This window comes from Gloeocapsopsis sp. IPPAS B-1203 (genome assembly GCF_002749975.1).
GTDB lineage: Bacteria > Cyanobacteriota > Cyanobacteriia > Cyanobacteriales > Chroococcidiopsidaceae > Gloeocapsopsis.
In genome coordinates, this window is sequence record NZ_PEIG01000002.1 from 402,447 (window position 1) to 585,837 (window position 183,391).

Genomic DNA, 183,391 nt, shown 5'->3' on the forward strand with positions numbered 1-183,391 from the left:
TTTCAGGAAATTGGGATGGGCAAACAGTTGCGCAATCACTGACGCAGGTAAAGAAACATTGGCAATATTTATCAGTAGATAGTTTCTTTAGCTCGTGTAATTGGGAAGGTCAACGCATAGAACAAAACTGGTTAGATGAACCAAGTTTGTGGTTTACCCAGATCAGCAATTTTGTGAAATTTATATCATGGGAAGGAAAAACAGAAATCGGTGCATTACCAAAAGAATGGTTAGATTCAAAGCCGATGTCTGTATTTGAAGTAGCACCCGCATTGAAATTAACTGAATTATTTTAGAAAAGCATAATAGTTATGTATTTAGAAATTCAAAACTTAATTTATCAGGCTGAAGCACAATATCTACCTTCTCAAGAAACAGCAAAATTCAAAAAATATACATTGTCACTAAAATTACGATTAGCAGTTTATGAATTATTTCGCGATCGCGAAATAATTATTTTTCAAGAAATTGCCGATAAAATATCTACTGATTTTCCTCAAGAGACGCGAGCAAACCTAGAACGCGTGCTTAAAGATTGGTTATTAATTGTCCGCTATTGTGCTATGGCAATGCTGTTGAACGATACAACGTTTCTACGACATAGACTTTTAGAATGGCTGACAGATTTAGTACAAGTTCAGCAGCGAAGAACCATTGATCGAAAGATTTACGAATTATTGCAAATTCAACTGCAACAACTGTTCACAAGTGAACAAATGGCATTAATAGCACCTTTTTTAGAGCAAGCAAATCATACATTTTCGCAAGATAACTTAGCTCACTTAGCAGGATAAATTACTAACAACTACAGTAAGAGATGAACAATGATTAGTGTTGCAGATTTAGTTAAAGATAAATATTTACCTGGCAACTATTTTGCTTCGGATGCATACATCAAAGGTGATTTTGAATCAGGTTTAATTGAAAATCGTCGAGGCGATCGCCTACTTGCTTTACCAGAAACTTTCCTAAAAGGAATTTACATAAGTTTAGAAAAAGAAATTGGTCAAGCTAGTGGTATTGTACTTGCTAACTGTGGTCGTTGGTGGGGTAAGAACTTTTACGCCCGATTTGTTCAAGAAATCAGTGACTACTACGGTAAAACATTAGCTGAAATGGAAATGGTAGAGTTTCTTCAGTGTTTAAAGCAATGCTGGAAAACTCACGGTTGGGGAACATTTGATTTAGATATTAGTTATTACCAACAAGGATTTCTTGTCGTAAAAACTACCAATTCTCCTTTTGCTGCTGTTGCACCTAAAAGTCATCAACCAGCCTGTTTTTTGGAAACAGGTATCCTAAGAGCTTTTTTTAGTCAGCTAACAGGGCGCGATCTCGACTGCGTGCAAACCACTTGTGAATCTTTAGGCTCTGATTGCAACTATTTTGTCTTAGGTTTAGCCCATCGTCTTAAACCTGTAACTACCTGGCTAGAACAAGACCATGCAACCATTATGCAGCAGCTATGTAATAGCTAACAAGTTCGCGTTTTAGTTACTTGAATGAAGAGTAAGAATCTGACATGGCAAAGACGATCAAGCTAGAATCCATTAATCAAGAAACATCAGTGCAAACAAATGCCAACATTTTATCTGCGTTGTTGGCAAATGAACTTGATGTCTTACCAGAATGTGGTGGGCGGGGAATGTGTGCTACTTGCCATGTTTTCATTAAAAAAGGTATGGAAAGCCTTTCACCACTCAGCCGCCGTGAAAAGCGCACGTTGGAAGTTATTACCCAGGTGCAACCAAATTCTCGTCTTGCTTGCCAAGCTTTAGTTGTGGGTGAGGGCGTTGTTGTAGAAATGCCCTCTGGAACATATGTTAATGCAATTGAGGATATTGAAGCATTAATTGGTCGTCGTGCCGAGAAGGACATTTTACATCCTCTCAATGGCAAGGTTTTAGTTGAAACTGGTAAATTGATTACTCGTTCAATGATTACTCAGTTGCAAGATAGTTACACCACAGCAGAGGAATATTTAACGCAAACTCGTGAAGCCTAACTCGCTTCAGGTGCACATTTGTATTTCTCATCAGGTGAAATTGAACAAAATATAAAGAATTATTGAGGAAAATAAAATCAATGTTGACACAACTATCTCGTTTAAGTGTAGAGGCAGATGGGCGATATGCGACTGCCGAAGAATTGCAATTTATTAACAACTATTTTCAGACTTTTGATTGGCGGTTGAGTGCATACGAAAAAATTACTAAGGCAGAAGCAGAAATTCTTGCTCGCACAGAAGCAAAAATGCGCGATATTGATCCAAGTTTATTTCAAAATGCTTCTGGAGATTTTACTCCAACATGGAGAAAAGATATTATTCAACTCCTAACATTTGCCACAGCTACTTTGTTAGTTGACGATCAAGAAAGACTCAGAGAAGGTATGCTAATTTGGCACGCTACGATCGCAAAGTCTTATAAATTTGAGCGCACTTGTAAGATAACTTTTGAAGTTATGCCAGAGGTAGTTAAAGAATTCTTAACTTCAGAAGAAGCTGCACTATTTAACCCAATTTTAACACTCAATCAAATCGTACTAGGATAAGAAATTTAGTCATCGCGATACTAACACTTTTAGCAGTTTAGTTAAAAAGGTATTATGCAAAAACAAGTATTGTTGAATAAAAACTATCATTGGTTGGAAACTGTTGAAGGTTTTGCGGTAATTGGTTCAGTTGGTGGGGCGATCGCATCAGCTATTTCGCAACAAGCGATCTTTGCTTCGCTTCCCTTATCAGCAGCTGTCTTACTCAATTTGGTAAATCGTAGACTTTTAATAACTTCAATTCAGCATCAACAAGCTGCAATTGCTGAAGTATTAGAACATAGTGCAATTCCCCAAGAAAGATTTACTTCTATCTCTAGCCAAGTTGCACAACTACAGCAAGCAAATGCTAACTTCAGTCGCAGTCATACTGAAAATAATACAACAGTTGATCAACTCAAGCAAAAAATATCAACATTGAAAATAAGATTGAACAACTAACTTATCAAATTGCAGAGTTACAAAAGAACAGTAGTAATTCTAGTCAACCTTCAGAACAAACACGCCAGAAAGCGCCTGAAGATATTCAAAAGTTGTTAAATGAACAGGCAAAACTTGCCAAGATTGTAAATTCTTTACAAGAAATCGACCGTTGTAATCAAACGATTCAACTCGATCCTAGTTCGGCTATAGCCTACTATAATCGCGCACAGACTTACGAACGGTTAGGAGAGAAAGCAGCAGCGATCGCCGACTATAATCAAGCTATTCGCCTAAATACTAACTATACAGAAGCTTACTACAATAGAGGACTTGCTTATGTAGACTTAGGACATAAAAAGCAAGCACTTCAAGATTTTCGCGCAGCTGCAAAACTATTTTTTGCCAAAGGTGATATTGAAAACTACCAAACAGCCAAATCTCTTTGTCAAGAAATACATCAATTAAAAACACTAAACAATGACAACAATAGTAGTCCAATAGTAGAAAATATGTTTTCTGCAACGGTAAATTAACCTGCTTTTATGAGTTCCCAATATCAAATTATAGATTTGCTAGGGCAAGGGCAATTTGGACGAGTTTTTAAAGCAATTTATATACCAACTGGTAGCTTTGTTGCTCTCAAAGAATTAGAAAAAAAGCGTTTTCCCACTTACAAATTTTTACGGGAGTTAAATTTTTTAACACAGTTACAACATCCTAACATTGTTGCTTGTCAAGCTATAGAGCATACTGAAAAAGGACGCTATTTAGTATTAGACTATTGGGATGGTGGTAATTTACGCCATCTTATGCAGTCAAACAATGCAATTACTGTAGTTCAAAGCTTGAAGATAATTGCAGATATTCTTTCTGGTTTAGAATACGCTCATACTCACGGTATTGTTCATTGTGATATTAAGCCAGAAAACATACTACTACTTCAAAATGAAGTAGGGTGGACAGCTTGTCTTGCTGATTTTGGAATAGCGATGAGCCAAAGTAGCATAGAAATTAATTTAGGATCGCCTGCATATATGGCTCCTGAACAATTTTATGGTCAATTCTTACCTACTTCTGATTTGTACGCAGTTGGAGTTGTACTTTACGAAATGCTATTAGGTTGTCGCCCCTTTTCTGGCTTACTTGGAGAATTAATGCCTGCACACCTAACTCAACCTGTAGAAATTCCTAATACTATTCCTTTTCTTCTGCGCTCTACTATATCAACAGCATTACAAAAGCTACCTGCGCGCCGCTTCACCTCTGCTACTGAGATGTTGAAATCAATACAAATAGCTTTAATGGTTGAACAAAGTTCAGATAACACAGATAATCAGCAAATATAAAACAGTAAATATTTGTTTTAAGTATTCTAAACTTTATCCTTGAAAGATAAAAGCACCAATTTTTTAAAGTTTAGCAATAAATAAATATCTCATGAATTTTGCTAAATATGAATTTATAAATATATGTAGTTTATTTAGCGCTTATAGTTAATTATTTACAATATAATAAAAACATGGATTTTGCTACAATAAAAATATCTTTTAATACTTGTTACTATATTCGTAAACTTCTACTACAATGTGAAAGTGAGTTAAAAGCACTACTTAGTCAATCGGGGATATTTTTTACCTCAAAAGAGATTTTAGAGCAATTACTTGAGAGTGTTTACTTAGAAGAAGCATTACAAAATCTACTAGTAGAATTGTATCAAGAAGAAAATTTTATTAATAAAGTGGTAGAGCAATTAGAAAATCTGGTGAGACGACATCAAGCGATACTGCAAAAAGCTGATATATCTCAAGAAGATATTGATATAAAGCGAAAAATCTTTCTCTTATTAGGTTTTAAGCGAATCATAATTACAAATCAAGAGATATTTGATGCCTTAAGTCAAATTAGTCTATTTAGTAAAAATTATCTAGGAAATACATTAACAATTAATAGTTGGCAGAGCACTTGTCCTGATAATGATTGGCTAAAAAAGATTCAAATAGAGCGTTCAGCTAAGTTTACTTGTTTCGATGAGGTTCAACAATTAAACTTAAAGCAACTACAGTTGATTCATGAATGGGTAACTGCTTTTGGTAAACGAAGTTCGGCAGTTATACGGGATTTTACTAAAATTCTGAATGAAGAAAGAATTGGTGAATTGCCTAATGGTGTATTGCTTTTGTCTATTAATTCCTATGCAGCTTGGGTAAATATGCTCTAAAAATTATTGTGCAATGTGTTGTGCAATGGAAATATATTGAGGTTGATTGTAACTCGTTTTATCCATGCTAAAATTACTAGAAATGAGGATAAATTAAATCCACCTTTGTGTCTAATATGATGGTAAGTGAATAGTTCGATATCTGCAATGGTATAGTCTTTGTCAAAAAAAGTCATGTTGTGCCAGATGCTTTTCTATGATAGTTAGTGCAGTATAATCAGGTGGGGATGTTTGAGCAAGAGTTGCTTGATATTCTTCAGCTTTACCTAAGATAGAAATCAAGAATTGAGAAGTAGTACTATACGCTTCGTGAGTGCATGGTTCAAAAAAAAGTCATCTCAGCACTTGTGCTTTAGGAAGAAGTTTTGTTCCTTGACTATTGACTTACAATAAGGCGTACCTTGCAACTATTTCAGAAGGTAAAAAATTGTAGAACCGTAGCATAGCAGATTTAGCTTAGAGGAGCGATCGCAGAAATTTTATAATAAGTACACTACCTAGGTAAAATCATGTGCGGAAGATATACTCTCACTCAGTCTGCTGAAGCGATCGCCGCCGCGTTTGGGCTAGATGCAGTACCAGAGATGGAACTCAGATATAATATTGCACCAACTCAATCAGTACCTGTAGTGTTGTATTCTGCTGAAAAGCAACGCCAGTTGAAACTAATGCGTTGGGGTTTAATTCCCTCATGGGCGGAAGACGCTAGTATTGGTTCGCGCTTGATTAATGCACGTTCAGAAACTGTTAGCGAGAAACCATCTTTTCGTGCAGCGTTTCGCCGACGCCGTTGTTTAGTGGTAGCAGATGGATTTTATGAATGGCAACGTCAAGAACATAAAAAACAACCATACTACTTTCATCTCCAGAATAAGCAACCATTTGGTTTTGCAGGGTTATGGGAACATTGGCAATCTTCAGAAGGAGAAAATATCGAAACTTGCACAATTCTAACGACAGAGGCTAACGAGTTAATGCGTCCTATTCACAATCGTATGCCAGTTATTTTAAACTCTCAAGATTATGCTCTTTGGTTAGATACCACCGCACAACAAACAGAATTGCAGCATTTGTTTCATCCATACTCATCACAAGCAATGAACTCCTACCCAGTGAGTACCTTGGTAAACAAACCAACTAATAATAGTGCCGAGTGTATTAATAGCTTATAGTCTATGCTAGACAAATAATTGTAGGCATATCTTTAGTGAGATTAGGCATTTGTTTGTTGAGAGCTGAGTTATTAGTTAAGTAGTTAAAATTATTAGATCTCTAACATAAATAATTGAATGTAATTTTGCTTCTCTTGACCTTCAACAGAAGCGTTATGGATATCTTTCTGAGTAAAACTGCTTGACTCAGTATAATTACAGAAATACGAAAATCAGTAAAAATACGCTGGAACTCTCTAAATATTATATTTATTTTAATTTAGAACATAAAGCTGTAAAGTTTTGATTAACGCAGCAGACCAAATTAAATAAAGTCTTGATGAACAAAAATGAGTTCATTATTAATCTTGAATCCCTCATTTTTGTATAAGGCTTTTTAGTAAATAATGGCTAAGTTTAACAATTTAGCGACTTAAGTATGGATATGTGCCTCACTTTTGCAAGTGGGTTGTTGAGCTTTACTTAAAATTTAGCATGAAAGGTAAAAGACATTTGACTTCTGTGATAAGAAATCGCTATTCCCTAAATATTTTATTAGGAACGCTAGCAATTTGGGGAATAAGTCTAACTGCAATTGCTCACAAGACTATTGCTGCTCCACCACCAAATATTAGAGTAGTAGGCAACAAATTCCAAGATTCTCAAGGTAGTACTGTGGTATTGCGCGGAGTTAGTCTTACAGATGCAGAACATATTAGTAAGAATTTTGGCTATAAATTTATAATTGATTTACTCACAGATCCGAGTAAAAACTGGTACGCCAAAATTGTTCGCGTTCCTGTTCATCCTCATACTTGGTTAGAAAACGAAGCCTTTTCTCAAACTAAGGCAGATCGTCACTTCAATCAATACTTAAAACCTTTGATAGACTACGCTAGCTCAAAAGGATTATATGTCATTATAGATTGGCATTATGTGCAAGATCCACGCAACAAGCAAAGTCAAACACTTGCCTTTTGGAAGTACATTGCACCTAAATTTAGTTCTTACGGCAATGTTCTCTACGAAATATACAATGAAAACTCTAGCAATGCTAGCAGCGGGATGACTTGGAGTACTTGGAAAAATCTAGCACAACCTTGGATAAATACAATTCGATCTGCTGGTGCACCAAACATTATTCTAATCTGTGGTCCTCAGTACTGTCAGCATATGCGAGAGGCAGCTGATGCTCCATTTTACGATCCTATGTTTCCTAATTCGCCAAATTTAGCTTATGTTGCACATATTTATCCAAGCTTCTATTCACGGCAGAATGGTTCACAGCGACAAAAGTATGAATACGAAATAGGCTACTTGGCTCAACGTTACCCAGTTGTCGTAACTGAGTGGGGCTGGGATGAAGATATGTCAGGCACTGAAGTTTATGGAAATCAAAATACTTATGGAAATGAATTAAAGAAATTTATTGATGACTATGGCTTAAGTTGGACAAGTTGGGTAGCAAGTAATAACCCTTGGTATCCACAGTTATTTTATGGTGATTGGACTCCTCGACAAGGTCCTCGATATCATGGAAGTTTCACGCGAGATTGGTTGTCCGAACGCAATAGTAGCCCACCATCAACAAAACCATCAACGGTAAACTTCCCAATCCGCATCGCAGCAGGAAGCAATACAGAGTTTATTGCATCTAATGGTAGTAAATGGAACCAAGATCAAGGTTTTTTAAATGGTTCAACTGTGAACCGTGGTAATATTCCAATTGCTAATACATCCAATGCTAGACTTTACCAAACTGAACGTTATGGATTAACAGGTTATGCGTTCACAATTCCTAATGGTAACTATCTTGTCAAACTACACTTTGCAGAAACTTACAATGGTATTTCAGCGAAAGGACAACGCGTATTTGATGTAGCCATAGAAGAGGAAAACCTGAATAACATTGATATATACTCAGAAGCAAAAGGTAGAAATATTGCACTAGTCAAATCAGTCAATATCACTGTAAAAGATGGTCAATTAAATATCAAATTTATACCACGCGCTCAGTTACCATTGATTAATGCCTTGGAAATAATACCTGTAACAAAATGAACAACAAGAGAAACTAAGCATTTTTGTTATTCTGCTGCATATAGCTTAATAACCAATTTGCAACTGTTGCGCGACGAGTTTGGCGAGGTCCAAACTCACCAATTTTATAGCCAGAAAAACCGAGTTTCTCTTTTAAAAGTTGCTTGTTTTCTGGAGGAATCGAACGAGTTAGCTTGACTGTGGCTGGACGACTTTCAATAAAGTTTGGTGGTTGTGGATACTCATCACGCCATTCATCTACAACTTGTGTGTTATCCCACATATCTATCGTCTCATCGTAACGATAGCCTAAATAGTGCCATACCAATTGATTAACTGTGACATCGTCAATAGTATCGTTAATAATTGCCCAAATTGTTTCTGGACACAGTGGTAACATCTGAGGCATATTCATAAGCTCTAATTATTTGAGTAAAACTTTTTAAAAGCTAGAGGATATGAATTATTTTAGGCTTTGCCAGCTAGTTATGCTGAGATTTTGAGGAATAAATTATAATAGTTTGAATTAACGCTTCTAATTAATATCTACCTCTGTTGGAAGAGATGGTGGGTAAAAAAATTATGACAAACTGATGACAAAAGCCAGCGCCTCAACTCCGTTTTTGGGAGAAGGATTATGGGAATAGATGATTTTCTGAGAAATATACCAGGATTTCCGCAAGGAAGATCCAAGGATGACGATCGCAAATATCGAGATGATGACGATCGGCGTCACAGGTATCGCGACGACGATGACGATGATGATGACCGACGTTACAAATATCGCGACGACGATGATGACGATGATGACCGACGTTACAAATATCGCGACGACGATGATGACGATGACGATGATGACGATTGAATTAAATTAAGTTGTAGCATCAAGAAAAACCTCGCCTTTGTTTCAAGTTGTTTAAGATAGACAAAGGCGATTTTATTATGTCGTAATACACTTGTAAAAATTTCCGCTGATGCTCGATTCATCAATATCTCAAGCGCGTATTCAAGCTCATGTTTTAGTCTCTGGTAGAGTGCAAGGAGTCGGTTTTCGCATGGCAACCTATGAGATGGCTCAAGAGTTAGGGCTGAATGGTTGGGTACGCAATCTAGTGGATGGTTGCGTTGAAGCTGTTTTTGAAGGTAGTAAAGACGTAGTAGATAAAATGGTGCACTGGTGTCATCAAGGAAGTTGTGCTGCTGTCGTCAAAGATGTAACTGTTGAGTACAAAGCACCAGAGGGAATTTCTAAATTTAGTATCCGGCGTTGAGTGAGTATTATTTACTATTTATATTGACAGTAATTTTTAATTAAAACTTAATAAAGCGTGATATTGTCCAAAATAACTATATAGAATACTCAATTTGACAAATGCGATCGCCTGTTGATTCCTACAAATACTGCCTACAAACCCCGACTAAAATATAGGTTTTTATATTAAGATAAGTAATGTTTTTACATAAATTCAGAACTTAATATTGAGTCAATTTTTGAACAAATAAGAGATTTTATCTTATGCACAACAAACTATTCAATACGCATATTCAAGATTCACATATCTTAATGACTCCGAAGGAAGTAAAAGCAAAACTCCCGCTAACACATTCGGCAGAGAAGACAGTTTTGCGAGCCAGGAAAGAAATAGAAGCGATTCTAGAAAGTTACGACAACCGTAAATTCATCGTGGTTGGGCCTTGCTCTATCCATGATGTCAAAGCAGCTAAAGAGTATGCTGACAAACTTAAAAACCTCGCTGAGCAAGTCAAAGACAAACTCCTACTCATCATGCGAGTTTACTTTGAAAAGCCGCGAACAAACGTCGGCTGGAAAGGTTTAATTAACGATCCAGACATGAATGACTCGTTTCACATTGAAAAAGGATTGTTAACAGCACGAAAATTACTGATTCATTTAGCTGAACTAGGATTACCCGCAGCAACCGAAGCTTTAGACCCGATTGTACCGCAGTATATTAGTGAATTAATTGCTTGGTCTGCGATCGGCGCTCGCACAACAGAATCACAAACTCATCGCGAAATGGCAAGTGGCTTATCAATGCCTGTTGGCTTCAAAAATGGCACTGATGGCGGTATTGAAGTTGCCCTAAATGCCTTAAAGTCTGCTGAAGTCCCGCACCATTTTCTCGGGATTAATCATAACGGGCAAGTTAGTGTATTTAAAACAAAAGGAAACACGCACGGGCACGTTATTTTACGAGGTGGCGGTGGTAAACCTAATTATGATGCTGAAAGTATTAGAGTTGCTGAAGAAAAATTAAAGGCAGCAAATTTACCAGCGAAAATAGTGATTGATTGTAGTCATGGAAACTCTAATAAAGATTATAAGTTACAAGGTACAGTCTTCAACAGCGTCATTGAGCAAATTGTTGAGGGTAATACTGCGATCGTTGGCATGATGCTGGAATCCAATTTATATGAAGGTGGTCAATCGATCCCAAGCAATTTAGCAGATTTGAAATATGGTATTTCAGTAACAGATAAGTGTATTAGCTGGGAAGAAACTGAAAAAGTTATTAGCGATGCTTACGAAAAACTCAATTAGTGCTACAGAGAAAGGAGGAATGCTGTTGTAGTGACTGTTAGCAAGCATCCTCCTACTACTGATTTGTTTTCACTGAAAACGCACGCTATTGTAAGTTAAACCACGATACCTTAGTGCGCATACTTGTCTTTCTAGGAAAGTACGCGGCTGCTTTCGATATGTAATACCTCGATATTTGGCAGTTATACCAATATTGTTATTTACACGGACAGCAGGGGATTCGTACTTCAAACCACGGTAGGATAAAGTCATAGTTTTCACCTTTGATTGAAGGATACTTAGAACAGTTAGTTGGTAACTCATTGGTAGTTTGTAGTTGTGGTAGGCTTGTTATCGAGAATTGATCCACAGCAGTTCCTGAGCAGCGTATGTACCTGCTTGTTGTAAGGAACGAGATATGTGTGGGGCTTGTTTATATGCAGTAATACTGGCGATCGCAAAAATCGCTAAAACGATCGATAAAAGAAACTGATGGCTCGGTGTTTCTTCACCTGACTGAGCAAAGCATTTTTCTAGAAACTGTCGAGAATCGCTACTAGCAGACCACAAGCTGAGTAAATTAAGAGTGCCAAACGTGTCATGATACATCAAGGTTTCTCCTGTAGGGTGAGGGGTAAGTGATGCAGCGATCGCGCGATCGCACTAACGCGCAGCTATGCCATTAGCACCAGCAGGCAACCCAGCGATAGTCTGAAGTTTGACAAGTTGACCTGTAACGAGGTTTACTCGAAACACTGCAACTGTGCCCCGTGTATTGTCTAGCGAGTAGAGATTTAATCCATCATTACTGAGTGATAAATCAATCGGAGTCCCACTACCCGTTAAACCAGTACGACCGCCAGCAGTTAATAAACTGAGGTTGCCACCAAAACTGACACGTAAGCCGGAAATCGACTCGCTACCAGTGTTTGTGACATAGGCAAAGCGTCCATCATTACTAACTACAACCCAACACGTTGCCGTTTCGGTTGTGGCGAGTGAAGAAGTTATGAGTTGAAGATCGCCATTAGGCTTGACAAGATAAGATGACACTGTACCGCCATTAGCAGCACCTGCTGCGGCTTCTGAAACTAAAAGTTGATCGCGCTTACCAAAAGCAAAACCAAAAGGTGTTGTACCTGCCGAAACAAATACTCTTGGTCCACTGACGCGCCCACTAGGTAAGACACTGTAGGTACTGATTTTATTTGTACTCTTCTCTGTAACAATGAGTCGCTGACCATCGGGGGTAAATTGCACTTGTGCTGGTGCGGTATTCGCTGCGCTCAATGGTCGAGTAGAATCTGCCAAAGGCAACATTTTGCAGTTCTTATCGACAATAAAGCCACTAATATTATCTGAATTACCAACAGTACCACCCGCATTGAGTACATATAACAGGTTGCGGTTGACGGTTACGCTGACAGGTCGCGCACCACCCGAATTAATTTTATCTGCGAGTAATAAACCATCAGCTTTAACAAGAAAAGATGAAATTTGGTTACTACCAGCATTGACTGCATATAAACACCGATTTGCTTGATCCAACACTAAAGCATTTTGGTTGCCTAGCGATGTTCCAGTGCCTTTACCGCCTGTATCATACCTCTGTGGCGCACCTAAGCGACCTTGCGCATCACGGTTGTAAACTAAGACTTTGTTAGCGTTTGTGGCATTCGTCATTGTGTAAACCGCACCCCTTGGTGGCTGGTTAGCGATCGCGCTTCCTGGCAAAAGTGTTGACAAAACTGTGGTGTAAGAAAAAAGTTTTTTCAGGTTAAAAGTAGACATATCTCCTCATTGCTACAACTTCAGCAGCTTAAAAGTTAATAAAGAGCTAATTGCTTTAAGGTCATTTATCACTAAAGATTGATGACAGGCTTGACTCTAATATTTCTTAGATTGATAATTTGCCCAAGATCGGTTCTGGATCAGTAATTAACGCTGAGAATTGACCTTGACAAAAACAGCATTTAATGCACAATGTCTACGCTCAAAGCTTCACAACGAGGACTAGTCCGAATTAAACAAGCCAGAAAAGAAAAAGGATGGGCTGTTGATGACTTCCACTGGTTGGAAAGTGCAAGTCAAGTACTAGAAGTAACGTGGTCAGAACAAGGGTTTTTAGCTGAAGGAGTTTCGGAGGGAACTTGGAAACGGTTTCTAGCGGGAAAGTTACCAATTAATGCTGAGGCATTTAAAGCTTACTGTCAGATTCTCGAACTCGACTGGAGCGAAGTTGTTGAGCGTACTGGACAGCAAGACTGGGGTGAAGCGCCGGAGGTAGAGAATTTTCACGGTCGTAGCGATGAAATCAATATCCTGCGACAGTGGGTAATTCAAGATAAGTGTCGCTTGGTGGCGTTATTAGGGATGGGCGGTATTGGTAAAACTGCGTTGAGTGCAAAATTAGCGGTTCAGCTTGAGAATGAATTTGAATTTATTATTTGGCGGAGTCTGCGTAACGCACCACTAGTAGAAGATATTTTGGCAGAACTGATTCAGTTTCTCTCAGAACAGCACGAAACAAAGCTACCTAATTATTTAGACGCTAAAATCTCGCAGCTGATTAAGTACCTACGTGCTGCGCGCTGTCTGTTGATTTTAGATAATGCTGAGTCAATTTTACGCAGTGGCGAGTCGCTTGGGGATAGCTTCGCTGCACGCACAGGAGCCTATCGAGAAGGATATGCAGGATACGGTCAATTACTGCAACGTATTGGCGAAACTTCCCACAATAGCTGTTTGATCCTCACTTCGCGGGAAAAACCTCAAGGTTTTGTAGCTTTAGAAGGTGAATCTCCTGTTCGTTGTTTATATTTGACAGGTTTACCATCAGCTGTCGGACAAGCAATTTTTCAAACCAAGGGATCTTTCATCGGTTCCGAAGCACAATGGCAAGCTTTAATTTCTCATTATGGTGGTAATCCACTAGCTTTAAAGATTGTTGCTGCGGCGATTCGCGATTTTTTTGATAGCAACATCCTCCAGTTTCTTGATTTCATGAAAAATGGTTCATTTATTTTTGACGACATTCGCGATTTATTAGAACGCCAATTTCAACGCCTTACAAAAGTAGAACAAGAGATTATGTACTGGTTGGCAATTAACCGAGAACCAGTCACATTTGCAGAACTACAGGATGATTTTATTTCTGGTTTACCACCGAGCGAAATTCTTCAGGCGATCGCATCGTTGCAACGTCGCTCACTCATCGAAAAATCAGGCGCTACTTTTACTCAACAACCAGTTGTGATGGAATACGTCACGACTCGATTGATTGAGCAAATTTGTGTTGAAATTACATCAGGAGAACTTACCTTATTCAAAAGTCACGCCTTAGTAAAGGCACAAGCAAAAGATTATGTACGCGATACTCAAATTAACTTAATTCTTCAACCCGTAGTTGATGGATTATTGGTTACTTTGCATTCTTTTAAAAGTATTGAAAATCGACTCATTCAACTTTCTCAAATTCACGGTCAATCTTCTTTAGAAACAGGATATATTGGCGGTAATATTTTGAATTTGCTGTGCCATCTCAAAGTAGATTTCAGCGGCTACGATTTCTCACACTTAACAGTGTGGCAAGCTTATTTACAAGGAATCAACTTACACAATATAAATTTTGCTTTTTCTGACTTATCAAAATCAGTTTTTACAGAGACTTTAGGAAACATTTTAGATGCTGCATTTAGCTATGATGGTGAACTCTTAGCAACGTGTGATGTTGATGAGAAAGTGCGCGTATGGCAAGCACAAACAGGTAAACTCCTGGCATTGTGTGAAGGACATACTAATTGGGTACGAACAGTTGCTTTTAGTCGTGATGGTAAAATAGCGAGTGGTAGTACTGATCAAACAGTAAGGTTTTGGGATGTTACTACAGGTCAATGCCAAAAAACTTGCACCGAACACACGCACGAAATTTACTCGATAAGCTTTAATATTAATGGTCAGATACTAGCAAGTGGCAGTGGCGATCGCACAATCAAACTGTGGGATGTCACCACAGGTGAATGCATCAAAACATTGACCGGACATACCGATTGTGTACGTTCTGTTGCTTTTAGCCATGATGGTAAAATATTAGCAAGTGGTAGTGCCGACAACACGATTAAAATTTGGGATATTGCAACAGGTAAATGTATCAAAACATTAACTGAACATACTGATTGGATAAGGTCTATTGCGTTTAATAATCATGGAATACTTGCAAGTTGTAGTACAGATTCTTTAGTGAAACTATGGGATATCAAAACAGGTAGATGCTGCCAAACTTTCACCGGTCATACTCATGGTGTTTATGCAGTTGCGTTTAGTCCTGATAGTCAAATACTAGCAAGTGGCAGTGGTGATAAAACGGTGAAGTTATGGGATGTCAACACAGGTAGTTGTATCAAAACTTTGCCAGAACATACGCATCAAATTTGTGCAGTTGCGTTTAGTCCGCAAGGGACAATGTTAGTGTCCGTCAGCTTAGATCAAACTGCCAGACTTTGGAATTGGACAACTGGACAATGCTTGAGAACTTTACAAGGACATACTGATTGGGCATTTCCTGTTGTATTTGCACCGCAGTGTCAGGCGGATCAAGAAGAATTTTTAGCAAGTGGTAGTGCAGATAAAACGATCCGACTTTGGAATGTCAGTCGTGGTGAAGAAATGAAAACTCTAGCAGGACATATCGGGCAAGTATGGTCACTTGCATTCAATCATGACGGTAGTGCGATCGCAAGTGGTAGTACAGATTCGACAATCCGGCTATGGAATATTTCTACAGGTCAATCCAAAATTTTACATGGACACACTGATTGGGTACGGATTGTTGCATTTAGCCAAGATGGTCAAATTTTGGCGAGTGGTAGCGCCGATCGCACCATAAAATTATGGGATGCGAACACAGGTAAGTGTATTAATACCTTACACGGTCACACCGATCATTTATGGTCAGTGACCTTCAGCCGCGATCGCAAAACATTATTTAGTGCTAGTACCGACTCTACAATCCGGTTGTGGGAGGTGGAAACGGGACAGTGTTACCAAATTATTAAAGATGGTAATAAAGCTGTTTACTGTATTGCCTTGAGTCCAGACGAACAAACCATCGCTAGTGGTAGTGCTGATGCCACAATCCGATTATGGAATCTTACAACAGGAAAGTGTCGCAAACTACAAGGACATAAAGGTTTTGTGTTTACTCTTGCTTTTAGCCGTGATGGGAAAATGCTAGCAAGTGGTAGTGCTGATCAATCGGTAAAGCTTTGGAATGTTGAGACTGGGGAATTGCAAACTTGTGTCGGACATACACATCAAGTTTGTGCGATCGCCTTTAATAATGATAACCAGATCGTCGCCAGCGGCAGTGGAGCGCAAGATCAAACGGTAAGATTATGGGATGTGAAAACAGGAAAATGCTTGAAAATCCTGCGGGCAAAAAGACTTTATGAAGGTATGAATATTACCGGAGTAACAGGATTAACTCAAGCGCAAAAAGCCGTACTGCGATCGCTTGGAGCAATTGAAGAAAATTAAATTTGGGCGATCGCGCCATTTCTGCGTTCATCACCTGCACCCGAAATCACACCTTCAGATGTTTCCAAGCAAATCTTGTAATTGTTCAAATGTACCTTGTGCGTTCACTCGACCGTCTTGAAGAACGATAATACGATCGGCATAGCGTAGAACCCAAGAGCGATGAGAAACCACAAGACAAGTTGGCATCCAATTCATGGTATTCATGTCCTTTTGACTTGAAGCATTTCTGGCGGCGAATAGACGCAACATAGTATTCGTTCTGTATTCACATCCAGAGCACTCGACAAATCGTCGAAGACTAACAATTCAGGTTGACGCACAAACATGCGAGCCGCTGCTGCACGCTGTAACTGTCCACCAGAGAGCCGAACTCCTCTAGAACCCACCACTGTTTCTAGCCCCTCAGGCATAGCTGCGATATCCTGTTCAAATACTGCCATTGCGATCGCCTTTTTCAATTCAATCTCGTGGCGATCGAGACCGAGTAGAATATTATCCAGCAGAGAAGCACTAAACAGTTTCGGAGTTTGCGGAGTATAAGCGCTACGAGGAGGAACGAAGAAGTTAGCTGGATCATTGACCCTGTTACCATTCCAGTAAATTTCTCCAGCTTGCATCGGCAACAAACCCAGCAACACTCGCAGTAGCGTTGTTTTACCCGAACCGATAGATCCAGTAATAACGGTCAAACTGCCCCGCACAAGCTTCAGGTTTACGTTTGTAATCCCCCGATTTGTGTTGGGATAATGATAGGTCAGGTTATCGGTGGTTAACTCTTGTAAGCAGGTGCTTTGATTCCAACGCGGTTGGTCTATTGGTGGTAGTTTTTGTTGATTACCAAGCAAGTCGTTCAGGTAGAGTGGATGATAGGCAACCAGAGCAGAAACTGAGCTACTACTACTTTGCTTCCCTGCCAATCCACTAGAGGACAACGCGGCTAAACGCTCAAAGGAAACCTGGCTCTGCTTCGACAACGCCATAAATTCACTCAAGGCTTGAAAAGCGTAAATTACAAAAGGGAGATAGTAGACGAACAACGCAAAATCACCCAACATTAACGTACCAACCTCTGTTTGCATTGATGTCGCAACCAGAAGTAAAATTATTCCTATCCCAATACTCGCCAAACTCCTAAAAATAGAATTCAACAGGGCAGTGAATAACTGATCCTTTAGCATCATTTGACGACGTTGGGCGTTAATCTGTCGGAAATAGGCGAGTACATCTTTTTGTCCCCCTGCTATCTTAATCGCTTGAGTCGAACTGAACATTTCACCAACAAACCCTGTCACCTGTTGGGTCGCTTGGCGGCTCGCTTGCCGATATCGTTTGATTCGGGTTTCTGCTTTCTGGACAACTGCCACCATGACCACTAGAGGTAGGAAAACAAAGAGCGTAATCTGCGCATTGATGCTTAGTAAGATAGCAAGACAGAACAAGGCATAAAGCTTTTCTCCGATGAGTTGTGAGGTCTGGGAAATATTGTTTTGGATCTGCTCAGCATCATCGCGAAAGTAACTAATCAGTTCACCTGGCGATACAGTCTTGCCAGCCTCTCCGGATATCGTCAAAGGATGAGCAGCAGGGCGAGAGAGTAAGCATTCTAAAAGGTTGCGCCGGATCAATGAACTCATTGCAAAACGGTGTTGAGTTTGAGGTACCCAGGCGGCAAAATAGAGGATGACCCGCCCCAACTCAGTTGCTAATAACAGCGCGATCATTGCCCAAATAGAAATGCTGAGTTGTTCAGACTGGGTTAATGTGTTGAAAAATTCACGGATAATCAAGCCTGGTACCACAGACAGGCTCAGGCTCAGAACCCATAAGAAGCAGCCAATCAGGTACAGTTTCGGTTGATAGAGAAGTAAACGCCACAGTAATTTCCAGACAGATACTTCTGTTGTTTTGATTGTTGTCATCAAGTTCTTGTTTGTTAACTTGCTTCTTGCCAAAGAGGAACCAGGAGAGAGCATCTTCGCTTACTCCAATTCAGTTGTTGAACCAGTCTTTAACAACTGAGCAAAACGAGAAGCAGGGTTCTTAGCTAAGTTCTCGCGCATGCCATATTCGATTGTCCTGCCATTGTCCAAAATCATGATTTGATCGGCTCGTTGTACTGTTCCTAAGCGGTGAGCGATAATGATCCCAGTACGTCCCTTCAGTAACCTATCTACTGCACATTCAATTAAGTTTTCAGTTGTCGAATCGAGTCGGGAAGAAGCTTCATCAAGAATCACTAAACCTGGGTCTTTGAGAAAAACACGAGCAAAGGCAAGCAATTGTGCTTGACCCGCAGAGAGTCCACCACTATCAGATCCCAACTGCGTATCCAAGCCGTCTGGCAACGAGTAGAGCCATTGAGAGAGTCCTAACATTTCCAGGACGTTGAGAATCCGTGCCTCACCAATCTTGGAGTTGAAAAAGGTTAAGTTGTTGCGAACTGTAGTCTGAAACAGTTGTACATCCTGAGTGACCATTCCCAACCGTTGTGACAAATTCTGCAAGGGCGTCTGGTCGATCGCTACACCACCGAGGCGGATTTTTCCACTATAGGGATCGTAGAGCCGCAACAACAAACGCGCTAGGGTTGTCTTGCCACTTCCTGTGCGTCCCAGAATTCCCAAGGTTTGACCAGCAGGGAGATAAAAGGAGATGTTTTGTAATTGCGGAGTTCCTTTCCCCCTTTCCTCATAACTAAACCAAACATTTTCAAACGTGACTGAAAGTGGACTGTTAGGTAGTGGTTTATCTCCACCGGAAATCAGTTGGGATTGAAGTTGGAAGAGTTCTTTAATGCGAAGAATACTAGCTTCGGCTTGCTGGAGGTCTTCTAATTCTTCTCGAATTCGTTCGATCGGCGGGCTGAGAAGATTGGCGTAATGAAAGATGACGTATACTGTACCAATCGAAATCGCTGCTTGGCTCCAGAGATAGGCACCGACTCCTAGTGCGATCGCATCTCCCATGGCAACAAGACCAATTGAGGTTCCGAAGATGGCAGCACCCGCTAAGCGAGCGCGGTGATAGATGGGCAACCAGTGTTGCAGGATACGGTAAAAGCGATGCATGACATAGGCGATCGCGTCATTCGCTCGCAGATCTTCAGTGCCACCTAGATGTTCGCCTAAAAAGCCGAAAAACTCTGCATGGATTTGGCGTAGGTCTGCCCAATAAGGAACAGCATAGGCGCTTACCCGCATTAAGACAATGAGTGCCGTTAGGGCGTATAGAGTCATGCTAAAACCCGCGAGCCAATTTTCCCAGAAAAGAGCAACCAGCACGCCAAACAGCAGAATCGTATTGCCTAATACGTCGATGGTAAATTGAGAGAAGAACCTCGAAAGGGCGTTTACATCCCCGTCAATTCGCTCCACTAATTCACCTGGAGTAATGGATTTGTGGAAGGATAAATCGAGTTCGAGGCAGTGTTCGGCTAGGTCAGCCCGCAGTTCATTGGTAGCAGTCCAAGCGACATTTTCACCGAAGTAGGTCGCCGCAACAGCTAAGCCCTGAATCATCAACGCGACGAGAATAAACAAGAAAGCTGCTACAAATAAGGTTGACTGAGAACCACCCGCAGTCGCTGTGTCAACGAAGTAGCCGAGAATTTGAGGGTTGAAGACTTGCAACCCAATGCTGCCGAGTAAGGTGATAACGAGCCAAGCGACGCGACCTTTCTGGGGTTTGAGATAATTCGCTAGAAGATAACCATACTTTTTGAGAGGGATGTTCATGGCTGAGATAGTATTCGCCAAATTAGAACGGGGCTACTTTTGCACAACCGGATTTCCAAACGAATAGGATTTGTTTTCAGATTTCAGTTGTCCTCATTGCAGGATGTAGAATAAAAGCCTATAACTCTTTGAACCTCTCAACGCTTATGGCACCTCAGGTTTTAGCGCATCCCTTACCAACAGAACAGCGTGTGACCTTAGAAGGCGTAAGCTGGCAGCAATACGAGATTTTGTTAGCAACATTGGGCAATGACTTTCCTAATTTGCGCCTGAGTTATTTGGAAGGAGTTCTGGAAATTATGTCAACATCTCCAGAACACGAGGAGATTAAGACAACGATCGGATTGTTCATAGAAGCCTATTTTCAAGAGACTCGCACTCGGTTTCATGGCATGGGTTCGGCAACGTTTCGCAAGGCGGCTAAGCAACGCGGATTGGAACCGGATGAGTGTTATTGTCTGGAGCATAAAAAAGAGTTTCCTGATATTGCGATCGAAGTTGTGCTGAGTAGCGGAACGGTTGATAAGCTAGAGATTTACCGTGGCTTGCAGGTTGTTGAAGTGTGGTTCTGGGAAAATGGAGCCTTTCAGATTTATCATTTACGTGCTGACAATTACGAACAAGTTGTAAGCAGTGAGTTGTTGCCAAAGCTAGATGTGGAGTTGTTTGCTAGATATGTCAGACCTGAGGAGCAATTTGATGCAGTGATGGAATTCCGCAATGTGATTCGTCAACAGCAGGAAGGTAGATAAGCTGAATACGGGGCAGAGAAGACAACGGTTTAACCTCGCTGCGCCTGCTTTAAGCTAATCTGAAGAAGTAGCTATGGCATACCTATCAGTTCTCATATGACACAAATACAGGCCAACGATTATCCCTTTGTTAAAGAGTTTGTAACTGATGAGAATGGTCAAGTCCATAAGGTTGTTTTGCAAATTGAAGACTATCAACGTTTACTCGAAGCTCTTGAAGATGAAGGCTTGTATCGAGCAATGCAAGATGTTAAGCATGAAGTTCCACTCAGTCTGAATGCTGCCCTGCAAGACCTTGATGGCAATGAAGGTTGAGTATTTACCAAGTTTCCTAAAGGATTTGAAAGCACTCAAAAGCACGCCTAGCTACTCCGTAATTAGAAATCTAGTCTTCCAAGAGATTCCAAACTGTTCTAGTTTTGAGAAAATTCGAGGTTTAAAAAAACTAAAAGCATCCGACAGTGCTTACCGCCTACGCATTGGAGATTACCGTATTGGCTTCTTTTTTGAAAATGATACGATAACGTTTGCTCGTGTCCTGCACCGCAGAGAGATCTATCGGTCCTTCCCATAACAGTTATCTGACAGTCCACAGGTTATACTTTTTCAGTAATAAGCGATGGAATTTTAGCGACCTCTGCGGATTGCAGCACTTCAGGGAACTGCTTCCACGGTATGTTACCGTCTTTACTGGTGAGGTAGAGTTGACCAAATTGAAGCAGGGCTTCTGCTTCGGTGGAGGGAGCCTTGGTGAAGAGATAAGTGGCTTTGTCTGGAGCGGAGAAGGCTACCGAGCAAGGACTGGAGCATGTCCACAAACAGCCAACGGGGTGAATCTCTAACTCGTCTTGATGTGACCAATCTTGATGCAGATGAAGCAGCTGATTGAGTAGAACAGCACCTTCAACTTTCTCGTAATCGATACCATCTGAGTGAACAGAGTTGCAGGATTTACAGACAAATAAGATATGTTTTGACACGGATATTACTCCTCTTTTACTACTAAATATCTAAACAGGTCATCTAATACGGCATTGGCAGCCAGAATACTATCGCCAATCCAGTAACTTGGTACTTCGTAAACCTTGCCTTGTTGAACAACCTTTAATTGCGACCAGAGAGGGTCGGCTTTCAGCTTTTCTAGCGTGGTATTTACCTGTTGAGCAATTTCAGCGTTGTATCCATACGTCCACAAAAACATCACATCTGCATCAAGGTCACGAATACGTTCTTTACTAAGTTGCTGCTGACCATCCCACTCTCTATCTTGAGCAGGTGGACGGGACAATCCGGCATCTTCTAGAATGCTGCCGCAGAATGAATCCTTGAAATATATCGCGATCGCCTCTGGATAAATACGAACCACTGAAACTTTAATTTGATTCGAGCGATTTTCCCCTGAAGGGGTTTCATCAATGTTCATTTCAGCTTTAAACTGTGCCAATCTGGTTTCGTAATCAGCCATCAATTGCTGAGCTTGGTCAACTCGTCCCAATGCTTCAGCTTCCTTGAAAAAGACCTTTTTCCAATCTGAACCAGTTTCCCAACTTGCCAAAACAGTCGGCGCAATTTGGGTGAGTTGGTTGTAGATTGCTTTGTGATATGTTGCCAGAATCAAATCGGGGTTTAGGACAGCAATGGTTTCTAAACTGGGATCTACTACTGGTAGTTGTTCGATACCTGTAATGCGTTCTCCAAGCAGAGACTCGAACCCACCGCGAAAGACACCTGCAACCGGTTTGACTCCCAATGCTATTGTATTGGCTGCATCACCAAGACTAATAACCCGTTGCGGATAGTAGGGGACACAGGCTTCACCCATCGCATGTTCAACCACTCGACACTGTGATGCATGCATTGAGTTGGTAGAACTTGAAGAGTTATCAAATATAGGCTTGCCACACGCTGAGATAATGGCAAATATTACGCCAATCAGAAACAGTAATCTTAAGCGACAAATAATGCTGCTCACAAGTGAATCCCGAATTAGAAGGTTACAGACACAGAACCAATGACAGTGAATGGATCGCCCGGCTGATTAAAGCCTCTGCTACTTGTGGCGCGATAATAGTCCGTATCAAATAAATTCTTGATGTTGAGTTGAAGCCTAATATCACTGTCTCCTGCTGAAAAGTTGTACCAAGTTGCCAAATCAACAGTTGCATAACCTGGAAGAAAATAGGTACCATCACTCCCATCGATCCTGCTAGCAGTGAAGACTCCTGCTCCCAAGCCTAGCCCTTGCAAACTCCCTTGCTGAAATTCATACGTTAGCCAGAGACTGCCTGCATGTTCAGGGGTATTAATCGGACGTAGACCTACACGGTCAGGTCTGTTATCTCTAGTAATCCTGGCATCAGTATAAGCATAGGACCCAAGGACGTTGAGTCCCGGTATAATTTCACCAATTACATTAAATTCAATACCACGACTGCGTTGTTCCCCAGTTTGAATTTGGAATCCTGGATTGTCTGTATCAGCCGTGAGAACATTCTGTTTTGTTAGGTCGTAAAGAGCAAGGGTTGCACCTAATCGACCATCTAGAAACTCGGCTTTGGCACCTATCTCAAACTGTTGTCCTGTAGTTTGTTCAAATGGATCGCCCTCAAAGGTAAGCCCTGCGGAGAAACCAGATACAGGCAGGAACGACTCGCTATAGCTAGCGTATAAGGAGAGTGGCTCAATTAGGCGATAGACAATTCCCACCCTTGGACTAAACGCAGTATCTTCAACTCTATTATCAAGAACGCCAAACTCATCCCTTGAAATTAGCCGACTATTGACAAAATCTAGCCGCCCTCCCAAGAGCAGGATGAGATTATCCAACAGCGAAACCTGATCTTGAAGATAAATTCCTACCCAGTTAAGCTCACTTTCAATGTCAAAATCTGTCAAATCAGTGGTGATTGGAGCACCATAAACGGGGTTAAAATATCAATGGGATCAGCGGGTCCAAACTGACCAGTATAGTCTTCCGTTTCCCATCTCAGATCGAGACCTAGCAAAAGAGTGTGATTGATCGAACCAGTCGAGAAATTACCAGTGACATCCGTAATTAAATTAAATTGATCTCGTCTGTTTTCTTGATACTGATAGCCTCGCTCCAATGTTCGGTTGTCATCTAAAACTGTTGTACCGGATATCTCCTCAGTCATAAATTCATTATATTGATAGCGAAACAGATTACGAAGTCGCCAGTTTTCACTAAAGTTATGTTCAAATTCATAGCCTGTGAAAACATTCTCGATTCGCCTAAAATCATCCGGTTCTTGCAGAAATCGACTTCTAGGGATCTCTCCAGGTTGGCTACCAATGATCGGCAGACCTCGATCTAAGGTTCGATCGTCATAGGTATATTCAAGATCAAGGGTGATGCGAGTTTGATCTGAAAACTGATACGTAACGACAGGAGCAACGTAGACAGTTTCCCGTTCGACAAAATCTCGAAATGAATCTGCATTGGTGTAAGCTGCATTCAGTCGGTAAAGCAGGCTACCATCCTCAGTTAAGGGTCCAGAAATGTCTAGTGTTGGGCGATAAAACTCGTAGCTGCCAATTTGCCCTTCAAATGAATAATAAGGCTCATCAAGGGGGCGTTTTGAAATTACATTAATAATTCCTCCAGGCTCAACTTGCCCAAACAGAACAGAAGCGGGACCTCGTAAAACTTCGATTTGCTCCACGCCAGCGCTGTCAATGGGAGCAGTTGCGCTAGTGGAAAATCCGTTCCTGAAGAGATTGTTTTGTGTAAAGCCTCGGATGAAAAAGCTTTGTGTAGCAGCAACATTAGCGTTGTTATTACCAGGGTTGACACCGCTTACACTCCGTAGCGCATCTTCGAGCGTTGTACTGCCTTGATCTTCAATGATCTGCTGAGGAATCACCTGAATAGATTGGGGAATATCACGGATTGGGGTATCCGTTCGAGTTGCCGTACTCGCATTCGGTACGCGGTAGTCTTCTTGTTGTCCCGTTACCACAATTTGAATTGCGTCCTCGTCTGTTTCTACCACCTCCATTCCAGGCGTAACCGCTAATACTAGCCCTGTTGCTTCCATGCTTAGATTGGCAGTCGGCGGCGCATCCACTCCTGTAATCGCCACGCGCACGCGATTCCCTGGTAAACCCGTCACACTCACCAGCCCAATACCCTCGATCGGATTTGCCTGCTGAAACTCATTCCTATCTGGCAACGCCAACACCGCATTGGGAACATCGACAATTACCGCATTGCCCACCGTTTGAAGTGCTGGGGTTGCGAGTTCCCCTTCAGTCGTTTGCAACACCGCCCGTAAGCCTGCCTCGCTAGTCTCGACTTGTACCCCAGTAATTTGCACTAGGGAAGCTGAAATTTGAGTGTTCCACTCCTTGACTGTCGTTGCAGGTTGGTCGAATTCACTCAGTTCAGGAATCGGCTTGTTTGTCCTTTGGTCAGTTGAAACTGTGTCTGCCCATGCCACTGGGATTGCAGACATTGACACGACACCCATTAGGGCACTCGTAACCATGAACACCTGTTGCAGTTGATTCAACATAATTCCACACACCACGCCAAAAAAGGCATCTACCCTCTCATTTGTTGAGACTCATTTTTAACAAAGTAGATTATCAGGTGTGGCAAACTGAAAATAGTCTCAAAGTTGTACCAAACGGAATAAAATTTGTACTAAACGGAATTTTTGAACTGACAGTCTGCGCTTCACTAGGCGGCAATAGTGTATACTTCATAACTAATAGCGTCTGTATGCAAGCACTTGTTAGCTGTCAATTCGGGCAGTTCAGCTATTCCTGATATAAGCACTAAGGAAAACCAACTGGTTAATCATATCTTCAGCAGACTTTTCTGCCATCAGTTTCAACAGTCCTCGTAACTGTTCGCGCATTTAGTAACGCTGCTGTGGAGCCAGAATAATACCACTGTGACTTTTTGCCTCAGCCAAGAAAACGCTGTGCAGTTGATGAAAGTCTCCCATGTTGAAACTGTAAATAACACGCACCTGTTTTGCTGCCCAGATGAGTTGGTTTTCGTCTGAATAACTCAGCCTGTCAGCATCAGCAACTGTCATCACATCTACACCAGAACTCCGAAGAACCTTGACTAAAGCATCTTGAAGGGCATCTTCGTCAACATAGAGGCGGATTTGGCTCACGCTTGTTGACCTGACTAATACTCAACTTCCAAATGCTCGAATTCCTTATAGTAAGCGGCTATCTCTGCATCAATTGCTTCTTTGTTCGCGTAGTAGTAAGCTAAAGCTGCATAAACTTGTGCTTGCCTCAGGTGTGTCCTCTCAGCAATAATATCTTCCGGTTTCATCCCTGCATTGAAATCGATTGCAACATTTTGAACCGTAATTCGAGTTCCAGCAATGCGAGGACGACCGCCACAAATTCCAGAAGTTTGAACAATCAACGTACCAATATCAGTAGCTGCTTGCATGGTCTATGCACCAAGTCTTGGTTCCATGATAACCCAATAACAATGCCTTAATCAGCAAACGGGCTATTGAGCGCAGTTCCAACTGGATTCATCGCCAAGAAATTCTTTCTACCGCTCAACCTATTGATGTCCAATAGGCGCGATCGTGCTTCTGTTGCTAATTTGAGCCGTTAGCTGTCAAAAATCTGAAGTGTGGTATTGAGTCTGATATTGTTTTGGAGAAATGCCGTACTTGTGGCGAAATGCCTTTGACAGATGGCTGCAACTGCCAAAGCCAACACTATGGGCAACTTCTGATACATTGAGGCGGCGTTCTTGTAAAAGTTGACGAGCTTGCTCCAAACGGTACTCGTACAGATAGCTAAAAGCCGTGGTGCCAAACACCTGACGAAACCCTCGCTTGAGTGTACACTCATTCAAACCCACTTGCCGAGCCAATTGAGTCAAAGACGGTGGATTGTTCAACTGCTGTAACAAGATGTCCTTCGCATAGTAAACCCGATCGACATCATCTGGTTTTAGAGCGGCAAATGCTTGTTTGCCTAGATGAATTTCTGCCTCCTGTTCCAGCAAGAGTGACATCAATTCCAACACCTTGCCTTCGAGAAACATTCGCTGGGTGAAACCTTGATAGGGACAGTGCAAAATCTGTCGTAAGGCAATATGCATCGCTGGGGTTGCCTGCCCTGGACGGACGTAGTATTCCTGATTGGGATCGCCAATCAAGTGCTGTAGTGCATTAGGAACTTCCCCATCGGGTGTGCCTGCAAACGCTCGAAACACATCTGGGTTGATATGAACGCTCACCCAGATAATTCGCTGGTTGGCATACTCCTGGCAACTCTCCCTCAGCGCGATGCCGCTGCCAAATAGATGGTAAGGAATCGCATCAGCCAAGCTTGAATAATCGTCTGGAATGTTGAAAGTGTATTCCAAAAGATGTTCGCGGTCGGGAGTATAGATAATAATATCGTCGTGATATTGGTAGTCTGCGATCGCCAAAGCTAACCCTTCTCGCAGGCGAACTTCTCGCATAAAGCCATGCCCCAACTGTGACGGATACTTCAGGGTAATGTCAGTTTGATGAGAAGCAATTTTACTATCTGCATTTTCCTGCAACAGCGCGCAGTAGTCAGCGTATGAAAGGGCGATCGCCATTGAGCTAAGACCATATTGACAGCTTTAGACTCTGATTGTAATCTTCTTAAGAATTTATTTCAATAAGGCTGTTTCGGAAAGCGATCGCTGTCATGGTCAGTGTCCATTCTCTGAGGAGGAGATTAAATTTGGGCGATCGCACCATTTCTTCGTTCATCTCCTGCACCCGAAATAACACCTTCAGATGTTTCCATAACGGTGTGTACGCCACCGAAAAACATATTCTTTGTATTCCATAAAATCAATTGATCGTCATCATTTTCGATTGCTTTAATGACTGAATCACTAAATCCTGGTTCAACATTAAAAATATTATTTTCCCAATGAACGCGAGGACTGCTTACTGCTTCATGTACAGGCATTTTAAAATCAATAATATTAGAAATAACCTGTAAAATTGCTGTTCTAATGCGATTTGCTCCTCCCGATCCTAGAACAATTTCAGGTTGATTATCTTTGAGTACTATTGTTGGTGCCATCATCGAAGAAATTCTTACATTCTCTTGCCATTGATGGAATCCATGTGGATTTAAATCTTCTTCTCCCAAGATATTATTCATCATAATTCCTGTGCCAGGAATCATATAAGAAGAACCTTCTCCGTGTGTCGTTGTTACACTAGCTGCATTACCTTCGGCATCAACAACGCTAATATGAGTTGTACTTCCCCACTTATGCGCATCGGTTAATTGTTTTTCGTATTGAGCAATATGCTCTTCTGATAAAAACTTTTCAGCAACATCTTTTTGATAGATATTTGTATTATATCCATCTTTTCTTGCTTCATTTGTAAGTCGCATGACTTCAGCTAAAATTTGTAAATGACGCGATGTACCAAAGCCAACAGTTTCTAAATCAATATTTGATAAAAGTTCTAAGGCAAATGCCATTAATATTCCGCCCGAACTAGGAGGAGGATTCGTTAAAAAAGTATTGCCGCGATAATTAACTTTTAAAGGCGTTCTTTCGATAACTTGATAACTTCTAAGATCTTCTAATGTTAAATATCCACCATGTTCTTGACAATCATTCACTAGCTGACGTGCAATGTCTCCTTGATAAAATTCTTGGCATCCTGTTACTGCTAGATGTGATAAAGTATCAGCAAAATTAGGCATGAATATTTTTTCACCAAGTTGACGGATTTCTCCAGTTGGTGCATATATTTGCTTTCCTTCGGGAGAGGAAACCATTATTTTTTTGAGGATATTTAAGCAATAAGATTGAAAGTTACCAACTTCTACGCCTGTTTTTGCATAATGAATTGCAGGTTCAGCGATCGCCTTAAAAGGCAATTTCCCTAATCTTTCTTGAATGTGAAAAATTCCGGCAATATTTCCTGGTACAGCTATTGAACCAAGCCCAATATGAAACTCTTGGGCGGCATCACCATAAACAATTTCAATCGGATAAAAGTTAAGTTCGCGAACATGTCTTTTGTGTCGCGGTGTTTGTGAGAAGAAATCAAATAAAATATTTTCGTTTTGATTGGTATGCGCTAGCAGAAAGCCACTACCACCAGCTGAAGTTAGTGCCGATTCGGTAACAAAAGACGCCAACATTGCTGCTGTTGCAGCATCAAATGCGTTACCACCATTACGAAACATTTCAATACCAGCTTCGGCAGTTTTATGATGTCCAGCGGCGATCGTACCGTGCGTTATTTTAGTCATGGGCGACAACTAAGACAGCTGCGCCATTAATTTTGCCACTGCGCAGGGCATCAAGTGCATCGTTTGCCTCATTTAGAGGAAAAAGATTGACTTCAGTATGAATTGGAACTTGCGGCGCTAAAGCTAAGAATTCTTCGCCATCAAGACGCGTGAGATTTGCTACTGATCGCACAACTCGTTCTTCCCACAAAATATGATAAGGAAATGAAGGAATATCACTCATGTGAATTCCTGCACAAACAACGACACCCCCTTTAACAATCGCACGAAGTGCAGCAGGGACTAATGCACCAATTGGCGCAAAAATAATTGCAGCATCTAACGGTTCCGGTGGTAATTCTTCTGAACCGCCAGCCCAGACAGCACCAAGTGCACGAGCAAATTCTTGCCCTTTGAAATCTCCCTTACGGGTAAAAGCGTAAACTTCTCGTCCTTGATAGCGTGCGAGTTGAATCAAAATATGTGCAGCAGCACCGAAGCCGTAAAAACCCAACTTTTGGGCATCACCTGTCATGCGATAAGCACGATAACCAATTAACCCCGCACACAGTAAGGGTGCAGCTTGTAAATCTGGATACTCATCAGGAAGAGGAAAACAAAAGCTTTCTTCAGCAACTGTATATTCTGCATAGCCACCATCGATTTGATAGCCTGTAAACTGCGCGTAGTCACAGAGATTTTCTTTTCCACTAAGACAATAGCGGCAATGATGACACGTATACCCTAACCAAGGAACACCAACGCGATCTCCTACTTTAAATTGCTGTACTTGTTCCCCTACTGCTTCAATAATTCCCACAATTTGATGTCCAGGAACTAATGGTAGTTTCGGTTGTGTAAGTTCTCCATCAACAATGTGTAGATCTGTGCGACAAATACCGCAGGCGCGAACGCGAATTAAAACTTGCTGCGGATTTGGTGTTGGAATTGGTAAGTCAGCGACACGCAGGGGTTTACCTGGTGTATCTAGAATCATTGCCCGCATGATCGTTGTGTTTGAGAGGGGAATTTTAGGATAATTGGCTTTGTACAAATTTATGCAAGCGATCCATGCCCTTTTCTATTGATGCCATATCGGTAGCATAGGAGAGACGAATATGATCGTCTGCGCCGAAAGCGATACCAGGAACAGCCGCAACTTGGTGAGTTTCTAGGAGGTTGTCGCAGAATTCTAGCGAACTTAAGCCTGTTTTATTGATATTGACGAATAAATAGAACGCACCATTCGGTGGCGCACAACTAATTCCAGGTATAGCACGGATTCGCTCCAACATAACCTGTCGTCGTTCGGCAAAGGCTAAACGCATTTGTTCTACACACTCTTGTGATTCTTCAAATGCAGCGATCGCACCATACTGTGCAAACGTACACACATTAGAAGTACTGTGACCTTGAATCGTACTGACTGCTTTAATTAACTCGACTGCACCTGCTAAATAACCAAGTCGCCAACCTGTCATCGAGTACGCTTTGGCAAAGCCACTACTGACAATTGTCCGTGCAAAAATTTCCTTGCCTAGTGAGCCGATACTAACGTGCTTGGCATCGTCGTAAATAATCTTTTCGTAAATTTCGTCTGAAACAACTAAAATATCTTGTGCGACTATGACTTCTGCAAGGGCTTGAATTTCCGCAGGAGTATAAACAATACCTGTAGGATTACACGGCGAATTGAAGATAAACAGCTTAGTCTTCGCAGTAATTACTGAACGTAATTGCGCTGGTGTAATTTTGTATTCTGTCGCAGCATCCGTCTGGACAATGACGGGCTTTCCTCCAGCTAGCTTGACCATTTCGGGATAACTTAGCCAGTAAGGCGCAGGAATAATCACTTCATCATCTGGCTCGATCAATGCCAGCATCAAGTTAAATAAGCTGTGTTTACCACCATTGGTAACAATGATATTTTCGGTGTTGTAGTCGAGGTGATTCTCATTTTGCAGCTTGCGGGCGATCGCTTCGCGTAATTTTGGTTCCCCAGCGGCGGGACCGTACTTTGTTTTACCTTCATCTAAGGCTTTGTGAGCAGCGGTTTTGATGTGTGTGGGAGTATCAAAATCTGGTTCTCCCGCGCTAAAACTACAAACATCGATTCCGTCTAGCTTCATTGCTTTGGCTTTGGCGGCGATCGCCAGTGTTAAAGACGGAGTTACCTCACCTACTCGTGCTGCCAACTTCATGCTCAATATCTTCGGCAAAACTCTAATTTATCTAGGATATCTTAGAGTCTTACAACTGAATTGTATTTTTTATTGCTTCCTTGTTCTTGAGAACTCACAACCGCTTGTCACAGTAAGAGCTACAACCATACTCTTATGACATTTATCGCTAGTACTATGTTGTGGTACTTTGACTGAATCTTAATACAAAATATTTCAAATAAATTTTATGGCTTTTATTCAAGGAACTTCTAAAAATGATACCCTGACTGGCACTGCACTAGCAGATACGCTCTACGGTTATGCCGGAAACGACAAAATTTACGGTTATGGTGGTAATGACCTGCTTCGAGGAGGTAGTGGCAATGATACCCTCTTTGGCGGTCGTGGCAATGATACACTCTTTGGTGGTAGCGGCGACGATCGACTTGTTGGCGGTCGTGGAATAGACACAGCTAGTTATAGCCAAGCTACTCGAGGAATTGTTGCGAATCTCAAAAAAGGAATTGTTGTTACACCCATCTTTAATCCATCAAGTCAACCCAAAATTATGCCTTTGGGTGACTCAATCACTGAGGGAAAACACCGCGTTGACCCTACTCCTGGAACTTACCGAATTCAACTATGGAATAATGTGTCGGCTGATGGTTTGAAAATCGACTTTGTTGGTTCGCAGTTTAATGGACCTCCAAGCCTTGATGACAAAAACCACGAAGGGCACGGTGGTTGGACAATCGATGAAATCACTAATTTAGTTGATAGAGGAATTCTCAAAACCTACCAACCTGATATTGTGTTACTAATGATCGGCACAAATGATGCTTTAGGTCGTAGTGGTTTGAGAGAAATGTACAACGACTTAAGCTACTTAATTGACCGCATTGCGCAGCAATCAGCAAACACTCAGATACTTGTTTCGTCCATTGCTCCAATTGATGCTAGTGTTCGTAGCAAAACCGCTGCTAACCTTGCTCAAGATTTTAATGCTCTTCTTCCTGGCTTAGTTGATCGCAAAGTTGCGCAAGGCAAGAATGTTAGCTTTGTCAATGCAGGAGGTAGTCTTAAGCTGAGTGACTTAACTCCCGATGGTATTCATCCTCGTCGTCAAGGCTACGATAAACTGGGAAACGCTTGGTATGATGCACTAGTTGACCGCGATACTCTGACGGGGATAGAAAATGTTACAGGATCGCGATTTGCTGATAAGTTAATCGGCAATGGTGCTGCTAATGTTCTGCAAGGGAATGCTGGTAATGATACACTCATTGGCGGGTTTGGTAATGATACGTTAATTGGCGGTTCTGGTTACGATCGCTTTGTATTTAATTACCCCGCTGAGGGAGTTGATATTATTAGAGACTTTAATCCCAACTTCGATAAAATCGTAGTTTCTCAAGCAGGTTTTGGTGGTGGGCTTTCGAGAGGGACTATTACAAGCAGAGAGTTTCGCGTAGCATCTGCACAAAATTCAAGCGATCGCTTCATTTACAACCGCAGTAACGGTAATTTATTCTTTGACGTTGATGGGACTGGCAACGCTGACGCGATTCAAATTGCCAAACTGATCGGCGAACCAAATCTTACACGTAATAACATTGTTGTTATCTAGATGCGTTAGTTCTTTATTCGTGCTACTAAATCGATATTATTGCTACGCAATTCAATTGCAGAAGGCATCTGATTTAAACGCATTAACTCAGAAATTGCTGCCATTTCGGTATCGCGTTGACTTCCTGCTGCAGCTAATACTTGATTGTTTTTGACATAAAAAGCAATAAATTCTCGTTTCTGCAAGCTACCATCAAAAATAATTTCATCCCACTCAGTCGCGTGTCCGACATAACGCAAAGGAAACTGAAATTGCATTGTCCAAAAAACTGGGATACCTGCAAATTTTATAGACTTTCCTGCCATGTTGTAAGCTGCAACGCGACCGTGTTGTGCTGCTAAGCGCCAGTGTTCTACCCGTGTTGATTCACCTGTACGGCAGTCAGGATAACGCGCAATATCTCCCGCTGCATACAATCCATCAGCTGCACAAAGATATTCATCGACAACCACACTACGCTCTTTTTCATGCAACTCTACACCTTCGAGAAACTGAGTTGCTGGCTGTACGCCAATACCTACAATGACTAGATCAGTTGCTAAGCGATCGCCATTTTCTAAAATAACAGCTTCTACTTTGCCCTCACCTTCAAATTCTTGAGCTTTTGTGCCTAGAAGGAAACTCACGCCTTGTTCTTCATGTACCTGCTGAAACAACTGTCCAATTTCTTTACCAAGAATTTTCTCAAACGGTACTGCACTCGGCGAAACAACAGTAACTTGCAAACCGTGCTGTGTTAGCCCCGCAGCCGCTTCCATCCCAATAAAACTTGAACCAATCACAACGGCATGCGATGCATTTTTTGCGGATGAGAGGATCTTTTCCGTATCAGCAAAACTACGTAAGGTAAAGATATTTGCTAAATCTGCACCTTTAACTTCCAACTGACGTGGTTTACCACCTGTAGCCAACAACAACGAGTCATAAGTCATTGTCTCACTATCTGCCAAGGTAATAGTTTTAGTTGTTGCATCGATGCGTTCAACGCGCTTATTCAATAACACTTCAATACCATGCTCATCGTAGAACTTCTGCGATCGCAATGGCATCTCATCAGTAGAGACTTTGCCAGTAAAGTAGTCTTTGCTCAACCACGTACGGTCATATGGTAATTTATCCTCATACGTCAGCATGACGATGCGCCCTGCAAAACCTGCTTGTCGCAATGCTTCGACTGCTGCACTTCCCGCTGCACCTGCACCTAATACAACAAATACGCGTTGATCTATGTCTGGTTTATACTCCACCATTGCAGGTGTGCGTTGCTGTGGTGCAGAATCAGGAACACTTACAATGACATCTTCATCTACAATTCGTACCGCATAACAAGGTTGCGCATCTAATCCTGGCGGTTCTTGTAGATCTCCTGTTACCAAGTTAAAACAAGCATTATGCCAGGGACAAATAACGCGATCGCCACTCAAAACTCCCTCCGCAAGTGGAGCTTTATAGTGCGTACAGTAAGCACCAATTGCGTGAAATTCATCATTCATTCGCGCTAGTAATACATCAGTGTCTCCCACCGAAACTTGCTTCATCTCGCCATTTTGTAAATCCTTAACTTGGGCAACAACAGCTTCCTTCAATGGTGCAGACTCAGCGTTCTGTTTACTCATAATTAATTAAAGAGAAAATGGCAATAGGCAAAGGTTAATCAGCAATAGCAAATTACCAATGACTCACTAAAACTGTTAGAGAACCTACACAAGAACTTACACATACTTCTAATCCTTTGTGCTCTTTGTGTCTACCCTGCGGGAAAGCTACGCCAATGTGGTAGCCTGCGGCATGCCCTTCGGGTTCGCAGTCGCTTCAAGTCGGCAGAGCCGCCCAATGCGCTGCTCACCGCTCTGCGTCTACGTTTCAAATTTACAACTCAGATAAAATTTTCTCCCAAGCAAGAACCTTTACTCATCTTGCCTGGGATAGACGTACTTCTTAAGCGATCGTCACTTCCGACGACAGATAAACATCCTGAATCGCGTGAAACAGCTTTACCCCGTCTTCAAAAGGACGCTGGAACGTCTTACGACCAGAAATTAAGCCAGAACCACCAGCACGTTTATTAATCACTGCTGTGCGAATAGCTTCAGCAAAATCATTTTTACCAGAAGCACCACCCGAATTAATCAACCCCGCACGTCCGCAATAAGAATTTAAGACTTGATAGCGCGTTAAGTCAATTGGGTGATCTGTGACTAAATCAGTGTAGATGCGATCGTTGGTTTTACCGTAGCTTTTTCCTGTTGCTTGGGCAACTGCGGCATAACCATGATTATTTTCTGGCAACTTCTGTTTGACAATATCAGCTTCAATTGTCACGCCCAAGTGATTAGCTTGACCTGTGAGGTCTGCTGAGATGTGATAGTCTTTGTCTTGCTTAAATGCATTGTTACGCAAATAGCACCACAAAACTGTTGCCATACCAAGTTCGTGAGCGTGGGCAAAAGCTTCACTCACTTCTTGAATTTGCCGCGTTGATTGTTCAGAACCAAAATAAATAGTTGCACCAACTGCAACAGCACCTAAATTCCAAGCTTGTTCAACCGATGCAAACATCACTTGGTCAAATTGGTTTGGATATGTCAGCAGTTCGTTGTGGTTGAGTTTGGCAATAAAGGGGATTTTGTGAGCATATTTACGCGAAACACTGCCCAAAACTCCCAACGTTGTCGCAACTGCATTACAACCTGCTTCGATCGCCAATTTAACGATGTTTTCTGGATCGAAATAGATTGGGTTAGGTGCAAACGATGCTCCTGCAGAGTGTTCGATTCCCTGGTCTACTGGCAAGATAGAAAGATAGCCCGTATTTGCTAAACGACCATAAGAGTAAAGTTGTTGCAGACTGCGCAATACTTGCGGTGAGCGATCGCTAATTGTAAAAATGCGATCGACAAAATCTGATCCTGGTAAGTGCAATAAATCCTTTGATACTTTGGCTTTATGTGTCAATAAATTCTCTGCTTCTTCACCCAACCAAGATGCAATAGATTCTGGTACAGATAGTGTTGCTGTCATAAAAATTCCTCAAATCTCTCTTAAAGTTTCAATTGCTGTGGTAATGGAAAGCCGTGCTGTTCTCTACCAGGTCTCCCGTCGTATTTTTTTGATGTTTTGTACAGTTCAAAGCGTCCATCTGCGGCGTAGTTTGCATATTGATTGCGTACACCTTGCATTTCCTCTGTACTCATCGGCTGAAAGTTACCAGCAATACGTAAGTTCTGATACAGCACTGCTAAAGAATCAATGCCGCTAACTGTACTTGCTACAGAGAGACTCATAGCGTAGCGGAGTGCCTCTTCTACTGTAACGATTCCTTTTTTCAATGCGTCGCCACTACCACCCAAACTTTTCATGCCAATTGCCGCAATTTGCTGGCGGTTGAGTTCTGGTAACACTTGTTGCTCAAAACTGCGAAAGCTAGCATCAAAACAATTTAGCGGTAACTGACAAGTATCAAAAGGGTATTTGTACGCCAACATCTTGAGATGAATTGCGGGGTCTTTGTGACCTGTAAAACCAATAAATCTCACTTTTCCCTGTTGTTTTGCTTGCTCTAGTGCTTCAACTACGCCGCCTTTGGCAAAATGTAATTCAGGATCGTTGTCGTAAATCACTTCGTGAATTTGCCACAAATCGATGTAATCTGTTTTCAAGCGTTGTAAAGATTGCTCTAACTGCTGCATTGCTACGCGGGCATCACGCCCATGCGTACAAACTTTTGTCATTAAAAACGCTTTGTCGCGTCTTCCTCCTTGTAGTGCTTGTCCCATTAATTCTTCGCAGCGTCCCTTACCGTACTCCCAGGCGTTATCTAAGAAATTTACTCCGGCGTCAACCGCTTCTTGAACAATTCGTACCGCAACTTGATCGTCTTTGATGTTACCTAGGTGTGCGCCTCCTAGTGCTAATGCAGAGACTTCTACTCCTGTTTTACCTAACATCCGTTGCGGGATTGCACCAAAATCCTCATGGGCGTTAGCTATTTGGCTTTGTGCTGCTGCTGAGGTGTTGTGTTTTTGCCAGATGAGATAGGCGATCGCACCTCCAGCGCAAACAATACTAGCACGCAGCAAAAATTGCCGTCGCTGCCAATCGAGCGAGTACTTTTGTGGTGTTCCTGGTTCTTCCACCATCAGCTATCACCTCCCTTTTCCTGTTAGCACTCCTTGATTGTAAAAAAACCTACCTTCAGGTAGTAGAGAGTGAAGAGCTTACTTAAGGGCTAACGGTGAAGTTGTGCAGTATACACCTTAAAATCCCATTGCCAGACTTTGTTCCGTTCTTACTAACGCAGTGTTAGCTTGCTAGCAATTACTCAATTACTCCAATAACCAAGCAAACAAATCTTTGATTTTCAGCTGTAGCTCACTTGCAAACGATGGTACAGGAACAACTTCATCTGGCTCATCCAACACTTCAGGTTCTTGCTTCGGATGATAAACGAACACCGTTTGTTCATCTGGATCGATTAACCAACCTATGTGGGTTCCATGCTTCAAGCAGTGAAGGATATTCTTCGTTACTTTTGTTTGGCTTTGATCAGGAGACAGGATTTCAATTGTCCAATCTGGTGCGGCAGGAAACGTGTTGGCAACCTCCCCATTCTCATCACGGGGAATTCGGTTCCAAAGAAAAACCGCAATATCAGGAACAGTTGAACGACCACCAAAGGTACAACGTAACTCAGGAAACGCACGAGCGATACGCTTAGCTTTAACTACACCATTGATAGCAGGTACGAGTTCTCCTTGAATGGCACTGTGTTTCCCTTGAGGCATCGGTTTCTGAATAATTTGACCATCAATGTATTCACTTGCAGGTTTCGTTTCTGGTAATTGCAAAAACTCCGCCAAGGTCAGTGTTTTAGATGGTGTTTGTACCATTTGGGTTTACTCCTCCATCCGCTAGATCAAAGACTGATCTCTATTCTACTTAGATACTCAATGAGGAAAATCGTTGGAGTCGAGTGAATCTTAGTCATTTATGTGTCGCTGCGTAATAGCAATTCATAAATAGAACAGCTTACGCCTCTACAAAATACCTGACTCTAGTTGATCTAAATATATAAAATCAGGAGACTTTACTCCAGCATCAGCTCTTATCTTCACAAGTTTAGGAGATTCAAAAAATCGCTTGGCATCATCTATCGATGTCCAGGATGAGAAATGCACCACTTTGTTAGGATTACTTTCACACTTTAAAACCTGATACGCTTTCTCTCCAGCTTCCCTTCTTATATCGGAAGCATCATCAAAAATCTTCTTCCATGACTTGTAGTCTTCAACTTCATGAATAATCAATACATATTGCATATTTTTCTAGCTTTCAGTGTCTTGATTGACTGAACAAATGCTTCGGTCAGCGTTAGCTGATTGAACTCAACCTATGTAATTTTGGCATCAAGACTATCGATCATCAAGAGAGCATTCACCTTTGTAATCAAACGCCAATGAACAACCCAAAAAATTAGAGCAATGAAACCAGCAGCCTCTCCAAGAAACGATGGAAAAAGCGCAGCGACTTGAGCGATGCACCAACCAAAGCCTGACACCCTACCAAAGCTATTCACTACTTCTAAATGTTGGTTGATCTGAGCTTCTTGTTCTATTGAGCGCGTGACATTCAGGATAATGAAAAAGTCCTCAACGATGTTGTAGAACGGCACAAACATGAGCCACACCATTTTCGGGTTCATCGCTTGACAACTAGGTTGAACTAATGACAGGCACTTTTGTAGTGACCGACAATACAACGCAACACTTAAAATAAAGGCAGCAATAATTGTTGAGGTAGCGGAAAATCCCATTGCTCCAAGAGATTCTAAAACTCCGTTACTTCCAGCTTCATTTCCTGTCGCGCTCCAGAACGGATAAAGCATCACAATTGCAACGAGAGTGGTTGCCATGAATTTGAAGATAAATAATTTTTTCATGCCATTTATGAAAGAGATGAAGCCTAACGACCAAGTTGTGCAGCAGATAAATTTGAACTCTCACCAATAAGATAACCTCTGTACCGTCCGCACCAATGCAGTGTTGGGCTGTGGGTATTGGAGCACCTTACAAACCTAACCAACCTCGCAAGGATTGTTTAAGCTGGTTGACATCAACCTTAGCCAACTGACCGATCACTTTGATCGCCAAGCTTTCATGCACTGTGTACACGCCTCTTTTGACTGCGGTTGCTACGTTCAATCCTGCTGCTACCCACTCAGACAACACAAACTCCCCTGCCAGTAATGAACCTGTTTTGCTTGTCAAAGGAGTAATGAGAATATCTTGAGATGGATGCGCTGTACTCACAACAACAGCAGGTCTTACCTTTGAACTTGATAAGTCTGAGAAGGGATAGCGCACTAAAATAACATCATGTTTGGAGTAGCTGGGCATATACGTCATCCTCAGCGTTGTCCCAAACTGCATCGAGCGAGGTTTGGCTTGCTTTTAGCCAGAATTCAGCCTCATCGTCAGGTAAAACTGTCACCAATACCTTTACCCCCTCCGGTAGCTCTGCTGACTCCAATAGCTCAATTTTTCCTTGGCGAACTGTAGCCCAAAGCGTTCTTAGCATATCTTTTGCACGAGACCATGCCTTGATTTTATGCCGTAATTGGTGGTTGAGGGTTCGGCTTTGCCGTTTCGGAGAAAATTGGCTCACCAGTACCCTTAAAGCAATTCCTCACAAATAACCTTACGGCAGATTAATCTCCGATGCCAATAGATAACTTTGCTGTATCGTCCCCACCAGGATATGAAGTAGTTTAACGCCCTGCGCATCACTGGAAGGCGACAATATTAGCATCAGAACTGATTGCGTAAAAATCCATTCCGTGTGCACGTGCTTGTTAGCTTACTTTTTGTCTATGACTTCAATTCTATGTTGATAACGTCTAATATTTGTTTCACTAACTACATCATCAACAAAAGAAAGATTAAGTGCATTTAGCATAACTGTTAAAGAACCAAAAGAATCTATCACTAGAAATTTTTTCCCTGCTTCAAAACATGATTTAAGTGTATGTAGATAGATCTCATCATGCTGCTCTGGAAAATTTTGCTTAAAGTATTTTGACAATGAAGCAATGAGTAAACATAGACGCTCATTAGGTTTGAGGTGTATTAAACCCTCTCGTTGCGTTAAATCTTGTAAAACTCTAAAGACTGCCGCAATTGCATATACATAAAACTCATAAGCATTGTGACTCGCCAAGCGCGTCAGAGATCTTTTGTGGGTTAAAGACATCAACAGTTAATTTCAGATTTGTTGGTTCCCCAACGGGGTTAGATATTTTCAGATAACTCAAAATTCGATTATAATGATCCTCAATTTGAGCAAACAACGGCTCAAAGCTTTCATATTTATATCCCTGCGGTTTTATAATCAATATTTTTTTATTATTTTCGTCATTCATTTATGATAAGCGTCACCTTAAAGATGTGGGAAGTGCAGAAATCGAAGCATTTTTGATGCATCTTGTGGTTCATGAGAATGTGGCTACATCAATGCAAAATCAAGCACTTCATGCTGTTCTATTTCTTTACAAAGAAGTATTAAAAATAGTTATTGACCGCGCTTCACGCTTTACAAATACTTCTGCAATAACAAATGCAATTTCTCTTTTGTTGCTGCGGGTGCTTGATCGAGTCGAGTCAAAATTGCATACTTTAATGCTGAGTGTGCTTCTGATTGTGGTGGATTTTGACTCAAGCGTCGTACTGTTTCTTGAATGACTTTTTGGGCATTTGTTGCATTGCATTGCAAGTTAGCAATCACCATTTCCACCGTGACGCTATCATGATCTGGATGCCAACAGTCATAATCTGTGACAAGTGCTAATGTTGCGTAGGCGATTTCTGCTTCGCGTGCTAATTTTGCTTCTGGTAAATTTGTCATTCCAATGACAGTTGCGTCCCAACTCCGGTAAAGATGCGATTCGGCTTTAGTAGAAAATGCGGGACCTTCCATACATACATAAGTTCCACCACGATGTAGTGTGACATCTGGTAAGTTGAGAGTCGCGATCGCCTCCGCTAAAATTCCTGCGAGTTGATGACAAACTGGATCGCCAAACGCAATATGCGCCACAATTCCTTCGCCAAAAAAGGTTGAAATTCGATTTTTTGTCCGGTCAACAAATTGATCCGGTACTACCATATCAAGTGGCTTTACTGCCTCTTTTAACGAACCAACGGCAGAAGCGGAAATCAAGTACTCAACTCCCAACTGCTTCATTGCATAAATATTGGCACGAAAAGGTAGTTCCGATGGCAGCAAAGTATGATTGCGACCGTGACGCGCTAAAAAAGCAACTTTTGTTTCCTCCAAAGTTCCCAATATCACTGCATCCGAAGGCGAACCAAACGGTGTAGATATTTGTACTTCTTCAATATCTTTCAGCGCATCCATCTTATATAGACCGCTACCACCAATGATTCCTATTTGAGCTTGAGCCATTTTAAATTAATTTATTACTGTAATTTTTCAGCTATTTTACCGAGAAATAAGCAATAAAAACGCACAAAAAAATACAAAATAAAATATGTTAAAGTTACTCACAATTTTTACATAGCTATTAGCGCTAATAGCTCTAGTTTTCACAACAAAAAACCGCTCAAGATTCTTGCGTTACAATCTTGTGAGCGGTTCCACTAACTAGTTTTTGTAAATTTTGTTTAAACTGCTCCTGGTCCTCTACCACGAGTATCATCTTCCATTGTTAGCTCACCCTGCTTATCTTCATTGGCTTCAGCTAGTTCTTGTGCGCGATGAGCTTTATCTTGTTCTGCTTCTTGACTTGCATCTCCTGGGGTATCGTAGTACATTTCGGGTTCAACAGCGTAGTTGTTTGCTAAACCTTCTTGATCTACCGTTGCTCCCCCTGTAACATCAATGCTTTCAGGGTCAGCTTGCTCATCAGCAGTATTTCGATAATCGCTACCTTCGCGATCCATTCGTGCTGCTACTTCGGCTGGGATAATACCACGATCTGCTGTAGAAGTTTCTAACTCTTCGTTTCTTGTCACTTTTTCTTTAGAGCGTGCTTCATTTTCCATGAATTTTGCCTCAAAAAACTTATGTTTATGTAGTTTTTTATGCTAAAACTCAGCTTATTTTATTGCATCTATCTTCAGTATTAAGCCCTTTAATAAGAGTAATTAAGTATTAATAACTGAAGTATCTATACACTTTTGATCACTAAGTTTAACCTTGGCATAGTAGCCAAAAACCACTAAACGTTACATCAGAATTATCAGGCTGCACGAGTAAAAAATGCAATCCTTTGCTTTGCTGTTTGCGCTGTTCATAAATTTGAGCAGATGCAGAAACTTCTTGATCTTCAAAAGTTGCCACAATCCAGCGGTCTACTAAATCTGCTTCTAACACTAATCCATCAGGAGTACCAGCAATATAGTTTAGCGTTACAGGATTTGCCGCTTGTAACCAACGAGCTAACCGCATCGATTGCCGTCCACCATAGATAATAATACCTGGAATACTGGTATTAGAAGCTAATCCTAACTGTAAGGGCATTAATGCTGGTGGCATATTCAAAATTGGGATAGGACGTTCTTGAAACGCTTCTTCTACGTCCTTGGCAATAAGTGCAGCGAAACGCCACTGTTCGCCCCACAGTTTTTCGGGTAGTGGCGTTGGTGGTGGATTTTCAATTGCTAAAAGATTGTAGGCTTCTCCTGTGTAATTATCCATGTTGCAGTAAAGAGGCGATCGCTCTTGCAACCATTGCTTTAAAGCATTTGTTCGTCGAGTTGCTTCTACAGTGATTCCGAGTTGTTCTCCGGCGGCGGTGATGAGACTCAATGACTGTGGACGAAAAACCTGGATTGTATCTGGTAGTTGATCTGCAACAAGCTGCAATTGTTCTACTAGCCAATGTACATTAGCTTGCGATTGGGGACACAGGGCAACAAATTCAACTGTGCGAGTCAAATCACAAACGAGTAACTCCCACAATGCTTGTCCACCTGCATCCCGTAACGGACGGCGATAAAAATCAGCCTGCCAAATAATTTGAGCCATCAACAATTAGCACTAAGCCATCTTTAAATTGTACAAACTACAGTACTAACTGCTCATAGCTAGTTGCTAACTACACGATAACCTTGGCAAGAATTGGTGTCACGCTAGTAGCAATTTCTGGGACATAGACTTGCGATACATAGTCCGAGATCATGCGATCGGTGTTAAATAATGGCGCGTTCGTTTTAATCGATGCTTTCATCACTTGAATCCACCGCCGAGGAATACCATCGGCATCGCGATCGTAATACAGCGGGACAATTTCTTCTTCTAGCAACTGATACAATGATTGCGCATCAATTCGATCCTGTACTTCCTGGTCGCTTGTATGTGCATCTTCGCCGATCGCCCAGCCATTCAATCCTTTACCATCAGATCCAGTTTGATAGCCTTCACACCACCAACCATCTAAAACACTGCAATTAATTCCACCGTTAAAGCAGACTTTTTGCCCGCTTGTACCTGATGCTTCTAGAGGACGACGAGGGTTATTTAGCCACACATCAACACCTTGGACAAGTTTTTGACCAGTGTAGATGTCATAGTCTTCAATTAATGCCACGCGGTTTTGAATCGCGTTGTTACGACACCATTCCATAATGCGTTGGATGATCCGCTTACCTTCTTCATCAGCAGGGTGCGCTTTACCTGCAAAGACAATTTGGATTGGACGTTGGGTGTTACCAAAAATCTTAATTGCCCGCTGCGCATCGCGCAAAATAAGATCGCCGCGTTTATAAGGACTAAAGCGTCTAGCGAATCCGATAGTAAGTACATCGGGATCTAATAGTGTTTCTGTTGCTCGAATGTGTTCGTAGCTTTCGCCGCGTTGTTCCCGTGCTTTTTTGACTCGAAAGCGCGTGTGCGCGATTAATCTTTCTTTGAGAACTTGGTGTCGCCACCATAATTCCTCATCGGGAATTTCATCGACTTTTGCCCACATTTCTGGATGAATAACGCGGGTTTTCCAATCTTCACCCAAATACTTGGTATACAAATCTGCCATGAGGGGTGCAGTCCAAGTGGGTGCATGAACTCCGTTTGTAATGTGACCTATAGGAACTTTATCTTCGGAGCGATCTGGATACAAAATTGTCCACATCTTACGCGAAACATGACCGTGTAGTTCGCTGACGCCATTTGCTGCGCGACACATCCGCAATGCCAATACTGTCATGCCAAAAGGTTCCCAAGGATCGCCGAGGCGTCTAGCACCCAAAGCCATAAATTGCTCGCGAGACAGTTTCATTTGTACCCAGTAGTGAGCAAAGTAGGAGTCCATTAAGTCACCAGAGAAGACATCGTGACCAGCAGGAACTGGGGTGTGTGTCGTGAAAACACAGCGATCGCGGACGCTTGCTTCGACATCGTAGAACGATTTACCTGTGCGTTCCATTTCTTGTCGCGCTACTTCCAGGGTGCAAAATGCCGCATGACCTTCGTTGAGGTGATACACAGAAGGGGCAATTCCTAATGCGGTGAGGGCGCGAACACCACCAATTCCGAGTACAACTTCTTGGGCAATGCGCGTGTCTTGATTGCCACCGTAGAGGTGTCCTGTTAACCAACGGTCAATGGGATCGTTATCTTCGCGATCGCTGTCTAGCAGATAAAGGCTGACTCGCCCAACTTGAGTCCGCCAAATTTGAACTCTGACGCTGCGCTGACGAACTTCTAGTTCAATAGTTAGGGGTTTGCCTTGAGCGTTTTTGATTAACTCCAAAGGCATTTTAGAAAAAGGATTGTCAACGTAGTAATCTTCTTGCCAACCACTCCGGTTTAAGCGTTGACGAAAATATCCTTGGCGATACAGTAAGCCGATCCCAACCATAGGTACTCCTAAGTCGGAAGCAGACTTGAGGTGATCTCCCGCGAGAATACCTAAACCACCAGAGTAAATTGGTAAAGATTCATGAATACCAAATTCTGCACAAAAGTAAGCGATCGGATGTTCTGATGAAGTCTGTGGTGCAACTCGACTTACCCATGTGTCTTGTAGCGCCATGTATTGGTCAAATTCTGCTACTAAAGATTGCAGTTGCTTGATGTAGAAAGGATCTTCTGCAAGTTGAGTAAGGCGTTCGTAGGAAGCAGATTCTAGAATGGCTACGGGGTTATGTCCGCAGTTCTCCCATTGTTCAGGATCGATGTTACGAAACAGGAAAACTCTCTCGGTTGTCCAACTCCACCAGTAGTTGTATGCCAAGTCTGCTAATCTTTGCAGTGCCTGAGGTAACTTTTTACTAAGCTGTTGTGCAGCGGTTAATGCACCGTTATTTGTCATAGAGTTCTAAAAGTTAGGCTTGATTCTCGTTGGTTGAAACCATGTCACATCGTTCATCGTTTCTCAGGGATATAGTGCTCTTGAATTAAGCCTCTGAAAAACAACTGGTTTCCTGCTAGCTAGCATATTCTACAATTACGCCCAGTGTGGTCAACTTTACATGCTTTTTATGCAAAATCTTTCCATTTGTAAAATTTTATGTATAAATTAAGAGTTAAGCTATTTTAAAAGTGCCGGCTTGCTGTTGCTATTCGCAGTAAAATCAACGTTTAGCGCTGCAAAAGTGAACACCTAGATTAAATTAGTTAAATTGGCGAGTACAAGTAATTAATAAAACACTTGCCGTTATTAAACTGTCCACTAATTGATGAATGACGACTTATGAACCCTGCCCTGACTCGAATTGGCGACCAAATGTCCAACCTGACAGGCGTCAGGGCGATTATGAAAGATATTATCGAAACGCTACAAGCTGGGGCAGGTCGTGAATTTATTAACTTGAGTGCGGGTAATCCATTGATTTTGCCTGAGGTAGAACAACTGTGGCGAGACTGTACGGCGGAACTGCTAGCTAGTGATGATTACGGCGAGGTGGTTTGTCGCTATGGTTCGAGTCAAGGGTATGGACCGCTGATTAGTGCGATCGCAGATGATTTTAATCGACGTTACAACTTAGAATTGAGCGATCGCAATATCCTGATTACTCCTGGAAGTCAGACACTATACTTTTATGCAGCAAATGCTTTCGGTGGTTACGCAAGTGGTGGAGATTTAAAGCAAATCGTTTTACCGCTGAGTCCGGATTACACAGGTTACGGCGGTGTTAGTTTAGTGCCAGAAGCGTTAATCGCTTATAAACCAACTTTGGATATTGAAGCTTCTACGCATCGATTCAAATATCGCCCTGATTTTAGCCAATTAACGATAACCGAAAATACTGGTTGTGTCATTTTCTCGCGTCCGTGTAATCCTACCGGAAATGTGATGACGGATGAAGAAGTGAGAAAAATTGCGGCTTTGGCTGCACCGTATGATGTACCAGTGTTTATTGATTCGGCGTATGCACCGCCGTTTCCCGCGTTGAACTTTACGGAAATGTCTCCTGTGTTTGGCAGTAATATTCTGCATTGTCTGAGTTTATCGAAAGCAGGACTGCCAGGAGAACGGATTGGGGTGGCAATTGGTGATGCTAAGTTGATTCAGGTGTTGGAATCTTTCCAAACAAATATGTGCATTCACCCGTCACGGTATGGACAAGCGATCGCTGCACGGGCAATTAACTCTGGGGCGCTAGCAAAAATCGCCGAACAAGTGATTCGACCTTTTTACCAGAATAAGTTTACTGTACTAGAAAACACACTCAACGCCGCAATGCCGCAGGATTTGCCGTGGTTTTTACATCGCGGAGAGGGAGCAATTTTTGCTTGGTTGTGGCTAAAAGATTTACCAATTACTGACTGGGAGTTGTATCAGCAGTTAAAGCAAGTTGGTGTGATTGTTGTCCCTGGTAGTACTTTCTTCCCTGGTTTACGCGAAAGTTGGTTGCACAAGCAACAGTGTTTGCGTATTAGTCTAACAGCAAGTGATGCAGAGATTGCCACAGGAATGCAGCGTTTGGCAAAGGTGACTGAACAAGTTTATCAACGTGCAGCTGTGAGTGCTTGATAGAGTTGATGACGAACCACGAAGACACAAAGAAGTTAGAACAAGAAGATTCAGGGTGGTTGGAGATTGGGAAGATTGTGGGACCTCAGGGATTAAATGGTGAGGTGCGGGTATATCCTAATACTGATTTTCCGGAAAGATTTGAGCAACCAGGAACGCGGTGGCTGTTGTGTGCTGGAGATGAGGAACCACGAACAATTGAATTGTTGAGTGGGCGGTATCTAGCTGGTAAAAATCTCTATGTCGTGGAATTGTCGGGAGTAGACGATCGCAATCAGGCGGAGGCTTTGCGGGGGTGTAAGTTGTTGGTTCCCGCGAGCGATCGCCCTGTATTAGGTGAAGATGAATATCATGTTTTAGACTTGGTTGGCTTGGCAGTCATTATGCAGGAATCTGGAGAAAAGATTGGTACTGTAGTTGATGTGATTGCTGCAGGGAATGATTTATTAGCCGTGAAGTTAGACCAAGAATATACTTCAACTCAAAACTCTAAAACAGTCTTAATTCCTTTTGTGAGAGAAATCGTTCCTGTTGTGGATTTACAAGTGCGTTGCGTAGAGATTACACCACCGCCTGGTTTGATGGAAATTTAAGATAGAGTATGAACATTCGAGATGCGCTGATTTCAGACTTACCAGATATTATCTGGATCTATAACGCATCGATTCCCACTCGCATAGCAACTGCAGATACTGAACCAATCAGTGTTGAAAGTCGTTTAGATTGGTTTGCTAAGCACAATGCAGAATCACGTCCTCTATGGGTACTAGAAAGCGAACAAAAAGCGATCGCATGGATTGGTCTAACATCGTTTTATGGAGGACGCCCAGCTTATAATGCAACTGCGGAAATAAGCATTTATATTGCACCACAGCATCAAGGTAGAGGGTACGGCACAATGTTAGTCCGCCGTATGATTGAACATTGTCCTAGCTTAAACGTGACGACTTTACTAGCAATGTACTTCGATCATAATAATGCAAGTCGCCGCATGTTTGAGAAACTGGGTTTTCAGCAACAGGGACACCTGCCAGAAATTGCAGTTCTTGATGGCAAAAAACACGGGTTGATTATTGCAGCTTATAAGATTGCATGATGATGGTAAGTGAGAATTTACTTTGATGCAGTACTCATGATTTGAATCTCACGTTAATACTTTTCAGAGCTTTGAGTATATTTACTGAGCTTTTATAAAACGGTTAACCAACTTCAATAAACTTATTGCAAAATACTTAAACTGTCATGTTGAGCCATGCGAAACATCTCGCGGGATTCTGCGCGACATGACATTCCGCTGGGAATGACATTTATAATTTTTTGGCTTTTGCAAGAACTCTAATATTTTCTGTGAGGTCAGCCAAATACTTACTTTCACGCTTGACTCTATCTCACACTTCATTCTATTGACTTACCTATGCTGCTAGCTTCAGTGATTCTACTCTGGTTTATTTTGTAATTTTATGGTTTTATATTCAGTAGTTTTACTGAAAAATGTGCTACAAAAACTTAAAAATATCTTAGTCCTGTAAAATACTGTTCGTATTCTATAACTGTTTTTTCGTTTTTTATAGTCAACAAAACTGATAAGTTTAAAAGTGTAGAAATTACCTTTTTCAGATATCAATTCAAAAACATATTTAATGATGAATTATAAAATTTTCTTGCACAGCTTAATTCTGGCGTATTTTGGAATAGCAACGTCTTTATTGCACTTACAGCAACAAGCAAGTGCTATGGTTGCCAAAAATCGGATTAAATTAATAGTAATTTTAGAGCCTGAAGTACCACCTTTAGGAGCTGCATCCTTATATTTACCACCAGAAGAATTTGTGGCAAATAATTCTTTAAGAGCCAAATTACGAAATGCCCGCTTACTGGCTAAACTACATGAACAACGTAGTGACTATCAGGTGAGAAAGTTGCAGTTTAATTCTTCAGCACCAAGTGTAAAAGTACCTCACAAAAAGCTCAAAGGTGACTTCAAAAGAGTAGATCTGCAACATAATATAACTTGGCAGCAGTCATTAATAAGACAAATGATTTTCCCAGGAATAGAAAATTCACTAGAAACAATATGGATCAGCTTTTGGAAAGACAAATTTTATTTTAATGGCTTTCGTGAAATGTCAGAAGCATCTGGACAAGATGTTTTTACTTTATACGACCAGATCAATATTGGCATACCTGTAAAAGTGAATCCAAATAAATAATTTAAAATTGCGTGGGTTTGACTCAATTCAGGACAATACAAAACTTGAAGCTAGATGTTAAGAGCAGGTGGAACTGTAAACCAGTTCTTGCGTCATGTAAGATTTTGCGTGTCTGTTTCGTGATGAGGGGAAATTTCTTTGAGGTTGAACTACTATATTCTTCCAGTCTTCTTATAGAATGGCTTAGCAGCCGCTTGTAGATCGTCGATCGTCACAGCCAGAAGCATGAGTCAATTCAACAACGCCTTTACTTTATTTTTAAGTCTGTTAGTAGAAGCAATGCCTTTTTTGCTATTAGGGGTGTTGTTATCTAGTGTATTGTTGTTGTTTATTGATGAGCAACAGTTAATTGCCAAACTTCCTAAAAACCCGTTGTTGGGGGCTTTAGTTGGTAGTATGGTAGGTTTTTTGTTTCCTGTATGCGAATGTGGTAATGTGCCAGTCGCACGGCGATTGTTAATGCAGGGAGTACCTACACCAGTTGCTATTGGGTTTTTATTGGCTGCGCCTACTGTCAATCCGATCGTTATTTGGGCAACTTGGACAGCATTTCGCGATCAACCGGAAATTGTTGTACTGCGAATTTTGCTATCGCTGACTATTGCTACTATTGTAGGCTGGGTGTTTAGCGTTCAAAAAGATCTCAAGCCTTTGTTACAACCGGCGATCGCTAAAAGTTGGGAATATAACTTTGTCCCCAAACAAGAATTAAAAGAAGCTACGCCAACATCACCACTATTGCAATCTGGAACATTTTTACTGAATCAACCTGGTCAAATGGTACGCATGGATGCTACTGTACTCCAGGCAAGTTTAGCAGCTACAGCCCCAACTAAGCCTTTATCCGACCGTCTGCGGTTATTAGTAGACAATACCATCCAAGAATTACGTGAATTGGGTGCAGTTTTAGTATTTGGAAGTGCGATCGCTGCTTTTATTCAAGTTGCTGTACCGCGTGAAGTGATTTTAAGTCTAGGCTATGGTCCAGTGACATCAATTATTGCCATGATGATATTGGCAGCTGTTGTGTCAATTTGTTCTACAGTTGATTCTTTTTTTGCACTATCTTTTTCTGCAACATTTACTAGCGGTTCGCTCCTGGCATTTTTAATATTTGGACCAATGATTGATTTAAAAGCAGTTGGTCTAATGCTGTCTATCTTTAAACCTAAAGCTATTATTTATTTATTTGCTTTAGCTGCACAATTAACATTTTTGTTTACTTTATTTATTAATTTGCAAATTATTTAATTGCTGAATTATGATTGGCGGCAAATCCAAGCGCAAACAAGCAAAACCATTCAATCAATCTAACACTAGAGCTTGGCTGTTTACTTGGCTCGATGTGCTAGCAATTGGTGCTTGGGGCATTTTAATGCTGAGGTATTGGCTGACAGGTAAGCTGAATTTACTGATTCATCCTGATTATTTTTGGCTAGTCATTTCCGGCGGTATTGGATTAATTATTATTGCAGCTAGTAAAGCCTGGGAACTGTTGCGACGACGCCGTAATAGTGGTACAGCAACACAGCACGTCACTTTATTTCCTCCTGGGATGAGTAGCAGTTTATTATTAGTTACGGCAATTATTGGTATGACATTTACACCTCGCGTTTTTGCAAGTCAAACTGCACTTGATCGGGGTGTGACAGATTCTTTAGGTGCAACAAGGGCGCAACCACAAGCTTTTCGGAGTGCGCGTAATCCTGAAGAGCGATCGCTGTTAGATTGGGTACGAACTTTAAATGTTTATCCTGAACCAGATGCTTATGCCGGACAAAGTGCTAAAGTGCAAGGATTTGTCATTCATCCTCCAGAATTGCCACCAGAATACATTTTGATATCGCGGTTTGTCATTACCTGCTGCGCGGCGGATGCTTATCCTGTAGGTTTACCAGTGAAATTGACTACATCTCGCCAAGCTTATCCACCAGATACTTGGTTAGAAATTGAAGGGACAATGATGACTGATACTCTAGCAGGTAAACGTCAGTTAACAATTCAAGCAACTTCACTGACACAAATTGCTGAACCTGAAAACCCTTATGAATATTAGTGAAGCAGCTAGTCACTAGTTATGAGTTTTGTTAGCGTAGCGGTGCGTTAGCACGTTTTGAATTTTGAATATATCGAAAGAGTATTCTCCTGAAGCTTCTTTAACTCCCTGAACCGTAGGTTTGCGCAAGCGTCCTCTGACCCCTGATCCTTACTAGTATGTCTGTGAGTCGTAAATTTCTACAACCACTTGATCGTGTCGCACTCACCTTAATGCTGGTGCTGAGTGTTTTAATTGGACTGCTGTTATTACGAGGTGATGGTGTCGCGCCACAAGTGCGAGATTTCAGTTGGGATGGTAAAGCAATTGGCGCAGAAGACACGGCTTTTATTTTGAATTTTAGTCGTCCTATGGACACAAAGAGTGTTGAAGAAAATCTTCAGATAGATCCGCCACTACCAGGGAAAATAAGCTGGGCGGGGCGACGCATGGCGTATACACTGCTGACACCTGCACCTTATGGCAACTCTTATCAATTTAATCTACACAGTGCTAAAGATCGCCTTTCCGTAGCAGAAAATTCGCCAAAAGTGATGCAGCCATTTAGTAGCCGCTTTCGCACGCGCGATCGCGCTTTTGTTTATCTGGGCGTAGAAGAAGATGAACAAGGACGCCTTGTACTTTACAACCTCTCACAACAGCAAAAAACAATTCTCACGCCCCGAGATTTAGTTGTGGTAGACTTCAAGCCATATCCTGATGGACAAAAAGTTTTATTTTCTGCTACTGAGCGCACAAATAGCCAAGACTTACTGAGTTCACAACTCTATACAGTAACTACTGGCATAAATTCTGACTCTGGAACCCAAATTACTCAAAGTTTTTTGGGCTTGCGCTTACCATTTGACGCAACAGCTAAGCCAGAACCACCTGGTAAAATAAATTTAATATTAGATAACAAAGAGTATCAAAATTTAAAATTCGATCTCTCTGCGGATGGACAAAAAATTGTTGTTCAACGTGTGAATCAACAAAATCCTGGAGAATTTGGGCTGTGGTTATTGCAAGAGAACAAAAAACCGCAGCAATTGAATAGCCAACCAGGAGGAGACTTTGTGATTACACCAGATAGCACTTCTGTGGCAGTAGCACAAGGAGAAGGTGTAGGTATTTTACCGTTACAAGCCGATGCTGAAAAACCACTGGATTTTCTGCCGGAATATGGGATGGTACTGAATTTTTCTCGCGATGGTGCGCAAGCAACGATGGTGAAATTTAACTCAGATTACACGCGATCGCTATTTTTGGTAACCAGCCAGGGCGAACCACAAGAACTTTTACGGACAACAGGCTCAATTAAAAGCTGTCAGTTCGATCCACTCCGCCAAAATCTTTATTGTCTCCTGACTCAGTTGCTGGAGAAAGAAGAGTACGAGGAACAACCGTATTTAGTCGCAATTGACTTTAAAACAGGCAATCAAAAACCTTTAGTGATTCTACCAGACCAACGTGACGTTCAAATGAGTTTAGCACCGGATGGTTTGGCAGTGTTGTTTGACCAAGTCGTAGCTGCAACAGATGCGGTTAATCCAGCAGCCGATGTCCCGCGCACGAGTGACGGAGAGGCGATCGCAACGAGTCGTTTATGGTTACTTCCGTTGCTTTCACCTGCATCCTCGCCACAACCTACCCAGATGCAACCAGAACAACTGCCATTACCAGGTTTTCATCCTCGTTGGCTACCTTAATATGTTGTCAATAGAAAAATTGTTCTTTGCTTTTAGCTTGTTTTCAATTAACTATGAGCCATGAGCTTTTGGTATGACCAAACTATCATTGAGCTAGCAATTAGTCGCTATTCCATACACAAATAGTTAGCTCAATTTGATATAACAAAATAAATCTTTACTTAATGCTCAACATAAATCTTTACTTAATGCTCAATAAATAACGGTTGACTAACCTAATTGTTTACTAGTTTACATTAGAGGAATTTGTTAAATCTAATTGCAAATTAGATTCTTCCAATACTTTTTTTACCCCCTTGTTTTCTGAGTGAATACCTAATATCATGTCCATCTAATTGAACACAATAACTTTTTGCGTTGCTTTTAAGTATTCACGTACACATAATATCTCTGCTGACCGCTATCGCTGAACCATGAACCTTTGAATAAATTGTGACTAAAGTCACAGACAGAGGAGTTTCGTTAAACTTAGCATCCTGTCATCCCGCCATGTGCTACGAGTGCAGCTAATAAATTAACTGATTTAGTATTTTCTTAACCAGTCAATAAACTCACTCAACTGCAACAAATCGGATACTCTGTGATGCTAATGCGCTTGCCCAGAGCAAATTGCCTATGAATATGAAATTAACTCAAAAAGAAACTGATTTAGCAGGAATCACAACTTCCAGCCTGATGGAAGAAATCGAAGGCTTGCTAAGCGCGCCTATAAATGTTGAAATGGACAAACAAGAAGCAGTTGCTGTAATTCAAGTATTACGCTTGACAAATAGTAAGCTACTCAAAAGGGCGATACAGTTAGAACAAGCACGGGCGGAATGCCAAAAAGACTCGCAGCTTCATCATCAAGAGCGATCGTTGCTACAAACACAGCTAGCACAGAAAATGCAGGAGTTAGAAACTGCGCAAGAACAAATTAAACTACTCAAGCAAGAACAGCAAGCACTTAAAGAAAAAAACCAGCAGCAGGAAATTTTAAACGAAGGTTTAACAGTACAGTTACAAACAAGTCAAGAACGAGTTAATCAACTTGAACACGAGTGGTTATTAACTCAAGCAACTCACAACGAACAAACTTATCAGTTGCGACAAAGCGAAAGCACCTGCCAAGAACTACGCAACCGCCTGACACGTCAGCAGCGCTACACAATGCAACTGAAAGTCGCATTAGAAAAATGTCTCGATCAACCTGAAGCTAAATCTGAAGTTGAAAGCGATCGCATTTTTACGTATCAAGAATGCGAGCAAAAAACTGATTCATCGCATCAAGTGTCTTTTGCCCAAGTCGAACCAATTCCACCTTGGTCAATCCGCGAATCAAAAATTGATTGTGAAGTATTCGCTACACAGCCAATAAATGCTGTTGCGGAAGCGACAACAAATATCGATGAAACTTTAGTAGAAGCCTTTAAAGAGCAATTTCCAGAAGCGATCGCGCCCTTGGGACAAACTCCAGAAGAGCAACATAATGCTGTATTAAATTTATTGAGTGATACTTCGTGTGTTGAGGCTCAAGCCTCTGACAATGTTATTGAGGTAGTAGAAGTCACGACAGAGACATTAGATCAATCACAATGGTTAGAAGCTACGTTCGCAGAAGTGCTAGAAGCGCCTGCTGAGACTAACTGCGATCGCAAGATTCTTCACCATTCAGAATCTTCGTCAGTGTCATCTGAATCAACGACTGAATTTGAACCACTACCTACATGGGAAGAACCTGCTGATGTTGCTAATCCTAATTGGCCTTCACCTGTTTTGAATCCGTCGCGATCTAAAAAACGTAAGACTTTAGCTGCGATTGAACTACCAAATTTTGCCCATATTCGTTAAATATAAATGAGTTGCGTGCAGGTATTCTCTCTTATCCTGCACGCACTTTGTTAGCTTCTGACCTCTGACCTCTGACTGAGTGCTATATCTCGACTCGTATGTTGCTGTTGATAGGTTTGAGAACGCCCCATACCCGCTGTCAGTTCATAATTATAGGCTAGTAGCTTTAACCATAAAGCAGGATAACGAGGTTCTAACCAGGATTGTATTTGACGTAGAAAACCAGGAAACCAACTACTCGCTAAAGCACTGAATAAGGCAAAGAAGCCAAAGTTAATATAGTTACCAAGCCATCGCCAAATATCTTTTGGTCCAGCTAAATCCCAAATCCACAAAACTTGAGCAGGATTTTTTCTGGCTGCTTTCAGCGCTAAGCGATTAAAAGTTAACCAATCTACTCGATCTTTAATAAACGTATCAGCGACTTCTAAAGGTTCATCAGTCAACAAGCCAAAGAAAGTATTTAGCATTGAGTTAATGCGTTGAGGTGGTAAAAATCTACCTGTAGGAACCATCATGCCTTTAGAAAATAGCCAGGTAACAGCAACGTTGCTTTGATAGGCACGGATTTGGTTCAAGTGCTGAAATTTCAGCAAGTCATGCTTTAAGGCAGTATCTAGTAGTGTTGACAATCGTTCTAGGTTGCGGACTAAGGAACCAAAGCCAGTAAAGACTAAAGGAGATTGCAGTGATGCTGCATCTCCAATCGCAATCAGGCGATCAAAAGCAACTGTGCGATCGCGGCTATTAGAACTAAAGTGACCTGGAATATAACCAAATGTGGCTTTCTTCCACACCAGCTTATCCATATCGCAGCGACGGTACTCTGGTAAAATTGTAAAAAAGTCTTCATACATTTCAAGCAACGAGCCAGGATTAGTTGCATTCACTTGATGGTAGTGGAACAAGTAAATCGCCATGTCCTTTCCTCCACCTGGAAACAACTCCCAAATCAGTTGTCTTCCGCGTGAAATGTCTCCATGACTATTCAATACATCGCCATACTGCGAATCCCACACCTCTGGATCAAAACCATCAGAAATTACCGCACCTACGGTTGGGCAAACACTATCAAATGCTCGTCCGCCGTTTAACTGCCAAGCAATTGGGGAGGCTGTTCCCATCGCATCTACGAGCAAACGTCCGGTAGCTTCTCGCTCGCGTGTTGGCAAGTGCTTGACTTTTACTGTTAAGTGTGTGTCTGCTATAACAGCATTGAGAAATTCCGTTTCATCCCAAATTTCTCCGCCAGCCGCTTGTAACTTTTCTCCGCACATTTGTAACAGCTTTTCTGCATCAAGCGCAACATTCAACACAGTTGGAGTATGCAACACAGGTGCTTTGAGATGATGCGGGTTGTTGCCATCAAAAAACTTATTAAACCCGTCTTTGTATTCACGGGCGATGATACTTTCACATTCTGCTGGAGTTAACAAGCCTAAATTGATCAAGCTTTGTAATTCGGCGCGAGAAATATTCCACTCGCGATTCATTCTGCCAAACGGTAAGCGCTCAATCAGCAATACTTTGTAACCTAACTGCGCCATTACTGCCGCATGAATAACGCCTAATGCACCACCTATGTAGATCAAGTCATAAGTAGGTATTAGTGGCTTCTGATGAATGGGCACTTTTTTAAAAATGACTTGCTGTGGTTGTTGTGGATTGCGAACACCTTCGCGCCATCGTTTTTCCCACCAATAAGCGCGGGTTAAGTCATACTCTCCTTGAGGAAATTTTTGAAAATATTTGACAGTTAAAGGATAATTAGGAGCTAGTGCCTCAAAAATTGACTTGTTACCAATTTCAGGTGGTTCTGGATAGTGATGTGGAAACCTAACTCGTAGTTCAGCCGTCAGATATTGGAGAATTTGCTTTTCATGGGGTAAAGCGCGATCGCCCCAGCGGAAAACTTTAAGATACGTTGTACGCTGTACTGACCAGACAAAAGCGGAGAGTTCAGAAGGCATTTTATCTGCCGAAAAGTCAGAAGTAGACGTTACCGGAGATAAATTTTGGGGCATTCTCAATCGCAGCCCTTCAGAAGTGATAATTTTTTCCCCTACTTCCGGTACCCATTCCGTTTGCAGCCAGTTCAGAACGGCTGCTGTATCTGGTGTGGGAATTTCTATGTAAACAAGTTCTCTCATTTTGCTGATCTTAACTCCGAGTTAATTATTTATGCAGATAGAGTTGACAAAATCACAGTTTGCGCTAAACTTCCCCTTACGAGTTAGCTGAGAATTTATTTAAGAAAGTTTACAATCTAACTAAGTTTATTAAAGTAATTCCTATTTGTGTGAAAGTACGCCATGCATTATCCCATTCCTGCTAGTCCCGAAGAAATTGTCGATCTGCACCAAGAACCTGTAAATGAAGAATTAGTTGCAGCTGCGATCGCTGGTGTGATTAAAATTGTCCGCGCCCAAGGTCAATCCTTAGAAGAGTTAACTGCTCAAGTGCTAGCCGATGACAGCTTACTTGACGTTCAGCAAAGACGGTGGTTAAGTGATGTCGTTGCTCAAGCTTGGGATAGTTTCTCTTAAACTGGAAATTGATTGTTTAAGTTTATCTGAATGCGTTCCCAGAATGTGCGCTCGGCGCTTGTACAACTCTCTTCAAGAGTATTCCGCATTAGAGTCATTGGAATACTCGTTTCAGTCTTGTCACTATGGATATTTGCTCGACTTGCTAGACGAGTTTTAGCACAACAAAGCCACGACTTCGATACGGCTATCATGCTGGCAATTAGGGGGATACACAACCCCTTGCTCGATCAAGCAATGATGGGAACAACATTCCTCGGAGATCCAACGGTGTTGTCTATTCTTTGTATCGCTGTAGGAGTTTGGCTATATAAGCAGCGCCATCGTTCACAAGCAAATACATTAGCGATCGCCTTAGTCGGTTCGCTTTTACTTCAGTATATTCTTAAACAATTATTTACACGAGAAAGACCAGATTTGTGGGAGCAATTTATTAACCTCAGAGATTACAGCTTTCCTAGTGGACACGCTGTTATGTCACTTGTTGTATATGGAATGCTTGGATATATATTTGCAACTCGCTTTCCACATCAGCAAAAATTGATCGCCAGTATTACTGTTTTACTCGTGTTTGCGATCGGCTTTAGTCGTGTATATTTGGGTGTACATTGGCCTACTGATGTCATTGCCGGTTATGCTGCGGGAGCAGTTTGGTTGGTAGCTTGTATCCTCAGCTTGCGATCGCGTCAACGTCGCCGTCGTCATTCTTATACTAAAGATTCTGTTTCTTCTTCTCGATAAAATCTTTTGCCTAAGAAAGTGCCCTTCAATATAGTGTAGCGAGGGCACACTAAAGTCAGGGTTTTATAATTAAGTCCGCGCACTATTTAGACAAGGTTTGTTTAGTGACGAATTTATTCGCGATCGCATTCTAGAAATTTTAGGAAAAGTCCTTGCCACTAGTGTAGTTACTCCTTACTGCTGATCTAAAGTCAGTTCGACAGTCGCTAAGCGTCTAGTCGAATTAGTAACAAATTATACCTAACTGGTGAGCGCTGCCATGAAGAGAAGGAGTACTGCAAAAGACGGTTTGAGAAATAACATAGAATACTATATCTTAACGCACTTCAAGTGGTTGTGGGATTTAGTTCAAAAAAATGGCTATCTCAAGCGTAAAATTAATAAATATCTGATCAACAATGCTATTTATAAAATTCCGACTCGTCCCTATCCTTTCAGCACAATGGCATCTTATACATCATGGGATTCATTAACTGATAGAAAATACAGTGGGCGACATTTACCGCCAGTTAATAGAGACTACAAGAAATTACCATCACCCGAAACCATCGCTGAAATGCTATTTTTGCGTAAGGGAACAGAGATCTTATCGCCCAAATCTACACTGTTGTTTTCCTACTTTGCTCAGTGGTTTACTGATGGTTTTTTACGAACTGATAGAAATAATAACTTAAAAAATACTTCTAACCACGAAATCGATATCAGCCCACTATATGGCTTGAATAAAGATATTACTAACATCTTAAGATTACATCAAGGTGGTAAGCTACGTTACCAGACAATAGATGGAGAAGACTACCCTCCATACTACTTTGAAAACGGACAAGTCAAAGCAGAGTTTAAAGAATTACCTCCACCAATTTTTCGTGAAGAATGGACGACTCCAGAACAAAAAAATCACCTATTTGCAATGGGTAATGAACGCGGAAATGTCCAGATTGGTTATGTAATGATGAATACCCTGTTTTTGAGGGAGCATAACCGAATTTGTGATGTTTTAGCACAAACTTATAGAGATTGGGATGACGAACGGCTCTTTCAAACGGCTAGAAATATTGTTATAGTACTACTCCTTAAAATCGTCGTTGAAGAGTACATCAATCACATTACTCCGTACTACTTCAAGTTTATTGTCGATCCAACTACATTCACAAATGAGAAGTGGTATCGCCAAAATTGGATGACAGTAGAATTTAATTTATTGTATCGCTGGCACAGTCTTGTACCGAATAAAGTTGTACTTGATGGGTCAGAAATTCCTATAGAAAAAACACAGTGGAATAACGACTTAATTACAAGTAGAGGTTTAGGACAATTATTCGATGCAGCTTCTAAACAACCTGCAGGTGACATCGGATTGCACAATACTCCCTATTTTATTCTCAACACTGACATCAACAGTATTAAATTAGGGCGCGATGCTCAATTAGCAAGCTACAACGACTACAGGGAGATGTGTAAGTTTCCTAGAGTGACAGATTTTAATCAAATTACTGAAGATGAAGGAACACAAAAGGATCTCAAAGCTTTATACGGTCATGTAGATAACATTGAATATTACGTAGGACTTTTTGCGGAAGACACCCGTGAAAATTCTGCTTTGTCTCCTTTAATTGGCAGAATTGTTGGAATTGATGCCTTTTCTCAAGCACTGACTAATCCCTTGCTTGCTGAAAATGTGTTTAACGAAAAAACTTTTTCTCCGATTGGGATGAAAATTATTCAGGACACTCACAACCTTTCAGATGTGCTTCATCGCAACATTGCACCAACTGATCAGCGCTTTCTTGTCTCTATGACGCAAGTTAGTTGAAAAGGATATTACCGAGTTTGCACCTTTGATGTCGGTTTGAGAAATAGCCAACTGACAAAAAAGAAGGACGCAGTAGATAGCTGAATAATATCTATCGCAGATAGATAACCATCTGAGAATGAAGCAATAGTTCTATCTGTAATACCAAACAGCCAGGAGGACGTACCTAGCAGCCATATTCCGTTTTTGAGGTTTCCGAGGAAGATAGCAGCATCTGCTGATTGCTGATTGTTCATAAATTTGACGCCTTGCGGTCAATTAACGCTTATTGCACTGTTCAGGAGTCAGCAGGATCGCGATCCTCTTTACTCGCTTTGCCTCCCCAGGTTAAGAAATATTTCGTTTCTCCGCCATTAACCTAAAGAAGTATTTCATATACTTGACAAATATTAAGTTTGTAGCTTTCTTGACAACGAGCAAGAAATACTTTTCTACCGGCATTTTCAGGACAGTAGTTAATCACTTATGCAAGGTTTTTGACCATAAGTAACATACTTAAAGAGGAAATTATCATTTTTTTATTTCTACCCAAAGATAGTAGGCAAAAATTGTCATCTATTAAAAGATAGATTTAAAGCTGTTTAACCAAGTAAGTCAACTTGATTGAAGATGAAATAGCCTTGGGTGCAAGCAGGCAAGATGTCTACCCCATATATAATCTTGATTGTGGTTGTGCTTGATACTGAATAAATGTGTGACAGTAGTAGCCAATTATGCCTACAGATACTACTTTCTTAACAAAAAGCCCAGTTGAATAAGAATGTGGTTAATCATCAATAATGAATGACAGCAGTTGAGCTAAATAATTTGTCTCATACGACTTTAGAAGCGCGATCGCCTCAACCAAATCTTGGTTTAGTCTGTGTCACCTTTTCCAAAGAGGTGCGTTTCCGCACAATAACGCGCACTCGTTATCTCAAACTCAGTGAAAGCGAACGGGAGAATACTCTAAAAGATATTTATACAGATAATGTCACCCGTCTCCATAAAGCACTTTCATTTTGTCAGCAACACGATATCAAGCTTTATCGCGCTTCCTCAAGTTTGTTTCCCCTAAACGATTGGGAAGATGAAATTGGGGCACAGGTGTTAGAACAAATGCGGGATGAGTTGGGTAAAATCGGACAACGTGCCTTAGACTTAGGCATTCGGATTGTGCTGCACCCCGATCAATACGTTGTATTGAGTTCTGATTCTCCCACTGTTGTGCAATCGAGTATTCAAATTTTGCAAAGGCATTCAAAAGATTTAGACTTATTAGGATTGCCGCGATCGCATTGGTCATTGATGAATATTCACGGTGGTAAAGCGCAACGCCCAGAACAACTAATTCAAGTTGTCAATGATTTACCAGAGGACATCAAAAATCGTTTAACATTCGAGAACGATGAATATGCGTACAGCGCTAAGGAAATTTTAGCAGTATGTCAAAGCACTGGCGTTCCAATGGTGTTTGATGCTCATCATCACATCTGTCATGAAAAATTAAGTAGCTACGAAGATCATTCGGTAGCTGAGATGTTTTATGCAGCACGCGATACTTGGGAAAATCCAGATTGGCAATTAGTCCATATATCTAACGGTGAAACCGCCTTTAACGATCGCAAGCACAGTGAATTAATCTCTCTGATGCCAAGTGTCTATCGCGAAGCCCCCTGGATCGAAATTGAAGCTAAAGCTAAGGAAGATGCGATCGCTTTGTTGCAAAAAGAGTGGCTAACAAGGGGCGAGGAGTGAGGGAAGGAGTGGCTAGTTTTGAGATTTAAGTTTTGGCAGTAAATACCTATTATCAACCCTAACCAAGTAATTTAGATGTTCCTGCACTGACAGAAAATAGTATGAATAATATGAGGACTTAAAGCATAGTAGATAGTTGAATGGCGATCGCAATTGATTTTGGTACGAGTAACACTTGCATAGCGCGTTGGAACCCCGTGACGCAAAAGCCAGAAACAATGAGTTTAGCGGGGCTTTCGGTACAACAAGGATTAAATCCGCCTTTGGTTCCGAGTTTGGTGTATGTGGAGGATGCAGCCCAAAAGAAAGTGATTGTAGGGCAAGCAGTACGCGATCGCGGATTAGATTTGGCAAATGATCCGCGATTTTTTCAGGGCTTCAAACGAGGAATTGGTGCAGATATTCAAGGCTTTCTCCCCGAACTCGATGGCGAGACGATTACTTTTGAAGGCGTGGGGCAATGGTTTTTGACACAAATTATTGCAACCCTGAATGCCCAAACGCCTGATATCACAGAGTCTTTGGTGTTAACTGTACCTGTAGATAGCTTTGAAGCTTATCGTCACTGGCTAGGAGATGTGTGTCAATCACTTGCGGTTGAACAAGTGCGGCTGATTGATGAACCAACTGCGGCTGCTTTGGGTTATGGTTTAGCAGATCAAGAAAATTTACTCGTTGTTGACTTTGGTGGAGGAACACTTGATTTATCTTTAGTTAAGTTAGATGGTAAGGAAACAGCTAAGAAACCACTAGGGTTTGTGCTGAAATGGGGTGATAAGTTATTTAGCGAAAAATCAGGACAAAAGCCCAAAACAGCACGAGTACTCGCCAAAGCAGGACAAAATCTGGGCGGTTCTGATATCGATCATTGGTTGGTTGATTACTTTGCTACAACGCAGGGTTTAGTTGTCAATTCCTTAACGACACGACTTGCAGAAAAATTGAAGATTCAATTATCAACTCAATCACAGGCGAGTGAAGTCTATTTTAATGACGAAACCTTTGAAAGTTACCAACTCGATTTAGATCGTGCGAGTTTAGAAAATATTTTGCAAGAACACGCATTTTTTGAGCGATTAGATGAGTTGATGACTCAACTTTTGCAACAAGCAAGGCGACAAGGGTTAGAAGTTGCTGATATTAATGCAGTCTTACTTGTTGGCGGAACAGCCCAAATGCCAGCAGTTCAAACATGGATACAACAGTATTTTGATTCAGCAAAAATTCGTTGTGAAAAACCTTTTGAAGCGATCGCGCAAGGGGCTTTACAGTTAAGTCAAGGTATCGAAATTAAAGATTTTCTTTATCATAGCTACGGTATTCGTTACTGGGATCGACGGCAAAATAGTCACAAATGGCATCCTTTAATTAAAGCTGGACAACCTTACCCGATGAGCGAGCCAGTAGAACTTGTTTTAGGTGCTTCGGTAGACAATCAACCGAGTATTGAATTAATTATCGGTGAGCTTGGGCAAGAAACAGGCAGTACTGAAGTATATTTTGATGGCGATCGCCTCATCACACGTCGTCTCGATAGCGGACAAACTCAAGTAAAGCCCCTCAACGATCAAGATGGTGCGCGCTCCATTGCCCAACTGACACCACCAGGATATCCAGGAAGCGATCGTGTTAAAGTGTTGTTTCAAGTCGATCAAGAGCGGTTTTTACGTATTACCGTTGAAGATTTATTCACAAATCAAATGTTATTGCAAAATCAACTTGTTGCTCAATTAAGTTAAGTCAGCAGTAACTTTAACTTTTTTATCAAAGTCAACACATTTATGAGTAATTTAGGCAAGATTAAAAAGTAGGCAATGTTGAGTAGACATTCTACTCATTGCGCCGAACATCACAAAAGTTTCGCTGTTTAAAGTGTAGTTTGCCACCAAAAAATTAGGTGTGAAATGGAGTGTAAGTGGCAACTACACCTAAATAATGAGTATTTTTTTGCTTGGGTACGTACTAGCTAATACCATTGCATTCTTAGCTGTAGTCGCGGTCAACATAGAGGCTCAAAGTTGATAAACCTAAAAAAATTTGTCACTCTGATCTCTGAACCGTAAATCTGCACTTCGGCGCGTCCCCTGACCTCTGCTATATATATGAAAATTCTTTTAATGAATGCTTCCAGCAAGCTGCGCTTTCCAAGTTTAAATCAACAGCTTGAACCGTTGCATACTTATCCAGTGCGGATTGTTGAGCAATATGTGCAAGTACAAATTCAACCTTGAATTACTATGAACTCTGAAGAACTGCTGCGGCGCTACGCAGCAGGAGAACGCTACTTTCCTAATGTTGATTTGAGTCATGCAACCTTGCAGGAAGTAAATTTAAGTGGCATTGTGCTCAAACGAGCAATATTATATGGTGCTGATTTGAGTCGTTCAAACTTAGTTGGTGCAGATTTAAATGCAGCTATCCTTAAACAAGCTAATATGGCTGCAACTCGCCTTAATGGCAGTCATTTAGTTGGGGCAGATTTAACAGCAGCAAATTTAACAGGTGCGGATCTCAGTAGTGTTAATTTGTGGAGAGCAGATCTCAGGAAAGCGATATTATGTGAAGCTAACTTGAGCCGTGCTAACTTACATGAAGTGAACTTGACACAAGCAGATTTGAGTAAAGCCTCCTTAAGTGGAGTTCAACTGAGTAAAGCTAATTTAACCGAAGCTGTACTAATAGATGCTGACTTGAATCGTGCAAATTTGACAAACACAAAATTGATGCGATCGCGTTTGTGTGGAACACAGCTAGAAAAGGTAGAGTTGATCGCCAGCGACTTAACATCTGCCGATTTAAGTAGAACAAATTTAGAAGGATCAAATCTTAGTGAAGCTAATTTGGCTCAGGCAAATCTTAGTGGAGCAAATCTAACGGGGGTAAATTTACATCGTGCAAATCTGATTGCTGCCAAAGCTATTTTGGCAAGTTTACGGGGGGCAAATCTAGAGCAAGCAGAACTGACAACCGCAAACTTAACCGAAGCTGACTTAAGTTGGGCAAACTTGAGTAAGACAAACTTGAGTGGAGCTAACTTGCACCGTGCAATCTTAACGGATGTGAATCTCAATTCAGCAATTTTGCGAGGAGCAAACTTAATCGATGCTAAGTTATGTCAAGTAGAAATGAATAATGTCGATTTGAGTTGGGCAGTTGTACCTCATATGTTAAGAATGCTTGGAGAATGAACTCACTGCTTGTTTTAGTGTACGAAGGTACACTTTGTTTGGGTAGGCTTCGACTTCAGTCGGAGGGCATTTAGTGCAGTTGTTCCATCAATGTTTTAGCGTGTTGACTAATCGCCTCCCAGTTCTCAGGATCAACTAAGTGCTTAGGAAATAATTCACTGGCTAAACCTACGGCGATCGCTCCAGCTACAATAAACTCCCGTGCATTTGATAACGTTACTCCTCCTGTCGGAATTAATGGTATGTGTCCGAGTGGTCCTTGCAAACTTTTGATATAGCTTGCACCACCTACAGCTTGGATAGGAAAAACTTTAACACCACTTGCTCCAGCACTGTAAGCATGAACAATTTCTGTTGGTGACAGCGCCCCAGGAATAATAGGTATATTTTGTTGTACAGCAGCATGAATCATAGCAGTATCGCAATGCGGACTGAAGAGAAATTTTGCTCCGGCGGCGATCGCATCGTTTAACTGCTCTAAATTTAGCAGTGTGCCTGTACCAATTGTACAGTGTGGTAACTCAGCTTGCAGGCGTGCGATTAACTCTGCACTTTTGTCACTAGTCCAAGCTACTTCAATTAAATGCATTCCTCCTGCAACTACGGCTTTTGCCATTTGATAGCCTTGTGCACTTTGAGTCGTCCGAATAACTGCGATCGCGCGATGTCGTTGCAATAAGTCTAACCAAGCCTTCATCATATAGCTAATACATTCAATACACGATATCTTTAATTTGTCAAAAGACAGAAGGCATGTTTAACTATTTTCTTTAACACCATAGCTTTTTTATGTACATCTTTCCTTAAACAGTCTTCTCATTATTTTTAAAAATCTTAAACACTAAGAATATATAGCTTTGTACTGGATGAATTTAGCTTTGTTTCAAGGCTAATTCAGTCGCCAGAAGGATGAATTCACGTAAAGATATTTCTAGGCTAAGTATTAAGCAATATAGAGAAACAGGTAGTTAATAGTATGCCGTTGCATAAACTTGAAGACTTCGATCCAAATTATCGAGAGACTTTCGGTGGTGATGATATTAAAAGCATGAAGCTTTATACCGAAGGAGGAGAAGAAATAGGTACAGTCCAAGATGTCTTAGTAGATCCGGAAGGACATTTTCGATATTTGGTGATTAACACAGGCTTCGAGGCAGTAGGCAAAAAAATCTTACTACCAATAGGCTTATCTCGAATTGATTACAACACACACCGCGTTACTGTAGATGGATTAACTAAATTACAAGTCGAAGGCTTACCAGAATATAACGAACAATTAGCTGTAGACTACGACTATGAGGAGCAAGTCAGGAAAGTTTATCGCCCTTTAGTCGCCACACTACAAGGCAGCGAGTTAACTACTCCTACTTATGATCGAGATTCGTATAGCTATGAGAATGATTCTTTGCTGTATAACCTTAATAAGCCAAATCAGCAATCATTAAAACTATATGAAGAAAGGTTAATAGCCACAAAGAATCGCATCAAAACAGGTGAAGTAGCGGTTGGTAAACGTGTTGAAACTGAAACTGCGAAAGTATCAGTACCAATAGAAAAAGAGCGAGTTATTATTGAACGCGTATCTTCTGTAGAAGGTGAAATTATTGAGCCTGGAGAACTTAGCTTTCAAGAAGGCGAAATAGTACGAATTGAAGTTTATGAGGAAACCCCAGAGATACATAAAGAAGCATTTGTACGCGAAGAAATCAAAATTAGAAAAGTTGTAGAGCAGAGTACAGTAGAAGCTGAAGAAATAATTCGTCGTGAAGAGTTAGATATTGATACTCAAGGTCAGCCAAACGTTAACCAAATGAATACAATCACTCATGATGGAATGTAAGCTAAGTAGTACATCATAAGTTAAGCAATAAAATCATTTTTTCTGATTTTTTATCACTAACTCATTCTCCAAGTTTCTATGCTGAAAGAAATTTGGAGTTGCTTTTTATTATATAAGTGCTAGACAACTAAATTGAAGTACTTATTTAGTATTCCAAAAGAAATAGTTCAAACCTCGTAGAGAGGGTATTCCTGTTATTGATAATGTTTTTGGACAATAGAGCTAATATTGTTTGAGTTATGAAAACTTTTGAAATGTACCAAAAAGTAAGTGAAGAGAAGAGATAAAAAGAGATTTTTATAAAAAATCGAGGATTATTACACTATTTTGTTAAATTGATAAATATAAAGGCGAAATAAAGCTGTAAAAGATATCAACAAACATCAAAATTCAAAATGTATATATCTTTAGTTACACATATATTAGAGTTTTTCTATTTGTGAACTTAGAGAAATACACAATTTTATAGGATTTGAGTCATAGTACCTGTTAAATAGCCAATCCTTACACTATGATACATTTTCTATACTTTTATAAACTTCTACTGCTGCTTCAATTGTAACTAGAGATAAATCGTTTTAATTAATAGCTTAAAGAAAAAATATCTGTCACTAGTAAGCTTTTAAAAAATCCGAATTCATTCGATAGGAAGATGAACAATAATTGCTAAGTTTTTATATTGGAAGCTGTGTACAGTAGAACGGTCAAGGAAACGTAAAAGTATGGCACTTGTAAAAATTAGCGATTTTGATCCAGACTATCGCGAAGCCTTTGATGGTAATGATGTTAAAGGAATGAGCGTATACGCACAAGGAACAGACGAAAAGATTGGTACTGTTAGCGATGTTTTAGTAGACGAAGAAGGTAATTTCCGTTATTTCATTGTTGATTTAGGATTCTGGATTTTTGGCAAAAAAGTATTAATGCCTGTAGGTCGTTCTCGCATTGACTACGGAGCTGACAGAGTATATGCAGTGGGAATGACCAGAGAACAAGCAGAAAATTTGCCAGAGTTTGATGAAAACATGGCAGTAGACTACGACTATGAAGAGCGCGTTCGTGGCGTATATCGCGGTCAACCTACTGTTGAAATGCCTTTAGAAGCTGCACCCTTAGATACAGCTGCAACTGTTGGTACAGCAGCTCCTGCTCCCAGACCAACCTATAACCGCGATACCTATGATTATAAGTATGATGAAGATTTGTATAACCTCAAAGAAGATACAAATCAAAATCTGAAACTTTATCAAGAGCGCTTAGTAGCTAACAAGGTACGCAGAAAAGCAGGAGAAGTTTCTATTGGTAAGCGCGTAGAAACAGAAACTGCTCAAGTCTCTATTCCTATCGAAAAAGAGCGGGTAGTCATTGAGAGAGTATCTCCTACCGATGCAGGCAGAGCTGTAGATCCTAACCAAGTTAGGTTTGGTGAAGGTGAAGCAACTCGTGTAGAACTTTACGAAGAAACTCCAGAAGTTCGTAAAGAAGCCTTTGTTCGTGAAGAAGTTAGAGTTAGAAAAGAAGTAGACCAAGAAACTGTACAAGCTCAAGAAACAATACGTCGTGAAGAACTAGATATTCACAACGAAGGTACAGTTGTCGAGGGATCAGATCGTCTACCCAACGATCGCTTACCAAATGATCGCGTGTAGATAAATAATCACTTTTACACTTCACACCATAAGGTTTAAGTGAGAGTAGAGTAGGGGTAAAAATAAACATCAACCCCTACTTTCAAATCTTTAAATGTTAATAAAATGAATAAGCAGCAGTTTTTATTCAGAGGTGAATCTATGCAAAACCACAACCGTATAGATGCCCTACTGGAAAAACTCAAAAGTAAATTGAGTAACTTTATTGTCTTAAATAACCAAGGTAATATTTTTGCGAAAGTCGTAGACTTAAAGCTAGATAACGATAAACAAATCAATTTAGTTTTATCTATCAAAGATAGTTTACAACAATCTCATCTAGTTTTATTAGTTAGCAAGCTTGTTCAAAAAATTGATCCTGTGAACAAAACTGTCTTGGTAAATATTAGCCAAGCAGAAAGTGAAAAATTACCGCAGTGTATAACTACAGAGACGCAAAGAATGGAATTTCCAGAAGTTAATAACAACCCAGCAACACCTGCTTACGCAAAAGAAAGTAACGCTAGTACACATAGTAGTGAATATGCTGAAACTACTGCAGTAGTTGCAACTGAATTAAGCGAATCAGGAATGTTAACAGACGAAGTTATTCGCTTACTTGGAGAAAGAGTCATTGTTGACCGCAACAAACGTAAAGTTGGCGAGGTCATTGTCCGTAAAGAAATTGAGACTCGAATGGTAGAAATTCCTGTAAGAAGGGAAAAGCTAATAGTTGAACAAGTCAGTCCAGAGCGAAAGCAACTAGCAGAAATAGAACTAGGACAACAAGAAATTACTGGGCTTGAATTAAGAGAGGCAGAGATTAATCAGTTAACATCGCTTAGTTCAAGAATAGGAACAAGTGGTGGTTTAACAGTGAGTGGTGAATTTGACTCTCCTAAAATTGCCAGTTTACTTCTGAATGCGATCGCACTAGAACGCCGCCACGGTTGCAAGAAAGTGAGAATAGAAGTCGTTGTCGAAGACACTGAACAGCAAAAAACATACCAAGAATGGTTTGAACGTGCTTCGGGTAAAAAGTCTGAAATGACCCAGCAATCTTGAATAGTGACTGTTACGAATATAAAAGTTCTTAAGAAGGATGGGATTTTTCCTATCCTTTTTAGTTTATGTATCTACCTATTTCTATATTCTATTTGAACTAATAGACCTCTATAGCAGAGTTCAGAGATCAGGGTTAGAAGTTAGACGGTATAAAAAAGGGCAACTCTGGTTTACATTCCAGAATTACCCCAATTAAAAATTACGAGCGTAACGCTTCGCTTTCAGTTATCAAAATTAAGCAAAAGCTGCTGTTTTAACATCACTATTTGCTAGTAGTTCTTGCAATTCATCAGAGTCTACAGTTTCTTTGTCAATTAGCATTTGTGCTAGCTGATCGAGAATGTGACGATTATCGACAAGAACTTCCTTAGCACGGCGATAAGCGACTTCTACTAATTCACGAACTTCGTCATCAATCGTAGCTGCTGTTTCTTCCGAGAAATCGCGTTCAGCAACGATATCGCGACCAAGGAACATATTGCCTTGCTGACGACCTAATGCCACAGGACCTAAGCGATCGCTCATGCCAAAGCGTGTTACCATTTGACGGGCAACGCGAGCAACTTGCTGTAAGTCGTTAGAAGCACCCGTTGTGACTTCTTCCTCACCAAAGATGATTTCTTCAGCAATCCGACCGCCCAAGGCTACCGCCATTTGGTTTTCGAGGTAGGAACGGCTATAAAGTCCTGTTTCCATGCGATCTTCACTGGGAGTAAACCAAGTTAAACCACCAGCACGACCGCGAGGAATAATGCTAATTTTCTGGACAGGGTCATAGTCAGGCATTAAAGCACCAACTAAAGCGTGACCAGCTTCATGATAAGCAACTAAGGTCTTGCGCTTTTCGCTCATCACGCGATCTTTCTTCTCTGGACCTGCCAAAACGCGGTCAATCGCATCATTGACTTCATCCATCGAGATTTCTGTGAGATTTCGTCGTGCGGCTAAAATTGCAGCTTCATTCAACAAGTTTGATAGATCTGCACCAGTAAAGCCAGGAGTACGACGGGCAATCTTTTCAACATCGACATCCTTAGCTAGAGTCTTACCACGCGCATGAACTCTCAGGATTTCTACACGTCCAGCATAGTCAGGGCGATCGACAACTACTTGACGGTCAAAACGACCTGGGCGCAATAATGCTGCATCAAGTACATCAGGGCGGTTAGTCGCCGCGATGATGATAATACCTGTGTTACCCTCAAAACCATCCATTTCGGTAAGCAACTGGTTGAGGGTTTGTTCGCGCTCATCGTTACCGCCACCTAAGCCAGCACCCCGCTGACGACCAACAGCGTCAATCTCATCGATAAAGACGATACAAGGTGCATTTGCTTTTGCTTGTTCAAACAAGTCACGCACGCGGGAAGCACCAACACCCACGAACATTTCGACAAATTCTGAACCTGAGATCGAGAAGAACGGAACGCCTGCTTCTCCTGCAACTGCACGCGCGAGTAAAGTCTTACCTGTTCCTGGAGGTCCTACTAGCAGCACACCTTTAGGAATTTTTGCCCCGACTGCGGTGAAGCGGTCTGCGTTTTTCAGGAAGTCTACAACTTCGTTGAGTTCCAGTTTGGCTTGATCGATACCAGCAACATCACCAAATGTGACTTGGGTTTGTGGTTCCATTTGAACTCTGGCTTTAGATTTACCAAAGTTCATTGCTTGGCTACCAGGACCATTCTGTGCGCGCCGCAGTAAGAAAAATAAACCAACTAAAAGTAAAGCTGGAACAAATAAACTGCTTAATGCTCTAAACCAAAAACCATCATCAGTTTGTGGCAGAACAGAAATATCTACTTCGTTTCTAGTCAGAATATTGATTAAGTCAGGGTCGTTTGGCAAGTTTACGACTCGTTTTTCACCGTCTAGAGGTGTGACTAAGGCTCTGGTGCGATCTGCACTTAAGCTAACTCGCTCAACTCTACCTTGTTCTACTTCTTGAATAAATTGACTGTAACGCCATGTTTCTCGACTTTGAGGTTGTCTATCGAAGAACGCTGTACCTAGCGCAACGACAACAACAGCAAGCAGTGCGTACAGCCCCGCGTTTCTCCACCGTTTATTCACCGAGGTCAATCCTCCTAATTTAATGTGCGAGGGCGCTTTTATTGAAATTGTTAACTATTCTTAATCTACATTAATTTTTGACTAGTTGTCATGCTACGTAAAGTTGTCGCAATAGCTTGAGACTAGAGTGGTAGGGATCGTACGTCTTTTGGATGACTTCTCCATGCTGTTCAATCACCGTATGGATCGGAATCACTTCTACAACGCTATTAGAATAGGCGATCGCCTCAAACGTATCGACTGCATCTGCAAACCAAGGTTCCTCTTGAACTCGACAATGCTGTTGTATCCATTCTAATAGTTGCGATCGCGCAACTCCTGGTAGTATTCCTGCTGTTAACGGTGGTGTCCACCAACAGTTATCCCGCCACCCCCACAAGTTGCCTGTACTCGTCTCTAACCAATTGCCGTTTTCATCAACTAAAATTGCTTCGTCTGCTGAGTGTTGTTGTGCTGCTAGTTTAGCCAACCACGGCGAGAGATAGTTTCCTGTCTTATGCAAGGGTAAAGATCTGTCATGATTTGTTGCAATCCAGGCTCTAACTCCATACTTTTGTTTTTTTGTCAAGTCTACAGGTAGGTGTCTTCCTATAATTAATTCGCAGCCATTAGGAAAAATGGTAATTCTGAGAACGGGGAAGTGTGAGATTAAGCTAAGTGCACCTTGCTGAATTTGTTCCCAATCAGGGAGTTGCCAACCGAATGTTTCGCTACTATAACGCAGGCGATCGCAGTGGGCTTGCCAATTAGTGAAGGGATGAGCGAGTGATTGATGATAGACTCGCAGCGTTGTAAATACTGTTGCGCCGTAGAGTAGACCAGGATCGTCAATTGCTAATTCTATTGTGTTGCTTTGGATTAATTTACCGCTATACCAATAAATGTTAGTTTACCCCCTACATTAAATATTTATTTTGCATTCAATCCACGCACCATCTGGACTTAGTTTTTAAGCCGCGAATTTATGCACCAAGCTTGTTTAATCTTCTTGTGGTGGTTTGACTTGCACAACTCCTTCAGGAGATACTGAAACTTCGCCACCAAGTGCTTGAATGCGACGAATTGCTAAATTACGTGTTGCTGCATCAACTGGATTGCTCAGAACCATCGTCCAAGCCCCAACTTGTGCAGATTTACTCTTAGGGTTGCGTGAGAGAAATTCTGCTGTTTTTTGAGAAATTGCTGCGACTTGTTTGCTTTCTCCATCAGGATACACACTCGCCCACTGTGCTGCGGTTGTAAATGACTGCTGTGCAGCGGCGGAATCTCCTAAAAATAGCAATTCATCAATTCCTTTATAACGCCATATGTAATAAGATTTTTGCGGAACGGTAGGAGAAAGAAGTTTTAAGTTTCTATTCATTAAAGCGATCGCGCGTTCTGGCATTCCTGCATAAAGTGAGGTACTTGAAGAGAGAAACAAGTATGCTTGTAAAAAACGCGGATCGCGGTCTAAAATAATTTCAAAATATTCAGGACTCAGGCTATATCCTGTTTGTGGGCGAATTTCATCATCGCCAAAATACTGAAGAAAGTTTAAAAACACCCAGTTTGCAATTAAGTTATCAAAGCCAAAACTAGGGAGTTGTCTTAATAAATTTAGGCGGACTTTTTCGGCTTCAGCTTCTCTTAGTAGTGATTCTTTAGTAACAGTTTTACTTGTCGTTAACTGATGTAATTGAGGTAATTGCAGCGAAATAATTCCAGATATGCACAAAAGTACGGCAATAGATGCAGCTAGTGGTTCTTGATATCTCCGTAATGCAGTAAACATTAGATTAATACAAGTAAATAAGCAAAAATAAATATAATTTCAAAACTGCTAATGGGAGGAAATGACATTCGCTAACAATTACCCATTACCCTTTACCATTTTAAATGCCACTCCCGTAGACAAATGTAATAATAAGCCATATTCTAGTCCTTCTACTACCGCTTGATAAGAGGCTGCCAAAATATTCGTAGAAACACCGACAGTTGTCCAACGTTGATGTTGACTCCGTGATTCTACTAAGACACGAGTTTTGGCTGAAGTGCCGCTATGTTCGTCGAGGATTCGTACTTTGTAGTCGGATAGTTCAAATTCAGCAATTTGTGGATAAAAGTTGACCAATGCCTTACGTAATGCTTCATCTAACGCAGCAACTGGACCGTTTCCTTCTGCAGCTTCTAGAATATCTTGACCGTTGACTGTAACTTTTACTGTTGCTAACGCACTGTTATTTTGTTGTTCAATACCTGATACTAAATCGCAGTGAACTTGAAAGCCTTTGATCGTAAAAAACTGCTGGCGTTTTCCTAAAGCTTCGCGCATTAATAAGTCAAAGCTAGCTTCAGCAGCTTCAAACTGATAACCTTCACTTTCTAATTTTTTAAGATGTTGTAAAATTTGACGAGCAGCGGGGTTTTGTTTATCAAGTTCAATGCCAAAAGTGCGTGCTTTGGCGATGACATTACTCAATCCTGCTTGATCGGAAATGACAATACGGCGACTATTGCCAACTTGTTCGGGTTGAATGTGTTCGTAAGTTAAGGGATTGCGTTCCACCGCAGAAACATGAATACCGCCTTTATGGGCAAATGCTGAACGTCCAACAAAAGGTGCATGATCGTCTGGTGCAAGATTAACAACTTCACTAATGAAGCGGCTTGTTTGGGCAAGTTGGGCAAGTTGTTCGGTTTGAATACACGAGTAGCCTAACTTCAGCTGTAGGTTAGGAATCAGCGAACACAAGTTAGCATTACCGCAACGTTCGCCATAACCATTCATCGTGCCTTGTACCATTCTCGCGCCTTCAAGGACACCCGCGATCGCATTGGCTACTGCAGTATCAGAATCATTGTGTGTATGGATACCAATTTGCGGCGAGTTGCGATCGCCGACGACTTCCACAACATTTTTAACAATTGCGCCGACTTCGTGCGGTAGAGTACCGCCATTCGTATCACACAGTACAAGCCATTCAGCACCAGAAGCGATCGCAGCATGGAGTGTTTCCAAAGCATATTCTCGGTTGTACTTAAAGCCATCAAACCAGTGTTCAGCATCGTAAATCACGCGGCGTCCTTGGCTGCGGAGATACTCAATCGTATCTCGAATCATTACCAGATTTTCGTCTAAGCTAGTTTTTAAGCCTTCAGTAACGTGTAAATCCCAAGATTTACCAAAAATAGTTACCCAGCGCGTTCCTGCTGAGAGAATCGCTTGTAGGAGTGGATCTTCCGCAGCTGGAATATGCGGGCGACGAGTCGAACAAAACGCCACAATTTCTGCTTGTTGGAGTGGTTCTTCTTGTAATTGCCAAAAAAATTGTACATCCTTGGGATTTGCCCCAGGCCACCCACCTTCAATAAATGGTATCCCTAACTGATCTAACCTACGAGCAATTCGCAGTTTATCTTCAGTTGACACCGATAGTCCCTCTCGCTGAGTACCATCGCGTAATGTCGTGTCATAAATCCAAAGTCGATTGGAGGAATTTGCATTCATAGGTAAAAACGGGACAAAAGGTGGAAAATTGAAAAAACGGTAATTGGTCATTGGTCACTGGTAATTGGAAAGAATACCCATTACCTATTACCGATTACCCATTACTAAACATATCTACTCACCTATGATAAAAGTGCTAGCTCAAGGAAAGACAATAATTTGCGAACGCACAGCTAATTTGCGTCAAGTTTTGCTGCAAAATGAAGTCAACCCTCATAACGGCAACGCCACAATCATTAACTGTCGCGGTATAGGTACTTGTGGAACCTGTGCCGTCTTAGTGGAAGGAGAAGTATCAGAAGTTAACTGGCGTGACAAAGCACGGCGTTCGCTTCCTCCCCACGATCCTACAAGAAACTTACGTTTAGCTTGTCAAACTCAAGTGTTAGGTGATGTGAAAGTGACAAAATTTAACGGTTTTTGGGGACAAGGTACGGATATTGTGTGGAGTTGAGGAAGCATAGGCGCAGAGGCGCAGAGACGCAGGGGAGAAATAATACTTATAAACTTCTCTTTTACTAATCACTCTTTTGCTAGCCACTAGCCACTAATCACTCGCCCCTCAATTAGCGTTAGTCTAGAGATAAGCGTGTAAAATTTTGAGATCCGCAGTAGAAGCAAGTCAGCTTTTTAGCAATGACGACAAGTGACATTTTAATTATTGGTGGCGGTGTTGTTGGTTTAGCGATCGCAGTTGAACTCAAGCTACGTGGTGCTTCTGTGACAGTACTCAGTCGCGACTTTCGAGCAGCTGCAAGTCATGCGGCGGCGGGGATGCTAGCACCGCAAGCAGAGGCAATTCCTCCTGGGGCAATGCGCGATCTATGCTTAAAATCGCGATCGCTGTATCCTGAATGGATTGATAAACTTGAACAACTTTCTGGTGTCACGACAGAATACTGGGCTTGTGGAATATTAGCCCCTATGTATCAAGAACCCATTTATACAGCAGAAGACGATGAGGTTGCTTACTGGCTAGAACGTGATGCAATTAATATGTATCAGTCAGGATTGAGTAGCGATGTGATTGGCGGTTGGTGGTATCCCGAAGATGGACAAGTAGATAATCGGGCATTGATGCGATCGCTGTGGACAACTGCGGAGTCTTTAGGAATTAATTTACAAGACAACGTTACTGTACAAGCAATTCAACAACAGCAACGACGCGTTATAGGCGTACAAACTTCGGCGGGTGTCTATCGTGCTGAACATTATGTGCTAGCTGCCGGTGCTTGGTCAAATGAATTATTACCTGTGGCGGTACGTCCGAAAAAAGGACAAATGCTGTCGCTGCGAGTACCTGAAGGTTATTCTGAATTACCACTACAGCGAGTTTTGTATGGATCAGATACGTATATTGTGCCGCGTCGCGATCGCAGAATCATTGTTGGTGCAACAAGTGAAGATGTGGGATTGACACCGTATAATACCCCGTTAGGAATTCAAACTTTACTACAGAATGCAACGCGCTTAGTACCGCAATTACAACATTATCCCATCAATGAACTATGGTGGGGATTTCGTCCTGCAACGCCTGATGAGTTGCCAATTTTAGGTTCTAGCCCTTGCCATAACTTGACATTTGCTACTGGGCATTATCGTAATGGTATTTTACTAGCACCAGTAACAGCAAGTTTAATTGCTGAGTACATTTGGCAACAAAAATCCGATCCGCTGTTAGAACATTTTCATTTCTCGCGGTTCTACCAAGAAAAAATTGCTCCAGTGCTGCCAAAATCATCGCCAACTCAATATTTATCACCATCGGCAAAAATGCAAACCATTGAAAAACCAATAGAATCATTAACAGAAATTGATACTCCTTTAACAATTGCGGGGCGAACGTTTCATTCGCGCTTGATGACAGGTACAGGCAAGTATCGCAGTATTGAGCAAATGCAGCAAAGTGTTGTCGCCAGTGGTTGCGAAATTGTGACAGTTGCAGTACGTCGCGTCCAAACTAATGCACCAGGACACGAAGGTTTAGCAGAAGCCTTGGATTGGAATCAAATCTGGATGCTACCTAATACTGCGGGTTGTCAAACAGCCGAAGAGGCAATTCGGGTTGCGCGTTTGGGACGCGAGATGGCGAAATTATTAGGGCAAGAAGATAATAACTTTGTTAAGCTAGAAGTCATTCCTGACGCCAAGTATCTATTACCCGATCCCATTGGCACATTAGAAGCTGCCGAAAAGTTAGTCAAAGAAGGTTTTGCCGTACTTCCCTATATTAATGCCGATCCGATGTTAGCTAAGCGTTTGGAAGAAGTCGGTTGTGCTACTGTTATGCCTTTAGCTTCGCCTATTGGTTCAGGACAAGGATTGAAAACCACCGCAAATATCCAAATCATCATTGAAAATGCCAATGTCCCCGTCGTGGTAGATGCGGGAATTGGGACTCCTAGTGAAGCTGCACAAGCAATGGAATTAGGCGCGGATGCATTGTTGATTAATACAGCGATCGCCCAAGCTAAAAATCCACCAGTAATGGCACGGGCAATGAGTATGGCTGCGATCGCAGGACGTCTTGCCTATCTTGCTGGGAGAATTCCTATTAAAGACTATGCTAGCCCCAGTTCACCACTTTCAGGCACAATCACTAGCTAGTTTCTGGTGTCAGGATAGCTCAAAAGAAGAGAACTAAGGGAGGCTATGAGTCACTCGTAATCAATAGACCTCTTGCTTCAAAGCATTCTCCTAACATTTTCATAGCAGGTTTATTCATTGAAGTAGGAACTAAGTAGTCGCGATCGCATCTTTAACTTGGTTGCAGCAATTGTTGTATTTGATTAATAAAGACTTCAGCAGCAATTGGTCCGCGAATGCGCGCGATTTGATAGTCCATAAAGTAAATCTTCCCAGCTTGTGCGGCGGGAATTAAACGTAGGATTGGATCATTTTGCCATTGCTGTTTGGCATTACTGATAGTGTTATCTCCAGATGGCATGATTAAAATGTAATCAGCTTTAATGCTTGCTATGGCTTCAATCGAGGTGTTCGGTCTATTTGGCGCCCCTACAATAACCCGAAAGCCTAAATCCTCCAGTAGCCCAGTAATAAAACCAGACGCAAATATAAATGACTGATTGGAGGTGGGTTGCCAACCTAAAACAATAATGGTTTGTCCTGATACCACTGGTGCTAGTTGACTTTTGGCTGTTCTCACAAGTTGATTATGAGATGCGATCGCTTGTTGTGCTTGTTCTTCTCGATTTAAAGCTTGAGCAATAATCGGCATTACAGATTTCCACCCTGTTTCTCCCTCGGTTTGAAAAAATGCCGTTGGAGCAATGCTGGAAAATAATTTGTAATTTTCCTTGAGATAAAACTTTTCACCCAAGATTAAATCGGGTTTGAGTTGCAATAATTTTTCTATAGAAGGATTGTGGCGATCGCCTAAGTTCACAGGCTGACTTGTGACACGTTTTCCTAAATAAGGAATTTGCTGGCTGGGGCGATCAAATACTTTAGTGTTTAACAAATCTACTTCTGCATAACCCGCTGGTTGCACCCCTAACGACAGCAGAATATCTAATAATGGTGGACTCAAGACAACAGCAGAAAGGCGACCATCCAAAAAATCGGCTTTGGCTCCGACTTCATACTGTGTTCCTCGTGTAGGCTGGAATGGTTGATTTATGGCACTCCTACCTAATACCGGCACAAACGATCGCGAGTAGCTGGCATAGAGTGATAAATTTTCATTTGGCTGATAGACAAGACCTAGACGGGGCGAAAATGCACTATCACGTTGCTCTACTACAAACTCGTCAACTTGAAACAGCTGTTCAGTGTCAACACTATCAAACCTACCACCAACCAACAGTTTGATATTATTCGCTATGGTAATTTGGTCTTGTAAATAAACACCAAACATATTTCGTTTTTGGAAGTCGCCATCTTCAAAGACCTGAAATCCTCCGGTGTAAGTAATTGCGTTGTAGTTTGGCTCAAAAATATCCAGCAATCCTCCAGTGACATTTTGCTGTTCTGGCGGGACTTGAGAACTAAATCGACCAAAGCCATTATTCACTTCTAAACCGAATAACAGTGTGTGAGCGATCGCTCCTGTATTAAACTGCCAAATTAAATCATTTTGGAAGGTATAGGTCTCATAGAATTGGTCGGTGGAGGAAATTCCCAGTTCTACTGTCCGGTTATCATCTCGCAAACTTCTAATAAAAGATAACCCTTCTCGAAAAGATTCAAAGCTAGTTGTATAACGAAAAGCGGTACGCACAGAAATATCATCACTGAATTTGTGATCCAGGAAAAGATAAGCCCGCGTTTCATCAAAATTCATTGCATAGTTATCAGGATCAGCCAAAGTTCGGTTAAAAGGCAAATTAGCTGGGCGATCGCTACCATTGAGTACTATTAGTCCAGTATCAGGAGAACGCCTGTCTTGCAGATAAGATGCTTCTAGAGTCAGCTTTGTACTAGGGCTAATTGTCCACGTTAAGGAGGGAGCAATGAAGTAACGCCTCGAATCGGTGAAATCTCGAAAACTACCTGCACTTTCATAGGCAATATTCAGGCGATAAGCAAGTGAACCATCCTCATTCAACGGACCGGAAAAATCTAATGTTGGGCGATAGAAGTCAAAACTTCCTGCCGTGAATCCAATGTTGTAGTAAGGTGTAGAAAGTGGTTTTTAGTAACCAAATTAATGATACCACCAGGTTCACCCTGCCCAAACAGTACAGAAGCCGGACCTTTGAGAACTTCAATTCGTTCTAGATCCGCTGTTTCTTGAGCAGTCCGAGTGTTAAAAGAACCACCACCACCAGCGTCTTCTCTCAGCCCATTTCTGTACTGTGTGGCGGAAAATCCTCGGACTAGAAAATTTTGCCCTCGATTACCAACAGAATTAGAAAAGGTAACACCACCAATGTTACGCAAAGCTTCATCCAAGCGAATTGCTCCTTGGTCTTCAATCACCTGACGCGGAATCACCTGTATACTGGCGGGAATATCCCGTAGTGGTGTATCTGTTCTGGTTGCAGTGGAGCCTTCTGTAACGCGATACCTATCTTGTTCACCTGTTACCACTATTTCAATCGGCTGATCGTCTTGCGTTAATGATTCTGCTGGCGGTGTTTCAGTTTCTGACTGCTGTGGTGGTTGCATTGCCGTAGCCGTAGATGCGATCAAAACTAAACCTTCACCGCTGTCAAATAACTCAACTGTCGGCAACTCTGTTTCACCTGTTACTGTCACCCGAATCGTGTTAGCATCTAGATTAATGATGAAAATCTCGGTAATTCCCTCAACTGGGTTTTGTGAACTGAAGGTAAACGCATCGCCACTGGGTAACAGCAGTTGAGCGTTAGGAATATCTGCAATAAAGTTATTGTCTGCACTGCGATTGATAATTTGCAGTCGTTCTCCGTGAGTTGTCTGCAAAATAATTTCTACACCATTCTCAGTAGGATTGGCTTGTGTTCCATTGACAACAATAGGAAATTGAGGAGTCAAGGCTTGAGCCAATTTTTTTACATTAGTTGTGGGTGGTTCTACCTTATTTACACTGGGAATTGCCCCAGCAGGTCTAGCTGTAACCACCATCCCGGTTAACCATAAACTTATAAATAATTGCAGCCTCTTTGACATATATTTCTAGACCACTTAGTAATCTTTTTCAAGAAGACTACAATAATTTGCCTGTGATTTAGAATACTTGTTCAGCTGTGAGACGGATTATTTTCGGCGGTTCACGGATTTTTTTGGAGCTAAGTAAGCTCTTTAACTTTTCAGACGATAGTATTTAGGATTCACCCCAAATCGCTTACGAAAAGCAGCAGCGAAACAACCTTGGTTTGCATAACCAACAGCACGCGCTACGTTTTTGATACTCATCTGACTTTCTAAAAGTAATTGACGTGCCAATTCCATACGCTGTTGATGTAAGTAGCCAAAAACTGTTGTGCCAAGTACCTGATGAAAACCAATTTTTAACTTATAATCATTTAATCCTACTTGACGTGCTAGTTCAATTAATGAAGGGGGATGATGAATATTTTCAATTAAAATTACTTTAGCTGCGTGAATTCTTTCAATATCATCTTTTTTTAGCACAATTGATTTCTCTGTAGATTTTTCATACTGTGCCAACTGCTCTAATTTAAGGGCAATTAATTCTAAACATTTGCCTTCTAAATATATGTGTTTAGTTATTCCCTGAAAAGGACAATTTATAATTTGCTCTAATGGTAGATGCATTTCTGGATTGACTACATTGTTTTCATAAAAATTTTGTTCGCTGCTTCCTTCTAATAAAAACGTTAAACTGTTCGGTATTTTTTCTGTTTGATTAGAAATAAAACTGTTGATTAAGTCTTGGCTATCTAAATGAATATCTACTTTCAATTGTCGCTTTCTAGCACTAACAGTAATACATTCTTTTGCATCTGTTTGATTTTGGTTAATCCAGTCAAAAAAACTTAGTTTTCCATTTTTTCCCAAGTATGAACCCGATAGGTTAAATCCAAATTCTATAATTCGCTCTTGCTCTAATTGGCTACTATCACATTCAACACATAAATCATCATAAAATTCTTCATCAACAATCAGTAGTTTTATACCTCGTAACTTAATATTACGACGATATCCTCTTCCGAAGTTCTGCGGGCAGTAATTAATAAAATCCGTATTATCAGATGCTTCTGGATAATAAGTGTTGTGGTTAACCTGCTGCCAATTTTGTTTGTACTCAGCTTGAGAAATTATATTGACCATAACTAGGAATTATTACCATTAAATATTGCTAGGTTAGCATAGCGATCGCCCTCTGGAAAACTGTAGATTAGTAATACACAGTAGCTTCTAAGTTTTTTTTACTTGTACCAATGCTTGCAATAATTGTTGCATTTGATTGATAAACACTTCGGCAGCGATTGATCCGCGAATACGTGTAATTTGATAATCAATAAAGTACATTTTTTGATTCTGGAACGCCCAAAGCGATCGCCAAATGGCATTCTCTATCGTGTTTTCTCCTGAAGGCAATACTAAAATCATATCGGTATCAATCTGAGGTAAGAATTCCACCGAAAAGATACCGCTACTGCGTTCTTCAAGATTAACAACATGAAAATCAAAGTCTGCAAGTAAGCTACAGACAAAATTGTTGCGATCAAATAAGAACGAACTAGAAATTTCGTTAGCAAAGCCTAAAACGAGGTTTTTTGCTGTGCGATCGCAGGTGCTAATTGTGCTTTGATTTGCGCAAGTCGCTGGTTGTGATTGAGGAGAGTTTGCTATGCTTGCGCCTCACGTCCTAATTGACCGATTTGCAAAATAACTTGTTGCCAGCGATCGCCTAAATTAACAGGTTGACTTGTGACGCGCTTGCCTAAATACGGAATTTGTTCACTGGGGCAATTGAATATGGGATTACTGAGAACCTATCCCACTAACTTTGTAAACTAGATGTAGAATGTGGCAAGGAAAAGGAAAGCATCAAAACACACTTTCAGACCTTTCTATTAAACAACGAGTCTTCTGTCTCTCACCTCTGCTTTAGCTTTTCTTTAGAAACAGGCTCTAAAGCGGTTGCTCTTGGATCGTGAAGTGCCCAGTTATGAGCTTAAGAGAGTTGAGAAAAGTCCTTAATAAATGCCTCCGGCACGCTACGCGAACAAAACGTGCTAAGGCACCTTTCTTCGCTAACAAAACTTAAAACTAACCCCTCTTCCACTGCTTGCTCTTAGTATTTTCCTTGTAAAGATTTGTGACTAAGATGGTAGAGTATATATACTAGTTGTAATTAAGCTTAGTTAAAATAAGCAGAAAAAAGGATTTTACTCATGCCCTATACCACAGAAGAAGGCGGTCGTCTCAATAACTTTGCCAAAGAACCAAAGATGTATGCAGCAGAACCTCCAAATAAAACACAGCAGCGTAATTTTGTGATTTGGGGAGTAGTAGCTGCTGTCTTAGTTAGTGGAGTCATTTTTGTCGCCTTCTCGGTATCCAGCCTTAGCTAAGAACTAATGCTTGCAATCGCGTAGTTTTCAACCAGGTTCCTGAAGTAGTGGACATCTGGTTTTTTATTGCTGATTACTATTTTGCAGAAATACGCATAGAATTGGCTCAAAACTCCAAATCAATCAGGATTTACAGCAGAAAATAGCGCAGAATAATCTGCATCAGAAAATCCTTGACTAAGGGTAGCTGCGATGATTTGTTGCACTCCGGCGACACCACTAGTGTTCAAGCCAGAGGCTTCTGCTTCGGCAATAAATAAATTGATGTCTTTGAGTAAGTGTTTCGTGGGAAAATTGGGATTATCGTAATTACGCTCGACCATTCTTGACAATTTTTTGTCGAAGGTAGGCGCATAAAGCGCACTGTCGCGAAGAATCTGCATAAATAATTCCACGTCGATTCCTTGACGTAGAATGAGTCCTAAACTTTGAGCAAACGCTGTTGTCAGTGATGCAATGAGTTGATTCAAGGCAAGTTTAACCGCAGCAGCTGTACCAACTTCACCAATATGCAGTGGTTCGGAACCAAAGTTTTGCAATAATGGCAACCAACGCTGAAATTGTTCTGGGGTTGCGCCTACCATGACGATTAATTTACCTGCGGTTGCTTCGGGAATACTCCCTAAAACAGGTGCTTCTAAGTATTCACCTTTATTTGCAATCACTTCATCGCGAATTGCTTTGCTATCGGTAGGGGAAATTGTTCCCATTTGAATGATTGTTTTTCCGGCTAACTCTTGGGAATCTGAAAAAAGTACGCTACGAATCGCGATCGCATCTGTCAGCATTAAAATGATACATTCTGCTGCTTGAGTGACTGCTTGAGGATGTGTTGCAATTTCTGCACCAACTTCTTTGAGTGGTGTTAACTTTTCCGCAGTACGGTTGTAGGCAATAAGTTCGAGATTAGCATTTAATAGTCTTTGTGCCATGGGTAGTCCCATGAGTCCAGTACCGAGAAATCCTACTTTCATTAGTTTAATTTTTTTTGTTTACAAACCACACAGACGCAGAGAGTGAAGAAAGAGATTAGCGCCAGTAGGGGCGTCCTTTCCAGAATACGCCGATAATAATGCCGATTAAACTTGCTTGGTTTAAGTTAAATAGGACTGCTGGAAGTGGTAGAAGTGATTTAAGAAATAGTATTACTGCTAAACACAAAACTAATGCCCATAAAGAACCTGTGTTGATTGAGACTAAGCGATAAAAGCGTTCAAGTAAATAAACTCCTAATGCACCAAGCCCTACAGCGATCGCCAAAGAGATGATAATTCCCAGTGGCGGGGCGTATACCAGCATGAGTAAACGTTGAAATACATCTGATTGAATGTATCCCAGAGTCAGGAGAAAGTCTAAAACGATCACAATCACAGCAACTAGTAGCGAAACTTGCAGCAGCGATCGCCAAGGTAAAAACTTTAAACTACGCAGAGGATCGCGCATATGACATGAGATGCTGTAATCATGACCTGATTTTATCAAACAGTGTCTACGTTGCTAGAAACTCGCGTATATATTGATTAACTAGTTGCGGTTTTTCTTGCTGTACCCAATGGCTACAATTGGGAATGTATTTGATTTGCAAGTTTCTAACGTACTTATCTGTACCGTAGGTAAGTTCTTTGCCAAGTGCAGTATCACTTTCTCCCCAAATGAGTAATGTCGGAACCTCTAAAACATCCCAATTGTGATTAAGTAATCCTTGTTGCCAAACGTTACGGTAGTAATTGAGTGCTGCTGTTAAAGCACCACGTTTGCTGGCTGCATCTTTATAGGCGTCTATATCTGCTTGAGTAAAGGCGCTTTTATCGACTGCCATACCTTTGAAAGCTGTCTCAATTGCTTGATAGTCTGAGGCTTGGAGTAGCATTTCTGGTAGTCCAGGTAGCTGAAAGAAAAACATATAAGAACTACGCATCAGTTGTTGTGGTGTACGTAATCCTTCGGCAAATTTGGCAGGATGAGGTATGTTCATCACAATCAGACGTTCTACCATTTCGGGGTAGGAATGGGCAAAACTCCAAGCGATCGCACCTCCCCAATCATGTCCAACTAAAATGCACTTTTCGTATCCAAGTCCGGTAATCACACCTTTAACATCTTGAAGAAATTCGCGCATCACATACGCTGACTGCTGTTTCGGTTTGTCGCTGTCGTTGTAACCGCGCAAGTCGAGCGCAACAACTTTATAATCTTTAGCAAACTCTGGTATTTGATGCCGCCATGAGTACCAAAATTCCGGAAACCCATGCAACATTAGCATTAAAGAACCATTGCCTTGAGTGACGTAGTGGAGTTTAATGCCGTTAGCGTTGATGTATTCGTGTTGCCAAGTTTCGATGACAGACATAGTGTTAAGCAAAACAATGATGTGCTGTTTAGTCTAGAGTAATCAACTCTAAAGGCGATAACAAACTTCTATAGGTACTTGCGTTAATTACAAGCACAGATCAAATCAGTTAATCTAAGTGTATATTGTTAAAAATAATACACTCATAAATTAAAATATATGACACAACAGCTAACACAACACACTTCATTATGGATTGAGCGATTAGCGCGATTTGGTCTTGCTGCTAAGGGTGTCGTTTACGGTATTGTAGGATTGCTAGCCGCGCAAGCCGCATTTGGTACTGGAGGAAGAACGACAGATACTGAAGGTGCTTTGCAAACAATCATCAACCAGCCGTTTGGTCAACTTTTACTCGCGGTTGTGGCAATTGGTTTAATGGGATACGTATTGTGGCGGTTTGTCCAAGCTATCAAAGATCCAGAAAACAAAGGCAGTGATGCGAAAGGGATTTTACAGCGAATTGGTTATGCGACAACTGGTGTCATTTATGCAGGTTTAGCGTTGAGTGCGGTTAAATTAATTCTAGGTTCTGGTGGTAGTAGCAGCGATTCAACGCAAGATTGGACTGCACGTTTACTCGCGCAGCCTTTTGGACAATGGCTAGTCGGAACTGGTGGTGCGTTTGTGATTGGTATGGGTTTTTATCAATTTTATCGAGCATTTACGGCTAAATTTCGTAAAAAACTCGATTTACACGAATTAAGCGATACCGAACAAATGTGGATTATCACGATCGCTCGATTTGGTTTGTTCGCGCGTGGTGTAGTATTTTGTGTCATCGGCTTTTTCTTAATTCAAGCCGCACGTCAATCGGATGCTAGTGAAGTGCGAGGCTTGGGTGAAGCGTTACAAGCACTTGCACAACAACCTTATGGTTCCTGGATTTTGGGTATTGTTGCCCTCGGTTTAGTTGCTTACGGTATTAATATGATTGTTCAGGCGCGTTATCGTCGGATTATGGCAACTTGAAGAATAATGGCAATTCGAGGTATTTGGATAACTAATACTGATAGTCAGGTGCTGCATTCGCGGCAAAATATTGCTGAAGCAATGGCATTTTTGGCACAGACAGGATTTAATGTTGTGTTTCCCGATGTTTGGAATAAAGGATTTACGCTTTACCCTAGCCCAATTATGCGATCGCTGTTTGATGTAGAAATCGACCCACGGTATCAAGGTAGAGATCCCCTGGCGGAAATTATTGTCGAGGCGCGGCGAGTTGGAATCAAAGTGATTCCGTGGTTTGAATATGGTTTTGCTAGTTCCTATAATTCTAATGGCGGGATGATTCTAGCAAAGAAACCAGAATGGGCGGCGCGGGATATTAACGGTAATTTACTTAAAAAGAATGGCTTTGAGTGGATGAATGCACTTGACCCTCAGGTGCAAGAGTTTATGTTAAATTTGGTGCTGGAAGTCGTCAGAAACTACGATGTTGACGGCATTCAAGGCGACGATCGCTTACCTGCATTACCTTGTGAAGGTGGTTATGATGCAAGTACTGTAGAGCGTTATCGTCAAACTTTTAATTGTCATCCGCCGCAGAATTCAAAAGATCCTCAATGGCTACAGTGGCGGGCTAATATTTTAACAAACTTTTTAGCACGTCTTTACCAAAAAGTCAAGGCTATTAATTCTAATTTGATAGTATCGTTGTCTCCTAACATCTATGACTGGGGACTCAAAGAATACCTCCAAGACTCTAAAACTTGGTTAGAACGTGGTTTAGTTGACATCATCCATCCCCAAATTTATCGCCGCGACTTTGCAAGTTACAAACAAGTTGTCGATCGCGTCACGCAGCAGTTGAATCACGAACAGTTAGCAAAACTGTCACCAGGAATTTTAATTAAGCTGGGTTCTTATCGCATAAGTGCAGAATATTTGCGACAGGCGATCGCCTACAATCGCAGTCGTGGTATTTCAGGGGAAGTTTTCTTCTTTTACGAAGGGCTACGCGAAAATAATGACGCTTTAGGAAAAGTATTGCAATCGCTTCCGTATAATAATTACAGCGAACAACCTGGATCAAATTTAAGAGGAATTCAAAGTCTATTTCGGTTCCTCCAAAATCGTTTTTGAAACGTAATGAATGTAGAATATCAATCGCAAATCACCAAAGTCATTGCCATACTCAAACAAGATTTACCTACTCTTTTTGAGCAAGATATCTCTTACGACATTTATACTCAAGATATCTACTTTCAAGATCCCGTTAATAAATTCAAAGGTAAATTAAACTACCGAATTATCTTTTGGACTTTACGATTTCACAGTCAGCTATTTTTTACTGAGATCCACTTCGATCTGCATGACGTATATCAAGCACAAGCAGATACTATTATTGCTAATTGGACAGTACGAGGTACATTGCGCGTACCCTGGAAAGCATACATACTCTTCAATGGTTACTCAACCTACAAACTTACTGAAGAGGGTTTAATATACGAACACGTAGATTGCTGGGATCGCAAACCCAGCGAAATTTTACGGCAGTTTTTTCAAAAAGGCAAAAGCCAAGTGAGAGAATAGTCGTTAACTATTTGCCTTGGCTCAAGCGAATGTGTTCCATAATCTGCTGCTTGCGCTGATCTGAATAAATCGGAGTTTTGATAAACTCGCCTTTGCTGCGAGCAATGTGTTCCATAATACGCTTTTGACGGTCAGTCATTTCAGCCATAGTGCTTTAATTTGGTAGTTTAGTGTAGATAACTATTTACATTAGTTAATATTAGCGCATTTTTATAAGAAAATGATGTGATTAAACAAACCTTACTAGACACAGAGAACACAGAGGAAAGAGCTAAAGAGAGATATTTCATAAATATCTGAGTTTATGTAGAGAACTGTTAATTAGTGACTCCGGCTTGTTGTAATGCTTGTGTTAACATTTCTGTGAGATTTAAAGTTTCAGCCCACTGAGTTAAATAATTGATATCAAGTTTATCAGCTTGAATCTTTAATACTCCTAAAACATCACGCCATTGTCTATCTGAAACTCCGCCACCCATACGATACCAAATGATTTGTAAAATAATATCTTCTGCAGAAGGTAGCCAAGCTTATCTTTCAGGATTTTGAGTAATAATTAACTGCTGACGCCGTTGCATTTCAGATTTAGCTAAGGGGTGATTCGATAATAAAAAAATGTCTGCTTTTTGCATACTTTCTAGATGAATTACATTAAATGAAGACTGGCATTCAATTGCTTCTGTCACCATTCCTTCATCAATAAAAAAATCCTTACCCATTGCTACCAACAAAGGCGACACATGAGCAAGCTGTTTTTTCCAAACAGGCATATTCCGAAAAGCCCGCATTAAAAACTTATCAACTTCAGGATGAGTATCCCTTGATTGCGGTTGATATCCAGCACGAAAAACTCCCATATATATTTTCTCTGCGCCTCTGCGGTTTTTCTCTTCACTTTGGTGGATGCTGCTGCAAAACCTGCTTAATATATTGCCCCGTATGAGATCGTGAATTTTCTGCTACCGCCTCCGGCGTACCTACAGCAACCAACTCCCCTCCTTTATCACCACCTTCTGGACCCAAATCAATAATCCAATCGCTGCAACGAATCACATCTAAATTGTGTTCAATTACTAAAATTGAATTGCCTTTGTCAACCAAACGTTGCAAAACATCTAATAATTTATGCACGTCATAAAACGATAAACCTGTTGTCGGTTCATCAATTAAATACAAAGTTTTTCCTGTGGCGCGGCGCGACAACTCAGTTGCTAATTTCACTCGTTGTGCTTCACCACCAGATAAGGTTGTTGCAGGTTGCCCAAGTTTGATATATCCCAAACCAACATCGACTAATGTTTGCAATCGTGTAAAAGCTTTAGGAATATTTTGGAAAACTTCTAAGCTTTCCTCCACTGTCATATCAAGAACATCAGCAATCGATTTTTCTTTATATTTAACTTGCAATGTTTCGCGGTTATATCGCGCACCTTTACATACTTCACATTGCACATAAACATCAGGAAGAAAGTTCATTTCAATGACATTGACACCTTGTCCGCCACAAGCCTCACAGCGTCCGCCTTTGACGTTAAATGAAAATTGTCCTGGCTTATAACCGCGTGCTTTTGCTTCAATTGTTTGACTAAAAACGTCGCGAATCGCATCAAAAACACCTGTATAAGTAGCAGGGTTAGAACGCGGTGTCCGTCCAATGGGAGATTGATCGATAACGATCGCCTTATCAACTGCGTCCAATCCCTCCACCGTCTCTATATGTTGTGGAAATGGAACTTTACGTGTTAAGTGATGCTGTAAAGCAGGATAAAGCAGTTCGTTAATCAGTGTCGATTTACCGGAACCAGAAACCCCAGTTACGCAGACAAGTTTACCAAGGGGAATCTCAACATCGATATTTCTTAAGTTATTGCGGTAGGCGTTTTTCATCACCAGCGATCGCCCGTTACCTTCGCGTCGTTGTGCGGGTGTTGCGATCGCCTGTCGTCCTGATAAATATGCACCTGTTAGTGAATCTGGGGCTGCGAGTAATGCTTGCAAGTCCCCTTGGGCAATAATACTACCACCATGAATTCCCGCACCAGGACCAATATCAACAACATGATCCGCCGCACGGATTGTTTCTTCATCGTGTTCGACAACAATTAAGGTATTACCCAAATCGCGCAATCGAGTTAAAGTTCGTAGCAAGCGCCCGTTGTCACGTTGATGCAAGCCAATACTCGGTTCATCTAAAACATAGAGTACGCCTGTAAGTCCTGAACCGATCTGAGTCGCTAAGCGAATGCGTTGCGCCTCTCCTCCTGAAAGTGTCATCGCTGGACGATCTAATGTCAGGTAATCTAACCCTACATCCAAAAGAAACTGCAAGCGGGCTTTAACTTCACGCAATACCAAATCAGCAATTTGCATTTGGCGATCGCTCAATTCTAAATTATGAATGCGCTGCTGACAATCGCGAATCGAAACTCCGGTAAGGTCGAGAATGCGGTATTGTCCTAAACGAACTGCGATCGCTTCTGGCTTCAAACGCTGTCCTTGACAGACTTCACACGGTTGGTAAACTAAATACTGTTCAAGTTTTTGTTTAATCAGTTCTGAAGCATCATTATATTGCCGCTGTAAAATTGGGATAGCACCTGTGTAACGGCGATAGTCATTGCGATCGTGATTCCAGATCGGTTGTTCTGCGCCGTGTAAAATAACGTGTTGTTGTTCAGGGGTTAAGTTTTTCCACAGAGTTTTCAGTTCAAAATTAAAAGCTTGCCCGACACTATAAAGTAAAGAAAGATAGTAAGAATTGTCTTTTTCTGACCAAGGTGCGATCGCGGCATATACAGGTTGTGCGGGATCGGGAACGACTAATTCTGGTGAGAATGTCCGTAAGCTACCTAATCCATGACAATGGGGACACGCACCGTAAGGCGAATTAAAAGAAAATAACCGTGGTGAGAGTTCTTCCATCACTGCGCCATGTTCAGGACAGGCAAAGTTTTCGGAAAAGACAATTTCTTTTTCTAGAGGTGATGTCACATACGCTGTAGATTCCTCTGCGGCTTTTATCTGCGTTGCAGTAGGATGCATAATGACATTAGTATCTGCCTCGGAGCGATCGAGAATCTCAATAACGGCAATTCCCTCAGAACGTCTCAAACAAGTTGTCAGCGAATCAGTCAGACGTTCTGCAATCCCTGTTTTTTTAACTAATCGGTCAATAACAACTTCAATATTGTGCGTTTGATTTTTATCGAGTTCAATCGAGTCACTGAGTTCGCGGACTTCCCCATTAATCCGCACGCGGGCAAAACCTTCGGAAGCAAGGCTAGATAATAGTTTACGATGTGTCCCTTTTTTTCCACGCACTACAGGGGCGAGAATCTGAAAGCGGGTGCGATCGGGTAATTCCATAATGCGATCGCACATCTCATCAATTGTCTGCGGTGCAATTGAGCGATCGCAAATTGGACAATGCGGTTTACCAGCACGTCCGAACAATAACCGCAAGTAATCGTAAATTTCTGTTACAGTACCAACTGTAGAACGCGGATTGTGGGAAGTTGATTTTTGATCGATAGAAATCGCTGGACTTAAGCCTTCGATCGCTTCAACATCAGGCTTATCAAGTTGTCCTAAAAATTGGCGTGCGTAAGCACTGAGAGATTCTACATAACGCCGCTGTCCTTCAGCAAAAATTGTATCAAACGCCAAAGAAGATTTACCGGAACCGGATACACCAGTGAACACGATCAAGCGATCGCGGGGTAACTCTAAATCAAGATTTTTGAGATTATGCTGTCTAGCCCCACGGATACGGATCGTATTCTGACTAGCGCGGTTAACACCAAGGAGACGATGCCCATTTGCATCCAGCGTGTCTAAGGTTTCAGCAGGGTGAGACATGAGGCAGAGGAAAAACCATTGCTTAATGATTTTAGCGTTGCCTTCTAGTTAGCGGTTAATGAGATGTTATTTTCAGCTTCTCTCTTCATGCAGCAAGCTTGTTTTATATACGATATGGGTTAATTTGTCTATGCCTTGTTACAAATGAAAGAATTAACAGCAATAGAATTGTCTATACAGAGTCCTGAATAAGACTACTAACAGGCAGATATAGTGTAAAGCAGCTACCACGTCCTATTTCTGAAGTGACTGTAATATCTCCACCATGTAGTCGTGCTAATCTGCGTGAAAGCGCCAAGCCTAAGCCAGTACCTTCGTATTTACGATTTAAGCCACTATCAAGTTGCTGAAAAGGTTGAAATAAATTTGGTAAATCTTCGGCTGTAATCCCTATTCCGGTATCAATAACAGAGAACGTAATAAAATCTGAAGTTTTACTGACTTTAAGTGACACACTTCCTGCTTGAGTAAACTTGACTGCGTTATTCATAAGATTGAAAAGAATTTGTTTGAGGCGACGTTTGTCTGCTGTGCAAGTTGTCGCTTCTGGTTGAATAATTAATGATAATTGCAATTTCCTTCTTTGGGCTTTTTCCTGAACGAGAGACAAACACTCTTGAGAAACTTCTTCAACAGATAGCATTTCAAGTGTGAGATCTTCTTTTCCTGCTTCAATTTTTGATAAATCTAAAAGATCGTTAATTAACTCTAATAAATGTTCTCCAGAAGAATAAATTAATGAGACATATTGTTGCTGTTTTTCATTCAGTTGTCCAAAAATTTGTTTGAGTAGGAGGTTAGAAAAACCGATAATTCCTGTTAGGGGAGTACGCAGTTCATGGCTCATGTTAGCAAGAAAGTCAGTTTTTGCGCGATCAGCAGCTTCTGAGAGGAGTTTCTCCTGCTCTAACTCTTGCGTGCGTTCTTTAACTAATTGTTCTAGGCGTTCGTAACTTTGGGCATTGTAAAGTGCGATCGCTGCTTGATTTGCAATACGTTGTAGAAGTTGAATTTCCTCTGGGGTAAATGTCCGGCGAGTTGTAGTTGTTTGCAGCGATAATCCGCCAAAAAACTGATCCCGAATAAAAATTGGCACTCGCAACTCAGAACGAAGTTGTGCTGTTTGAACAAAGTGTTTTCGTTTAGAATCAACATTAATTTCTGCAAAATTAGGGACATGAAAAACTCGATAGTAAGAAGCATAATGAGTTGGATTCAGTAATTCAATATACTCAGATATTGGTACTTGCCAATTTAAAACAGAAACAACTTGTACATTTGTCCGCCACTCTTTGATAACACGAATGTGAGTTGTATTAACTGCAAAAATAATAACGCGATCGACAGCAAAACCTTCACCTGTTAGGTTAACAATTTCTTGTAAAATATGCTCAGGGTCGAGGCTAGAATTAAGTGATTGACTAATATAATTGAGGAGGTGTTCGCGCGATGCTTGTTGTTGTACTTGGTTAAAAAGTTGTGCTTGTTGAAGAGCGATCGCTACTTGTGTTGCTAACTTCTCAATCAAATCAATTTCACTCAGTTGCCATTGTCGCGATCGCGAACATTGATGTACTGCTAATAATCCCCAGGCATAGTCACCTTGTAAAATAGGGACAACCAAGCGAGCTTTGACGTGCAATCGTTGCAGTAATGTGGCAAATTTAGGATCAATGTTTGCTTGAGCAAGATTATTAATTTGTTGAACACAGCCACGCTGACATTCTGCCTGAGTTTCTTGAAACCAAGTGCCGCGAATTTGAATCTCAGGATCTAAAGGCCAATTAGCATCTACAGACGCTGCGACAATTTTGCCATTACGATTATCCTCGAAACGAAAGATCATGACGCGATCTGCGTACAGAAATTGCCGAACTTCTGCAACAGTTGTGCTGAGAATTTCATCTAAGTTGAGTGATTGGCGAATTCGAGTCGCAATAGCACTGAGTAGGCGATCGCATTCGGCTTGTTGCTGAAATTGAATTTCAACTTGCTTGCGTGCAGTCACATTGCGGATAATTCCCTCAAGCGCAATTAACGCTCCATCATCGTAGATTGTCACATTGCTTTGTTCTGTCCAAACGATGGCTCCATCTTGGCGAATCCAGCGCAGAATGAGTGGTTGAGGCATTTCTCCATCAAGCGATCGCAGCCATAACGGTTGATCGCCTGGATGAACAATTTGTGAAATCAACAACGGATTGTTGTAACATTCTTGCGGCGTATAACCTGTCACTCTAGTAACGGCAGGACTAATGTAATCAAAGCCTGGAGTTGGAGTAAAGCGATAGCGGTAAATAATATCTTGAGCATTATCAGCAAGTCGGCGAAATCGTTCTTCACTTTCTTGCAAAGCAATTTCAGCTTGGCGCTTTTGATCGCGGAGCATTTTTTGGTCAACAGCTTGTTTAATCGCCTCGCCTAACCGAACCAAACGATCTTTGAGTAAGTAATCAGCTGCCCCTTGCTTCATACACTCGACAGCAACTTCTTCGCTAACACTGCCTGTGACAACAATCAATGGAATATCTAATCCTTGTTGCTGCAATATCTGTAAAGCTTGTAGCGCGCTAAATTGCGGCATTCCATAATCTGAGATGATCGCATCCCATGTCTGACTTAAGCAGATGAGATAATCTCCTGCAGTTTCTACGCGCTGCCATTGCGGTTCAATGCCACAAGAACGAAGTTCGTACAGCATGAGTTCCGCGTCGCTCAGTGAGTCCTCTACAATCAAAATCCGCAATAAAGTGGACATAATTTTTTAAGATACCGGAGGTTGATTCAGCAGCCGCCAATACAAACCTAACTGTCGTACAGCCTCCGTGAACTGCTCAAAGTCCACTGGTTTTACGATGTAGCTATTGACTCCTAACTGATAACTTTCAACGATGTCGCGCTCTTCGCTTGAAGATGTGAGAACGACGACAGGAATAACGCGAGTGCGGGGGTCAGATTTAATTTTCTGGAGAACTTCTAATCCATCAACTTTTGGCAGTTTAAGATCGAGAAGAATGACCCGAGGACCATTATCCATTGAGCGGTGTGCATAGCTGCCAGTACAAAATATAAAATCGAGGGCTTCTGCACCATCTCGCACGACCTCGATATGATTTGTGAGGTGACTACTTTTAAGTGAATGAAGTGTCAGTTCTGCATCACACGGATTATCTTCAACCAGCAAAATTTCAACGGCACTATCTCTCATCAATATCGCCTCACAAAGTAAAGTAGAAAGTTGCACCGCGATCAACTTCTGCTGCTGCCCAAACACGCCCCCCATGACGGTGAATAATACGCTGTACAATAGCTAAGCCTACGCCTGTTCCTTCGTATTCTTCTGCACGATGCAGCCGCTGAAAGACACCAAAAAGTTTATGGGCATATTGCATATCAAAACCGACACCATTGTCTTTGACAAAATAAACATGCTGTCCGGAAGGAATTGACGATGCATCACTTTCTTGCAGACAACCAACAGTGATGTGCGCAACATCATTTTTGTGCGTATACTTGAAAGCATTCGATAATAAATTTACCCAGACTTGTTTAAGTAAAGCAGGATCGGCTTCACACACAGGCAACTGTTCAATCGTCATTTTGACTTGTCGGTTTTGTTGTTCGGCTAAATCTTTTAGTACTTGATGCACGATCGCACTCGGTTCAATGCGTTGTTTTTTTAAAGGCGCGCGACTCAGCCGTGAAAATGTCAGTAGATCGTCAATTAAGCATCCCATTTGCTGCGCATTAGCTTGTACCAATTGCAAGTAGCGTTGCGCATCGGCAGTTAATTGCGGCGTACAATCTTTTAAAAGAATCCGCGAAAAGCCATTGATGGCGCGTAATGGTGCGCGTAAATCGTGCGATACCGAATAGGAAAAGGCTTCTAGTTCTTTGTTGGCTGTTTCGAGTTCCGCCGCCCGATTTTGCAAGTCGGCGTTTAAATGAATGATTTCAGCTTCGGCGCGTTTGCGTTCAGCAAGTTCAGTTTGCGCTTGTTGATAAAGTTCAGATTGTTGGATGGCGATCGCCACTTGGGTTGCCAGTTGCTGGAGAAGATTAATTTCAAGCGGTTGCCATTGGCGTGGTTCTGAACAATGATTGGCAACTAGTAATCCCCACAGTTGTTCTTCTTTTAAAATGGAGACAACTAAGTTTGCTCGCACCTGTAACTGTGCAAGTAAATCTGCATGACAAGGATTTAATCCTGCTGTGTAAATATCCTCTACAACTTGAATTCTTCCTTGTCGATATAACTCGCGATTAGCAGGATGACTAAAAAAAGTGTCTTTAATGTTTTTTCCTGCAATTGCAGCCCATTCGGGTGCTACAGATTCAACCACAACAATGCCACTCCAGTCAGCTTCAAAGCGATAAATAAACACGCGCTCCACTTGGAGAAACTGCCGGACTTCGGCTACTGTCGTGTTTAAAATTGTTGCCAAATTCAACGACTGACGGATGCGTCGTGTAATCTCAGCAACTAATAGCTCGCGTTCAGTTTGCTGTAGCTGGAATTTTGCTGCTTGTATGCGTTCGGTAATATCGCGGTAGGTTGTGACAATGCCTGCAACTGCTGGATCGTGCAACAGATTATTGACAATTACTTCAAAATCTCGTACTTGTTCATGTGCAGTGCGCAATCGAAATTCAGCGGAGATATTGACATTTGGATAATTTTTTGCTTTTTTGAGCAGATCTTCGGCGATCGCCTGATCTTCCTGCAGGACAAAATCAAAGGTATGATACCACGCATCAGGTTCGTAGCCCAAGATCCGTTTAATCGAGGCGCTGGTGTAATTGACTGTACCATCCGCAGCGATCACTGCAATGATATCAGAGGCATTTTGCACCAAAGAACGAAAGCGTTCTTCACTTTGACGTAATGCCTCGGCGCGCGCAGTCTCTGCACTGAGTCGCTGATCGAAAGTAGAAGACACAAGTGCAAGCATCAACACAACTAATGTCGCTATTGCAATTGCAATCCCAAGTAACGTGTTGTCGATAACTTGCGCTGTGTTCTCAATTGTCAGTTGTTGATTGTACTTAAAGCTGACTGCCGCCATTGCGGTGTAGTGCATTCCGGCGATCGCAAAACCCATCACAATCGCACCACCAACTTGCCATCTACCTTGAGCTGTGATAGCTTTTTGCAGACGAAATGCCAGCTGCAGTGCTACTAAAGAAGCCCCAATCGCGATCGCAAGCGACAAGGCAACTAACTTGGGATCGTATTCTGGAGTTGCTTCTAGACGCATTGCTGTCATACCCGTGTAGTGCATTGCGGCAATACTCAATCCCATAACGCCACCACCAGCAATCAGCTGAAGTAAGCCAAACTCACGACTAACAACAAATAAAGCAACACCAGAGGCAATGACAGCAACTGCCATCGAGAGCAACACAAGCGGCAGGTCATACGTAATAGCAATTGGAAGATTATACGCAAGCATCGCGATGAAGTGCATCGCCCAGATGCCTACTCCCATGGCGATCGCTCCCCCACTTAACCAGAGTTTCCGAATTTGCCCAGTGGCAACAGTAACGCGCCCAGATAAACTCAGTGCTGTGTAGGAAGCAACAATGGCGATCGCAATCGACAGGAATACAAGCCCTAAATCATGATGGGACAACAATACATCTGTTGTATCGGACATCGTTTTTATTTACCCCTGTGCTTTTCTGCTTCTCTGCTGCCTATTAAGCTGAACCTCAAAGCGAATCGGTATTATGACCTGCGCGATAGCAAACAATCCTAACAAACCGTAAAACCGAGTGTCCATACAAAAAAACTCTCAAGTGAGAGGCTGTTGTACTTTACAAAGAAAACTGAGCGGATTTTTAGCTGAGAACAGCAATCACACCACCCATCGCCGCCGCAATTGCCGAAACAACTGCCGTAGCAAAGAGCCACCATGCCGCACTTCCTGCTGCCTTGCGGGTTTCTTCAGCTTGCCGTTGAGCTTGAACTTTAACTTGTTCAAGACGACGTTGTGCTTCTTGTTGAACTCGCTCTGCCCGTTGCAGGACGTTGTTACGCGCACCTTCGATTTGGTCGATAATTCGGTTAGCATCTGCTTCCGAAATGTCCTCGCGCGAACTCATAATAGCGACGAGTGTTTCGCGGTTAAATGAGCCTAAGCGATCGCGAATTGCATCAAAGCCTGCTTGTGGATCGTCAAACAACTTACGCACATCTTTTTTGATGCCATCGTAGTTCAGTTCAGGGCGATCTAGTGAATTTAAGTAATTACGGATTCTGCCAAAAACACCATCAATGACGTCTTGGATGCGGCGTTGAATTGCCCGTACTTGCTCAACAAATTGATCGCGTACCGCTAAAACCTGATCGACAGTGCGTGCCGCTTCCTCCTCTGACATATCACCCCGTGCTTGCACAAGAGCAATGATCGTTGAACGATCAAAGTGTGACAAGCGATCGCCTAAACTTTCTGCCCCAGCGCGTGGATCGTTGAGCAGTAAGTACAGTTCGCGCTTAATTGCTTCAGGATTCAACTCATCCTTACCAGTACTGCGCAAGTAGTCTTCCAAGTTTTGTTGGAAGTTTTGCACTCTGGCTTGAGTACGTGCTGCCAAGCGGCGTGGCGAACGAATAATATCGCGAATCGACACTTGGATTTGATTGATAATTTGGTTAACTTGCTCTTCGCTTAGGTCTTGGCGTTGACTCAAGAGTTTTACCAAAGTATCGCGATCGACTTGTGCAAGTCGTCGTCGCAGTGCTACAGCACCTGCTTGCGGATCTTCAAACAGCCTTGCGAAGTCGCGTTGAATGCCTTCTGGATTGAGTTCATCTTTACCTGTATTGCGCAGGTATTCAGCGATTGTCTGTGTCACCGAATCGTACTGCTCTTTAGCTTTGCCTGCAATGATTTGCGGCACATGCGTGATGTCGTACCATGTTCCTTCTACTTGATGCAGAATTTGGTCAATCTGCTCTTCAGATAAGTCATCACGCTGATTTAATAGCTGGAATAAAGTATCGCGATCAAAACGCGACAATCGCGCCTGTACTGCGGCTGCCCCAGCTTGAGGATCTTCCAATAATTTTTGCAGATCGCGCTTGATTCCTTCAGGATTAAGTTCGTCTTTACCAGTATTACGTAGATAAGACTCTAAATTAATCCACAGCGTTTCTGCTTGTTGTTTAGCTTGATCCGCAACATTTTGCGACTCAAATAAAACTTGCTGGCGAACCTCTTCCACCCCATTAAGAATCGTTTCTGCTTCTTCTGGCGTGATGTCGCTGCGTTGTAGCAGAATTGGTCTTAACGAACCACTTTCTAACCGCGCCAAGCGCAAAGTCAGTGTTTCATGATCCGTTTCTTCATCCTCGAGTAATGGCTTGAAATCTTGCGCCATTTTTTCAGGAGTCAAATCTGCTTTACTTGTTACCAACAGATAACTCTCGACACGACGCTGTAAGTCTTGAACTGCTTCTCTTTCTTCTTCTGCTCGAACGATAGTCAACACTTCTTGACGAATGCTTTCTAGCTGATCGGCAATCTCCTGAATTTTTGCCTGCGTAAAGACACCCCGTTGTTGCAGAAGATCGGCAAAGTCTTGACGTGAAATTTGCTCAATCTGACGCCTTACTGTACCTGGATCAGCAGCCGGATCGTAGAGAACATCACGAAATTCTTGGTTAACTTTTTCACGGTTAATCTGCCAAGAATAAGTGTTCAGCAAATAGTTTTCTACATCTGCCCGAATCGTGTTGTAAGGTACGGCAGCACTCTTGATACCTACTTGATCGGCAACCTTGTCAGCTTGATCTGTTGCTTTGTCTCTTGCTTGCGAAAGCGAACTCAAGATCTTTTCAACATCCAAATCTGAAAGATCGGCTCTACCCATCACAAGTCCCATCAAGGTTGTCATTCCTTGCTGAATTGTACTTTGAATAGGTCCTACGCCTCCTGCGGTCGATCCCTGAGTTCCTTTACCGGAACGGACTTCCGCAATTAGCTGATCTACCTTGGCACTCAATTCGTCAGTTTTAGCTTGCCCAGGCTGTGCTGACTTGAGATAATCTACCAACTCACCTAAGCGATCCTTTTGAGGAGCTTGTTGTGAAACAACTTGTCTCCACACACTTTCAAGTTGATCGACAATGCGGTTAATATCTCGTCTTGAAAGATCAGTACGAGTGCTGACTAATTCTACAAACTTCTGTCGGTCAATATTACGTAGGTCTTCTGTACCTGCAATCTCTCGCAGTTGCGGATCGTTCAACAGGTTTTCAAATTCCTTGCGGATATTAGAGATGTCTAATTCGGGAGGACGTAGTGTGTCTAGATAGTCTTCAATATTTTCCCGAATTGTCAGCGGATCAATCGCACTGCCAATCTCACGTCTTACAGCCGCTGCTGCTGCTTCAGCAGTTGCCACAACTTGAGTATTGACAGCCTTTGCACCTAATGCAGCAGTTGCAGTACCAACAATAGCTTGGAATCCAGATGTTGCTGTATTTACAACTGAGCCAATCAGGGAACCTACAGTAGTGGAACTAAACCAAAACAGTAGCAAAAAATATGCACCCCAAATGACAAGTCCAAGAATTGCTCCTAGTCCCACATCTAGAGTTAACAAGCTTAACTTCACTGCTAAAAGACAAGCAATGAATAAAGCAACACTCACTGTGACTAGTGTCCAAATTCCTACCGCAGTACCTATTTTGCGAATTGTCCCTCCGACACTATCAGATCCGCTGCTACTGGAGTCTGAGTTTGAGTCTGAGGAATGACCTAGGTAAGAAATGCCAGCTGCAACCGAGAGGTTTGTCAACACTAACTGAATGGCAAAGGCAAGAATAACACCAGAAATTAAAGCAACAAAAAATCTCGGTCCTGAGAAAACGAGTGCTGCTTCGGCTGGTGTTACTGCCCCTGGAGTTACTGGTACCTGTGCTATCCAAGATAGCGCGTGGTCTGGTTCCAGTAGTATTTCCGTATTCTGAAACATGGTATCCTTTGGTCAAAGCTTAAATCAGCGTAGATTATAAGATTACATGAGAAAAAACTCTGTATCTTTAGCAATACTCAACTTTTTAGCTCAGAGTCTTTGAATCGGATAGGCTAAGGCATCCCTCTAAGGTCTGAAAACCTGTATCCTCAACAAAATTAGGTAAGTACAAGAATCAATAAAGTCTAGTAGCTTTCCTTACTCTAACTTTATTAACCTCCGATAAGATGTAACACTTTATTGAAATCTTTGAAGACTTACACCCTCCAACGGTGGAATTACCACCTTTAAAAATACCTTAAGAATCGCTCTTTAGACTTGGTTTCATATTGTATCTATAGACAGAAAGTGTCACTTAAATAGATCGATACAGTTAAAAGTGTCTAAAGGGTTTTTTAGGAGCAAAATATGGACAGCAACACAAATCTACCTGCAGTCGCTAAAGAGTATAACGGTAAAGATCGTAATGCTTTTCTTTTTGGATGGAATCCCCAAGCTGAACTCTGGAACGGACGCCTAGCAATGATTGGTTTCCTTGCTTATTTACTTTGGGATTTAGCAGGCTACAGCGTTCTACGAGATGTACTTCATTTAATCAGCTACTAACTAAGTTGAGTGCGAATATGTTACTAGATAATTACGAATTGATGTTATCAACATATTCGTAACTCTTCTTTCTTTTACTTTGGGGAACAATCCATTTATTACAAAAAGTATATTTCATCTTTTAAATCTATAAAACTGTCAAAGAAGGTTAAGATTTTAATTGACTGCTTGAGGTAACAAAAACCAAAACCGCCAACCTCCCTCAACCAAAGGTGTATAGCCAATACTTCCGCCCCAGCGTTCTACCGTAATACGGCAAAAATATAGACCAAGACCACTTCTGCCAGCTTTTTATTCGCCTTAAGTAAATTTTTGAAATAAACTTGTAGCAACCTCAGGGGATACACCAGAACCCTCATCATCAAATACAAACAACATAGATTCTTTCTCAAGTTGGATAGTCACAGTGACATTAGTATTTGATAGACTGTGCCTCCAAGCATTCTCGCTCAAATTAGACAGTACTCTTTCCAAAAGAGACTTTTCTCCAATGATCCAATCTTGGTTATTGTCAATTTTGCTAGCAACTTCTAAACGGATTTTGTTCTCAACAAGAAGTGATGAGAACATAGTGACCACTCTTGGCAACTGAGACATATCTGGAGTAAAAGTCTCAAGTGACGCAACTTCAGCAGAAAATGTATTTAGAATCTCTTGAATTAAGAATTCTTGTCTTTGAGTCTGGGTTTTACCCATTTCTAAATAGTCTTCAGATTTAGCTGTCAACCCTTGTAAGCCAATAAGTGCAAAGCAAGATTTGATGCCTGTTAGCGATCCTGCTAAATCATGAATAATACACTGTACTAAGTACTATTGCACCTGAAGTAATACCAACTCCGATACTAAAGTATTGGTAAATTGTTTGCTTGTTGAAATTCTCTAATTTCTTTTGCGACTTCAATCATGCTAAATGCAGCATTAACTGCTAGCTTGGTAACAGAGTCTGCCGTAGATAAAATGCCAAATAAAGCAGTAGTATCTTCAAACATATTACCAATTGTGCCACCTCGCTCAAGAATTGGTTGAACTCTTCTTAAGAAATAAAGATTTAATGTATTAAATGCAGTTTCAGGAGGATACTTATCTAGATAATCTAGGTATCCCCGAATGTCAGCAATCATAATGGTCAATTCACGATATTCTGCTAATGGAAAAGTAATAAATTTTGAAAGTACTTCTTTCTCCAAACTTTGAATTAAGTATTGATGTAATATCTTCAATTGCTGTTGAGAGATCAAGCTCAAATCATTATTTCTTTAAAGTATCGGCAGTCACGCTACCTATAGCTATTATCAGCTTCCTGGATTATTATGTAATTATTAATACTTTAAGTAGAGACTTACGTAAGTGCTAGTAAGTAGAAGCTATTAGATAGAGTCTTTAGAAACGTTCAACAGTTAAGCTTGAAAACATTTATTCTGACTCGGTTTTCTGCTTTAAAAACTCATCTAAGTTTGCAAATACGTAAGTCGTCTTGCTTGGTTTGTTGTTTAATGAGCTGGTGTAAACAGTTCAGGTGTAAAGCTACCATGCAACCCGTAAGGAATATGGTGCTTGAGATGGAGACGGGCGATCGCACCTTGCTCAAGATTTCGCGCATCTAAAATCACCACATCTGAACGATGATGTGTCGCATCATAAACCAGTGCTAATATCCAACCATCATCTTCACCTTCACCATGAGGGCGTTCAACAAAAATTGGTTCGCTGACAAAACCACGAGGTGCAGCACTCCAGAGTTGTCGGTGTCCTGATTCTAAATCAACTTTGAGAATTGCTTGCAATGGGGCATTACCAGTATTCGCGTGCGCCGCACCTAAGTACAAGTAACGACAAGAACGTCCAACTTTTTCAGGATGCATTGTCGGAAATTCACAGCACCGAGGTTCGATCAACTCCCGCGATACCGATTGCTGCTGTAAGTTGACATGAAAGCGCCACATCTGTCCTGGTTGGAGTGCATCAAAATCAACTTGTTTAAAATCACTTCCGGCTTCGACTTCCGGAAAAGATTCATAGCAAATTGAGTCTATAAAAATTTCCTCACCTTGCTCAAACGCATTCGCATGATGAAATACAAAACCAGATTGCGTTTCGAGAATTTGCATTTGTCGCGATTTATGTCGCGGAATCACAATAATGCGTGTTGGTTGATTGGGCTGAAATTTAATACACTCTCCCGCACCACGCCAACCAAAAACAAAAGGAATCGGATTAAATGCGATTGGGTTTTGGAAGAAAATGCAGTAATTTTCGGTGATGGCAAAATCGTGAATAAAAGCGAACCCAGGAACATTGTGCGCGTGTTGGCGAATAACGTTACCAGAGGGATCTAGTTCAAAAATTGTAATGGTTGAAGATAGACCTGGCTTGATCGAGAAGTTGACCATGCATGGTGCGCCATCATCTTGGTTACACTGAGGATCAATGCGAGGATGGGCGGCAAAAGCTTCGCCATCAGCTAAAACACCGTTGAGTGAGTCTTTCCCTAATGTTTCTAGTGTTGCTGGATCGAGGCGGTGGGGATCAGCAGCTTCCCACAGTGCGAGGAGTTTACCACCCCAGTAAACAACGTTAGTATTAGCAATGTTTTTTAGTCGCAGATCAAAAGCGTTCGCTAGCCAACCACCAGGCTTTTGCGTGCCAAAAACACCACGGTAGAGGATTTTACCCGCTTGTTGTTCTTCTACAAACGCAGCAGTACGCACAAAACGATTGCGAAAGTGAGCGCGACCATTGTGAAAAGCGATCGCACTGATCATGCCATCACCATCAAAAGGATGATGTATGGCATTACCATCAACATCTAATAACCCAGGACCATTACGAAACAACGTTCCTTGCAGTTCTGGTGGAATTTGCCCCTCAATATCATCAATCCAGTAATCGTATTCAGTTTTAAGAGATTCGTATCCTCCTTGCCAATCTTGGCGCTGATAGGAGTGGGTAGGAACTGTAGATGCGCGTTCGTGAAGTTGCATAGCTAGTGGAAGAGTGATCAGTAGTTATGGGCTAGAAAAATGAAGTTCTCTATTCAGCAGGTTCTTCAGCTGGTTGTTGTAACAATGACTGCGGTACCAATTCAGACATCAATTCAGGTAACAGGCTTTGTCCAAGCTTGGTGGGAGTAGTGTCAGTCTCAATCTCCATAGCAGCTTCACTGGGCTGAGTTGCATCTGTGGCAGGAAGCCAGCTCAAAAATGGTAGTGGTAACAATGTGCTGACATTAGCAATGACAACCAGTATCCAGAGATTACTAAAGTTGGTCTGTGTAATTCCCATCAAATGCATCAGCAACGCGCCGAATTGATAGGAAAGCAGTCCTCCTAAGTTAGAAATGGACATCAATAAAGCGAATAACGTTGCTTCCACTCCTGGGGGGCACAGACGGGCTGCCAATACGAGAACTGGCATATAAGCAATCTGTCCCATGACTGTGAGAATTAGATTGTCGCCAATACTAAACCAATGGTCATCGATACCTAAAGCGCGGTTAGTATGCGTGACTAACAACAGCATACTCATCCCTAGTACTGCTGAAAGTAAGGTACTCCAACCAAAAATCACGCGAAACGGGACATTTTTCAAAAAGCGATGAAACAACCACACTCCAACAAGCGAGGCGATACTTGTTACTAAGCGGACTCTGCCTAAAAACTCTGGTTCAAATCCCAATTCGTTAGTGGTGAAGAAGAAGAAGGCTGCATCAGCTGTAGGAGTTGCTTGCCAAATGAACACAAATGCAGCAGGAAGCCAAATTGCTTTTTGAGTAATTGCTTTGCGTAATTCCTCAAACTGATGCTTGACAGTTGACAAATCAGGTTTTTCTGTGACTGGAGACTCCGCAATTAACCAAGCCACTCCAGAGACAATTAACGGAAAAGAAGCAGTAATCCAAAAAATTGTGCGAGTGGAAAAGTGCTCTAGTAGTAATCCACTAAAATAGGCGGTGATCAAGCCACCAAAAGCTGAAGTTCCCCAACACAAGGATTGTAACGACCCGACCTCTCCCTGTGATTCGGCGCGCGCGCGTTCTACTACAAGTGAGTCAACAATCACATCACCGATTGCAACCGACAAAGAGCCAACTGCGAGTGCCAAGGTGGCGGCAGTAGAAGTTTGGACAATTGTTGCCAAACCTGCCCAGGAAAGCGCTCCTAAGATGCCAGACAAGATCAAATAGGGACGCCGACGGTAGCCAAGAATAGGCAATCCATCTGAGATAAAGCCAAATAATGGCTTAACAATCCAAGGCAACGCCACAATACCAAACAGCGCTGACACTTCAGCTGGGCTTAAACCTAACTCATCTTTAAGGAAAAAGCTTACCGCCAGCCGCGCCAATCCCAAGATACCTTGCACAAAGTAAACAACTAATATGCCCAGTAACTCTGGAGTTGGTTCGTGACCAAAAAATAGTGTTTTTGTCAAGGAGCTTTTCAAACTCGTACCACTTGGAGAAATAAACATTGATAATTCTTAATAAATATCAATGCTTACTATAGTATCCATCTACCCTAGGATGTGTAACCCCTATGACGCCGATGTAAATGTCTACTGTGGTTACAAAACCCCCTTTGAACTGGGAATTGCACCCGCCCGTCGAAGATCGACTTCCACAGCCATGCGCATGGCTCTAGCAAAGGCTTTAAAGGTTGCTTCGATGATGTGGTGTGAGTTGATGCCATCAAGTTGACGAATATGTAGTGTCATTTGACTGTGGTTGACGATCGCCACAAAAAATTCCCGCACAAGTTGAGTATCGTATGTCCCAACACGCTGAGTCGGAATTTGTAAGCCGTAGCTAAGATGAGGACGTCCAGAGAAATCTAGCGCAACTTGTACTAAAGCTTCGTCTAGGGGTGCCAGAAAGTTGCCGAAACGGACTATACCTTTGCGATCGCCTAACGCTTTATGAAGCGCTTGCCCTAAAGTAATGCCAACATCTTCGTTAGTGTGGTGATCGTCAATTTCAATGTCGCCTGTTGCTTGGATGTCTAAGTCAATCAAACCGTGCGACGCGATTTGATGCAGCATATGATCGAGAAAAGGTATGCCTGTTGCTGCTGTACACTTTCCTGTGCCGTCGAGATTCAAATTAACTTGGACATTAGTTTCACCTGTAGTCCGGTGAATTGAGGCAGTCCGAGCTACCGCGATCTGAGAAATTTCGCTGAGGGTGTCACCCTGACCTAGAGTACTGCTTACCTGCATGGAGTCAAAATTAACTACTAGAAAAATTCTATTACCATGCTACACATTGTGCTTGCAGGCAGGATGCCTGCGTCTATAGCGTCAAATTAACTACATTCCCATAATTTGATAGCCAGCATCGACATACAAAATTTGACCAGTGATACCGCTAGCGAGATCGCTACACAAAAAAGCTGCTGCATTACCAACTTCAGTTTGGGTAACAGTACGCCGCAAAGGAGCAACTTCTTCAACGTGATGAATCATATCCAAAATACCACCAACTGCTGAAGAGGCAAGCGTGCGGATTGGTCCTGCTGAAATGGCATTGACACGAACATTTTGCGAACCGAGTTCTGAGGCTAAATAGCGGACACTCATTTCTAATCCGGCTTTGGCAATTCCCATGACGTTATAGTTTGGTACAACGCGATCGCCGCCTAAATATGTCAATGTCACAATACTTCCGCCTTCTGTCATCAAAGGTTTTGCGGCTCCACTTAACTGAATGAGCGAATAAGTGCTAATCTCTAGAGCCTTGGCAAAACCAGAGCGTGAGGTATGACTAAATTCACCACTTAAATCTTCTTTGTTAGCAAAAGCAAGACAATGAATTAGGATATCGAGTTTGCTCCATTTTTCTTGAATTGCGGCAAAGGTAGACTCAATTTGTGTCTCATTTTGAACATCACAGGGAACAAATAAACTGGGATTGAGTGGTTCTACAAGTTCTGCAACTTTTTTTTCCATCTTTCCCTTCTCATCAGGAAGGTAGCTTACCCCAATGTTGGCTCCTGCTTTGTGTAGTTGTTGGGCAATTCCCCAGGCGATCGAGCGATTGTTAGCAATGCCAGTCACTAAGGCATTTTTTCCAGTTAAATCGAGCATGGTAGTTAACTTATGCAACCTTCTTGAGGATACTGGAATTAGGCACAAGGAGCGAATAACTAGTGGCTAGTTATGAGTTATTGAAAGGCATTTGTAATATTCTTAACTCAACACTCTTAACGAGTAACTCTCATAACTCTGCTTTCTTAATTTTCTCATTTAAGGTCTTGACAAGTTATGCTAGCTACTAATGAACAGACGAATACTAAGTAAATTTATATTAAAGTCTTGATTTAAGGGCAAGGAATTTGTAATTTTAAACTTTATGTAAAGTAGAATACAAAACCCCGAATGCAAGTCGGCTTAAGTGATTTAAGGTCTAAAAGCTGGTGTGGAATGTTGAATTGGTGTAGGCTTTCGAGCATCGGTAAGGGCAAGGATATATGGTCGTGACGCAAGATAGACCGCTAGCAGCTGTATTTCGTCAGGTGGGAGCTGGTTCATTTCCACCAGTTGTAGAAACCTTCGAGAGAGGTAAAACTATATTTTTTCCTGGCGATCCAGCAGAAAGAGTGTATTTTCTCATCAAGGGTGCAGTGAAGCTTTCGCGGGTTTATGAGGCTGGAGAGGAAATCACTGTGGCGCTGCTTCGCGAAAACAGTGTTTTTGGGGTATTGTCGCTGCTAACAGGAAACCGCTCTGATCGGTTTTATCATGCTGTGGCTTTTACGCCTGTAGAGTTGTTATCAGCACCAATAGAGCAAGTAGAACAATCTTTAAAAGATAATCCTGAGTTATCTATGTTGATGCTGCGAGGCTTATCTTCGCGGATTTTACAGACAGAAATGATGATTGAAACTTTAGCGCACCGCGATATGGGATCTCGGTTGGTCAGCTTTTTACTCATTTTGTGCCGTGACTTTGGTGTTCCCAATGCAGATGGCATCACAATTGACTTGAAGTTGTCGCATCAGGCGATCGCAGAAGCCATCGGTTCGACTCGCGTAACTGTCACAAGACTACTAGGAGACTTGCGTCAAGAGAATATGATCTCAATTCACAAGAAAAAAATTACAGTGCACAATCCAGTGGCGTTGAGTCAACAATTTAGTTGAGCGAGCGAGATAGTGAGTGATTAGTTACTAGTTGCTAGTTACTAATCACTAGTTCTTCCCATCTCTAAAATTCTTTGCTGACCTTAACTTTCTCCTAAAAGGTAGTAGGCTGTATCTGGAGGGGTAATGAAAAGCTAAAAATGACCACCGGATACATCTTAATTGCATCAATTTTAATTTTAGGAGGCGTAATTGCAACGGTGGGCGATCGCCTAGGTACGCGAGTTGGTAAAGCGCGTTTAAGCTTATTCAATCTTCGCCCCCGCAACACTGCTGTAGTCATCACCATTTTGACTGGAAGTATTATTTCTGCTTCTACTTTGGCAATTTTATTTGCTGCAGATGAACGTTTGCGCACTGGAGTCTTTGAACTTGAAGAAATTCAAAGTGAACTGCGAGATAGACGCCAACAGTTAGAAACAACTCGTCAACAACTTGAAGCAACAACTGAAGAAAAAACACAAGTTCAACAAGAATTAATCCAAGCAAGAGCAGAACAAAAAGCAGAACAACGAGAAGCCCAGAGAAGAGAAGCAGAAGCACAGCAACGTTTAGAAACAATCAATGAATCATTACAAGCAGCGCGGACACAGCAAGCACAGACACAAACACAACTGAATCGCACACAAGCAAGACAAGCACAGACGCAAGCACAACTGAATCAAACACAAGAACAACTAACTCAGATTTCTACTCAGTTTCAACAAGCACAAACAAGATTGAGAACGGTTTCTCAACGAGCCAAAGAATTGCGTGCAGAAATTCAACAAGTACAAACAGAATTACAGCAGTTAACCGAGCAGCGAGATCAGCTAAGAGCGCAAATCACTAAGCGGGATCAAGAAATTGCTAAGTTAGATGAAAGTATTACACAACGGGATCAAGTTATTGCCCAACGAGAAAGTCGTCTCAAACAATTAGAAACTCAGCAAAACTATCTAGAACAGGAAGCACAAAACTTAGAAAGAAATTTACAAGTATTGCGACGGGGAAATGTTGCTTTGTTCAGAGGACAAGTTTTATCTGGTGGCGTGGTGCGAATTGTCGATCCTAAAGCTGCTCGTCAAGCAGTCGATCAACTGCTTGTAGAAGCAAATAAAACTGCGGTGAGATTCACTCAGCCAGGCATTGAGCAAAATGAGCAAATAGTAAACATCTCTTCTGCACAAGTCGATCAATTGATTAAGCAGATTGATGATGGTCATGACTATGTTATTCGGATCGTGTCAGCAGGCAACTATGTCTTAGGAGAAAGATCAGTTCAAGTTATTGCAGATGCGGCACAAAACCAAGTTGTTTTTCGCCCTGGTGATGTCTTAGCTGCTATTTCTGCGAATCCCGCTACTATGTCTGACACAGAATTGAGGCAAAGAGTAGAACTTCTCTTAGGAGCTTCTAATTTTCGGGCACAACGAGCAGGTATTTTAGGCGATACAATCCAAATAGGAGACAATCGGATTGAAACACTGATTGGTTTTATCGACCAGTTGAAGCAATACAATCAACCCGTAGAAATTCAAGCAGTAGCCGCAGAAGTCACTTACACGTCGGGACCTTTGAAGGTGGAATTATTAGCAATGCAAAATGGGCAAGTTGTGTTCCGTACTTGATTAAGGGGTGAGTGGCTAGTGGGAGTGTAAAAGAGAAATCTAATTGCTATTTTCCCCGCCTACCCTCTGATCCGTGACTTCTCATAAAAAGGTTTGTCAATGCAGCCAACAATTTTGGGGTTTGATCCAGGACGAGATAAGTGTGGAATAGCAGTGATGGGGCTAGATCGAACACTGTATTGTCACCAAGTTGTCTTAGCAACAGAGGCGATCGCAGCTATCGAACAACTCCGCCAACAATTCCCTATTTCTCTGGTTGTCATTGGAGATCAAACAACTGCTAAAAACTGGAAGCAAAAATTAGTAACAGAACTATCTGAATCGCCATCGATTGTCATGGTTGATGAAAGATATACGAGTTTGGAAGCACGCGATCGCTACTGGCAAATGTTTCCCCCTCAAGGACTGCAACAACTCTTACCGCGCGGTTTACGCCAACCACCAAAACCGATTGATGATATTGTTGCCATTCTGCTCATTGAACGATATCTCAATCGACTAGCACAATAAGAGTTTTGAATTTTGAGTTTAAGAAAACTCTTTTAATTCAAAACTCACCCCTTTTAAAGTTCTGCACGGATAGTAAAAGCGTAGTCTCCTCCTGGTTCGAGTTGATAATCTTTCTGTTCTAAAAAGCGTCCTAGTGGTTCTTTGATGAGAGCACGACCTTGAGAAGGTTTGACAGACAGTTCGCCACGCCGAAAACACCATTGAAACTGCCATTCAAAATCTCCAGCTCTTACTTCTCCTTCTAACAAGCCATGCTGCCAGGACTGTCGCGTAATCCTAACATGGGCAGTGGTTTCAGGTAAACGCTTACGACTCACAATCCTTCTTTTCCCAATCTTGACAGCTTGAATAATCAGATAATTAACTTTTCATTGTGACCAGAGACTACTACTCAAAACAAAAGTACAAAGACATAAATTTGCATTTCTGACAATGTATATTGTTTCAGATGTCAATAGCTTTTTGGTGAGAGAACCGAACACCTTTTGTCCTGAAAACATGATTAGGATCGAGATGATGCGATCGCCTATTTAAATTTATATAGCAATGATTAATATCATTAGGACATGATGGAGACTCAGAATCATTACTCAAACTACGGTCAAGGTAATGGCTAACCACTGTTTTAACCCTGAACCCTGACTGACTTCTAACCCCTGCTATGTGTCATCTCGTAAGCACCGCCAATTCAATGCTAATACCAGGAGGTAAGACAATTGACTTTTGCATTGCCTGACCCGAGTTCTGATCAAAACAAGTTCCCTTCAAATATAGAGCAGCGATCGCAGCGCGATCAAATGCCATCAGAATCTTTTGGAGAAAGCAATTCTTCTCTATTGGATGCTTGGGATGATGCAGATTTAGATCAGGCAATTTCGAGTGTTGCTGAGATTCAAGCAGAGTTGAACTATCAACAAGCAAAAGATACTTTGCACAATTTAGTCACTAAACTCGATTTGACTTCTCAAGAACGTCGTGGTTTAGAAGCGGAGATTCAACAATTAGAAACGATGCTCGGTAACTTAGAGCGTCGAGTGTTACAAATTGCTGCCTTTGGTATGGTAGGTCGCGGGAAGTCCTCTTTACTCAATGCTTTAGTGGGACAACAAGTATTTGAAACTGGTCCACTGCACGGCGTGACACGCACTGCATCGCGTGTAGCTTGGAGCATTAGTGAAGAAAGTATCAATGGCGATCGCTATCAAAAAGCAACGCTTACGGGTGCTGGGGCTTCTCAAATTGAACTCATTGATACTCCAGGTTTGGATGAGGTTGATGGTGAAACTCGTGCTGAGTTAGCAAGAAAAATTGCTGCACAAGCTGATTTAATTTTATTTGCTGTTGCTGGAGACATAACTCAGGTAGAACATGGGGCTTTGTCGCAACTAAGGGAAGCTGGTAAACCAATTTTGCTTGTCTTCAACAAAATAGATCAATATCCTCAAGCAGATCGCATGGCGATTTATCACAAAATTCGTGACGATCGCGTACGCGAGTTACTCTCACCGGATGAAATTGTGATGGCGGCGGCTTCTCCGTTGGTAAGAACAGCGGTGCAACGCCCTGATGGAACGCGCGGCGTGCAGTTACGTGCAAGCACCCCCCAAGTTGAGGAACTCAAGCTGAAAATCTTAGAAATTATGCATCGAGAAGGTAAGGCTTTGGTTGCACTCAACAGTATGCTTTATGCTGACAATATTAACGAGCAACTCGTCCAGCGCAAGCTCGAAGAGCGCGATCGCAGTGCAAACGAACTCATTTGGCGGGCAGTGATGACTAAAGCAACAGCGATCGCCCTCAATCCACTCACCGTTGTTGACCTTGTGAGTGGTGCAGTTATAGACATTGCTTTAATTTTGAGTTTATCTAAACTTTATGATATTCCTATGACTCAAACTGGTGCTGCTGGGCTGTTACAAAAAATCGCCATCAGTATGGGTGGAATTAGTATTAGTGAACTTTTGGCAAACTTAGGACTCAGTTCGCTGAAATCTTTACTTGGTTTATCTGCGAGTGCAACTGGTGGTCTTGCTTTAAGTCCTTATGTTTCTGTGGCGCTCACGCAAGCAGGAGTTGCTGGGGTATCTTCTTATGGAATTGGACAAGTCACCAAGACTTACTTAGCCAACGGCGCGACTTGGGGTCCGGAAGGTCCTAAAGCAGTTGTCCAAAGCATCTTGGCTTCACTGGATGAAACCTCCATTATTAGTCGCATCAAAGATGAACTGCGTAGTAAGTTAGGGGCGAGGGGTGAGTGATTAGTTTTGAGTTATGAGTTTTGAATTTTGAATTAAAAGAGTTTTGAATTAAAGATTTTTCTCAACTCTGTTCAACTCATAACTCAACACTTCACGACTCAAAACTTGTAGTCTCCCCCTACTCTCTTCTACTAACGCGGTGGTTGATTGCGTTGTTCTTGAAATGAACTTAAGACGTTACGCACTTGTTGCGCGGCAATATCGCGACCACCCAAACCAAAGGCGATCGCGACGGCGACAGCGACAGCACCTAAAAGTAGTCCAAACGCTAAGTTAACAATTTCAGTGGCAATTCCGATTTGTTGCAATGCCAAAGCTGAAACAAACGCAATGATTGCAATGCGTGCTACTTGACCTAGTAATTGTGCTTGACGATTGCTAGAGGAACTCACAATCAAGCTGTAAGCCAGATTTGCTAAGAATAGCCCGATAGCAAATACAATCAAGCCAGCCAAAATTCGTCCGAAGATGACAATTAAACCGCTGACAAGAAGTGTCAGTGCTGGAATATTGAGGATATTGACTGCTGCTACAGTCGCAAACAGCATAATCCCTACTAAGGTAATAATTCCGACAGCTTCTGATGGCGTGCGTGTTGTAATTGCAGCTGCAGCGTTTTCAGCAGTAGTGCGTTCAGGCTGTAATACAGTTTCTTGGTCACTACCAGGCGCTGGGATGACAAAGACTTCTTCGGTTCTTCTGACATCAGTAGGAGTACGACGTCTTTGTAAGCCAGACAACCCAATTATGGAGAAAATGTTATCAAAGCCCAAGCTGGAGAGAATGTTGGTCACAAGATCTGCAACAAAGCGCCCCAAGAAATAACCCAAAATGAGAATCAACGCAGCGGTGAAGATCGCGGGTAGCGCGTTGAGGATTTGCTGTAGCATAGCGATCGCCGGCACAGAAATCGCATTAATTCGCAGGGCATTTAATGCTGCAATTGCTACGGGAATCAAAATCAGCACATAGACAATTGTGCCAATAATGCCTGAGAGCGATTGTGTTGATGTACTGGTTCGAGTTCTACCTAAACCGAACCGTTCTCCCATCTGATCAACTCCGGTTGATGCCAGTAAATTGGTGACAATTCGGCGGACAACTGTAGCAAGTAACCAACCTGCAGCGGCAATTAAAACTGCTGCCAAGATATTTGGTAAAATTAACAGAATCTCATTCACCAAGTTCTGTACTGGGAGCAATGCTTGCTGCAACCCTAATGTATCGAGAACCGGAATGAGAAACAGTAAAAAGATAAACCAGTAAAGCGCATTACCAATCGTTTCGCTCAGCGACATTTGATTTGGTTCGCGGGTTTCGTCGGGCGCGCGCTGGTCTAAACGTTCATCTAGTCGTACTGCTTGTAGTCCTCGAGTTGTAATTATTTTTACGAGCGTTGCAATTAGCCATGCAACACCAAACAGCAGCAATGCTCCTATTAACCGAGGAATAAAGCCAAGAACGAGATTGAGGAAGTTATTGAGTGGCTGTGATACTGCTTGCAGATTTAATGCTTGTAAAACTGCGATCGCAGTAAAGAGGATAATAATCCAAAAGACGATGTTGGCGATTAAGTTTTCGACTCGCGGTAGATCTCCAGAGTCACCACGCCCAACAAGACCTCCAGCAATGCGGTTATCTATATTGGTGCGGCTGAGGAGACTTTTTGTGAGCGATTTAGCGATCGCTGCAATAATCCAGCCGACGATCAAAACTAACAGTGCTGCTAGTAAGCTAGGTAGAAAGGCAACTAAGCCTGCTAGTAAGCCAGTTGTGACGCCCACAGTCTCTTGTACTGCTTGCCCTGTTTGCTGTAGTGGTTGTCCTCCTGGAGCTTGTTGAAATTGTGCCAGTAGTTGATAGTCTAGAATTGGCACTTTCATCATCGTTGCTATGCCTTGCCAAGTTCCATTCATGGTTTTTTAGAGTAAACGTCAAGTGTGAGGAGAGACACGAGTATTTTTAGCAGATGCGGTTATTCCTGTGAATAATCCTACAGTTGAGTTGGTTTATTTGCGTGTGTTGGTAAGTAAATTACCCAATAAAATAGAATATTACGTCAATATTCAGATTGATCGCGAATCTTCTGTTTGGCATCTACCCCTATGGGTAACTATCTCTAAAAATTTATTGTTTTCGCTTGATCTTCCCTTGAGTTGGGACATAGGTAATGGGTAACAGGTCATAGAAAAGTTTTTAGCACTTGGCAATTAGCATTTAGCTACACAGACGCTAACCGCTAACCACTAACGGCTAATTCTATTTGAATGACCAATGACCAATCACCAGCCTTAACGCTACATTTGTTGCTACCCACTGAGGCATATGTCTTTTAGTCAAGTTTTAGAGCAATCAATTGATATCGATGCGAGTCCTACTGTAGTAGATCGTTGTATCACAGAGCGAACGCTGATGCATCGCTGGTTAAATCCTCTATTGCGTTGCGAACCAGTGGGTGATTGGAGTACAAATGTGGGAAGCCGCAGTCGATTTGTGATTCAAATTCCGCTACTCAAACCGACGCTTGATAATGTTGTGATTGAGCGATCGCCTGGGTTAGTGGTGTGGCAATTTCAAGGTTTCTTCCACGGATGCGATCGCTGGGAATGTCAACCAAGGCAGCAAGGGACGCATCTCGTCAATCACTTTGAGTTTGAAATTCCAAATACTGTTGTTCGCTGGGGCTTTAACACGTTTGCTTTTGCTTTAACACAAAAAGATATGCAAGCTCAGTTACATCGCTTGAAGCGCTTGGCAGAGCAAATTGAGAAGAAGTAGAGTTAAGAGAGTTTTGAGGGTTGAGAGAGTCGTGAAGTGTTGAGTTAAGAAAATTCTTTTCATTCAAAACTCAAAACTCAAAATTCAAAACTGGCTAGAAATTGCTGCCCAGTTGATTCAAGAGGCGGCGAATGACAGTGGCATCAGAGGCATAAGGAACTTTTTCTAGATAGGCTTGTAAGTCACTAACTGCTGCACTCCAGTAACCCAGTTGATAGCGAATTAAACCGCGATCGCGTAATTCTGTTGGTAGCTCAGGAAACAATAGTAATATTCTCTCTACTGCTGCGAGTGCTTTTGTTAATTGCTCTTTTTGAAGATGAGCAAACTTAAGATTTGTCAACATACGTGCTAAAAACTGTCGTCGGCTGACAGCTTCTAAAAAGGAACTTTGCAGCGTCACCGGTTGACCATACATTTGACTGAGTTTATCTTGACAATCTTCAGGAAACAAGATTTCGCCACAATTGAACGGATCGACAAAGATTTCCATTTGTTGAACATTAGGACGAATCAGGAAATGTCCTGGCATACCAATACCCAACATAGGAAAATCAATGCGTTTAGTCACTTCTAAGTAAATTAAAGAAAGTGTAATTGGAATTCCTGTCCGTCGTTCAATAACATCATTGAAAAAACTGTTGCGAGGGTCGTAATAGTTACTTGTATTACCAGTAAATCCCAAATCATCATACAAGTAATGATTGACAGTCTGAACAATCCGCAGCGGATACCTTTCGCTAGGCAGCTGTTCTCGTACTTCTGCTGCCATAGTATCGAGTGCATTCAGGTATTCTTCAATATCAAGGTGCGGGTATTCTTCTTGAGCGATATAGAGTGCGGCTTTTGCCAAGTCAATTTGCTCATCTGGTTGATGAGTCTCTTGGTAAAAATACTGACGGGCAGGAGGGAAATCCATAAGGATTTTGTTGGCTACTTGTTCAGGGAACGCCGCTCGCTAATTGTTAACTAGTAACAAGCAGTACATAACTTTTGAGTAGTATACTGAAAAATCAAGCTTGTTTTAATCTTCCATTAAATTTTAGCGGTAATGTAAATCTTACAATTGATTCTAAGCTACAAACACACTTTAGTTGAAGGTAGAAAGTTTATGCAGAAGTTCAGTTAATTAGGTCGCAACTCAAAGCTGAATCAAATGTGATGCAACTCAAACAAGCTCGCAAATGGCATAGATTTTTACTCAGTGCTAGAACACGCATTTTAGCTTGGTATATTGTTTTGATGGCTACCTCTTCTCTGGTATCCATTTTTGCAATTCGCCAAGAGTTGTTTACGCGGGTTCAAGAACGAGTTGAGCGATCGCTGTCGCAAGAAGTACAGGAGTTTCGTCAATTAGTTAAGAGTGTTAATCCAAAGACCAACAAGCCTTTTGAAAGTCATGAGGTTACTGATCTTTTTGATTTATTTGTAACGCGTAATATTCCTGACGACGATGAGTTTTTGTTAACACTGTTCAATGGTCGTTTGTACAAACATAGTCCCAGAGCGTTACCTGAACCGCTAAAACCTGACTCGCCGTTAATTCAACACTGGGGTCAGCTGACTAAACCAGAGCGAGGACAAATAGACACAACGTTGGGAGAATTGTTGTATTTAGCAGAACCCGTCAGAATTACTTATCAAGCAGAACCTCTTGAAAGTACAGCGGATGCTCAGGGGGTTTTTGTTGTCGCTCATATGACAACAGGAGAGCGCGAAGAAGTTGATGAAGCGATCGTAGTTGTTGTCGAGGTGACAATTATTGTTTTGACAGCAGCCTCGATCCTCGCTTGGGCGATCGCAGGAAGAGTCTTAGCTCCTTTACGTTTATTAACAAAAACAGCTCTTTCTATTACCAATAACTCTAATTTAACGCAGCGTATCCCAGTGCAAGGAAGCGATGAAATAGCAGAACTAACGATCACTTTTAATGAAATGATGGATCGGCTAGAGGATGCTTTTATGAGTCAACGCAATTTTATCAATGATGCAAGCCACGAGTTGCGCACGCCAATCACAATCATTCGCGGTCATCTAGAACTTCTTGGCGACGATCCCCAGGAACAGCAAGAAACAATGGAAGTGATCGTTGATGAACTTGATCGGATGAATCGTTTTGTGGATGATTTGTTAATTCTGGCTAAGGCTGAGCAACCTGAGTTTTTATGTTTAGACACAGTGGATGTCAAGTCATTTACTGAAGAAGTGTACGCCAAAGCGAGAACACTTGCCGCACGTAACTGGCGATTGGATAGTAAAGGTTGTGGCTCAATTATTGCTGACCGCCAACGACTCACGCAAGCAATTGTCAATTTGGCTCAGAATGCAACACAACATACACACACCAAAGATGTTATTGCACTGGGTTCCATTGTGAGAAATGGTAAAGCCCGTTTTTGGGTCAGTGATACAGGTCAAGGAATTGCCTACAGCGATCAAAAGCGCGTCTTTAAACGCTTTGCTCGTGGAGTTAACGGTCGTCGTTCAGAAGGAGCCGGTTTAGGTTTAGCAATCGTTCAAGCGATCGTGACTGCTCATCATGGTCACATAGAACTTTCTAGCCAACCTGGTGTTGGCTCAACTTTTACATTAGTTATTCCTGTCGATTCTCCTACGCCTGAATCAAATTAGCACGCTGAGTATTTACATACTGCTTATGAGCCATATTCTCATTGCCGAAGATGAACCGCGAATTGCTTCTTTTCTAGAGAAAGGACTCAAAGCAGCTGGTTTTACCACTGCAGTAGCAAAAGATGGCAATGAAACTGTTCTCATGGTACAGAGCGATCGCTTCGATCTGCTGCTGTTGGATATTGGACTTCCTGGTAAAGATGGTTGGCAAGTTTTAGAGGAACTACGCGGTTTAGGTGAATATTTGCCTATTATTATTCTCAGCGCTCGTGATGATATTAACGATAAAGTTGCTGGACTCGAAGGCGGTGCTGATGATTATGTTACTAAACCTTTTCGCTTTGAAGAGTTACTAGCGCGGGTGCGATTGCGACTGCGGGATAAGCACGTACCAAAAACTAACGAAGAGATTGTATTGAGGGTGGGGAACATTACTCTCGACTTACGTACGCGCCAAGCTACGGTAGGCGATCGCTTAGTAGACTTACCAGCTAGAGAATTTACCCTAGCTGAGACTTTTCTGCGTCATCCTGGACAAATTTTGAGTCGCGAACAATTACTCAATCGCGTTTGGGGTTACGACTACGACCCTGGCTCAAATATTGTTGATGTTTATGTAGGCTACTTACGTAAGAAATTAGGTGATAAATTCATTGAAACAGTTCGAGGCATGGGTTATCGCTTACGTGGATAATACTTAATTTGTTGAACGAGAGATAGTTCTGTCAGTGTATCAATAAGCAGTCAAAATGCCTCGCTAAATCTTTAATTTAGAATTAAATAAAATTTTTCTCATAATTTGTTCATTCTTCTTTCATCAAGAATTGTTAATCTCTTGTACAAGAGTAGAATTACACTTTTATCTCCCGTAATTCTGCTGATTTTCTACCACTGAGAGCTTAAAGCAGAGGTTACTCAACCATGAGACTGATGGTTTATTCTCACGATACATTCGGTCTCGGCAATATTCGGAGAATGTTATCTATCTGCGAATACTTATTAGAGTCTATTCCTGATGTATCAATTTTACTTGTCTCTGGCTCACCTATGCTACATAGTTTTAGGATACCAGCAGGGTTAGACTATATTAAATTACCTTGTATCAATCGCGGCTATTCAGGCAATTTATCAACGAAATATCTAGGGACACAAGTAGATGAAACTGTCAAGTTAAGAACAGATATTATTTTAGCCGCTACTGCCAATTTTAAACCAGACTTATTTTTAGTAGACAAAAAACCATATGGATTAGACCGCGAGTTAAAACCAACAATTGATTACATCAAACGCTTTTTATCTCACACAAAACTTGTTCTACTTTTGCGGGATATTCTAGATTGTCCTGAAGTTACTATAGAAGAGTGGCAAAAGCAGGGATATTACACAGCAATTCAATGGTTTTACGACAAAGTTTTAGTAGTAGGAACCCCAGAAGTTTTTGATTTTTGCCAAGAATATAAATGTCCTCCTCCTGTTGCGTCTAAAATTCAACAGTGTGGCTACATTCGCAAAAATTTTAAGGAAAATCCCAACGACATATTACATAAATTAGCACTTGAACCACAAGAAAAACTAGTACTTGTTACTCCTGGCGGTGGTGAAGATGGCTATCAATTAGTTAATACTTATTTATCAGGACTAGCTTTACTACCCGCAACACATCATATCAAAAGTGTAGTTATTGCTGGACCAGAAATGCCGCAATTTCATAAACAGGCATTGTATCAAATAGCAAAACAGTATTCTCATGTCCAAATATGTGAGTTTACAGAGCAACTGAGTGTTTACATGAAAAGAGCAAATCTAGTGATTTGTATGGGAGGATATAACACCCTTTGTGAAGTCATTTCACTTAACAAAAAAGCAATTGTTGTACCGCGCATTCATCCTGTTGCTGAACAATGCATTCGTGCTGAACGTATGGCTAACCTAGGGTTAGTGAAAATGATTCATCCGCATAGCTTAACTTCTGAAATTTTAATGCGATCTGTTTTTAGAGAACTTGACAATACTCAAGAAGATCAACCTCCATGTATAGATTTAAATGCTCTACCTCGTATTAGTCAATGTATAGAGATGTTGCTGTATAACCAAGAACTCGATAGTAAGCAGTATTTAACTAAGGAGACGCAATGGCTAACAACAACAATCCTAAAATCGGTTATCTACTAAAAACATTTCCTAAATTATCAGAAACATTCATTTTGAATGAAATCCTAGAATTAGAACGTCAAGGAATAAATCTGCATATTTTCTCCTTAAGAAAACCTCAAGATGAAAAACATCATGCTGCACTTCAAACACTTAAAGCAGATGTAACTTACATTCCATCTTTATTTCCTCGATCTTCGCAAGATATAGTGCATCTGCAAGAAGCTAATGTATTGCTAATGCAACAAAACCTACAAAACTACTTTCAATTACTACATTTAGACCACTCAACCTCAGAAATAGAGAGCTTAAATATCTTTTTACAAGCAGGGTATTTAGTAAAAGCAATTCGTGAAACAGGAATATGTCATCTTCACGCACACTTTATCAATATTCCTACTGCAGTTGCTGAAGTAGCTGCTCAATTATGTGGAATCCCCTATAGTATCACTGCTCATGCAAAAGATATCTATTTATCTAAGCCTGAAGTTTTAAATCGGAGAATTAGTCAAGCAAAATTTGTTTTGACTTGTACAAAGTATAACCAACAGTTTTTGCAAAAACTCTCTACTAGTAATACTCCTATTTATCTTAGTTATCACGGTTTAGATTTAGCAAAATTTACTCCCAATATCAAGCAAGAAATAGTTAAAACATTACCTACTATTTTAAGTGTTGGTAGATTTTGTGAGAAAAAGGGTTTCCCTCATCTTATTCAAGCCTGTAAACTTCTCAAGGAAAGAAACTATAAGTTTCAATGCCTTATTGTAGGGTATGGTCCTCTGCAAGCTGAAATTGAACAACTAATTGCTGAGTTGAAGCTAGAAGATTGCATATTTCTAGTTGGCAAGATGACTCAAGATGAGTTAATTGAGATGTATCGTCAAGCTGATATTTTTGTGCTTCCTTGTCACATTACAGAAAATGGCGATCGCGACGGAATACCAAATGTACTTTTAGAAGCAATGGCAATGAAAGTACCAGTAATTTCTACTAACATATCAGGAATAGTAGAATTAATACAACATAAAATAAATGGCATTCTTGTACCACCAAAAGAGCCTTATACTCTGGCAATAGAACTAGAGAATCTTATCAACAATCCACAATTTAGAAAGGTATTAAGTAATCAAGGTAGAATACAGGTTTCAAGTAATTTTTCTATTGAAAAAAATACTATAGATTTAAAAAACATCTTTATGTCTGTACTTGCAAATGAATACTCTTCAAAACAACCTGTATTAGAAGCAGAGGTGTCTTTAGTATGAAAAAACTCATGTTTTACTGCCAACATATTTTAGGTATGGGGCATCTTGTTCGCAGTATGGAAATTATTCGAGGATTAACTAAAGACTTTGAAGTTTGTTTCATCAATGGCGGACAAGTTGTTGATGATTTTGATATACCTGCAGATGTTCAGGTTGTGAATTTACCCGCCATTAAAACTGATAGTGAATTCAAAGAACTACAAGTTGTTGATACTACACAAAAATTAGAAGAAATTCAAGAATATCGCAAGCTCAAACTCTTAAATATATTTGAGCAATTTCAACCTGACTGTTTGATAATAGAACTTTTCCCTTTTGGAAGAAGAAGATTTTCTTTTGAGTTAATTCCTTTACTAGAAAGTGTAAAAGCTGCTCGAAAAAATACAAAAGTGATCTGCAGCCTGCGTGATATTGTTGTCACTAAGCAAGATCAAGCTCGGCATGAAGAGAAAGTGTGTAAATTAATGAATAAGTATTTTGATATGCTACTTATTCATGGCGATTCTCAATTTCAAAAACTAGAAGAAAGTTTTTCAAGAGTGAGCGATATCAAGTGTGAAGTTTACTACACAGGGTATGTTGTTCAAAAAACAAATAACTTATCTATAAAATTATCAGAAGATATCTTAGAAAAACCTTTAATTTTAGTTTCAGTAGGTGGTGGAAGATTTGGTCATGAATTATTAGATTGTGTCGTCAAAACATCTACTATTTTACAAAAAAGAATACCACATCAATTTTTGATGTTTACGGGGCCATTTATGCCTGAAGAAAAATATACACAGCTTCAAAGGATGGCAGATGGTTGTAAAAATATTAAAATCTATCGCTATACTTCAAATTTCCTCAAGTATATGGAAGCTGCTGATTTGTCGATTAGCATGGCAGGCTACAACACTACAATGAACATTTTAACGACGAAAGTAAGAGCAATGATTCTGCCTTTTACTGGAAATGACGATCAAGAACAAGCACTAAGATCTCAAAAGTTAGAAAACTTAGGAATTGTTGATGTTATTCATGCTAGTGAACTAATTCCTGACATCTTTGCCGAAAAAATTATGACTTGTTTAAACAAGCAACCAAATCAAATTAAGATTGATTTAGAGGGAGTCATAAAAACTGCCAATTTTGTTAACCAAGTTGTGGACAAGAAGCACGTAATTGCTAGCTATTAAAATACCTTATCGTAGTTTAGGAGAAATATAGTTATGAAGAGAATTTGTATTACTACTTTAGAGTTTCCCCCAGATGTGGGTGGAGTAGGAGAGTCAGTAAACCGAATAGCTCGCCTCCTACTAGCATTAAATTATGAAGTTCATGTAGCAGTGTTTCATTCAAAAGATCGTAAAGTTAGCGCTGATTGCCGCAAACGAGCAAGTTGTGCAACGATTGAACAAGATGGCATCTTAGTTCATCGAATTGAACCAGCAATTCGTACTGCTATTTCTACAAAACAAGATTTTTTAAGTGAAATTTATTTACAATTAAAGTTACTGCAACACCAGTATCAATTTGATATTTTTCATGCTTTCTTTATTAATGAAACAGGCTATTTAACAACATTAATTGCTAGAGAAAACAGCATACCTGTTATCAATAGTGTACGGGGAAGCGATTTACACAAACACATCTTTAATCCTACGTTACACGCACAAATGGTGTGGGTATTGGAAAACTCTTCTTGGGTAACTTTTGTGAGCCAGGATTTGTATAACCGAGCTACATTATTTGCTCCAACAGTTCAAACTAAATCATCAGTATTTTGGAATTCGATTGAACCAATTAATTTTACTCAGCTTCCTTTACCACGTTTAGTTGATAAACTACAAGGTCTTGTGATTGGTTCTGTAGGAAGATTTCGTGATAAAAAAGGAATTGAGTATCTTCTTGATGCTTGTGTAGAACTTAAAGAAGAAATAGATTTTACTTTACTCTTAGTTGGTGATTTTGCTGAGAAAGAGTGCGAATATTGGCAACAAGAAATTGCCAGCAGTAGCATTAGCGAAAATATCTTAATTACTGGTATTGTTGAGCGCAAAGAAGCTTTAGCCTACTTACCACATATTGATATTTTTGCAATTCCTTCGCTACACGACGGTTGTCCGAATGCCATGCTAGAAGCAATGCTAAGCGGTAGAGCAATTGTAGGCACAAATGTGGATGCAATTGGGGGAATTTTAGTAGATGAAGTAGATGCCTTAGTTGTTAATCCAGCTTCAAGCGAAGAATTGGCTATTGCATTACGAAGTTTGGCTTCTCAACCACAATTACGACATAAACTTGGAGATGCGGCAAAGCGAAAAGCGATCGCTGCTTTCTCTCCTACAGTTGAACAACAGCATTGGCAAGAAGTCTACCACCAAGTTTTATCTCCTGAAGAATTAGCTTTAATTAACCTTGGTGTTGCGTAAGTATACGGTGCTAGAAGTAAGACTTTTAGTAAAAAAAAATACCAAAATTGCAAAAATCTGAACAATACTGATCATTTCCTCCTTATTTTTCCAATACTCCTGTTCTAAACTGACGCTTAATTCTTGCTAACTAGTAAAAAGAGGTATTATATGAATTCACAAGTCACAATCGTTGTTGTACCACGCGAACGTTTTAGCTATACACGCGAGTCTTTAGAAAGCATTTACGCTCATACAAAATTTCCCTTTGAGTTAGTTTACGTTGACGGAGGGTCGCCAGCGCACATTGAGAGTTACTTAAAACAGCAAGCCGAGGAAAAGAACTTTAAACTCATCCGTAGCGATCGCTATCTTTCACCCAACCAAGCACGAAACTTGGGAATTCCTGCAGTGAACAGCAAGTATACTGTCTTCGTCGATAACGATGTTATTGTCACTCCAGGTTGGCTAACTCGTTTAGTACAGTGTGCAGAAGAAACAGAAGCTGCTGTTGTTGCGCCTTTAGTTTGTATTGGTCAACCAGATGCAGGAATTGTTCATTTAGCTGGTGGAGAAGCCCGCATTGAACTGCAGGAGAGAGAGAAAAACGGCAAAACTAAAATTAGACGTCGCGTTCATGAAAAGCACTACTTTGTCAATCGTCGCCTAGATGATGTCCGCGGTCAGTTGCAGCGGATTCAATGTGAGTTTGCTGAATTTCACTGTGTCTTAGTGCAGACAGAGGTATTTACGAAAACCGGCTTACTTGATGAAAAACTGCTAAGCACCCGCGAGCATATTGACTTTAGTATGACAGTAGCTCAAGCAGGTGGAAAAATCTACTGCGAACCAGAGTCTATTGTCACCTATGTTCCAGGACCTCCCTTTGAGTTAACTGATATGCCCTTCTTTATGCTGCGTTGGAGTGATGCTTGGGAACTGGCAAGTCTCAAACACTTTCGTGAAAAATGGGACGTTACAGAAGATAAATACTTTCAAAAGCGCTACGAACGCTTAGGAGAACGCCGCTACCAAGCTTTCTTAAAACCATTCATACGTCGCTTTAGTTTTGGTAGACAGAACTACTGGCTAGTACAAAAAATAGTACCCCTAGAAAGAAAGTTGAATCGCTATATCAGCGATCGCTACCAGCAAAAGCTAGGAGTGAGTAATTAGTGCAGACAACTGCATCACACGCTAAAAACCTTCACACCCTTTGAGGAGATGAGTCGTCGTCCTAAAAATATTAAAGAAGCATTACCAGGTCTCAGCCGGATTTTTAGCAAATTTGCTCCCCAGATTCGCAAACAAAAATTGCTGATTGGTGCCTCATTTTTAGCACTGCTTGCAGAAACTGCATTTCGGTTATTAGAACCTTGGCCACTGAAACTCATTTTTGACTACATCATTGTCAGTGGTTTTCAGACCGAGGCGCTACCAATACCAGCATTGAGAGGGCTAAATCCTGTCACTCTGTTGACAATATTCACTGGGGCAATTGTGGCGATCGCACTCGCGCGTGCAGCTGCTGCTTACTGTAGTACTGTGGGCATGGCAATTGCTGCAACTCAAGTCATGACTGAGATTCGCGGGAATCTTTATACTCATCTCCAACGACTTTCACTTTCGTTTCATAGCAAAATCAAATCAGGCGATCTGATTACCCGCGTGACCTACGATGTTGAACGATTGCGGGAAGCGACTGTAACTGCTGCTTTACCGTTATTCACAAACATCCTCACGCTCATTGGGATGCTGGGGGTCATGTTTTGGTTAAATTGGGAATTAGCAACACTGGCGATCGCTGCTTTTCCCTTATTTGTCTTTTCTACATTTCGCACAACAAAAAGTATCCAAGGTGTCGCCCGCACACAACGCAAGCGCGAAGGCGCAATGGCAGCGACAGCAGCAGAAGCGATCGGCGCAATTAAAGTAGTCCAAGCATTATCACTGCAAAAAATTCTTGAAGGTGCATTTGCTAGTCAAAACAAAAAAAGTCTAAAAGATGGCGCACGCGTGCAGCGACTCTCTGCGGCACTAGAACGTAGTGTAGAAGCTTTAGTAGCGCTTGCAACTGCTTTAGTTTTGTGGCGAGGTGTTCAGCTTGTGTTGACACAAGCAATTTCTCCAGGAGACTTATTAGTTTTCATCAACTACCTGAAAACAGCTTTCAAGCCCATGCGTTACTTGGCGAAATATACCGGACAAATTGCCAAAGCGACAGCTTCTGGAGAACGCATTATCGATTTATTAGACGCTGTACCAGACATTCGAGATACACGCGGGGCAATTGCTGCACCACCATTTCAGGGTAAGGTTCAGTTTGAGAATGTCACTTTTGCTTATGAACCTGAACAGCCAGTTCTCCGCAACATCAGCTTTACCGTAAAACCAGGACAGCAAGTAGCATTAGTTGGTCCCTCAGGTGGGGGTAAGTCAAGTTTAGTTAGTTTACTACTACGTCTTTACGATCCTCTAGAAGGACGCATTCTCATTGACGGACACGATCTGCGCGAGTATAAACTCGATTCCTTGCGCCAGCAAATTAGTATTGTTTTACAAGACAGCGTGTTATTTGCTGTCAGCGTCCGCGATAACATTTCCTACGGTTCACTCACCGCAACACACCAGGAAATTGAAGCCGCAGCAAAACTTGCTAACGCTCACGACTTTATCATGGCAATGCCCCAAGGGTACGACACTATTTTAAGCGAACGTGGCTCAACGCTATCCGGAGGACAGCGCCAGCGAATTGCGATCGCCCGTGCAGCAGTCCGTCAAGCACCAATTGTCATTCTTGATGAACCGACAACAGGCTTAGATAATCAAAATGAACGTGCTGTCAGCGAAGCACTTGATAGACTTACGGCTGGACGTACCACTTTCATCATTTCTCACAACTTAAGAGCAACTGAGCAAGCTGACTTAATTCTTTACATTGAACAAGGAAAAGTTTTAGAAACTGGTACACATCAGGAACTAATTTGCCACGGCGGTCGTTACGCTACTTTATATCGGATGCAAGCTGCAATCGGTAATGAAGTGCTAGGAGAAGATTATGCCTTAAAAGCAGAGTTGTAAGTTTAAGACAGTTATGAGTTAAGAAAATTTAAAACTCAAAATAATTGCCTATGGTACGCTTATGCGAACAAAACTAGCTACTAGCCAAAGCGCCACTCTTTCCCTCTAAACTCAAAACTTTTGAACAGTTGTAAGTTATATTTTTGTGCTTTACGTGAGAAACGCTGTAGTTCAGCAGAACAAAACTGTATTGTCTTGCAAAGAATAATATCTGATGCTTTGTATGTCATCAGCACTGACAACTCTCGATAGGGATAGTTCAATGGACTCGCAGTCTAGTGCAGAATTGGGTTCTACTCGTGTCATTTTGGTGCGTCATGGTCAAAGTACCTTCAACGCTCAAGGAAGATATCAAGGACGTAGTGATGAGTCGGTGTTAACCGCAAAAGGTTATCAATCAGCTTATCAAACTGGAGTTGCTCTGCAAAGAATCCCAATAGATGCTATCTATACAAGTCCATTGCAACGCGCACTTGAAACGACGCAGGAAATTATTAAAGGAATTGATCCACAGAATAAATCTCTACTTAAATTCAATATAAATTCCAATCTTACAGAAATTGATCTACCTGCATGGCAAGGAAAAACCTTTGAGTATGTACGCCACAGCTTTGCTGCAGAATACAAATGTTGGCAACAACGCCCGCATGAGTTTCAAATGAATAGCCCAAACGAGAATTCAGGCTATCATCATCATGTTGCAACAGCATTAAAACAGTCCTTTCCAGTCCTGAACCTTTACGAACAAGCACAACAGTTTTGGCAAATTTTGCCCCGCCATCTTGGTCAGACAATATTGGTTGTTAGTCATGGCGGTACAAACCGCGCCCTCATTAGTAGCGCTCTCAATTTGTCACCAGCCCAGTATCATACGATTCAGCAATCAAACTGTGGTATTAGTATTCTGAATTTTCCGGCAAATAGCCAATCAGCACAGTTAAGAGGATTAAATTTGACATCACATTTAGGAGAAGTTTTGCCTAAACTAAAAGCTGGCAAGCAGGGATTACGTTTATTGCTACTTCCTATAGATGCGATCGCCTCAAACCAAGTACAACACTTAGCTGAGTTTCTCAAACAAGTATCGATAGACTTTAGCCTCACCAGTGAATTGTGTATCTCTCAAGAAATTACTGCACATCTTTTGCAAAACCATCCAACAACAGTCCAACTACAAGTATCGCGACATAATTTTCCTTTAATATGGCAACAAACTATTGATTCGCGACGTTCTTCTATGTCAGCTAATACCTTAGTTACCGGATTAGTCATTGCTAGCAGTGCCGTTATTAAATGTATTCTGGGTCAAATATTAGGATTAAATCCTCACGATTTCTGGCGTTTACAATTAAATTCTGGTGACTTAAGTGTTGTTCACTACCCTCTAGGAAACAGTGTACCTATAAGTCAAGCTATAAATTTATTTGACGTTTAAATAAAGAGCCTCTAGCAAATGGAGACAAATCTATGAAAGTATTAGTTACAGGAGTTGCTGGATTTGTTGGATTTCATTTAGCACAACGTTTGTTAAATGATGGTTTTCAAGTCTATGGTATTGATAATCTAAATAATTACTATGATGTCAACTTAAAAAAAGATAGATTGTCACAAATTAACTCTCATCCTAATTTTTCGTTTCAATTGCTTGACTTGATTGATCGTGAAGGAATTTTTGAAATATTTCAAAATATCCAGTTTGATTATGTAGTAAATTTAGCGGCTCAAGCTGGAGTGCGTTATTCGCTTGAAAATCCTTTCGCTTATGTCGATAGTAATTTGTCTGGATTTGTGAATTTATTAGAAGGTTGTCGCCGCAGCAACATCAAACATTTAGTATTTGCTTCCTCTAGTTCAGTTTACGGTGCCAATAAAAAGGTTCCTTTTTCTGTTAAAGACAATGTAGACCATCCCATTTCCTTATATGCAGCTAGCAAGAAAGCTAACGAACTTGTAGCACACGTGTATAGCCATCTTTATAATTTGCCAACAACTGGACTGCGCTTTTTCACAGTTTATGGTCCTTGGGGTAGACCTGACATGGCTTATTTCAAATTCGTACAAGCGATCGCAACAGGAAAACCAATCGATGTATACAATTTTGGTAAAATGAAGCGCGATTTTACCTACATTGATGATGTCATTGAAGGTGTAGTACGAGTAATGCACAAACCTCCACTTGAAAATAGTGTGGTTAACAATGACCAACCAGAATCATCTGCACCTTATAAAATTTACAACATTGGTAACAATAGCCCAGTAGAGTTAATGACGTTTATTGAAGTTATTGAATCTGCTTTAGGAAGAAAAGCCCAGAAGAACTTCTTACCAATGCAGCCTGGAGATGTACCTGCAACATATGCAGATGTAGAGGATTTAATTGCAGATGTTGGTTTTAAACCAAGTACATCAATTGAGGAGGGTATGTATAAATTTATTCAATGGTATATTAATTATTACGAACAACCATTAGCTCATCATGACGTTGCCATTGCAAAGGCAAATTAGACGAATAGATCGCCTTAACCTGAGTAATCACTACCAGAACCATACTTCCATGCATCGCTGAATCTATGACAGTAGTAACGCGGTCTTGGTGGTAAGTTTTTACTCCATAAATGTAGAGGAAAAAAATGAAATAAACTTGTATAAATTCCTAAATTTATATAATGAATCATCCAATTAAGTAATTGTCTTAATCCAACCTGAGGGATCACCTTAGCAACTAATAACGGATGTGCCAATCCTGTTTTAACAGTGTTTTAGTTAAAGCAGGAAATTGAACCACATCTTGTAAAAATGGTTTTAGTACCGAGTCTCCTAAGAGATTCATTTCTTGAAACACAGCTGACAAAAGTTGATTAATTTGATTGGAATCAACTTGTTGATCGACACCAACACTCATTGCTTTTTGAAATAACCACGTAACACTGATGTTAGGTTGGTAGGGTTGTAGAAGTGCTAAAGCTTGTACAGAAAGGCGATCGCAACTTAGTGCTTCGTGAATACCAAAAGTTAAACGCTTAAGGTGACGGATCATAGCGCCAAATCCACCAAAGCTAACGGGAGATTGACTACTGCTACTATCTCCAATAGGAAGTATCCGATTCCACGTTAGACGCAACGGATGCTGATAAGAAGGAAAAAAACCAAATAGCGCTCTTTGCAGTTGTAGCTGATTTAAATCTACATTCTGGTACTCTGGCATTAAGTGCAGATAATCCTCAAACAAATCTTCTAGGCTAGGACGTCCAGGTTCAGTATCCATATAAGTAAATAAATATGTCGTTCTGCCATCGCGTGCCGGAAAAGCTTCCCAAAAGTACTGACATTGCTGCTGTATTGGCGTAAAAGTTACGAGTAAGTCTCCTGTGTCATTTTGAGGAAAACCAGTAGCACAACTACCCACAACTAAGCAGACTCCATCAGGTTTTCCTTGTCTTGCTTGCTGAACAATTGGGGAGCCATATCCCATTGCATCTAGTAATAAGCGAGTCTTAATAACGTCGTTTCCTGCTGTTTTGACAGCTACGCCATTAGGATGTACCGTGGCACTCATAAAAGGCATATCTTCAAATAATCTACCCCCAGCTGCCAGGAACTTTGATTTGAGCGTTTCTAATAAATAAACTGGATCGACACCAATATTTAAAACATCACGAACCCAGACTTCCGTACCTTGATGAAAGCTAACACGGGCGGGGTTGTATTCTGTGGCGATCGCTTTTTCTAACTCTGCTGTCGTGAGTAGATTCAATTCTAAAAAAACCTCTAACTCTTGACGCGAAATATTCCATTCTTGATCTCTACCGCGCAATATTCCTCTTTCAATTAGTGCAACTCGCCATCCTAATTGTGCCAAAGTGCAGCCAATTAAAATTCCTAAGGTTCCACCACAAATAACAACATCCCAATCAATCTTTTCTAAAGCCTGATCGCTTTGAGCGATCGCTGTAGGAACAGCAGTATTTTCTGCTCTAATTGATGCCAACACGCGATCTGTACAGCGCAAACCACTCAGGGGATCGCCAGGCAATTGGGAGAGGATTTCTTCAGTAAGGCTCATTTGGAAACACTTGAAATAGTTTTGAGTTTTGAGCTTTGTTAGCGTAGCGGTGCCTTAGCACGTTTTGAATTGTTCGCTTTCCAAAGGTGCTGGAGGAAATTATCTTAAGTTTTGAATTTTCTTAGCGTAGCGGTGCCTTAGCACGTTTTGTTCGCGAAGAAAGATGCCGGAGGCATTTATTAAAAGAATTTTTTTAACTCATAACTCAACACTCAAAACTCTAAAAGTTGGTGGACTTTGTTTTTATAGTGTGCGAATTCATTCGCCCAGCTTGTAAAGATCCTAAAGCAGCGATCGCTTTGATTCAAGGATTAAATTTTCCCAAAGCTATTACAGCATTTTGTCCGCCAAAACCAAAACTCAAACAAAGAGCCGAGCGAATTTTACCTTGACGCGGTGTAGTGACAAAATCTAAATCAAACTCCGGTACTTGTAAGCCCACGCATGGTGGTAATAACTGATGGTGTAATGCCATTAGGCAAAAAGCTGTACCTAAAGCCCCAGAAGCCCCTAAAGTGTGTCCTGTAGATCCTTTTGTAGAACTGACAGCAACTCCTTGGGGAAAGACAGTTTGGAGTAAATTCGCTTCGTTTTGATCGTTAAGCTTGGTTGCCGTACCGTGGGCGTGAATATAATCAATTTCTGTTGGAGATAATTTACTACGTTCTAAACATTGTTTAACAGATGCGATCGCACTTTTGCTTCTCGGTTCTGGTGTATTGGCATGATACGCATCACACATCAAACCAAAACCAAGAATTTGACCGTAGATTTTTGCTTGACGTTCTTGTGCTGAGTGTGCTGATTCCAATACAAAAACAGCCGCGCCTTCTCCTAACACCAATCCTTCGCGATTCCGATCAAAAGGATAAGCACCAGTGTGTGCTAGTGCTCCCATTTTTTGAAAACCAGCTAATGTTAATGGTGTAATTGCTGCTTCTACCGCACCTGCGATCGCACTTTGGCATTGTCCGATTTGAATTAATTCATAAGCCTGCGCAATTGCCCAGATTCCAGTTGAACAGGCTGCCATAGGTGCTAGAACCGCATTTTTTGTTTTAATTTGACGTGCAGCTGCGATCGCTGGTGTATGCGGTAATGTTTCTAACCAGTGTTCTAATTGTTGCAGATCGTGCTGACTCTGATACTGTCGCGCCAAATTTTCCCACCATGCTTGATGACTGCGACTTGAGCCAATAACTAAACCACACTCTGGTAATGGTAATTCTAACCCTGCATCTTTAATCGCAGCAGAAACGACCAACTGAGTGATATAGCTTAAATTAGCAGGTTGTTGCGTTATAAGTGCTAATGGTCGTGGTTTGAGTTCAGCAAATGGTTGTTGTACTCGAATTCCAGAACTTCCAGCAACTAGGTTGTACCAGCTTGTCTCTAAGTTTGTACCTAAAGACGAAACTAAACCAATACCCGTAACAACAACGTCCACTGTGTACTGTTCCTTCGGTGTATTAAACCTCCTGTATGAATGGCATTCCTCCGACTAAAGTCAGGGCTATCCGAGCAAAGTGTACCTTCGTACACTAAATACAAAATTTTTACGATTAAGTCCACGGAGGTAGACTTTGTTTATATAGCAGCGAATTCATTCGCACTCGCTCTCCGCGAACGTACCTCTAGATAGACGAGCAACGCATTGACATCAGCAGGGTTTACACCACCAATTCTTGCAGCTTGCCCAATTGTCAGAGGTCGTACTTTAGTAAGTTTCTCGCGTGCTTCTTTTGAGAGAGTTTCGATGGCAGCATAATCTAAATCCGGTGATAGTGGACGGTGTGATTGCCGCGAGATTTGGTCAATTTGATTTTGTTGACGCTGCAAATAGCCAGAATATTTGATATCAATTTCAGCACCTTCTTTCTCCACCACATCAAGATCGGGATTCCCTAAACCATGATGTTCGAGGTTTTTATAGTGAAATCCAGGACGTCGCAATAAGTCAGCGAGTGTGATTGAGCCTTTGATTGCTTGTTGTGTTGTTGCGGCGATCGCTTGCCCTACCGGTTCGTGTTCTTTCACGCGTGTAGCATAGAGTCGTTCTTTTTCCGCTGCAATATTTGTTTGTTTGCGGGTAAAAAGTTCCCACCGACGATCGTCAACTAACCCAATTTCACGCCCTAACGGTGTCAAACGCTGATCGGCATTATCAGAACGCAGTAACAATCGATATTCTGAACGGCTAGTCAGCATCCGATAAGGTTCGCGGAGATCTTTGGTACACAAATCGTCTACTAGGGTACCGATATAACTTTGTTCGCGAGGAAAAACGACCATTTCCTGATGCCGCACATAACGAACGGCATTGATCCCAGCAACGATTCCCTGGGCTGCTGCTTCTTCGTAGCCTGTTGTACCGTTAATTTGTCCAGCACAAAATAACCCCGCGACTTTCTTCGTCATGAGCGTCGGGTAACATTGCGTTGCGGGTAAGTAGTCATATTCCACTGCATAAGCTGGACGCAGCATCACGCAATTTTCGAGTCCTGGAAGCGTGCGCAGCATCTGGAGTTGCAGTGCTTCAGGTAAGCCTGTCGAAAAGCCTTGAATATACAGTTCCGGAATATCGCGTCCTTCTGGTTCAATAAAGATTTGATGGCTTTCTTTATCAGCAAAGCGGACAATTTTATCTTCAATACTGGGGCAGTAGCGCGGTCCTTTGGCATCTACCCAGCCGCCATAAACTGGCGATAAATGAAGGTTATCGCGGATCAATTGATGTGTTTGGGCAGTAGTGCGTGTGAGGTAACAAGGCATTTGCTCGCGTTCTACCCACACATTCGGGTCAAAACTGAACCAACGAACTTCTGAGTCGCCTGGTTGGGGTTCTAATTGAGTGTAATCGAGCGATCGCTTATCAACTCGTGCTGGTGTTCCTGTTTTTAATCGTCCGGTTTCAAAGCCTAGAGAATTGAGTGTCTCCGTTAGTCCCTCTGCTGCAAATTCCCCTGCGCGTCCTGCTGGCATTGATTTATTGCCGACCCAAATGCGACCGCCAAGAAATGTTCCAGTCGTTAAGATCACTGTGGGAGATTTGAAACCCACACCAAAGTAAGTTTCAACCCCTACAATTTCATCATTCGCCCCCAATACCAAATCTGTCACCATCGCTTCGCGAATCGTCAAGTTTTCTTGGTTCTCGACAATGCCTTTCATCACCGCTGCATATTCCCGCTTATCAGTTTGAGCGCGTAATGCCCACACAGCAGGTCCGCGAGAAGAGTTAAGTATCCGCTTTTGCAGGTAGGTACGGTCTGCCATTTTGCCGATTTCTCCACCCAAAGCATCGACTTCATGTGTCAACTGCGATTTGGCAGGACCTCCCACAGCAGGATTACACGGTTGCCAGGCAATTTTATCTAAGTTAAGCGTCAAAAGTAGCGTCCGACAACCCAATCGCGCAGTAGCTAGGGCAGCTTCACAACCGGCATGACCTGCTCCGACAACGATGACATCAAACGCGTCGATAAATTCTACATTGGTGAGCGATCGCATAAGCTATGGCTTTAAATCGGGCAGCTAAGGACTTATATTTAATTCTAATCGTTCGTCGTTTACAACTCACCAAACATTCAGCAACACTACTCATTGTCAAAAAGCTTGCCTCATTGTGTCAAGCCGATAAACACAACTTTTGTCTTGAAGCTTAAGTTAAGCTAATTGCTAACAGCTAACAGCTAATCGCTTTGATAACTTTTCACGCTATTTTAAACAGCAAGTCCCCCTGAGTATAGCTACAGAAGCTTGTGAAATACTTCTTTCTCACTGATGGCTGGACAGTCTGCCGAGTATGGGCATCTGATGGTCTATGGAACGAAACCGCATGGCGGCGTCAACCAAATATCCAACGCTTAAATATTTGTCTCGTAGAAGCCAGTGAAAAGTTGTGGTTATATTGCGTCGAAGACGTAGTATTAACTGTAGAGGTCAAACCGATAGTGAATACTCAAGATAACTCCACAGCTCAAAAAATTGGTCAAGTAGTCCTCAAACGCTTGATTAGTGCCGAACAAGTCATTGAGCGACTAGGCGCAGCCGAGGCAATGTGTCAGTTAAAGAGTATTCAATTAGTTGTCCAATAAGTCCCACACCCAGATGGGATCGCTCTTGCAATCGGCACAGGACATAGTTACACTTTTTTAATAATTCTCATTTTTGTTTGTATTTCCTTTGCTTGATTATGAAGACAATCTGTCAACACGCAGTGACGTTTTCTAGCAAGCACCTGGTAATAACAAAAAGTTGAAAAATTGCGTTGTAGACATAATTCACCCTTGGAGGATCGTAGTCGATGGGACTACCCTGGTACCGAGTACACACAGTCGTCTTGAATGATCCAGGGCGATTGATTTCTGTACACCTCATGCATACTGCACTTGTCGCAGGTTGGGCTGGTTCTATGGCCCTGTATGAATTAGCAATTTTTGACTCCAGCGATCCGGTTCTCAACCCCATGTGGCGGCAGGGAATGTACGTGCTGCCCTTTATGGCACGCTTAGGCGTTACCGGTTCCTGGGGAGGCTGGAATGTTACAGGGAGTGCTGTAACTGACCCTGGAATTTGGTCATTTGAAGGCGTTGCTGCTGCCCATATTATTCTATCTGGGCTGTTATTCTTAGCTGCCGTTTGGCACTGGGTTTACTGGGATTTAGAACTGTTTAGAGATCCGCGCACCGGCGAACCCGCGCTTGATTTGCCGAAAATGTTTGGCATCCACTTGTTTTTATCTGGTCTATTGTGCTTTGGTTTTGGTGCGTTCCACCTTACCGGACTATTTGGTCCAGGAATGTGGGTGTCTGACCCATATGGCTTGACTGGTAGCGTTCAGCCTGTAGCGCCGGAATGGGGACCTGCAGGGTTTAACCCCTTCAACCCTGGCGGCGTAGTGGCACACCACATTGCTGCTGGGATCGTTGGTATTATTGCTGGCTTATTTCACCTTTCAGTAAGACCACCTGAACGGCTGTACAAAGCCTTACGGATGGGTAATATTGAAACCGTACTTGCTAGCAGTATTGCCGCAGTATTCTTCGCTGCCTTTGTCGTTGCTGGGACTATGTGGTACGGCAACGCGACTACACCAATCGAATTGTTTGGTCCTACCCGTTATCAATGGGATGATGGTTATTTCAAACAAGAAATTGACCGTCGTGTACAAGCGAGTGTAGCAGAGGGAGCTTCTTTATCTGAGGCTTGGGCAGAGATTCCTGAAAAGCTTGCCTTCTACGACTACATCGGTAATAACCCTGCTAAAGGTGGTCTATTCCGTGTAGGTCCGATGAATAAAACTAATGGCGTTGCTTTGGGTTGGTTGGGTCATCCGGTCTTTAAAGATGCAGAAGGGCGTGAATTATTTGTCCGTCGGATGCCTGCATTCTTTGAAACTTTCCCTGTACTCTTAACTGACGCAGATGGTATTGTCCGTGCTGACATTCCTTTCCGTCGAGCAGAATCTAAATACAGCTTTGAACAAGCAGGAATTACCGTTAGCTTTTATGGCGGTGAGTTAGGTGGACAAACTTTTACAGATCCAACTGATGTGAAAAAGTATGCTCGTCAAGCTCAATTAGGTGAACCATTCTTGTTTGATGGCGATCAAAGTACTCGATTTGGCGATCTTGCTATTGCTAAGCCTGATGGTGTATTCCGTACTTCTCCTAGAGGTTGGTTTACTTTTGCACACGCTACTTTTGCTTTGTTATTCTTCTTTGGTCATCTCTGGCATGGTTCTCGGACAATCTTCCGCGACGTATTTGCTGGAATTGAAGCAGATCTAGAAGAGCAAGTCGAGTTTGGTCTATTCCAGAAATTGGGTGACAAGACAACCAGAAAGAAAGAAGCTGTTTAGTGCTTTAACATAAATTGTAAAGAACGGTAAATAATTGCTGTGGCAATCATAGCCTTAGTAGTTTTTTAAACCGTTCTTTTCTTTTGCTTGGTAAACTATCAATATCAGCTCAGCTTGTAATTAGAAAATTGTCCTATGGAAAGCGTTGCTTACATTTTAATTCTTGCCTTGGCAATCGGAACTCTGTTCTTTGCGATCGCCTTTCGCGAACCCCCTCGCATTCAAAAGAAATAGTCATCCCTTTTAGTTCTAGCTAGGGATACAAGTGACAACCGCTGCTACCGATTGTGATAGTGGCGGATTGTTTGCATTTTGCCTTGTATTAAGGTAAATAAAGTCTTAAGAGTAAATTCTTTTAAAGATGCATTTTTTATGCGCTGTCCATTCTGCCAACATCCTAATCATCGGGTGTTGGAATCACGAGTAACAGAAGCAGGACAAAGTATCCGTAGGCGACGTGATTGCCTCAATTGTCAACGTCGCTTTACAACCTATGAGCGTATTGAGTTTCTCCCCATTACAGTTCTGAAACAAAATGGCGATCGCGAGTGTTTTGATCGCTCAAAACTTCTGCGAGGCATGGTTCAAGCTTGTCACAAAACAGGTATTTCTACAGTACAACTCGAAGCATTAGTAGATGAAATTGAATCTGAGCTTCAACAACGCACTTCACGCGAAGTCACTAGTCTAGAAATTGGAGAATTGGTTTTGCAGCACCTCAAGTCACTCAGTGAGGTAGCTTACGTTCGATTTGCTTCGGTATATCGCCAATTTCAAAGCATTCGTGATTTTGTAGATACTTTAGAAGATCTGTCACACCGTAACAGTTCCGCAGCAACTGACATCGCAGCAGAAGCCATCAACGATTATGAATTCACTCATTCGTGATCATCAGGTATAATGGAGGGTCTGAATACTTGTGCGTATAGATTTGGCTTTCCTACGCTAGGATTAATTAAAGATGTAGGTGTGAAGCGCTGTTAAAGAAGTAGCGTGCATATACATCGATAGGAGGCATAAACTTACGGAGACTAACTACCAGGAACACATTAGCATGGTCAATCAGAAACAAACTGTCGCAGAAATTGGTTTTACTCACGAAGATTTCGCTGCTCTACTCGATAAGTACGATTATCACTTTAGTCCTGGGGATACGGTAGCTGGGACAGTATTCAGTATCGAGCCTAGAGGCGCTCTGATTGACATTGGTGCGAAAACAGCGGCATACATCCCCATTCAGGAGATGTCAATTAACCGCGTAGATTCCCCAGAAGAAGTTTTACAATCGAACGAAACACGGGAATTCTTTATTCTTACCGATGAAAATGAAGATGGTCAGCTAACGCTGTCAATTCGCCGGATCGAGTATATGCGGGCGTGGGAACGGGTACGCCAGTTGCAAACTGAAGATGCTACTGTGCGCTCTAATGTCTTTGCAACAAACCGTGGTGGCGCATTAGTTCGCATTGAAGGTCTACGGGGTTTTATCCCAGGATCGCATATCAGTACTCGTAAGCCCAAGGAAGACTTAGTCGGCGAAGAACTACCACTCAAGTTTTTAGAAGTAGATGAAGACCGCAACCGCTTGGTTCTTTCGCATCGCAGAGCCTTGGTTGAACGCAAGATGAACCGTCTAGAAGTCGGTGAGGTCGTTATTGGTACTGTACGCGGAATTAAGCCTTACGGTGCATTTATTGATATCGGTGGCGTGAGCGGTTTGCTGCACATTTCTGAAATTTCGCACGATCACATTGATACGCCTCATAGCGTGTTTAACGTCAATGATGAAGTGAAAGTTATGATCATTGATTTAGACGCTGAACGCGGTCGGATTTCGCTGTCTACGAAACAGCTAGAACCAGAACCAGGAGACATGATTAAAAACCGTGACCTGGTATATGACAAAGCAGAGGAAATGGCTGCTAAGTATCGAGAGCAGATGCTTGCTAAACAACAAGGAATAACTTTAGAAGAAACTGAAGCAGTGGATGAAGAAATTCCGGCTGCTACTGAAGAAGAAATTCCTACTGCTATTGAAGAAGAAATTCCGGCTGCTATTGACGAGGAGTAAGTTTATTTTTGCGGAGAAAGTAGCAACAATACATGTTTAAAAAAAGAGGGATAAACCCTCTTTTTTTATTTCTCAAGCCCTAGATTTTATAGCAGTCTTGTTGGGGTAGTTAGGACATTCAAGGTACGAATAACCATTACTTTAACTGACTTTCGACCCTGACCTCTGACCTCTGCTATAGTCTGTGAGTTACACAAATCAAACGTACAGGCACACTTCGTGCAATGAGCCGCAAATTGAGTTTTAGACGAGTTTTAATCAGAATAACAGTAGCATTATCAGCGAGGTATCTTGTTTGGTTACAATTCAGTGTAAACATATAACTTTTCAAAATATCCAAGCAATCATCTTTGATAAAGACGGCACGCTAGAAGATTCTGAAGAATATTTGCGTTCCTTGGGGCAAAAGCGATCGCGCTTAATTGATGCGCAAATTCCAGGAATTGGAGAACCATTATTAATGGCGTTTGGAATTAATGGCGATCGCCTCGATCCGACAGGATTACTTGCTGTTGGTAGCCGTTACGAAACTGAAATTGCCGCAGCAGCTTACATTGCTGAAACAGGGCGGGGGTGGTTAGAGTCACGGGCGATCGCGCACAATGCGTTTATGGAAGCCGATCAAGTGATTGGGACGACGCCTTCACCCTTATTTGTTGGTTCATTGGAAGTTTTACAGTATCTATCACTAGCGGGTTTAAAACTAGGAATTCTTTCGGCAGCTTCAACACAACGCGTAAAAGCCTTTGTTGAACGCCATCAGTTACAAGACTACGTACAATTGCAAATGGGAGTCGATCGAGGACCAAGTAAACCCGATCCAGCATTATTTATTCAAGCTTGCCAAAAACTAGAAGTTGCACCTCAGAATACCTTGATGGTAGGAGATTCGCTTGGCGATATCGAAATGGCACGCAATGCTGGTGCAGCAGGGTGTATTGGCATTTCCTGGAGAACTGCAGCACATTTACACTCAGCCGATGTCGCGATCGCGCAACTTAACGAAATTAAGATTTGGCAATCCGACTAAATGTTCGCCCACTTCTGCAATCATCCTTTATTCTTAACTTATCCGTATATTAGAGATGTTGTGATGATGGCAGACTAACATCATACAAACATCGACGCTAATACATCATAAGTTAAGGAGATGCCTTTGTCTCGTCGTTATTTCTTTACTTCTGAATCAGTCACAGAAGGACATCCAGACAAAATCTGCGATCAAATTTCTGACACGATTTTAGATACGCTACTAGCACAAGATCCTGCTAGCCGCGTTGCAGCAGAAGTTGTCGTCAATACTGGTTTAGTCCTGATTACCGGAGAAATCAGCACCACAGCCCACGTCAACTACGTTGATATTGCGCGGAAGAAAATTGCTGATATTGGCTATACCGATGCTAATAATGGCTTTTCTGACAATAGTTGTGCGGTTTTAGTCGCTTTAGATGAACAATCGCCCGATATTGCCCAAGGTGTGAATACAGCACACGAAAGTCGGCAACAAGATAGCGAGGAACAATTCGATGCGATCGGTGCTGGCGACCAAGGTATCATGTTTGGCTTTGCTTGCAACGAAACACCAGAATTGATGCCTTTACCAATTAGTTTGGCACACCGAATTTCCCGCCGCTTAGCTGCTGTACGCAAAACAGGAGATTTACCTTACCTTCGTCCTGATGGTAAAACTCAAGTCACCGTTGCTTATGAAGATGGACGTCCAGTCGGAATTGACACAATCCTCATTTCTACGCAGCATACAGCAACAATTGGCGATCTCACCGACACCGACGCTGTACAAGCCAAAATCAAAGCTGATTTATGGACAGCGGTAGTCGAACCTGTTTTTGCTGATATTGCAATTAAGCCGGATGACAATACACGCTTTTTAGTGAATCCTACTGGTAAATTTGTGATCGGTGGTCCGCAAGGCGACTCAGGACTCACTGGACGCAAAATTATTGTGGATACCTACGGTGGTTATTCGCGTCATGGTGGTGGGGCTTTTTCAGGCAAAGATCCCACAAAGGTAGACCGCAGTGCGGCTTATGCGTGTCGTTATGTCGCTAAAAATATTGTTGCTGCTGGGTTGGCAGAAAAGTGTGAAGTACAACTAAGTTATGCGATCGGTGTTGCACGACCAGTTAGTATCTTAGTGGAAACCTTTGGTACGGGTAAAGTTGAAGAAGACCGCTTACTGGAATTAGTCAAACAACATTTTGAACTACGTCCTGCGGGCATTATCCATGCTTTCAACTTACAAAAGCTACCATCTGAACGAGGCGGACGTTTTTATCAGGACGTCGCAGCTTACGGTCATTTTGGTCGCACCGATTTAGATTTGCCATGGGAACGCACCGATAAAGCTGATGTGTTGAAAGCAGCAACTCAGCCACTTTCAGCCACAGTTGGATAAGTAAAACTGATGCGTGGCTGGTGTGTAGTGACTAGAACAAAGCCAGCCACTTACTAAAATAATCTGAGTGGCAGCGCAATATTTTTCAAACGTAGCAGTGATGTTATACCGTTCGCTCTAATGACTTGTTAGATGCCCGTTAACCATCGAAGTGTATTGGTTCTCTTGTACTATTCGAGATATGGATGATAAGCTCGATCTTTCTCCACTCTAAGAGTACTTTTTGTCTTCGATACATAAGCAAACAAACGTAATGCAACAGTTGTCCCTTGCTCTTGAACTACCTGACTCCAAGCCAGTCAATCCACAGTGGTTTCAAAATCTCCTATCAGTCCTCGAAGTAAGACAGGAGCCTGCTTGGACTGACAATTTTGGCAAATCTCTTCGTCAGAGATTACGGCAATGGGGTATCGCTCCAGTTAAAACTCTGAGTTTGTTTTCTGGTGGAGGCGGTTTAGATATTGCGTTTCACGACGCTGGCTTCGAGATAGTTAAAATGGTTGAACTGGAAGCTAAATACGTTCAAACACTGCAAAAAAATGCTCAATTAGGAAAGTGGCTAGAAGGTTCTGAACCAATTTGCATGGACATCAGAAATTATGTTCCTGCTCCAGATCTTAAAGTTGATTTTGTAATCGGAGGTCCACCATGTCAAACTTTTTCTGCGGCTGGACGTAGAGCTGCTGGGGTAGCTGGAACAACTGACAGTAGAGGGACGCTATTTCAAGAATATGTTCGCATCTTAAAGTTACTTCAACCAAAAGGCTTTTTATTTGAGAATGTATATGGAATTACTGGTGCGAACAAAGGTGAGGCATGGCAAGAAATTCAAGAAGCATTCAAAGAAGTTGGATATAGTATTTACTTCCGAATTTTAGATGCTGCTGATTATGGTGTTCCCCAACATAGGGAACGCTTATTTATAGTTGGAGTGAAACAGGGAAAATACTTGTTTCCCTATCCTACTCACGGCTTTGATTCCCTTGCTCAACAACCGTACTACTCCGCAGCACAAGCCGTTGAAGGTTCGGACACTTCAGATATAGAAGCGGGATTGGGTGGACGATTTGGTCATTTACTTGATGATATTCCTCCTGGTCTCAACTATAGCTTTTATACGAAAGAAATGGGCTATCCTAGCCCTATTTTTAGTTGGAGATCCAAATTTTCTGACTTTCTTTATAAAGCAGATCCGGATGTGCCGGTACGAACAATCAAGGCTCAAGGTGGGCAATATACTGGTCCATTTAGTTGGGAAAATCGTAGATTTTTTATTCCTGAATTAAAGCGATTACAAACCATTCCTGATGCCTATGAAGTAGTTGGTAATAGACAAGTTGCTATCGAGCAAATCGGCAATTCGGTTCCTCCCCAGCTAGGTAGAATTTTAGCCCTTAGCATCTTGGATCAGGTTATGGATGTTGACTTACCTTTTGATCTTGCTTACTTACCTCCAGACAAGCAACTAGGGTTCAGGCAACGTAAGAGAAAATTGACAAAAACCTACCTTCAAAAAGCTCAAGCTGCAATTATTGAACTGTCTAAACAAGGAAAAGTTAAAGGGTTAGATGCTTCTATTTATGAGGAAAAACGAGAGTTTGTAAGATTTTTATCAATTGATGACTTTTCATGGATAGAGGAACCAGTTGCTAATAGCGTAAAGATTCACCTGAGTTGTGAATTAGACTCCTCCTCCTGGATAATCAAAGCAAACACTAACAGCAATTGGGATGAACCAGATAAATTTTCCATTGATGTTTATCCATCATGTGGTTATGATGACTGGGTTTTATGCACAAACTCAGTGAAGCTATGCGCTAAACAGTTAAACACACATGTCTTTACATCACTTTGGAAAGCTTTTGAAGAAAAATTGAATGAAGCTACAGGAAAAGCAGATTTAGTTCAGCTATCTGGATACTATCAGTACAATGCTCGTATTAGTGGGATTATGAACTTCTATTGTGAAGAGAAAATTGATTTATTTTGGCGAGTTGTTCAATGCGTAACTAGATGTATTGCTACTTCTGCTCAACTAAAAGTGAAAGAATTCGCAGAGTATTGGGGTGTCAATGAAGAAGATGTTGTCTTTTACCTACAATCTTTAAGAGCTATTGGCTATGAAGTTAGAAGCCATAATACAAATCCCCAAATTCCTTTAGGTGAATATCTGATCCCTTACGCTTTTCCTACGCTTAATCCCAAGAGTGTTCAACTTCGCAAAGTTCTATAACGGCATTATGAGTGAATTGCATTTGAGAGTTTATGCCAATAGAAGCGAGTTGATTCTTTCTGACGGTACGGTTCAAACCTTCCATGAGGGAGGCATGAGTCAAGCAGCAAAAGCGAGATATGCCAGAATAGCAGCAGAACTCTCCAACGGTTATTTGGAAAGACGAATTTTAGCTTGTAGAGATAGATCCTCAAATCTTAACTTTTCAAGTTTAGCTCAAACGCACAGTTTGCTTTTAGATCGGTTAATTCAGTCAGTAACTAGCGAAGTTGGTAGAGCATTAGTAGGACTTACAATATTACAGTTATGTGTTAAGTCAATTGAGCCGGAGCAGAATACCAGATTACATAAAGGTAGTGCAAGTACAAGAGATTTTTCTTGGCGTGACGGAATCTCTATGCGTTCTCTCGATAAAAAGTATATTACACCTGTATTGCGAGAGTATGAATTACTCAGGCTAAATGCTGACGGTTTTATGATGACTCGGAGCTTAGCAGAAAACTACCCATATTCAACCGTATATAAGGCAAATTTGCGGGGTGCGCGTTCTGAGTGGGTAAGCATTGTTGAAGCTACAGAAAAAGGCGAATTATCTCCTGATATTGCATTACACTACCTTCTTTCACAGTTATTGAATCAAGCACAAAATTTCAGAAGACTTGCTTCCCAGATACTTGAAGAACTGAATATATTTTTTGAAGCAACAGTTATCAATCAAGAAATTGCATTAAACTTCATTCTCCGCCACATTAACCAATCTGATTATGCCGCTCGCTTAATGGAAATTGCTATGCATAGCTTAATGCAAGCGATGCAAGACTACCAAGTTTTCCCAAATAGTAGTTTGAAACCACTTTCACAAATGCGTTCAGCCAATAAAAAGCATGGAAATATTGGTGATATTGAGCTTTTAGAGGATAGACAAATTGTAGAAGCCTGGGATGCCAAATATGGCAAGTCATATTTAAGAGATGAAATTGAGGAATTATCAGAAAAGTTGGAGGTGCATTCCGCTATAAGGCGAACTGGATTCGTCACAAGCCTTGAACCAGAAAGGCTTGATGAGTTAGAGCCTAGGTGTGAAGAGATTGAGGAGATTTATGGAATATCTTTAGAAATCTTGACTTTTGCAGAGTGGGTTGAAGAACAGTTTGAACGTGCATCCACAGAAGAAGCTGCTTCAGAACAGGAACTAGCTGTAGCTTGGATTACAGCTTACACAGAGTCTTTGGCACAGCTACGTAGAGACATCGCTCCAATAGATGAGCCTTGTTATCAATGGTTGCTAACTCTGCATGGTATTTTGACCGAAGAGTTGTGAAATGTTTATTATGCTTTTGATTAAAGTGGGTTGGCATAGCATCTAACACAACTGCGTTAGTGCGGACAAAACATGAAGTTATTGGTAGAAATTCTAGTTTGTCAGCCGCATAACTCCATCGGTGGTTTGCAGTTACGACAAAACTCCAACTACACCGTAATAAACGCAAACACCAGCACCAACTAAATACACGAACCAAGTCAGAAAAAATCCAACAGCACGACCTGGGGATGGTCCATACGTTGTCATTAATCCCCAAGCATGGGTAATTCGTCCTATAATCAACGCACTTCCAAGCAGCCATATCAACAAAGTCGGCAACTTCATTAACTCCAACGCCATAAGAAACAGCAGCCCCAGCGGGACATACTCGGTAAAATTGCCAAAAGCACGGACTTTTCGTTGCAATACTCCGTCGTCACTCGTTTTCGTTGCAACTGATTGCGTATAGTTTTCGACAAAAGCTGCCCATTTGCTAGGTTTATCGAGGTAGTTGGGCTGCGTTGCTACCTCTTCTTGCGACCCGCCATGCCATACTCTAGTACTCATTCGCTCCATTACCACAATATAAGACAGCGCAAAAGCGATGAAACCACTCAATCCGATAAAAAGCGTTGAAATGGGAATAGGATTAGTCATTGACGCTTGCTTTGTAACTTCTGCCCTTCATTGTGCCAGCTTAATAATTAGAAAGGATTTCGGCTGTTTGTTGCGGTGTGACTAAAGTATTGGCACACAAAATGCCCGAAGCCGCAACCGCAGGAACGCCAATTCCAGGCATCGTGCTATCGCCAACGCGGTACAATCCTGGTATCGGTGTGGTAGCTCCAGGAAACATCCCTTGACCGGCGGCGATCGCAGGACCATACGTACCTTGATACCGTCGTAAATAATAGGCATGAGTTAATGGTGTACCAATAAGTTCTGTAACAACTCGTTGCCTAATATCGGGAATTATGCACTCCAATGCTTTGTATAAAGATTGCGATTGCGCTTTTTTCTTGTTCTCATAATTATCATCGTGCTGCCAATTGCTGTAAGGTTCTAATGTGTAAGCGTGGACAACATGATGACCTGAAGGTGCAAGCGTTGCATCCCACACCGAAGGAATCGAAATCATGCACGTGTTACCTGGTGCGGTGATATCTTGTTGTGGATCGTGAACGACGACATGATGACCTGTCAAATGCTCTAAACCTTCAGCTTTAATCCCAAGATGAAGATGCATAAAACTATCTACCGCTGGTGTTTTTAACGAAGCTTGGCGATAGGATCTGGGTAAGTCTTGCGCTTGCAATAAAGTGTTGTAAGTATCCCAAATTGACGCATTGGAAATTACTACGGATGCTTTGAGAATTTCACCGCTGCGTAAGCGTACCCCAGCAACTTTACCCGACTCTACTAAGATGCGCTCGACATGAGTTCCCAAGCGCAATTCACCACCCCAACGTTTTAACCCACGTACTAAAGCATCAACGATCGCACCACTACCACCAACAGGATAATCTACTCCAATGTGCGATCGCTCCCCTAACATAAACGCAACTTCTGGCGCAATTGTGCCATGCGCTTTTAAACCAGAAAGTAAAAAGCATTCTAAGTCAATTAATCGGCGTACCCAAGAATCTTGTACTTCGCGATCCATCACTTGCCCTACGGAACTTTGAATCGTTCCTAGATGCGGTAGCATTTTGAGCAATGATGGTAAGTATTTTAATAAAGTTGGGATAATTTGCCAATCTGCCCTTAAAGCAAGCGTAGGAATACCTTGTAAAGCTTCATACAGTGGGAGCAAGCGTTGCGTAAATCGCTGTAGTTCCCTTGCACCTTGGGGAGTGATTTGGGCTACTGTTTCAAGATACTTGTCAATTGCGCTATAAACGGCAAAAGTCCCTTCAGGAAAGTGGTAGTGTCCTAGTGGGTCATACGGGATGGACTGTATTGATTCTCCTAATACGTCTAGAACTTGTCGTAAGGGATTGTAACTGTTTGGGTTACTTAAACCGCAGTAGAACGAAGGACCTGAATCAAAAGTAAATCCGCGTCGCGTAAAACTGTGTGCTGCACCGCCAGGGATGTTGTGACTTTCGCAAACAATGACTCGTTTGCCATAACGCGACAATAAAGCAGCAGCGGTTAAACCACCGATACCGCTGCCAATGACGACGACATCGCTATCTTGCATGAGTCATTGATTGTAGAGGTTTGTATCATCCTCTCGATCCTAACTTATGGTGATTTTTGGGAATGGTGAGTAAGTTGCGATCGCATTCCATACCAGCATCAAACGATGATTTGTGCAATAATACTGCAAATTATTCTTATTTAGCAGCAATTATATTAAAGATTATCCTGACGCTATGACCATCACCGTTTCCGAGCAAACTCTTGATGAACTTTGGCAAGAAGCCAATCCAACACTACAACACGCCGATGCATTAGATCCTTTGGATGTCATTCAGAAGTATCCATCTAAGTTAGGAAAAGGTTTTCGACGCAACATTGAGTATCAAGAAGGAATTGATATCACAATTAATGACTATCAACTGCACGATAATGTAATTGAGAAGGTTGATGTACACGAACATCCTATCCAGTGCGGATTTCTTCTCTCTGGAAATTACAACGTTAATAATGATGAACAGGTTTGTTCTGGATTGTATTGGTTTTGCGGAAGTGGATTTGCAACAGGTGGATTGTGCGAGGAATTAAGACAGCAGCGGATCTCATCTATCAACATTCATATCGCACCAGAATTATTTCAGTTATATCTTGCCAAATCAACCGAATGTATTCCCCCAGAGTTGCATCATTTATTTAAGCAACCACATCAGCAATACTTTTATCGCTACGGGAAAGTGACACCACAAATGCAGATAGCGCTACAGCAAATTCTGCAATGTCCGTATGCAGGAATTACCAAACGCTTGTATCTCGAAAGTAAAGTGATGGAATTAGTGGCGTTGATGGTAGAACAGGAAATTGAAATTCAACGAGGTGAACACTGTCGGTTAGTCTTAAAACTCGATGATGTCGATCGAATTCATCAAGCACAAACAATTTTACAACAACGTTTAGATCATCCACCTTCGCTCATTGAGCTAGCGCGTTTAGTTGGGCTGAATGACTATACACTTAAACGCGGATTTCGACGAGTATTTGGAAATACAGTATTTGGTTACTTGCACGATTATCGCCTGGAGCAAGCACAGCAATTGTTAGGAACAGGTAATTTAAAAGTAGAAGAAGTTGCGCGAATCGTAGGATATCGCGATCGCAGTGCTTTTTCTAAAGCCTTTTGCCGTAAATTTAGTATGAGTCCGAACGACTATCGCCAAGCCAAACGCAGATAAATTTAGTCAGTTGATTGCGTGAGATTTGGATTGAGCAATCGCGCTTCTAGCCAAGGTTGCAAATCTGCTAAACTTGTAAAATCAAGCAATGCCTCACTCAAGTCTTCGAGAACAGGCAGCGGTAAACCTGAAATTGAAGCACGTAGATCGTCCGAAATTTTGCCAAATCGCTTACTCAACTGTCGAATTGTCAAATTCGCTGCTTCTTCCTGTTGTCCTTCTTCCTTAATATCTTGGTAAAGCCGTGTTTTCTTGAGCGCTATTCCCAGCATCGATTCTACCTCAGTTCGATTTAGTCGTTTGTGCTACGCACACGCTGCGCGAACAAACTTGTATGCGATGATCGTTGTAATCATCTCTATTATCGCTTGCGAAGTTTGTTGCGGTACTTGTTGACGAGTCTTTGCTAACAAATACTTAGCTTGTTCAAGTGCTTGGGTTTTGTTTAATGTGGTCAATACCATCAATGCTATTCCCAGTGGTAAGGAACGGATATCGCCGAGTTCATCGAGATACACGCGATGTACTTGTCCACCATTAAGAAATGAGCGATGCGGATAAAGCTCACCTTGTTCAATACTCTGTGAAGGATAAATTACAACCGCTTGCCAATCGCTAAATCGGGCACGGTTGCGGTAAAAGTATAGCGATGATTCAGCAATGACTCGTTCATATAGCATTTCATCCCTAGCTCAAACAGTAAACTTGGCGATTGTTGAAATAGTTGATAAAATATCGAGTCGCGTCGCATCCAGGTGTTGATTTACTTGCTGATTCTACGATCGCATCTCATTCCATAATCTTCAAGAAATTTGCTCAACTTCGGTATAACACCACGACTATCGCCAAACGCAAATAAAAAATTCCGGTTCAACCACAAAAATATTCCGGTTCAACCACAAGCGATCGCGCATTGCCATATTAAACCTGATAAGTTCATGAGAAGCTTTCTCAGTAGTTTTAGGTAGTTGCGTGGTGTCGGGAGTTATGTTGTATTGCTTTTTTCTGCGGCTAGCGGCGGTGAGTGCCATTTTTATTTTTGTTGTCCCTGCACAAGCACAAACCGACACCGGATCGTCATCGGTGCAAAAACAACAATCTGATTCCTCGATTCCTCGACTTAACAACCTCAACCAGCCTGCAACTACGGTTGACGAGTGGATGTCTCAAATCGCTCAAACTTCAGTTGTGCAAATTACTGGAGTGCGACTAAATGCTGCAGCAGCAGGATTAGAAATTGTGCTGGAAACTGTAGCAGAACTTTCGATTCCTAAAACTTATGTTGTCGATAATGCATTAATTGCCGATATTCCCAATGCAGTAGTTATCCCGCTGAGTGGATTTCAACAAGAAAATCCGGCGGAGGGAATTGCATCGGTATCAGTCACGAATCTACCAAATAATTTTGTGCGTGTGGCAATTACAGGATTGGATGCGCCGCCAATCGCAGATGTACGACCTGACACCCAAGGCTTGGTGTTAAGTGTTGCAGTAGAACCTGAGGATGAGACAATTGAGATTGTCGTGACGGGGGAACAGGAGGAAGGCTATCAAGTTCCTGACACGTCGGTAGGGACAAGAACCGATACACCGTTACGCGATATTCCCCAATCGATTCAGGTAGTACCACAACAAGTATTGCGCGATCAACAGGTCACTCGCCTAGAAGATGCACTCAGAAATGTTCCTGGTGTGAATCAGGCTTTTAACTTTGGTCCAATTAATACTTTTACGATTCGCGGCTTTGATGCGACAGCGACTAATCTTCTCAGAGATGGGCTAATTGATCCTTTGGCTGGAGAAGTGACGGAAATATCTAGTGTTGAACAAGTTGAAGTTCTCAAAGGACCAGCATCAGTGTTATTTGGTCTGGGTAGTCCTGGAGGAGTCATCAATATAGTCTCTAAACGTCCCTTAAGTGAGCCTTTTTTCGCTATTGATGCAACCGTTGGTAGCTATAGTTTTTATCGAGGCGCGGTTGATTTATCAGGATCGTTAGATGACTCGGATACAGTCTTGTATCGTCTCAATACAGCCTACAGAAACTCAGGTAGTTTTATCGATTTCTATAATAGTGAATTCTTTAATATATCGCCTGTTGTCAGTGTGGCTATTGGCGAGAGAACTGACTTAATCTTAGAGGGAGAATACATCAGAACAAGGGATTCTTACGCATCTGGCGTACCTGTTATTGGCAGTGTATTATCTAACCCAAACGGCGAAGTATCACGTAACAGCAACTTTGGTGAACCTTCTGATGAATTTGAACAAACAATTACAAGGCTGGGATACCAACTAGAGCACAAATTTAGCGACAACTGGTTGTTACGCAATGCTTTTCGGTTCACTTTTCGTGATTACAGCGATCAACTGACGATTCCCTCAAGTTTGGAAGCAGACAATCAAACTTTTAATCGCACAGATCGAGAATACGAGCTTGAAAACAGTAACTATATTTTAACAACGAACGTGGTTGGCAACTTTTCTACGGGTTCAATTCAGCATCAGTTACTATTAGGATTTGATTTGAATCGTTTAGAAAACTTGTCACCAAGATATATTGAACGCGAAGCAGCACCGATTAATATCTTTAATCCTGTATACGGTCAACCACCGGAACCGATCATTACTTTTGAAAGTAACGATCGCTCGGTGACGAACTCATTAGGAATTTATCTTCAAGACCAAGTTACACTGACGGATAGCTTAAAGTTCTTATTAGGCGTGCGGTTTGATACCTTTGACCGGAAATACGCAGATTTCACCAATAACACCGAAAGTAGCGGATCTGACAGTGCATTCAGTCCTCGGATTGGGATTGTCTATCAACCTAATCCTATTATCTCGCTTTATGCTAGTTACACAAGTTCATTTACTCCACCAAATGGTACATTCTTTTTTGATGTTGACTCTTCATTAGAGCCAGAACGCGGTACTCAATATGAAATTGGGGTAAAAGCAGATTTGAGCGATCGCCTTTCTGCAACGCTGGCATTCTATGATTTAACTCGTACCAATGTCTTGGTAGACGATCCCGATAATTCAGGTTTTCAAATCCAAGTAGGCGAACAGAATAGCCAAGGTATTGAACTGAATCTTGCAGGCGAAATTTTGCCAGGATGGAATATTTATGCAGGTTATGCTTATACCGACGCACGTATTACGGAAGATACTACTTTTATCGCTGGGAGCCGATTACCAAACAGCGCAGAGCATTCTTTTAACTTATGGACAATCTACGAAATTCAACAAGGTGAATGGCAAGGATTAGGGGCTGGAATCGGCTTATTTTTTGTGGGCGATCGCGCCGGAGATTTAGACAATACTTATGATGTGCCAAGTTATTTTCGCACTGACGCAGCTATTTTCTATAACCAAGATAGATTTAGAGTTGCACTTAACTTCAAAAATCTATTTGATATAAACTATTTTGAAAGTGCGCTTAATTCTAATCGTGTTTACTACGGACAGCCCTTTACCGTACAAGGAACTGTCTCCTGGCAGTTTTAATTGAGACAATCATGCGGATTTTTTTTGGCTGGTTAATATTGGGTATTTTAGGATTTACTCTAGTTACAGCTTGCAATCATCATACATCTCAAACTATATCCTCCTCTCCTAAACTGCCAGCCACAGAATGTCACATCATTAAACACACGATGGGCGAAACCTGTGTTCCGATTAATCCTCAACGAGTTGTCACCTTATCTTCATCTACTTTAGGTAATGCGCTGGCACTTGGGATTAAACCGATCGGTACTACAAACGAAATTCACCAGGAAAATAAATCGCTGACTTCTGTTAAAGACAAAACAGAGGAAATAAAATTAATTGGACTGTCTCAACCAAATTTAGAAGCAGCATTACTACTTAAACCAGACTTAATTATCGGTGTAGATTGGTTCCAATCAATTTATCCTCAACTATCTAAAATTGCTCCTACAGTTTTGGGTGAACTTAACTACCCAACTTGGGAAAAGCATCTAAGTTTTGTGGCTGAAGCTTTAGGAAAACAAGCAACTGAAAAAGCACTTTGGAATCGTTACTATCAGCGAATGGAAGAACTAAAGCTAGCATTAGGAAATCGCTATCAAGACAAGAAAATATCATTTATCTATATTTGGAATGATCAAATATCAACTGACGCAAAGAACTCATTTGTTGGCTCCATTCTTAGCGATGCTCTTTTGCAACGTCCAGCCTCACAGAATATTGACGCACCCTATGGCGCAGTAGAAATTTCCCTGGAAGAATTAGAAAAAGCCGATGGTGATATTTTATTTGTAGCGACTTATGCAAGAGATGGTGGCAATCAATTTTTTGAAAAAATTCAACGAAATCTTCTTTGGAAAAACCTGAAAGCTGTTCAAGAAAATCATGTTTATTTTGTTGATTTTACAGCATGGGCTGCGACACATATGCTTGGAACTGATGCCGTTATTGATGACTTGTACAAATACTTGGTAAATACACCCTAAGTAAATGGTGAAAATAAAAGTAATATCAAAGTTGGTAACTGGTAATTGGTAATTAGCTTTAATTTTTTTTAAATGACCGACTGTACGAAAATTTACATATAGCGCTCGAAGCTAAGCCATAAGCTATTGATTATCAACACAAGCCACGCTAACTCGATTACTATTTACCTATTACCTATTTTTCCACATCAGACACTTGTGATACATAATTATGCCTACTTGCTTACTTGTCTGTAAATCTTGTAACCGTTCTTCGGAAGAATTGCCAGAAAATCAAGTTGCTGACGGTGCTCGTTTAATCGAACAACTCAACGCCTTGAGTGCTGAACAGACACAGTGTAAGGATCTGAGAATTCAGCCAGTGGGATGCTTGTGGACGTGCGGTTCTCCCTGCGCTGTTGCTTTTTCTGCGCCTGGTAAACCAACTTATCTATTTACCAATGTAACTGCGGATGACACCGCCGCTGCGTTACTTCAGTTTGGCGAACTGTATTTGAAGAGCAAAACAGGCAATATACCTTGGCAGCAGTTTCCGCAAGTGTTACAAGAAGTGAGTATTGCCAAGATTCCAACAATGAGTCGATAGGTACAATGCGACGCGATCGCGATTTTCTCAGCACCAGAGACGAGCGCACTTCTAAAATACAAAGGGTGGGTAATACCCACCCAATCACCTAATACTCAGGTACAGAAGTATCAACTTCACGACTCCAAGCGGTGATACCACCTTTAACGTTTGTGCCTTCAATTCCTGCTTCTTGGAGAATCCCTAAAGCTTTTGCAGATCGTCCGCCCATCTTACAATGCGCGATTAAACGATGACCGTTGAGTATTTCTTTAACTTTCTCTACGCCTTCACCGCTTTCGATATCAGGTAACGGAACTAGGACAGAACCTGGAATTTTTGCAATTTCGTATTCATTAGGATTGCGTACATCAAGCAGGACAAAATCATCAGCACCACTATCAAGTAGTTCTTTTAATTCCTGCACAGTCATTTCTTGCATTGCCATCTGTCGTTTCTCCTCTTCGGCTTTTGCTTGGGGAATACCACAGAAAAATTCGTAGTCAATTAACTTGTCAATTACTGGACGTTCAGGATTAGGGCGCAACTTCAACTCGCGGAACTTCATATCTAGAGCGTTAAACAGCAACAAGCGTCCGCTTAAAGTTGTTCCCTGCCCTAAAATAATTTTGACTGTTTCAGTAGCTTGAATAACTCCGATAATACCAGGTAAAATTCCTAAGACGCCGCCTTCAGCACATGAGGGAACCATTCCTGGTGGTGGTGGTTCGGGATACAAGTCGCGGTAATTTGGTCCGCCTTCGTAGTTAAATACGGTTGCTTGCCCTTCAAACCGGAAGATTGAACCATAGACATTGGGCTTGTTCGACAATACGCACGCATCGTTAACAAGATACCGTGTTGGGAAGTTGTCTGTGCCATCGACCACAATATCATAAGGTACGATAATGTCTAAGGCATTCTCTGAACTCAGGCGCGTTTCGTATAAATCAACCTGACAATTGGGATTGATTTCTAAGATGCGGTTTTTCGCTGATGCAATTTTGGGTTTACCTACCCAAGATGTGCCATGAATAACTTGACGTTGCAAGTTTGAATTATCGACAACATCAAAATCAACGATACCGATACGTCCAATACCCGCAGCTGCAAGATATAAAAGTAACGGTGAACCTAGCCCACCTGTACCGATACACAGCACGCTTGCTGCTTTGAGACGCTTTTGTCCATCAAGTCCGACTTCGGGCAAGATCAGATGGCGCGAATATCGTTCGTATTCTTCTTTTGTTAACTGGATTTCATCCAGATTAGGATTGAGCATAGCAGTGTGTGAAAGAACGGATTTTCGATCCTATCCAAAGATAGCCTTTGGATGTTGGGATTTTTGTGGTTTTTAAAATAATGAAATTTAAACGAGTTCTACAACAATCATATTTTCTGACTGAAATTGATGATGCTCATCTAAACTCCAGTTTTGGACATCATCACATTCGCCATTTACCACGGAAACTATGATATATGAGTATTGCTGCCAAGCATAGATACGATCGCATTCTGAAGGAATTGCCGGATGATTCGGGTGTGAGTGATAGATTCCAATTATATCTAAATGGCGATCGCGTGCAGCTTTTTGCATTTTTAACATTTCTTGCGGTGCGATCGCATAGCGATCAATTTTGCCATGATTAGTAGAATTGTCTTCCCATTCAGGTGCTTCAGTGTTCCAAGTATTTTCCGTTGGGACAACTTCGACTACTAATTTTTCATCATCAACTGCTTTACCCAATAATAGACCACAGCATTCTTCTGGGTACGTGCTTTCGGCATGAGTACGGATAGCTTGTAGCTGTGGTGGAGAGAGACTTAATACCATATCGATATCTCGACTTAAAACTTAAAATCTTGCTAGTGGTGTTTACCTGCGCCGAGATAAAGTTCGCCAACTTTAGGATTGTTGAGTAATTCGCTACCTGAACCGGAAAAGCGATCGCGTCCTGTATCGAGTACATATCCGCGATGTGCCATTGCTAGTGCTTTACGTGCATTTTGTTCTACAAGGACAATTGCTGTCCCTCTTTTATTGATTTGTTGTATTTGCTCAAACACATTGTTGACTAACAACGGTGAAAGTGCTGCGCTGGGTTCATCTAATAGTAGTAAGCTAGGTTCTAGCATCAATGCCCTCCCCATTGCTAGCATTTGGCGTTCTCCTCCTGAAAGCGTTCCTGCTCTTTGACGGCGTCGATTTGCAAGTACAGGAAAAGTTGTGTAGATTTTCTCTTTTAAGTCACTCAAGGGCGTATTGCGGATAAAAGCCCCCATTTCTAAGTTTTCTTCTACACTCAATGAAGGAAATACATTTGCAATCTGCGGCACATAACACATCCCGCGCTGTACGATTTGATTTGATTTGAGTCCAGCAATGTTTTCGCTGTTAAAAGTGATTTTTCCACGCTGCGGAGTTAATAAACCAAATATAGTTTTTGCTAACGTTGATTTTCCTGCACCATTAGGACCGATAACTGCGACTAATTCTCCAGGGAAAATCCGAAAATTAATTCCTTGCAGGATGTCTAGGTCTTTGACGTAACCAGCCCAGACATCCTCAACTTCTAACAGAGGAGTCGTATCTTTCATCGTACGCGAACAGCAAAAAGAGGTGAAGTATGAATATTATCCTGCAACCTTGATCTTTTAGCTGCTTAGGCGATCGCTACGTTTAAATTAAGCAAGATTTATTAACCATCAAGAATTTTTCAGGTAAACCTCATATTTAAATATTTACTTAAGGAGTTTTTTGCAACTCTGGTCTTTCTTCAGGAACAATTGCAGCCTCAACAGGGCAAACCTGAATGCAAATACCACAGTCAATACAGGTAGCAAAATCAATCCAGTACCAGTCAGTACCCTTCATATTTTTTCCTGGTCCAGGGTGAATACAAGCAACAGGACAAGCATCAACACAGTCAGCAACTCCTTCACAAGTTTCTGTAACGATTGTATGCGGCATATTCTTCTCTCTTCTGCTTCTTGAACTAAGTCAATTAGAATGTTTTTTGATTCTAACAAAAAACTTTTATTTTAATTTTCGTGTCTATATTTCACCGTAAGAAATTCAACCGATGTATAAATATTTCTCTTTCATTTTTATTATATATATTGCCAATCAGCACAAACTCATCATCTATTTCTTAGGTGTGTTGCAATAGCTATTATTAGTTATTTAATATTTTTTTACTATTTGCTTTTTAGTTCAAAGCTAGAACTCTATACCGTAGTTAAATATATTAACTATCATAAATGGTGATCTGTAGAACCAGCAAGATGTCTACATCATACTTGAGATGCAATGATTTTACTAAATCAATATGATTTTGTTTGTAATTTAAAATATCATCAATTTGATTAATGATCAAAAAAATACGCTAACTTGCATTTCACTTAACAAGCTAGCTTCAAATACTATTATCTCAGCTAAAAAATCAACTTAAATATTTGATTACTCAAGGAAATAAAAGAAAATTACTAAGGATTCCTATTGCGAAGGAGATAGCAAACTTTTTATTGATGTTATTGACTCAATTGAGGGTAAACCTTCAGATTTTATCCAGGCAATTTGTTGAATGCGGCGGTGACGGGCGTACTCGCGAATTGTATCAGGATCAGAGTCGCCCAAATTCATTTCTACCCTCACAAGATGTTGGGAAGCGCGTAATTTGGCGGCATAGGCGAATGCAGCAGTATAAGCTTGAGGTGTTTCGGGAACAACCAACCAATTGCTCGTAGGGGTGGCATGGGGAAGTTGTTGTGAAGGAAGTAACACCTGGTGTAAATCTTCGATATTAAGAGAAAATCCAATACCTGAAACCGTTTCTGCTTGGGGGTGATACAGTCCTAGGAGTTGATCGTAACGTCCACCTTGCCCAATAATCCGCGCTGGATAAGTAGTATTGCTGACAACTTTAAAGACAATACCCGTATAGTAATCAAAAGTTTGGATCAAACTTAAGTCTAAGATAATTGGCGAAGATGTTGTAGATTGAGAGGACGATACGGGAAAGCACTCATTTAATAAAGCAATTAATGATTTCAGACGGTTAAGCGCCTCAGCTTGAGGAGTTTCTAAATCCAGCGAAGCAATTTTTTGTAAGACATCAGCCGGATGTCCCCGCAAGTCAAGCATCATTAGCGCGCGATCGCATTCTTCCTGACTGAGGGGCAAGGTTTCTAAAGTTATGCGATCGAGGTGGGCGATCGCATAGCGGACTTGTTCGCGCAAATTCGCCGGAAATGTTGACAATAGCGATCGCGCAATTCCAGCTTCGCCTAAGATCAGACACCAGTTATTTAAACTCAGTTCTTGCATGCACTCAGCAAGTAACAGGAGGATTTCTGCATCAGCTAGCCAACCTTGGGCACCGAGTAATTCCACACCTGCTTGATAAAACTCTTGTTGCTGATTGTGGTGAGTGCTAGATGCACGGCGAAAGACATTAGCATTGTAATAGAGGCGTTGAGGATACAACGCTCCTGCCATGCGGGTCACTGCTGTACGGGCAATCGATGCGGTCAGTTCTGGACGTAGTCCGATTTCTCCTTCATCAGATTGTAGCTGAATCAGTTGCGATCGCTGCACCGCACCACCTGCCATCAGGGTATCCAAGTGTTCTAGAGTTGATGTGATAATCCGGTGATAGCCCCAGCGGTGAAATACCTGCTGTAATCGTTCCTCGATCCAACGTTTTTGTGCTACGTCTAGGGGCAATAAATCCCGTGCCCCAGCTGGCGACTGATATACCATTACTTTTTCTTCCCGCCAAATAATCCACCAAACAATCCACTACCTCCAGAAGTATTTGTGCCTTGAGTCGGCTGCGATGCACCTGCAGGCTTAGTACCCGTTTTTTGCGTTGCTTGATCTAAGAATCTCTTGGCTTTGAGTGCCATTTGTTCTTGCGGATTCAACTGCAATGCTTTATTAATATGAACCTTAGCCATAGTGACTTGATTTTGCTTTAAATACAATACACCCATCAAGCTATGGCAGCTGCTGTTGTTTGGTTCTAACTTCAACGCATCTTGTAACTCAATCCTAGCTTGGGCAAAATTGTTGTTTTCCATAAAAGCTTGCGCGCGGCGATAATATTGCTCAACCACGCTAATAGACTGAGGCATTGGTGCTGGCTGTGGTGTTTCTCTTAGATTGTTACTATTGCGCGCAACCGGTGTAGGGGACGGCAAGCTACTAGCGCCTTTGCGCATTAAGTAAACTAAATTCAATTCGCTAATCAGCCCAATAATATCTGAAACTTGCTCTAAGTTTTCATATTGCTTCGCTGCTAGCTGCTGAAGGGACTTTTGATAAAAATGTTCTAGATTACTTGCTTGGGCTAACTCTTGCGAGAGTTTAGATTTTAGTTTAATTGTACTTGCTTCTTGTGCCAGACGCTTACTCATTTCTCGTAAAACGACAAGATATTCGGCACGGTTACGTTCTTTAGAGAATTGTTCGTAAGCAGGATTGACAGTTTTAGATAATAATTGGCTGGCACGTTGTTTTTCTTCTAGAGTTGTCGCCGCACAACTATCAGGATGTAGACGACGGGCTATTTGCAGATAGCGTTTGCGGATTTGATTAAAATCTGCATCGACAGGAATGCCTAGAACTGCATGGTGGTCAATTAAATCATATTGAAATAAGCCACGGTCGATTTTAAATGACATAGAACCTGGTGCCACCTGCAAAGCCTATAAGTTGTTTCTAGTGTACTTCGCCATCTCTCTCAAGTTATGGATTCATAACCATTAGCTAGAAGTGCGATCGCTTTTGTTAGATCATCTCCGGTTGAGATTGCTAATCAGTATTGCGATCAGCAGTTGGTTGCTAGTTGCTAGTTACTAGTCACCTCTTACTCCTCACATCTATTATTCCCTGAAAAAGGGATTGAACGAACGTGCATTAATTCATTACTTAGGGCTGCGTGGAGGTAGCCGTTCGTTGCTAAAATTCGCCCCGATGCCATATCAAACGGACTCGCATCGTATGCACTGACTTTTCCACCAGCTTCTTCGAGTAAAACAATTCCCGCCGTGATATCCCACGGCGAAAGTCCGCGTTCCCAATAACCATCCAAGCGCCCACACGCAACATAGGCTAAATCAAGTGCGGCAGAACCACTACGGCGCACGCCTTGGGTAAGATGTGTTAAATGGCAAAATTCTGCATAGTTGTTGTCTGGAGTTTCGCGGCGATCGTAGGCAAAGCCTGTCACTAATAGACTCTTACTCAGTTCATTAGTTTGGGAAACTTGAATCGGGCGGCGATCGCGCGTCGCGCCTAATCCTCTACCCGCGCGAAATAACTCCTGATGAAAAGGATCAAAAATGACACCAACTTGAGGAACATCCGCAACAAGTAACCCAATCGACACTGCAAAACTAGGGTATTGGTGGGCAAAGTTAGTTGTACCATCCAAGGGATCGATTACCCAAAGATACTCGCTTTGGGAATTTCCAACATTTCCCGATTCTTCTGCCAAAATTCCATGCTGTGGTAGGTGACGCTGTAGCACATCTAAAATGACGGCTTCGGAAGCTTTATCAGCTTGGGTAACTAAATCTCCAGGGCGTCCTTTTTCAACAACGCCATCTAATACCCCATAGTAGCTTTGGACAACCGCACCAGCAGCTAGCGCTGCTTCAGTCGCAATATCTAAATACGTTTGCAGTTCAGTAGTTGAAATCATGATTGACGAGATTGACATGGCAGCGACTGCGGAGGACACTGCTGCAATATTAGCTGACGGCGAAACTCTGCTGGAGTAAAACGCATTGGTTGAGAGGGATTCCAAATTCCCCGCCCCATGAGTCTAGCTGATTCTTGGGCACGATTTAGTTGTAGGGTGTACTTGTCATTGGGATTTCTCGCAACAGCGAGTACGTACCCCTGCGTCACTAACAATTCGTTTAACAACACTTTGTCATGCCAAACATAAGCTTGGTAGCGTCCAAAATCATCTTTTTCTTGCACGTCAAACTCTAGTAAAACAGTGTTACCTTGAACAATTTCTGCTAATTGTTGTTTTGCAGTTTGTCCCCACGGCTGCTGTTGTAGATCGGGTGCGTCTACTCCTATGAGGCGTACTCGTGAGTTAAAATTGCGTTGTTCCTCTAAGCCGATGACTTCCAATGTATTGCCACTTACTACCTGCGTGACTTTGACAATTTTGCCTTGCGGCGTAGTCTCTGGCTGACAACTTTGTATTAGCGTCAGTAATGGTATGAGAACAACAAACTTACTCACTAAAAGTTGGTGACGCATCATAATTCTTAGACACTAGCCACTTTGACTTGATGCTTTAGAACTGCAGCTTTCAAGGATAACACATCATAATTTCTAGCTACTAGCCACCAGTCACTAACCACTAATCTTCATCTAACGGTAAACCTGCCCGAACTTTTCCTCTACCAAAATAACGTCCAAATTGTAGTTCGTATACTTCATCTTCGTCTTGAGTTTCAACTTCTAAATCAGAAAGTGGATAGCTAACACATAGCAAAGCATAGCCTTTTGAGCGTAATTCGAGAGACAATCCCATTGCTTCGGGTTGATAAATTTCTCCAGAAAGCACTCGTACTGCACACGTTGTACAAGCACCATTGCGACAAGAAAATGGCAGTTCTACGCCTTGATTTTCGGCACTTTGAAGGATATAGCTGTCTTCAGGGACTTCTAGTGTATAGTTCTTGTCACGGGCGCGATCGCGAATCCGAATTTTGTAAAAACGAGTCATGAGCTAAAGGCAAAAATTAACTTCTTCTATTTTTACTGAATCTGGATTGTTTCGTTGTATAATTAGAATTTGTGACACCTGGAGAGGTGGCCGAGTGGTTGAAGGCGCAGCACTGGAAATGCTGTTTGGGGGTAACTTCAACGAGGGTTCGAATCCCTCCCTCTCCGTTTAAAAGACAATTTGTGGAATTAGCTTTTCTTCAGTATCTATTGAAGTTATGTAACCAATACCCAAGAAGCGATCGCCTTCCTCATAAATCTGCAAGGGTGAATTTAACGGTAAATCGGTAACATCATAAAGAATCTTTTGTCCTTGACACCATTTTTGGGCGATCGCGGTTGGTAAGATGACAGAATTAAGATGCTGTAAAGCTTGTGTAGGTGGAATTGGTTGAAAACTACCTTGTTGAATTTGAGATTCTAATTGCTCAAACGTTAAGCTATCTGCAATGTCAAAGCCACTGCTTTGCGTACGAATGAGTTTCGCTAAAGTTCCACCAGTTTGTAAGACTCTACCCAAATCGCGGGCGATCGCGCGAATATATGTTCCTGTACCACAAGCGATCGCCACATCAATTTCAGGAAAATCTCCAGATCGCCAGTCTAAAATTTCAATGTGGAAGACTTCTACACTCCGTAGAGGAATTTCAATGTTTTTCCCCGCGCGTGCAAGATCGTACAAACGTTTTCCCTGGACTTGAATGGCACTATAACGCGGCGGTATTTGGTCAATTTTGCCTTGAAATTGTTTTAGTGCAGTTGCAACTTGTTCTAGGCTTAAATCGGATACTGGCTGTGAGGTAATGACTTCCCCTTCGAGATCGTCTGTTGTTGTCGTGATTCCTAATTGAATTGTTGCTTTGTAGGCTTTATCTGACTGTAAAAACTGCAACAAGCGAGTCGCTTTTCCTAAAGCGATTGGTAAAACACCTGTAGCAGCAGGATCTAAAGTTCCACCATGTCCGACACGCTTCATTTGTACGAGTTTACGTACTCGCGCTACACAGTCGTGGGAAGTGAATCCAGCGGGCTTGTTTAAATTAAGAAAACCTTGCACAATCTATGAATAAAATTAAGACGCTATGAAACATTTAACAAGAATTACATTCAATCCTGGCGTGATGGGAGGTAAACCTTGTATTCGAGGCTTGCGCGTAACTGTGGGAATGCTGATTGGGTTGATAGCGTCAGGACATTCTACAGAAGAAATTTTAGAAGCTTATCCTTACTTAGAGGAAGGAGATTTACGTGAAGCTTTGGCGTATGCAGCTTGGCGTGTAGAGGAAGTCGATATACCACTCATTGTTCAGTAAGACTTCTCGCATGGATAAATCCCAACTTTACAGGGTAACTAGTGAAAATGTAGTTATTCTTCATTTACTCGTTGCAATTGCGCAATGCGAGGATCGATGATTTTTTGACCGAGAGTGGAAAATTTGATCGCGACAGATACTTTATTTCCTGAACCGAAAACGTGAGTGATTTCACCAACACCAAAAGTTTTGTGCAACACGCGATCGCCGACTTGCCAATTCTGTGGACTTGTATTGACAGGAGTTGTTGCTACTTGTCTACTTCGTGAAGCAATACTCGGTGGTTTTGTATAACTCTGACTTGCAAGTTGTTGATCTGCAAGCAATTCTTCGGGTAATTCTGTTAAAAACTGCGAACGAATTGCTGGTTCGCGCGAACCATAAAGACGGCGTTCCCGTGCATGAGAAAGATGCAGCAATTCTTGCGCGCGAGTAATTCCGACATAACACAAACGCCGTTCTTCTTCCAAAGCATCAGGATCGTCTAATGAGCGAAAATTAGGTAATAATCCTTGTTCCATCCCTACTAAGAAAACGACAGGAAACTCTAAGCCTTTAGCTGCGTGTAATGTTAGTAAGGAAACAGCTTTTTGTCCTTCTTTTAAATTATCTAAATCAGAATTTAATGCAGTACTTGCTAAAAAAGCTTCTAAAGAAGTATCCTCACTTTCTTCTTCAAATTGCACAACGGCATTGTAGAGTTCTTGCAAGTTTTGTAACCTGTCTAAACCTTCATCTGTACCTTGATTTCTTAAGTCTTGAATATAACCTGATTCTTCCATAATTGCTTGCACAATTACCGACGCAGGAGTGATATCTACTTGTTCTTGCCAGTGGCTGATTAACTGTGCAAAACTAGTTACACCTTTTACTGATCGCCCTGCTAAAGTCCCTGCTGATGTTTCATCACTAATAATTTCCCACACAGGAATGCTTAACTCTTGGGCAGCACTTACTAAAGCATCAATTGTGGCTTTACCAACACCACGACGTGGTGTATTAATGACTCGCAGTAAACTTACTGTATCTGCAGGATTAACAATTACACGTAGATAAGCCAGAATATCTTTGATTTCTTTGCGATCGTAAAACTTCAATCCGCCAACAATTGTGTAAGGAATACCCCAGCGTACTAAAGTATCTTCAAACGGTCGAGATTGTGCGTTAGTCCGGTAGAGAATGGCAAAGCTACCCCAATTAAAATCAGGATAACGTCGTTCTAAATTCCGAATTTGATTGATTACAAATTGCGATTCTGTAATTTCATCATCAGCTTTATATAAATAAATTTGTTCGCCAACTTCACGAGTAGGTTTGAGAACTTTATCGATGCGTTGAGTGTTGTTTTCGATCAATTCGTTGGCAGCTTGGAGAATATTTTCTCTAGAGCGATAGTTTTCTTCTAACTTCACCATTGTACGAGTATCAGCATCAGGCAATCCATCGCCGAAGTCAGACTGAAATTCTAGTAAAATTGTGAAATCTGCCATGCGGAAACTATAAATCGATTGATCCGCATCACCAACTACAAACACTGAACGATTGCGCCAATCCCAGTTGTGTTTATTGGTTTCTCCGTTGGTAACAAGTAACCGAATTAAATCATATTGAGTCCGGTTGGTATCTTGGTACTCATCAACTAATATATGTTGAAATTTACGATGCCAATAACCTAAAACTTGTTCGTTTTGTTGAAATAGTTGTACAGGAACCAGAATTAAATCGTCAAAATCTAAAGCATTGTTTTCGGCTAAAGCACTTTGATATTGACTGTAAACTTCAGCAATCACGCGCCCGCGATAATTAGGTTGTTGGCGTTCAAATTCTTGCGGTGTTAATCCTTGATTTTTGGCGTTACTGATTGCGTAGCGTACCGATCGCGGCTCAAATTTTTTGTCATCTAAATTGAGTTGTTTGGTGACTATTTGCTTGACAAGGGTTTGAGCATCTGATTCATCAAAAATTGAAAAATTACGATTCCAACGCCGTCCTTGTTCGTCTTGATATTTTTCGATATCGAATCGCAGAATACGGGAAAATAAGCTGTGGAAAGTACCGATCCACAAATCTTTGATAATGGTTTTGTATACGCGCGATCGCAAACTTGTTTGTTCGTGCGGTGCTAAAGCTTCTAAGGGTTTTCCGTAGTCTTGAAGTGCAATTTGTTCTGCAAACAGCTTCTGGATGCGTTCTTTCATCTCCCGCGCTGCTTTGTTAGTGAAGGTGACAGCCAGGATATTTTCAGGATCGACGCGGTGCTTCAAAATGAGATTGGCAATTCGGTAAGTCAGTGCTCGTGTTTTACCCGAACCTGCGCCAGCAACGACTAACATGGGACCGCAGAAATGTTCTACAGCTTGGCGTTGACTAGGATTGAGGTGACTGAGAAAGTCAATGGTTGTTGTCATGAGTGTAAGAAGTGCGATATCGCGCTTAAGGCTGTATAAAGATATATCCTGCCTGACCTATACTACAAAACTTATGATATCTTTGTAGCTTCCTAATTGAAGCATTGCCGCGATCTGATTACAATTTGCTGCTACAGAATTTGTATCGTTTAATATTGCTGCTTTCCAAATTGAAAATCTAGGTTGTAAATCTTTAGCAAACATTAAGCTCGCTGGAGTTCAGTAGTATTACTGTTATTATCTCCAAACCTAAAATAATCAATAGAGTTTTTCAGTAGATTTCGCATTCATTCACTATCTACAGTTTGATAGGCTCTATCACATTAAAACATTTCATCTAGCGTAACTAGTAACGATTATGGGAACATCAGATACACCTTTGTGGGTTCAAGATAGAGATACGGTGATTACTGAAGAAAGTAATGTTGAGTGGCGTTACGGAACACCACCAGATTATTCGCGTAACAATGCAGCACTCAAACAACAAAGTCAATACAATCATATCGAAGGCTCTTTAGAGGCGATTGTCCAAAACTTAGTGAGAACTTTTGAAATGGAAGCCTCCTTCAAAACGAACCCCCAACAGTGGTTATCAGTTGTCGCTGATAAGTTTCGGATGCGGACAAATACTGAACCAGAATATACTGCTGAGGACATTGTTGCTGCTGGAACTTACAACTTATTTTTAGGAGAATCGGATCGCTACAGCGCGAAAGCTGAAGATTTTGAATCGTCAGGAAGAATCTTTCATGAAGCATTTCCCAATGGTTTTTTATGGGAAGTGATTGAGGTACTAGCAGGACCACCCAATGTTACTTTTAAATGGCGTCATTGGGGAACTTTTAGTGGTGCATATAAAGAACATCAACCAACCGGAGAAGTTGTCGAAGTTGTTGGTATTAGTGTGGCACGGGTGTCTGATGATTTAAAAATTGAATCATTAGAACATTATTTTGATACCAATTCTTTCTTAGGAAAATTGACATCCGGTGAAAAAGCGATCGCCAACGGCTGTCCTTTTCATCAGTAAGTTTAAAGGTTTACACAGAAAAATAACCTGATTGAGAAATTATTTACTCAGATTCAACTTTAGTAGCGATCATTGATTGATTAACGAATTTAGCTGTGGATACCAAAATCCTAGCTACTGGCAGCAATGATGAGACAATTAAGCTTTGACATATCAAGAAAGGGGAAGTACCTGAAAATGCTTTTTGGAATTAGTTAATTGTTTGAGTAATATTCGTATCTATTAACAGCGTTGCTGCCCCACTTGTGTAGCAGTCGTACAGTGTTTTGTTGAATGTAGTTTGACCGCCAAATAACCATCCTTCCCCAGTGGAGGTGACGCGATCGCCTACGTTTCCTTTAACGATGAGTTGATTGCTAGTATCCGATAAGTTAAGCAAGTCAAGGCGTGTTAGCTTCAGACTATTATTACCTGTTCCTGTCAGATCAATTATTTCAAAACCCCGCAGTTGGCTACTAGTAGTTGTTGTTAAATCTATCGTGACCCCTGCAGTAAATACTGCTAAAGTATCTGTACCGCTACCACCGTCTAAACGACGGTCATTTTTACCAAAGCTCAGAATATCATCGCCTGCACCCCCATAAAGCACATCGCGACCTAAACCACCCCGCAGCGTGTCATTTCCCCTGCCACCAATTAAGATATCATCGCCCGCAGTACCAGTGAGGACGTCATTACCCGCAGTACCATTCTTGGTCACTTTGTGGCTAAAGTCTTTACCAAAAACAATATAACTTCTGCCATTTTCAACACCACCACCTCTAGGAGTACTCGTGATGATATCTGCAAAGCCATCACCATTGATGTCTCCCGCCGCACGGACTAACTCGTTACCACCCTCATATAAACCGTTAGCCTCTCCCTTGATAACAAAGCCATTGCGACCGTTAAGTGCCGATAAATTCAGCCGTGCGCTGAAGCTTTGAGTGCCAAATATCACGTAGGTATCATCAATCTTGTTTGGACTATAGTAATCGCCAAGATAAGAAGCTCGCACTAACAAATCGTCAAAGCCATCACCATTGATATCTCCTGCACTACCCACAGAAACACCTGAGAGATCGCTGGGATTAATGCCTGCGATCGCAAATCCGTTACTACCATTAAGATTAGCTACATCAATTTGTGCTGCAAAACCACCTGCTTTACCAAACACCACGTAGCTTTCTCCAGCTTCAGTTTTACCATTGGGGCTAGCAAAAGAAGCTCCAACAATCAAGTCAGTAAATCCATCACCATTGACATCACCTGCGTTACTGACTGAAATACCAAAACGGCTATTAGCAATTCCTTTGAGGGTAAAGCCATTGTTACCATTGAGATTAGCAACATTAACATTAGCATTCCAACCGCTGGCTTTGCCAAACACAACGTAGCTTTCTCCAGTCTGATTCTGACCAGCAAAGGGAGAACCGACAATTAAATCGGCGAATCCATCACCATTGATATCACCTGCACCGCTGACAGAGCTACCAAAAAAATTAAATGCATCATTTACTGTAAGAGCAAAGCCATTGCGCCCATTGAGATTGGCGACATTCACATTGGCATTCCAACCACTTGCTTTGCCAAACACTACATAGGTTTGTGTTGCATCCTCACCTGAACCAACGATCAAATCGCTAAACCCATCGCCGTTGATATCTCCCGCACTGCTGACAGAAAAGCTCGAAGCGCCATTGATGGTAAAGCCATTGCGACCATTGAGTTTAGTCAAGTCAAAATTGGGACTCCAGTCACTTGCTTTACCAAACACCACATAACTTCCCACCTGATCAGTGCCCAAAATCAAGTCGCTAAAACCATCACCGTTAATATCTCCCGCACTGCTAACCGAAAAACCTAAGTATTTAGATGAATTAATTTCCGGAATTTTAAAGCCATTACTACCATTGAGTTGAGTTAAGTCAAAATTGGCATTCCAACCTTCAGCTTTGCCAAATACCACATAGCTTTTTGAATTTCTCTTATAAAATGGATAACCGCTAATAGCTCCAATCACTATATCTGCAAAGCCATCACCGTTAATATCTCCTGCACTGCTGACAGAAAAGCCTAGGCGATCGTAATCCTCAAGTCCTCTAATAGTGAAGCCATTGCTACCGTTTAATTCAGATACATCAATGACATCAACAAAACTAGAGTATCGGAAATAACCAGCGTTGAGATTGAGTTTTGAGAAGTTACCTTGAATGATGGCGATCAGTTCATTAGATTTGCCATCGCTACGATATAGCGCTATTCCTCTAGGCATACCCTGCGGTGATGCGGCTAAAACATAGTCGGTAGGTTTGCCGTTCAGACGAATAATTTCGTTGTTTGGATTAAAATCGGTAATCAGGGCATAATCGTTAAGACCAGGAGTAGCAGGGTTGCGATCGTCGTAGAATACGTGAGTTGCATTACCCAGCAAGAACGTGTCCCTACCCAATCCGCCTGTTAGGACATCTTTTTCTCCTACTCCATTAGCTGTACCAACTAAGGTGTCATTGCCAGCACCACCATTGAGTAAGTCACTCCCTGCTCGACCTTCTAGGCGGTTATCATACACATCACCGTCGATGATGTTATTGAGACTGTTACCAGTACCATCAATACCTCTAGTACCTAGTCTCAACAAAGGTCCCGATAATTCTAGATTTTCTAAGTTATCACCTAAAGCATATGTTTCAAGTGTAATAACTTTATCTATGCCCGCGTTTGCAGCTTCAATAATAATATCTTCACTACTAATGTAGTAATTATCATCATTGTCCCCACCGTATAAAACATCTATGCCTTGATTGCCAAAAATAGTAGCGTAGGAAACCGCACCTATCAATAAATCATTCCCTGCACCACCGTAAAGCGTGTCGTTACCATCTTCGCCGTTGAGTGTATCATTTCCTGCACCACCATGCAGGATATTGTCAATTTCGTTCCCAATCATATAGTTGTTGAGATTATTGCCAATGCCTTCAACTGCTCTATTTGTGAGGCTCAGGTTTTCAAGGTTACGACCTAAAATATAGTTGCGTGCAGCGCGGACAGTATCAATGCCTGAATTAAAAGTTTCGTTAATTGTGTCGTTTGTACTATCAATAATATAGGTATCATCTCCCGCACCACCGTTGAGAATATCAATACCTAATTCACCATTAAGTGTGTCGTTTCCAAAACCGCCATTAAGTGTGTCATTACCTTCTAATCCAAGCAAGCTATCTTTTCCTGCATAACCAAAAATTGAATCTACGGCTAAAGTACCTATTAGTGTGTCGTTACCGATAGTTCCTCTAATAATTGCCATAGTTATCTCACCACTGCTTTATGTAAGTAATGTCTTTCTTGCCATCCTCTAGCGAGCACTATGTGTTTGTGCTTTGAGAGTAGAGTTAAACGTATGGCATAAACTGATGAAGTTTTTATTAAAGTTACCGGCATGCGCTAATTTGTACTCAAGTTCTCCACAGAACATCCGCAACGCGACAAACATCGTACATTTCTTGTACATCGTGGACTCGGAGGATATCTGCACCATTGGCTATAGCCGCACAACAAGCGGCTGCGGTTCCCCAAACTCGTGCTTTGGGTTCTGGCTGATTTAAGATATGTCCTAGAAAACTTTTCCGCGATGGTCCCACTAAAATGGGACAATTGAGCGCGCGAAATTTGGATAATTCACGAATGATTTCAATACTTTGGTTGTATTTTTTAGCAAAGCCAATACCAGGATCGATAATGATGCGATTTTGAGGAATTCCGGCGGCGATCGCCGCACTAATTCGACTTGCTAAAAACGCATAAATTTCCTCGATTAAATCATCGTATTCGATATACTGTTGCATCGTTTGTGGCGTACCGCGAATATGCATTAACACAATTGGTACACCAAGCTCAGCCACGGTTGGTAACATATCCGCATCAAAAGTTCCTCCAGAAATGTCATTAATGATATCTGCACCAGCAGTAACTGCAGCTTTAGCAACAGTTGCTCGTGTCGTATCAACAGAAATTGGGATAGAGATTTCTGGACGCAAAACTTGTAATACAGACAATACGCGCTCTCGTTCTTCTTCTGGTGAAACTTCTTCTGCACCTGGGCGCGTGGATTGTCCGCCGATATCAAGAATATCTGCACCAGCGGCGACTAAGTGCCGTGCTTGAGCTAACGCAGAAGGTGGGGTGTTAAACTCGCCACCATCACTAAAGCTGTCTGGCGTAACATTCAACACTCCCATTAAATAGGTACGCTTACCCCACTCAAACGAGTTTAAGGTTGCCATTGAGTTAACTCTGAGTCACCGCTACTGATAATTGACAATTCGGGCAAAACTACCTGGTTCTAAGCTTGCCCCGCCGACTAAAACACCGTCAATCTCTGGTTGTGCCATAATTTCATCAATATTGTTTGGCTTCACTGAACCACCGTATTGAATTGGCGTATCAGGATAACTTAACTGACTGCGAATTAACCCAATCACGCGGTTTGCTTCAGAGGCTTCGCACGTATCACCCGTTCCAATTGCCCAGATTGGTTCGTACGCAATGATCAGATTTTGCTGATCGACTTTCACCAGATCTTTTTCCAACTGCATCGAAATGAGTGCTTCGGTTTCACCCGCATCGCGTTGTTGCTTCGTTTCTCCTACACATAAAATTGGAGTCAAACCATGAGCTTGGGCTGCTATTAATCTTTTATTGACTGTTTCATCCGTCTCGCCAAAAAATTGTCGCCGTTCACTGTGACCAACGATCGCGTAACGTACGCCAATTTCTGTCAGCATAGGAGCCGCAATTTCACCTGTATAAGCTCCTTGAACTTCCCAGTGAACATTTTGTGCGCCTAACTGCACGCGGCTTCCGTGGAGATTCTTAGAAATTAACGACAGTGCAGTGAACGGAGCGCATAGCACAACGTCTCGCGCTTCTGGTGTTTGCTCCAAACTGGGCATAAATCCTTGCAAAAACTCCAGGGATTCAGCCTGGGTTTTAAACATTTTCCAATTACCGGCAATAACTATTTTTCGCACAGGTGACTCAATGAATACAAATCTAAAACACAATGAAATGTAAAAACAGTTTAAAGCTTTAAGGGAGCAATGTCACATTTACAAGTGCGAATTCTATAGCAGCGGATAGTAGAGGTCAGATGTCAGGGTTAAAATAGGGTAGACGTAAAAAAGTCACGGCTTAACAAAGCGATTAGCTATTAGCTATTGTTCTTGAGCTAATTGCCAACCGCTAGTTGCTAATTGCTGTGAATTTATTGATTTGTAGTTGCTGCTTCACGAGCTGCTGCAGCTTGATCGGGATGAATCCCTAAGCGTGTTAGGTTAATCCGACCTTTGCTGTCCAACTCTCTAACTTTGACAATCACTTCGTCACCTACGGCAACCTCATCCTCGACTCTGCCTACACGGTAGTCAGCCAACTGAGAAATATGAACCATACCTTCTTTACCAGGCAAGAATTCAACAAAAGCGCCTATTGGAATGATGCGCGTGACTTTACCAGCGTAGACATCACCTTCATTCAGCTTGCGAGTCATGCCTTGAACAATATTTTTTGCTCGTTTGGCTTTGCTCTCGTCGATTGCAGAGATTGTGACAGTGCCATCATCTTCGATATCGATTTTAGCTCCAGTTTCTTCTGTAATCCCTTTAATTGTCTTGCCACCAGGTCCAATTAAAAGACCGATCATTTCTGGATCGATTTTGATTGTGAGTAATCGCGGAGCAAAGGGCGACATTTCAATGCGCGGTTGCTCAATTGCTTGCATCATTTTTTCTAAAATATGTAACCGCGCTGGTAGGGCTTGTTTTATTGCCTGCTCAATGACTTCTAAAGGCAAACCAGAGATTTTCATATCCATTTGCAAGGCTGTGATGCCGCTATCGGTTCCAGCCACTTTAAAGTCCATGTCACCCAGAAAGTCTTCAATGCCTTGGATATCAGTCAGAACGCGCACTTCGTCGCCTTCTTTAATTAAACCCATTGCCGCACCGCTGACAGGTTTAAGAATGGGTACTCCCGCATCCATCAACGCAATTGTAGAACCACAAACGGAACCCATTGAGGTAGAACCGTTGGAAGAGAGGATTTCTGACACGACACGAATGACGTAGGGAAATTCATTTTTGGGTGGTAATACTGGAATTAGGGCGCGTTCGGCTAATGCTCCATGACCAATTTCTCGACGCCCTGGAGCACGCAGTGGCTTGGTTTCTCCTACCGAGAATGGTGGGAAGTTGTAATGATGGATATACCGCTTTTCTAAATCTTGCTGGAGATCGTCAGAGAGGTTTTGCGCATCTCCTGGCGTACCTAACGTACAAGCAGATAGTACTTGTGTCAATCCACGGTTGAATAAGCCACTACCGTGAACGCGTTTTGGGAGAACACCTACACGACAGGAAACTGGGCGAACTTCGTCGAGCTTACGACCATCAACACGCACGCTATCTTCAACAATTTGACGGCGCATGAGTTTTTTGGTCAAATCTTTAAACGTATTGCCTACTACTTTAGAGTTTGTGGTTGCTGTAACGCGAATAGGGTCTTCTTCTGGTAGTTCAGCGATCGCGGCGACGATTTCTTCTTTAACTCCATCTAACGCCGTATCGCGGCTATTTTTATCAAGGTCAAATTGTGACAAAATTTGTTTGACAGATTCTTGAGCGCGATCGCGAATAAACTCGACTAATGTCGGTTCTACTTCTACTGGTGGCTCTTCGTGTATTGCTTCCAAACCCATTTCTGCCATGAGATCTTTTTGCGCTTGAATCAGATCTTGTACAGCTTCGTAACCAAAATCAATTGCTTCAATAATGTCTTGTTCTGGCAATTGATTCGCTCCAGCCTCCACCATAATCACGCCTGCTGGTGAACCTGCGACGACTAAATCTAAATCTCCCGCTTCAATTTCTGCATAGGTGGGATTGATAATAAAGTCATCTCCCACTAAACCAACCCTCACTGCTGCCATTGGACCATCAAATGGAATTTGTGCCAACAACACAGCAAGGGATGCGCCGGTTACAGCTAATACATCCGGTGGTACTAACTCGTCCATCGACAAAGTTGTTGCAACGATCTGCAAGTCATCTCGCAACCACTGTGGAAATAAAGGGCGTAGGGGACGGTCAATTAAACGGCTAGTAAGAATTGCTTTTTCTGGTGGGCGTCCCTCGCGCCGGAGAAAACCACCTGGAATTCGACCAACGGAATACAGTCTTTCTTCGTAGTCTACCGTCAGTGGCAGAAAATCAATGCCTTCTCTTGCGGCAGAGCGGGTAGCTGTTACTAACACAGCAGTATCCCCAGATTGCATTAATACTGACCCACCAGCTTGGGGCGCTAGTAGACCTACGGTCAATCTAATATCCCTTCCGTCAAAGGATATTGACCTATCAATCTCTACCATTAAGTTTTTTGTCCTTCTTTATCACTTTCTTTTTCTGTGGCAATCCTAGCATTTATAGCCCTGCTACTGCCCTGCAGCGAATGGCAAAATAGAGACTAGAGTCAAAAGATTAGCGGATAAAGTTTTCAGTATGTGTATATGTCGCTATAAAGAGAAAAAAAATATGGATTAGAGTGAGCTTTGCTACTAATACTTAGTGTAAATATTTTCAGTAACTTACGATGTACTATAAATACATTCAACGTCTGGTTCACTAAGTAACCTAGCAGCAAAAATTACGTTCAATAGCTCTAATGTTTCACCATTCCCTCAACTTCCAGATAGTTACGTTTTGCATTATATCAAAATTGAACACTACTGTGGCATAGTTTCAGGGTTCATTAACCTGCAATAATATTACTCATTTCAATCTATGTGTAGCCTGTCGTTGCCATTGTAGTTGTACAATTAATCTAAGATCTAAATTTAATAGCTCTATCCGTTAGAAAGTAGATTTAATAACAAAAACTACTGTACCTATATAGTCACAATAAAGTAACGAATACATTTTTGAACATTCAAAGCTTACTATAAATAAAGTTTAGATTTTATATGAAATTAGAGTTAATTTTGAGAATAAATAGTTAGAAAATTTCATTAAACAATAAGATTTTTTAGAAATAATGAAATGTAATACAGAACAAAAGAAAATCAAAATTATTCTCAAGCATAGATAACAAACACAATATTAATTTTATAATTTATAAAAACAAGAGCGATTGTAGAGATTTCATGTAAGTTCGAGTAGTTAGTAAATGACAATTTTACACGGTAACTGGTTAGCAGAAAAAAACTGTTTATTCGTTTGGGGAGAAACTTGGCGTTCTTTGGGTGGCATTGAGGCATCGTTAGACGATCATCCTTTAGTCATGGCACCCGCAGAATTAGAAGAGTGGCTGCATAAATCTGATTTATTACCACAAGTGTCACGTAACTTGTTGAAAACGTTACTAGAAAATACAAAAGTTGTGTCATCTGGACGTAACCGCAAGCCTAAGAATAGTCAAGCTAACAGCGTTGTAGAGATCCGATCGCCGTGTGTCCTATTACCAACTTATTCTGATAAGCAAGAAGGAAGTGCATATCCAATTCATTCAGCAGCATCTCTAGAATCCAACTACTCACTAAAGCCTTGGCGGGTACAAGGTTTATATTTAGAACCTTCAGCAGCATTTCAATTTCTCACTTCACTACCATTAGGTACTGCTCATCAAGAAGATGAGTATTTAGGTGGAGATTTACGCTTTTGGTCACACGTTGCGCGTTGGAGTTTAGATTTACTCAGTCGATGTAAATTCTTGCCTACATTAAACCAGTTTGATGATGCTTTTGCGGCTAGCTGGCGATCGCTATTAGATAGTGCTGTGGATGCTTCGCGTCTAGAAAAATTTGCCAACGTGATGCCTGAAGTTTGTCTTGCTTATCGCAGCGAGGAGGAAGATTTAAATTCCACATCATCATTGTCACCACAGGAATTGCTACTGAGTTTTTTGGATAGCATGATAGATACTCAAATTCGGGCAATGATAGAGGGCACCACCCAACCGAATGTACCATCTCCTATTCATGAATGGCTACAGGCGTTAACAACTCAAGATCAAAAAGTCAAAGCAGTACCAAATCAACTAGAAAGATTAGCAGCTGTACTCAATGCATGGACGGCACCACTTCAGTATCAGATCAATCAGGCTCGTAGCTCATTTCGGACTTGTTTTAGATTACATCCACCCGAAACAGCTAATGAGTGGACATTAGCATATGGTTTACAAGCTGCCAATGATGCAGAGTTTGTCGTTGATGCGGCAAGTATTTGGAGTCACCCTGTTGAAGAATGGGTAATTAGCGATCGCACAATTGTTGAGCCACAGGAAACATTTCTCAAAGGATTAGGGCTAGCTTCTCGGATGTTTGCTCCTGTAGCTGCAAGTTTAGAACAGCAGTACCCGACATTATGTCGTTTAACACCTTTAGAAGCTTATGACTTTATTAAGTCGATTGCACCACGATTTACAGACAGTGGCTTAGGTGTCATTTTACCGCCAAGTCTAGCAGAACGTGAAGGCTGGGCGAATCGCCTGGGATTAAAAATTCGGGCAGTAACACCGCGTAAGCAAAAAGAACTAGGCTTGCAAAGCCTATTAAATTTTGAGTGGGAGTTAGCAATTGGCGGACAAACACTCTCGAAAGCTGAATTTGATCGCTTGGTGACATTGAATAGTCCATTAGTAGAAATTAATGGCGAGTGGGTAGAACTGCGATCGCAAGATATCAAAACTGCTCAAACCTTTTTTGCCAGCCGTAAAGAGAAGTTATCGCTATCGTTGGAAGATGCTTTGCGCTTGAGTACTGGTGACAGTTTAGTGATTGAAAAGCTGCCAGTCGTGAATTTTGAAGCAACTGGGGCGTTGCAAGAGTTGATGTCTGCGCTGACTAATAATCAAGCGATCGCGCTACTCCCAACACCAAAAAGCTTTCAAGGCGAACTGCGTCCTTATCAAGTACGCGGCTTTAGCTGGCTAGCCTTTCTTGAACGCTGGAATTTAGGTGCGTGTCTCGCCGACGATATGGGACTCGGTAAGACGATTCAGTTCATTGCTTTTATGCTGCATCAGAAACAGCAAGAGGCACTCGAAAATCCAACGCTACTTGTTTGTCCAACTTCAGTTTTAGGTAACTGGGAGCGCGAAGTCAAGAAATTTGGTCCACAATTAAAAGTGATGCTGCACCACGGAGATAAGCGTTCTAAAGGTAAAGCATTTATCGCTGCAGTGCGAAAGCACGATTTAGTGATTACAAGTTATGCATTGATTCACCGCGATGTTAAAGATTTACAAAGTGTATCTTGGCAAGGAATTGTGCTTGATGAGGCACAAAATATTAAAAATCCTGAAGCAAAGCAATCGCAATCTGTTCGCCAACTCGAATCAGCGTTTCGGATTGCACTAACAGGAACTCCAGTAGAAAACAGACTGCAAGAGTTGTGGTCAATTTTAGATTTTCTCAATCCAGGATATTTAGGCGCACGGCAATTTTTCCAAAGACGCTTTGCAATGCCAATTGAAAAGTATGGCGATGTTGATTCGTTAACACAGTTGCGATCGCTGGTTCAGCCTTTCATTCTCCGGCGTGTCAAAACTGACCGCGATATTATTCAAGATTTACCTGAAAAGCAAGAAATCACTGAGTTTTGTGGAATTAGCCCCGATCAAGCAGCGCTGTATCAACAAGTTGTGGAAAACTCGTTAGCAGAAATTGATGCAGCAGAAGGTTTACAGCGTCGGGGAATGATTTTAGGGCTGCTTGTTAAACTAAAACAAATATGCAACCATCCGGCACAGTTTCTTAAACAAAATAAAATTGCTGAACCTCATCAGTCGGGGAAATTACTCCGGCTGGTGGAGATGTTAGAAGAAGCTTTATCAGAAGGCGATCGCGCACTCATTTTTACACAGTTTGCTGAGTGGGGAAAACTGCTACAACCATACTTACAACAGCAACTACAGCGTGAAATTTTCTTTCTTTATGGCAGTACTTCCAAAAAACAGCGCGAGGAAATGATTGATCGCTTTCAGCACGATCCACAAGGTCCGCCAATTATGATTCTTTCTTTAAAGGCTGGTGGTGTTGGGTTAAACTTAACTCGTGCTAATCATGTCTTTCATTTTGATCGCTGGTGGAACCCTGCAGTAGAAAACCAAGCAACAGATCGCGTCTTTCGGATCGGTCAAACTCGTAATGTGTTAGTCCACAAATTTGTTTGTAGTGGCACTTTAGAAGAAAAAATTCACGAAATGATTGAAAGTAAAAAAGCTTTAGCCGAACAAGTCGTCGGTGCTGGTGAACAATGGCTGACGGAATTAGATACCAATCAGTTACGTAATTTACTCGTTCTAGATCGCAATGCTGTGATTGATGAGGATGCAGAATGACCAACTTTAGCTTTCAATCTAGCCGCGAATGGTGGTCGCAACGTTGGCTGGATTTACTAGATTCTTACCGCTTTAAAAAACGTCTGGAAAGAGCGCGCAACTACTCGCGTCAGGGTAATGTTTTAAGGATTCAGTTTGAAGGGGCAAAGGTATCAGCCCGAGTACAAGGTACAGAAGTTGAGCCTTATCAAGTTTTGCTGTTTTTGGAACCCTTTACAGATGAGCAATGGCAGTATGTGATAGAAACAATGTCGCAACGAGCAATTTTTGCTGCCAAACTCCTAGCAGGAGAAATGCCACCTAACATTGAAGAAGTTTTCACGCTCAATGGGTTATCACTGTTTCCCTTTACGCTTTCTGAAGTCCGCAGCAAATGCTCTTGTCCTGATAAAGCAAATCCCTGCAAACATATCGCTGCAGTATATTATCAGTTGGGCGATCGCTTTAGCGAAGATCCATTTGTCTTGTTTCAGTTACGAGGACGCACTAAAAACCAAATCATTGATGCTTTGCGCGAATTGCGTAGTGCACATCAAATTGCGAATCCTGAGCCGATCGCACTTCAATCAGCCCCGCAAACATCACTAGACGCCAATGGTACATCGTTTTGGCACTATCGAGAACCGCTAGAATCGAACTTAGTTGTCATTGCTCCATCGACTAGCAGCGATGTCTTAGAAATATTAGGCGCAATTCCTTTGTCAAATGATCTTGCCGAAAATGCCGATAACTCTTCTGAAGTAGTGATGCATTATTTAATCGCTGTGTACCAGCAGGTTGCTCAGCAGGCTTTTTTGGTAGCAATGAATACTGAAGCAAGCTGATAATTGTATTCTTAGCGAATGTCCGAGTTGCGTATTTCTTAACTTAATGTTACGTTATTCCTGGAAAATACTTAGGTGATCTTATCTTAGCCAACTCAAAAAGATTGAGTAGACTTTAGGATACTACCTAAGTTTTGTGAATTAAGTCAAGGATCAAGTATGTCAAAATTTTATCCAAATATATTCCGAAATCTAGTTGTGCTCACTTCCGCATGACTTAGCTTCTCCTATCAGCTTGATATGAGGTTACAAAAACTAATTTGATACAAAGTTCTCTATTCATTCTAATGTTATATAAAAATAAATGCATCAACACTCTTTATTTATCGAATATATTAATCTATCAAAGTGAAAATAAATACTGTTTTATCCAAATCTATCTAAAAATGCTGTCTTACAGAATCTACAATTCACTTGTGACTGCGTCTAAGATAACATTAGTAGAATCTTGTCTAATCTAAACATTTAAAACTTAAAGGAAGTTCAGAATTATCTGTAGATTTTTGATAAAGTCGAAAAACTGTAGGCAAAGTGTTATTTGAGACAAGGTAATTTCTGCTTTGGTGAAAACACATAGTTTTTACCGTATTGGTTAAGATAGTCCAATCTAAGAAACTTACGGTCTCAAGCTGTAGTAGCTTTAATAACTAAAGAATTTTCATACTAAGCTGTTGTAGATCTATGTCTGATATTTTGAAACTTGAAGATGCTGTAGAATTCGCCGAGAATCCAGAACCAAGATGTCCATGTGTCCTACTTCTAGACACTTCCGGTTCAATGCATGGCGAAGCCATAGAAGCTCTAAACGAAGGATTGAAAGTTTTTAGGGATGAGTTGAATCGCGACAGCCTTGCTAAGAAACGAGTTGAGGTTGCAATTATTTCATTCAATTTTGAAGTAAAAGTTGTTCAAGAATTTGTTACCGCCGATCAATTTGAGCCACCAACACTTGTTGCACATGGTTTAACTCACATGGGTTCAGCAATCCACCAAGGACTAGATCTCATTCAAGCTCGTAAAACTGAATATCGCAACAATGGTATTGCCTACTACCGTCCGTGGGTATTTTTGATTACAGATGGAGAGCCGCAAGGTGAGTTAGAAAGCCTTGTAGAACAAGCAGCCCAGCGAATTAGAGATGATGAAAACAGCAAGCGAGTAGCTTTTTTTGCTGTCGGTGTGGAAGGGGCTAACATGGATCGCCTAAGCCAAATTGTAGTGCGTGCACCACTGAAGTTAAGAGGACTAAACTTTCAGGAGATGTTTATCTGGCTATCAGCCAGTATGCAACGAGTTTCACAGTCAAAACCAGACGATCAAGTTGCACTACCCCCACCAGGCTGGGGTGCAGTTTAATTCTGATAGTACAAATTTGAGTTATGAGTCACTAGCTACTAGTTACTAACCACTCTTCACTCTACAGTGGTTTTGATTCATTATTTGTGGAGGAACCAGCGCCACAACATGAGGTACAGGGCGGGGTATATAGCTGACAAGAGATTCTCCTTTATAGGCAAGCGAGGTACTTGCCCCAGAGTCAAGCATCACGGCGTCACGTAATCCAGCGTGAGCGAGTGCTAAACCCAAAGAAACTGAGTCTATCAATGTTGTGGACACACCGATTGCTGGTTGTCCTGCTTGATTGATACCCCAAAAAGCTCGATGGCGGGCGGCGTCAAAATCAAATAAACTACCAAACGTACTCGCAGTTTGGGGTTGACTGTCTTTTACGAGCCATGCTGCTGCAACAAACGCATCAGTGACATGTGGTAATGCAGTGTTCAATCCAGGAAGAGTATTGTGCTGTTGCGAGTTAAAAGGAACAAACTTGACAACTTGAGAATTAATCAGTATCAGGGGACGTCCGTTGAGTTTGCGATTTTCGCTATTGTTTCCAGGAACAAATTTGCTATTGTGGCTTAATACAGGTCCAATCATGACATTGGAATCGAGCGATTTGAGTGAGAAGAAACCACCATCAACAGCAGCAACTGCGGGGGTATCTGCGAGAATTTGGGGGACTTGGTAGCGGCTTTTGGCATGAATTGTAGTTGGTTGTCCTCCAGTAATCAGGATGAGTCGGGCTTGGTTGAGTGTGGTTGTATTGATAGCGATCGCACTATTAAAGTCAAATTTGACACCCCAAGCAGGTAGTTGAGGTCCTCCCCAAGCGGCGGCGATCGCTTCTTTTAATCGTGATTGTCCGATGCGGGCGATCGCAAATAGATTCTCAGATTCTCCAGCAAAGCGATCCACAGCATCATCCATTGTTAAAGCTGCTTTATACCCTGCCTGTTCGACAAAGTTTGCTACTTGTACATTGTATTTACCCGCAGGATAGACAAAGTAATCAACCGAAATTCCCAATTGAGTTTCTAGAATTCGTTTCGACTCAGTAATTTCAAATTGCAATTGGTCTTGGGGTAAAGTCCTTAAATCTGTGGGATGCGTTACAGTATGAGCCGCAATTGTCACTAACGGATCAGCTGCCATCTGGCGTAATTGCTCCCAGTTAACGTGCGTTCTCCCTGTGTTTTTACCAAGATTAGATGTATAAATTGAAAAAGTAGCAGGATAACCATATTTCTTGAGTAAGGGGTAGACATATTGATAGTGACCTCCATACCCATCATCAAATGTCAACAAAATTGGCTTTTCTGGTAGCGGTATTCCTGTACGTAAATGAGTTAGCAATTGAGCCAGACTAATTGGAGTCAGCTTTTGAACTCGAATAAGTTCGAGATGACTGGCAAGTTCCTGCGGTGTTACATCAAAAAAGACTTCTTTATGTGGCACAATATCGTGATACATCATCACTGGTACTCGTGCCTGCTTTGCTTTGGCGTGTATCTCTGATGCTGGGCTAGAATTCAAGGAGGCTACAAGCAAAGGTCCCAGCTCTTGCACAAGTTGTGAAAACAAAATTTGTGGTTCATGTATCCAACTTGCTAGATGTATTGCCGGATCTACCAAGTTGGTGTATGATATCGCACTGGAATTCTCATGACAAGGCGACACGAGGGAAGGTAGCCCAGCGACGGGTATTGGTATACTAAGCGCATAAATCTGACTGAAACCGCAGCAAAGAGGGACATGGAGAATCCGTTGGTATAGTTTCATGTTGATTTAACACGATAGGCATCAGTACAAAGCACAGTGCCTTGGTCGCTGCACACGTCAACTACACCCTACTCATGAAGCGTTAAGGGTGTGATAGCAATGCTTTAAAAAATTGCTAAGCGAGCTTTAAATTATTCTCATCTGTTGATTAAGACTTTCTCAAAAATTGGCGATCTGCCGGAGGCAGCGGCGCGGCGCTTCTCTTTGAGACGCTTCGCGAACGCCATCGCTGTTACTGACCAAACTCTACTCTTGCTTGCTCGACTAACTCAATTGTGACAACTTCTTGCCCTGCAGCACGTGCTAATTGCTCAATTCTTGCTTTGGCTTGAGTGCGGGCAAAAAAAGGGATATTTTTTAATTTGGCTTTGGCTTCAGGTGTCCATTGCAAAGTTTCTATATATTCAAAGTCACTCATAATAGTCACTGACATTCAATGTCCTCTGATAAGTAGGATGTGCAAAAGACATTTACTTATTTAAGTCAAATTGTGTCATATCTCAGTATGAAAAATATTTGCATTTCGTTAATTTAGATTCTTTGGTTACTCATGAAAAGTAGGCAAAAAAAAAACTCCTGTATTAATACAGGAGCTGTAAAACCATTGACTATTTATTTACACTGACAAAGCTATAAATTTGTTGCTTAGTCAAGATCGCCCATAGCCATTACTGGTTCGTTTTCACGGTTAATACCTTTTTCAAAACCAGCTACTGCTGCTCTTGCACGACCAGCGTGCCACAAGTGACCCACCAAGAAGAAGAAGAACATCACAAAGTGGAAGGAAGCCAGCCAAGAACGCGGAGATACATAGTTGAAGGAGTTGATCTCCGTAGCCACACCACCAACAGAGTTAATTGAACCCAGAGGTGCGTGTGTCATGTACTCAGCAGCACGGCGAGCTTGCCAAGGCTGAATATCATTCTTGATTTTGTCTAGGTCTAAACCGTTAGGACCGCGTAATGGCTCTAGCCAAGGAGCGCGGACATCCCAGAAACGCATTGTTTCACCACCGAAGATGATTTCACCAGTGGGAGAGCGCATCAAGTATTTACCCAAACCTGTAGGACCTTGAGCAGAACCGACGTTAGCACCTAAGCGCTGGTCGCGAATCAAGAAGGTCAATGCTTGAGCTTGTGATGCTTCTGGACCTGTAGGACCGTAAAATTCGCTGGGATAAACAGTATTGTTAAACCAAACGAAACAGGTGGCAATAAACGCCATTAAGGATAAAGCACCTAAGCTATAGGACAGGTATGCTTCTCCAGACCAGATAAAAGCACGACGTGCCCAAGCAAAAGGCTTAGTCAGAACGTGGAATATACCACCAGAAATGAGTAGCAAGGCAACCCAAATGTGTCCGCCAACAACGTCTTCTAGATTATCGACGCTAACAATGGAGCCTTCACCACCAAAGGGAGATCTCAGCACATAGCCAAAGATCACTGCTGGGTTCAGTGTGGGATTCGTAATCACGCGAACATCACCACCGCCAGGTGCCCAGGTGTCATAAAGACCACCAACAAACATTGCCTTAATCACCAGCAGTAGCGCACCACATCCAAGAATGATGAGGTGGAAACCAATAATGCTGGTCATTTTGTTTTTGTCTTTCCAGTCGTAACCGAAGAAAGACGAATACTCTTCTAAGGTTTCTGGACCGCGAATGGCATGATAAATACCACCGAATCCTAAAACAGCAGAAGAAATGAGGTGAAGTACACCAACTACAAAATAAGGAAATGTATTAATGACCTCACCACCTGGACCTACACCCCATCCTTGTGCAGCAAGGTGAGGCAACAGAATGAGTCCTTGCTCATACATTGGCTTCTCTGGAACGAAGTGCGCGACTTCAAACAAAGTCATTGCTCCAGCCCAGAAGACAATTAAACCAGCATGAGCTACGTGAGCGCCCAGTAGCTTACCAGATAGATTAATTAAACGAGCATTACCTGCCCACCAGGCGAAACCGGTCGATTCAATATCGCGACCGCCACCCATTATTAAATCTCGATTAAAAGAAGCATTATAAGGCGTTTCCACGGGGTAGTACCTCCTCAGGGAATTGGAAATGCTCGTGAGGCTGGTCTTGGGGAGCCATCCAAGCCCGAATACCTTCATTGAGCAGAATGTTTTTGGTGTAGAAAGTCTCGAACTCAGGGTCTTCCGCAGCACGTAACTCCT

General features: G+C 41.6%; 163 protein-coding genes, 1 tRNA gene and 6 pseudogenes (1 of these 170 running past the window's edge). 82 read left to right on the forward strand and 88 right to left on the reverse strand.

Going from position 1 to position 183,391, the window contains the following annotated elements:
* The 11 genes from CSQ79_RS05290 to CSQ79_RS05340 form a co-directional block, all read left to right on the forward strand.
* Positions 1-296 carry the 3' portion of a hypothetical protein gene (locus CSQ79_RS05290; RefSeq protein WP_099700136.1) on the forward strand. Its footprint begins 154 nt before the window's first position, so only the last 296 of its 450 coding nucleotides appear in the window; its start codon lies off the left edge, out of view; it ends in the stop codon at positions 294-296.
* 15 nt (positions 297-311) lie between these two features.
* Positions 312-794 carry a bilin-binding protein gene (locus CSQ79_RS05295; protein WP_099700137.1) on the forward strand — a complete coding sequence of 161 codons (483 nt, stop codon included), beginning with the start codon at positions 312-314 and terminating at the stop codon, positions 792-794.
* Between the two features lie 30 nt (positions 795-824).
* A complete protein-coding gene (locus tag CSQ79_RS05300) occupies positions 825-1,478 on the forward strand; it encodes a V4R domain-containing protein (RefSeq protein ID WP_099700138.1) in 654 nt (217 codons plus the stop codon).
* 44 nt (positions 1,479-1,522) lie between these two features.
* Positions 1,523-2,005, forward strand: coding sequence for a 2Fe-2S iron-sulfur cluster-binding protein (locus tag CSQ79_RS05305; RefSeq protein WP_099700139.1), 483 nt, complete (start codon positions 1,523-1,525; stop codon positions 2,003-2,005).
* Between the two features lie 80 nt (positions 2,006-2,085).
* On the forward strand, positions 2,086-2,553 hold the full coding sequence (locus CSQ79_RS05310) for a bilin-binding protein (RefSeq protein ID WP_099700140.1): 468 nt from the start codon (positions 2,086-2,088) through the stop codon (positions 2,551-2,553).
* A gap of 54 nt (positions 2,554-2,607) precedes the next feature.
* Entirely contained in the window at positions 2,608-2,994 is a 387-nt protein-coding gene (locus tag CSQ79_RS05315) for a hypothetical protein (protein WP_099700141.1), read from the forward strand.
* Between the two features lie 92 nt (positions 2,995-3,086).
* Positions 3,087-3,509, forward strand: a complete 423-nt coding sequence (locus tag CSQ79_RS05320) for a tetratricopeptide repeat protein (protein WP_289500587.1) — start codon at positions 3,087-3,089, stop codon at positions 3,507-3,509.
* Positions 3,510-3,518: 9 nt separating this feature from the next.
* Positions 3,519-4,322: a serine/threonine-protein kinase gene (locus CSQ79_RS05325; RefSeq protein ID WP_099700143.1), complete on the forward strand. Its 804-nt coding sequence runs from the start codon at positions 3,519-3,521 to the stop codon at positions 4,320-4,322.
* Positions 4,323-4,495: 173 nt separating this feature from the next.
* Positions 4,496-5,194, forward strand: coding sequence for a hypothetical protein (locus tag CSQ79_RS05330; RefSeq protein WP_099700144.1), 699 nt, complete (start codon positions 4,496-4,498; stop codon positions 5,192-5,194).
* A gap of 509 nt (positions 5,195-5,703) precedes the next feature.
* On the forward strand, positions 5,704-6,366 hold the full coding sequence (locus CSQ79_RS05335; protein WP_099700145.1) for an SOS response-associated peptidase: 663 nt from the start codon (positions 5,704-5,706) through the stop codon (positions 6,364-6,366).
* Positions 6,367-6,867: 501 nt separating this feature from the next.
* On the forward strand, positions 6,868-8,406 hold the full coding sequence (locus tag CSQ79_RS05340; protein WP_289500667.1) for a cellulase family glycosylhydrolase: 1,539 nt from the start codon (positions 6,868-6,870) through the stop codon (positions 8,404-8,406).
* Between the two features lie 13 nt (positions 8,407-8,419).
* Here the strand turns inward: CSQ79_RS05340 and CSQ79_RS05345 are convergent, their stop codons facing one another.
* On the reverse strand, positions 8,420-8,794 hold the full coding sequence (locus CSQ79_RS05345; RefSeq protein ID WP_099700147.1) for a DUF1823 family protein: 375 nt from the start codon (positions 8,792-8,794) through the stop codon (positions 8,420-8,422).
* 228 nt (positions 8,795-9,022) lie between these two features.
* Here CSQ79_RS05345 and CSQ79_RS05350 point away from each other — a divergent pair, with 228 nt between their 5' ends.
* The 3 genes from CSQ79_RS05350 (at position 9,023) to CSQ79_RS05360 (ending at position 10,948) form a co-directional block, all read left to right on the forward strand.
* Complete coding sequence (locus CSQ79_RS05350) at positions 9,023-9,250, forward strand: hypothetical protein (protein WP_099700148.1); 228 nt, start codon at positions 9,023-9,025, stop codon at positions 9,248-9,250.
* A gap of 109 nt (positions 9,251-9,359) precedes the next feature.
* A complete protein-coding gene (locus CSQ79_RS05355; protein ID WP_289500590.1) occupies positions 9,360-9,656 on the forward strand; it encodes an acylphosphatase in 297 nt (98 codons plus the stop codon).
* 245 nt (positions 9,657-9,901) lie between these two features.
* The gene (locus tag CSQ79_RS05360; RefSeq protein WP_099700149.1) at positions 9,902-10,948 is read left to right on the forward strand and encodes a 3-deoxy-7-phosphoheptulonate synthase; all 1,047 of its coding nucleotides are present in this window, start codon (positions 9,902-9,904) and stop codon (positions 10,946-10,948) included.
* A gap of 69 nt (positions 10,949-11,017) precedes the next feature.
* Here CSQ79_RS05360 and CSQ79_RS05365 read toward each other — a convergent pair whose 3' ends face one another.
* The 3 genes from CSQ79_RS05365 to CSQ79_RS05375 all read right to left on the reverse strand — a co-directional run bounded on the left by CSQ79_RS05365 (position 11,018) and on the right by CSQ79_RS05375 (position 12,718).
* Positions 11,018-11,200 carry a DUF4278 domain-containing protein gene (locus CSQ79_RS05365; protein ID WP_289500591.1) on the reverse strand — a complete coding sequence of 61 codons (183 nt, stop codon included), beginning with the start codon at positions 11,198-11,200 and terminating at the stop codon, positions 11,018-11,020.
* Between the two features lie 78 nt (positions 11,201-11,278).
* Positions 11,279-11,536: a hypothetical protein gene (locus tag CSQ79_RS05370; RefSeq protein ID WP_099700151.1), complete on the reverse strand. Its 258-nt coding sequence runs from the start codon at positions 11,534-11,536 to the stop codon at positions 11,279-11,281.
* Positions 11,537-11,590: 54 nt separating this feature from the next.
* Complete coding sequence (locus tag CSQ79_RS05375; protein ID WP_099700152.1) at positions 11,591-12,718, reverse strand: lactonase family protein; 1,128 nt, start codon at positions 12,716-12,718, stop codon at positions 11,591-11,593.
* Positions 12,719-12,910: 192 nt separating this feature from the next.
* Between CSQ79_RS05375 and CSQ79_RS05380 the strand changes: the two genes are divergently transcribed.
* A complete protein-coding gene (locus CSQ79_RS05380) occupies positions 12,911-16,462 on the forward strand; it encodes a WD40 domain-containing protein (RefSeq protein ID WP_099700153.1) in 3,552 nt (1,183 codons plus the stop codon).
* 203 nt (positions 16,463-16,665) lie between these two features.
* On the opposite strand, the gene CSQ79_RS05385 is transcribed toward CSQ79_RS05380, so the two are convergent.
* Together CSQ79_RS05385 and CSQ79_RS05390 are read right to left on the reverse strand one after the other, a co-directional pair.
* Entirely contained in the window at positions 16,666-18,384 is a 1,719-nt protein-coding gene (locus CSQ79_RS05385; RefSeq protein WP_289500594.1) for an ATP-binding cassette domain-containing protein, read from the reverse strand.
* Between the two features lie 60 nt (positions 18,385-18,444).
* Positions 18,445-20,199, reverse strand: coding sequence for an ABC transporter ATP-binding protein (locus CSQ79_RS05390; RefSeq protein ID WP_099700154.1), 1,755 nt, complete (start codon positions 20,197-20,199; stop codon positions 18,445-18,447).
* Positions 20,200-20,345: 146 nt separating this feature from the next.
* Between CSQ79_RS05390 and CSQ79_RS05395 the strand changes: the two genes are divergently transcribed.
* The 3 genes from CSQ79_RS05395 to CSQ79_RS05405 all read left to right on the forward strand — a co-directional run bounded on the left by CSQ79_RS05395 (position 20,346) and on the right by CSQ79_RS05405 (position 21,525).
* Positions 20,346-20,951, forward strand: coding sequence for a Uma2 family endonuclease (locus tag CSQ79_RS05395; RefSeq protein ID WP_099700155.1), 606 nt, complete (start codon positions 20,346-20,348; stop codon positions 20,949-20,951).
* A gap of 96 nt (positions 20,952-21,047) precedes the next feature.
* Positions 21,048-21,266, forward strand: a complete 219-nt coding sequence (locus CSQ79_RS05400; RefSeq protein ID WP_289500596.1) for a RelB antitoxin-like protein — start codon at positions 21,048-21,050, stop codon at positions 21,264-21,266.
* Positions 21,256-21,525, forward strand: a complete 270-nt coding sequence (locus CSQ79_RS05405) for a type II toxin-antitoxin system RelE family toxin (RefSeq protein ID WP_099700303.1) — start codon at positions 21,256-21,258, stop codon at positions 21,523-21,525. The genes CSQ79_RS05400 and CSQ79_RS05405 overlap by 11 nt, the downstream gene beginning before the upstream one ends.
* A gap of 22 nt (positions 21,526-21,547) precedes the next feature.
* Here the strand turns inward: CSQ79_RS05405 and CSQ79_RS05410 are convergent, their stop codons facing one another.
* The 10 genes from CSQ79_RS05410 to CSQ79_RS05455 form a co-directional block, all read right to left on the reverse strand.
* Entirely contained in the window at positions 21,548-21,931 is a 384-nt protein-coding gene (locus tag CSQ79_RS05410; protein ID WP_099700156.1) for a DUF1636 family protein, read from the reverse strand.
* 5 nt (positions 21,932-21,936) lie between these two features.
* Positions 21,937-22,809, reverse strand: coding sequence for an iron-siderophore ABC transporter substrate-binding protein (locus tag CSQ79_RS05415; RefSeq protein WP_099700157.1), 873 nt, complete (start codon positions 22,807-22,809; stop codon positions 21,937-21,939).
* A 128-nt stretch (positions 22,810-22,937) separates the two neighbouring features.
* A complete protein-coding gene (locus tag CSQ79_RS05420) occupies positions 22,938-23,846 on the reverse strand; it encodes a TonB-dependent siderophore receptor (RefSeq protein ID WP_289500597.1) in 909 nt (302 codons plus the stop codon).
* A complete protein-coding gene (locus tag CSQ79_RS05425; protein ID WP_099700159.1) occupies positions 23,843-25,486 on the reverse strand; it encodes a TonB-dependent siderophore receptor in 1,644 nt (547 codons plus the stop codon). The genes CSQ79_RS05420 and CSQ79_RS05425 overlap by 4 nt, the downstream gene beginning before the upstream one ends.
* A gap of 348 nt (positions 25,487-25,834) precedes the next feature.
* Complete coding sequence (locus CSQ79_RS05430) at positions 25,835-26,101, reverse strand: DUF5615 family PIN-like protein (protein WP_289500598.1); 267 nt, start codon at positions 26,099-26,101, stop codon at positions 25,835-25,837.
* Between the two features lie 14 nt (positions 26,102-26,115).
* Positions 26,116-26,391 (reverse strand): DUF433 domain-containing protein, encoded by a 276-nt coding sequence (locus CSQ79_RS05435; RefSeq protein ID WP_099700160.1) that lies wholly within the window; start codon positions 26,389-26,391, stop codon positions 26,116-26,118.
* A 177-nt stretch (positions 26,392-26,568) separates the two neighbouring features.
* The gene (locus CSQ79_RS05440; protein WP_099700161.1) at positions 26,569-27,549 is read right to left on the reverse strand and encodes a helix-turn-helix transcriptional regulator; all 981 of its coding nucleotides are present in this window, start codon (positions 27,547-27,549) and stop codon (positions 26,569-26,571) included.
* A 122-nt stretch (positions 27,550-27,671) separates the two neighbouring features.
* The gene (gene ggt, locus CSQ79_RS05445) at positions 27,672-29,222 is read right to left on the reverse strand and encodes a gamma-glutamyltransferase (protein WP_099700162.1); all 1,551 of its coding nucleotides are present in this window, start codon (positions 29,220-29,222) and stop codon (positions 27,672-27,674) included.
* Positions 29,215-30,207 (reverse strand): zinc-dependent alcohol dehydrogenase family protein, encoded by a 993-nt coding sequence (locus CSQ79_RS05450; protein ID WP_099700163.1) that lies wholly within the window; start codon positions 30,205-30,207, stop codon positions 29,215-29,217. The genes ggt and CSQ79_RS05450 overlap by 8 nt, the downstream gene beginning before the upstream one ends.
* 25 nt (positions 30,208-30,232) lie before the next feature.
* Positions 30,233-31,402, reverse strand: coding sequence for a pyridoxal phosphate-dependent aminotransferase (locus tag CSQ79_RS05455; protein WP_099700164.1), 1,170 nt, complete (start codon positions 31,400-31,402; stop codon positions 30,233-30,235).
* Between the two features lie 208 nt (positions 31,403-31,610).
* Between CSQ79_RS05455 and CSQ79_RS05460 the strand changes: the two genes are divergently transcribed.
* Positions 31,611-32,990 carry a GDSL-type esterase/lipase family protein gene (locus CSQ79_RS05460; RefSeq protein ID WP_099700165.1) on the forward strand — a complete coding sequence of 460 codons (1,380 nt, stop codon included), beginning with the start codon at positions 31,611-31,613 and terminating at the stop codon, positions 32,988-32,990.
* Positions 32,991-32,995: 5 nt separating this feature from the next.
* Here CSQ79_RS05460 and CSQ79_RS05465 read toward each other — a convergent pair whose 3' ends face one another.
* From CSQ79_RS05465 to CSQ79_RS05505, 9 genes are all read right to left on the reverse strand, one after another.
* Positions 32,996-34,606 carry an FAD-dependent oxidoreductase gene (locus CSQ79_RS05465; protein ID WP_099700166.1) on the reverse strand — a complete coding sequence of 537 codons (1,611 nt, stop codon included), beginning with the start codon at positions 34,604-34,606 and terminating at the stop codon, positions 32,996-32,998.
* Between the two features lie 322 nt (positions 34,607-34,928).
* Complete coding sequence (locus CSQ79_RS05470; protein ID WP_099700167.1) at positions 34,929-36,011, reverse strand: class I fructose-bisphosphate aldolase; 1,083 nt, start codon at positions 36,009-36,011, stop codon at positions 34,929-34,931.
* Positions 36,012-36,031: 20 nt separating this feature from the next.
* The gene (locus CSQ79_RS05475; protein ID WP_099700168.1) at positions 36,032-37,129 is read right to left on the reverse strand and encodes an aldo/keto reductase; all 1,098 of its coding nucleotides are present in this window, start codon (positions 37,127-37,129) and stop codon (positions 36,032-36,034) included.
* A 186-nt stretch (positions 37,130-37,315) separates the two neighbouring features.
* Positions 37,316-37,879: a Uma2 family endonuclease gene (locus CSQ79_RS05480; protein ID WP_099700169.1), complete on the reverse strand. Its 564-nt coding sequence runs from the start codon at positions 37,877-37,879 to the stop codon at positions 37,316-37,318.
* A gap of 147 nt (positions 37,880-38,026) precedes the next feature.
* Positions 38,027-38,308: an antibiotic biosynthesis monooxygenase gene (locus CSQ79_RS05485; RefSeq protein WP_099700170.1), complete on the reverse strand. Its 282-nt coding sequence runs from the start codon at positions 38,306-38,308 to the stop codon at positions 38,027-38,029.
* A 71-nt stretch (positions 38,309-38,379) separates the two neighbouring features.
* Positions 38,380-38,928, reverse strand: coding sequence for a hypothetical protein (locus CSQ79_RS05490; protein WP_143755421.1), 549 nt, complete (start codon positions 38,926-38,928; stop codon positions 38,380-38,382).
* Between the two features lie 127 nt (positions 38,929-39,055).
* Positions 39,056-39,385, reverse strand: a complete 330-nt coding sequence (locus tag CSQ79_RS05495; protein WP_099700172.1) for a type II toxin-antitoxin system PemK/MazF family toxin — start codon at positions 39,383-39,385, stop codon at positions 39,056-39,058.
* A complete protein-coding gene (locus tag CSQ79_RS05500) occupies positions 39,363-39,566 on the reverse strand; it encodes a hypothetical protein (RefSeq protein ID WP_099700173.1) in 204 nt (67 codons plus the stop codon). The genes CSQ79_RS05495 and CSQ79_RS05500 overlap by 23 nt, the downstream gene beginning before the upstream one ends.
* A gap of 279 nt (positions 39,567-39,845) precedes the next feature.
* A complete protein-coding gene (locus CSQ79_RS05505; RefSeq protein ID WP_099700174.1) occupies positions 39,846-40,238 on the reverse strand; it encodes a hypothetical protein in 393 nt (130 codons plus the stop codon).
* A gap of 167 nt (positions 40,239-40,405) precedes the next feature.
* On the opposite strand from CSQ79_RS05505, the pseudogene CSQ79_RS05510 reads away from it, so the two are divergent.
* Positions 40,406-40,543 (forward strand): annotated as a pseudogene (locus CSQ79_RS05510) (phage integrase N-terminal SAM-like domain-containing protein); the annotation flags it as partial.
* Between the two features lie 34 nt (positions 40,544-40,577).
* Here the strand turns inward: CSQ79_RS05510 and CSQ79_RS05515 are convergent.
* The 4 genes from CSQ79_RS05515 to glgP all read right to left on the reverse strand — a co-directional run bounded on the left by CSQ79_RS05515 (position 40,578) and on the right by glgP (position 45,318).
* The gene (locus CSQ79_RS05515) at positions 40,578-41,450 is read right to left on the reverse strand and encodes an S-methyl-5'-thioadenosine phosphorylase (protein ID WP_099700175.1); all 873 of its coding nucleotides are present in this window, start codon (positions 41,448-41,450) and stop codon (positions 40,578-40,580) included.
* Between the two features lie 218 nt (positions 41,451-41,668).
* Positions 41,669-42,049: a hypothetical protein gene (locus CSQ79_RS05520; RefSeq protein WP_099700176.1), complete on the reverse strand. Its 381-nt coding sequence runs from the start codon at positions 42,047-42,049 to the stop codon at positions 41,669-41,671.
* 148 nt (positions 42,050-42,197) lie between these two features.
* Positions 42,198-43,034, reverse strand: a complete 837-nt coding sequence (locus CSQ79_RS05525; RefSeq protein WP_099700177.1) for a Tab2/Atab2 family RNA-binding protein — start codon at positions 43,032-43,034, stop codon at positions 42,198-42,200.
* 70 nt (positions 43,035-43,104) lie between these two features.
* The gene (gene glgP / locus CSQ79_RS05530; RefSeq protein ID WP_099700178.1) at positions 43,105-45,318 is read right to left on the reverse strand and encodes an alpha-glucan family phosphorylase; all 2,214 of its coding nucleotides are present in this window, start codon (positions 45,316-45,318) and stop codon (positions 43,105-43,107) included.
* A gap of 381 nt (positions 45,319-45,699) precedes the next feature.
* Between glgP and CSQ79_RS05535 the strand changes: the two genes are divergently transcribed.
* From CSQ79_RS05535 to CSQ79_RS05570, 8 genes are all read left to right on the forward strand, one after another.
* Positions 45,700-46,983, forward strand: coding sequence for a valine--pyruvate transaminase (locus CSQ79_RS05535; RefSeq protein WP_099700179.1), 1,284 nt, complete (start codon positions 45,700-45,702; stop codon positions 46,981-46,983).
* 8 nt (positions 46,984-46,991) lie between these two features.
* A complete protein-coding gene (gene rimM, locus CSQ79_RS05540; RefSeq protein WP_099700180.1) occupies positions 46,992-47,576 on the forward strand; it encodes a ribosome maturation factor RimM in 585 nt (194 codons plus the stop codon).
* Positions 47,577-47,584: 8 nt separating this feature from the next.
* Positions 47,585-48,079 (forward strand): GNAT family N-acetyltransferase, encoded by a 495-nt coding sequence (locus CSQ79_RS05545; RefSeq protein WP_099700181.1) that lies wholly within the window; start codon positions 47,585-47,587, stop codon positions 48,077-48,079.
* Positions 48,080-48,623: 544 nt separating this feature from the next.
* Positions 48,624-49,193: a hypothetical protein gene (locus CSQ79_RS05550; protein WP_143755422.1), complete on the forward strand. Its 570-nt coding sequence runs from the start codon at positions 48,624-48,626 to the stop codon at positions 49,191-49,193.
* A gap of 225 nt (positions 49,194-49,418) precedes the next feature.
* Entirely contained in the window at positions 49,419-50,444 is a 1,026-nt protein-coding gene (locus CSQ79_RS05555; RefSeq protein ID WP_099700183.1) for a permease, read from the forward strand.
* Between the two features lie 10 nt (positions 50,445-50,454).
* Positions 50,455-51,249: a TIGR03943 family putative permease subunit gene (locus tag CSQ79_RS05560; RefSeq protein WP_099700184.1), complete on the forward strand. Its 795-nt coding sequence runs from the start codon at positions 50,455-50,457 to the stop codon at positions 51,247-51,249.
* Between the two features lie 158 nt (positions 51,250-51,407).
* Complete coding sequence (locus tag CSQ79_RS05565) at positions 51,408-52,937, forward strand: hypothetical protein (RefSeq protein WP_099700185.1); 1,530 nt, start codon at positions 51,408-51,410, stop codon at positions 52,935-52,937.
* A 615-nt stretch (positions 52,938-53,552) separates the two neighbouring features.
* A complete protein-coding gene (locus CSQ79_RS05570) occupies positions 53,553-54,767 on the forward strand; it encodes a hypothetical protein (protein ID WP_143755423.1) in 1,215 nt (404 codons plus the stop codon).
* A gap of 50 nt (positions 54,768-54,817) precedes the next feature.
* Here the strand turns inward: CSQ79_RS05570 and CSQ79_RS05575 are convergent, their stop codons facing one another.
* Positions 54,818-56,917: an NAD(P)/FAD-dependent oxidoreductase gene (locus CSQ79_RS05575; protein ID WP_099700187.1), complete on the reverse strand. Its 2,100-nt coding sequence runs from the start codon at positions 56,915-56,917 to the stop codon at positions 54,818-54,820.
* A gap of 162 nt (positions 56,918-57,079) precedes the next feature.
* On the opposite strand from CSQ79_RS05575, the gene CSQ79_RS05580 reads away from it, so the two are divergent.
* The 3 genes from CSQ79_RS05580 (at position 57,080) to CSQ79_RS05590 (ending at position 59,867) form a co-directional block, all read left to right on the forward strand.
* Positions 57,080-57,313: a hypothetical protein gene (locus CSQ79_RS05580; protein WP_099700188.1), complete on the forward strand. Its 234-nt coding sequence runs from the start codon at positions 57,080-57,082 to the stop codon at positions 57,311-57,313.
* Between the two features lie 30 nt (positions 57,314-57,343).
* A complete protein-coding gene (locus tag CSQ79_RS05585) occupies positions 57,344-58,054 on the forward strand; it encodes a phosphatase PAP2 family protein (RefSeq protein ID WP_099700189.1) in 711 nt (236 codons plus the stop codon).
* 259 nt (positions 58,055-58,313) lie between these two features.
* A complete protein-coding gene (locus CSQ79_RS05590; protein WP_099700190.1) occupies positions 58,314-59,867 on the forward strand; it encodes a peroxidase family protein in 1,554 nt (517 codons plus the stop codon).
* A gap of 8 nt (positions 59,868-59,875) precedes the next feature.
* Here the strand turns inward: CSQ79_RS05590 and CSQ79_RS05595 are convergent, their stop codons facing one another.
* Positions 59,876-60,103: a hypothetical protein gene (locus CSQ79_RS05595; RefSeq protein ID WP_099700191.1), complete on the reverse strand. Its 228-nt coding sequence runs from the start codon at positions 60,101-60,103 to the stop codon at positions 59,876-59,878.
* Between the two features lie 547 nt (positions 60,104-60,650).
* Here CSQ79_RS05595 and uvsE point away from each other — a divergent pair.
* The 4 genes from uvsE to CSQ79_RS05615 all read left to right on the forward strand — a co-directional run bounded on the left by uvsE (position 60,651) and on the right by CSQ79_RS05615 (position 64,792).
* On the forward strand, positions 60,651-61,604 hold the full coding sequence (gene uvsE / locus CSQ79_RS05600; protein WP_099700192.1) for a UV DNA damage repair endonuclease UvsE: 954 nt from the start codon (positions 60,651-60,653) through the stop codon (positions 61,602-61,604).
* Positions 61,605-61,744: 140 nt separating this feature from the next.
* The gene (locus CSQ79_RS05605) at positions 61,745-63,343 is read left to right on the forward strand and encodes an Hsp70 family protein (protein WP_099700193.1); all 1,599 of its coding nucleotides are present in this window, start codon (positions 61,745-61,747) and stop codon (positions 63,341-63,343) included.
* A gap of 363 nt (positions 63,344-63,706) precedes the next feature.
* Entirely contained in the window at positions 63,707-63,835 is a 129-nt protein-coding gene (locus CSQ79_RS05610) for a hypothetical protein (RefSeq protein ID WP_289500607.1), read from the forward strand.
* A gap of 6 nt (positions 63,836-63,841) precedes the next feature.
* Complete coding sequence (locus CSQ79_RS05615; RefSeq protein WP_099700194.1) at positions 63,842-64,792, forward strand: pentapeptide repeat-containing protein; 951 nt, start codon at positions 63,842-63,844, stop codon at positions 64,790-64,792.
* Between the two features lie 70 nt (positions 64,793-64,862).
* Here CSQ79_RS05615 and CSQ79_RS05620 read toward each other — a convergent pair whose 3' ends face one another.
* Positions 64,863-65,492 (reverse strand): bifunctional 4-hydroxy-2-oxoglutarate aldolase/2-dehydro-3-deoxy-phosphogluconate aldolase, encoded by a 630-nt coding sequence (locus CSQ79_RS05620; protein ID WP_099700195.1) that lies wholly within the window; start codon positions 65,490-65,492, stop codon positions 64,863-64,865.
* A gap of 276 nt (positions 65,493-65,768) precedes the next feature.
* On the opposite strand from CSQ79_RS05620, the gene CSQ79_RS05625 reads away from it, so the two are divergent.
* The 3 genes from CSQ79_RS05625 (at position 65,769) to CSQ79_RS05635 (ending at position 69,325) form a co-directional block, all read left to right on the forward strand.
* Positions 65,769-66,632 (forward strand): DUF2382 domain-containing protein, encoded by an 864-nt coding sequence (locus tag CSQ79_RS05625; protein WP_099700196.1) that lies wholly within the window; start codon positions 65,769-65,771, stop codon positions 66,630-66,632.
* Positions 66,633-67,354: 722 nt separating this feature from the next.
* Positions 67,355-68,281 (forward strand): DUF2382 domain-containing protein, encoded by a 927-nt coding sequence (locus tag CSQ79_RS05630; RefSeq protein ID WP_099700197.1) that lies wholly within the window; start codon positions 67,355-67,357, stop codon positions 68,279-68,281.
* Positions 68,282-68,422: 141 nt separating this feature from the next.
* The gene (locus CSQ79_RS05635) at positions 68,423-69,325 is read left to right on the forward strand and encodes a DUF2382 domain-containing protein (protein ID WP_099700304.1); all 903 of its coding nucleotides are present in this window, start codon (positions 68,423-68,425) and stop codon (positions 69,323-69,325) included.
* A gap of 234 nt (positions 69,326-69,559) precedes the next feature.
* Here CSQ79_RS05635 and ftsH3 read toward each other — a convergent pair whose 3' ends face one another.
* The 4 genes from ftsH3 to cimA form a co-directional block, all read right to left on the reverse strand.
* A complete protein-coding gene (gene ftsH3 / locus CSQ79_RS05640; RefSeq protein ID WP_099700198.1) occupies positions 69,560-71,398 on the reverse strand; it encodes an ATP-dependent zinc metalloprotease FtsH3 in 1,839 nt (612 codons plus the stop codon).
* An 88-nt stretch (positions 71,399-71,486) separates the two neighbouring features.
* On the reverse strand, positions 71,487-72,281 hold the full coding sequence (locus CSQ79_RS05645) for an aminotransferase class IV (RefSeq protein WP_099700199.1): 795 nt from the start codon (positions 72,279-72,281) through the stop codon (positions 71,487-71,489).
* A 96-nt stretch (positions 72,282-72,377) separates the two neighbouring features.
* Positions 72,378-73,172 carry a hypothetical protein gene (locus CSQ79_RS05650; protein WP_099700200.1) on the reverse strand — a complete coding sequence of 265 codons (795 nt, stop codon included), beginning with the start codon at positions 73,170-73,172 and terminating at the stop codon, positions 72,378-72,380.
* 78 nt (positions 73,173-73,250) lie between these two features.
* Positions 73,251-74,888, reverse strand: coding sequence for a citramalate synthase (cimA, locus tag CSQ79_RS05655; protein WP_099700305.1), 1,638 nt, complete (start codon positions 74,886-74,888; stop codon positions 73,251-73,253).
* Between the two features lie 124 nt (positions 74,889-75,012).
* On the opposite strand from cimA, the gene CSQ79_RS05660 reads away from it, so the two are divergent.
* The 3 genes and pseudogenes from CSQ79_RS05660 to CSQ79_RS28815 form a co-directional block, all read left to right on the forward strand.
* Positions 75,013-75,342: a 2Fe-2S iron-sulfur cluster-binding protein gene (locus CSQ79_RS05660; protein WP_099700201.1), complete on the forward strand. Its 330-nt coding sequence runs from the start codon at positions 75,013-75,015 to the stop codon at positions 75,340-75,342.
* Between the two features lie 182 nt (positions 75,343-75,524).
* A pseudogene (gene thiO / locus CSQ79_RS28810) lies at positions 75,525-76,589 on the forward strand (glycine oxidase ThiO); the annotation flags it as partial.
* Between the two features lie 111 nt (positions 76,590-76,700).
* Positions 76,701-77,495 (forward strand): annotated as a pseudogene (locus CSQ79_RS28815) (thiazole synthase); the annotation flags it as partial.
* Between the two features lie 151 nt (positions 77,496-77,646).
* Here the strand turns inward: CSQ79_RS28815 and CSQ79_RS27435 are convergent.
* The 4 genes from CSQ79_RS27435 to CSQ79_RS05685 form a co-directional block, all read right to left on the reverse strand.
* Entirely contained in the window at positions 77,647-79,455 is a 1,809-nt protein-coding gene (locus CSQ79_RS27435; protein ID WP_289500611.1) for a TonB-dependent receptor domain-containing protein, read from the reverse strand.
* Between the two features lie 14 nt (positions 79,456-79,469).
* On the reverse strand, positions 79,470-80,456 hold the full coding sequence (locus CSQ79_RS05675) for a TonB-dependent receptor plug domain-containing protein (protein WP_289500613.1): 987 nt from the start codon (positions 80,454-80,456) through the stop codon (positions 79,470-79,472).
* A 177-nt stretch (positions 80,457-80,633) separates the two neighbouring features.
* Positions 80,634-81,626, reverse strand: coding sequence for a helix-turn-helix transcriptional regulator (locus tag CSQ79_RS05680; protein ID WP_099700204.1), 993 nt, complete (start codon positions 81,624-81,626; stop codon positions 80,634-80,636).
* 87 nt (positions 81,627-81,713) lie between these two features.
* A complete protein-coding gene (locus tag CSQ79_RS05685; RefSeq protein WP_099700205.1) occupies positions 81,714-81,938 on the reverse strand; it encodes a TroA family protein in 225 nt (74 codons plus the stop codon).
* Between the two features lie 758 nt (positions 81,939-82,696).
* On the opposite strand from CSQ79_RS05685, the gene psb34 reads away from it, so the two are divergent.
* Positions 82,697-82,876 carry a photosystem II assembly protein Psb34 gene (gene psb34, locus CSQ79_RS05690; protein WP_099700206.1) on the forward strand — a complete coding sequence of 60 codons (180 nt, stop codon included), beginning with the start codon at positions 82,697-82,699 and terminating at the stop codon, positions 82,874-82,876.
* Between the two features lie 119 nt (positions 82,877-82,995).
* Here psb34 and CSQ79_RS05695 read toward each other — a convergent pair whose 3' ends face one another.
* From CSQ79_RS05695 to CSQ79_RS05705, 3 genes are read right to left on the reverse strand one after another with little or no spacing between them, the layout of a single operon-like run.
* On the reverse strand, positions 82,996-83,850 hold the full coding sequence (locus CSQ79_RS05695; RefSeq protein ID WP_099700207.1) for an NAD(P)-dependent oxidoreductase: 855 nt from the start codon (positions 83,848-83,850) through the stop codon (positions 82,996-82,998).
* 55 nt (positions 83,851-83,905) lie between these two features.
* Positions 83,906-84,319, reverse strand: a complete 414-nt coding sequence (locus tag CSQ79_RS05700) for a peptide chain release factor 1 (protein WP_099700208.1) — start codon at positions 84,317-84,319, stop codon at positions 83,906-83,908.
* Positions 84,320-84,365: 46 nt separating this feature from the next.
* Positions 84,366-85,226, reverse strand: coding sequence for an alpha/beta fold hydrolase (locus CSQ79_RS05705; RefSeq protein ID WP_099700209.1), 861 nt, complete (start codon positions 85,224-85,226; stop codon positions 84,366-84,368).
* Between the two features lie 159 nt (positions 85,227-85,385).
* Here CSQ79_RS05705 and CSQ79_RS05710 point away from each other — a divergent pair, with 159 nt between their 5' ends.
* From CSQ79_RS05710 to CSQ79_RS05720, 3 genes are read left to right on the forward strand one after another with little or no spacing between them, the layout of a single operon-like run.
* Positions 85,386-86,198 carry a DUF1206 domain-containing protein gene (locus tag CSQ79_RS05710; RefSeq protein ID WP_099700210.1) on the forward strand — a complete coding sequence of 271 codons (813 nt, stop codon included), beginning with the start codon at positions 85,386-85,388 and terminating at the stop codon, positions 86,196-86,198.
* A gap of 6 nt (positions 86,199-86,204) precedes the next feature.
* On the forward strand, positions 86,205-87,311 hold the full coding sequence (locus tag CSQ79_RS05715) for a glycoside hydrolase family 10-like protein (RefSeq protein WP_099700211.1): 1,107 nt from the start codon (positions 86,205-86,207) through the stop codon (positions 87,309-87,311).
* Between the two features lie 6 nt (positions 87,312-87,317).
* Positions 87,318-87,761: a C6orf136 family protein gene (locus CSQ79_RS05720; protein WP_099700212.1), complete on the forward strand. Its 444-nt coding sequence runs from the start codon at positions 87,318-87,320 to the stop codon at positions 87,759-87,761.
* Between the two features lie 7 nt (positions 87,762-87,768).
* On the opposite strand, the gene CSQ79_RS27440 is transcribed toward CSQ79_RS05720, so the two are convergent.
* The 8 genes from CSQ79_RS27440 to CSQ79_RS05750 all read right to left on the reverse strand — a co-directional run bounded on the left by CSQ79_RS27440 (position 87,769) and on the right by CSQ79_RS05750 (position 100,601).
* On the reverse strand, positions 87,769-87,909 hold the full coding sequence (locus CSQ79_RS27440) for a hypothetical protein (protein WP_289500618.1): 141 nt from the start codon (positions 87,907-87,909) through the stop codon (positions 87,769-87,771).
* 169 nt (positions 87,910-88,078) lie between these two features.
* On the reverse strand, positions 88,079-88,240 hold the full coding sequence (locus CSQ79_RS27445) for a hypothetical protein (protein ID WP_289500620.1): 162 nt from the start codon (positions 88,238-88,240) through the stop codon (positions 88,079-88,081).
* A 51-nt stretch (positions 88,241-88,291) separates the two neighbouring features.
* On the reverse strand, positions 88,292-88,618 hold the full coding sequence (locus CSQ79_RS27450) for a hypothetical protein (protein WP_289500621.1): 327 nt from the start codon (positions 88,616-88,618) through the stop codon (positions 88,292-88,294).
* Between the two features lie 34 nt (positions 88,619-88,652).
* The gene (gene uvrA / locus CSQ79_RS05730) at positions 88,653-91,619 is read right to left on the reverse strand and encodes an excinuclease ABC subunit UvrA (protein WP_289500623.1); all 2,967 of its coding nucleotides are present in this window, start codon (positions 91,617-91,619) and stop codon (positions 88,653-88,655) included.
* A 172-nt stretch (positions 91,620-91,791) separates the two neighbouring features.
* Positions 91,792-94,377 carry a GAF domain-containing protein gene (locus CSQ79_RS05735; RefSeq protein ID WP_099700213.1) on the reverse strand — a complete coding sequence of 862 codons (2,586 nt, stop codon included), beginning with the start codon at positions 94,375-94,377 and terminating at the stop codon, positions 91,792-91,794.
* A gap of 6 nt (positions 94,378-94,383) precedes the next feature.
* On the reverse strand, positions 94,384-94,827 hold the full coding sequence (locus tag CSQ79_RS05740; protein WP_099700214.1) for a response regulator: 444 nt from the start codon (positions 94,825-94,827) through the stop codon (positions 94,384-94,386).
* A 10-nt stretch (positions 94,828-94,837) separates the two neighbouring features.
* On the reverse strand, positions 94,838-97,276 hold the full coding sequence (locus tag CSQ79_RS05745) for an MHYT domain-containing protein (RefSeq protein ID WP_099700215.1): 2,439 nt from the start codon (positions 97,274-97,276) through the stop codon (positions 94,838-94,840).
* Positions 97,277-97,460: 184 nt separating this feature from the next.
* Positions 97,461-100,601 (reverse strand): coiled-coil domain-containing protein, encoded by a 3,141-nt coding sequence (locus tag CSQ79_RS05750; RefSeq protein ID WP_099700216.1) that lies wholly within the window; start codon positions 100,599-100,601, stop codon positions 97,461-97,463.
* 408 nt (positions 100,602-101,009) lie between these two features.
* Between CSQ79_RS05750 and CSQ79_RS05755 the strand changes: the two genes are divergently transcribed.
* The gene (locus tag CSQ79_RS05755) at positions 101,010-101,207 is read left to right on the forward strand and encodes a chlorophyll a/b-binding protein (protein WP_099700217.1); all 198 of its coding nucleotides are present in this window, start codon (positions 101,010-101,012) and stop codon (positions 101,205-101,207) included.
* Positions 101,208-101,507: 300 nt separating this feature from the next.
* On the opposite strand, the gene CSQ79_RS05760 is transcribed toward CSQ79_RS05755, so the two are convergent.
* The 6 genes from CSQ79_RS05760 to fabI form a co-directional block, all read right to left on the reverse strand.
* Positions 101,508-101,933, reverse strand: a complete 426-nt coding sequence (locus CSQ79_RS05760) for a sensor histidine kinase (protein WP_143755425.1) — start codon at positions 101,931-101,933, stop codon at positions 101,508-101,510.
* A 116-nt stretch (positions 101,934-102,049) separates the two neighbouring features.
* Entirely contained in the window at positions 102,050-102,328 is a 279-nt protein-coding gene (locus CSQ79_RS05765) for a nucleotidyl cyclase domain-containing protein (RefSeq protein ID WP_143755426.1), read from the reverse strand.
* 369 nt (positions 102,329-102,697) lie between these two features.
* Positions 102,698-104,188 (reverse strand): carotenoid oxygenase family protein, encoded by a 1,491-nt coding sequence (locus tag CSQ79_RS05770; RefSeq protein ID WP_099700220.1) that lies wholly within the window; start codon positions 104,186-104,188, stop codon positions 102,698-102,700.
* 49 nt (positions 104,189-104,237) lie between these two features.
* Positions 104,238-105,677, reverse strand: coding sequence for a folate/biopterin family MFS transporter (locus CSQ79_RS05775; RefSeq protein ID WP_099700221.1), 1,440 nt, complete (start codon positions 105,675-105,677; stop codon positions 104,238-104,240).
* Positions 105,678-105,770: 93 nt separating this feature from the next.
* On the reverse strand, positions 105,771-106,421 hold the full coding sequence (hisB, locus tag CSQ79_RS05780; RefSeq protein WP_099700222.1) for an imidazoleglycerol-phosphate dehydratase HisB: 651 nt from the start codon (positions 106,419-106,421) through the stop codon (positions 105,771-105,773).
* Between the two features lie 90 nt (positions 106,422-106,511).
* Positions 106,512-107,288 carry an enoyl-ACP reductase FabI gene (gene fabI, locus CSQ79_RS05785; RefSeq protein WP_099700223.1) on the reverse strand — a complete coding sequence of 259 codons (777 nt, stop codon included), beginning with the start codon at positions 107,286-107,288 and terminating at the stop codon, positions 106,512-106,514.
* Positions 107,289-107,671: 383 nt separating this feature from the next.
* Here fabI and ntcA point away from each other — a divergent pair, with 383 nt between their 5' ends.
* The 3 genes from ntcA to CSQ79_RS05800 all read left to right on the forward strand — a co-directional run bounded on the left by ntcA (position 107,672) and on the right by CSQ79_RS05800 (position 110,463).
* Positions 107,672-108,343, forward strand: a complete 672-nt coding sequence (ntcA, locus tag CSQ79_RS05790; protein WP_015188606.1) for a global nitrogen regulator NtcA — start codon at positions 107,672-107,674, stop codon at positions 108,341-108,343.
* Between the two features lie 140 nt (positions 108,344-108,483).
* Entirely contained in the window at positions 108,484-109,953 is a 1,470-nt protein-coding gene (locus tag CSQ79_RS05795) for a DUF3084 family protein (protein ID WP_099700224.1), read from the forward strand.
* Positions 109,954-110,052: 99 nt separating this feature from the next.
* A complete protein-coding gene (locus CSQ79_RS05800) occupies positions 110,053-110,463 on the forward strand; it encodes a pre-16S rRNA-processing nuclease YqgF (protein WP_099700225.1) in 411 nt (136 codons plus the stop codon).
* 53 nt (positions 110,464-110,516) lie between these two features.
* Here the strand turns inward: CSQ79_RS05800 and CSQ79_RS05805 are convergent, their stop codons facing one another.
* Complete coding sequence (locus CSQ79_RS05805) at positions 110,517-110,780, reverse strand: DUF3146 family protein (RefSeq protein WP_099700226.1); 264 nt, start codon at positions 110,778-110,780, stop codon at positions 110,517-110,519.
* 480 nt (positions 110,781-111,260) lie between these two features.
* Between CSQ79_RS05805 and CSQ79_RS05810 the strand changes: the two genes are divergently transcribed.
* Entirely contained in the window at positions 111,261-112,721 is a 1,461-nt protein-coding gene (locus CSQ79_RS05810) for a GTP-binding protein (RefSeq protein ID WP_099700227.1), read from the forward strand.
* 131 nt (positions 112,722-112,852) lie between these two features.
* Here the strand turns inward: CSQ79_RS05810 and CSQ79_RS05815 are convergent, their stop codons facing one another.
* Positions 112,853-114,637, reverse strand: coding sequence for a mechanosensitive ion channel (locus CSQ79_RS05815; protein ID WP_099700228.1), 1,785 nt, complete (start codon positions 114,635-114,637; stop codon positions 112,853-112,855).
* Between the two features lie 67 nt (positions 114,638-114,704).
* Here CSQ79_RS05815 and CSQ79_RS27455 point away from each other — a divergent pair, with 67 nt between their 5' ends.
* The gene (locus CSQ79_RS27455; protein ID WP_289500631.1) at positions 114,705-114,899 is read left to right on the forward strand and encodes a hypothetical protein; all 195 of its coding nucleotides are present in this window, start codon (positions 114,705-114,707) and stop codon (positions 114,897-114,899) included.
* 147 nt (positions 114,900-115,046) lie between these two features.
* Positions 115,047-115,499: an SRPBCC family protein gene (locus tag CSQ79_RS05820; RefSeq protein WP_099700229.1), complete on the forward strand. Its 453-nt coding sequence runs from the start codon at positions 115,047-115,049 to the stop codon at positions 115,497-115,499.
* Positions 115,500-115,593: 94 nt separating this feature from the next.
* Here the strand turns inward: CSQ79_RS05820 and CSQ79_RS05825 are convergent, their stop codons facing one another.
* Complete coding sequence (locus CSQ79_RS05825) at positions 115,594-116,418, reverse strand: SirB1 family protein (RefSeq protein WP_099700230.1); 825 nt, start codon at positions 116,416-116,418, stop codon at positions 115,594-115,596.
* A 242-nt stretch (positions 116,419-116,660) separates the two neighbouring features.
* Between CSQ79_RS05825 and CSQ79_RS05830 the strand changes: the two genes are divergently transcribed.
* From CSQ79_RS05830 to CSQ79_RS05875, 10 genes are all read left to right on the forward strand, one after another.
* Entirely contained in the window at positions 116,661-118,130 is a 1,470-nt protein-coding gene (locus CSQ79_RS05830) for a sensor histidine kinase (protein WP_099700231.1), read from the forward strand.
* A 25-nt stretch (positions 118,131-118,155) separates the two neighbouring features.
* On the forward strand, positions 118,156-118,824 hold the full coding sequence (locus CSQ79_RS05835) for a response regulator transcription factor (protein WP_099700232.1): 669 nt from the start codon (positions 118,156-118,158) through the stop codon (positions 118,822-118,824).
* 236 nt (positions 118,825-119,060) lie between these two features.
* Complete coding sequence (locus tag CSQ79_RS05840) at positions 119,061-120,302, forward strand: glycosyltransferase family protein (RefSeq protein WP_099700233.1); 1,242 nt, start codon at positions 119,061-119,063, stop codon at positions 120,300-120,302.
* A complete protein-coding gene (locus tag CSQ79_RS05845; protein ID WP_099700234.1) occupies positions 120,263-121,549 on the forward strand; it encodes a glycosyltransferase in 1,287 nt (428 codons plus the stop codon). Before CSQ79_RS05840 ends, CSQ79_RS05845 begins: the two co-directional genes overlap by 40 nt.
* Complete coding sequence (locus CSQ79_RS05850; RefSeq protein WP_099700235.1) at positions 121,546-122,727, forward strand: glycosyltransferase family protein; 1,182 nt, start codon at positions 121,546-121,548, stop codon at positions 122,725-122,727. The genes CSQ79_RS05845 and CSQ79_RS05850 overlap by 4 nt, the downstream gene beginning before the upstream one ends.
* 33 nt (positions 122,728-122,760) lie before the next feature.
* Entirely contained in the window at positions 122,761-123,963 is a 1,203-nt protein-coding gene (locus CSQ79_RS05855) for a glycosyltransferase (protein WP_289500636.1), read from the forward strand.
* 150 nt (positions 123,964-124,113) lie between these two features.
* Complete coding sequence (locus CSQ79_RS05860; protein ID WP_099700237.1) at positions 124,114-125,118, forward strand: glycosyltransferase family 2 protein; 1,005 nt, start codon at positions 124,114-124,116, stop codon at positions 125,116-125,118.
* Between the two features lie 48 nt (positions 125,119-125,166).
* The gene (locus tag CSQ79_RS05865) at positions 125,167-127,023 is read left to right on the forward strand and encodes an ABC transporter ATP-binding protein (RefSeq protein ID WP_099700238.1); all 1,857 of its coding nucleotides are present in this window, start codon (positions 125,167-125,169) and stop codon (positions 127,021-127,023) included.
* Between the two features lie 262 nt (positions 127,024-127,285).
* The gene (locus CSQ79_RS05870; RefSeq protein ID WP_289500638.1) at positions 127,286-128,458 is read left to right on the forward strand and encodes a histidine phosphatase family protein; all 1,173 of its coding nucleotides are present in this window, start codon (positions 127,286-127,288) and stop codon (positions 128,456-128,458) included.
* Between the two features lie 32 nt (positions 128,459-128,490).
* Complete coding sequence (locus CSQ79_RS05875; RefSeq protein ID WP_099700240.1) at positions 128,491-129,528, forward strand: NAD-dependent epimerase; 1,038 nt, start codon at positions 128,491-128,493, stop codon at positions 129,526-129,528.
* A 14-nt stretch (positions 129,529-129,542) separates the two neighbouring features.
* Here the strand turns inward: CSQ79_RS05875 and CSQ79_RS05880 are convergent.
* The 3 genes and pseudogenes from CSQ79_RS05880 to mnmG form a co-directional block, all read right to left on the reverse strand.
* A pseudogene (locus CSQ79_RS05880) lies at positions 129,543-131,086 on the reverse strand (FAD-dependent oxidoreductase).
* A 304-nt stretch (positions 131,087-131,390) separates the two neighbouring features.
* The gene (locus CSQ79_RS05885) at positions 131,391-132,533 is read right to left on the reverse strand and encodes a beta-ketoacyl-ACP synthase (protein ID WP_099700241.1); all 1,143 of its coding nucleotides are present in this window, start codon (positions 132,531-132,533) and stop codon (positions 131,391-131,393) included.
* A gap of 140 nt (positions 132,534-132,673) precedes the next feature.
* Positions 132,674-134,596, reverse strand: coding sequence for a tRNA uridine-5-carboxymethylaminomethyl(34) synthesis enzyme MnmG (gene mnmG, locus CSQ79_RS05890; protein WP_099700242.1), 1,923 nt, complete (start codon positions 134,594-134,596; stop codon positions 132,674-132,676).
* A 5-nt stretch (positions 134,597-134,601) separates the two neighbouring features.
* Here mnmG and CSQ79_RS27460 point away from each other — a divergent pair, with 5 nt between their 5' ends.
* From CSQ79_RS27460 to CSQ79_RS05935, 10 genes are all read left to right on the forward strand, one after another.
* The gene (locus CSQ79_RS27460; RefSeq protein ID WP_289500640.1) at positions 134,602-134,751 is read left to right on the forward strand and encodes a hypothetical protein; all 150 of its coding nucleotides are present in this window, start codon (positions 134,602-134,604) and stop codon (positions 134,749-134,751) included.
* 96 nt (positions 134,752-134,847) lie between these two features.
* Entirely contained in the window at positions 134,848-135,183 is a 336-nt protein-coding gene (locus CSQ79_RS05895; protein WP_099700243.1) for a hypothetical protein, read from the forward strand.
* A gap of 209 nt (positions 135,184-135,392) precedes the next feature.
* Complete coding sequence (gene psbB / locus CSQ79_RS05900; protein WP_099700244.1) at positions 135,393-136,949, forward strand: photosystem II chlorophyll-binding protein CP47; 1,557 nt, start codon at positions 135,393-135,395, stop codon at positions 136,947-136,949.
* Between the two features lie 135 nt (positions 136,950-137,084).
* Positions 137,085-137,183 (forward strand): photosystem II reaction center protein T, encoded by a 99-nt coding sequence (locus CSQ79_RS05905; protein WP_015188476.1) that lies wholly within the window; start codon positions 137,085-137,087, stop codon positions 137,181-137,183.
* Positions 137,184-137,321: 138 nt separating this feature from the next.
* The gene (nrdR, locus tag CSQ79_RS05910; protein ID WP_099700245.1) at positions 137,322-137,837 is read left to right on the forward strand and encodes a transcriptional regulator NrdR; all 516 of its coding nucleotides are present in this window, start codon (positions 137,322-137,324) and stop codon (positions 137,835-137,837) included.
* A gap of 166 nt (positions 137,838-138,003) precedes the next feature.
* A complete protein-coding gene (locus tag CSQ79_RS05915; RefSeq protein ID WP_099700246.1) occupies positions 138,004-139,020 on the forward strand; it encodes a 30S ribosomal protein S1 in 1,017 nt (338 codons plus the stop codon).
* A 295-nt stretch (positions 139,021-139,315) separates the two neighbouring features.
* Positions 139,316-140,050, forward strand: a complete 735-nt coding sequence (locus CSQ79_RS05920; RefSeq protein ID WP_099700247.1) for an HAD family hydrolase — start codon at positions 139,316-139,318, stop codon at positions 140,048-140,050.
* A gap of 126 nt (positions 140,051-140,176) precedes the next feature.
* Entirely contained in the window at positions 140,177-141,436 is a 1,260-nt protein-coding gene (gene metK, locus CSQ79_RS05925) for a methionine adenosyltransferase (RefSeq protein ID WP_289500647.1), read from the forward strand.
* A 253-nt stretch (positions 141,437-141,689) separates the two neighbouring features.
* Positions 141,690-143,669, forward strand: coding sequence for a DNA cytosine methyltransferase (locus CSQ79_RS05930; RefSeq protein ID WP_099700249.1), 1,980 nt, complete (start codon positions 141,690-141,692; stop codon positions 143,667-143,669).
* A 7-nt stretch (positions 143,670-143,676) separates the two neighbouring features.
* Positions 143,677-144,990, forward strand: coding sequence for a hypothetical protein (locus CSQ79_RS05935; RefSeq protein WP_099700250.1), 1,314 nt, complete (start codon positions 143,677-143,679; stop codon positions 144,988-144,990).
* Between the two features lie 132 nt (positions 144,991-145,122).
* Here CSQ79_RS05935 and CSQ79_RS05940 read toward each other — a convergent pair whose 3' ends face one another.
* Together CSQ79_RS05940 and CSQ79_RS05945 are read right to left on the reverse strand one after the other, a co-directional pair.
* Complete coding sequence (locus tag CSQ79_RS05940; RefSeq protein ID WP_099700251.1) at positions 145,123-145,629, reverse strand: MAPEG family protein; 507 nt, start codon at positions 145,627-145,629, stop codon at positions 145,123-145,125.
* A gap of 40 nt (positions 145,630-145,669) precedes the next feature.
* The gene (locus CSQ79_RS05945) at positions 145,670-147,175 is read right to left on the reverse strand and encodes a phytoene desaturase family protein (protein WP_099700252.1); all 1,506 of its coding nucleotides are present in this window, start codon (positions 147,173-147,175) and stop codon (positions 145,670-145,672) included.
* Between the two features lie 175 nt (positions 147,176-147,350).
* Between CSQ79_RS05945 and CSQ79_RS05950 the strand changes: the two genes are divergently transcribed.
* On the forward strand, positions 147,351-148,343 hold the full coding sequence (locus CSQ79_RS05950) for a helix-turn-helix domain-containing protein (RefSeq protein ID WP_099700253.1): 993 nt from the start codon (positions 147,351-147,353) through the stop codon (positions 148,341-148,343).
* A gap of 2 nt (positions 148,344-148,345) precedes the next feature.
* On the opposite strand, the gene CSQ79_RS28585 is transcribed toward CSQ79_RS05950, so the two are convergent.
* From CSQ79_RS28585 to CSQ79_RS27465, 4 genes and pseudogenes are all read right to left on the reverse strand, one after another.
* Complete coding sequence (locus CSQ79_RS28585) at positions 148,346-148,615, reverse strand: DUF4351 domain-containing protein (RefSeq protein WP_354000893.1); 270 nt, start codon at positions 148,613-148,615, stop codon at positions 148,346-148,348.
* A 33-nt stretch (positions 148,616-148,648) separates the two neighbouring features.
* The gene (locus tag CSQ79_RS28590) at positions 148,649-149,023 is read right to left on the reverse strand and encodes a DUF2887 domain-containing protein (RefSeq protein ID WP_354000894.1); all 375 of its coding nucleotides are present in this window, start codon (positions 149,021-149,023) and stop codon (positions 148,649-148,651) included.
* A pseudogene (locus CSQ79_RS28595) lies at positions 149,023-149,094 on the reverse strand (DUF2887 domain-containing protein); the annotation flags it as partial. The gene CSQ79_RS28590 and the pseudogene CSQ79_RS28595, both read right to left, overlap by 1 nt.
* A gap of 88 nt (positions 149,095-149,182) precedes the next feature.
* The gene (locus CSQ79_RS27465) at positions 149,183-149,374 is read right to left on the reverse strand and encodes a hypothetical protein (protein ID WP_289500649.1); all 192 of its coding nucleotides are present in this window, start codon (positions 149,372-149,374) and stop codon (positions 149,183-149,185) included.
* Here CSQ79_RS27465 and CSQ79_RS05960 point away from each other — a divergent pair.
* The 3 genes from CSQ79_RS05960 (at position 149,331) to CSQ79_RS05970 (ending at position 153,407) form a co-directional block, all read left to right on the forward strand.
* Positions 149,331-151,853, forward strand: coding sequence for a TonB-dependent siderophore receptor (locus tag CSQ79_RS05960; RefSeq protein WP_099700254.1), 2,523 nt, complete (start codon positions 149,331-149,333; stop codon positions 151,851-151,853). The two genes, CSQ79_RS27465 and CSQ79_RS05960, sit on opposite strands and share 44 nt — an antisense overlap.
* Positions 151,854-151,864: 11 nt before the next feature.
* A complete protein-coding gene (locus CSQ79_RS05965) occupies positions 151,865-152,821 on the forward strand; it encodes an ABC transporter substrate-binding protein (protein ID WP_289500651.1) in 957 nt (318 codons plus the stop codon).
* Positions 152,822-153,032: 211 nt separating this feature from the next.
* Positions 153,033-153,407: a DUF1636 domain-containing protein gene (locus tag CSQ79_RS05970; RefSeq protein WP_099700255.1), complete on the forward strand. Its 375-nt coding sequence runs from the start codon at positions 153,033-153,035 to the stop codon at positions 153,405-153,407.
* A gap of 88 nt (positions 153,408-153,495) precedes the next feature.
* Here CSQ79_RS05970 and moeB read toward each other — a convergent pair whose 3' ends face one another.
* From moeB to CSQ79_RS06015, 9 genes are all read right to left on the reverse strand, one after another.
* Positions 153,496-154,668, reverse strand: a complete 1,173-nt coding sequence (gene moeB / locus CSQ79_RS05975; RefSeq protein WP_099700256.1) for a molybdopterin-synthase adenylyltransferase MoeB — start codon at positions 154,666-154,668, stop codon at positions 153,496-153,498.
* Between the two features lie 87 nt (positions 154,669-154,755).
* The gene (locus CSQ79_RS05980; RefSeq protein WP_099700257.1) at positions 154,756-155,220 is read right to left on the reverse strand and encodes a M67 family metallopeptidase; all 465 of its coding nucleotides are present in this window, start codon (positions 155,218-155,220) and stop codon (positions 154,756-154,758) included.
* A 32-nt stretch (positions 155,221-155,252) separates the two neighbouring features.
* Positions 155,253-155,984, reverse strand: coding sequence for an ABC transporter ATP-binding protein (locus CSQ79_RS05985; protein WP_099700258.1), 732 nt, complete (start codon positions 155,982-155,984; stop codon positions 155,253-155,255).
* Positions 155,985-156,132: 148 nt separating this feature from the next.
* Positions 156,133-156,357: a ferredoxin family protein gene (locus CSQ79_RS05990; RefSeq protein ID WP_099700259.1), complete on the reverse strand. Its 225-nt coding sequence runs from the start codon at positions 156,355-156,357 to the stop codon at positions 156,133-156,135.
* 525 nt (positions 156,358-156,882) lie between these two features.
* Positions 156,883-158,148, reverse strand: a complete 1,266-nt coding sequence (locus tag CSQ79_RS05995) for an ATP phosphoribosyltransferase regulatory subunit (RefSeq protein WP_099700260.1) — start codon at positions 158,146-158,148, stop codon at positions 156,883-156,885.
* Positions 158,148-159,071 (reverse strand): J domain-containing protein, encoded by a 924-nt coding sequence (locus tag CSQ79_RS06000; RefSeq protein WP_099700261.1) that lies wholly within the window; start codon positions 159,069-159,071, stop codon positions 158,148-158,150. Before CSQ79_RS06000 ends, CSQ79_RS05995 begins: the two co-directional genes overlap by 1 nt.
* A 185-nt stretch (positions 159,072-159,256) precedes the next feature.
* Complete coding sequence (locus CSQ79_RS06005) at positions 159,257-160,111, reverse strand: inositol monophosphatase family protein (protein ID WP_502693909.1); 855 nt, start codon at positions 160,109-160,111, stop codon at positions 159,257-159,259.
* Positions 160,090-160,668: a thermonuclease family protein gene (locus CSQ79_RS06010; RefSeq protein WP_502693912.1), complete on the reverse strand. Its 579-nt coding sequence runs from the start codon at positions 160,666-160,668 to the stop codon at positions 160,090-160,092. Before CSQ79_RS06010 ends, CSQ79_RS06005 begins: the two co-directional genes overlap by 22 nt.
* Before the next feature lie 103 nt (positions 160,669-160,771).
* Complete coding sequence (locus CSQ79_RS06015) at positions 160,772-161,140, reverse strand: 2Fe-2S iron-sulfur cluster-binding protein (RefSeq protein ID WP_099700263.1); 369 nt, start codon at positions 161,138-161,140, stop codon at positions 160,772-160,774.
* An 80-nt stretch (positions 161,141-161,220) separates the two neighbouring features.
* Here CSQ79_RS06015 and CSQ79_RS06020 point away from each other — a divergent pair.
* Positions 161,221-161,307, forward strand: a tRNA-Ser gene (locus tag CSQ79_RS06020).
* Between the two features lies 1 nt (position 161,308).
* Here the strand turns inward: CSQ79_RS06020 and truB are convergent.
* Positions 161,309-162,196 carry a tRNA pseudouridine(55) synthase TruB gene (gene truB, locus CSQ79_RS06025; RefSeq protein WP_099700264.1) on the reverse strand — a complete coding sequence of 296 codons (888 nt, stop codon included), beginning with the start codon at positions 162,194-162,196 and terminating at the stop codon, positions 161,309-161,311.
* Positions 162,197-162,221: 25 nt separating this feature from the next.
* Between truB and CSQ79_RS06030 the strand changes: the two genes are divergently transcribed.
* Positions 162,222-162,452, forward strand: coding sequence for a DUF433 domain-containing protein (locus tag CSQ79_RS06030; RefSeq protein WP_099700265.1), 231 nt, complete (start codon positions 162,222-162,224; stop codon positions 162,450-162,452).
* Between the two features lie 53 nt (positions 162,453-162,505).
* Here the strand turns inward: CSQ79_RS06030 and pcrA are convergent, their stop codons facing one another.
* The gene (gene pcrA / locus CSQ79_RS06035; RefSeq protein ID WP_099700266.1) at positions 162,506-164,860 is read right to left on the reverse strand and encodes a DNA helicase PcrA; all 2,355 of its coding nucleotides are present in this window, start codon (positions 164,858-164,860) and stop codon (positions 162,506-162,508) included.
* A 358-nt stretch (positions 164,861-165,218) separates the two neighbouring features.
* On the opposite strand from pcrA, the gene CSQ79_RS06040 reads away from it, so the two are divergent.
* The gene (locus CSQ79_RS06040; RefSeq protein WP_099700267.1) at positions 165,219-165,890 is read left to right on the forward strand and encodes a nuclear transport factor 2 family protein; all 672 of its coding nucleotides are present in this window, start codon (positions 165,219-165,221) and stop codon (positions 165,888-165,890) included.
* A 190-nt stretch (positions 165,891-166,080) separates the two neighbouring features.
* Here the strand turns inward: CSQ79_RS06040 and CSQ79_RS06045 are convergent, their stop codons facing one another.
* From CSQ79_RS06045 to CSQ79_RS06060, 4 genes are all read right to left on the reverse strand, one after another.
* Positions 166,081-169,176, reverse strand: coding sequence for a calcium-binding protein (locus tag CSQ79_RS06045; RefSeq protein ID WP_099700268.1), 3,096 nt, complete (start codon positions 169,174-169,176; stop codon positions 166,081-166,083).
* 148 nt (positions 169,177-169,324) lie between these two features.
* Positions 169,325-170,152, reverse strand: a complete 828-nt coding sequence (gene folP / locus CSQ79_RS06050) for a dihydropteroate synthase (protein ID WP_099700269.1) — start codon at positions 170,150-170,152, stop codon at positions 169,325-169,327.
* Positions 170,153-170,173: 21 nt separating this feature from the next.
* Positions 170,174-170,899 carry a triose-phosphate isomerase gene (gene tpiA, locus CSQ79_RS06055; protein ID WP_099700270.1) on the reverse strand — a complete coding sequence of 242 codons (726 nt, stop codon included), beginning with the start codon at positions 170,897-170,899 and terminating at the stop codon, positions 170,174-170,176.
* A 233-nt stretch (positions 170,900-171,132) separates the two neighbouring features.
* Positions 171,133-173,292 (reverse strand): polyribonucleotide nucleotidyltransferase, encoded by a 2,160-nt coding sequence (locus tag CSQ79_RS06060; protein ID WP_099700271.1) that lies wholly within the window; start codon positions 173,290-173,292, stop codon positions 171,133-171,135.
* Between the two features lie 794 nt (positions 173,293-174,086).
* Here CSQ79_RS06060 and CSQ79_RS06065 point away from each other — a divergent pair.
* The 3 genes from CSQ79_RS06065 to CSQ79_RS06075 all read left to right on the forward strand — a co-directional run bounded on the left by CSQ79_RS06065 (position 174,087) and on the right by CSQ79_RS06075 (position 179,440).
* Positions 174,087-177,260, forward strand: a complete 3,174-nt coding sequence (locus tag CSQ79_RS06065; RefSeq protein WP_099700272.1) for a sll1366 family intein-prone helicase — start codon at positions 174,087-174,089, stop codon at positions 177,258-177,260.
* Positions 177,257-178,084: an SWIM zinc finger family protein gene (locus CSQ79_RS06070; RefSeq protein WP_099700273.1), complete on the forward strand. Its 828-nt coding sequence runs from the start codon at positions 177,257-177,259 to the stop codon at positions 178,082-178,084. The genes CSQ79_RS06065 and CSQ79_RS06070 overlap by 4 nt, the downstream gene beginning before the upstream one ends.
* A gap of 681 nt (positions 178,085-178,765) precedes the next feature.
* Positions 178,766-179,440, forward strand: coding sequence for a vWA domain-containing protein (locus tag CSQ79_RS06075; protein ID WP_289500659.1), 675 nt, complete (start codon positions 178,766-178,768; stop codon positions 179,438-179,440).
* A 45-nt stretch (positions 179,441-179,485) separates the two neighbouring features.
* On the opposite strand, the gene CSQ79_RS06080 is transcribed toward CSQ79_RS06075, so the two are convergent.
* The 4 genes and pseudogenes from CSQ79_RS06080 to CSQ79_RS06095 form a co-directional block, all read right to left on the reverse strand.
* On the reverse strand, positions 179,486-181,204 hold the full coding sequence (locus CSQ79_RS06080) for a polysaccharide deacetylase family protein (protein ID WP_099700274.1): 1,719 nt from the start codon (positions 181,202-181,204) through the stop codon (positions 179,486-179,488).
* 232 nt (positions 181,205-181,436) lie between these two features.
* On the reverse strand, positions 181,437-181,622 hold the full coding sequence (locus CSQ79_RS06085) for a PCP reductase family protein (protein ID WP_099700311.1): 186 nt from the start codon (positions 181,620-181,622) through the stop codon (positions 181,437-181,439).
* A 227-nt stretch (positions 181,623-181,849) separates the two neighbouring features.
* Entirely contained in the window at positions 181,850-183,208 is a 1,359-nt protein-coding gene (gene psbC / locus CSQ79_RS06090) for a photosystem II reaction center protein CP43 (protein ID WP_099700312.1), read from the reverse strand.
* Between the two features lie 25 nt (positions 183,209-183,233).
* Positions 183,234-183,391, reverse strand: a pseudogene (locus CSQ79_RS06095) (photosystem II protein D2); the annotation flags it as partial.

Bases quoted from the DNA above. Each gene is read 5' to 3' on its own strand.
- CSQ79_RS05295 (WP_099700137.1), top strand. From the start codon at position 312: ATGTATTTAGAAATTCAAAACTTAATTTATCAGGCTGAAGCACAATAT.
- CSQ79_RS05300 (WP_099700138.1), top strand. From the start codon at position 825: ATGATTAGTGTTGCAGATTTAGTTAAAGATAAATATTTACCTGGCAAC.
- CSQ79_RS05305 (WP_099700139.1), top strand. From the start codon at position 1,523: ATGGCAAAGACGATCAAGCTAGAATCCATTAATCAAGAAACATCAGTG.
- CSQ79_RS05310 (WP_099700140.1), top strand. From the start codon at position 2,086: ATGTTGACACAACTATCTCGTTTAAGTGTAGAGGCAGATGGGCGATAT.
- CSQ79_RS05315 (WP_099700141.1), top strand. From the start codon at position 2,608: ATGCAAAAACAAGTATTGTTGAATAAAAACTATCATTGGTTGGAAACT.
- CSQ79_RS05325 (WP_099700143.1), top strand. From the start codon at position 3,519: ATGAGTTCCCAATATCAAATTATAGATTTGCTAGGGCAAGGGCAATTT.
- CSQ79_RS05330 (WP_099700144.1), top strand. From the start codon at position 4,496: ATGGATTTTGCTACAATAAAAATATCTTTTAATACTTGTTACTATATT.
- CSQ79_RS05335 (WP_099700145.1), top strand. From the start codon at position 5,704: ATGTGCGGAAGATATACTCTCACTCAGTCTGCTGAAGCGATCGCCGCC.
- CSQ79_RS05345 (WP_099700147.1), bottom strand. From the start codon at position 8,794: ATGCCTCAGATGTTACCACTGTGTCCAGAAACAATTTGGGCAATTATT.
- CSQ79_RS05350 (WP_099700148.1), top strand. From the start codon at position 9,023: ATGGGAATAGATGATTTTCTGAGAAATATACCAGGATTTCCGCAAGGA.
- CSQ79_RS05355 (WP_289500590.1), top strand. From the start codon at position 9,360: ATGCTCGATTCATCAATATCTCAAGCGCGTATTCAAGCTCATGTTTTA.
- CSQ79_RS05360 (WP_099700149.1), top strand. From the start codon at position 9,902: ATGCACAACAAACTATTCAATACGCATATTCAAGATTCACATATCTTA.
- CSQ79_RS05365 (WP_289500591.1), bottom strand. From the start codon at position 11,200: ATGACTTTATCCTACCGTGGTTTGAAGTACGAATCCCCTGCTGTCCGT.
- CSQ79_RS05370 (WP_099700151.1), bottom strand. From the start codon at position 11,536: ATGTATCATGACACGTTTGGCACTCTTAATTTACTCAGCTTGTGGTCT.
- CSQ79_RS05375 (WP_099700152.1), bottom strand. From the start codon at position 12,718: ATGTCTACTTTTAACCTGAAAAAACTTTTTTCTTACACCACAGTTTTG.
- CSQ79_RS05380 (WP_099700153.1), top strand. From the start codon at position 12,911: ATGTCTACGCTCAAAGCTTCACAACGAGGACTAGTCCGAATTAAACAA.
- CSQ79_RS05385 (WP_289500594.1), bottom strand. From the start codon at position 18,384: ATGACAACAATCAAAACAACAGAAGTATCTGTCTGGAAATTACTGTGG.
- CSQ79_RS05390 (WP_099700154.1), bottom strand. From the start codon at position 20,199: ATGAACATCCCTCTCAAAAAGTATGGTTATCTTCTAGCGAATTATCTC.
- CSQ79_RS05395 (WP_099700155.1), top strand. From the start codon at position 20,346: ATGGCACCTCAGGTTTTAGCGCATCCCTTACCAACAGAACAGCGTGTG.
- CSQ79_RS05400 (WP_289500596.1), top strand. From the start codon at position 21,048: ATGACACAAATACAGGCCAACGATTATCCCTTTGTTAAAGAGTTTGTA.
- CSQ79_RS05405 (WP_099700303.1), top strand. From the start codon at position 21,256: ATGAAGGTTGAGTATTTACCAAGTTTCCTAAAGGATTTGAAAGCACTC.
- CSQ79_RS05415 (WP_099700157.1), bottom strand. From the start codon at position 22,809: ATGCATGCATCACAGTGTCGAGTGGTTGAACATGCGATGGGTGAAGCC.
- CSQ79_RS05425 (WP_099700159.1), bottom strand. From the start codon at position 25,486: ATGTTGAATCAACTGCAACAGGTGTTCATGGTTACGAGTGCCCTAATG.
- CSQ79_RS05435 (WP_099700160.1), bottom strand. From the start codon at position 26,391: ATGCAAGCAGCTACTGATATTGGTACGTTGATTGTTCAAACTTCTGGA.
- CSQ79_RS05440 (WP_099700161.1), bottom strand. From the start codon at position 27,549: ATGGCGATCGCCCTTTCATACGCTGACTACTGCGCGCTGTTGCAGGAA.
- ggt (WP_099700162.1), bottom strand. From the start codon at position 29,222: ATGACTAAAATAACGCACGGTACGATCGCCGCTGGACATCATAAAACT.
- CSQ79_RS05450 (WP_099700163.1), bottom strand. From the start codon at position 30,207: ATGCGGGCAATGATTCTAGATACACCAGGTAAACCCCTGCGTGTCGCT.
- CSQ79_RS05455 (WP_099700164.1), bottom strand. From the start codon at position 31,402: ATGAAGTTGGCAGCACGAGTAGGTGAGGTAACTCCGTCTTTAACACTG.
- CSQ79_RS05460 (WP_099700165.1), top strand. From the start codon at position 31,611: ATGGCTTTTATTCAAGGAACTTCTAAAAATGATACCCTGACTGGCACT.
- CSQ79_RS05465 (WP_099700166.1), bottom strand. From the start codon at position 34,606: ATGAGTAAACAGAACGCTGAGTCTGCACCATTGAAGGAAGCTGTTGTT.
- CSQ79_RS05470 (WP_099700167.1), bottom strand. From the start codon at position 36,011: ATGACAGCAACACTATCTGTACCAGAATCTATTGCATCTTGGTTGGGT.
- CSQ79_RS05475 (WP_099700168.1), bottom strand. From the start codon at position 37,129: ATGGTGGAAGAACCAGGAACACCACAAAAGTACTCGCTCGATTGGCAG.
- CSQ79_RS05480 (WP_099700169.1), bottom strand. From the start codon at position 37,879: ATGGTACAAACACCATCTAAAACACTGACCTTGGCGGAGTTTTTGCAA.
- CSQ79_RS05485 (WP_099700170.1), bottom strand. From the start codon at position 38,308: ATGCAATATGTATTGATTATTCATGAAGTTGAAGACTACAAGTCATGG.
- CSQ79_RS05490 (WP_143755421.1), bottom strand. From the start codon at position 38,928: ATGAAAAAATTATTTATCTTCAAATTCATGGCAACCACTCTCGTTGCA.
- CSQ79_RS05495 (WP_099700172.1), bottom strand. From the start codon at position 39,385: ATGCCCAGCTACTCCAAACATGATGTTATTTTAGTGCGCTATCCCTTC.
- CSQ79_RS05500 (WP_099700173.1), bottom strand. From the start codon at position 39,566: ATGCTAAGAACGCTTTGGGCTACAGTTCGCCAAGGAAAAATTGAGCTA.
- CSQ79_RS05505 (WP_099700174.1), bottom strand. From the start codon at position 40,238: ATGTCTTTAACCCACAAAAGATCTCTGACGCGCTTGGCGAGTCACAAT.
- CSQ79_RS05515 (WP_099700175.1), bottom strand. From the start codon at position 41,450: ATGGCTCAAGCTCAAATAGGAATCATTGGTGGTAGCGGTCTATATAAG.
- CSQ79_RS05520 (WP_099700176.1), bottom strand. From the start codon at position 42,049: ATGGAAAATGAAGCACGCTCTAAAGAAAAAGTGACAAGAAACGAAGAG.
- CSQ79_RS05525 (WP_099700177.1), bottom strand. From the start codon at position 43,034: ATGGCTCAAATTATTTGGCAGGCTGATTTTTATCGCCGTCCGTTACGG.
- glgP (WP_099700178.1), bottom strand. From the start codon at position 45,318: ATGACAAATAACGGTGCATTAACCGCTGCACAACAGCTTAGTAAAAAG.
- CSQ79_RS05535 (WP_099700179.1), top strand. From the start codon at position 45,700: ATGAACCCTGCCCTGACTCGAATTGGCGACCAAATGTCCAACCTGACA.
- rimM (WP_099700180.1), top strand. From the start codon at position 46,992: ATGACGAACCACGAAGACACAAAGAAGTTAGAACAAGAAGATTCAGGG.
- CSQ79_RS05545 (WP_099700181.1), top strand. From the start codon at position 47,585: ATGAACATTCGAGATGCGCTGATTTCAGACTTACCAGATATTATCTGG.
- CSQ79_RS05550 (WP_143755422.1), top strand. From the start codon at position 48,624: ATGATGAATTATAAAATTTTCTTGCACAGCTTAATTCTGGCGTATTTT.
- CSQ79_RS05555 (WP_099700183.1), top strand. From the start codon at position 49,419: ATGAGTCAATTCAACAACGCCTTTACTTTATTTTTAAGTCTGTTAGTA.
- CSQ79_RS05560 (WP_099700184.1), top strand. From the start codon at position 50,455: ATGATTGGCGGCAAATCCAAGCGCAAACAAGCAAAACCATTCAATCAA.
- CSQ79_RS05565 (WP_099700185.1), top strand. From the start codon at position 51,408: ATGTCTGTGAGTCGTAAATTTCTACAACCACTTGATCGTGTCGCACTC.
- CSQ79_RS05570 (WP_143755423.1), top strand. From the start codon at position 53,553: ATGAATATGAAATTAACTCAAAAAGAAACTGATTTAGCAGGAATCACA.
- CSQ79_RS05575 (WP_099700187.1), bottom strand. From the start codon at position 56,917: ATGAGAGAACTTGTTTACATAGAAATTCCCACACCAGATACAGCAGCC.
- CSQ79_RS05580 (WP_099700188.1), top strand. From the start codon at position 57,080: ATGCATTATCCCATTCCTGCTAGTCCCGAAGAAATTGTCGATCTGCAC.
- CSQ79_RS05585 (WP_099700189.1), top strand. From the start codon at position 57,344: ATGCGTTCCCAGAATGTGCGCTCGGCGCTTGTACAACTCTCTTCAAGA.
- CSQ79_RS05590 (WP_099700190.1), top strand. From the start codon at position 58,314: ATGAAGAGAAGGAGTACTGCAAAAGACGGTTTGAGAAATAACATAGAA.
- CSQ79_RS05595 (WP_099700191.1), bottom strand. From the start codon at position 60,103: ATGAACAATCAGCAATCAGCAGATGCTGCTATCTTCCTCGGAAACCTC.
- uvsE (WP_099700192.1), top strand. From the start codon at position 60,651: ATGACAGCAGTTGAGCTAAATAATTTGTCTCATACGACTTTAGAAGCG.
- CSQ79_RS05605 (WP_099700193.1), top strand. From the start codon at position 61,745: ATGGCGATCGCAATTGATTTTGGTACGAGTAACACTTGCATAGCGCGT.
- CSQ79_RS05610 (WP_289500607.1), top strand. From the start codon at position 63,707: ATGAAAATTCTTTTAATGAATGCTTCCAGCAAGCTGCGCTTTCCAAGT.
- CSQ79_RS05615 (WP_099700194.1), top strand. From the start codon at position 63,842: ATGAACTCTGAAGAACTGCTGCGGCGCTACGCAGCAGGAGAACGCTAC.
- CSQ79_RS05620 (WP_099700195.1), bottom strand. From the start codon at position 65,492: ATGATGAAGGCTTGGTTAGACTTATTGCAACGACATCGCGCGATCGCA.
- CSQ79_RS05625 (WP_099700196.1), top strand. From the start codon at position 65,769: ATGCCGTTGCATAAACTTGAAGACTTCGATCCAAATTATCGAGAGACT.
- CSQ79_RS05630 (WP_099700197.1), top strand. From the start codon at position 67,355: ATGGCACTTGTAAAAATTAGCGATTTTGATCCAGACTATCGCGAAGCC.
- CSQ79_RS05635 (WP_099700304.1), top strand. From the start codon at position 68,423: ATGCAAAACCACAACCGTATAGATGCCCTACTGGAAAAACTCAAAAGT.
- CSQ79_RS05650 (WP_099700200.1), bottom strand. From the start codon at position 73,172: ATGTTTACTGCATTACGGAGATATCAAGAACCACTAGCTGCATCTATT.
- cimA (WP_099700305.1), bottom strand. From the start codon at position 74,888: ATGAATGCAAATTCCTCCAATCGACTTTGGATTTATGACACGACATTA.
- CSQ79_RS05660 (WP_099700201.1), top strand. From the start codon at position 75,013: ATGATAAAAGTGCTAGCTCAAGGAAAGACAATAATTTGCGAACGCACA.
- CSQ79_RS05675 (WP_289500613.1), bottom strand. From the start codon at position 80,456: ATGGTGGTTACAGCTAGACCTGCTGGGGCAATTCCCAGTGTAAATAAG.
- CSQ79_RS05680 (WP_099700204.1), bottom strand. From the start codon at position 81,626: ATGGTCAATATAATTTCTCAAGCTGAGTACAAACAAAATTGGCAGCAG.
- psb34 (WP_099700206.1), top strand. From the start codon at position 82,697: ATGCCCTATACCACAGAAGAAGGCGGTCGTCTCAATAACTTTGCCAAA.
- CSQ79_RS05695 (WP_099700207.1), bottom strand. From the start codon at position 83,850: ATGAAAGTAGGATTTCTCGGTACTGGACTCATGGGACTACCCATGGCA.
- CSQ79_RS05700 (WP_099700208.1), bottom strand. From the start codon at position 84,319: ATGCGCGATCCTCTGCGTAGTTTAAAGTTTTTACCTTGGCGATCGCTG.
- CSQ79_RS05705 (WP_099700209.1), bottom strand. From the start codon at position 85,226: ATGTCTGTCATCGAAACTTGGCAACACGAATACATCAACGCTAACGGC.
- CSQ79_RS05710 (WP_099700210.1), top strand. From the start codon at position 85,386: ATGACACAACAGCTAACACAACACACTTCATTATGGATTGAGCGATTA.
- CSQ79_RS05715 (WP_099700211.1), top strand. From the start codon at position 86,205: ATGGCAATTCGAGGTATTTGGATAACTAATACTGATAGTCAGGTGCTG.
- CSQ79_RS05720 (WP_099700212.1), top strand. From the start codon at position 87,318: ATGAATGTAGAATATCAATCGCAAATCACCAAAGTCATTGCCATACTC.
- CSQ79_RS27440 (WP_289500618.1), bottom strand. From the start codon at position 87,909: ATGGCTGAAATGACTGACCGTCAAAAGCGTATTATGGAACACATTGCT.
- CSQ79_RS27445 (WP_289500620.1), bottom strand. From the start codon at position 88,240: ATGGGTGGCGGAGTTTCAGATAGACAATGGCGTGATGTTTTAGGAGTA.
- CSQ79_RS27450 (WP_289500621.1), bottom strand. From the start codon at position 88,618: ATGGGAGTTTTTCGTGCTGGATATCAACCGCAATCAAGGGATACTCAT.
- uvrA (WP_289500623.1), bottom strand. From the start codon at position 91,619: ATGTCTCACCCTGCTGAAACCTTAGACACGCTGGATGCAAATGGGCAT.
- CSQ79_RS05735 (WP_099700213.1), bottom strand. From the start codon at position 94,377: ATGTCCACTTTATTGCGGATTTTGATTGTAGAGGACTCACTGAGCGAC.
- CSQ79_RS05740 (WP_099700214.1), bottom strand. From the start codon at position 94,827: ATGAGAGATAGTGCCGTTGAAATTTTGCTGGTTGAAGATAATCCGTGT.
- CSQ79_RS05745 (WP_099700215.1), bottom strand. From the start codon at position 97,276: ATGTCCGATACAACAGATGTATTGTTGTCCCATCATGATTTAGGGCTT.
- CSQ79_RS05750 (WP_099700216.1), bottom strand. From the start codon at position 100,601: ATGTTTCAGAATACGGAAATACTACTGGAACCAGACCACGCGCTATCT.
- CSQ79_RS05755 (WP_099700217.1), top strand. From the start codon at position 101,010: ATGGACAGCAACACAAATCTACCTGCAGTCGCTAAAGAGTATAACGGT.
- CSQ79_RS05765 (WP_143755426.1), bottom strand. From the start codon at position 102,328: ATGATTGCTGACATTCGGGGATACCTAGATTATCTAGATAAGTATCCT.
- CSQ79_RS05770 (WP_099700220.1), bottom strand. From the start codon at position 104,188: ATGCAACTTCACGAACGCGCATCTACAGTTCCTACCCACTCCTATCAG.
- CSQ79_RS05775 (WP_099700221.1), bottom strand. From the start codon at position 105,677: ATGTTTATTTCTCCAAGTGGTACGAGTTTGAAAAGCTCCTTGACAAAA.
- hisB (WP_099700222.1), bottom strand. From the start codon at position 106,421: ATGCAGGTAAGCAGTACTCTAGGTCAGGGTGACACCCTCAGCGAAATT.
- fabI (WP_099700223.1), bottom strand. From the start codon at position 107,288: ATGCTCGATTTAACTGGAAAAAATGCCTTAGTGACTGGCATTGCTAAC.
- ntcA (WP_015188606.1), top strand. From the start codon at position 107,672: ATGGTCGTGACGCAAGATAGACCGCTAGCAGCTGTATTTCGTCAGGTG.
- CSQ79_RS05795 (WP_099700224.1), top strand. From the start codon at position 108,484: ATGACCACCGGATACATCTTAATTGCATCAATTTTAATTTTAGGAGGC.
- CSQ79_RS05800 (WP_099700225.1), top strand. From the start codon at position 110,053: ATGCAGCCAACAATTTTGGGGTTTGATCCAGGACGAGATAAGTGTGGA.
- CSQ79_RS05810 (WP_099700227.1), top strand. From the start codon at position 111,261: ATGCCATCAGAATCTTTTGGAGAAAGCAATTCTTCTCTATTGGATGCT.
- CSQ79_RS05815 (WP_099700228.1), bottom strand. From the start codon at position 114,637: ATGAATGGAACTTGGCAAGGCATAGCAACGATGATGAAAGTGCCAATT.
- CSQ79_RS05820 (WP_099700229.1), top strand. From the start codon at position 115,047: ATGTCTTTTAGTCAAGTTTTAGAGCAATCAATTGATATCGATGCGAGT.
- CSQ79_RS05825 (WP_099700230.1), bottom strand. From the start codon at position 116,418: ATGGATTTCCCTCCTGCCCGTCAGTATTTTTACCAAGAGACTCATCAA.
- CSQ79_RS05830 (WP_099700231.1), top strand. From the start codon at position 116,661: ATGCAACTCAAACAAGCTCGCAAATGGCATAGATTTTTACTCAGTGCT.
- CSQ79_RS05835 (WP_099700232.1), top strand. From the start codon at position 118,156: ATGAGCCATATTCTCATTGCCGAAGATGAACCGCGAATTGCTTCTTTT.
- CSQ79_RS05840 (WP_099700233.1), top strand. From the start codon at position 119,061: ATGGTTTATTCTCACGATACATTCGGTCTCGGCAATATTCGGAGAATG.
- CSQ79_RS05845 (WP_099700234.1), top strand. From the start codon at position 120,263: ATGGCTAACAACAACAATCCTAAAATCGGTTATCTACTAAAAACATTT.
- CSQ79_RS05850 (WP_099700235.1), top strand. From the start codon at position 121,546: ATGAAAAAACTCATGTTTTACTGCCAACATATTTTAGGTATGGGGCAT.
- CSQ79_RS05855 (WP_289500636.1), top strand. From the start codon at position 122,761: ATGAAGAGAATTTGTATTACTACTTTAGAGTTTCCCCCAGATGTGGGT.
- CSQ79_RS05860 (WP_099700237.1), top strand. From the start codon at position 124,114: ATGAATTCACAAGTCACAATCGTTGTTGTACCACGCGAACGTTTTAGC.
- CSQ79_RS05865 (WP_099700238.1), top strand. From the start codon at position 125,167: ATGAGTCGTCGTCCTAAAAATATTAAAGAAGCATTACCAGGTCTCAGC.
- CSQ79_RS05870 (WP_289500638.1), top strand. From the start codon at position 127,286: ATGGACTCGCAGTCTAGTGCAGAATTGGGTTCTACTCGTGTCATTTTG.
- CSQ79_RS05875 (WP_099700240.1), top strand. From the start codon at position 128,491: ATGAAAGTATTAGTTACAGGAGTTGCTGGATTTGTTGGATTTCATTTA.
- mnmG (WP_099700242.1), bottom strand. From the start codon at position 134,596: ATGCGATCGCTCACCAATGTAGAATTTATCGACGCGTTTGATGTCATC.
- CSQ79_RS27460 (WP_289500640.1), top strand. From the start codon at position 134,602: ATGGCTTTAAATCGGGCAGCTAAGGACTTATATTTAATTCTAATCGTT.
- psbB (WP_099700244.1), top strand. From the start codon at position 135,393: ATGGGACTACCCTGGTACCGAGTACACACAGTCGTCTTGAATGATCCA.
- CSQ79_RS05905 (WP_015188476.1), top strand. From the start codon at position 137,085: ATGGAAAGCGTTGCTTACATTTTAATTCTTGCCTTGGCAATCGGAACT.
- nrdR (WP_099700245.1), top strand. From the start codon at position 137,322: ATGCGCTGTCCATTCTGCCAACATCCTAATCATCGGGTGTTGGAATCA.
- CSQ79_RS05915 (WP_099700246.1), top strand. From the start codon at position 138,004: ATGGTCAATCAGAAACAAACTGTCGCAGAAATTGGTTTTACTCACGAA.
- CSQ79_RS05930 (WP_099700249.1), top strand. From the start codon at position 141,690: ATGCAACAGTTGTCCCTTGCTCTTGAACTACCTGACTCCAAGCCAGTC.
- CSQ79_RS05935 (WP_099700250.1), top strand. From the start codon at position 143,677: ATGAGTGAATTGCATTTGAGAGTTTATGCCAATAGAAGCGAGTTGATT.
- CSQ79_RS05940 (WP_099700251.1), bottom strand. From the start codon at position 145,629: ATGACTAATCCTATTCCCATTTCAACGCTTTTTATCGGATTGAGTGGT.
- CSQ79_RS05945 (WP_099700252.1), bottom strand. From the start codon at position 147,175: ATGCAAGATAGCGATGTCGTCGTCATTGGCAGCGGTATCGGTGGTTTA.
- CSQ79_RS05950 (WP_099700253.1), top strand. From the start codon at position 147,351: ATGACCATCACCGTTTCCGAGCAAACTCTTGATGAACTTTGGCAAGAA.
- CSQ79_RS28585 (WP_354000893.1), bottom strand. From the start codon at position 148,615: ATGCTGGGAATAGCGCTCAAGAAAACACGGCTTTACCAAGATATTAAG.
- CSQ79_RS28590 (WP_354000894.1), bottom strand. From the start codon at position 149,023: ATGCTATATGAACGAGTCATTGCTGAATCATCGCTATACTTTTACCGC.
- CSQ79_RS05960 (WP_099700254.1), top strand. From the start codon at position 149,331: ATGTTGTATTGCTTTTTTCTGCGGCTAGCGGCGGTGAGTGCCATTTTT.
- CSQ79_RS27465 (WP_289500649.1), bottom strand. From the start codon at position 149,374: ATGGCACTCACCGCCGCTAGCCGCAGAAAAAAGCAATACAACATAACT.
- CSQ79_RS05965 (WP_289500651.1), top strand. From the start codon at position 151,865: ATGCGGATTTTTTTTGGCTGGTTAATATTGGGTATTTTAGGATTTACT.
- CSQ79_RS05970 (WP_099700255.1), top strand. From the start codon at position 153,033: ATGCCTACTTGCTTACTTGTCTGTAAATCTTGTAACCGTTCTTCGGAA.
- moeB (WP_099700256.1), bottom strand. From the start codon at position 154,668: ATGCTCAATCCTAATCTGGATGAAATCCAGTTAACAAAAGAAGAATAC.
- CSQ79_RS05980 (WP_099700257.1), bottom strand. From the start codon at position 155,220: ATGGTATTAAGTCTCTCTCCACCACAGCTACAAGCTATCCGTACTCAT.
- CSQ79_RS05985 (WP_099700258.1), bottom strand. From the start codon at position 155,984: ATGAAAGATACGACTCCTCTGTTAGAAGTTGAGGATGTCTGGGCTGGT.
- CSQ79_RS05990 (WP_099700259.1), bottom strand. From the start codon at position 156,357: ATGCCGCATACAATCGTTACAGAAACTTGTGAAGGAGTTGCTGACTGT.
- CSQ79_RS05995 (WP_099700260.1), bottom strand. From the start codon at position 158,148: ATGGTATATCAGTCGCCAGCTGGGGCACGGGATTTATTGCCCCTAGAC.
- CSQ79_RS06000 (WP_099700261.1), bottom strand. From the start codon at position 159,071: ATGTCATTTAAAATCGACCGTGGCTTATTTCAATATGATTTAATTGAC.
- CSQ79_RS06005 (WP_502693909.1), bottom strand. From the start codon at position 160,111: ATGTCAATCTCGTCAATCATGATTTCAACTACTGAACTGCAAACGTAT.
- CSQ79_RS06010 (WP_502693912.1), bottom strand. From the start codon at position 160,668: ATGCGTCACCAACTTTTAGTGAGTAAGTTTGTTGTTCTCATACCATTA.
- CSQ79_RS06015 (WP_099700263.1), bottom strand. From the start codon at position 161,140: ATGACTCGTTTTTACAAAATTCGGATTCGCGATCGCGCCCGTGACAAG.
- CSQ79_RS06030 (WP_099700265.1), top strand. From the start codon at position 162,222: ATGAAACATTTAACAAGAATTACATTCAATCCTGGCGTGATGGGAGGT.
- pcrA (WP_099700266.1), bottom strand. From the start codon at position 164,860: ATGACAACAACCATTGACTTTCTCAGTCACCTCAATCCTAGTCAACGC.
- CSQ79_RS06040 (WP_099700267.1), top strand. From the start codon at position 165,219: ATGGGAACATCAGATACACCTTTGTGGGTTCAAGATAGAGATACGGTG.
- CSQ79_RS06045 (WP_099700268.1), bottom strand. From the start codon at position 169,176: ATGGCAATTATTAGAGGAACTATCGGTAACGACACACTAATAGGTACT.
- folP (WP_099700269.1), bottom strand. From the start codon at position 170,152: ATGGCAACCTTAAACTCGTTTGAGTGGGGTAAGCGTACCTATTTAATG.
- CSQ79_RS06060 (WP_099700271.1), bottom strand. From the start codon at position 173,292: ATGGTAGAGATTGATAGGTCAATATCCTTTGACGGAAGGGATATTAGA.
- CSQ79_RS06065 (WP_099700272.1), top strand. From the start codon at position 174,087: ATGACAATTTTACACGGTAACTGGTTAGCAGAAAAAAACTGTTTATTC.
- CSQ79_RS06070 (WP_099700273.1), top strand. From the start codon at position 177,257: ATGACCAACTTTAGCTTTCAATCTAGCCGCGAATGGTGGTCGCAACGT.
- CSQ79_RS06075 (WP_289500659.1), top strand. From the start codon at position 178,766: ATGTCTGATATTTTGAAACTTGAAGATGCTGTAGAATTCGCCGAGAAT.
- CSQ79_RS06080 (WP_099700274.1), bottom strand. From the start codon at position 181,204: ATGAAACTATACCAACGGATTCTCCATGTCCCTCTTTGCTGCGGTTTC.
- CSQ79_RS06085 (WP_099700311.1), bottom strand. From the start codon at position 181,622: ATGAGTGACTTTGAATATATAGAAACTTTGCAATGGACACCTGAAGCC.
- psbC (WP_099700312.1), bottom strand. From the start codon at position 183,208: ATGGGTGGCGGTCGCGATATTGAATCGACCGGTTTCGCCTGGTGGGCA.